The sequence below is a fragment of the Oceanobacillus neutriphilus genome, from assembly GCF_014645515.1.
GTDB lineage: Bacteria > Bacillota > Bacilli > Bacillales > Amphibacillaceae > Oceanobacillus > Oceanobacillus neutriphilus.
Map to the genome: position 1 here is coordinate 1 of NZ_BMLW01000002.1, position 230686 is coordinate 230686.

Here is a 230686-nt window from a genome sequence, read left to right on the forward strand (position 1 = left end):
CTGACCAATTCATTATAAAGGATTTTTTTATGGCTTAAAACAGTAAAAACCGAAAATTAGGATTATTTTGTATTATTAGACATAATTAATGCAATGCTAGTGATATGAAGTAGGTAATCCAATCAGAAAGGATAAAATTAAAGGGGTTTTAAGAGCCTTAAAGTGGAAAAGGTTCCCTACAGATGACGGTTCTAACATTACTAAACAAACGTTGATAAAAGAATACAAAAATCATAATGCTTGGTCAGATTTTCTTTATGAACACTTTGGTTTGTATGCAGCAATTTCATTTATTTTTGGCTCTGATATACTTTCAGATTATATTAGTGACGATTTAGAAGAATTGTCTAAGCTAGCGAAAGGATCACATATTGGACAATTAGAATTTTCGATGTTGAGCATTGTATTACCCAAAGAATATTTAATGGAATACGATTATAATTTTTTATACTCTTTTAATAAATCAATTCAAAATCTTATAAATCAAATTAGTTTAGAAGGCAATTTAGTTGCACATAAGGCTATTGATGAAATTAGTCTATATTTAATTGTAAAAGAAGCTGAGATTTTAATGGAGGAAATTGGAAATAATTTATCTGAACATGATGCTAAAACATTTGCTCATTGGGACGAATGGATTTTTGATATATTTGATGACATGGATGTAGAAACTTTTTTATTCTCAGACTTAAGCCTATTCGTTCCAGAAACATATCAATTTGATAATTGGTTTAAAGACCAATTCTATTTATAATCCATGGAATACTTTAATACAATCAATGAGTTCTTCTAGTACGATTAGACAGTAAAAATCACACGAAAATACCGCGCTGCTTTAAACAACTCCCATGGCAAAACTAGCCTTTCTACAAGACTCATCATCTTGTTAAAAGGCTAAGTTTATTATATTTACACTACTTTTATTGTCTTTTTCAAATAGAAACTTGTCTCTCCCTACCTCTCACCCCTTCATTCTTTCGTTGTGCATTAAAATAAATTTGTATCGAAACTTGATTTTAGTGATTTCGAAGTACAAAAACGGGTATTTTCCGTTCATTTTCCCCGTTTCTTTCCCCTCTTTTTTCTCATGTTAATAGAGTTTTATCTCGAACTTTTTTCTCTCTTTTTTTATCAAACCTTGATTCCACGGGCGTTGTCGGGCTATTTTTGTGCTTGTGACAAATCTTTATTCAAATTTTTAGGGAACAAAAGCGCGCGGAGGAGACAATTGTTTATTTTAAGGGATAAATGTTTTTTAAATTGCTACAACTTCCTCTCCAACAACGCCACCAACTCAACATGGATTAAGCGTTTTAAAAACATATAATTATTCACTTCGTTCTATGTTACAAATAAGTTCAACGTGCCCCGTATTCGGAAACATATCCACCGGCTGAACTTCCTTCGTCTCAAAACCGCCATCCTCCAAAATCCTTAAATCTCTCGCCAGCGTCGAAGGATTACAAGAAACATAAACAATCCGCTTTGGCTCCATTGCAATCATCGCTTCCAGAAACTCCGGATCACAGCCCTTTCTCGGAGGATCAACAACAATCACATCCGGATTCAGCCCTTCCTTCTTCCACTTAGGCATTACCTTTTCAGCCTGTCCTACTGTAAATTCCACATTATCTATTCCGTTACGCGCTGTATTCTTCTTCGCATCTTCAATCGCTTCCGGAACAACTTCAATACCATAAACTTTTTTAGCTTTCTGAGCAAGGAAAAGAGAAATCGTACCTATTCCGCAATATGCATCAATCACAATATCATTTTCATCGATATTGGCATATTCCAAAGCTTTATCATAAAGCACTTTTGTCTGAACCGGATTGACCTGATAAAAGGACTTCGGTGAAATCGCAAAGGTAAGATCGCCTATTGTATCAAGAATATAGGCTGCACCCCATAGCACTTTTGTCTTTTTCCCTAAAATAACATTCGTACGCTGATCATTAATATTCTGAACAATTGAGCTGATAAATGGGAATTTTTCTGTCAATTCTTCAATAATTTGCTCTTTCGCTGGCAGCTTTGCTGTACGTGTTACAAAGACAACCATCATCTCTCCTGTGAAATGGCCTGTCCGGATCATAATATGGCGCAATTCGCCGCGATGCGTTTTTTCATCATAAGCTTTGACACCATATTTATTCATTAGATGGCGAACAAATGGAAGGACCTCGTTCATTGCATGATTGTGAACATGGCAGGTATCTTGATTTTGTAAAATCCGGTGGCTTCTTTTCTGGTAGTAGCCTGTAATTAATTCACCGTTTTTTTCATCCACAGGAATTTGAATCTTGTTTCGATAATGAGAAGGATCCTCCATACCAATAATCGGAGAAATAAGAACATGCTCCAGATGTGCTACTTTTTTCATCACATTGTGAACCTGATTCTGCTTCATCTGTAATTGAAGAGGGTAGCTCATATGCTGAAGCTGGCATCCTCCGCAATACACATGACAGGTCGGCTCTACACGTTCCGGGCTTGTTTTTTTCAATTCTAACAGCTTCCCGAAGCCGTAGTTTTTATTCACTTTGACTACTTTAATCACGGCTTCTTCTCCCGGTAAGGTCTTCGGAATAAATAAGGGGTAGCCGTCTACTTTCCCTACGCCGCTTCCTTCATGGGTTATATCTTCAATTGTAATAGTTAGTTGTTCATTTTTTTGAACAGGGGTATTTCCTGTTGATTTCGCCATTTTCATCTTCCTCTATTTCCGTAATCGACTTTAATACCTTATTTTATCATATGCGTTTGAAGAACAACAACTGTCCTTGTTTATTGAACCACTTCATTTGTAAGGAGCTATGGTAATTTTTTGCAACAAATCAAAAAGGATTAAATCTGCATAATAAAAGCCTCCCAAACAATCTCATGTTCAGAGGCTTTAATAATTATTTCAAATCTTCCTGATGCTCAATAAAATCAGCTGGAACCAAAAATTCAATATGCTCCTGAAGATTAATAAATTCTCCCGGCAGCAGACCGCCATATTCTCCATCAATATTCAGCTGCATTTTTTCCTCATTGGTAACCTTAATCCGCTTTGCCTGCGTATAGATAATATTCTTACTTTTTAAATGCTCTCCCCGAAGTGCGAGTGTAGCAATTTGAATAAATTCTGCCAGATTTGTTTTCTTTAAAATAAGAACATCAAAATACCCATCATTTAAACGCGCATCAGGAGCAAGCTTTTCAAAACCGCCGACGGAATTCGTATTAGAAATTAGAAAAAGCATAATATCCTCTTCCAGCACCTGATCATCATATTCTATCTTTACCCTGGCCGCTTTTAAGGAAGGGAGCATTTCAATACCTTTCATGTAATATGCCAATTGGCCTATCATTGTTTTTAATTTACTGGGCACATCATATGTTAATTCTGTCAGCTTCCCGCCTCCAGCAATATTGATAAAATAATGCTCATTCACTTTTCCAATATCTAATTTCATCGAATTGCCTTCCAAAATAATGTCCGCTGCTTTACCGATATCCTTAGGAATACTGAGAGCTCTTGCAAAATCATTTGTTGTTCCGGCAGGTAAGATTGCCAGCTTTGGGCGATGCTCCTGTTCTGCCATTCCGTGAATGATTTCATTAATTGTACCGTCTCCGCCGGCGGCAACAATTAACTCATAGCCTCTTTCTACAGCTGTTTTAGCTGCAGCAGTAGCGTCTCCCTCACAGGTCGTTGCATGTGCTGACGTCTCATATCCTGCTTTTTCCAGCTTTTCCAAGATATTTGGTAATTCTTTTTTGACAGCTTCGCGTCCCGAAGTTGGGTTATAAATGATTCGGGCCTTTTTCATGTTCTTTCCTCCCCATACGGTCCAGTCGATATTGTAAACTGCTTCTTTTCAGACACGTATAAATTAAAATGAACCTCGATTATTGAGAGGTTTTTACTTTGTTACATACATTGCATAGAACTCAGCTAAAAAATATATCATGTATTGTAAAACGAAACCTCACATATTAAAAATTCCCGTGAGGTGATATCCTTTATCATGTTAGATAAAGCTATTCATATATTTAACTCTCCAGAAAATACCTCTGAAATCTTACTATATGCTTCCTATGAAACAAACTCGCCTAATCCATATCATAGCCCTTTTTTATATGTTTGAAAAGCAAAATGAACAAAAAATTACAGGCTTCGATAAATTGAAACTGTTTTCTACAATGGCTGCTGATGCATTTTTCATCTTTTTCCATTGGATAGGCTGCCACATTTGATTTCTGCGACAGCCTACCTGTTATATCTTTCTTATTCTTTTGCTTTTTTCACAGCAAGAGAGTTTATCTCTTCTCTAGTTCAGCTGCAAGAATCTGATTTACAAGCGGCGGGTTCGCCTGTCCTTTTGTTGCTTTCATAATTTGCCCGACCAGGAAGCCTTTTGCTTTTTTCTTCCCGTCCTTGAAATCAATGATAGACTGTTCATTTTGATCAAGAATTTCATTTACAATCTGTTTTAATTGCTCTGGATCAGAAATTTGAACCAGACCTTGTTCTTCAACGATTTTTTCCGGGTCGCCGCCATTTTCAACCAGCTCGGCAAAGACCTTCTTGGCAATTTTAGATGAGATTGTGCCGTTCTCAATCAATTTAACCATTTTCGCCAGAGCATCTGGTGTAATTGCCAGCTCTTCAATTTCTTTGTAATGCTTATTCATATAAGCAGAAACTTCTCCCATTAACCAGTTGGATACTTGTTTCACATCTGCTCCATGGCCTACTGCTTCTTCAAAGAAATCAGACATCTGCTTGGATGCTGTTAAAACATTTGCATCATACTCAGATAATTCTAATTCATTCACATAGCGGGCTCTTCTTGCATCTGGAAGCTCTGGAATTTCACTGCGGATCCTTTCCTTCCAGGCCTCGTCAATATACAACGGTACAAGATCCGGTTCCGGGAAATAACGATAGTCATCAGAGCCTTCTTTGATACGCATCAGAATGGTTTCTTTTGTTTTTTCATCGTAACGGCGTGTTTCCTGCAGGATTTCTCCACCGGATAATAATACTTTTTCCTGGCGTTTTTCTTCAAATTCTAATCCTTTTTGGACAAAGGAGAAGGAGTTTAAGTTTTTCAATTCTGCTTTTGTACCAAATTCTTCTTGTCCGATTGGACGAAGCGAAATATTGGCATCACAGCGTAAAGAACCTTCCTGCATCTTCACATCAGATACACCTGTATATTGAATAATATTTTTCAGCTTTTCCAAGTACGCATAAGCTTCTTCCGGGGAACGCATATCCGGTTCAGACACAATTTCAATTAATGGTGTTCCCTGACGGTTGTAATCGACATATGAGTAGCCGTCTTCCCCATGTGTTAATTTTCCTGCGTCCTCTTCCAGGTGCAGGCGGGTAATACCGATTTTTTTCTTCTTACCATTTACTTCAATTTCAATCCAGCCATGCTCCCCAATCGGCTGATCGAATTGCGAGATTTGATAAGCTTTCGGATTATCCGGGTAGAAGTAGTTTTTACGGTCAAATTTCGTATCTGTTGCTACTTCACAATTGAGTGCCATTGCAGCCTTCATTGCAAAGTTTACCGCTTCTTCATTTAATACCGGTAATGTTCCTGGATAGCCTAAATCAATTGGATTCACATTTGTATTTGGTGCAGAACCAAATTCATTCGTACTCGGGCTGAATATTTTTGATGCTGTTTTTAATTCTACGTGTACCTCAAGTCCAATAATCGTTTCGAAATTCATTACTTGGCACCTCCCAGTTGAGGTCGTTTTTTATGGTGTTCTGTTGCTTGTTCAAATGCGTGTGCAGCACGATAAACAGTACTTTCATCAAAATAGTTTCCAATAATCTGCAGGCCGATCGGCAGCCCTTCTTCGGAGAAACCGCATGGAATAGAGATTCCAGGCACACCTGCTAAGTTAACAGGAATGGTCAGGATATCATTCACATACATAGTTAAAGGATCGCTTGTTTTTTCTCCAACTTTAAACGCTGGTGTTGGTGTTGTCGGTCCGACAATCACATCATATTCTTCTAAAATTTTATCAAAATTATTTTTAATTAATGTACGTACCTTTTGTGCTTTTTTATAGTAAGCATCGTAGTAGCCGGAGCTAAGTGCGAAGGTTCCAAGCATAATACGGCGTTTCACTTCATCACCAAAGCCCTCACTGCGGGATTTCACGAACATATCCAGCATATTTTCTGCTTTCTCTGAACGAACACCGTAGCGGACGCCGTCAAAACGGGCTAAGTTCGCAGATGCCTCTGAGGATGATAGTAAATAATAAGTTGCCAATGCATATTTAGAGTGCGGTAAAGAAACCTCTTCCCAGGTTGCACCAAGTGATTCATAGACCTTTAATGCTTCCATCACAGAATTCTTCACTTCTTCCGAAACACCTTCTGCCAGGTATTCCTTAGGTACAGCGATTTTTAAGCCCTTCACGTCACCGGTTAATGCTTCTGTATAAGCCGGAACGTCTACATCAGCACTGGTAGAGTCCATTTTGTCATGACCAGCAATAACTTCCATCACGCGTGCATTATCCTCTACTGTGCGGGTTAACGGGCCAATCTGATCTAACGAAGAGGCAAATGCCACAAGACCAAAACGGGATACACGGCCGTATGTCGGCTTCATTCCAACTACACCACAGAACGCTGCCGGCTGACGGATAGATCCGCCTGTATCAGAACCCAGTGAGAACAATACTTCACCGGCCGCTACTGCTGCAGCTGATCCGCCGCTGGAACCGCCTGGAACATGATCTGTATTCCATGGATTACGAGTCGGTTCGTATCCGGAATTTTCATTAGAAGAACCCATTGCAAATTCATCCATATTTAATTTGCCGACAGCAACCGGATTTTCCGCCTCCAGCTTATCAACAACTGTTGCATTGTACAATGGATCTGTAAAGTTATCTAAAAACTGACTTGCACAGGTAGTACGAAGCCCTTTTGTGACGATATTGTCCTTAATACCTGCAGGAATGCCGAATAAGATTCCGGATTTATCCTCGCGCTTGTCCAATTCTCTCGCTTTTTCCAATGCTTTTTCTTCGTCAAGTGTTAAGAATGCGTGCACATCTCCATCCACTTCTTTAATTTGCTCGTAAGACTCTTTTACCAACTCTTCTACAGTAATCTCAAGATTATGTAATTTTGCTTCTAATTCTTTTATTGTATAGTCAAACAAAGACATAAATCCTATTCCCTCCTTTATTCTAAGATCGATGGCACGCGGATTTGCCCATCTTTTTGATCTGGAGCATTCTTCAATGCTTCCTCTTGCGTAATCCATTTTTTAGGTTCATCTTTACGCATCACATTTTTCAAATCCAATACGTGTGTTGTCGGCTTGACATTCTCTGTATCTAACTCATTCAGCTGTTCAGCATATTCAATGATTGCACTCAGCTCGTTTGCCATCTGTTCAACGGCTTCATCATCAAATTCTAAGCGTGCCAGATTAGCTACATGCTTTACTTGTTCTTTTGAAATCTCTGCCATTCGTTAAACCTCCAAAATTCGTAGTAGTTATATTTATAATATGCTACCGTAATAGCACTTATATTCCAGCATGGATTCAAGGTTATTTATATTGTTCAACAAATTAATATTATATCATAATTTCTTTTGTATATTATAGTATGTGTTCAAAAAGTCCGATAAATAAGATCAAGAAGTTCACCGTGTCATTTTTATTGAACTTTTTGAACATCCTCTTATTATCATTTTATTTAACACTATTGATAATAGCAAAATCAGCTGGTCCAAGGCAAGTTTATAACTCCACGCAAAAAACCAAATCATTCTATATTTACAATTAATAGTATAGAATAACTTGGTTTTAAACATTAAAATGAAATTAGATATGTGCAATATGCTTGTAAATTTGACTTGCTTCTCTATAGTGCAGGGCAGCATCCTTGTAATTATTATTACTTTCATAATGCTTCGCTAAAAATTCGGAATAAAGAATGAAGTTACCATAGTCCTTCTGTTTCTTTAACAGCGGCAGGAGGTCATTAACTAACAGCTGCTCGAACTGATTTAATTGTTCATCTAACAGATAACTGTAGCTCCGTAAAATATATTTATATATGACGTATGGCTGTTTATCCTTCAAGTCATAAAATGCACTTAACCCATAATCAATATATTCTTCAGCTTCATCATAATAATTGGAATGATAATATTCACGTACAAGTAACGATGCTACTTCTACTTTAATGCTGGCCCGTACATCCTGATCATCCAAAACCTTTTTATAGTATTCAATTGCTCTTGTCGAATCACCCTTTGACGCATACAGATAACCAAAATTCTGGTAAATCTTTTGAATAATATTTTTATCATTGATTGTTTGTGCAAGCTGTAAGCCGAGTGTGAAATTCTTAATTGCCTTTTCATAAAATTTAATATGACTGTAACATATTCCTAAGATATTGTGGACTCGTGCACAACGTAAGAATTTATATTGCTTCATATACATTTCCAGAGCTTCATCAGCATATTCAATTGCTTCGAGAGAATTTCTCAACCTGGAATGCGTCATAGAAATACAATACTTTAAATCTGCTTCTGCTTCTTCATTCAACCGGTAACTCTCTGTAATTTTTTCAGCCCGTTTATATTGATACATGGAGTGATAATAGTTCTTCAAAGAATAACTGTAGCGGCCGTTAAACTTATACCAGTAATATTGTTCTTCGATGCTGAATGTATTCACAGCCTCTTTTAACTGGGTAATTTTATTGGCAGCAAGATCCTTTCTATCAATTAATATAAAGTATTTGATCTTATGAATCTCAAACATAATTAGATGGTTTGAATAGTTTTTATCCATCAGATTTTGAATTTCTCTGTACGATGCTTCCATATCATGCTCGCTGCTGCTCTCATCAAGCATTGTATACCAGTTCTCACACAGCTCTCCTATTTCTTGATCCTGACTGTGATCCGTGGTAATACTCAGACGTTGACATAATTTCCTGATTATGTCCTCATTAGGTTCTGTTTTTTGATTTTCAATCTTAGATAAATAGGATAAGGAAACAATTCCCTCCGACAGCTCCCCTAAAGTCATTTTCTGCTTCGTGCGTTGAATTTTAATGTATGTCCCGATCGCTATCATATTTTCTTTCACCCCACGATTTGTTTAAACTTTTATAGCTTATCCTATTTTTCTTTTCATAAATAAAGAAAATTAGTTCTAATGTTCTTTATTAGTTTGTAAGCTATTTTATTAACTCATTCCCACTACCTTTATAATTTCTACACATCTATTGTACCATACTCTGCCCCTCTTCGATTTGGGAAAATAAGCGTCAGAAACGCTAATTAACATTCATTTTCCCGAAAAATTTTCTCAAAAAAAGAAAATTCACTGTCACTAACTGATAAAACTGCTAGTAACAGTAAATTTCCTAAAGTTTTAAAGTATTTATCTTGCTTTTGTAACATACTTTAATCATAAATATGCACTTGAATATCATCTTCACCTGCATCACGGTACAGGAGACTTTCGGTCTTCTGGCTGGAAGTAATATTAATCTCAATATCATAATAGTTCGGGAATATATCGTCAATAAGTCCATCTACATATTGAGTAAATCCGATAATTTCTCCCTTGCCGTAAAATTCGATTGGAACATCAATACGTAATTTCTGCAGCTCTCCATCTATATAGAAGCCTTCTCCTACCATACCAACGTAGTTAGGGAAAAATTTCCGAATTTCATTTCCAAAGTTTGTTACGCGCTCCTGGTCATCATAATATTTTTCCTGTCCTTCATCAGATGGGAAAAGGATATTCTCTTCCTCTACATCATCCCATCCATCAACAGAATTGCTGCCGGCAGCGACATTTGTTTTGGCAACAAAATTTCCCGGTACAGGAGAAGATTGTTCTGCTTCCCTGTAAATAGCAATCATAATAGGAATATCACTTAATTCCTCGTCATTTTCACGTATATCATTGACAATATTCTGTGCGATCTCTGTCGCCTTATCCATCATCTCGCTCTCAGAGATATCTTCATATTGAGTGGGCTCACCGGTATCTGTCTGAAACTCATAAACAGACTTCATTGCAAGTCCAATGGAAATCCCTTCTAAATTAGCATTACCGCCTTCCATGGACTTTAAATAGTTCTGCTCTAATATATGTGTCAGATAACGCGGGTTTTCCCGGAATGTTTTTTCATCTGAGCCTTTTTCTACCTCCGGATTTAGCTGATCGATCCAATCGGTGACACGACTGGAGTCAAAATACTGCCCTTCCTGAAAGTAGTAATCTTCCGGATTATAGGAATCCTTGGAAAGACGGCGCAGCCCTTCTTCCATCTCATCAATATCGACACGGTTTGCTACCTGCCTTGTAATAACTCCTCTTGCCTCACTCGGTTTATACGGTAAAATCATCCGGTAATTATCACCGGAAAGTCTATTGCTTGGCACAATGGAGGTTTCTTCCTGTTCTGCATCGTCCTGTACAATCTCTTCATCATCTGCTGACCGCTGCGTACACCCGCTTAAAATCAGTGCCAACACAGCAATAGATGCTATCCATTTTTTCAAAGCTAATCACTCCTCTCCCTGAGCCGCTTCTTTTAACTCTGTTTCGCTCCACACTTCTACACCCAGCTTTTCAGCTTTTTCCAGCTTTGAACCGGCGTCTGCTCCGGCAATAACTAAATCTGTTTTTTTACTTACACTTCCTGTTACTGTCCCGCCTAGAGATTCAATCAGTTCTTTCGCTTCTTTTCTGGTATACTGTTCCATTTTACCAGTCAATACAACTGTTTTTCCAGAGAATAAGCTATCTGTTGCAATTTCCGATTTCCGTTGACCAGTGTAGGTCATATTTACTCCCAGCTCTTTTAATTCCTTTAACAGCTGTGTTACTTTTTCTTCTTCAAAATAGCGGACAATGGAATCTGCCATTTTCTCTCCAATTTCTTCAATTGCTACCATATCCTCCAAGGTGGCCGCCTGCATCCGCTCCATTGTTTCAAATTCCATTGCTAATGTCTGTGCTGCTTTTGATCCGATAAAACGAATGCCTAATCCAAATAATAATCTTTCCAAAGAATTTTCCTTGGAAGCCTCTATTGCATTCAGAAGATTGGTCACGGACTTCTCTCCCATCCGTTCTAAATTCAAAAGATCCTCTTTTTGCAGCCGATATAAATCAGCGATGGTATGGACCAGATCTTCACGGAAGAGCTGGATAATTACTCTTTCTCCTAAACCGTCAATATTCATTGCATTTCTGGAGACAAAATGAATCAGACCCTCCATCAGCTGTGCCGGACAGTTCGGGTTGATACAGCGCAGCGCTACTTCTCCCTCCAGGCGGACGAGTTCATTACCACATGCAGGGCACTCCTCAGGCATATGAAATTCTTCTTCCTCACCCGTCCTCTGTTCAATCAGCGAGCGGACAACCTTTGGAATAATATCCCCGGCTTTTTTAATAACAACCCGGTCACCAATACGAATATCCTGTTCACGAATTAAATCTTCATTATGCAGGGATGCACGCTGCACAGTGGATCCTGCTATGCGGACAGGTTCAAGGATGGCTGTAGGTGTTACAACACCAGTTCTGCCAACGCTTAATTCAATATCTTTTAATGTAGTCACCACTTCTTCTGCCGGGAATTTATAAGCAATCGCCCAACGTGGACTTTTTGCAGTAAAACCCAGCTCATCCTGATGGTCCAGACTGTCTACTTTAACCACAATACCATCTATTTCATAATTTAAATCCTTGCGATGCTCTGTCCAGTATGCAACATATTCCAGCACTTCCTCAATGCTCTTGCATCTTTTCCATTCTTTATTTGTTTTAAAGCCAAGGTCATGCAAGGCATCTAAACTTTCACTATGACTGGTTATATTGCTATTTTCCCATTCACCGACCCCGTATAGAAAAATATCTAAATTACGCTTGGCCGCTATTTTCGGATCCAGCTGTCTCAATGATCCGGCAGCTGCATTTCTTGGATTTGCAAAGGGCTCTTCTTCCTTTTCTTCTCTTTCCTTATTCAGTGCTAAAAAGGACTTATGCGGCATAAAAGCTTCCCCGCGGACTTCTAAGGTTCCAGCTTCTTTGATGCTTAACGGAATACTGCGTATCGTGCGCAGGTTGGATGTAATATCCTCACCGACCCGTCCATCACCGCGTGTTGAGCCCAGAACAAATCTCCCGTCACGGTACTTCAGAGAAATTGCTAAACCGTCTATTTTTAATTCACATACAAAAGTAATATCACCGGATACTCCTTCTGCAGCCCGTCTGGCAAAATCTCTTAAATCCTGTTCATTAAAAGCATTACCGAGACTCATCATCGGGGTTTCATGTGTTACCTTTTGAAAAGCATCGAGCGGTTCGCCGCCAATCCGTTGCGTAGGTGAATCCTCTCTCGCAAATTCAGGATATTCTTTTTCTAATTTTTCAAGCTCCCGTGATTTCTTATCATACTCTGAATCAGGGACAGTCGGGTTATCCAATACATAATAAGAATAGCCATATTGGTTAAGAATCTCGACCAGGGAGTCCATGCGATCTTTTATTTCTTGTTTATTCATTTTTCTTTACTCCTTTGTTATTGGGGCAAATTTTGCAAGAAGACGCTTGATACCAACTGGTGCTGGAAATGCTACATCCAGTTCCATCTTATCCCCTTCACCCTGGACTCTCACAACGGTACCTGTTCCCCATTTTTTATGGACTGCTTTTTCACCGACCGACCAGTCTTTTGATTCTGCACCGCTGGCTTTAGGGCCTTGAATCTTCTCAGCACGTCTTTTAGGAGGAGCTTCCTGCTTCATACCAAAGCTGTTCCGCAAACTGCCGCCTCCGCCAAATGGAGATTTTTGAACCGTTTCCCTTCCTTCCAGTAATTCCTCAGGGATTTCATCGATAAATCGGCTGATTGGGTTCATGTTGGTACGTCCATATAGTGTACGCATTTGTGCATGCGTCAGATAGAGCTCCTGCTCCGCCCTTGTAATGCCGACATAAGCAAGACGGCGCTCTTCCTCCATCTCTTCCTCATCAAACATTGAACGGCTATGCGGAAATACGTTCTCTTCCATTCCAATTAAGAAAACAACAGGGAATTCTAATCCTTTTGCTGCATGCAGTGTCATCATAGTAATTTTTTGAGAGTGATCAGGGTCTTCTTCATCGACACGATCAATATCCGCAATCAATGCCAAATCTGTTAAAAAGGCAATGAGTGTTTTATCTTCATTTGCTTTTTCAAATTCCTGTGTAACGGTTTTAAACTCTTCTAAGTTCTCTAACCTGGATTGTGCCTCAATAGAACGTTCATTATTCAGCATTTCTTCGTAGCCTGTCCGCTCCAGGACAGCTTCCACCATGTCCGTTGCTGTTAAAAACTCCTGCTGCTTGGTGAGAGAACGAATAAGATCCTGAAATCCAGCTAAGGCGTTGGCAGCTTTTTTCGAAACACCTGTGAAATCAACTTCCTTCACTGCTTCATAAAGGGAAATATCATGCTCTGCAGCATATGCCTGCAGACGTTCAATCGATGTTTTCCCAATTCCTCTTTTCGGTTCATTCACTACACGCTGAAAGCTGATATCATCATCTGGATTAGTAATTAATCTTAAATAAGCAATCATATCCTTAATTTCTTTACGGTCATAGAACTTCGTGCCGCCGATCATCTGATAGCTGATAGCTGATTTTACAAAGGTGTCCTCTATTGCACGGGATTGTGCATTAGTACGATACAAAATAGCAATATCACTTGGCTGATATTTTCCGCCCCGGGTTAATTGCTGAATCGTATCTGCAATATATAAGGCTTCATCCTGCTCAGTTGCTCCTTTATAATAGGATATCTTCTTTCCATCATCATTATCCGTCCAAAGATTTTTCGGCTTACGGCCGGAATTATTTCCAATGACTTTGTTTGCAGCCTGTAAAATAGATTTGGTAGAACGGTAATTTTGCTCCAGCATCACTGTTTTTACAGAAGGATAGTCTTTTTCAAAGGACAGGATATTCGTAATATCAGCCCCGCGCCAACGATAAATAGACTGGTCCGAGTCACCGACAACGCATAAATTTTGATACTTTTCGGCAAGCTGCTTTACCAGGTAGTATTGTGCATGGTTCGTATCCTGATACTCATCCACATGAATATATTGGAACCGCCTCTGATAATATTCCAAAACCTCCGGTACACGATCAAATAAATGGATGGTTTGCATTATCAGGTCATCAAAATCCAGGGATTGATTTTTCCGCAGCATCTTTTGATAGCTTTCATAGACCTGTGACACCTGCCGGTCATAGAAATTACCGGCATTTTTCGCGAATTCTTCTTCCGTAATCAGTTCATTTTTTGCAGCACTGATTTGTCCAAGCATCGCGCGGGGATCAAATTTCTTTGGATCAATATTTAAATTTTTAAGAACTTGCTTTATCACAGATAACTGATCTCCACTATCTAAAATAGAAAAATTGGAAGAGTATCCGATCCGGTCAATATCCCGGCGTAAAATCCGCACACACATCGAGTGGAAGGTAGAAACCCACATGTATTGACCTTGAGGCCCAACCAGTTTTGCTACACGTTCTTTCATTTCTCTCGCAGCCTTGTTGGTAAAGGTAATTGCGAGAATATTACGTGGAGCTACTTCCCTCTCTCCCATCAGATAAGCTATCCGATGTGTTAGTACGCGTGTTTTTCCGCTGCCTGCCCCTGCCATAATTAAGAGCGGCCCTTCTGTATGCCGTACAGCCTTCTGCTGCTCCGGGTTTAATGTATTTATCATCGCTTCAAGCGTTTGCTCCATGTTACATCTTCCTTCCTGAGCTTATTCTCCTTTAACAGCGTCCACTGTCTTGAGCGCTTGTTTTAAATTTGTATAAATGCTGTTTCCAACGATAATTGCATCGGCATGTTCCTTCATCTCTTTGGCCTGCTCGGAAGTCTCAATACCGCCGCCGTAGAAAAGCTTTGTCTTATTAAGCTCTGCTTTCACCTCAGAGACGAGCTCGGGGTCACCATATGTGCCACTGTATTCTACATAAAAAATTGGCAGATGAAAAACATTCTCTGCCATATAAGCGTATGCTTTCACATCATCTGTTTCCGGCAGTTCACAATTCGTATGCTGGAAGGCTTTTGCTTCCGGGTTTAAAATGCAATAACCTTCAAAGTATACCTCACTATACTCCATCATGTCGATATATTCTTTGATAGCTTTCTGCTGAATATCCATCACATATTTTTTCTCTTTCGAATTCAGCACCATAGGTACAAAATAGTAATCAAATCCCGGCGTTAACGCCTCTTCATCAGATATTTCCAAAACAACCGGAACCGTATGGGCTCTGCGTATTCTTGATAATAAATCCAGAACACCATCTAGTGTGACATTATCTGTACCGCCGACAATAATTGCATCCGTCCTTGATTCACATACTTTGTCCAAATCTTCATCAGATATTTCCTTTGCCGGATCTAATTTAAACATATGTTTCCATTCATTTATATTCATATTAGCTACTGATCCTCCATTATTACATTCGTTTCTTCATTATAACAAAAATCGGCAAATTGTTAGAACGGATAAGGTAAAGATTTATACTTTTTTACTCAACTTTCGCACTTGAGAATAAGCATCTATACCTTCCTATTCCAGGATGAACATGGTCTCTATTAACATTCTTGCTTTTAGTTAACTCATCTTTTTATTTTTTGAACAGGTTATTGTGTATAGCTTCCGCTCCGCCAACCACTCCGCTTTCCATGGGGACGGCTTCAGCTAACTTGAAAAGAAACCCGCTTTTCAAGTGGATCTTCAGCTCGCCCTGCGATGCACAAATGTTTTCGATGGGGCGAGTAATCGCAAAAGCTCTTCGGTGGGACGAGTAACCGCAGTCCCAGTCCCAGGACGTGCAAGTGCAGGCGTTGTGACAACGCTTTTCGATGGGGTGAGTAATCTTAGGCCCCAGGAGTCACGGGTTTAGCCTGCGAACCACTTAGGAGTCTACGTGGTTGGCCTGCGCTCTAATAGGATTCTACAGCGCATGGAAGAAATAATATCCTGATGAAGTTAGATGAAATCATCGTTTTTAGCAGTTCAAATCATGACAGCATCAATAATTCATATAGAGAATAGCTTTCATGCACCAAAAATAAGGATTGCTGAGCGTGTTTACCATGCAACACGAAAAATTTGTTCTGTCAGATCTGCCTTTTATTTGTTCAGTTATTTCAGTCTTCTTAACATCTCCATTGAAATGTTAAATAAACTCGTATAGTCCATTAGCAAAATAATTGTAATCATCCTTATCAATTATTGTTTCTCCATAGCCTTCAAAGAAGATTTGTTTATCTATGTCATCTACAAAGGCATTTGGTTTGGGGCGTACGGCTAAGGATACATCATAACGCGGGTCACCATAGGCTCCTCCGCTCCAATCAATAATTCCGGTAGCCAGTCCTTGGGAAACCATAACATTATCAATCGTAAAATCTCCATGAATCAGCGTTTGTTTATACTTTTTCGGTTTTTTTATTTTCAACCTTTCCAGTAACTCCTTCGTGCCGTCAACCTTGTAATTATTGAAGTTATATTCTGCTTGATATAACATTTTATCAAGCCACAAGTGTTCATTTATAAGTTCATTCGGGCATGGGGTGGAGTGGATTTCGGACAGGATATTGCCAAAATTAAATATAATTTCCTGCCGTTTTTGATTGTTATTCTGATTTAACAAGGCCGCTCTTACCGTTTCTCCTTTAATAAAGTCTATCAGTGCCCAGGATTCTTCGATATTATGATGTTCTATGAATTTTTTTACTTTGGGGACAAGTAATTCTGTCTCTCTGTTTAAACAATTTAGAGTGGATACTTCCTTCTTTAACATAGCATTAAATAGTTTTCCCTTTGCCCTTTTGAGCGCAAAATTTCCTTTATCACTTTCTATTACTCCCAAATCAGACGTATAGCCTTGCCGTGGAAAACTTATACTGATTATCTTGTTTAAGTATTGTTTTATCTCCATTGGAATTTCTTCAATATGGATAAGCGGCAATTGTTCTCCTCCTCCATGAACTTTTTTCTTCCATTATACTTTAATGCATGACGACTGATAACCAACAGAAACATTTGTTCCCATTCCAATTATATAGAGAATTTGACTCGTTTTCAAATATCAACAGCTACGCTTAAATTAAAAAAACTGTTACACAACCAGATATGTGGTTGTGCAACAGCCTTTTTTGTATTGATACTATCTTTTTGCAATCATTTCAATTTCTATTTCAGCACCGAGTGGTAACGCAAGCACTGCTATACAAGTTCTTGCAGGAAATGGTGCTGTGAATTGCTTTTCATATACTTCATTCATTACAGCAAAATCATCCATGTTTGTTAGATAAACATTTACTTTTATCACATCATCCGAAATAAGATTAGCTTCTTTCATTACTTCAAATAAATTATCAAAACACTGTTGTGTCTGAGCAGCAATATCACCAGTCATATCCCGGGCATCCGGTGCATTTTTGGCTGTTTGACCAGAAAAATAAATATAATCATCTGCATCGACAGCGTGTGAATAGGGACCTGATACTTGAGCGAACTCCGCATTGTATGTTTTTCTCATTAAATGTAACTCTCCTTTTTCCGATGTATTTAACACTATCCAAACTAGTTATAAAAAGAGAAACCCAGTCCAATTAACTTACTGAAATTGGTTCAGGCTTCTCCTTGGAATATGGAATATCCATACTCAGGTTTTAATCTTCGTCATTTACATCCAGTCTTCCCAAAACAAGATTATAACCATCGCTTCCATAGTTAATACAGCGTCTTACCCGGGAAATCGTTGCGGTCGATGCTTTTGTTTCCTGTTCTATCGCACTGTACGTTTTTCCTTCTGTCAGCATTTTTGCTACCTGTAGCCGCTGCGATAAGGATTGTATCTCTGACATTGTTGCAATATCATCAAAAAACTGATAGCACTCTTCACGGGTATCTAATGACAATACGGCATCAAATAACTGATCCAGCTGCTCTCCTCGTAATTTATCTATTTGCACTTCTTTTTCCCCCTTATTTTCTCCCACCCTCTTTTAAAGTCTGTTCCTAAAAGAGTGATAGGGATAGATTTTATCCGTAATCAAAGAGATAGCACTATAAATAATGTCATCGGAATAACTTATGATTTTATCGCATGGTGGCTGGAATAACAATCTCTCTCATTTTTACATCCAATAATCCCTGCTGTGTAATACGAAAGAAGGGTAAATGAAATGCGGAAAGAAATAATAAGCTGTAAATCGGGTCTTGATAAGCATACCCATACTCGGTGAGTACTTTCTTTATCTTCTCATTCATTTCAATTAATTCTTCCATCTTATTATCCGGCATAACGCCTCCAAGAGGAAGCGGCATTTCCGCTAAAATTTCTCCCTGATCCACCAGTACAATGCCTCCGCCTAATTCTTTCATCCGCTGTGTGGCTTTAGCTATATCTTTTTTTGAATTACCAATGAGGATAATATCTCCTGTTGCAGAATAGCTGCTGGCTAATGCACCGAGTTTTGGTGCAAAACCACGAATAATTGTATTCACACGCCACTCACCTTTTTTATCAATTAATGTAATAAACTGCTCCTGCTTTTCAGAAGAAATTTCTTCCGCACTGACATCGGAAACGATACTATAAGGCTTGATAATCACATCATTAACCATATCCATACCTATCGGGCTGGAAAACTGCAAATCCTCTTCCGTCAGCTCCCAGTTAAGTTCAAGCGGTGTAATATCGTATTTTTTCCAATCAATTACGGGTGGAAAGGAAATATCTTTCCCGTCTTTTTTTATCCATTTCCCTTTTCCGATAACACTTTCAGGATGCGGATTTTGTTTATCCATTAAAATATTTAAATGGGCTACCCGCCCTGGTGCAATACTGCCGAACTCTTCTTCCATATTAAAATGTCTGGCAGGATGATAGCTTGCCATACGATAAGCAGTCTCTGCAGGCAGGCCTTTCTCAATTGCTTTCCCGATACAAACATTTATCATGCCGTCCTTCATAAAGGCGGGTGTCGGCCCGTCCATTGTAAAACTTATATTATCAAACTGCGTTAATCCTTTCTCCAGCAATCCTTCAATAATATCTGGCAAATCCGGACGGATCGGTGAATAACGGAGGCTGACACGATAGCCAAGCTCCAGCCTTTTTAAAACATCCTCTGCAGACATAGATTCATGATCACTTGTGATTCCCAAAAGCTTCATTTTAGTTAAAGTACGGGAGGATGCTCCGGGTAAATGGCCTTCTATCGGCTTCCCAAGCTTCTTCATCTCCTGAATCCAGTAAAGTAAACGGTCCCCTCCTGTTAATAAGCTTGGCCAGTCGGTTAGCTCTCCACCCTGAATTACCAGCGGATTCTCCGCCCAATCCAACACATCCTTCGTATTAAAAATATGATTATCCTTTAGTGTTGTCTGGCCGTCAAACCGATTCCACCAGAACATGCTTACAGGTAAATTAGAGAAAGCGTTTATCATAGAGAACGTTTTCTTTTTATTGAGAAGTAAATACCATGTCAGGTTGTCATTCACTAATGTTGTTGTCCCGGTTTTTGCAGCATACATTGCTGTTACTTCCGGATTTGCAGCCTGGAAAGGATGTGAATGCGGTTCAATATACCCTGGTACAACAAATTTTCCATGGCAATCATAATACTCTGTTTCTGTGGTTTCTTCCGGTAATTTTTCACCAACATATATAATTCGATCCTCATAAATCCAAATATTTGCCTCTACCCATTGATTTGTATATACATTTAAATAGGTTGTATTGGTTAAGACAATACTTGGCGCAACCGACCCGTCAATCACTCTTATATGCTGTCGTAATTCTCGATTTCTCCATAATGTCATTAAGCAACTCTCCACTATTTGTCATTTTCTTTATTTTATCACATTGCAGTACTTTAATATAGTAAAGTTGATTTTTTCAACAATTCATTCTATAAGAAAATTACTCAGCCTTCAAAGCTTTAGTATTCCCGCAAAAGAGAGGTCCGCTCCATCCTCTTTTTATACTTTATTTATTCTGAACTCAACTTTCGCACTTAAGAATAAGCATCTATACCTTCCTATTCCAGAATGAACATGTTCCACATTATCCTGTTTGCATGTTGTTAAATCATCCTTCTATTGAAATGAAAATTGTGTATAGCGCCGCTCCGACCAACCACTACGCTTTCCATGGGGGCGGCTTCAGCTAACTTGAAAAGAAACCCGCTTTTCAAGTGGATCTTCAGCTCGTCCTGTTCCCATAGGAGTCTTCGTGGTTGGTCTGCGCTCAATTAGGCTTCCGCAGCGTATGAAAAGATCATTTTAGTGTTTCAAATGGTTGAATTGGCAATTAAAATGATGACACAGCACATAGCATGGATAGTAAATATCGGGAATACTTTTATGGACAGAAAGTATTCCCGACAGGACATTTTTATATGTACCACGAAAAATATGTTCTTTACTGGTCTAATTTCTATTTGCTCAGCTGTTTCAACCTGTATAGAACATCCTTCTTGCGGAGGCGGACCGTTTTGACTCCTGAAAGAAAAGCGGAAAGCGTCTTTTAAAAACGTATCAACTGGACCGAAGCAACTGAGATAAAGGAATCATGCCCCTTTAGGGGTATGCCGATGTTAGGCTTCAGCCTGCTTTTAGTCGGCCTTCCTTTACTTTAACGGATGATGACTTTCACCCGCGGGGCATAAGCGCGACTTTAGCTCTGTCTGCGCCTGACGGCTTGCCAGTCGCTAAGTCTTCTTTATCGTAGGGCGCTGTCGGGAAGTTGTCTAGTTTTTGACGCTTGTAGCTGGACAGGGAATAGCATCATCTGAAGATCCACTTTTGCCAAGTGCTCTTCCTGGCAAAAGTTAGCTGAAGAGCGTGCCCCTAGGCAGGCTAAGGTCGCAACGTCCTGGGGTTGCGATTACTCACCCCATCGAAAAGCGTTGTTGCAACGCCTGCATTAGTACGTCCTGGGGCTGCGATTACTCGCCCCATCGAAAAGAGTTGTACGTCGAAAGCAAAACGGTCCGCCGCAGCGGTGGCCTCACACGTTACCTTCTTTCCAGATAGAGTTTTTGCTCTGTCAAGAGATAGATGAAAGGAACAATCAATACCTGTCTCTATGATAAGCAAATTTACCAAGGAGGTGTCCCTTCAGCTTTTTATCTACTTTCCTACCCTTGAACTAAAGACAGCCGGGATCCTATACATATGATAGAATCCCGGCTGTCTTCAGTTATTATAAAAATACATTGTTTTCATTATTGTACATTCTCCACTAAATAGGTTACTATTTGCGGGAAGAAGCATAATGACACAATAAATAGAAGCATAATCACAGCATATGGAACAACCCCTTTAACAATTTCAATAATTGTATTCTTCTTATCCAATCCTTTTAAAACAAAGAGATTTAATCCTACCGGCGGTGAAATTAATGCTAATTCCATATTGATTACCATGATAATCGCAAACCATATTGGATCAAAACCAAGAGCAGTTATAATAGGATACAATATCGGTACTGTAATAACCAATATAGAAATTGTCTCCAAGAACATTCCCAGGATAAGTAACACGATGTTAATCAGAATAAAAATAACCCATGGTGATACATCCAATGATATAGCTGCTTCCGTGATTGTTTGCGGAATCTGTAAAATAGTCAGGATAAACCCGAGTAACATAGCACCAATGATAATAAATAGAATCATTGCATTTGTTTTAACCGTAGATAGGATAATCTGCTTCAAATTATCGACTGTCAGATTTCGATATATTAACAGTGCAATTAATAAAGCAAATACTACACCTACTGCAGCAGCTTCTGTCGGCGTGAATATCCCTGAATAAATTCCTCCGATAATTACAACTGGCAGCAGCAGTCCCCAAATTGCTTTTCTGGAAGCTTCCCATCTTTCTGCCCATGTAGCGGGTTCTTCTTTAATATGACGCATTTGAATGGATGAAAAGACCATAAAAGCCAATGTTAATATAATTCCCGGTATAATTCCGGCTATAAATAATTTCCCGACCGATACACCAGTAAGTGATCCATATAAGATCATCGGTACACTTGGTGGAATAAGGATGCCCAATGTACCTCCGGCAGCAAGTAATCCAAGCACATACCGCTTCCTATATCCACGGCGTACCATTTCCGGAAGTGCGACAGCACCGACTGTTACAGCTGTGGCAACACTGGATCCGGAAATCGCAGAGAAAATCGTACAGCAAAAAACCGTCGCTATAGCTAAACCTCCTGGAAAATGTCTGAACCATCTGCTTGCCATCTCATATAAATCTCTTCCAACCCCGCTGACAACGAGTATTTGACTCATCAGTACATACATTGGCAATGCTGTCAGGGTAAAGTCATCCAATGATTTATAGGCGATAATCGGAATTTGTGCAAAAGCAAAGCTGCCGCCATTAAAGAAATACATCCCCAGTACAGCCAGCAGCCCTAAAGAAAAAGCTACGGGAAGACCAATAAGCAGCAGTGTCGCTAAACCTCCTGCAAAGAATATATTCATAGATGATCTCCCCCCTTATGTACGCCGCCATCTATCAGCTGTAATATAAATGCGATAATTAGCAAAACGCCGCCTATTGGTATAAACATTTCCGGCAGATACATTGGTATCCGCAGCAAGGAAGTGGAAGTCACCCCTAAATCAAATGTTTTAAAAACATGTATGAACCCATACCAGGCAAGGATAATACTAAAAAGCAAACCAAGTGCATTAGAAACATATGCCAATACAATGCGAGCCTTATCATTTACACGGTTAACTATTAAATCCACCGCAATATGGGAATACGTTCTAACTGCATAGGCCGTCCCCAAAAAGCAGCTCCCAATAATCGCATAAGTAGATAATTCTGTGGCCCATATTGTCGGCATGCCGAAAAGTGCTCTGGATACTACTTCATAGAATGTCATGATAGTCGTAATAAATATTAAAATCCCGGACAAATAAGCAGCCCATTTAATCAGTAAATCAGAAAAATGATATAGTTTATTCATGATATAACTCCTTTCTAAATATTGAGCAACTTTATTTGTCATCCACCATGTCTAATAATTCTTCGCCAACAGCTCCAGCTTCGTTCCTGAAACTCTCCCAGACTGGCATAGAAGCCTCCTTCCAGAAAGGAATATCTTCTTCTGGTACTTCATATACCTCCATTCCTCTGTCCTTTAGCTCCTGTAAAGTTCTCTCATCCTCCAGCTTTGTCTGATGGCGAATCCATTCTTCTGTTTCGCTGGCAGTGTCCTCGATTAATTTTTGTGTTTTTTCCGGTAATCCATCCCAAAAATCTTTATTTACTCCAAGAATAAACTCAAAGTAAACATAATTATTTACTGTTAAATAATCGGTCACTTCGTCATAATTACGCTGCACCATTGCAGTAGTTCCAGATGTTGCACCATCAACTGTTTTTCTCTGCAGCCCCATATAAACTTCTCCGCCTCCCATAAATACAGGGGATGCGCCATAAGCTTGAATAAATTCAGAAGGAAGTGCTCCGACGCTGCGAATCTTCAGACCCTTAAAATCCTCCGGTGATTCCAATGGGCGTTTATTATTCGCAAATTGGCCAAATCCATAGTCAGCAAACATAAGCACTTTCACACCGACATCCTCCATCTCTGAACGAAGTATCCCCCCCAGCTCGCCATTTATTGCGTCCCCAACTTCTTCATATGTCTCAAACGCATATGGAACATCAAAAATTCCCATAGCAGGTACAGTAGAAGCCCAAATCGTGGATGAATTCATTCCCATTTCTACACCGCCTGTTAAAAGCGACTGGTTCATATCTTTATCTGTCAACAGCTGTCCATTCGCAAAAACCTGCATATCTATCTGCCCATCTGATTTCTCTTCTATTTTCTTGACAAATTCTTCGACACCTTCTGAAATATGGTGGCCTGCCGGTAAGTTATACGCTATTCGTATCGTAGCTGGTTCATACTCTGCCCCGCTTGCTTCTGTTTCTTTCGGCTTCTGGTCATTGTTGCTGCAGGCTGCTAAAAGGACACCCGCCATGAGCAGCAAAAAAGAAAGACGGAATAGTGTTTTCATTCACTCATCTCCTTTATTGTGCGCTCTCTATCTAATTGACGTATTCTTCCCAACGGTGTTTTAGTAGAAATATTTGCTGCAAAATCTGCAGCCTCAAACAGCTTACTTACATTAATTCCAGTTTTAACTCCCATGCGCTCAAACAGATACACCAGGTCTTCCGTTGCTAAATTTCCTGCTGAGCCCGGTGCAAATGGACATCCTCCAATACCGCTGACAGCTGTTTCGAAAATACGCACACCTGCTAAATAAGCAGCATATGCATTCGCAATTCCTAATCCTCTGGTATCATGAATATGAAAAGAAACCTTTGTGTCTCCGGCTGCATGTAATACTTTTTTGAATAAGCTGCCCACTTCATCCGGTGTTGCGATTCCAATTGTATCTGCAATTCCGATTCTGTCTGCTCCAGCCTGTACAGCTTTTTCCACTAATTCAAGAACTTTTTCTTCGTCGACCTTGCCTTCATAGGGGCATCCAAAGCTGACTGCAATGGAAAAACAGATTTTCATCCCTTTTGCTTTTACTTCTTTGATCACATCATTGAATATTTCGAAATTTCTTTCAATGGTCATCCCTAAATTTTTATCACTGAAAGTTTCCGTTGCCGAAGCTGCCCAATTTAGTTCCAACCCCTGAAAAGCGCTCGCACGCATAAACCCTCTCTGATTTGGGATTAATGCGATTGCCTGTAATTTTTCATTATGACTGACCTGCTTTAATACATCCTCCGCATCGGCCATCTGCGGAACTCTTTTCGGATGAACAAAAGAAGTTACCTCAATTTTTTCTAATCCTGCCTCTGTTAATTTATCAATAAGTTTTACTTTATCTTCTGTAGCTATTAAATCCGGTTCAGTCTGTAATCCATCGCGGGGACTTACATCAATAATGGTCACCTGTGCCATCAGATAATTCCTCCCTCTTTTAACCTTTTAAAATCTTCATAGGAGAAGTCCAGAAACTCCTTATAGATTTCTTCATTATGTTCACCTAATGCCGGTCCATTCGTTTCAATTCTTCCAGGTGTTTCGGAAAGCTTTGGAACGATTCCGGGTGTTTTTACTATCTTGCCATCTTCCAGCTCAATTTCCTGTATCATATCCCGTGCACTATAATGTGCATCATTGATAATATCCTTAATGCTGTAAATAGGACTGACTGGAACAGAAGCTTCGTCTAAGATCCGCTGTACTTCTTCAATCGGGTATTGCTTCGTCCAGGATTCAATCACTTCATCAATGTATTCAACATTATTTACTCTATCCTGATTTGTTGCATATTTTAAATCCCTCGCCATATCTTCTTTTCCTATTGCTGTCATCAGCCGCTGGAAAATCCGGTCTCCATTTCCACCAATAATGACATAAGAACCATCTGCACATAAATAGGAATTGGATGGTGCAACACCCGGCAGTGTACTTCCCGTTCTCTCACGAATCTCCCCTGTTAAATCAAACTCCGGGAGCATTCCTTCCAATAAACTAAATACAGATTCATAAAGAGCAACATCGACTTCCTGTCCCCGTTTTTCCTCATCACGATCACGTACCCGCAGCGCCATCAGTGTTCCGATCACTGCATATAATCCGGCTACCATATCTCCGATAGCAATTCCGACACGAACTGGCGGCAGATCCGGGTATCCTGTCAGGTATCTTAAACCTCCAACTGCTTCTGCAACACTGCCAAAACCGGCTTTTTCCCGATAAGGACCTGTCTGCCCATAACCGGATATTCTTGTTAATATCACCGCCGGGTTTACTTTCTTCAAATCTTCATAACCCAATCCCCATCTTTCTAAAGTTCCCGGTTTAAAATTTTCCAGAACAACATCTGCTTTTTTTGTCAGGTTTTTAATAATCTCCTGTCCTTCTGCCTCGCGAAGGTTAACTGTGATTGATTTTTTATTACGTGACTGGACATGCCACCAGACGGAGGTATCTTTATACATTACTCTCCAATTTCTAAGTGGATCTCCATTTGTCGGTTCTTCTACTTTAATAACCTCTGCTCCAAATTCAGAAAAAAGTTTTCCTGCAAAAGGAGCTGCTACAATATTTCCTAATTCTAATACTCTTATTCCTTCAAGAGGCTTTTTCGTCCCCATCTTATCCCTCCGGCTCTTCTCTGTTTAAATTCATAAAATGTGTGAAATCTCTTTCGATATGCTGTTTCATTAATTCTCTTGCGCCATCTGCATCCTGTTCGGCAATTGCCTGCCATATTTGTTCATGATCCACAAATGCTATCTCTTTATATTTTGGATCTTTATCAACAATAACTTCCCGATAAAAGCTATTAACACCCCGCAGTGTGCGAAGCATTGATATTAGAAAAGGGTTCGCGCTGGCTTCGATAATAATGTCGTGAAAGGCTACAGTAACACGTGTTTCATCTTGTGTTTCTTGGTGAAGAACTGTGTTCTCCACTTCTTTTTCCATTAGCAGCAGCTGTTCATTTGTCCGCCTCATAGCAGCATAATAAGCTGCCAGAGATTCCATCTCTATCCTGCACTCATATAAATATTGATAATCTGTAAGCGATGGCTCAACTACGGTTACACCGCCTGCTTTTGATAAATTCAGAAATCCTTCCTTCTCAAGCATCCGTATGGATTCCCGAATAGGACTTCTGCTTACATTCAGCTCTTCACCTATTTTTTCTTCAATCAACCTTTCCCCTGGTTTGAATTTTCCGACAATAATTTGTTCTCTTAAGTAATCATATACTTGACTCTTTAATGTTTTCTTCACAATATTTACGATAACGATCACCTCTTGTATACAGTATACATTTGTATCGTTCATAGTATTACAACTAGAGTAAAAAGTCAAACTATTTCTGAAGTTAAAATTTTATAAATTAAAGCACTTATGCCTTTATCTAAACAGAAAAAAAGCCTTGTATCTGCGAAAGATACAAAGCTCTTCTTCTGTTTACCAATTCAATTACTTTTTACTTAACTGATCAACAGCTAAAATTGCTTCAGCAACATCGTCTGCAGTAATTTCCTTAGAGAGATTACCCATTGTTTCTCCTTCTTGTGTTGCTGCTTCCCCAACCTTTCGTAAATCTTCATAAGATGCTTCATCTAAATGCATTTCCTTCAATGTCGTTGGCAAACCCAATGAACGGTAGAATTCAAGATATTTTTGAATTTCATCTTCTGGGTGCAATTCCAGCACGAGCTGTGTCAAAGTACCATACGCAACCTTTTCTCCGTGGGTCAAATGGTGGATATCTCCATCGAGTACCGTAAAGCCATTATGAATTGCATGTGCTGCAGCCAGTCCGCCACTTTCAAAACCAAGCCCTGATAAAAGCGTATTTGCTTCCACCACAGCCTCCACGTGTCTGGTTACCAGCCCTTTCTCTACTGCTTTATAGGCTGGTTTCGCATATGCAAATAAAGTTTTCTCACACGCTTCCGCAATAGCACGTGCGGCAATACTGGTTTTTCCTCCAGCCATCGCTTCTCCATTACTCCTAATGGTTGCTCTTGCTTCTACCCACGTTGCCATAGCATCTGCAATTCCTGAAGCAAATAAACGGGGCGGTGCACCAGCAATTACTTTTGTATCGACGAGTACTAATTCTGGATTTTTATTGTAAAATTTATAGGAATCAAATACACCGTCATCATTATAAATAACAGATAGGGCACTTGTCGGTGCATCCGTTGATGCTGTGGAAGGCACAACAACAACACTGATTTTTAATTCATCAGCAACTGCTTTTCCAGTATCCAGTGTTTTTCCGCCGCCGATGCCAATGACAAAATCAGCCTCTGCTTTTTTTCCTTCCTCTGTTATACGGCTGATTTCGTTTAAGGAGGCTTCTCCATTAAATGAGACAAAGTGAAAATCGATATTTGCATCTTTCAGACTGTTTTCAACGGTTTCTTTCGTAATTTCCCATACGACCTCGTCAGATATAATTAGTGGTTTCTTACCAACTGCATCAACGTATTTTCCAAGCTCCTTTAAGGCTCCTTTTCCCTGAACATATTTGCTCGGCGAAGTGTAAATAATATTTGGCATATAATCTCTCCATTTCTTAAATTTGTATTTATTATATTACACAAATCATGATTTATTAAACATCCGTAAATTACAGCTTATAAGTACTAAATCTATCTTCAAATAAAATAGCTATTAAAAATAACGTATATTACCGCAAAAGTAAAGCCGTTATTCTAAATACATTCTCCTTCGTAATATACCCTTTTTTAACGGTTTTACTGCAAAAAATCTATATATTTTCTTTAAACGCTCTAAATAAAAAATAAACATGCAAGGACTTGTTTCTATCCATTGCATGTTTATTTTTTATTTAGCGATATCACTCCGGTAAAAGAAGTTACCGTTTAGTTCTGCTTTATCCAGCTGCTGATACACTTTAGCTGCTGCCTGTGTGAGTGTCTCTGCCCGACCGCCGACCAAGAGCACTCTTCCTCCGTCAGATACAAACGCTTCAGGTGCCTTTTTCGTTCCTGCATGAATAATATAAGTATCTTCATCATCAAAATGCGGAAGAGGATTCCCTTTGCTATACTGACCAGGATATCCTTCCGATGCAAGAACAACACCAACACAAGCTTCCTTATGCCATTCTAATTTTGGGTTCTTTTTCGCTAAAACATCCTGCATGACCTGCACTAAATCATTTTTCAATAATGGAAGAACTACCTGGGTTTCCGGATCTCCAAAACGGGTATTGAACTCAATTACTTTTGGACCATTCTTTGTCAGCATTAATCCTGCATAAAGAATTCCTGTAAAGGGTCTGCCCTCTTTTATCATACCTTCCGCCGTTTTCTTTAGAATCTGCTCTACAGAAAACTCGAAGGCCTCTTCTGTTAAATCGGGAATTGGCGCAAAGGCCCCCATACCGCCTGTATTTGGGCCTTCATCATTATCAAACGCCCGCTTATGATCCCTTGCTGCCATCATTGGATAGACTTTATCCTCATGTACAAATGCCATCAAGGAGAATTCAGCACCCTCTAAATATTCTTCAATAACTACTGTAGAGCCGGCCTGATCAAATGCTTTATCAACAAGCATATTATCAATCGCCTGATTAGCTTCTTCCTCCGTCATTGCAACGATGACGCCTTTACCGGCCGCTAAGCCGTCTGCTTTAATAACTATCGGGGCTCCCGTCTCGGCAATACGTTTCTTAGCCTGCACTGCATCCTGAAAAACACCATAGGAAGCTGTGGGAATATCATATTTTTTCATAAAATCTTTAGCATAGCTTTTACTGCCTTCCAGCCAGGCTGCTTCCTTTGAAGGGGCAAAGATAGCAAGATTTTCCTGATGAAAATGATTGGCGATACCTGCATTTAATGGATTTTCAGGACCAACAATGGTTAAATCCACTTTCGCCTCTTTAGCAAAAGCCGCCAGCTCTTCTATATTCATTTCATCTATTGGAATACACTCTGCATCTTCTTCCATCCCGGCATTTCCTGGAGCTGCGTAAATTTTCTTCAGCTGCTGATTTTCTTTTAATTTTTTGACAATACTATGTTCCCTGCCACCGCGTCCTACTACTAATATTTTCATAGCTTATCCTCCGTTTCCAGGATATCAAACAAAATGATATTTTTTTGGGCTCTGCATTGATTAAACATCTCTTGCATAAATAGGAAAAAATACAAGAGCTTCTATATAATTAACTCAACTTTCGCACCTGAGAATAAACATCTATACCTTACAAGGATAAGCATGTTCTTCATTATCCTGCTTGCATTTTGTCACCTTTTTATTGAAATACAGATTGTGTATAGCGCCGCTCCGCCCAACCACTACGCTCAGTTAAGCTTCTACAGTGAATGAAAGAAATCATAGCCTGATGGAGCTGGATGAAATCATTGTCTTTTGCTTGATGAAAAGATCATTTTAGTGTTTCAAATGGTTACTGTGGCAATTGAAACTATGACACACCACACAGCATGAATAATAAATATCAAGAATAGCTTTCCTGAAAAGAAAATAATCGTGATAGGACATTTTTATATGCACCACGAAAAATATGTCCTTTACTATCTAATCTCTATTGGACCGTTTTGACTCCTGTGAGGAAAGCGGAAAGCGTCGTTTAAAAACGTAACAACTGGACCGAAGCAACTGAGATAAAGGAATCACCGTGAGTTTACGAACGGATGATGACTTTCACCCTCGGGGCATAAGCGCGACTTTAGCTCTGTCTGCGCCTGACGGCTTGCCAGTCACTAAGTCTTCTTTATCGTAGGCGCTGTCGGGAAGTTGTCTAGTTTTTGACGCTTGTAGCTGGACAGGGATTAGCATCATCTGAAGATCCACTTTTTCCAAGTGCTCTTCTTGGCAAAAGTTAGCTGAAGAGCATGCCCCTAGGCAGGCTAAGGTCGCAACGTCCTGGGGTTGCGATTACTCACCCCATCGAAAAGCGTTGTTGCAACGCCTGCATTAGTACGTCCTGGGACTGCGATTACTCGCCCCATCGAAAAGAGCTGTACGTCGAAAGCAAAACGGTCCGCCGCAGCGGGGCATTACACGTTACCTTCTTTCTAGCTAGAGTTTATGCTTTAACATGAGATAGATGGAAGAAATAATCAACACCTGTCTCTATGATAAGCAAGTTATTTTTTTAGATACGAAAGTTGAGTAATTAATGTTTAAAATGACGGACAGATGTATTGACCATCGCAATGCCATATTGGTTACATACATCAATGGAGTCCTGGTCACGTTTGGAGCCGCCTGGCTGAATAATCGCTGTAACTCCAGCTTTGGCAGCTGCTTCTACAGTATCCGGCATTGGGAAAAATGCGTCCGACGCCAGCACTGCTCCTTTTGCTTTATCTCCCGCCTGCTTAATGGCAATTTCTGCTGCGCCAATCCGGTTCATCTGACCAGCCCCTACACCGATAGTCTGTGCGTCCTTGGCAAGCACAATAGCGTTTGATTTCACATGCTTTACAGCTTTCCAGGCAAATAGCAAATCAGCAATCTCTGCTTCCGTCGGCTGTTTTTCTGTCACAACCTCTAATTCATCAGCTGTAACCTCTTTTACATCTAAATCCTGAATCAGAGCACCGCCATCAACGGTTGTCATACGTTTTTGATCTGCCTGCTGATTAGAAACATCCAATTCTAACAGGCGGATATTTTTCTTCTTCGTTAACAAAGCCAGGGCATCCTCATCAAAGGAAGGAGCAACAACAATTTCTAAGAAAATAGAAGAAAGCTGTTCAGCTGTTTTTATATCAACTGGTCGATTGCAGGCAACGATACCTCCAAAAATAGAAACAGGATCTGCTTCATATGTACGTCCAAAGGCCTCTGCCAAGGTTGCGCCAATTCCGATACCGCATGGGTTCATATGCTTTACTGCAACTGCAGCTGGTTCTTTATAATCACGCAGAATCTCTAATGCTGCATTCGTATCTTGAATATTATTATAAGAAAGCTCTTTGCCGTGTAATTGATTCGCAGTTGCCAGGGTTGCAGTGTTCTGAATAGGTGATTTGTAAAATGCTGCCTGCTGATGCGGATTTTCCCCATATCGTAAGTCTTGTACCTTTTCATATGTCACCGTATATGTTTCCGGGAATACTTCCTCTGTCTGTGTTTGGAAATACGCTGCAATCATCGCATCATAATGTGCTGTATGGCGGAACACCTTGGCTGCCAATTGCTGGCGGAAAGCATAAGTATCCTCTTCTTTTTCCAAAGCTGCCAATACAGATGGATAATCTGAAGGATCTGCGACAACAAGTACATCTACGAAATTTTTTGCTGCTGAACGAAGCATGGAAGGTCCGCCAATATCAATGTTTTCAATAATCTCATCATGGCTTACTCCCGGCTTTTGAACTGTTTCTTTAAACGGATAGAGATTGACCGCAACAAGATCAATTGGTGCGATATCATGTTCTTCCATTTGCGTGCGATGACTCTCATTGTCACGCTTTCCTAAAAGTCCGCCATGAATCATCGGATGTAATGTTTTTACTCTGCCATCAAGCATTTCCGGGAAATTTGTTACTTCCTCTACGGGAATAGCCTGTACACCAGCTTCTTTTAACAAACGGATGGTTCCGCCGGTTGATAAGATTTCAAACCCTTTTGCCTCTAATCCTTTTGCAAATTCTGCGACACCTGTTTTATCAGATACACTAATTAGCGCACGTTTTTTCATTATAATTCCTCCGTTACATTCTGCGTAAGTTGTTTTATCACATTTGGATATAAGCGGTGCTCTACCGCCTGAATTCTGGTTTTCAGCTGCTCTTCTGCCTCACCAGGAATCATTTCTATTTTTTCCTGCGCAATGATTGGGCCAGTATCCATTCCTTCATCTACATAGTGAACTGTTACTCCCGTTTCTGGGACTCCGGCCCGATAGGCTTGTCCAATGGCATCCTTTCCAGGAAAAGCCGGCAAAACAGACGGGTGAATATTAATAATCCGGCCTTCATAATGTGAAAGTAATGTTTCTCCGATAAGACGCATATAACCGGCTAAGAAAATCCATTCAACTCTAAGAGATTGAAGCTTTTCATAGATAACTTTTTCATATTCCTCCTTGGAAGAAAAGCTTTTTGGAGCCAGTACAAGTGTCTCAACACCTGATTTTTCAGCCTTAGCTATGACAGCGGCTCCCGGTTTATCACAAACAAGCAAAACAATGGAGCTTGCAATTTTTTCATCCTGCATCATGGCATCAAAGTTACTGCCTGTTCCTGATGCAAATACACTCAATCTTTGCTTCATGAAGTAATTTGCACCTCTTCACCTGGAACGACATACCCAATAACAGCAGCTTCGATATTGTTCCCCTGCAATAAATCGCAGACTGTCTGCTCATCTTCTTTGGAGACGGCAATAACCATACCTATACCCATATTAAAAACGCGATACATTTCACGGTCATCTATTTCACCACGCTTTTGCAGGAAAGGGAAAATTTTAGGAACGTCCCATGCTCCCTGCTGCACCGCTGCTCCAAGACCTTCCGGAAGCATGCGTGGTATATTTTCATCAAATCCGCCGCCGGTAATATGCGCAATACCTTTTATATGTACTTTTTCTTTGATAGCTTTAATTGCTTTTGTATAAATCCTCGTAGGCTCCATAACCACCTCGCCTAAAGGTCTTGATAATCCTTCGGGTGTTTCTTTAAAATCCAGCCCTTCAATCAGCTGACGGACAAGAGAATAGCCATTGGAATGAATCCCGCTGGAAGCTAATCCAATCAACGTATCTCCTTCTGCGATTGTTTTGCCTGTAATAATCTCTTCTTTTTCAACAATTCCTACAACAAAACCAGCCAAATCATATTCATCTGCCTCATACATACCCGGCATTTCAGCTGTTTCTCCGCCGATTAATGCAGCATTTGCTTCCTGACAGCCTGCCGCAACACCAGATACTATCGCTTCAATTCGGGCAGGATCATTTTCCCCGCAGGCAATATAATCTAAAAAGAAAAGCGGGTCGCCTCCCTGTGCAATAATATCATTGACACACATCGCTACTAAGTCAATTCCTACCGTATCGTGCTTATCCAACTCAAAAGCAAGCTTTAATTTTGTGCCGACTCCGTCTGTTCCCGTAAGCAGAACAGGCTCTTTATAAGAAAAGGAGGATAAATCAAATGCCCCGGCAAAGGAACCTAAAGAGCCCAATACCTCTTTCCGATGCGTTTTTTTTATATGTTTTTTCATTCTCTCTACTGCTTCGTAGCCTTTTTCAACATCTACACCAGCTTTTTTATAAACATCTGACATATTTTTTTACCCTCCAAAGTGATTTTTGATCTTAGCAGTTTGATGTGTCCATTTCTTTCTTATCAGCCGGAGCAACAGGATACAAACCAGTCATGCAAGCCATACATACACCTTGATTGATGGTTTTATCCTTGACTATTGCATTTTCTAATCCCTCTTCAGATAAGTAGGCAATACTGTCTGCCCCAATAATTTCACCAATTTCCTCAACCGTGTTGTTTGCTCCAATCAGCTCTTCCTTGGTAGACATATCAATTCCGTAATAACATGGATCTGTTATAGGTGGTGAAGCAATACGCACATGGACTTCACTCGCACCTGCTTCTTTGAGCATTTTCACAATTCGCCGGCTCGTTGTTCCACGGACAATCGAATCATCAATCATAATGACACGCTTTCCTTCTACAATTCCCCGGACAGGTGACAGCTTCATTTTCACTCCAAGCTCTCTTAATTCTTGTGATGGCTGGATAAATGTTCTTCCCACATAACGATTTTTGATAATGCCCATTTCATACGGAAGCTTGCTTTCTTCTGCATAGCCGATAGCTGCTGAAATACTGGAATCCGGCACACCAATAACTAGATCTGCTTCAACTGGAGCTTCTTTGGCTAATTCTTTTCCCATCTGTTTACGGGAGGCATGTACATTGACATAATTCACATCACTGTCAGGACGGGAAAGATAAACATACTCCATCGCACACATCTGTCTTTTTCCACGTGGAGCAAACCGGAATGAAGTCAGACCTTCTTCATTAATTTTAATCAATTCTCCCGGTAAGACCTCCCGTTCAAAAGTAGCACCAATCTGATCAAAAGCACAGGTTTCCGAAGCTATCACATAAGCCTCACCCAATCTGCCAATTGAAAGTGGTCTTATCCCGGCAGGGTCCAGTGCTGCGTATAAGGTATCATCCTCTAAAATCAGGTAGGCATAAGCACCTTTCACACGATTAAGCGCCTCTGAAACGGTTGCTTCGCTCACCTCTCCGCTTCGTTTGATCAAATGTGCCAGCACCTCTGTATCTGAAGTAGTTTGAAAAATACTTCCTTCTTTTTCGAGTTCTTCACGTAATTTCGTTGCGTTCATTAAGTTTCCATTATGTGCTAAAGCCATCCCGCCGGTCAGAGACTGAAAGACAAGAGGCTGTACATTTTCCAGTCCTTTTCCACCCTGGGTTGCATATCGGACATGCCCTAAGGCAATTTCTCCGCTAAAATCATCAAAATTCACATGCTTAAAGACATCATTAACGAGACCAAGCTGTCTATGAGCTTTTAATTGCATATCTTTGCTGACAACAAGCCCTGCTCCCTCTTGGCCGCGATGCTGCATCGAATGTAATCCGTAATAGGTTAATTCTGCTGCCTTCTTATGACCCCAAATGCCGAACACTCCACATTCTTCATTTATGCCTTTGATTTCAGCAAGCATGGAATAGCTCCTTTCCAAAGTGCTTTTAATTCAGCAGCTTTTTCCTGAAGAATGATTTCATTATTTGCCCTTACTGTCAGCTGATTATCTGCTGTTACCTCACCAAGCTTTGCTGCATCTGCAAATACTTCTTCAAAGGCCCCCTGATTTTCTGCCTTTACTGTAACAAGAAAACGTGATTGTGTTTCACTGAATAACTCTACAGCAGCATTGCCTGAAAGCTCTACTTTTGCACCAAGCACTTCATCCGCGAATAAAGATTCCGCTAATGCAACTCCTAAGCCGCCCTCTGCAAGATCATGAGCAGATTGGATATTTCCTTGCTGAATCAAAGAAAGCAATTTTCCCTGCCGATCTGCCTCTATTTTCAAATCCAGGTGTGGAGCTTTTCCTTCATACTTCCCGTCCTGGATAAATTGCAATTCACTGCCGCCAAACTCATTTCGGGCTTCACCGACAAGATAAATGATATCTCCGGCTTCCTGGAAAAAGCTTGGTGTAATATGTGCGGTTGATTCGTGCAATCCAACCATGCCGACAACCGGCGTCGGGTAAATAGATTTTCCTTTGGATTGATTATATAAGGATACATTTCCACTGATAACTGGTGTTTGTAATGCTTCACACGCAGCACTCATACCTTCTACACTTTTTTCCATTTGCCAGAAGATTTCCGGGTTCGTCGGGTTACCGAAATTTAATCCATCTGTTAGACCCAATGGTTTAGCCCCAGAGCAGACAATATTGCGGGCAGCTTCTGCGACAGCAATCTTACCGCCTTCCTCCGGATCTAAATAAATATAGCGGGAATTACAGTCCGTCGTAATTGCTAATGCTTTATCTGTTCCTTTAATACGGACAACTGCTGCATCAGATCCTGGTGTAACAACTGTATTTGTCTGCACCATGGAATCATATTGATCATATACCCATTCTTTACTGGCAATGGTTGGCTGCTGTAATAATCGTTTTAACGTTTCTCCATAATTATCTACATGCGGTGTATGAACCTCCATTTGTTGAAAAGCTTGGTAGTATTCAGCTTCCTTTGATGGCATATGGTACACGGGCGCATCATCGGCTAACGAATCTACAGGAATATCAGCTACCACCTCATCATGATGTTTAATCCGGAATACTTTTTCCTCGATAACCTTTCCAACTGGAACAGCCTGCAAGCCATACTTTTCAAAAATAGCAATGATTTCCTGCTCACGGCCAGCCTTGACACAAAGAAGCATCCGCTCCTGTGATTCAGACAGCATCATTTCATAGGCAGTCATATTCCGCTCGCGCTGCGGTACAAGATCTAAGTTCATTTCCATCCCGGTACCAGCCTTACTCGCCATTTCGCTCGCAGAAGAGGTTAAACCGGCAGCTCCCATATCCTGCATCCCGACAAGCGCATCCGAATGAATTACCTCCAGACATGCTTCAATAATCAGCTTTTCCATGAAGGGATCGCCTACTTGAACAGCAGGACGGTCTTTATTAGAATCCTCTGCTAAATCATCCGAGGCAAAGGTAGCACCATGAATACCATCTCTTCCGGTTGGCGGTCCGGCATACAAAATGGTATTGCCAATACCGGCAGCAATTCCTTTTTGTACATCATCATGATTAATCAGGCCCACACACATGGCATTGACAAGCGGATTATCCTCATAGCTGTCATCAAATTGCACCTCTCCGCCTACTGTTGGAACACCGACACAGTTTCCATAACCGGCAATACCGGCAACAACCTCTGAGAAAAGATACTTAGTACGATTTGTTGTTAAAGGTCCAAAGCGTAAAGAATTCATTAATGCAATCGGGCGGGCACCCATAGAAAATACATCACGGATAATTCCGCCGACGCCGGTTGCCGCTCCCTGGTATGGCTCCACAGCAGAGGGATGATTATGACTTTCTACTTTGAAAACAACTGCCTGTCCATCACCAATGTCAATAACTCCGGCACCTTCTCCAGGGCCCTGCAGAACATTCTCGCCTTCTGTCGGAAATTTTCTTAATAGCGGTTTAGATGTTTTATAGCTGCAATGCTCTGACCACATAACAGAAAAGATACCGGTCTCTGTAAAGTTGGGACGGCGGCCAAGGATCGTTTTGATTTTTTCAAACTCTTCATCACTTAAACCCATATCCTGATATAATCGGTCTTGTTCAATTTTCTCTGGATTAATATTATGCGTTAACTGCATTGCTGCTCCTCCAATTCGCAATCATAGATTGAAATAGCCGTAAGCCGTCTTCACTCCCTAATAATGCTTCCACTGCCCGTTCCGGATGCGGCATCATGCCCAGCACATTACCGGCTTTATTACGGATACCGGCAATATCTGCCACAGAACCATTCGGATTATTTTTATAGGTGAATACGATTTGATTGTTGGCCTTTAGCTCGTTTAATGTTTCATCGTCACAGAAGTAATTACCTTCTCCATGTGCGATTGGAAAACGGACTACTTCATTTGTATCGTATAATGTCGTAAAAACATTCTCGTTATCCTCAACAATCAACTCTTCCTGATGGCACATAAAAGAAAGATTTTTATTACGCATCAATGCTCCAGGAAGAAGTCCAGATTCCGTCAAAATTTGAAATCCATTGCAAATGCCCAGTACAGGCTTGCCTTTTTCCGCATGCTCACGAATTTTATTCATAATATCTGATGTAGAGGCCATTGAACCGGAGCGCAGGTAATCTCCATAAGAGAATCCGCCCGGGATAAGAATTCCATCTACATCATCCAGTAAATGCGTATCGGTATACCAGACCAGACTGGCATGGGCACCTGCAATTTCTCCTGCCGCATGATACATATCCCTGTCACAATTGGAACCTGGAAAAACAATAACAGCTACCTTCACAACTACCGTGCCCCCTCTAATTCAATCCGGTAGTCTTCAATGACCGGATTTGCCAATAATTGCTCACACATTTGTGTCACTCTTGTCTCCAAGTCAGGTCCTTCCTCTACCTGAAGCTCAATATATTTTCCGACACGGACATCATCAACCTCCGGATAGTCTAAAGCATGAAGGGAAGTTTGAATTGCTTTTCCCTGCGGATCTAAAACACCTTGTTTTAATGTAATGTACACCTGCACCTTTTTCATAGCTGATCCTCCAAACGGTTTAATATTTCTTCATATACGGTAATTAAATCTCCTGTGCCTTGACGGAAAACATCTTTATCGAGCTTTTCGTTCGTTTCCATATCCCATAACCTGCAAGTATCAGGAGATATCTCATCGGAAAGCAGAATTTCCCCTTCCTTATTTCTGCCGAATTCTAATTTAAAATCCACCAGCCGGACACCTATAGCAGCAAATATATCTGTTAATGCCAGGTTTACCTGTCTTGCTTTTTGCTTGATACTATTTAATTCTTCCTCCGTAATATCCGTTAAGAAAAGAGCATGCTCATCGTTAATCAATGGATCTCCTAAACTATCATCCTTGTAAAATAATTCTGTCAGTGCAGGTTCAAAAGGTGTTTTCTCCTGGATACCCAAACGCTTTGTAATACTTCCTGTCGCAATATTCCGAATTACCACCTCTAACGGAATAATATCTGTTTTCTGAACCATTTGAGTAACAGAATCCAGCCGTTTGATAAAATGTGACTGGATTCCTTTTTCCTCTAATGCCTTGAATAGGAGGGAAGAGATCTCATTATTGAGTCTCCCCTTCCCTGTAAACTGAGCTTTCTTCTCTCCATTAAAAGCTGTTGCATCATTCTTATATGAGAGAATCAAATGATTTTCATTCGTGTCCGATTGATAAACCTTCTTTGCCTTGCCTTCGTATAAAAGCTCAAGTTCCATGCTGGAATCCTCCTATGCCAATCCAATTTTTGTAAAGATTTGATCCACATTCTTTAAATGATAGGTATAGTCAAAGCAATCATCAATTTCTGCCTGGGTTAATTTACTTGTAATCCGGTCATCCTGCTCTACCAAAGCTTTGAAGGAAGTTGCAGTTTCCCATGCTTCCATTGCTTTTGGCTGAACAATATCATAAGCTGCCTCACGTGCCATTCCTTTATCAATCAAAGATAGCAGCACACGCTGGGAGAAAATAACTCCATGTGTACGGTCAATATTTCGTTTCATGTTTTCAGGAAATACCGTTAAATTCTCCACGATATTACCAAAACGGTGCAGCATATAATCCAGAGCAATGGTCGCATCCGGTAAAATCACACGCTCTGCAGAGGAATGCGAAATATCACGTTCATGCCATAAAGCCACATTCTCATAAGCCGTTACCATATAGCCGCGGATAACCCGTGCCATTCCTGTCATATTCTCTGAGCCAATTGGATTACGTTTATGCGGCATCGCAGAGGATCCTTTTTGTCCTTTTGCAAAACGTTCTTCTACTTCTCTTGTTTCTGTCTTTTGCAGTCCCCGGATTTCCGTTGCAAACTTTTCAATTGATGTAGCAATCAAAGCTAATGTAGATAAATAAGCCGCATGACGGTCACGCTGTAATGTTTGTGTAGATACTGGAGCAGGTGTTGTACCCAGCTTTGCACAGACATATTGCTCTACATATGGATCGATATTCGCGTAGGTCCCAACTGCTCCGGAAAGCTTTCCAAATTCCACATTTTTAGCAGCAAGCTCAAAACGCTCTAAATTACGCTTCATTTCCTCATACCATAAAGCCATCTTCAGGCCAAATGTTGTCGGCTCTGCATGCACACCATGTGTACGTCCCATCATAACAGTATGCTTATGTTCTTTTGCCTTCGTTTCTAAAATCCCGACAAACCGATGCAGACCATCTCTTAAAATTTCATTAGCCTGCTTTAACAAATAAGAAAGAGCTGTATCGACAACATCTGTAGAAGTCAATCCATAGTGAACCCATTTTCTTTCTTCGCCTAAAGTTTCTGATACTGCACGGGTAAATGCCACCACATCATGGCGTGTTTCCTGTTCAATTTCATATATGCGATTAATATCAAAGGAAGCATTCTCGCGCAGTTTTTTTACATCTTCTTCGGGAATAAAACCTAGCTCACTCCATGCTTCGCAAGCTAGAATTTCTACCTCCAGCCATGCTTTAAATTTATTTTCCTCTGTCCAAATATTGCCCATTTCTTCTCTTGTATAACGTTCGATCATTGTTGTATTGCCTCCTCAAAAATATCCAATTGTTTCTGTAAAGCTTCCGATGTTTCCACTGTAAATGTAATATGTCCCATTTTTCGTTTTTCTTTCGGTTCTTCTTTTCCATAAAGATGAAGAAAACCAAAGTTATGTGCAGTAGTAAACTGGATAGCCTTCGAAAGGGATTCACCTAAAATATTAACCATCACAGTTGGCTGATACAGATTGACAGGAATGAGCGGCAGTCCGCAAACTGCCCGGATGTGCTGTGCAAATTGAGAGATATTGCAGCCTTCAATCGTATAATGTCCGGAATTATGCGGCCTTGGAGCCATTTCATTAATGTAAATCGTATCTTCCCCGACAAACATTTCAATAGCAAAGGTACCGACAATTTCCATCCGTTCGGCAATTTTCGCCGCCATGGCATACGCCATATCTTCAAACGCAGCGTCAACATCTGCGGGAACCGTAGTTTTGTACAGGATATGATCACGATGATCATTCTCTGCAATCGGGAAGAAAGTGATATCTCCCTGCTGCGACCTTGTAAAAACAACCGAGATTTCTTTGTCAAAGGGAATCCATCGCTCTATTATACAGTAGCCGTGCTCTCTGAAAAATGTTAAAGCTTCATTTTTATCTTCCTCTGTTACGAGTTTCAGCTGACCCTTCCCATCGTATCCTCCGCGGCAGGTTTTAATCACCGCCGGCAGCGTGATAACGGATAATGCTTCTCTGCAGTCTTCTTCCGTTTTTACAATTCGAAATGCGGGAACAGGAAGTTCTAATTCATCAACAAGCAGTTTTTCCTTTTCCCGGTTCTGTGTAACCTCTAATGCCAATGCACCCTGTGGAAGTTTTCCTGCGTTCTGGATAAGTTCTGCAGCCTTTAAGTCCACATTTTCAAACTCATATGTAATCACATCTGTTTTTTCGATTAATTCTTTTACAGCTGCCAAATCTGCATAATCTGCCGTGATTTGCCCATCAGCTACCTGTGCTGTCGGACAATTTGGTGCCGGGTCTAAAACAATAATACGGTATCCCATATACCTGGCCGCAATCGCCATCATTCTTCCAAGCTGGCCGCCGCCAATTATTCCGATTGTCTGAGGAGGTAATATTTTTTTAATAGGTTGCAAGCTGATCCCTCATTTCCTGGACAGCGTCCTTCATTGCAGTCCGGTGTTCATCTAATGACTTCTCTGCTGCCTTATCAAATGTGCTGATAATCTGCGTTGCTAAAATGGCTGCATTTTTTGCACCAGCTTTTCCAATGGCAACTGTTGCGGTCGGTACACCGCCAGGCATCTGAACAATAGATAAGAGTGAATCAACTCCTTGAAGCGCTTTGCTTTCTACAGGAACTCCGATAACAGGGAGGGTTGTCTGTGCTGCGACCATCCCGGGCAGGTGTGCTGCTCCGCCAGCTCCGGCAATAATGACCTTTAATCCTTTTTCCCGCGCATTCTGAGCGTAGGTAAACATATCATCTGGAGTACGGTGAGCGGAAATGATTTCTTTTTCATAGCTGATATTTAGAGTTTCAAGTTCTTTGCAGGTATGCTGCATTGTTTCCCAATCTGAGATACTTCCCATAATGACACCAACTTGAGCCATCAAATCCCTCTTTCTGTTTTTAGTTATTTTTTGTTTTACGAATTTTAGAAGCTAATTATTAAAATAATGTTCGGTTTTTGATAGAGTTGATAAAATATTTTCTCAATAACCCTTACATCAATATAAAACATTAAAAAAGTCCATTCATCTCCCATAAGGGAAGATGAATAGACTTCATTGAAAAAGGGTTCAAAATATGACTAATCGGACTTTTGAACATTCTCTTTTTATAAGCATCATTCAACATCTGCTGTTTACTAAAAACAGCAGCTCATCCTCCCTCATAGTCCAGTCATTTACGGTGCCGGGTAGAAACTTTTGAGCCATATTCTCAAGTATATATGAGGCATTTTCAATTGTTGGCTTTAGCATACCAAATAAAATAGAAAAATGCAAGATAATGTCGAACAATTTAAGCTTTACATTTAATTAATGTTCGGTTTTTAATGATTATTCTTTCTGTCGGCTTTCTTTTTGTGCTTGTTCTTTTGTTTTATTCTCTTTTCGCATTAATTTTCCTTTACGGACTTGCTTCACCCAGAATCCGCCGTGGATTCGTTTTGGCTCATAGGAAATAATAAATGCTTTTGGATCTATTTCATGAATTGCCTGATACAGGTTCAACTCATATTTTCTAGGTGTTAAAATTTGAACAGAAAGCCTGTCCCCATCCATTCCATAGGAGGACCAGCTTGTTACACCATATCCTTTTTCACGGAGACGCTGTGTAAATTTTAAATCGGGATTCGCGGAAACAACATTCACGGTGATATATCCAAGTGCAAGCTTCTCTTCAATTTTGGAACCAATAATTAAACCTGTTGCGAAACCAATGGCATAAGCGATCAGATTTTGAATCTGATCCAGATTATCTAACACTAATCCCAGCCCGACAACATAAATAACAATCTCAAACATACTCACAAATGCAGCAATATACGTTCTGCCCTTTAATGTCAAAATCATACGAATCGTCATGAGTGATACGTATAAGACATTAACTATAAATATAATTGCCACCATAGTGAGCGCATTCTCTAACATATTGATTCCCCCTTTACCTTCATAAAATATCGTTTCAAACGGAAGAAAAGCACATCCAATAAGATATCATATCTTGTGAATAATTCCCTTTATTTTCTAAAACAAAACACGTTGATCCTATGTGAAATAGGATGACTTTAATTTATCACAATTCTGGTAAATGAGGCTATAAGAAAATATTGTATAAATGCAAGTTCAAAAAATTGGCTGAATGGGGCTTGAAGATTAAGAAAACATGGCCTTTACAAACGTGCCTCAAGTTTATCAGGACCCAGGTCCCGAGCATGATTATCCCTCGCACTTCAAGAAATCAACACCCCTATTATTAGGGGCTCTTGTGAGCACCCTTTATAAAAGATTCTCCTTCATTCATATGATTTCTGATAAACGGCTAGACCATATTTACACTTTATTTAAAAAGTGTGATCCGGTATAGTTTAGATACTGCAGCTTAATAAATGAGGTGGGATATATGTTGAAAAATCTGGAATATCTAAAGTCTGGGAATAAAAAACAAAGAAAAGCATTTAAAGTGATTAACCAGCTGAATATTATAGAGGATTTAAAAATATACTCTCCAATTTTATGTGGAACCATACCACTCCGTATAGATACAGCATCCTCTGATTTAGATATTATTATGGAAGTTCATGATTTCAGCGATTTCAGAAATAAAATTAACTTTCTCTATGGATCCTGCTCTCAATTCAAACTTAAACAGAAGATAATCAGAAGCAAATCGATAGTAAAAGCAAATTTTATTTATGATAATTTTCAATTTGAATTATTTGGACAAGCTCAAGCTGTAACGCAGCAATATGCTTATCTGCATATGGTAATTGAAAAATATCTGCTCGATACGAATCCATCTTGGCAATGCGAAATTATTGCTTTAAAAGAACAAGGATTTAAGACAGAGCAGGCATTTTGCCATATGCTTGAATTAACAGGAGATCCTTTTGAAGCTTTAATAGATTATGGACAAAAAGAAGAAATAATTTAATGTTTTTCTGTAGTGAATTCTACCTCTGGCAAATCGCCTTTATATGCCTTAAGAACATAGTCAGGCTTTATTCAGTGATGGTTTTCTTTTCGTTCCCTGCTGAATATGAGTACCACAAGAGCCTGCACCTTAAGTGTGATCAAAAAGCAGGAACCTTACAAAAGCCCGGGCGAGTATTCGCAGGTCCAGCTAGTTACACTGCGATAAAAAAGAAGGAGATTTCTCACCTTCTTTTTTCATTGGCACGCTATTCTATTAAGCAATAATTTCATTAACTAACGATGATGTGACAGCTATGACAAATGACGAAGCAGCGTTTACTCCTATAGTTGATGGTTCTAAGAATAAAGATTCCGAATGCTGCATTAGCAGCCTGCCATTCTAAAACCCTCTCAATCTCTTTCTCAATGTTTTCCTCCAGACGACCCCCAAATCTGTGCAATGAAACAGTTCATCTGCTCCCCATAAATTATCACGGTCTATATACATTACTTCATTACAGGCTGCAATAGACCATTTAGGATTCGGACGCTCTATCAGCTGTAAATCTTTCTCCGGCTGAATTTTGCCTTCCTCCAGCACCCGGAAATACCAGCCTGTTTTGAATCCATTTTCCATCTCTTTCTGCGATACCATCCCGGGCTGGGAAACCTGGATGACAGCTTTCCCAAATTGATAAATATCACCGATAAATACAGAATACTCATCCATTTCCAGAACAGAAAGGTTTTCCTTCTTTTCTCCTGCACGTTCTGTAAATAATTTATCTGTATCCGGTTCATTGTAATGCCTAATTGGAAAAGCAAAAATACTTTTATCAAAGATAGCTATCTTTTTGTCCGGGTTCTCTTTTGCAAAACCAAGTCTCGATAAAAACATACTATTTTTTATTTCATTCTGTTTATTATTAAAAATCCTATGTACAAATGGTTCTTCCATGATGTCACCTTATTTCTAAAAAATACTTAAATATGTTATATTAATTTCATTCTACAAATTATCGTGACTTTTGAAAAGCCTCAAGGGGGACTTAATATGACATTACAAAAAGCAACATTTGCCGGCGGCTGCTTCTGGTGTATGGTGAAGCCTTTTGATCAATGGGACGGCGTACATCAGGTTATTTCCGGTTACACAGGCGGGCACATAGAAAATCCTGATTATAAGCAAGTTAAACAAGGAAATACAGGACATTATGAAGCAGTAGAAATTACTTATGATGATTCCCTTATCGACTACCAGACCATTCTTGATCTATATTGGCCGCAGATCGATCCGACTGATCCAGATGGACAATTCCAGGATAGAGGCGAGCAATATAGAACTGCTATCTTTTATCATAGTGAGGAACAGAAAGGGCTTGCTGAAAAAGCGAAGCACGCACTTGCTGACAGCGGAAGATTCTCTAAACCAATTGTAACAGAAATTAAAGCTGCATCTGTTTTTTATCCTGCTGAAGATTATCATCAGGACTTTTATAAAAAGAGTAAGGCCGAGTATGAAGAAGATCGCGCTAAATCAGGACGGGACGAATTTATTGCGGAAAACTGGCAGGCATAATCTTACTTGCTAAAAATTATACAGAGGTGCTCCATAAAAAAATAAACTTCCTCTGCAAAAGAGCCGTCTAATGTAAATAGTTCTTTAGCATAAAACGGAACAAATTAATACAGAATGAAATCTTTACAGAGACCTGATAAATAATATTTTGGAAGGTCTCTCTTTTTATATTATTACGACCAGATATCACTAAAGCTTGGAAAGTGGGAAAAATATGAAAATCAGAGCATATACTCCGGCAGATGAGAGAGGGTGGCTTCAATGCCGCGTACTTGCCTTTTTAGAAACAGCTTATTTTGATAATGTGCTTCAGGAAAAAGAAACCTATGCGTTTCCGTCTATTGAACTTGTCGCTGAAATCGAAGGAAAAATTGCAGGACTAATTGATATAGAATATGAAAATGAGAATGGTACGGTTTGCTCCCGCAACAGCGGTTTAGGAGGAATGATCTGGCATATTGCAGTACATCCCGATTATTCCCGGCAAGGAATTGGGCAAGCCTTATTGAATGAGGCTGAGAAAATAGCAAAAACACAAAAATTGAATTACCTTGAAGCATGGACACGGGATGATAAATGGGTTCAGAATTGGTATGAAAAAATGGGCTTTACTATGGTTGACTCTTATTATCATATTTATTTAGAAGGAAATGAAATTAAAAGCCATTTCCAGTCTGCTACAGACCAGCTTTTCCCTGTATCTTCCTTTTCGCATTATACAAGGAAAGACCTTGAACAGTTTGCTGGTATTGAAAGAAAGCATCAATGTGTCTGCTATGTTAAAGCACTAAATGAAAACAGCAGCATCAAAAATAAATAACATAAAATCTATCTTACAAATGCCCCCAGCAAATTCCGATTTGCTGAGGTCACCTGTACGACACTTCTTCTAAAATAGTATCTAAAACAATTTGCACCTTATATTCCATACACGCAACTCTCATTGTACATTCCTATAACTAATAATCTACTTTTCTTTGCATGCCTGAATAAAGCCTTGATAAATAGCCAATGATGGATCATCCGAAAGATTAATCAAGCCTTCCGGATGCCACTGTAATCCTAAAACAAAGCGATGTATTTTACTTTCAAATGCCTCCATCACACCATCATCTGCTACAGCAGAAACCATAAAATCTTTACCAAGAGCGCGATTTGCCTGATGATGGTAGCTGTTTACCCTGATCTTCTCCGCTTGAACCAGTTTTTCCAATAAAGAAGGCCGGGCTATTTTGACAGTATGTGAACGATGATGGAATGCAGCTTTTTGAGTATGCTGAATTAACTGCTTCGGATATTGTGAATCTAAATCCTGATACATGGTTCCTCCTGTAACGACATTTAAAATCTGGCATCCTCTGCAAACTCCCAGTACCGGCTTATCCTTCTCCAAGAAATAGGAGATAATTTCCTTTTCTAATCGATCTCTTTCAGGAATGATGGTTCCAAGATTCGGATTTGGCTCTTCTTGAAATAAAGAAGGATCGATATCATAGCCGCCCGGCAGATAGAGGCCATCCATTTTATCAAGTAATACAGCTATTTCCTGATAATCACTATAATACGGCAGAATAACCGGGATGCCTCCAGCTTGTTCAATAGCTCTTATATTCCGCAGGTGCATCTTATATTCCGTTCCATCTGCTTCCATCGACGCTGTCACTCCAATAATCGGCTTCATTTCATTGCCCCCTTATACTTTTCTGGTTACTACTGATGCCTTCACAGTAATGAGATGATTATAATTTCTGCATAGCTTTACTTTTGGTGTATTCTATACCCTCGCACTGCATTTTGTGACTTTAATTTATATCAAATAGTATAAGAAAATTAAAACTTTTTCAAATAGTAAACATTTATTTTCGATAAATATACTATTAATAAAAATCTCCCTGACCGAATTGGAAAGAGAGATTTCTTATTTAATTTGTATCAATAGTCATGTCTTTTATTGTTAAATATTGACCTTCCTGAACCGTTATATTGGTATCATCTTTTGGCAGTTCATTTGTCTCTATCGAATAAAGACCATGACTGCTGTCTTTTGCAACCTCCAGATAACCCATATCTCCAAATGCTTCTTCATTCAATACTAAATTATATTCTCCGGCTGGAATATCCTCACCGACTTTGTACATGCCATCTGTATATACGCCATCCTCCGGAATAATAGTTGGTGCTTCTTCAACCGTGTATGCGGCAACGTTCTCCAGGTTTAAATAGTCACCATTTTTTACAGTAATATATGTATGAGATCCTTCTGTTAAATTTAAATTAAAAATAATGCTGTCTGATGTTCCGAATCTGCTTGAAGCTGCTTCGACATAACCCGCTGAATCAGCAATAACCAGATATTCTCCAGCTTTGATTTCTTCTCCAACTTTATATGTACCACTATTCACAGAACCCGAATCAGCAGCTTCTTCAGCAATATCATCAGCTTCTGATTCGGCTGATGCTGTATTTTTGGCGTCTGTGCCACTTTCAACAATTTCATATCCCTCAGCTTGAAGCATTTGAACAGATTGCTGTAAACTTACTCTGCTCATGCTTAAATCCCCTTCATAATCCGATCCTGTCATTTGACTTACTTCATATAGATCAGCCTCATCAAAGTTTACAGTTAATGTTTCCATAATTTTATCATCCAGATATTCAAAGTTATGAGTGACCCCTTCTATCCCCTGAAATTCTTCAGCGCTTTCTGCCATCATCTCCTCTGCCTCTCCTGGTGTAGATACTCCTAAGGCAGAATAAAGCACTTCATTATTTGCTGTCTGTTCATAGACTGTGTCACCATCTGCTTTATAAGTAAGTTTTACAGTAACACCGCCCTGCTCTAATTGAAGGGTTACAATATTTTCATCGAATGGATCAAAGTCAAAGTCCTGTGTCTCTACAGCAGCAGCTTCGTTTTCTTCATTTTCTTCATTTTCTTCTGAATCTGTAGCGGATTCTTCTTCATCTGTATGACTTTCTTCTTTAGTGTTATCTTCCTTATCATCTGCTACCTCTGCTTTTTCATCTGCGGTCTTTCCCTCCTTGGTACTTTTATTGTCGCCTTCATCATTAGAACCACAGGCTGCGAGCACAAGACTAATGAGCATTACAGCACATAGCATTAGCCATTTCTTCATTTTCACTTTCTCCCCTCTCATCCATTTAACAATTATAGCATTTTACTTATTATTACCAAATATCTGTCAATTAAATCCTTTTCTAAGTATTCATTTCCCATTCCTAGTACTTACAGAAGAATTTCTCCCGAAAATAAAAACAGCCTGGCACTGTTAAAACAACAGCGCCAGACTGCAGTAAAATTTTTCACTTGTCTGATCTACAGAAAGTTAACAAAATAGTTCTTTTTCTTAATAATTTCTATGCAAATTATTCCTCTACGATTTCATAGCCTTGTGCCTGAAGCATTTGGACAGATTGCTGCAGACTTACACCACCGCTTAAATCTCCCTCAAATTCAGATCCTGTCAATTGGCTTACTTCATTCACATCAGCTTCATCGTAATTTACCGTTAATGTTTCCACAACTTTATCATCGAGATATTCAAAGTTATGAGTAACTCCTTCTATGCCCTCAAAATCTGCAGCATAGTCTGCCATTGCCTCTTCAGCTTCTTCCGGTGTAGAAACTCCTAATACAGAATAAGGCATTTCATTATTTGCAGTTTGCTCATAGACCATATCGCCATCTGCTTTATAAGTAAGTTGTACAATAACACCAGCCTCTTCCGATTGAAGCGTTACTGTATTTTCACCGTTTGGATCAAAGTCAAAATCTTGCGCTTCTGTAGCTGCATCATTTCCTGAATCAGCATTCTCTTCTGCATCTGTATCAGATTCTTCATCAGCAGCTGCACCTTCTTCAGCTTCCGCGTTTTCTTCTGAATCCTCATCGTTATCTGTTGTTTCTTCTGCAGTATCCTCAGTGCTCTCATTATCTTTAGTGTCCTTATCATCGTCTGAATCATCAGAACCACAAGCAACCAAAGTAACACTAAGAAGTAATGCCATACATAGCATTAGCCATTTTTTCATTTCTGTTCTTCCTCTCTCCTCTGAAGTTAACAATAGCATTGTTAATACTATTTCATAATCATATGAAAATCTTGGAAGGTTTTCAATAGGTCAAAGGCTTTAAACTTACTGCTTAAAAAAGTATATTAAATTTAGAATTATATCATTTTTCCTATTAATTAACCTGTCATTATCTCATTTCTTCTATATTAATATAGTTTCATTGACTACTCTCCTAAAGCAATTGTAAAACACTACTTTTTTCCTATTTTCTAAACCCATTCTTTACTTAGCAGGATTTTTTGTTCTTCACTATGTAATAAAGTTAAAATGGAGAATAATGTTGGATCAGGACCGGGTTGTATGCATTGCAAAAAGCCTCGGCACAACACTTTTATGAACCGTATCCAGTTACTCTGCGATAAACTAAAAGAGGAGAATGCACCGCACTCTCCCCTTATCAGCTACATATTGATTTTTAAGTTAAAAAGATAAAATACAATGCAAAGACAACAAATAATACATACATAATCGGGTGAACTTCCTTCGCCCTGCCTTTTACGAGCATTGTAATTGGATAAAAGATAAATCCAATGGCAATCCCGGTTGCGATGCTGGCAGTTACCGGCATCATCAGTACTGTAAAGAAAGCTGGGACAGCAATCTCAAATTGATCCCAAGGAATATCCTTTAGGCTGCTGGCCATTAATACCCCGACAATAATCAAGGCCGGCGCAGTTACTTCATTCGTTACAACACTTAGTAACGGAGAGAAGAACAAAGCTAACAGGAACAGACAGCCAGTAACAACTGCTGTGAATCCTGAACGGCCACCAACACTCACTCCTGATGTGGATTCCACAAAGGATGTTGTAGTAGATGTACCGACAGCTGCACCTACTACACTGGCAGAAGCATCTGCAAAGAGTGCTTTTCCAGCTCTGGGTAATTTATTATCCTTCATCAATCCTGCTTTTGTTGCAACAGCAACCAGTGTTCCTGCTGTATCAAAGAAATTAACAAATAAAAATGTCAAAATAACAATAAGCATCTGCATCGTAAAAATCTGGTCAAAGTGAATAAAAGCTTGTCCAAATGTCGGTGCCAGGCTTGGAGCACTGCTTACAATTCCACTAAAACCGGATGGCACGGGAATCAGTCCAAAAACCATACCAACAATAGAACTGATAATCATCCCATAAAAAATACCCGCTTTAACACCTACAGTAATCAAAACAACGGAAATAACAATTCCAAAAATCGCTAATAAAACCGGCGGGGATGTTAAATCACCAAGCGCAATAATTGTAGACGGATCCGCTTGGACAATTTGTGCATTCTTCAAACCGATAAATGCAATAAATAAACCGATACCTGCTCCCACTGCCATCTTTAAACTTGGCGGAATCGCATTAATAATCGTTTCGCGAATTCCTGTTAAGGTTAATCCAATAAATATAATTCCTGAAGCTAAAACACCTGCAAGTGCTGTTTCCCACGGAATACCAAATCCAATTACTACTGTATAGGTAAAAAAAGCATTCAGTCCCATACCAGGAGCAAGTGCTACCGGATATTTAGCAAGGACTCCCATCACAATTGAACCAAAGGCAGCTGCAATCGCGGTCGCAGCAAATACCGCTTCCTGATCCATACCCGCTTCTCCCAGAATACTCGGGTTAACAAATAAAATATAAGCCATAGCTAAAAAAGTTGTTAACCCAGCTATAAACTCTGTTCGAAAATTCGTTCCCAGTTTTTCAAATTCAAAATATTTACTCATGAATTTATTTCCTCCATTTTTACCGGACTTTTTGAACGTTCTCTTATCTAGAAAAGCTCCATAAAATTTATAGAATAAGTCCTAGTATGTGTTGTTTAAATAGTGCTTATGCTATAAAGAAGACTTAGCATCCAATCCTAAAAAGCAATAAGAATGCTTTATCTGCACCTGTACTATAATCTTAAGAATTCTGCTGAACCAGGCAGCGATTACCCGCCCTGCAAAAGATCCGCTGAAATTTTATACTTTTATACAGTGCAAAAAAACTCTTAAATTACTTAAGAGTTTCTACCGGAACAGCAATTAACAACCCTCATTTTCAAAACAAATACTGAAAATTTATGGTTGATCCTGCTGCGTAGTCAGACTATTTACGGCAGTCTGGTAGAAACTCTGGGCCTTATCCCCGAAATTATACGCATTTCTATTAAGTTCACATTATAATATTACTAATCAGCATAAAATTTGTCAATAAAACACGAACAAAAACTAAGCTTTATATGTTTAACATTCGTTGTTAGACTTTTAAGTGTAAAAATTCTAACAATATTCTAACGAAAGTTGAAAATTCCGAAATTTAATAGTACGATTATCTTAATGAATGTACTGCAGAATAAGGTCATTATATCTATCATCAGCTGCTTTTTGTAATTATTCATAAAATAATTGAAGGGAGTCATAAAAATGCGCAGAATCGCTTTATCCTATCCACTGGGAGTTGACACACCCCGTTTTTCTGAGAATCCGCCGGTCAGTATGTGGTCGCAATTTTCTACAGATCATGGAGATGTTTTTAACCAATCATTTTACATGGCCATTAATCACTGCGGCACACATATGGATGGTGCTAATCATTTTAATCCCGAAGGAAAGCAATTGTGGGAAAATCCAATTGACACATTTGTTTATGAAAGCGTATTAGTAACTGATATACCCAAATCAGATGATGAATTAATAACAAAAGAAGATTTAGAAGTATTTTCCGAGGAATTGGATTCCTGTGATCTTATTATTGTCCGGACCGGATTTTATCAATACCGGGATGATGCGTATCGGTATGGCCAGCATAATCCCGGCTTCACCAAAGCTGCCGGTGATTACCTTATGGAATTTCCAAATATAAAAGCAATTGGCATGGACCTGCCGTCTGCTGCCGGTGCACAGAATGTTAATCCGCATGGTGTGGAGTTTCATCAATCCGTTCTTGGATTAGGCAGAAAGGATGATCAGGCTATTTTAATTATTGAAGATATGAAGTTAGATGAGGATTTGACCGGGATTGAACGTGTGTATGCTCTCCCTCTTCTCTTAAAAGGATTAGACAGCGGTCCTTGTACGATTTTGGCAGAATTAAAAGACTGAACGAAAGAGCATCTGTCAGGTGAAAACAGATGCTCTTTCGTTGTAATACGGTGCAATGACTTTCATCAAAATATCAGACTATGCTAGCTAGATGGGCTTATCGTGTATTTTCTTAGTTCAGGCGGCGTATAACTAGAAATAAACACTTCTATCTCTTTCACTGAATCTGAAAATAAGATACGCTCTCTATCCTGCTCTGATAAAAACCCGTTTTCCACCATTTCATCGTAAAACCTGGCAAGGCTGTCATAGTATCCATTTTGATTGAATAGAATACATGGATTCTGGTTCTGACCAACTCTTGCCCAGGAAATAACCTCCGCAATTTCTTCGAGCGTTCCCGGCCCGCCAGGCAGCGCTATGTAACAATCCCCTAACGCAATCATTCTATTTTTTCTTACGGACATGGAGTCAACAATTTCTAAGGTTGTCAGATTGGGATGACTTAATTCTCTTTCAACCAGAAAATCAGGAATGATACCAATAACTTCCCCGTTATTTGCCAGAACTTCATCGGCAACCACACCCATTAATCCTGCTTTTCCTCCACCATATACCAGCGTATTATTCTTTTCTGCTATCCATTTTCCAACTTCCCGTGCTGCATCCTGATAAGCTTGATTACTTCCAAGACTTGCCCCGCAATATACAGCAATATTCATATCATCTCTCCTCCCCCAGCCTATTCTAACATAAGGAAATAATTAAAAATTTTTGGAACCAGACAGCGCCATCTCCAGTTTAAAAAGGCTCCATAAAGCGGAGTCTATCAAGTTCACCACTTTTATGAAGCCTTCTCTTTATACAAACGCCATTATCGCAGCGCCTGCTTAATCTGCCTGATATAATAAAAACGAACAATAAAGAAATAAACAATCTGAATGGCTAGGAACAATCCCAAAACCACAGCTGATTCCTTTACCAGATTGTAGAAAAACATATGGGACAACGCAGTTAATGCTACTGCTCCATGGACCAGTGCAACTGCTATTGGCGCAAAGAACAGAAGGGCAGTTTGTCTGTTTAATACCTTCTTTAATTCTTTATCTGTCAGCCCCATTTTCGTTATTGCCTGGAATTTTTTCTTATCTTCATCTAAATCGGAGTAAAGTCGGAAATAAAGAAAGCTTCCTGCTGATACAAAAAATACAATACCGATAAATAAACCGACAAACAGGATGGGTCCATACATTTTATTGATTAAATATTCTTCATACTGACCTATCCGGACTCCTTCTGCAGACAGTTTATTATCTAAGTCCTCTGCTATCCCCAAGGGAATCTCCTTACCCTCCTTCTCCTGCCAAGCATAATAATTTTGCTCGCTGGCAGGAGAAGGTAAGCTCTCAAAATCATGATCGGAAACAACATAATATTCTGTTGTAGCAGGCAGTACATTGGAAGACACCACCTGTACAGGCTCTAAAACAGCGCCTTCCTCTAGTTCAAGCACAGCATCTTCCAGGAGATCTGCTTTCTGAGCATTTAAATTCCCTCCATCGACACCAAGCAATATCATTTCAGGTCCCAGCAAAGCTGGCGCCCCGTCTTCTACTTGAATAATTTCATTATCACTTAAACCTGCGATTCGATTATAATCAGATTCTTTCGCAATCAAGACCTGTGATTCATCAGGTACTTCATAGTAACGAAGCATTGCCTGCTCTTTGTCCATATCCAAATTTGCTTCCTGCAGCTTTTCATCTATATACGCAACATTCGCTTCCTCATTGCCTGTATCATAATCCTGATAGGAAATAGTAGTTTGATTCGTCTGTTTTATTCCGGCAGTAAGAACTGATTGAAACCCGTACAATGATCCAATCGCACTAAAAGCTACGGTAGAAATAATCGCCACTAAGAAAAAAGATCTTGCATTATCCTTCATTCTAAAAGAAAGATCAGAGAAGAGAATCATATTTGTTTTATGCCAGAAAACATTCTCATTCTTTTTTAACCGCCGGATAATAAATACACTTAATTGTGTAAACAGGAGATAAGTGCCAATAACGACGACAAGGATAACCGGAACCATCGCTGCAATCACCTTTAATCCATCGACTGTCAAAGCAACCGCATATCCAGTTCCAAGTAAAAGAACTGCCAGAATGGTTAAAAATAGATTTGCTTTCGGCTCTCCCTTTGATTTCTTATCGCCTTTGATTAAATCAATTAATTTCCTACTCCTCAAAACGTAGGAAACAAACAAAGAAATCAGGAAAAATAACACCATAAAACAGCCAAAAGTCAACAGGACAGGCTGCGTTGGAAAATAAAAAGGCAGTTCATTATCAATAATAAGTACATTTTCTGCAATCAATAAAATAACTTTTGAAAAAACCAATCCTAATCCAATACCGCCAATGGTAGCCAGCAGACCAATAAACATATTTTCTAAAAATACCATCGAGCGGATCTGCTTCATGCTCATCCCTTGCATCATTAACAAGCCAAATTCCTTTTTCCGTGATTGTAAGAAAGAACTCATTGAATAAAGCACAAAGAAAAAGGAGAATACATAGATAATCCCTGCAGCCACATTCATCCCAAAGCTGACATAGGAGTCCATATTATCTCCCGTCAGCTGCGGGTGAGAAGCAAAAATAGAAAAAGTAAAAAACACCATCACCGTAAAAAGGCTGGTCAAAAAATAAGCAGCATACAGCCGTTTATTCCGGATAACATTATTAAACGCGAACTGACGAAAAGTCATTGGAATCCCCTCCCATTAATGAGAGTGTGTCAATTATCTTTTGGAAAAAGGCCTGCCGATTATCTCCACGGTGAATTTCCGAATAAAACTTCCCGTCCCGGATAAACACAACTCGATTGCAATAGCTCGCCGCCTGCGGGTCATGCGTTACCAATAGCATGGTTGTTTTTTCCTTTTCATTAATGGATTCCAGCATTTCCATCACATCTTTAGAGGATTTAGAATCCAGATTTCCTGTCGGCTCATCCGCCAAAAGCAGCTTCGGCGTGTGAATCATTGCCCGGGCAACAGCTGCTCTCTGTGCCTGCCCGCCAGAGATTTCATACGTTCTTTTATTCATTATTTCTGTTATCCCCAGCTTTTCAGCAATTTCCTTTGCCTTTTTCTTCATTTCACTGACCTTTTTACCGTCAAGTGTTAATGGCAGCACCATATTTTCTTCCACCGTCAACGTATGAAGCAAATTAAAATCCTGAAAGACAAATCCTAACTCCCGTCTGCGGAATTGCGCCAGCTTTTCCTTTTTCAAGCGATGCGGATCCTTTCCGTTTATTAAAATTTCACCTGTAGTCGGTTCATCAATCGTAGCAATCATATTCAATAATGTCGTTTTACCGCTCCCGGAAGGCCCCATAATTCCTACAAATTCATTATCCTCTATGGTCAAATTAATATCTGACAATGCACGATAGGAGACCTTTCCTTCATATACTTTACTGACCTGTCTTACTTTCAGCATAAAAATACTTCCTTCCTTATCATTTGATTTAACCTTAGTATATCGTTGTTTTTAAGGAAGGAACTATCGAAATTCCTTTCAGTTACCTTACATTGTTGTAAGGTAGATACTTTTAAATAGTAATAAACAAAACAGAACATGGGTGAATCTGTATTTTAGTATAAAAACAATATTCAGGCATAAAAAAAGAGAAGTTTATTTCTTCTCATTAAATTTAATAATTTCATATATCTTTAAACCGTTCTTTTCTAATCTTTATCTCTCATTTCTTCAAAGAAGGTTTCCATTCTTTCTTGAGCATTATGATATACTTTATTTTTATCTCTTGGTCCTACAATAATTTGCATCTCTATTAAGTTATTTTTCTTTATTGGACGGTAGATAATTCTTAGGGATATCGCTTTGCTTTTATTAAATTTATTTAAATTCATTTTAATTATATTTAATCCTCTAAATCGATTTTATCTATATTGTCATAAATATATTTATAATCAATTTCATCATCTTCTTTCAGCACATCTGCTAAAGGAATATCCGCTATATCATCTTTACGTTCTTTGGCTATTTCAAGCATATGGCTATCCATCGCTTTTTCATAAATTTCTTCAATTTTTAATAATTTTATATAACGTTCTAAATCAACAAAAACCCCTGCTGCATCTTTATTTTTATGATTTTTTACTACAAAAACTTCGTCTGTTTCTTCACCTGAAAAAGAATTTAATATTTCTGAGAGCTTATTTGTTCTTGTAAGATCTGTAACGTTTAAAACATTTCTTTGAAGAAATTCCAAAGCAGCTAAGTTCCTATTTTTATCCTTCATTAGAACATCACTCACTTTCCGCACTTTCTTTCCAACTATTATACGCAGCAAATTTATTATTTATACTATAATTATACGCTTTAAATGTGTTTAAAACAACACATAATTCTATTGAATAAAATCTTAAACCACTGATTATAAAAGAAAATAATCTTTTTTTATACTCCTCTAAATAGGTGCTTAATTTATCGTCCAGGTTTAATAAACCATCTTTTATGGCTATTGCAATTGCGAGCCCAATGTAAGTAACTCTAGTCGAATACACATTGAACCTTGATTTATAATTCAACTCATTTGCTCCCCACTAAATAGTCCACTGTATATTCATAACTTTTGCGTCTCCGAAAAAATAACCCGAAATGTTGTACCCTCTCCTACTTCTGATTCAAATTCAATGCGATGATGGAGGTGCTCCACTGCCTCTTTTATCAAATATAGACCCATCCCGGTAGATTCCCTGAATTTCCTGCCATTTTCTCCAGTGTAAAATGCATCAAAAATACGTTTTCTATCCTCTTCCGGAATTCCTACTCCAAAATCCTGCACTTCCAAAACGGCTTCTTTTTCTCTTTCATAGATAGAAATAAGAATCGAATTGTTTTTTCCGGCCGAGTACTTTACTGCATTTAAGATAAGCTGGGTTAAAATAAAGAAAAGCCACTTTTCATCTGTCTGCACAGTTAGCCCCGCTGTTCTTTCTTCCACTTTCGGATAAACTTTATTACGTATGTAAAAACGTTTATTTTCTCCGTTCACCTCGTGCACCAATGACTCCAGATGAATCGGTTTGATATGAAAATCCTGCTCAATTGTCCGCAGCCTGGCCATATAAAGAATCGTATTTAATCCTGATTTCATCCGCTCGGTTTCCTCTCTGATACTGGACGAATCCGGCTCGTCCAGACTCTGTGCAGTTAGCTCAATTACAGAGATGGGTGTTTTCATCTGATGCACCCAATGATCCATCAGTTTAAGATGCTCCTCTCTTTCCTTTCCAATCGTATTTATCTGTTGCTGATAATGTTTATACTGGCTCCGCAACAGTTCATTTAAAGCGTCAGAAACCGGGTGCTGGCTGTTCTTCTGCAATGATTCATCCAATGTTTCTAACGGTCTGCTTAATCGCTGATAAAATGCGCGCCGACTGAAATATTGATAAAAAAGATAGCAGCTAAGAAAAAAGAATCCGATAAAAATCGCATATAAAGCCGGGAGCAGATTCCGATAACCGTCGAGCCAATAAATAAGTAAAACAGCTGCAAATTGTAATATGTTAAGAGCAATCAGTAAAGCATGTTCCTTTAAAAATAACTTCATTGCCAATCTCCTTTGAACCATGAGACATCTTTAATCGTAATAAATATCTTTTTCTATTTATACATCACTGCTTAAAAATACAAGTCTCTCAATTTCCTTAAATCCATTTCTTTTATAAAATTCTTCTGCAGGTATTCCTCTGTCGGTTAAAAGAGAAATAGTCGCAACCCCATTTGAACCTATTACTTTCTTCAAATAATCCATGAGCGATTTCCCAACTCCTTTATTCTGCTGATTTGTGTCCACACACATCTCATTAATAAAAAACTCATCGCCGCTCCACCATACCCGCCGTACCCCGAAAATAAATCCGACTATCTCGTTATTTTCAACTGCGGACACACCTAAAAATCCTGGAGTCTGATAAAAATTTGATAAGTATTGTTGCGCAGTTTCTAATGTCCATTCATCATTCCACGGCTCTTCGTTAAAAACAGTTAAAAATAATTTACTGCATATAATCAAATCTTCTTCTTCGACAATTCTAAATTGCATGTTAACACTCCCTTTTTAGTTACATCATTCTTCATTAAGCATACTTTTCAGCCGGTAACCAACACCTCTGACCGTTTCAACACCATCCTTTATCCCGACAGACTGCAGCTTTTTCCTTACTCTTGTTATATTGACGTTTAAGGTATTTTCATCCACATAGGTCTGGTCATCCCATAGCTTTTCTAACAAATCTTCCCTGCCGGCAACACGCGGATAACGGTTCATTAACGTTTCGATAATGTCTGCCTCTTTTTTAGATAGAAATGTATCTTTTCCGGCAAAGGATAATTCCAGACGTTCAGGTAAAAGCTTCAGACCTTCCACCTCCAAATAACGCTCCTTGACATCCTGCGCGTATTCTCCATATGCACGGCGCAGCTGACTCCGTATTTTAGCCATCACAATTTCCGCACTGAACGGTTTCGTTATAAAGTCATCGCCTCCGTTCTCCAGTGCCATTACCTGATCCATCTCTCCGGTCCGGGCTGAAATGAAAATTACTGGACAGGTAGATTCTTTACGGATTTGTCTGCACCAATAAAAACCATCATAGCTTGGTAAATTAATATCTAAAAGCACCAGATCAGGTTTCGACTTTTGAAAAATATCCATAATCCGCTCAAAATCCGTAACAAAAGCTACCTGATAGCCATATTTTTCGATATAATCCTGTAAGTGTTTCGAAATCTTCGGATTGTCTTCTACTATCATAATGGTTTGCATCTATATTCCCCTTTTATACACGCTTTGTTTTTAATAATTATTGCATAGATTGAAATGAACCACAAAAATAGCGTAAGCATTTTCACCTTACAATTATGTAAGGTAACTGTAAGAATAAACGATTTTTACAATTTGTCTCCTTCTTTACAATAAAGTTAAGAATAAAGCGTAAAAAGGAGTGTCATCAAATGAAAAAAGCAGTAAAGATATTCATAGGAATCCTCATTATATTAACAATTACGGCAGTAGCCCTTCAAAAGACAACAGCCGGAATCATTCCATTAACAGACTGGTTATTACAGCATCCTGTAGAAACTTATTACGTAGAAACGTCGGAAGATAATTACGAAAAGCTGTGGACCGGGAAATATAAGTATGTCTTTTTAGGGTATAACGAAGAAGGCGATGAACAGCAAATTACAAAAGTGATGAGTAAAGAGCTGCGGCCGAATGCTTTTTTGCGTATGGACACATCGGGCAGCTATGGAAAGGGCTGGATCGAAGTTATGGAGGAGGATATTCCGGAAGATCCTTTATTGAAACTGAATTAAGAACCACTGCCAATAATCCAGCAGGCAAGTGAGATTAAAATTATTTTGTACAAGGAATGGAGGATAATATCCTTAAAAACAGGAGTACTTCCTTTTCTAAGGAAATACTCCTGTCATATTATCTCTCTGCATAGAAGGTTTCCGAGAGCTTCAGCTTGATGACTGCTTCTCTCTTACTTCTCGTCCAATTCCTGATTTTCATCGTCTTCCAATAAATCTTGGGATTCTTCTGCTCCAGGATCTGGTTCAAGCTCTCCTTGTCCTACATCTTCATCTGCACCAGGCTCCGGATAGATATTTTCCGGCCCCTCATTAAAATCTGGCGGATCAGGCGGTGCAGAAGCATTGTTACTAATTCTGACCTCTACCGTATAAGTCATCGGTACAAATTCATTAAATACACCCATATCCACTACTGTACCCTTTAGTTCCGATGAATCAACGTACTTCACAATATAGTTAATATCAGCACCTTTTGATTTATACTGCTCATAGAACAATCTTGGCAAATCACCTTCTGATTGTCCACGGAAGTCATGTAAATATGGTCTGCCCTGCGAATACGTAACGGTAACACTCTTATCATCTTTGTTTGTCAGCTTCGTATCCGGTTCAACAGATTGTGAAATAAGCGATCCATAGGAAACGTCAGCGTGAAAAGCATGTTTCACCGTCACATTTAAATCCGGATAATTCATGGTTGCTTCTTCTGCAGTTAGCCCAGAAAAGCTAGGAACGATTACAGCTTTACCTGCAGATACAACTACTTCCATCGCATCCCTTTTCGCAATTTTTTCGTCTGCAGCTTCACTTTGGCTGATAATATTTCCTTCTTCAACACTGTCAGAATCTTCCTCTTCATAAGTCATCTCAATTTCATTGGTTTCTGCCCATTTTTCTACTTCTTCTTTGGCAACTCCAGTAAAATCAGGGATGGTAATATTCTTCTCAAAAACCTCTTCCCCTTTTGAGTAATAGACAGCAGCACTATCCTTGCGCTTATATTCTGATTCTGCAATATTGCTATCCTTAATGGAAAACTTAATAAAATCTCCTGCTTCTATATCGTCACTATATTCTGTCACCATCTGCAGATTTTCTGCCTTATTTTCATCAATCCAGGTCTGCGCTTCCTCCTGTGTCATTTCTGAAAAATCAGCAAGTGGAATAATCTCCTCTGGATCAGCGCCTAAACTGCTCGTTAATTGCAGCGTTTTCCCTTTCCTGATTCTGTCACCTTCAGCTACACTTTGGGAAATAACCTGATTGGCATCATATTCCATACTGTACTCCTGCTCTAATTCCACCTCGACATCATTCTCGCCAGCCCAGGCGCGGACTTCCGAAACAGGCTGATCCACAAAATTTTCAACCTTTACATGAACTGCCATATAATAAATGATGAAAATCAATATACAGGCTAAAACAGATCCTGCAATAATCAGCCACATCCGTAGCTTCTTTTTTCTGCCGTAATCTTGGTCAATCTCCACTTCCTCTTCCTCATCCTGCCGACGGCTGCTTCTGGAGGAGGGCGGTGTAGAAACCGGGACGGTCTCACGCTTATGTACTGGTTCTTCCTTTTCCACAGCAGAAGCCTGTTCCTCCTGCTTCTGCTGTGGCGCTTTTTCTTCCTGTTTCTCTGCTTTCTTATCTTCTTTCTGTTCTTCTTTCTCATTCACCAGATCATCATATTTGTCTTTATTAAACTTTGATAAAAAATCACTCATAAGAAGTCAGTACACCCTTCCTCAAACGGAAAGCCTGGTCAGACTGCAGGGCGATTTCATTGGAGTGAGTTACCACGATGACACATTTCCCATGTTCATGTGCCAATTTCTTAAAGATTTCAATGATTTCCTGCTCCATCTCTTCATCAAGATTTCCTGTCGGCTCATCGGCAAGAATTAATTCTACATTGGTTGCCAGAGCGCGGGCAATAGCCACACGCTGCTGTTCTCCTCCGGAAAGCCGGTTAACAAGACGATCTGCTTTGTTTTTTACAATACCGATATAGTCCAGTAAGTTATAAGCAACTGTTTTTGTATCTTCCGGAATTTCGTTTTCTGTAATAGACATCGGAACCAGTACATTTTCAACAGCTGTGAAGGTCGGAACCAGATTATAGCTTTGGAAAATAATTCCGACATTATTACGGCGATACTTTTCGTACCCAATTTTCTTAATATCATCTCCATTAAATAATACCTCTCCGCTATGCGGTGAATCCAAGGCACTGAGTAATGATAACAAGGTGGTTTTCCCTGAGCCGGACTGCCCCAAAATCGTATAAAACTTTCCCTTTTCAAAAGATATTGATGTATCCTTTAATATATAACGGCGCTGTTCGCCATCCTGATAATAATAATTTAAATCCTTCGCTTCTAATATCATCATTTCACCTCTCTATTACATCAGTATTTTCTTTGGATTCAGCCTTACAATATATATAAGCGGAATAATCGTTGAAATTAAGATTGTTACCAGCCCGACTCCATAGAAGCCCAAAACATAACTGGAATTAAGCGTTACTTCATAAGAATCCATAACGTCATCTGCTGTCAAATCCGTACTTATACCTTCATAGTAATATTCTTCAAAGTACTCTTCATTATTATCATCGGCTCTCATTAACGTGTCGGATACCTGTTGCGCGAGAAGATTTCCGCTGAATAGCGATAAGGTAATACCAACGACGGCAACGACCATAACCTCAATCAAAATCTGTCCGACAACCCGGCTTCTCTTCTCTCCCAGAGATAAGTAAATGCCCAGTTCGCGTTTGCGGTCCCGTAGGAACAGTAAAACTACTAAACCAGTAATCAATACTGTTGCAATTACCGCAACAATTAAAACATATTTCGCTAATTTTGACATCGATTCTATCGGCCCTGCAATATTGTCGTATTGGTCACTTGCACTGATCACTGTATAAAGCTCAGGCAGTAATGGCTTTACTTCTTCTGTAAAGGCTTCAATATCTTCCTGATTGTTCAAATAATAGATAGGTGAATAGTATTCAAACGACTCTTCTTCCTCTTCCATCATCTCTGCAAGTTCTTCATCTGCTTTCAAAGACTCTTCCCAATTATATTTTGTTTCATCTATAACAACCTCATTTGGAACATACATCGTGTTATAGTATTCTGTATCTTCCATAAGAACCATCATATCGCTTTCTGAATTTTCCTCTGTCTCTTTTTTAGCTTCCTGAGGTTCAAATAATCCAATTACTTCTAATACGACATCACGGGAGGTTACTAAATCCCCCTCACCGGTATTATAATCATAGGTATAGACATCATTAGCTAATGTAAATGTATCTCCCACATTCAGATTATTTTCCTCTGCCAGCTTTTTGGAAATAACAGCAACAGAACTGCCGCCATCCACCTCTTCTTGTGTAAACACACGGCCATCTACTAATTTACCCTTCTGCTCTTCAAAATCGATCACAGGAGCATAATTAATCCCTTTCAGTGTAAAATCCATACTTGGGCCAAACATCATGTCCTCTTCCATTTCGTCATCCAGGTCTTCATCCTGGTATCTTTCTATGCTCTCTGACCCCAGCCAGAAAGTCATATTATAATCATAATATTTCACATAAGAAAGCTCACCAATTTCTTTAATTAAATCAACACTGATTTCTTCCATCTCTAATGATTCCATCTCTGAATCAGACATTGCATCCCATTCATCATAATCAATATCAATTGTTGCTGCGGTTCCAAGTCTCTCTTTAACAGTGGACTCTACATTTCCAGTTGCCTGCTGAATGGAAATAGCACCTGATATTAAATTCCCTAAAATAAAAATAACTGCTAATAAAATTAAAGACTTTCCTTTTTTTCTTGTAATTCCTAAAAACCCACGCTTGATAAAATTCATTACTGACCCCCTCAACAAAATAATGACAACGACTTCTTTTAAAGGATAAATATTACATGTTTTTCAATGTAACTATCCAAATTCTCTCTCTAATGGAGCCGCTCACCTCATTCTAATTATTCATTTTTGTCACACTGTATTAATACATTAAGACACACATTTAAATGTATTATATTCGTAATATAATAGAAATACAATAGTAATTTAAAAATTATCCAAATTTTTCTTATCTTTAATATAAAAATAAAAAAACTGTATCTATTCTCCCTAAAAAATTCCAGCCATTTAATAGATACAGTTCTCTTATCTTTATATAATTTTTACTTAATTAACCAATCTCAAAAACTTTTTTTCTAATAATTTATGTGCAAATAAACGGGTCAGCAGTAAGCTATCTCAGATAGTCTCATCTAAGATAGCCTCTTATTAATTTAAATATTTTCCTGCCTCAACGTCTCGACAATATTATCCTTCTTCAATTTAGAAGTCGAATAAAGCATGGCAGCTCCGACAATGATAAAGACAGCCAAAATAACAATGCCGATATAAACCCAGGGTATTTGAAAACGATAATCAAAAGCACTCCTTGTTTGTATGTGAATCCCGTACATCACTACAAAACTGATTGGCAGTCCGTAGATCAACGACTTGATTCCATAAAAAACACTTTCAAACCGAATCATTTTACGAAAAGCTTTTGGTGTCATACCAATAGATTTCATTGTCGCAAATTCCCTTTTCCGCAGTGCTACACTCGTTGAAATGGTGTTAAAAATATTGGCAATGGAAATTAAAGTGATTAGCGTGATAAATCCATAAATAAAGACGGATAAGGCTAAAGCCAGTTGTTTATCCTGCTGCTGAAACGCATATATATTACTTATTTCAAAGCTGCTTCCTGATTCAAGCCCTTCAATATCCTCTTCGACCTGATACGGATCATCTGAAGTTAAATATACTTCCCAGCTTCTATCATAACTATCAGGCAAATTTGCCGTCAGTTCATTAAATGTTTGTTCATTAACAATGACAGACAATGTATTAGGAGAAGTATAAAAATTTCCCATTGGAAAATTATCCGTAAGGCCTATCAACTCAAGCTCTTCGGAATCTGATAATTCCCAGTCATCCTTTTCCTCAATATAGTATTCCTGACGAAAAGGCAGTTTATCACCTTCGTGAACATGCAACATCTCCGTTTCCACATATTTATTATCTTGGTCCATATAAGTTACGGTATTAACTAAAACAGCCGGCTGCTGCTTATCAGATGCTGCTGAAATATTATTTTCACGAAGATAATCATCCCAGTCTTCTGACGAGAGGCCTATTAGTTCCAATGTATAGCCCGTTCCCTCTTCATACATCTCTACAGAGTCATCATCCACACCTTCTAACGTATCTCCTGCAATCTCTTCAGGTATAACAGCAGAGAATCTCAAATTCTGATACATGATGCTTTCATTTACATCCTCCATCGTTTCTATTGCAGGGTATACATCAGCCAGATTATTATCATTAGAGTAGTATTCTCGAATGGAAATATCATAATTCTGTTCATCAGACTGTAATTCATATGACTTGGTCAGTGTATTTGTAAAAAAACCGACCGATAAAAACAAGATAATACTGATCATTAAAGAAAATACAGTAACATGATAACGCTTCTTATTTCTTTTTAAATTCTTTAAGGCAATCTCTGCTTCATAGCCAAACAGCTTCTGGACAAAGCGATTTGTTTTGATTTTCTTTTTGGTCAGTTTAACATCCTTTGCCTGACGGATTGCATCTATCGCTGTAATTTTAGATGCCCTGACAGCTGGTATCCATGCAGAAATCATAATAGTCAGTAATGATACAACAACAGCTATAATAAATATCGTTGGAGTTACAACAAGACGAATTTCAGAATTAAAACCTGCGCTTAGCAGTATTTCACTAATAAAATGCAATGTAACACCGATCCCCAGCAATCCTGCCCCAATTCCAACCGGAATACTAATCAGGCCAATAACAAGTCCTTCAAATAAAACAGAATTCCGCTTTTGTCTTTTGGTAGCCCCGACACTGGAAAGCATTCCTAGATAACGGGAACGTTCAGATACAGATATGGCAAAAGCATTATAAATCAACACAATCGATCCAACCATAATAATCACGATGATTACCATAAGCAACCCCGATAATGCAGCCACCATGCCGCTATTTACGGAGATTAAATACGTGTCTAATAACGGCGTATTTGTTCCTGTATTTTCAGCGTTAATACCTAAATCTTCCCGTAATTTTTCTAAATCATCAAATAATGAATGACGCAATTTTTTTACATTAACATATGCAGCATCAATTTCTGACAAGGATAAACCATCTGTATACGACAGTACTGTATATCCTGCCGCCCAGGGAGTATCCCAAAGAGGCGCTTCTATTTCACCAACAATTTTGAAGCTGTGTTTTTCCTGATCTCGTAATTCTTCCTCTATCCCATCCTCACCTTCATAGACGGATTCATCCTGAACTAATGGGCGATTTTCCTCCTCATTCAGCGCATACCTCTCACCAATATCCAGCTCAATGGTATCTCCGATCTGATATGGGAAGTCACCTCCCTTTAATTCTTCAGAAATAGCAACCTCATTTTCATTTGTTGGAAGCTTTCCCTCTTTCAGCTTCACCTGCATTTGCTTCATTGCTGTCTCATCCATCGCCCGGACATAGAGGTATCTTTTCGCTAATTGGTCATTTAAAGGAGCGAAGCCCAATTCATCTACAATTCCGATAGTGTCTGTATTATCGTCTGCTTGAATGGCCTTTATTTGTTCTCTATCCACATCCTGTACTGCATAATGCCAATCACCACTAAAGGCAATGGCATCCCGCTTCTGCATATCGATAAAAGAGACCCCTAAAGACGCAACTGCCGTAATCATCGCAACAGAAATAATAACGCCAAAAATGGTAACGAGCGTCCTGCGTTTATTCTGCTTAAGATGTCGCAGTGTTACTTTGTTGACAATATTCATGGACGGATCACCTCGTCCTTGGCAATCGATCCGTCCTCTACCTGAATGACACGATCCGCTTGTAAAGCAATACGTTCATCGTGTGTAATAACCACCAATGTCTGATTGTATGTTTTATTAAACAGCTTTAACAGATCAATGATTTCCTTACTGTTTTTGCTGTCCAGATTTCCTGTCGGTTCATCAGCAAGAATAATAGATGGATTGCTGATCAGCGCTCTGCCAATGGAAACCCGCTGCTGCTGCCCGCCGGATAATTGATTCGGCAAATATTCCAGACGCTTTTGCAAGCCCAATATCTCCACTATTTCCTTGAAATGCTTCTGGTCTACTTTATGAGCATCTAATAGCATCGGCAGGGTAATATTCTCTTCCACCGTTAAAATTGGCAGGAGATTATAAAATTGATAAATCAAGCCGATTTGTCTTCTTCGGAAGATAGCCAGCTGCGTTTCATTTAACCCGTAAATATCAGTCTTCTCGATAAACACCTTTCCATCCGTCGGCTTATCAACTCCTCCCAGCAAATGAAGCAGGGTCGATTTTCCAGAACCAGATGGTCCAATAATTGCTACAAACTCTCCCTGATCCACAGAAAAAGATACATTATCCAATGCCTTAACTGCTGTGTCACCTTTTCCGTACACCTTAGACAAATTTTCAATCCGCATTAATTCCATTCCGTTTCCTCCTTGTTACCTTCTATTACTTTCTACTTTACTTGTCTAAAATGACGGAACAGTGACAATGATGGTGACAATATTGTCACTTTATTTTAAAAAGCATTTTCCAAAAGCTGCTAAATCTCTTCCACTCAACATTTCTAAACTTTTTGAACCATCTTTTAAACGACCTGCTTATAAAATTTTAAGATAAAGACGGTTCCTTCTCCAGGCTTACTAAGGACTTCAATATCTCCCTGCTGGTTAGTAACAATGGAATAAGCCATAGCCAGTCCAATACCAACACTTCCGTCTGCTGCATGGCTTCCTTTATAAAAACGTTTGAATATATGCGGAAGCTCTGTTTTCTCAATTCCTTTCCCATTATCCTTAATCCTTATTTCCGTAAAAATAGCATTCTCTTCATAAGAAATTGTGATTTTACCGCCATTTGGTGTATGTTCAACCGCATTTTTTAAAATATTGATACAAGCTTCCTTTGTCCAATTTTTATCCCCGATAAAAGCTACTCCGGGTATTTCTTCTATCTCCAACGCTATCTCCTTCAGCTCAAGAGGTATTTCCATTGGTGCAGCAGCTTCTTTTACGAGCTGGGACACTTCCACTTTTTCCTTGCTGAATAAAACCGTCCCGGCATCCATTTTGGAAAGCTTTAATAAGGAAGAAACAAGCCATTCCATCCGCTCCAATTGCTTACGGATATGGTGTGTAAATTCCTGTCGTTTTTGCTCGTCCAGATTTGGTTCACTTAATAAATCAGCCATCACTGTCATCGAGGTGAGCGGTGTTTTTATTTGATGGGAAATATCCGAAATCGCATCCGTCAGCTTTTCTTTATCCTTCTGCAACCCTTCCTGCTGCTCAGATAACATCCTTGTCATTTTATAGATTTCATTTTTTAATATACTAAGGTCGCCCTCTCTATTATCGCGGACGTCCAGTGAAGTATCCCCTGCCATGATTTTCCGTAAATAACTGGACAGCTGAATCATTTTCCGGTAGCGCCAGAACATCCATACAATATAGCAAATGGCCAAGCTGCCGCCGATAACAGCTATAAATACCGCTGTTACTGGTGAATACATAAAACCAGATAGAATACCAATTCCTAGAATCAATATAGTTGAAGTGAGAAAGACACTTATTTCCTTATTTCTTAACATCTTCTGCTGCCATCCTGTATCCCAGTCCCCTGACTGTTTCTATTAATACCGGCTTCTGTGGATTATCCTCTATTTTCTTCCGGAGCCGTTTAATATAGACTGTGAGCGTATTGTCATTAACAAACTCGCCAGCCACATCCCATATCATTTCTAAAAGCTGCTCCCGCGTTAGAATCTGCCCGCGATGATTGAGAAAAATCATTAACAGCCGATATTCCAGTGCTGTTAATGCAAGTTCAGCGTTCACCTTATATACTTTTCCTTCTAACGGCAAAACTACTAATGACCCGATTTGAATAGAATCTTTTTCCTGTGTATCATTCTTTTGGTACCGTCTGAGCACGGTTTTAATCCGGGAGATTAACTCACGGATACGAAATGGCTTGGTAATATAATCATCTGCCCCCATATCCAATCCCATCACCACATTCACCTCATCATCCGCAACGGTGAGAAAAATAACCGGGACATCTGCATTTTCTTTCACGCACCGGCATAAATCATAGCCGCTTCCATCAGGCAGTGATAAGTCAAACAAGCATAAGGAAATGCTGTTTATCTCTGTTTTAATGATTTGTTCTGCTTCCTGCGCATGATGGCTGACAATAACATCATAGCCTTCTTGATTTAAAGAATACTCTAAGCCCGAAGCAATCGTTTTATCGTCCTCGACAATGAGCAATTTCATAGCTGTCCCTCCATTCCCCAGTTTACTGCTTATTAACTGATATCTAACAGCCATTATACAAATGAATTAAAAAAATTTATAGGATAAAAATGTCTTTTACACTTTTCTTCTAAAATTTTCAGCAAATTATTCTCCCTTAAAAAGAATCTGCCCTATGCCCAGCAAAGAGTTATTCTTGTTTGCCTTAATAAACAAATAACTTTTTATTTTTTCCGAATTCACCTATGATAGAGATATTATTTAAATTTGACTACATACTATTTTAGGTGATTAGAATGACTGAAAAAATACGTAAGCCCTGGTTATTTATTTTAACTATCGGGCTTGGAACATTGCTTAACCCGCTGAATTCTTCAATGATTTCAGTGGCACTAACAAGAATGCAGCATGAATTCTCATTAACATTTGCTGATGCCAGCTGGCTTATTTCTATATTCTATCTGGCAAGTGCGGCCGGTCAGCCTGTAATGGGAAAATTAAGTGATATGTTCGGACCGAAAAAATTATTTATAGCAGGATTAATTCTTGTGGCAGCTGCTTCCCTGCTGGCACCGTTTTCGCCGAATTTCCTTTCTCTTTTAGCCTGTCGTGCGCTGCAGGCAATTGGAAGTTCAACATTATTCCCAAGCGGGATGAGTATGGTCAGGACACATATTACCAAAGGACAGGGAAAGGCATTGGCAGTATTGTCTGTTTTTGCTTCCACCTCAGCTGCTTTCGGGCCTTCTATTGGCGGTTTTCTGATTGCATCATGGGATTGGCATTCCATTTTCCTTATTAACTTCCCATTTATTATATTGTCCTTTGTATTAGCTTTATTTGTTTTGCCAAATACAGGACAGGGAAAATTTGAGATAAAACGAATCGATTTTATTGGAATTGGCCTATTTATTACAGCAATCGTAGGTCTCATATTATTTTTGCTGTCACTGGATCAGAATATCCGTTGGTGGGCATTATTGATGTTTTTAACTGCGGGAACCGTTTTTTATCTCTATGAAATAAAACAGGCGGAGCCTTTTATTGATATGAAAGGTTTGACGAAAAACCATACAGTTTCATTGATTTATGTGCAATTTATGAGTATTAACCTGATTTATTATTGCTTCTTTTTTGGATTTCCGACGTTTCTGCAGCAGGTTCGTAACTATAGTGAACAGCATACCGGCTTGATTATGTTAGCATTGGCAGGCTTCGGTGTGATTGTTTCTCCACTTGCAGGCCGTATCATTGATAAACATGGCTCCAAGCTGCCAATGGTTATCGGTGCAGCACTGCTCTTAGTTGGTACAGGCCTCTTGTTAACATACCATGAAACATCGCCATTGTTATGGCTGCTCATCATTATGGCCGTTCTTGGAATGAGTAATGGCTTCAATAATATTTCTATGCAAACCGCACTTTATGAGCATGTGAAGCCGGAGGAAACAGGTTCAGCGTCCGGTCTATTTCAGACAAGCAGGTATTTGGGATCGATTTTATCTTCCAGTTTACTTGGACTGACATTTAACCGTCATTTAGATGATCAGCATTTGCATCTGGTCGCGATTATTTGTTTTGTTTTCTGTGTCATTGTACTTGCTTTGGCATTAAAGCTTCCTGGTAAATTGAAGGTGAGAAGCAACTGATTTCCTGCTTATGTGACAAACATAAGTGATTCCTGAATGTCGGAGATAAAACAAAGCTTCATTCAGTGGGAGTTTCAGCTATTTTCTCAGTGAATGAAGCCATGATTGCGATTATTCGTTCCACAAAAAAGTACCCGGGTTGCGATGACTCCTCCATTAAAGCTGTTGCTGGTCAAGGGTGTTGCCTTAATGGATTTTTATCATACTAAAAATAAAATTCTTTTTGTTTTAAGGGGCTATATGATGTTCTTATAGAAAATGGGAGGATTGCTTTATGAAAGTAAGTAAAAAAGAGATTCAAACCAGTAATAATATGATACATTACACACACATTGAAACAGGCTCCAGCACTATTTGTTTCATGTTCTCCGGGTCAGGTTATAATTATGATAAGCCTTTATTTTACTACGCCACCATGACAATGCTGCAAAATAACATGGATATTATTCATGTTCATTATGCTTATGGAAATGATTTATTAAAAAAGCCGCTTACAGAAATAACTGAAATCATGATGGCAGATATTCAGCCCGTTATTTCTGATGCCTTAAAAAATAATCAGTATACAGAAACAATCTTTTTAGGTAAATCACTTGGAACCATTCCAATTGCTAATAACCTAATGAAGAGGGAGGAATTCTTAACATCAAAAATGGTATTGCTCACTCCCCTGCTAAAATATGATGCAATTTTTGATTCTATCTTAAATAGTCAACATCAAGGTCTTCTGATTATCGGTGATAAAGATCATCACTATAATCCGATACAAATTAGCCAGTTAACAAAAACAAACCTCGAGCTTGACGTTGTACAGAATGCAAATCATTCTTTAGATATTGACACGTTTGATGCGAGTCACTCCATCACAGCATTATCAAAGGTAATAGAAAAACTTCAAGAAACTATTTGCTGTAAGTAGCAAAATATTATTACTGTATGTAATAAATTTTAAAATATAGGAGAGAAATAATTTCATGAGGCTGGGACAAAACCCAGTAAAAACAGAAAAAGTGACTTTCTACTAAGATTAAGTAGGAAGTCACTTTTTTAATTGGATGAAAAAATGTACAAAAAAGGATACCTTTTGATAAAGTTAAAGTACCACTACAAAAACAGATTCGAGGTATACTTTTAAATATTATAACGTAAATCAAGTCGTTTTGTCATTAGATTTCGAGATGAAATTACAAGAAAATGATATACCTAAATTGCAATAGTAAATGCAACATTTTATCTGAATCCACTATATAGGGCTGGAATGGCATTTCTTGATAAATCTTCTGATGATCCCGTTATATCGCTCATTTGTCCCTCTTTCCCAAGAGGAATATGGGGGGCAAAATACGTATCTATTTTGTTTTCTTTTCCCCATTCAGCCAGCTCACTGAATTCGGATCCATTGTCTGCTGTAATGCTTTTGAATGTAGCTCGAAGCTCTGGAGCGTCTTCGAATAAGTTATCTAAAGCTTTTATTACTTCTGGTGCTTGTTTTCCTTTTATTTTCCTAATGATTTCATGACGTGTTGCCCGTTCTGTCAACGTGAGCAGCACCTCATCTTTGGACCGCTGACCAACAACTGTATCAATCTCCCAATGGCCTATCTCTTCTCTTGTATCAACGGATTCTGGACGCTCATCAATGCTTTTTCCGAGCAGCTTTTTATGTTTTCGATTCGTTTTCTTTTTGGTGGAACGACGAAGCTTTAGCTCTAAGTCGATATTTCTAACCTTAAGTAATCCGGCATCAATCCAGTTATATACGGTCTTTGTAGACAGGATGTAATCAAATAAGTCATGTACTTTGGCATAGCCTGTCACAAAGTCAGGGGACAATTTCTTTTTCAGTATTTTTTCTTCGGCATAACGAATGAATGCAGCAGCTTTCTCAATCTTTGGCTCCGAAATACACTTTTTCCTGTTCGTTACATAAACATGTAAACCTGTGTCTGGAAAGTATTTTGTGTACGTTTTACGATTGGTATCCATTTGTTGCGTGGTACCTCGCTGTTTTTCCCGAGAGATGGTGCTTGCATTTCGTCCTATTCTTCTCGCTATTTCTCTTATCGACAGTCCTTCTTCCAGATAAGCAGCAATCTGTCCTCTTTCTATTTCCGTTAAATGTGTAAATGTACGAGTTTTCGTGCTAGAATGTACTTGGGTCATCGTGAATTTCCTCCGTATTGTTTTGTGTTTTGGTCGACTTTAACTATACGTGGTTTCACGATGACTTTCTATTTTTTTTACTGTTGCATTTCATTTTACAATGAAGCTTAATTAAAAAAAATGTCAACTAGAGCTAAAAATATTGCATCCTTACGAAAAGCTTCAAACTGTTGTGGCTAAAGGTGTCAAGGTACTTTTGGAACTGTTTCCTAATGTTTTTCTCCCCCCCTGTTAGAAGCGAGGTATTAATACTGGGCAGGGCAAATCCTGCCCGACAAAGATGGAACTTGCGGTTTGGGACCGTAAAACCCGTCTTTGTCGTCTGCTTTTTGATGTCCTTTTATATTCCAGTATAAAAATAGACACCTCTATATGAAGTGTCTATCTATTGCATATCCATTTTTCTAATGGAATTATCTTTTATTGTTCTTCCCTCTTCTAGGATATTTCGTCGTATCAAGACTCATCCAAACGTAGTAATTTAATCTGATTTTTACACTTTTTTTAATATAAATAGAGCAATTATGAAATTCATTCACTTATAAATGATTTAAAAAAAGATGGATTTCACATCGAAACCCGATATGAAATCCATCTTTTCATTATTTTGGCTAGTTATGTCCCAGCCTCTTTTAAATTTCTTGTACAGTTCCTTAAAAAATTCCAGAAAAGTAAAACTTATGTTTTACCAATTAGATTACAGGGTACTTATATACTATAACACTATATCTAGTATCTTTTCTTAACAATCAGTATTAAAACAAAATACAGCAATATATTTATTAATACACTAAACAACAGAAAAGAAGAATCAGTTAAAAACACCGGAAAAAGAAAACCTAAAATAATTACAAGTATCAACCCTGCTAACACTTTTTTGGAATAATAATATACTAAATATCCAACTAACAAAGCCACAATAATAGATAAAACACGAAAAAGTAACATAATACCCCGCTCCTTTCTTATCAAATTATACTAGATATCTTGTTATAGTGAAAACTATAATAATTTATAGGAGGTTAAAGCGGTATGAAAAAGTATTTTTTATCAATCGCAACACTATTTCTTCTGTCACTAGTAATTGGTGGTGCTAACGTTATTGCTGACAACTCAGATGACATCGATTACGACCAAATCAAGGAACAAATGAGACAAGACGGCTCTTCAGAACGTGATATTGAAAACGTCATCAAAAAATTAAAAGACGGTGAAACACTAGATTCCCAAAAACTAGAAAATGAAAACAAAGCATTTATCTCAAATGAACAAATTGAAGAACAAATGAAAGAATTTAATGCGACAGAAGAAGGAATTCAAGACCAAATAATTCGTTATGATGATGGGTCATACAGCAAAGTAGAATTAGAAGTATTAGATATTGAAAAAGATGAAATTGTCACACAAGATGCTAACGGTCAATTTATGACTATAAGAGCTAAAGGAGATGACATACTAACACAAGCTGAATACACCGCTAGGCTTTATATTGATACCCATACAGGTGGAAGCAACTATATAGATAGTGTTTCCAACTATTCTATAAGAGTAAATATTGGTAACTATGAAGATCCAAATTTATTAATTTCCAGGAAAACAGAACACCGTAGTGAAGGAATATCAGCAAAATCATATTTAACATTTAAAAGAGTAGCTCCAGCCTCAGCTGTAACCTATTATTTAAGAGTGCACACAGGTGAATCAATAGGTGATCAATACGGTATTTGGGTAGACTTCAATGGTAAAGGTGGAAGCTACGAATAAAAATTTGAGAGTATAATTATCAATAAATGAGCTGTCGCAAAATGCATAACATGCATTTGATGACAGCTCATTTATTTGATTAATGTAACAATGCTTCAACAAATTAAGCTTATATTGTCACCCTTTAAAATAACAGGTTGACAATGTAGATTTATTCACTTATTCTATTAATATTACATAAAGAAAGAGGAAATTACATTGAAACTAAGAGATATGATGTTTATATCACTATTCGCAGCAATTATGGGTGTTTTAGCTATTTTCCCTCCTATTCCGGTTCCCTTTATTCCGGTACCAATCGTAGCACAGACAATTGGCATCATGCTTGCCGGCGGTATATTAGGAGCAAAGCGGGGCGGACTCAGTATATTACTTTTCGTTTTTCTCGTTGCGGTGGGTGCACCATTATTAACTGGCGGACGCGGCGGCTTAGGTGTGCTTATTGGACCAACAGGAGGATATATTCTATCCTATCCGATTGCAGCGTGGCTTATTGGTTATTTAACAGAAAAAAGTATCCGCAGCCTGACCTATTGGAAGCTCGTATTGATCACAACCCTAGGCGGAGTCATCGTCGTTAATATTATTGGCGTTACCTATTTATCTATTTTATCTAACCTTCCTTGGGGACCGACTGCCATTTCAGCATTGGTTTTTTTGCCGGGAGATGTTTTAAAAGCTCTTATAGCAAGTGCTGTGATTATAAAATTGAATCGGGTTTATCCGTTGATTGACAGCAGAAAGCGAAATACATATTAAGTTGGTTAATCTGATAACGGGAATTACTTTCATGAATAGAGAGTAATCTTGAGAGAATATTTTATCGTGAATCAGGAAAAATGTTTTATCTGATTTAACTTCTATTTAGTCAGCTGTTTCAATCTGTATAGAACCCCTTTCTAACGGACCGTTTTGACTCCTGAAAGAAAAGTGGAAAGCGTCTCTCATTTCAGCCAATTCCCCTGGCTATTGGGTCATTCTTTTTTTAATAGATAATAACTTTAAACATCATCTTCCCCATCAAATGATTCCAGATAACGATATAATGTAGACTTACTTATTCCGGTTTCATTTTTAATATCGAATAATTTAAAGCCCTCCTGATACATTGCAATCGCCTTTTTAATATTTTCATCCGCTTTTTTAGGACGGCCAATAGATTTGCCCTGCTGTTTCGCTTTATACATCCCTTGTGTGGTAGATTGTTTGATATTATCTGATTGGAATTGAAGCATATACATCATCATATCCTGCAAATAAATGTTCAACAGTGTATCGCTTTGAATATCCTCATTCAGAAAATGAATTTTCACATTATCTTTTTCACACACTTTTAATATTTCCATCAGGTGGTGAAATGTGTCAGCCAGAGCAATCATTTTCTCCACCAAAATAGAATCCCCTGGTTGTATTTCCATTAAAAGCTCCTCCAGCTGATCCCGCTTTTTAGGATTTCCATGTTCCTCCTGATAAATCCGGTCACATTTATTTCCGAGAGAATGCAGTTGATTTTTAGATTGTTTATCATTATATAACGGTCTTGTATAGCCATATATCATATTATCCACTCCTATTATATTCCCTAAAGGGTTCCTTTTTAGGAAAACTAGTGCTACAATGTGAAAAGAAATTTAGAAAAGGAGTTTATCATGCAAAATTTAAAACAACAGTGGTTCAGTAATATCCGGGCTGACATCTTATCGGGTATTGTCGTTGCGCTCGCTCTTATACCTGAAGCAATAGCTTTCTCTATTATAGCAGGTGTCGATCCAATGGTCGGATTATACACCTCTTTTATTATTGCTGTTGTCATTTCTTTTGCCGGCGGCCGGCCGGGAATGATTTCTGCAGCCACTGGAGCGATGGCTTTACTTATGGTCCCTCTGGTCAAGGATTATGGACTTGATTATCTATTGGCAGCAACCATTTTAACAGGTATTATTCAGCTTATATTTGGTATATGCAAGGTTGCCAAAGTCATGAAATTTGTTCCAAATGCCGTTATGATTGGCTTTGTCAATGCATTAGCTATATTGATTTTCACTGCACAGCTGGAGCATTTCATCGGTATATCAACAATGACCTATGTATTTGTTGGCATAACTTTAATTCTATTATATACCTTACCACGTTTCATCAAGGTGATTCCAGCTCCATTGATTGCCATTGTAGCATTAACATCCATTGCAATATTCAGCGGGGTAAATCTTAAAACCGTGGGAGATCTTGGAACAATTACCCAAACCTTCCCGTCCTTTTTTATTCCGGATGTACCATGGTCATTTGAAACGTTACAAATTATTCTTCCATACTCCTTATCAATGGCTATTGTAGGGCTGCTGGAAACATTACTGACCTCCCAAATTGTGGATGATATGACCGGAACAGAAAGTAATAAAAACGGAGAAGCCCGCGGCCAGGGAATTGCCAATTTTATTACCGGTTTCTTTGGCGGAATGGCAGGCTGTGCAATGATTGGCCAGTCAGTTATTAATGTGAAATCCGGTGGCCGGGGCCGTTTATCTACTTTTATTGCTGGTATCTTTTTAATGTTCCTTATTATTGTACTAGGTGATCTGGTTGTTCAAATTCCAATGCCCGTTTTAGTAGGCATTATGATTATGGTAAGTATTGGAACATTTGATTGGAGCTCCTTTAAATATTTAATGAAGGCTCCCCGGACAGATGCACTGGTTATGCTGGCTACTGTGGTGATTGTCGTTTATACACATGACTTATCAAAAGGTGTTCTTGCCGGAGTATTATTAAGCGCCATATTCTTTGTTATAAAAATTTCCACAGTGAAAATTTCAAACAAGGGCAATCGCTACAGTATCCATGGACAGCTCTTTTTCGCCTCCATTGATGGATTTGTTAATTACTTTAAAAAAGCTGATATACAGAGTGAGAAAATACAGATTGATTTCTCTGGCAGCCGCATTTGGGATGATTCCGGTGTTGGAGCTGTTTTAAAAGTAGTGGAACTTTTAAAAACAAAAGGGATTCAAGTTGAACTTATTGAGCTGGATACATCAAGTAAGAAAATAATGGATAAATTGAATGGTGTTTTATCATCACATTAAAGGAGAGATATCTCATGTATAAACATATTTTACTTGCTTCGGACGGTTCAGAAAATGCAGTACGCGCAGCTAAAGAAGCGGTTAAGCTTGCTTCCTATGATAAAGAATCTATTATTGATGTCATCTATGTTATCGATTATGAAAAATCAAAAACGGATGTTCTGCACGCTAATTCCAGCGAAGCAATCGATGTGGAACGCCGCAAAAAGAATTCAAAGGTCATCCAATTTCTGCAGGAGGAAAACGCAAATTTTAAAACTACTATTCTACGTGGAAAACCTGGTCCGGAAATCGTCAGATATGCCAATGATCAGGAAGTAGATATTATTGTTATTGGCAGCCGCGGTTTAAACACACTGCAGGAAATGGTATTGGGCAGTGTAAGTCACAAAGTAATGAAGCGTGCGCATTGTCCAGCACTTATCGTGAAATAATTGTATTGCATATTACTAAAAACAAAGACATTAAATCTGGGATATCCCTAATTTAATGTCCTTGTTTTTATTTCCACAGATTCCCTGCTGTATCCACAAAGAGCTTAAAACTGACAAATTACAAATTTAGTACTTTGAAAACCTGTAGAAATTAAATTTATGTTTGCTATGTCGCCAGATCGGGTTATATAATCATATAGTTATCAGAAAAGCTGTCATCACTACATCTATCAATAAAATTCCCGTTTTACTTACCGGTAGAAAAAAATAGAATCAGGCGGTATCAGACTTCCTTGGAATAAAGTCAGACAAAGGAGAATCATCATGACTTCAACGCTTATATTTGCACTTATTATTTTTAGCATAACACTTATTTTCGTCATCTGGCAGCCGCGGGGTCTGAATATTGGCTGGTCTGCAGCAGGTGGAGCTGTCCTCGCCATTTTATTCGGGATTGTCGAATGGAAAGATGTACTGGAAGTGATTGATATAACCTGGAATGCTACATTAGCCTTTGTAGCAATTATTTTAATCTCCTTAGTTTTAGATGAGATCGGCTTGTTTGAATGGTCTGCGCTGCACATGGCTAAAGCAGCCGCTGGGAATGGATTGAAGATGTTTATTTACGTCAGTATATTAGGAGCAATCATAGCGGCATTATTTGCAAACGATGGTGCAGCTCTTATTCTGACACCAATTGTACTTGCAATGGTTCAAAACTTACATTTTAAAGCACATATGATTTTTCCATTTATAATCGCTGGAGGATTTATTGCTGATACAACATCACTCCCTTTTATTATTAGTAATCTGGTAAATATCGTATCAGCAGACTTTTTTGGAATCGGCTTTGCAGAGTATGCAGCACGGATGATCATCCCGAATCTTTTTTCCTTCACAGCGACTATTTTAGTCCTGCTGATTTATTTTCGCAGAACAATCCCGAAACGATATGATTTATCTAAATTAAAAGAGCCCAGGGATGCCATCAAGGATATTAAAATATTTCGTTTAGCCTGGTATGTTTTGGCACTATTAATTATTGGCTATTTTACAAGTGAACTGATTCATGTACCTGTTTCTATTATTGCCGGGCTGATCTCAGTAATTTTTATCATTTTAGCAAGACGCAGCCCGCATGTACGGGCTAAAAAAGTAATGAAGGATGCCCCATGGAATATCGTTATCTTTTCTATTGGTATGTATGTCGTTGTCTATGGTCTGGGAAATGCAGGTCTTACCTCCGCCCTCGCTACAGTAATTCAGACTGCAGCTGATCAAGGATTATTTATTGCAACCTTTGCAATGGGTTTTATTGCAGCAATCCTGTCTTCGATTATGAACAATTTACCTACTGTAATGATTGATGCGCTTGCCATTGCAGAAACCAGCACATCCGGTGCTCTGAGAGAATCTCTTATTTATGCCAATGTGATTGGATCTGATTTAGGTCCGAAGATTACTCCAATTGGTTCTCTGGCAACCTTAGTCTGGCTTCATGTATTGTCGCAAAAAGGGATAAAAATATCCTGGGGAGAGTATTTTAAAATCGGGATTATTTTAACTTTTCCTATCCTCTTTATTACTTTATTTGGACTGTACCTGACTTTATTAATTTTTTGAGCACACAATAAAACTTGAGCAGTAAGCGCAAGCCATTCAATTAATGGACTAAATTAACATTACGAAAAAGAACCAACTCTAAATTAGAATTGGTTCTTTCCTATTCGTCGATACAATTTTCTGTATCACCCTACAATTTAAAAATAATCCCCATCAGTGAATAAATAATCACCGTTGAAAAAACAATAGTCATATGAATTAAGGAATAAATAAACATCGATTTGGCCCATTTTTCCGGATCCATTCGGTTATAACCGAAGATGCTTAGAATAAGCCATCCAAGACTCATGATAAGAGATACAAGCATAAGCCCGACACTTAATGAGCTTAATAAAAAACTGATGCCAAACATAATAATCAAATAAATATTTGTCTGGATATAGGTCCGTCTGACTCCTTTTACAACAGGAAGCATTGGAATTCCAGCTGCTTGATATTCCTCATGTCTCCGAATCGCAATGGAATAAAAATGCGGCATCTGCCAAATAACTGCAATTATAAATAAGCCTAAAATCGCTGGATGTGTAATATCCGGGTACATCGATGCCCAACCGATTAAAGGAGGCATTGCTCCAGAAATGCTGCCTATTTCCGTATTAAATACCGTTCTCCGCTTGCTCCACATGGTATAAGGAACAACATAAAAAAACAGCCCTAGAAATCCCAGCAGCCCTGCTAGTGGTGTTGCCAGTGAAAGCAGGATAATTCCTGCCGCTGCCATGACTATTCCCAGCCACAATACAGTCGCCGGTCTGATTTCTCCCGTAACAGTCGGTCTCCCCTGCGTTCTTTTCATGATCGCATCAATATCGCGATCATATAAATTATTAAAAGCTCCCGCTGCTCCTATCACGAAAATAGAGCCTAAAAAAGCAAACAGGATTTCCGGCAGCTTCTCCAAAATACCAATATGGTATGTGTATAAAGATAGTGTTAATCCTGCAAACATCGGTATCAGGTTGGAACGGATAATTCCTGTTTTCACTGTTTGCGAAAGAATTTTTAATAAGGGCATATTTTGTTTTTGCCCATTCGATGCTTCTGCCATTTCTGATCTAATCTCCCTTTTACCTATCTATATCAAATATAATACATGCAATAAATACAATTAATTTTAAGCACTAAGAAAAATATATACCATACACTACTTTAATTCCAGTTAATTTGCTTATACAGAAGGTTTTATCAAGTGAAATTGTGAACATTAGAAGAACGCGTTTTCGCAATTTTAGAATATTAGAGTTTACATTGCTGCTGTGCCAGAGTTTTTCTTTTTCTATAACGAAAAAGAAATCCATGCAGCTTTTAAAGATACACGGATTAAAAAATTAAATGTTATTTACTCAAATTTCGCACCTAAAAAAATAACTTGCTTATCATAGAGACAGGTGTTGATTGTTTCTTCCATCTATCTCTTGTTAAAGCATAAACTCTAGCTAGAAAGAAGATAACGTGTAAGGCCCCGCTGCGGCGGACCGTTTTGCTTTCCTAGGGGCATGCTCTTCAGCTAACTTTTGCCAAGAAGAGCACTTGGCAAAAGTGGATCTTCAGATGATGCTATTCCCTCAGGAGTCAAAACGGTCCGCCTCCGCTAGCAAGGTATTCTATATTGTTTATTACAACTAAGCAAATAGAAATTAGACCAGCAAAGAATATCTTTTACGTGGTGCATATAAAAATGTCCCGTCACGATTACTTTTTGTTCATAAAAGCTATTCCCGATATTTACTATCCCATGCTGTGTCGTCATTTAAATTGCCAAATCAAGCATTTGAAAAGCGGTTTTCCTTTCAATTTAGCTAAAGCCATCCCCTTGGAAAACTAAGATCTCAGGCGTCCTGGGACTGGGACTGCGGTTACTCGTCCCACCGAAGAGCTTTTGCGGTTACTCGCCCCATCGGAAACATTTTTACGTCAAAAAGCGTAGTGGTTGGTTGCTGGAGCTATTATACACAATCTCCATTACATAGAGAATGATGGTTTAACAAAATGCAAGCAGAGTAATGAAAAACAAGTTCATCCTGGAATAGTAAGGTATAGATGCTTATTCTCAGGTGCGAAAGTTGAATTATTTATAGTCCATATTACAAATTGTTACTGTAAAAACAGCTCCTCCATCTGGATGATTATCCGCACTGATTTTACCCCGATGCTGCTCTACAATGGTTTTTGCAATAAATAAACCCAGGCCAGAGTGACCATCTGCGCTATTACGCGCCTTATCCTCCCGAAAGAACTTTTTAAACAGTTTTTCCTGATTTTCTCTTGAAAAGCCTGGACCGCTATCAGAAATAATAAATTTAAGCTCTTGTTCTGATATATATGTCTCCCAGGTGATAACGCCTTTCTCCTGCGTATAGCGCAAACTATTAATTAATATATTATCCAGCATCTGATTAATCCGAAAAGGGTCTAAGTAAAATAAACTTTGAATATCTTCCAGAAAATGAATAGAAGCCTGTAACTCGATGTCCTGTGCATGACATAGCTGTCTGTACTCATTGATTTTATCCCGGATCAGCACTTCGGGATTTACCGGTTCTGCTTCTAAATGAAAGTCTGTATTCTCATAGCTGGATACATCGTTTAATTCTTGAATAAGACGAATAGATCGCCGGCAGTTTAAAAGAATAGTCTGTAAATACTGTGTTGTCCGCTTTGGAAGTTCGTGATTACTTTCCAATATTCCTTCTGCGTGTCCTTGAATAATGGTTAACGGTGTCTTCAGGTCATGAGCCACAGCCGCAACCATTTCTCTTCTTTCTTCCTCCATGCTCCATTGTTTTTCGAGTGCTTCCTTTAGGGCCGTTTTCATCTTATCAAATGCTGCAACAAGCTGATGCAGCTCTTTAATATTACTTTTGTGATGCATTGTAAAATTTAAATCCTGTTTTTCTATTTTGCCGGCGCCGGCAATAATTTCATTAAACGGTTCTTTCATCCGTTTCGCCCAGCGTCTGCCTATTATATAAGTAAATAGAAAAATATATACAAACGGTGTAATAATAGCGAAAATGAATAAACTGAAAAGAAGTGCCCGTGAGTCTGCATTTGCTGAGATAACGGATAATTGATAACGGAATCCTGCCGCCCCAAGGAAATTCTGCCCGTTGTCAAAAATAGGATAATATACAACAATTTGATTGTCATCATAAATATTTTTATTCAGCTGCTTAAAAACATCCTCTTCTGAAGTAAGATAGTGTTCGTTCATACTGCCATATTGAATTTGCCCCTCCGCATTCACAATCTGATAGTCTAATCCTTCTAAAGGAATAATCTTATCTAACAGATCCTGATTATCTGGATTCAATATATCATCCTGTGTATTCACCATATCCACCATTTCAGGGATCTGGCTTTCATAGTAATTAGCAGGATTCAATGTTTTGTTTTGATTGATGATAGTAAATAAAAGAAATCCCAGTATCCAGGTAAGCAATGTTGCCAGAATACTATACAGCATAATACGATAAAAATGACGGCTTAATTGTTTTCGTAACGTCAACATTATATTAGCCTTCCCATTTGTATCCGACTCCCCAGACAGTTGATATGTAGGTAGAGAGCGGATCATACTTTTGAATTTTTGCACGTATTTTCTTAATATGCTCTGTAATTGTTGTAGAATCTCCAAAAGAATCTATTCCCCAAACCTGCTCATATATTTGTTCTTTGGAGAAAACCTGATTGGGATGCATCACAAGGAATTTTATAATCTCAAATTCCCGATAGGTGAAGGTCAGCTTTTTATCCTGATAAAACACTTCGTAAGCCAATGTATCAATGATAAGGTTTTTAGCATGAATCCGGTGATAAGCCTTGTGCGAATTTCTATGCTCCCGCCGTAAATGCGCAAAAATTCTCGTTTTCAGTTCCTTTAAACTGAATGGCTTTTCTATATAATCGTCTCCTCCCACAACCAGACCCTTGATCCGGTCGTGCTCAGTATTTCTTGCGCTGACAAATAGAATCGGGCAGGACACATGCTGCCTTATCTCTTCACAGAGCTGATACCCGTCCATTCCCGGCATCATAATATCAAGCACAATTAAATCCGGCTGCTGCGGCAGCTGTCGCAAGGCTTCTTCGCTATTATAGGCAACCAGGATCTGATAGCCCTCATCCTCCAGGGAATCTTTCATAAAGGTTACAATATCCTTCTCATCATCTACAAGCATAATTTTACTTTTCACTTTTATCATCCTATCTTTCTTATCCAAATTCCTATATTTAGTATATAGCCTCTAAAAATCAGAGACAATATCCTTCTGCTCTCAGCTACCCAAAACATTAACAGCAGGACTGACAATGATTGGATAAATACCCTTTTCTATCTCATCTTCTTTATTCAATAGTTTAGATGACAAATATAAAGATATTATAAAGAAGCACACATACCCATTTTCAGTATGCGTGCTTCTTTATAGTATCTATGTTTACATTATTCCATTCCCTGCTTTCCGATGTTTTACCACCGTAATTACACCAGCAATCAGGTAACCAATGCCGCCAATGACACCCAGACCCAATGTTAAAATAGTACTTAAAACGCCTAAAATAATCAGCAATATACCAACAAGCTTCACTCTTATCCGTTTACCTAAAAAGACAGCTGCCGCAATACCTAAGAGACTTGAAACAATTGCAACTATAATAACAAAAATCACACTGTTACTGAAGATTTCTATCTGTTCTTCCTGTGTTACACCGCCGAGCTCATCTCCTGTACTTTGTAATCTGTCCTCTACTTCTTCTCTGAACCCCTCATCAGAATCTAAATCACCAAGCATACTGTAGGAATTCATTGTCAGAAGACCAAACGATAGAATAGCAATAATAATGAATAGAATACTGATATTATATTTAACTTCTCCTGTCCGCAAAACCGCACCCCCTGTTTATACCCAATTAAAATTATGTATGGTTCTTTTTTACCCTCCTTCTATATTAAATCATAGGAGGAAAAATTGAAAAGAAATGTATCGATTTGTAAGTCTTTTTCTTCCTTTTTTGATTTTCACTGGTACTTATTGCAACCATATGGCTCAAAATAAAAAGCCTTATATAAAAAAGTCAGTTGAATTAATCAGTCCATTTTCATATAAGGCAAAACCCTTTGTACCATTATTTAGCTTTTATTTCTTTTTTTAATACTTCTGCTTTTTATACCAGCTTATGAAAATAAAGATGACTGCTGTCATCCAAATCGCGGGGACAGCAAGATAAGAAAGAAAAGGTTCATTGAAGTAAAGCTGATCAATCCCATAATGAAGATGATAATTTGGAAAAACAGCCAGCCAGGGCATACCTTCCTTACTGCTATTCATCAGGAGACCTTCAATAAAAAAATAGAATAGAATGATGGCGTACCATAAAGACTGATTTCAATGGTATTCTTTGTTTTTATTCCTAAGAAAGTCCCGGCAACCAGCATGCTAACTACGATAGGTAAAACCAGTATAAATAGTTTTACGATAAAGAAAAAATGATTTCCGTAAAGTACAGAGAAAATAACCAATACAAATACCGTTACTGTAAATGTAACCAGCATTTTGGAAAGAAAGATTTCTGTAAACGAAAAACCAACCTGCTTCAAACGTCGAATTGTCCTCTGTTCCTGCTCTTCAACCATTAAATTCCCTTGCATCAGCATTGTAAGCATTACGAAAATAAATCCAAGCAAAAAAGATAATGAGAGGTTTTCTTCTGGAACAACAGCAAGTATAGAAATAAAAAAAATTACCCCAATAAGATTAAATAATACCTGTCCATTCCAGCGTAAATCACATACATCCTTATACAGTAATGCTTTCCACCGTCCCAAACGTCTTTTCATCATAAATGTATCAACTCTTTCAGCTTACTATAGTTTCCTTTCGACAACGGGATGGTACTGCCAGGTGGATTGTCCAGACTGAGACTATAGCTGTTTTTACTCCAAATAATAATTTCCCGTACACGCTGCAGATTAACCAGATACGAACGGTGACAACGGAAAAATCCCAACGGCTGTAAGCGTTCCTCTAATGTTTTTATCGTATTGGAAGAAGCAAACTCCTCATCATTTACAAAGAGATAAGTTTGTCCTTCACGAGCTTCAATATAATCGATTTCAAGTGGATTAAAGAGGATGATTTTATCCTCAATTTTTGCACTAATCTTATCTAACTGAACCTGCATACTTGTCGTCTCTTCCTCATAATTTTCTTCCACAGCATCTTCGGTGTCTTCTATATCCTGCTCCAGCTGCTGAGTACCCCGATTTGAATAACGATAAACAGTATTGCCAAGACGGATTGCCTCTTCCAATGTCGATGTAAACAATAGTACCGCTGCACCTTTATCAGCCAGATGTATCAATAAATTATGAAGCACATGCTTTGATTGCAAGTCCAATCCGAGAGACGGATCTTCAAAAATATATACGGCAGCCTGTTGGATCAATGTAGAAGCAAATAATAAGCGACATTGTTCTGATCGGGTCAGATGCTTTGTCTTCTTCGATGCACAGGGCTGTAATTCACATAGATTCAGAATCTGTTCTAAATCTGCCTGTTGCTGATATAATTTGCACCAAAACATGAGCATTTGCATCACTGTCAATCGTTTATATAACCCGTCTGTCTGCTGGAGCAGATAAACACTCTGAAAGTCGCCTTCTGGTAAGGTCATCGCTTCTTTTTTTATCTGATGTAGGTGATTTAATAACTCAAACAAATGTCCGATATATTCATTTTCACATTGAACAGCGATAATCTCTCCCGTTTGAACAGTTAGGCTTAATTCAGGCAGCAGGACTGTATTTTTTTCAATTTTTTTAAGTCTATTAAAAGAAATTGCCATCCAAACTACTCCTTTATTCCAATCGAATCTTCATTTTAATCATATAGGAAGCATTGTCATTTAACCATTATTTTTAATATTCGTCAGAATCTTTATTTGAGCTTAAAGAAGCCATGAAAAACGCAAGCGCAACAATCAAGGCAATACAGATAAAACCGGCAGGCACAAACCATCCAGGTGCTTCAAAATCCGGAAATGCTGGTATAGCCTCTGATAAAGGGTCATAAATAACCAGAAAAGGAACAACTGCAAACAATATCATTAGGATAGCTATAACTATTTGCATAATTTTTTTCACAACATACCACTCCTCATATTATATATTTTAAAATCACTTATCTTTACTTCTTTCTTTATAATAAAAAAATAGAATGAATAAAAGGAAATATATGATTTAATCATCTAAAAAAACCCTTTTAATTTACATATAATGTTTGGATAATATAACTTTTAGCAGCCATAGATTATTCCCCAGGAAATAATCTATGATCTCGAACTCTATTTAATTATGACACCTCTCCCTTATGAAAACGGGTTTAGATTTGGAAGGTATTCCAAAAGGTTGACTCCATAATGAAAAGCTAATCCTAATGCAATAGACCATACACCTATACCAATCGCCTGCCAGATACTTACATAAGACTTTTTAGCTCCTGACGCAATTGAAATCGCTGCACATACGTGATAACAAATAATCGGTCCAGCAAAGGATAGACCTGCAACGCCATATTTATTAAATATATTCTGTGCACGATTTTTTCGTTTATTGCTTTTATCTTTATTAGTAACCACTTTCTTGCGCAGGCCGGAAATCAGCCAAATAAACACCATCACAGACAGCCAGTTACCAACAGCACCAATTAAGACAACCTGAATACTAGGAAATCCAAACACAATCCCAATTGGAATTGCTACATATGATTCAAAGAAAGGCACAATAGAGATTAGAAATACACTTAAATACTGCACCCATTTATCTGCCTCCATTAGATTAACCAGTAAATCTTGAAACCATTCCATAAAACATTCACTCCTCATTTGTTTGTTAACTCAATCTTACGGGAGAGAAAGTATTACTTCATTAGATTACTGATGAAGAGAGGGAAAAAAGCATTGAATGTAATCCAATGAATGCTGAGTGGTACTTATTTTTGAAAAGAATTGATTTTATAAGTATCCATACTATAAGAGTGGAATGAATGAAGTAAATTCAAGACTGAACGGAGCTTAAAACAAAATAAATTTAAAAAATTAACGTCTGTCTCATTTTCTTATCTTTTTTCACTTTATAAATTTTACTGTTCCATTATAAAGGTCAATTAACAATTGACACTTTGTCAGTCTCCTGTATATACTTAACACAAGGAGGAATATTGCATGAGGGATGTGAAATTGCCCGAAGTACGAAAAGCCGAAATTTTAGATGCTTCTATGAAATTATTTAAGGAAAAAGGCTACCTGCAGACAACGACCCAAAATATTATTAATGAAGTGGGAATATCACGGGGACTGCTTTATTATCATTTTAAAAATAAAGAAGAAATCCTTTATATTCTGGTTGAAAAGTCTGTTAAGCCATTAATTGGTCAGATGGAGATAATTGTAGAAGATACAACGTTAACTCCTATGGAAAAGTTAAACCAGTTTTTACAGACAACCATTATTCAGGAAGATACCGTTACAGCGGAGAAAGTCACACTGCAGGAAACTGTTCAACTGGAGGAAAATAGATATATGATGGATCGCTTTTATCATAAATTTATTGAAAAGCTTCTTCCTTTATTTACACAAATTATTGAAGAAGGAAAAGAACAAAATATATTCCAGGTGGACCATCCTTACGAAACTGCTCACTTTTTAGTGACAGGGTATGTCTTTGTTTCCAATGATCTCAAACTTAAGAAATCCAGTTTAGATGAAATGAAAGTTTATTTACAGGCTTTTAAAGAAGTCTTAGCAAAAACACTGGGTATTGAAGAATCTATTTTAGACTGAAAACCAATGTACCTTACTTCATTGGTTTCTTTCATAACCATAACTGACACTTTGTCAATAAGAGGGATTTTATGTTAAAAGTAAATCATGTTACAAAAGTTTACGAGGATGGCACCAAAGCAATTGCAGATATTAATCTTCATATCCGACGCAGTGATATTTATGGATTTATCGGATCTAATGGAGCCGGAAAATCCACAACGATTAAATCAATTGTCGGTATTCACCCTTTTAACGAAGGAGAAATCTGGATTGTTGGTTATTCCATCAAAACGGATCCTGTTCTCTGCAAAAAGAGAATTGCATTTATCCCAGATAATCCTGATCTTTATGAGCATTTAACCGGGCTGCAATATATTAACTTTATCGCTGTGATTTTCTATCTTCGGGCCTGCACGATAAAACGTATATAAGGAGAATGTTTATGAAAAAGGATTTCATTGTACTTTTAATCATGCTTATTGTTTTGTTCGTCATTATTTTATTTTTGCCCGATTTGATTCCAATTCATTTTAATTGGCGAGGAGAAGCAGATATTGTTGTTCATAAATATTTTCTTCTGTTTGGGGTTATTATTCCTTATTCTGTATACTGGCAGTTTTTTAGAGAAAAGAGAGATTGATCCTCTATACGAAAAAGACCTTTTCCTTAAAAAATGGAAAAGGTCTTTTTCATATAACTATGCTTTCTCATTAACAGGCGTATTATCGGGAGATGTAAAGCTCTCCTCATCCGCCTGCTTTTTATAATAACGGCGTTCCAGTTTTTTGCTTCGGAATGTTTTCTGTCCTGGATGATGGGCCTCTGCAAAGCTGCCACCTGTAACGTCTTTCACAGTGTGCACAACCGTAAACGCATTTTCGTCAATACTGTTTACCAGCTTTTTCAAATAGAATAACCGTTGTTTAGGAATAGCAACGTAAATTAGATTTTCCTCGACGCCCTCTGCGTTTTTCTCAGCTTTTAATACGGTCGTATGTGTGCCCAGACTTGTTTGCAGCGCATGCTCCACTTCTTTTGTTTTATCAGAGAATATATGCACCACTCTTTTAGCTTCAAAACCTTCGAGCACATAGTCCGTTACCCTTTTTCCAATAAAAAGCGCGAGCACCGTATACATCGTATACAGCGGTCCAATCACAAAAATACCGGCAACGACAACAGACGCATCTAAAATAAAGTTGGTGCCTGTCAATTCCCAGCCAAATTTGTAGTTCAACATACGGGCAATGGTCGATGTTCCACCAGTGGTGCTTCCTGAACGGAAAATAAGTCCAAAGCCTGCACCAGTAAATACACCTGCAAAGATAGCTGCCAGAAGAGGGTCTGGTATTCCTGAAGTTAAGTCTTCGAGGATATATATAAAGAATGAAAATAGCGGTATGGTGATAAGTGATTTGATAATCATATCTTTCGGCAAATAACGAAAACCAATCAGAAGAATAACTGCATTCAGAATAAGGGTAGTTAATGCAGGTGATATGTCTGTTTCGTGGTAGATAAGCAGCGCAAGTCCTGGAACACCTCCTTCGGCTAAGGAATTCGGCATCGCGAAAATGGCTACAGAAGCGGCAAAGAAAAAAGTGCCAGCAATTAGAAATACGTAGTTTTTCATATAAAACCCCTTTCTTAGTATGTTTTTTCAAAATAAATCATTCTATCATAAACCATACCATTAGCATCTAAAAAAACCTTTCCTTTGTCTTAGATGGAAAAGTTTTTTAAATCAAGTTCATTATAACGCAACAAAACCCCTTATCTGTAGAAGGAGTTTTGCACGCTTGTCATAATAACTACTTTACCTGAATTAATACCTAAATTCAATGGTCAAATGGAATTGTTTCTTTTTCTGATGATTTTAGTCCAAAGAGACAAATGCTCTAAAAAAATTTGACCCTTATAAAATATATATTTTAAAAAAAGCCAATATATATATTAATACCTCAGCATTCTTTTCGTTAAAGCCTGCTGCCATTGGATGCAATTACTTTCTGATACCAGACAAAACTGTCCTTTTTAATTCTCTCAAGGGTTTTCATATTCTTGTCATCACGATCAATATATACAAACCCATATCGTTTTCTAAAACCACTGGAGGTGCTTAATAAATCAATAAAGGACCATGGCATATATCCCCATACCTCTGCTCCATCTTTGATGGCCAGTTGAAGCTGCCGGATATGATCACGGAGAAAATCAATTCTTTCCTGGTCATGAACTTGTTTATCCTCTGTCAGTTCATCCAGCGTTCCGAGACCGTTCTCTGTAATCATCAATGGAATCTGATAACGGTCATATAGTTCATTTAATATATATCGAAACCCTATCGGATCAATTTCCCAATCCCATCTTGTTTTTTGTGTAAATGGATTAGTCATTCCTTCAAAGAGCCCTGGAATATTATCATACTGCGTATCATCGTCTTTCCCATCATAATTCAACTTTAATTCTTTTTTATCCGCATCTTCCGGAATATATTTTACAACACGAGACTGATAATAGTTAATCCCTATAAAATCAGGTTTCGCAGATTTTATACATGCCATATCTTCAGGCTCAATGGTCGGTTCTATTCCATTTTCCACGAGATAATTCCATACAAAAGGTCTGTATTCCCCTTTCATATATAAATCCATAAATAGATATGTCCGCAGTTCATCAGCATGTCTTGCTGCTAAGATATCCTCTGGTTTAGAGCTGGCGGGATAATTAGGAATAATGCCTAATGCCGGTCCAATTTTTGCATTAGGAAGCTGTGTACGACATAGGTGAATTGCTTTAGCATGAGCTAATGTCATAATGTGATTCATTTCATATTTCTGCTTCTCCAATGGAATGTCAGGATTAAATTCCATCAAATACGGCAGCTGAAACATGTTACTTTGCTCATTAATGGTAAGCCAATAGTTTACATCATCAAAATATGTGAAAAGTACTCGACAGTATGCTTCAAAATCATCTATGACCTTCCTGGATGACCACCCTCCGTATTCCTCCTGCAGGCACTGGGGCAAATCAAAATGATAAATGGTAACGATTGGCTCTATTTCATATTCTTTTAGTTTATTAATCAAATTACGATAAAAATCTAAGCCTTCTTGATTTATTTTTCCTCGACCGTTTGGCAATATTCTCGGCCAGGAAATAGAAAATCGGTATGCTTTCAATCCAAGCTCCTTCATAAGCGCAATGTCTTTTTCCCAATATTGATAATGACCTGAAGCAATACTTGGATCAGCGTAATTTTTATTCATATTTTTTTCAACAACCGATAGTGTTTTTCCATATTTTAAATGATCTCCCTCAATTTGATAAGCAGCAGTTGCCGCCCCCCATAGAAAATCATCCGGAAATAAATGAGGCGCCTGAACAGACATCGTATCACTTCCAATCGACAAATTATTCACTTTCTAATTTCTTTATCCTTTGATCAAATGATTTAGAGATTTTTAATAGATTTCTGGCTATATTCCACTCACTCATTACTGTCATCAGATGGTCCTGAGCATGTGTGAATAAAGTAGAATAAGGAACTGCTTCTCCTCTGGCCTCTTCTTGAATCGTCTCTGTTTGAGCTGAATGTGCTGCTGACATATGTTTTTTTGCTTGTGCTAATTTCGCTTCCGCCTCTGCGAATTTAAACGTTTCTACATCCTTCAAAGCAGCTTGAATATCAGCCCTTGCATCTCCAGCTCCTAATATAATTTTCATAGATACTTCTTGTAAACTTTCTGCATTATGTTGGCTCAAATCAAGCCCTCCTTAAATTGAATTAAACTTCCTCCGGCTGTTTTTCTTCATTTACTTTTTGATTATCATATACTTTGACAAAAGGATACCAGATGATTAATGATACGACGAGATTAATCAGCAGCAGTAATAATCCGCTAATATCTGTATTAACGAGATAGGTGGAAATTCCAATAGGCACATACCATAATTGCATTACCTCAGCCGGAAGTGTGATTACTCCCATGGAAAGAACTATATATGTGATTGCCGGAATGATAATACCGTTCAGCCACATCGGGATCATAAGAATCGGATTAAAGGCTACAGGAGCACCAAATACAACAGGCTCATTAATATTAAAGATAGAAGGAACTATTGTTACCCTGCTGATTGCTTTCAAGTGATTCGATTTGGCAATCAGAAGCATAATAATGACTAAAGGCAATGTCGTTCCCATACCACCAATCCATATCCAGGCCATCATTGTCTCAAATGTATGAATAAAGGAAGGTTCTGCTCCCTGACTTAATAGGTTTGCGTTTTGTTCAATTCCGGCCATCCAGATTGGAAAAATAATCGGGTATAAAGCCCATGGACTAATACCGAACGAATATAAAAACACACTAATAAATGTGATAATAACAAAGCCTGCAAAACTTTGACCAATATAGTTGAGCGGTTCAAACAGACTGAGAATGGCATCATAAAGATCAAAGCTTCCGACAATTGTAAAAAGCCATGCAGCCAACAATAATAGTGTAATTGGTACAATCGTATCGAACCAGACTATAATAAAGTCAGGCAGTGAGCTTGATTCTTTAAAAAAGGACATTTTGCTGAATAAATAGAATACAAAACCAACAAGCAGTCCGACAATAATAGCGACAAACATTCCATTTGCCCCAAATCTTTCAAAAGAAAATATAATTTGCCCCTCATCATTAAAAGTTGGAGAGAGCAAAAATAAAAACATTGCTGCACCTGTTAAACCTGCAACTAATTTTCGATCACTTTTTTTCAATTTTTCCATGATAAAGTATGGTGTCAGAAAAGAAATGAACAGACTCATTAAACCAAATGAAAAATCACTGATAGGTTGCAGATTAGGCATATTAGGAATGAAATCATTTAAAATCATAATCAGTGTGATTAATGACCCAACGAGAATTAACGGTAATACACCCATAATAGATTCTTGTATAGCAGAAACCCAGGCATTCCTGGTAATTTTATTCATCTTAGGTGCAAACGAGCGGTTCATATACGCAATCAATTTGTTCATGGTTATCCCCCTTATCCAGAATTATTCTAATCCCAGCTCCTTGACGATAATGTCAAGACCTTTATCTCCATTCAATGTTCCATAAGTCATTTGATCAATGACTTGATAAGGAATATTCGTATTTGAAAGCTGTTCTGCAATATCATCCTGAATATAGCTTAAATGTGGTGCTATTAATACCATGCTGATTCGGTCCATATAATCAACCAATTCTGATTCGCCTCTTGCTATCACTTCTACCTCAAACCCTTTTTTCTTAGCAGACTTACGAATATTTTGAGCTAGAAAACCGCTGGAAGCTCCACCACTGCAAATTAGTAAAACTGTTTTTTTCATTTTGTTTTTCCCCCTTGTTTTTGATGTACTTATATTATGCCAAGGATAAGGTATACTAACGAATATTCCTTTTGCCTATTGGCTGGCAATAGATTTATTTTCTTATAATGTAATGACAGGATTATAATGAAGTTAATTCTATAGAGATTGTTTGAAACAGAACGGAGGGAGGGGAATTCTAATGAAGGAAAAAAACATCGAAGCACTCATTCATTTATTAGAGGAACACAGTGGCTGGATGAAATCAAAACAAATACTAACTTATTTAAATATTTCGCCCCGGACCTTGAGGAACTATATTCAGTATATTAATGAACATTATAATCACTTATTTATCATAGAATCTTCAAGCGAAGGTTATCGTCTGAAAAAAATAGAGAATGGTGAAACCATACAAACAGAGAATAAACCATTTGAAAACAGAATGTACTTCATTTTACAAAGGCTCATCTTAGCTGAGAATGGTGTGGATATATTTGATTTAAGTGATGAATTATTTGTAAGCGTTCCAACTATTGAAAAAGATTTGATAGAATGCCGAAAATTTATTAAAAATTATGACCTGAGCATTGAAAGAGCTAAAGATTATTTATTTTTAAAAGGGAGGGAAATAGATAAGCGCAAAATAATGCGTGTGATTTATACTAAAGAATATAATACAACCTTTTACAATATTATTGACTTAGAGAAGACATTTGGTTATGAGCTTGGAAATTTCAAAAAGAAGCTGCTGCAAATTATTCAAAGTCACGATTACGATATCAATGAATATACTCTAGGCAACATTATCTATCATATTGTTGTTTCCATTGAACGGATACAGGATAATCAATATATACATTATCACGTCTATCCTTTTAAAGAAAAATTTATTTCAATAAAAATTGTTCATGAAATACAACACTTAATTGAATCTTATTTTCATGTTCAAATGGATGAAAATGAATTATATTACCTGCAGGCACTGATAAGCAGTAAAACAACGAATACCCTTGAAGAGACTGGAACTGAAGCACATTCCCGGTATATGAGCTTAGTTAATCAAATTATACAAAAGGTAAACGAGAGCTACTTAATCAGCTTGGATGATGAAGAATTCAAGACCAAATTTGCTTTACATGTTCAAAACATGATGATTAGAGCTTCCAATAATTTTTCATTTGAAAATCCACTTACGCAGTCTATTAAAAGCTCTTCACCATTGATTTATGATCTATCTGTCTATATTGCCAATCTTCTCTCAGAAGAATTGAACATTAGATTGCCCGAAGATGAAATAACCTATATTGCTTTGCATGTGGGGAGTTGTTTGGAGTTAAAACAAAAAAATAATGATTCTATAAACGTCATTCTTATTTGTCCAGCCTATAACAACTTACACTTGGTGATAAAAGAGAAGCTGGAGCACTATTTTGCAAATCAATTAGTTATTACAAAGGTAATAACCAGGATTGATAAGGAGATAACAGAGGTGCGTGGAGATTTAATTATTTCCACTGTAACCATTCCATTTGAGCTTCATATAAAAGAAGTGCTTATTAATACCTTTATGGATGCGGATGATATTTTAAAAATACAAACACAGGTAAACAAGATAAAGCATGATAAAAAACAAAAGCAAATCAAGCAAAATCTTATCTCTTTATTTGATAAAAGGCTCTTTATTCTGAGCAATGAAGTTTTTAAAGATGAATTTGAAGTCATTCATTTTATTACGAAAAAAATGGCTTCATTACAACTGGTTAAACAAGATTTTGCCCAGGATGTGGTTAAAAGAGAAAATCTATCGTCTACTGCTTTTAATAATATAGTTGCCGTCCCCCACTCCATAAATATGGACGCATTGCAAACAGCAATTGCGGTAATGATAACGAAACAGCCTATCCCATGGGGAGATGCTTCGAATATAAAAATTATCTCTTTAATTGCTATGAACTATAATGAACGAAATCTTTACCGTGATATTTATGATGAATATATTAAAATTCTTTCTAATCCCGAAAATGTCAATAAGCTTGCTAATTCAAGGTCTTATGAAGAGTTTATTGATCAGCTGATTGATTTTATAGACGAGCAGACAGACTAATTAAAAAGAAAGAAGGAGAACGCTATTTTTTTCCGTTCTCCTTCTGCATGATATATATAATTAACCTTCTAAATTCACAAGCACTCTCCCTAAATGATTACTTTCAAACATTGCTGGTAATAACTCCGGCAATGCCTCCAGCCCTGCTTCCTTATATACTAAATCCTCAAGGTTATCTAATTTTAAATCGCCGGCTAAACGTTCCCAGATCTGCTTCCGCTCTTCCATCGGGCAATATACCGAATCTATCCCAAGTAAGGAAACACCGCGTAAAATAAACGGAAAAACAGATGAAGGAAGCTCTACACCAGCAGCCATCCCGCTGACAGCAACGCTGCCACGGTATTTTATTTGTGCTAATAGGGAAGCTAACGGCTCTCCGCCTACCGCATCAATTGCAGAAGCCCATTTTTGCTTGTCGAGCTTTTTCAGCTTTCCGTTATAAATTTCTTTTCTGTCAATTACTTCTGCTGCGCCTAACTGCTGCAAATAATCCTTTTCAGAATCTTTTCCAGTACTGGCCACTACGTGATACCCTTTCTTTTTCAAAAGAGAGATAGCAATACTTCCTACGCCGCCTGTAGCTCCAGTAACAAGGACCGCACCATTTTCCGGGTTAAGTCCATTCTCTTCTAACCTTTGAACCGATAAAGCTGCTGTAAAACCGGCTGTTCCCAAGATCATGCTTTCTTTTAAGCTTAAGCCTTCCGGAAGAGGTACAATCCATTCTGCCGGCACGCATGCATATTCACTATATCCGCCAAAATGAGAAACGCCTAATTCATAGCTTGTAACGATAACCGGATCACCTGCCTGATAACGATCATCCTTAGAGTCAACTACTTCTCCTGCTAAATCAATTCCCGGAATAAAAGGATATTCCTTTACAATATTGCCATCAGGATGAGCAGCAAGACCATCTTTATAGTTAATTCCGCTATACTTCACCTTAATGAGAACATCACCTTCAGGTAAATAAGAAGGTTCAATTTCTTTTACATTTAGATGTAAGTTTTCATTTTCTTTTTCTATTACAAGTGCTTTAAATGTATCTGTCATGATAATACCTCCAACTAGCTATATACTCTAATTGATTATTCCCTGAATTTAGGTGTTTCAATCCTATATTGATTTATTTTTATTGGAAAGCTCTTCAGCTTGGCAGTGATGTATAATCGCCTGGCAGATAAATTCATTCAATGTATCATTCCCGAATTGATTGATATATGCTTTAAAGCTCTTATCATCCTTATACGTATAAGCGATACATTGCAGAATCTCCTTATCCCCAGTCATAAACTGTGTTATATATTTTTTCCACTCAAGCACAGTTTGCTGCACCTTTTTAGAAGCAGGTGATTCCTCAGAAAGACTGGCAAACCGCTGGAATATATCCTGCATATTTTGATCGAAAGCTTCAAATATAGCAGCCCTTTCTGCTTCAGGGGTTTGCTCGATATTTTTTTCATACTCTTTATATTTATCAGTATGTCCGTATTCATATTTCGCTTCTTTTTGGTACTGTTCTTTTAACGGCAATATACCGCCTTTATGGAACATATCTAAAAAAACAATATCTTTACCTGACATAAAATCATTTAAATTGGTCAATGTTCGTTCGAGGTTCTGTTTTTTCATCTCCATTACGTGATAATGTCTGGCTAAAACAGTCCTCTGTTCTTGTTTTGACATCTCTATAATGCTTGTTATTTCTTTCAAGGGGAGATCTAATTCCTTTAAAAGCAAAATCATCCGCAATTTTTTCAGATTCTCATGATTGTACATCCGATAGCCTTTATCTGAATAACTATCCGGCTTTAATAAGTTGATTTCATCATAATAATGGAGTGTTCTTTTCGTCACACCAGTTATGACAATCATATCTTTAACGGTATAGTATGGTTTCTTCATTCCAATATTCTTTCACCTCACTTAATATCTCATCAGCCGGGAGTATCGTTGCTTCTACAATGGATTTCCCCGTTTTTTGCAGGTAATACTTCACTAAATAATATCCGCATGCATATCCAGCGCTATGTGGTACCCCAACTGTTGGTAAACCTTGTAATTTAGTAACTTCATCTCCATAAAGATATTGCATGATTTGCTGCAATCCTGTTATTTCCAGATTTTCCTTTAATATTGGTTTAATGACATGATTCAGTGTATTGGCATCTGTTTTACTGACCCAGGGTCCAACTAAATCTTCACCATATATGGAGGTCGCAAAATTCTCTGCAAGTCCTTCGCTTACAATTAATTCTCCAAGATTAATTTTATCATTCCATTCAATAAATTGATAACGGACATTATGATTACATTCATGAGCTAATACAGATTTCAAGCGCTTTAATGTGTACTCATTTGGAATCAGACTTAAAAAAATATAACCGGGGATCCCTCCTTCTCCACTGTATCCTTCACTCAGCTGCAAAATCTTGCTGTCAGGGTTCCCTAACAAAATTGTAAATAAATAATCGGACACAGGCAAATCAATACCTTGCTTAGTAAATTGGTTTAAGCTATATTCCATTGCCTGATTTAACTCATCCCATAATTTATCTGAGGAAATCATTTCTAACTCTGATTCTATTTCCGGCGTTATCATCTCCGGCGCCAGATGAGCCATATTATTTATCGTCATCACATCAAATCCATTTTCCTCCTCTGCCCGAAATGGAATCTGCTGTATATCCCATTTTTTCATGAAAGGAGCCAGCATCCTTTGACGGTATAATTCAGCTTTTTCTTCTGGCGGACAGGCGATAATATCCCTATAAATCTTATCTGATCGTAATATGTTGATATTCATTTCACTCACACCTTTTCACATTTTGTTTTTAATTTAAAGTATTACGTAACGTGAAGGTCAAGTAAAAATGAAAAACGAATCTCAAAACAGTAGCTCTGAGATTCTTCTTTGAATTTATTATCCTGCTTATTTTTTAAGCCAAGCTTGTGAAATTCCATAAACTATGAATCAAAATTGGTCCATATAGCGAGTCTGTTTTTCTATAAACAATACACGTGATAACACTAAACATAAAGATAAAAATCCTCTGTGGCAGGGGAACGTTGTGAAGCAGCGTAAAAATCAATGATGTAATCAGCATTCCCATCCAAAATGGAAGGTAACTGCGTGAGAAATCTAAAATTACTCTTTTCATTAATAATTCTTCGTAGATTGGAACAAATATACCGGCAACTATTATTAACAGAATAATTAATGGTATAGAAGTAATCTGTATAATTTCTGTTCCGGAATTTTGGCTGCTGATGGAAAGATATGAAACCGCTCCTGAGCAAGCAACCGCAAGTAAATAGCCTATAAAAACATATATATAATTATTTATATTTTTGAAAAAGTCAAATGTCAGCTTTTCAAAAAAGAAAGCACGGTTTTTTCTTAATAATAAAAATATCAGTGCAAAGAAAACTCCAACTACCATTGAATCACTGATGTAAGAAAGAATAATAACATCAAATAAATCTCTAAATATAATAAACAGGATAGTAATGATGACTAATAACAAAGTACAATAAATAAAACTTTTCTGTTGTTCCTTTTCCATGAACAGTTTGATTCCTTTCGATCTCTCTTGTTAAATCCATTTTTTAATCATTTTGTACGATTGATAGTTTTATTTGATTATTAACAGCTTCCATATCTTTATTTTTGAAACTAACCCAAATCACAGCACCATTAGGATGCTCATAGCTGACCGGCTCTTTAAACAATACAGGCTGTTCCAATTTCCACGCATATGTCTTCCGGTAGGGCAAAACAGTTTTAACCGTTCCCAGCCTTTCTGTGACATATTCGTTATACGCTTTAATGGATAAAGGACCGATAACAGAAGTAAGGTTAGCTATGCCTATAACTTTCTTAGTACCACTGGCAATTATTCCAATCGTACCCATAAAAAATCATTTCACTTGTTCCTCCAGCTTACTTATTCTTTCTTCCAGCTGCTCTGCTCTTTCATCTAGACGTTTCACATCTATTAACTGTTCAATTCTCTGCTCCAGCCGGTCTATCTTTCTTTCTAATCTAGTAATGCTGTCTGTATCATTTTGTGATGATTCAAAATAAGCGTTCGGGAAAATAGATGTCAGCTTTTCATTTTCTTCTGTTACTTCAAAATGAATACTGTAATCCTCTCCAGTTACATCTTTTATCGTATCAATAATCAATGTACTATAATTTGTCTCCAGCCAATCTATTGTAAATGCACTGGATGAATAAATCGTTAAGGCATCGTCTTCTAATTCTGCCGAAGTATTTTTAAACCAGGTATTAAAACTGGGTTTGGATATTTGAGAGTTTATTTTTTCTAATACTTTTTGCCATATATCCATTGAATTTTCCTCCTGTATGTTTTATTCAAAGTTATTAGCTGGTTTTCATCCACTACCGCATACTATTCTTCATACAAAAATATGAAAATAATTATAATAATATTACATTTGCTTCTTCTCCGCTTTGTTCATAATAAAACTCTGAAATTTTTTCATCAATAAATACTCTATACATTTCTAGAAAATCATTCGCCAACGTATATTCAGGTAATTCATCCTTTTCAATCCAGAATACCTCTCCTTCATCAGAGCTTTTTAACTCTCCGGAAAAGGCTGCTGTTTTATAAAACAATACAACATATCTTTCATCTTGAATCGTTTGAAATTGCTTCGTTCCGCACAGGACAGGATTTTCGATATGTAAGCCCGTCTCTTCCTCTACTTCTCTTACAACTGAATCGTGAAAGGACTCTCTTTTTTCAATATGTCCTCCTGGAAAAGTAATACCCGGCCAGTTTGGATTTTGTCTATCTTGAACTAAAATTTGCCCCTTCTCATTCACAATCATGCACATATTAGTGAAAATTGCTGCCTCAGATCTTCCCATTTGAATCCCCTTCCCCTTTTTTCATCAATTATTTTAATTAATATCTAGTATACCATTGTACAAATATCGTTAAAACGATATTATGTTATGATTGAAATAAATTAAATATCCGAATTATAATCAAATAGAATCAATAGAAAGAAGGCATAAAAATGAAAATAGATATTCCCAAAATCTCTCCCGTATTAACAGAGAAAAGATTTACCGATATTTTTTATGATGAGGATCCCTTACTGGAAATGTGTGAAATTACCGGAGCTGATTTTACTAACGAGGTTGTCGAACGTGTACGGATTTACGATGCAGTCATAAAAAATTGTCAATTCAATCAGACGGACTTTGGCAATATAGAACTGACTGATGTGCGCTTTGAAAATTGTGATCTATCTAATGTGAATCTGACAAAATCCTCTATCCACCGCGTAGAATTTATTCATTGTAAGCTGGTCGGCTGTGAATTCCCTGAATCCTCCATCGGCAATGTAAGATTCGACGATTCTACCTTAAATCTGGCTACTTTCGGAAATGCAAAGCTGGAAAAGGTCATATTTAATGAAGCTGTCTTAACGAATGTTGACTTTTATAATTGCAAATTCAAAAAAATAGAGTTTAACCGCTGTGAGCTTAATGATGCTAACTTTGAAGAGACTTCTCTGAAAGGAATAGATATCAGCTCCTCCAGCTTTGAAGCATTGACTGTTTCCCTGGAAAGCTTAAAAGGCTGCAAGGTGTCTTCCTATCAGGCAATTCAGTTTGCTTCTTTAATTGGATTGGTAGTAAAAGACTGATAGCTCCCGCCGTTAAAGCAGCAGGACTGCCTTCTTTAGAAAATCTGCAAGCAAAAGAAAAGTCTTTCCTGAGAAAATCGGGAAGAGGCTTTTTTACTGCAGATATTTGCTGTAAAAGATTGTACTATGTTAAAATGAAAAACACATTGTGAATTAATGAGCATAAATTCAAAAATAAAATGTATAATAAGATAGTCTATTCGATTCAGAGGTGAAATTATCATGAAAAAAGTGCTGAAGCTTTTATTATTTTTGGTTGGAGCGTTCTTATTTTTAACTTCTTTACCATTAAGTACAAAAATAATAATGGAGCTTATACATAATCAAAAAATGGATGCAGCGTATGAAATTACAAATGTGAGTACAGGAAGCCCGCCTACTGAATCTACATTTCATTTTAAAGATCATATAATAGAGACAGAAGAAACTGCAAAAATAGAGAATAGTCATAGAGATCCCCAGAGCAGGAAAATGAGCATCGCAGATTTATCTTTGAAAATCGACGGGGAAGAGCTGGACAAGCTGAAAGATTATCCAGTCAGAATGGAAGACGTCGGATTAAACCGGTACTATGGAGAAATTGCCTATTTAACCCTGGAGGATAAAAGCAATGATAAAACACAGTTCATTATACTTTTAAAGAAAACAAGAGAAGTTGAAAAAGAAACACCAGACGGAGATATAGCTGGAAGTGTCCCGGATAAGAAATTACAGTACACCGCACATATATTAGATGAAAATGGAAGTATAGATAAGACCTCCTTCAGCTTTTCTGAACGTGATGCTTTACAGACAGAGCTGCTTATCGCCAGCTCTTTGGCTCCTTATCCAATTGGATATTATACAGATGCCTTGGAGAGTATTCCTACAATATTATTCCTCTTCCTATTTCCTTTCGTAACTCTAGCTGCGGGATTTATATTATTGATTCTCTCCCTTCTTATCCGGAAGGGAGAGAATCAAAATAGGAAAGCTTGATTTAAATGTTTATTTACCTAATTTTGTGGTATATTTTAAATGTAGTAATTTTATCGGAAAAGGGGTTTTAAAATGGTACAGCACGTAAAATTAGGTAAATCTGATATTTCGGTAAACCCAATCGGTTTAGGCACCAATGCTGTAGGCGGTCATAATATCTATCCTGATATGCTTGATGAGGAGCAGGGAAAAGATGTTGTCCGCACAGCACTAAATAATGGTATCAATATGCTGGATACTGCTTTTATTTACGGTCCTGAGCGTTCTGAAGAATTAATTGGCGAGGTTCTTAAAGAATATAACCGCGAGGAAGCTGTTTTAGCAACTAAAGCAGCACAGAAATTTGTCGGCAGTGATGTAGTAATTGACAATTCACCTGCTTTTTTAAAACAATCTGTGGATGATGCACTAAAGCGTCTCCAGACAGATTATATTGATTTGTTTTATATCCATAACCCGGATGAGAATACTCCAAAGGCAGAAGCAGTCGGGGCTTTAAAAGAATTAAAAGATCAAGGAAAAATCCGCTCCATCGGCGTTTCTAACTTCTCACCCGAACAATTGAAAGAAGCAAATCAAGATGGCTATGTAGATGTGTTTCAAGGAGAATATAATTTATTAAAAAGAGATGCAGAGAAAGACTATTTCCCTTATACAGCCGGAAATCAAATTACTTTTATTCCTTACTTCCCGCTGGAATCAGGATTATTAGCAGGTAAATATGATAAAAATTCCACTTTCTCAGACTTAAGAGCAAAAAATCCTAATTTCCAGGGTCAGCAGTTTGCAGATAATCTTGAAAAAGTAGATCAGATAAGAAAAATAGCTGATAAATATGGCGAAGAGGTTGCTCATATTGTTTTGGCCTGGTATTTCACGAAAGACTCTGTTGATGTAATTATTCCAGGGGCAAAACGTCCGGATCAGGTATTAAGCAACCAGAAAGCAGCAGAAATTTCACTATCTGAAGAAGACGTTCAAAAAATTAGCGATATCTTCGCTTAGTTTTAATAAAAGCCTGGTGATTGATTTCTATTTAAATCAATCACCAGGCTTTTTACTATATTAAGATTCTTTTCTGCAAACCTGTTAATTATTACAGGTATTTACTTACAAAACGATTCATGCGCTTTGTTGCTTCCTGCAGGTTTTCCATCGAAGTCGCATAGGAGCAACGGATATGCCCCTCTCCCCCTGCGCCAAAGATATCCCCTGGTACAACAGCAACATGCTCTTCATATAATAATTTTTCTGCAAATTCTTCCGATGTTAATCCTGTAGCTTTAATAGATGGAAATGCATAAAATGCACCGCCGGGCATATGACATGCTAAGCCCATCTCAGCAAAGGACTCTACAAAAAATCCGCGTCGCTGCTTGTAGGATTGTGTCATTCTTTCCACATCCTCCATCCCGCTCTTCAACGCTTCCAGTGCTCCATACTGTGCCATTGTTGGTGCACACATTAAGCTGTACTGATGAAGCTTAAGCATTGCAGCCAATAAATCTGGCGGAGCCATCACAAAGCCTAAACGCCAGCCTGTCATTGCAAAAGCTTTTGAAAATCCGGAAATTAAAATAGTTCTCTCCTTCATTCCATCGAGAGCGGCAAAGCTGACATGCTGATTATCGTAGCTTAACTCAGCATAAATCTCATCAGAAAATACGATTAAATCATGTTCTTCAGCAAGAACTGCTATCTCCTGCAAATCCTCTCTCAGCATAACAGCACCAGTCGGATTATTTGGGAAACTAATCATTAGTGCCTTTGTTTTCTCTGTAATCGCAGCCCGAATCTGTTCTGCTGATACTTTGAAGTCATCCTCTATCCTTGTTCCCACTGAAACCGGCACACCGCCAGCCATTGATACCAGCGGAGAATAGGATACAAATCCAGGTTCTACAATGATCACTTCATCACCCGGGTCCAAAATGGCACGGCAGCCAATATCAATCGCTTCACTTGCCCCAACTGTTACCAGCACCTCTGTTTCAGGATCATAATCCACATCAAAACGCTCATACATATATTTTGAAATTTCCTGTCTTAATTCCAGTACACCCGCATTTGCTGAATAAGCAGTAAACCCTCTTTCCATGGATGAAATACTGGCCTCACGAATGTTCCATGGTGTAATAAAATCAGGTTCTCCGACACCTAAGGAAATAATATTATCCATGGAAGAAGCCAGATCGAAAAATCTCCGGATTCCAGATGGCTGAATATCCTGTATACGTGATGATAAGCGGCTTTTTGTTTTTACGTTTAATTGACTCATGGTGTCACCACTATTCTGCGATCTTCTTCGCCCTCTTCAAAAACGATTCCATCATGCTTATATTTCTTCAATTGAAAATGTGTTGTTGTTGAAATCACCGAATCTATCGATGAAAGTTTTTCAGATACAAAACGGGCAATCTCCTGCATTGTTTTTCCTTCAATCACTACTTGAAGATCATAAGCCCCGGACATTAGATACAAAGCCTGTACCTCAGAGAAACGATAAATTCTCTCTGCTACTTCATCAAAACCGACACCGCGCTTCGGTGTTACCTTTACATCAATCATTGCTGTTACCCGTTCAGTCTGAGGTACCTTGCTCCAGTCAACGACTGCTGAATAATTTAAGATAACCTTCATCTTCTCCAATTTTTTTAATATCGCTTTAATTTCCTCTTCATTTATACTTGTCATTTTTGCTAATGTATTTAAATCAATTCGTGCATCCTCTTCTATAATTCTTAATATTTCTAATTCCTTTTCTGTCATTACCTTTGACTCCTTTGCCATTTCTGTCCAGTATCTAATCCCGAATTTGGATTATATCCCATCATAACATATTCGATAAAATAAATTAATTTCTGTCTGCAAATATTTCAAATTTTTCGTTTTAATATATCAAATATTTCTATTTTTAGAAGATAATAACGAAAACCGCCGATAAACATATCATATCGGCGGCTCTTTCTTATTTCTTATTTGATTTCATAAGTAACATAAAGATAATAATCAGCGTAAAAGCAGTGAATGCTAAAAATGGTATTGTAATAAAGCCTAGCCAATTAATATACTCCGCATTACACGGTACACCACCCACGCATGGTTTTAATGGTGCAAACCCCGGTACTTTTTGCTCGAGATAATGATACAGTGAAATACACCAGCCAATAATGGCAATTGGAAGTACATACTTTTTAATAGTAAATTCCTGTTTAAATGTTGCTACTCCAAGAATGAGAGCCAATGGATACATAGCAATACGTTGGTACCAGCATAATTCACAGGGTATAAAACCCTTTATTTCACTAAAATAAAGACTTCCCAATGTTGCAACCAGAGAAACGACCCAGGCAAAATACATATAAAGCTGTCTCATATCCAATTTTTCCATATTAATTACCTAACTCAGCATCAATAGCTGCTTTGATAGCCTCATAATCAAACGTATCATCATCCTCTATCATGATATTGTTAACCATAATAGTCGGAGTTGATTCGACTTCAAAAGCTTTTCTCAAGTCATCATCTTTTATGAGCTCGTCCATAAGCGTATTACTTTCAGTATCTTCCATTAATGCCTCCATATCAATACCATCGATGCCGTCGGCAATTTCTTCTATCTTATCTGGCGTTATCCATAATTCCTGCTGATTTTCTGGTTGATCATCAAAAAGTGCATGATGAAAATCCCAATATACTTCAGAATCCTGTGCATGAACCGTTTCGGCAGCCAAAGAAGCTAATGTTGATTCTTCTCCGTGAAATAATACATTGACGAACGAAAATTGCATGTCTCCATTATCTATATAATCCTGCTCCAATTGTGGAAAAATACCTTCATCCCATGCTTTACAGCCTGGGCATTTATAATCTCCGAATTCCACTACTGTTACAGGAGCATCTGGATCACCATATACAGGCTGCCCTTCTATTGATGGAGCTTCATCAAATTCCCTGCCATAAGATTCTGTGTCCCTATTCACCAGCACGACTAGTAATACGACAAGTACAACAACAATTAAAGTTATTGCCACAATTATTTTTAATGGCGATTTTTTCATATAAACACCTCTCCTATCTCTATGTAAAATATAACATAAAAATACATTTTTGCTCAGATGAAGTTTACGAAAAGTAACTTCGTAACCTAAAATTAAATACAGTTCCAATATACATTATTTTTTCAATAAATACACATATTTGATTGTCACTTTTATGACAATATCAAAACATATAGGTTTTGTCTAACATATAGGACTTGCAGATAACCAGTATTGATTCATACACAAGAACAATTATCACTTCTATTTCTTTCCCTTTAAAAAATTACATGATATCCATGATTACCGTATAAAATTCATAAACAAAATAGCCGGAAAAACCAATTAAAACAGCACCTGCAATAATCGAAAATCCCTTAATCATGCTCCGGTTCATTACTTTTCTTGTTGTAGCTACAATTGCTAATAGTCCAAGATCATGCAGTAAAATTCCAGTTAAAATTCCTGCAGCAATAAGTAAAAAATTGGAGGGCTCGGATGGGTTATATGTATTACTTAGCACAGCTCCAAAAACGCTCAGCCAAAACACAATATTTCCTGGTGAAATGGCGACAAAAAACCCATTACGGTAAGAGGAGCGGATAGATTTATCAGACTTCTCTCCAGCCAGTGTAATACCGCTATCCGCATTTTTAATCGATTCATAGCCAATCAGAAACAAGAATACTGCGCCGATCAGCCACATCGGGATTTGAATAAAAGGCAGCTGTAAAATAGATGCTAAGCCGAAATAAAGTGCAGCAATTAAAACAAGGTCAATTGTCATCCCTCCAAGCCCTACAGCCCAGCCATGCATAAAGCCATTTTTCAGCCCCTGTTTTGTCATTTCTACTGTAATAGCTCCTACAGGCATTGCAATAGCAAGTCCTCCCATCACATATGTAAAAAATAGCACCATTACTTGTAAGCTCCCCTCCAAAAAATTTTTTTAATCATTAAAGAACAAAAGATCCCACTTCAAATTTTGCAAGAAATGAAATGGCGGAGTTTTTATCTTACTATAAACTGGAACAAGCGTATACTTATTCAAAGTATTTTCCGTCATTTAACCAACTACTGTTATTCTCATTTATTTTTTCGTAGATAGCCGGTATCCCTAATACATCATTCATTTAAATAGATACTCCATCTCTACCTAAGCTTTGGAGTATTGTCAAATAAGCAGCTACGAATAAATTCCAATTTCAAAGTGCAAAATACAGCTGTAAGCAAAAAATACAAGGATGATGATTTGATGAGATTCATTTTAGCATTCCTAATTAAATTAGTTATGACGACAGTAATATTAGGGATAACATTAGGTATGATTTTTAATATTTCTTTTAGTAACTTAGTTATTACCAGCTTAGTTTTAACTGTAGTTGCCTTTGCAGGAGATATGCTGATACTGCCCCGAATAGGCAACATAGCAGCTGCAGTAGGCGACTTTGCACTTGCTTATATTCTTATCTGGGGGATAGGCTCAATTTTATATGACAGCTTGCTTTCCGTTGATGCTGCTGCATTAATATCTGCCTTCCTGATTACAATAAGCGAGCTTTTTTATCACAGATATTTACGTAATTTTGTTTTTGATAATGTAGATAGAGACCAAAACCATCTTCATCATGATAACCTGCAAACAGAAGCCGGGGAAGAATTTTACGATAAAAATGATAAGAACGAATAAAGAAGGTTGGTACTGATTCATTTTTCACGCATGATTTTTCTGCACATGGATAAGGTGTATAAATTCACTCTCTCTGCAAACCATAAGAAAAATACGATTAAAGGAGAATTTTATATGAAATTAGCTTCACATGAATTACATGAGTTAAGTGAATTGATCGCAGGATGCTATAATACAATATCCTGCATGGCCAGCTTTATAAACCAGGCTCAAGATCCTGAACTGAAGGGGTTATTACAAAAGCATTTCCCATTACATGTCCAAGATTATAATTTAAAAGTAGAGTTTGTTCAAAGTCAAACAACACCTGATATTACAAAATTTCAACCGGCTAAAATAAATCCTGTGCTGGGATCTTATACGCAGGCTCCTGTTTCTGAGTTTCCATCTGCGACACCCCGGACAGAAGTACAACAGCATACTGACCGTGAAATTGCTACAGCTTATCTTATGAATCAGAAAAGTTCTGCCAAAAACTACGGTAATGCTTCTGTAGAGTGCGCCAACCCTGATTTAAGAACATTTTTGGAGCACGCTTTTTTAAATAGTAATCATCATGCCTATGATATTTGGCAGTATATGACTAAAAAAGGGTATTACCCGTTAATGGCTGCACCAGATCAAGCAATACAGACTGTAGCATCTATCTATCAGCCAGTAGAGCAGCCGTCTCAAATTTAAAAAATAAGAAAAAGCAGGAGCAGAAAATAAAATTTTTTCTGCTCCTGCTCAGCTTATAGAAAAAGTAAAGTATTTTCTCTACAAGCTTTTTATATTGCAATTCCTCTTGAAAAATTACTGTGTTTTTAAATTAAGTTAGATGATTCCAGTTGATGGAAGAATGACGAGGAACTGAGTCTGTCAGCTTTAAACCTACGAATCAGCGGCAGCATAAAAATAGGCTGTCAAGGGTGTCTCGACAGCCTAAGCCTCTTTTTCTACCATTTTATTTTCCAATCTGGAATTTTATTTGAATCCGTATCTATCCTCTCGTAACCATGTCCGCAACGCTGCTCTCAGATTATTCTTCCTCCTGGGCACTGGCAGATTCTGAATCTGCTGCCGCGTCATTTTCAGCTGCTTCCACATAGCTTCGGATTTGATACCGTTCTGAATCCGATAAATCATCCAATTGTTTGTAATTGGTCATGAATGTTAATGCGAGAACAAGCAGTAAAATTGGCGTAATTCCTGATAATATTTTTTTCATTTTACCTTCCTCCTGTTCTTTTATATACTCAATTATTTGTATCGGCTTGCCAAACACCGTTTCTTCGGGAATCTGCAGCTCCATAAATGGAATTGGACTCCTCGTCAATAACAAGTGATTGTATTCCTCCATAAAAGTCAATGTCCGTTTGATTGTAGATTTCATATCCACGTGCTCTCAATCCAGATTGGACATCCTTATCCAACTCTGTTTCTGTGAAAATATCATTACCTTCAATATAAAATCTATCATCCTCAACTGCATCTTCAAATGGTTCATCAAACATCAAATATTTAACGAGCACTTGTGTCATCACCATGGGAATTCTCTTACCACCTGGTGAGCCAATCCCGATCATCTTTTCACCATTTGTCAAAATAGTCGGGCTCGTGAAGCTTCTTGGTGTTTTTCCCGGCTCAATACTATTTAATGAATCATCCTTTGTACTGAAGTTCTCCATTTGGTTATTCATAAAAAACCCGGCTACATTATCCCCAGAGCCAAAGAAATTTCCTAATGTATGTGTCGCTGACACCATTGTACCATCTTGATCGATAATGACAAAATGTGTCGTATTATCGTGATCTTCCTCGTCTGATACCGAATCATTCACTTCATAATCCTCCGATAGTTCATCAAGTGATATAGTATCTGCCATCTGTTGTGTATAATCAGCAGAAGTCAGTTCGTCTGTTGGCAATGTGTCTGTAAATGATGTATCACCCACATTTTGGACACGATCATCATAGGATCGTTTGGAAATTTCTCCGATCAGATGAATATAATCTCTTTGATTATCTTCTGTCGAAGCGACATTTAATTGTTCAGCCATTTGCAGCGACTGAATTAATGTCACTCCTGCTAATGGCGGCGGTGCAGAATAAACATCATAGCCGGCAAAGCTGCCGTGAGCCGCCTCATCTGTTGCTGCCGCATAACTGCTTAAATCCTCCGCTTTTAGAGTTTCCTCATGTTCTAATATTTGATCCGCAATCGGCCCATCATAAAAAGCATCTGCTCCATCTTCCTGGATTAAACGTAATGTTTCTGCTAATTCAGGCTGTACCAATCTATCATTCACTTCCAGTATTTCACCGTTTGGGAAAAATTCATCTAAGTCTGCAACATCCATCCGGTAAGATCCTTTACCAAGCCGATCTACCAAATGTTTATCCACTTCAAATCCTTCCTCCGCATAATCGATAGCCGGCTGAATCAAGTCTTGCATGTCCATAGAACCTAAATCGTTATTAAGCTCTTCCATTCCTCTTACCAAACCGGGAATAGCAAAGGTTTCCGGTCTCGCACCTGACTCTGGTGCAGTTTCACGATACTCATAGACAGTCGGTTCATCCGCGTTATGAGGATAGATCAACATCTCCCCACCTCCGCCGATGCCTGAACCATAAGGCTCTACAGTGCCAAGTACGTAGGCAACCACTACGGCGGCATCTGCAGCATTACCGCCTTCCTCCAGCACTTTCATCCCAGCTTCTACTGCCAATGGATGCGAAGCACTGACCCCATAGCCTTCCGATGAATTCATTGTTTCTGATTGTTCGACACCATAATCGGTATTTGTCACTTCCTCCTCAAACATTCCTTGCTGTGCGTAAACAAATACCAGTCCTGCTACGACAACAATCGTCAATATCGTCATAAGCTTTTTATTGCTCACTATCAGAACCCCTTCCCTCTAAAGCGTCAGAATGATCTACTTCCAAGATCAGCTTCCCATCTTCTTTTTTAAAATTCTCTTCCGGCTGGTTTCTCATTAATTGCAAATGAATTTTCATTTGATTGTATTTGTTTTCTGTTACATAAGGCTGGGCCCCGTTTATACGTAATGGAGTAATTTCAAACCTGCCTGTCCCATCACTTAATAAATCATATTGAACAATAGCGCTATCCTTGGTCCGAGACCACCCCTGATCAAAAACAAAGTTGCCGAGTCCGTAAAAGATTACGCCATCCTTATATTTTTCTACCTCTTGCAGTACATGGGTGTGATGTCCAATAATAGCATCTGCACCCACATCAATCATCGCCCTTGCTAACTCTGTTTGTCTCGGGTGCGGCTGATTATCATATTCAACACCCCAATGCATATTCACAAAAACAAGATCTGCATTTTGATTTGCTTCCTCAATCATCGGAAAAATATTATCTGGTAGCGCGCGGGCAACACCTGGACGATAACCGAGAGCTGAAAAGCCCTCAACAAGGGCATCTGTATATCCCAGTGTTGCAATCGTTAAGCCATTTACTTCCTGATAATCAATTGCAGTTGCTTCTTCCAGGTTTTCCCCTGCACCAACATAGTTTAAACCTGCATTATCCAATGCTGATGTCGTATCATTCAGTCCTTCTGGTCCAAAATCCATCATGTGATTATTGGCTAAATTAAGCATTGTAAAATTCAGCTCTTTTAAAGCATTGGCTGCCTTCTCATCCGTATGTAGATGAATCTGCTTGTCTATTTGTTCATAATTATCTTCATCTTGCAGTAAAATTGGATTTTCAAAATTACCGGACACGTAATCAGCGTTATCAAAGAAAGGTTTTACTTTCTCAAAGGGATATGCTGCTCCATATTTTTCTGTCACATCTTCCACATGGCGGCCAAACATGATGTCCCCAACGAAAGTAGCCGTGAACTCTGAATCAGCCCTTTCTTCCACCTCTGCTACATCGGGTGAAAAGAAGATTTGATGCCCAATGATGAAGATAACAATGGCAGCTAAACCGACAGCCACATGTTTACCCGCAGCATTTTTTTGCCGTTTCCCCATTCGTAATATTTTTTCTTGGTATGTTAATTTTTTAGACATATTAACCCTTCCTATATGATGTAATAGACGCTTAAAATAACAAACGTGAGTGCACCTAATAGAAGCGAACTTCCGATTGTAATAAGGGCCCCTTGTTTTTGAATCGTATTCGCAATCAGACCAGGTACAATAACTCCGATTCCTCTAAATTCCAATATCTCAAATGGGAGCATTGGATAAGCGTAATCCAGGAGGAGCTTCAACACGATCCCCACCGATAGCATTGCCGCAAATTTTCTTCGTCCGTAAAGCAGCATAATGCGGGAAAGCCCGTATGTCACAATAACATAGGTTAAAAGACTAATACCGAAAATTACGGCAATAAATATAGGCTGGTCAAAAACAAGTGCTAAATATCCCGGCACAACCAGTCCAGCCGGAACAATACCTGTTTTCTCTGAAAAAAGTAAGCTTATAATCACTCCTAGCACGAGTGCAATATATAAATCTGAACCAAACATTCTATGATCCTCCTATTTCTGTGTGGGCTAGCAGTTTTTCAACTAAAGGTTCTGCCGCACCATGAACGTTCCCAATTCCATAGATGATATTATTAGATGCTAATTCGAATAATGTTTCATAGATTTCGTCAGTTGTTTTTCCTTGAAGATCAATGATTTGATTGACTCTAAGTTTCCCTGATTTCACCGCATTCTTAATTGGTTCTGCTTTTTCCCCAATCAATACAAGCTTATCCATCGGGATATGTGGTAAAACATCATCTGAAAATTGGATGGTCCGGTCCACGCGATCTGCCCGGCAGTTCATTACAACAATTGGAGATTTTGTTGAGTAACCTTGAGACACTACATTTTTCCAAATATTGATGGTGGAAGACGGATCATTAGCCGCGAATCCATTGACAAAATATGTCGATCTACTCCCCTGCTTCAAATACTTAATCCGCATTGCCCCCGGATCTGGCTGTGCCTTAAGCATTCCGCGAAATGCCGTTTCTTCATCAATATCTAATGCTTCAGCAACCGCCAATGCCAGCGAAGCATTTTCCGGAAAGATCATATAATCAAATTTGCGTATGTATGCCCCGGGAATTTTACTATTATCAGCAATAATCACTTTCGTGTTTCGTTTTGCCGCTTTTTGTTTAAAATAATCTACATAAGGGCCTTCCGAAATAATTAAATGGCCATTATGCGGAATTGTGGCTGTAAAGGCCTCGGCAACCTCATCCAGAGTAGGCCCCATCACATCCATATGGTCTTCCAGCACATTAACAATCACACCAATGTTCGCCTGGAGCAGTTTTTCTTGAAATACAATTTGATAATCCGGGTTAACTGCCATACACTCACTGACTAAGGCATCGGCCCCCAGCTCTGCCGCTTTCTTCACAACCATTTTCTGTTCACCGATATTCGGTCCCTCAGGGCGTCGCTTGATAGGTTCTTCCTCCGATGTATTCCAATAAATCATCCTTGCTGAAGTACCAGTTGTTTTACCAATGGTTTTATACCCTGCCTCATTGATAATACCTGTAATTAAACGTGTTACGGTTGATTTCCCGCGGATTCCATTCACATTGACCCTAATCGGCAGAGCATTCACGTGCTTTTTATGGGAATTCCATTCCATGATACCGATCATCAGCGCAATAACGAGTACAATTGGAATTAATAACATAACTTATCCTTCCTTTACCATTCTTCAAATCATTTAAACTATAAATTTCTCCTCTTACAATTCCATCCGTTGAAGTATTTCGACACATTTTGACAATGCCTAAGACATTTTAACAAAAAATATATGTTTTGCTATAAAAATACCTTTTTTTATTCTATTTGTAATATCTGAGACTAAACTGACTCTCTAATGTAATGTCGTAATGTTGTAGAATTAATACACTTACCGTGTGTATATTGCTTAAGTTAAGGAATGCATATGGGTTGAATACTTGCTTGAGACTTGAGGCCTTATCCTAATTTAATCAATATATTCCATTACTGGATTTCATTTCATTGAGGCAAAATTGTAAAATTTATTAGCCTATTTGTGACCATTGCACTTGAAACTATATGCTTTGGCGTTTTCCAAAATTTTTATATCGCTTTATTAATGCTTCATTAAACTCGCAATACGCCTCTAGTACCCTACTTCCCATAAATGTCTTTTCCCAAACTTCACTTTCTGATTGAAAAATTTACCACCCATAGAGCAGCAGCCTCAAGCATAAATGCAAGGAATTCAAGCATATAAAAAAACAGGAGCAAAAATTTTATATTTGCTCCTGTTTTTTATCTATTATTCTATTCCGCTTCTTTTTTCCAAAAATACTCTTCTTGTAAAATTCCCATATGAATAATATCATGCCATCTGCCATCCCGAAATAGTGTCTGTCTGCTTTTCCCTTCCAATTCGAAGCCTAGTTTTTTATATAAATGAATGGCCCGGTCATTAAACGAGAATACCCGCAGTGAGATTCTATGAAGATTCAGTTCTTGAAAAGCATAATCCAGTAAAAGTGTTAATCCTTCTCCTCCAAATCCTTTTCCCCAATATTCTTTCTCACCAATATCAATAATGCATTCTGCGTTCCGATTTTTATAATCCATATTGATTAAGGAAACAATACCGATGGATGCTTCACTTTTCTTATCAACCATCATATACCCCTTTGAAGTATCCGACCTTAAAATAGCATATTCCACAAAATCTTCTGTCGCCTTCAGCGGGTAAACATCTAAAGAAGGACTTGTCGAATGCATTACTTCCACATCATTTCTCCATTTGTGATAAAGCTCTATATCGTCTTTTGTTATCTTCCTTAACTTAACTCTTGCAGATTCAAATAACATACAATCACTCCTTCGCTGCCGGATGAGGGCAAATGATATTTTCTAAAGAAAAGAGCAAGATGGCCAATTGTTCTTTTACTTTCGTCTGCTCATGCCCAAGCTGAAAAGTATCCAGCATCAGGCCATTTATAAAAGAGATAATATATTTGGCAATCGAACCAGCAGGCTGCTGCAGCTGAAATTCTTTATCATACTCTCCCTGGTTCAGCACAGCTTCTATCGATTTTGCCATTTCATTATAACGCTGTGATAGATAAGGAAAATCCTCTGCATGCTTAGCGTAACGGGAGGACAGAAAGAATTCCGCTTTTGCCTGAAGTAATGACGCATGAATATTTTCAATAATCTCTTGCTGCATTCCAAGCCAATGCTTTAACTGTGGCCAGAGCAGTTCATGATCAGATGCTTTAAAGAACTGCATATCCCTTTGGTCATCTTCCTTTAAAACTTCCATAAACACATGGTCAAGATTATCAAAATAACTGTACATTGCTCCCCTTGATATACCTGCTTCATTCATAATATCCTGCATAGATGTCTGCACATAGCCATTTCGGATAAATACCTTTTTCGCCGCCTGAATCAGTTCCTTCTTTTTTTCTTCCTTATAGACTTCACTTACCTTGGGCATAAAATCACCTCGACTAAAATAAAAACTATACATGGTTGTCGCTTTTATTATAACGACAATCATGTATAGTTTTCAAGCTTTATCTTTATTTTTGAATTTGTCAGGGCTCCTCCCGACATCTATCCTCTGCTGATCTATATAACCTCTATCTTTGATAGACAATTTCACCACCGACAATAGTCATCTCCACCAAGTCATCTGATAACTGAACAGATGTATCAAGCGGATTTTGATTTAATACTGCAAAATCTGCAAATTTACCTTCATCAATGCTGCCTTCATCCTGATCTGTACCATTTAATTTCGCAGCATCTACAGTCATCTTTCTATAAGCTTCGATTCGTGTCAGCTTTTGGTGCTCACCAAGTATTTCTCCCTGCCTTGTCTTACGTTCCACGGCAATCCGGATAGAATCAAGCGGCGAGATATCTGTAACAGGACAATCAGAATGGATAGTGAATGTCATCCCTGTATCTTCAGCCCACCGGACAGGGTCCAGATTTTGTACTCTGTCTGGTCCTAAAAAGTATTTGTTATGGATATCTCCAAAGTAGTAAATATGATTTGTAAAGAATGATCCGCCAATATGATGCTTCGTCATTTCTTCAATATCTTCCTTATTCACTGTTTGCAGATGCTCGATTCTATTCATTATATCCGTTGTTTTGGTCTGAGCTGTTACTTTATAAGCCTCTATCACCGTCCGTGCAGCCTTGTCTCCATTTGCGTGAGTAATCAATGGATAGCCAAGCTGCTGGAAATGGTTGAAAAGTTCTTCCAGCTCTTCTTTTTCAATTTGTAAATCATCCGATGGCTCCCCGTCAAAGTAATCTCCACGGATAGCTGCTGTATGCAGCTGAATAGAGCCATCACTGAAAAATTTAGCACCGGCCAAGGTACTGTACCCGTTACTGAGTGATTCAAATTTCTCTTTCAGCTCATCTGCATTCATATATTGAAGCTTCGGTTCATTGAGAAGCAGCTGATACGTAATTGCCCATCTTGTCCGGATACGTTGAGGTGTCTCCAAAAATTTCAGTACTGCTTCATAATCATCCATCCCGGAGAAAATACCGACTCCCATCTCTGTTGTATTGGTTATTCCTCTCGCCTGATACCCCTTAACTCCTGCTTCGATATCTGCTGCCAGCACATCTGCTTCCACTTTTGGAAGTACTGCTTTAACTTTATCCAGCGCCGGAAATTCAAACAATACTCCGTTAACCAGACCATTTTCATCACGTTCATATCGTCCGCCCTTGGGATCCGGATCATTTAAACCGACTCCCATTATTTCCAGTGCTTTTGTATTTACTGCACCCATATGTGCCGAACTCTGCTGAATATAAATAGGAATTTCTTTTGAAATTTGATCTAAGTCAAAGCGGTTTGGATGACGCCCTTCAGCAAGTTCAAACTCATTATAGCCATAACCCCGCAGCCATCCATCGACGGTGACATTTTCCTGCTGTTCTTTAAATTTCTCAATAATATCGCTGATACTCTTCACATTTTCAGGAGAGCAGTTCAGCTGCTTGCGAAAACTGCTGTACATCACCAAATGGCTGTGCGTATCAATAAAACCCGGCGAAAGCCATTTACCTTTTAAATCCAGTGCGCTATCATCCTCTATGATTTTGTTCTGCTCTGTTATCTTTTCAATCCGGCCCTCTGAAAGCTCGACAGTAGCCAGATACACTTTGTCCTTCAATAAATCCAGTACATTTGCATTGATTATTTTATTTACAATCATTTATTCCAGCTCCTTTGCAAGTGTTTTTTCATCTTCAAGCTTATGGCGCATTGCCGTCTTCACTACTTCAGATTTATCATGAGATGTGAGCAGGCTGGCTATTACCAGCAGGACAAAAGAAAATGTATATCCTGCAAGTGCCTGATCAAATGGCATACCTGTATACGGATAAATCAATATAAATATCAATGAACCAATCATACTGATGAACACACCTTTTTTCGTCACGCGCTTCCAGAACATAATTGCTAAGAATGGAAAGACGAGGATGACACCATTCACCATTAAAGCCCAGCGGTAAGCATCGTTGATATTCGTTATAAATACTGCTGCACCTGTGCCTAAAATAGTTACAATTGCCACGGATATCCGCGAAACAAGCAGCAATTTCGCATTCGTCGCTTTTGGATTTATCAGCCTTTGATAGAAATCACGGGTTAGGTTGCTTGCTCCCTGCAGATTAAATGAAGTCGCACCAGTCATCAATGCTGCAAGCAGCGCAACAAAAATAATTCCAGCTACAGGTGCAGGAAGAAGCTCGTTCGTTACATAAGAAAACACCAAATCCTGCTCCATATTCAAATCTACAAATTGTCTTGCAGAAACTCCGATTAAAAATGGAAAAAATGAAATCGCAGCAACAATTAAATGGCCAGTAATTCCTGCAGTCAATGCGGTTCTTTCATCCTTGGCTGCAAAAATACGCTGCCATGTCGACTGCCAGACAAGATAGAATGGTCCGACTGATAATGCATACAGCAGAGTGTCAGATAAACCATCAGGACTGATCGGGCTTAAATATTCAAAAGAAGTGTTGCTGAATAAATATCCTAATCCACCTACGTGAGTAACAATCGTGACAGCCAACACGATCAAACCTAAAATAATAATCAAGGCTTGAACTGCATCTGTAATAATAGTGGCAGGCAGTCCCCCCGGAATGGAAAATAGAAGAATTAAAATCGTACTTACAATTAAGCCTGTGTTTAATTCCCAGCCAAGCGTGATATTAAAAACAGTTGACATCCCTACCAGTTGAAGTCCTAATGTAGGAACAGAATATACGATAGCAGAGGTAATAGACGGAACAATTCCGGAGCGTCCGCCAAACCTGGCTGTAAATAAGTCTGCCAGAGTAAACAGCTTTTGGCGTCTTAACGGTTTTGCAAACAGGAAAACCAGTATTAAGCTGAACGCATAAGCCACGAGCGCAAATTTAAAATATCCCGAAAAGCCGACAGTAAATCCTAGTCCTACCCAGCCTATAAATACTGCTGCCCCTGCGTTCGTGCTAATAATGGTCCCGGTAATTTTCCAAAACCCGGTGCTCCATGAGCCAATCATGTAATCTTCATACGTCTTAATCTTGTAGTAGTAATACCATGCAACCGCTATCATGATTCCGAAATATAGTGTGAAATATGTAATATACCAATACATTTTTTGCCTCCCCCATTTTTAAAATAAGTTCATTATATCCTATCATGTTTCATTTTTAAATTATTCTCTATTTTTTCTGAAAACATTAGTCCGATAGAAACCCCTATCAATGCTGCACAATATGTAATCTAGTAATTTTAATGCCTTATTTTACAATAAAATCCATCACTATTTCAGAGATAAAAATATATCAGATAAACATTTGCAAAACTTCTTGTATTTTTTATTCAGAGTAATATAATTTATTTCATATGTAAAAATTAATAACATCATCCGCTTCTTAAGGAGAGAGAATAAACATGGACAATATTCATTTAAATGAAGTCAATGCAGCTGATTTAGGCGAGGTTACGCTTTTAGTAGGCGATCCGGCAAGAGTGGAATTAATCTCCAGTGATTGGGAGCAGACTAAATTAATTTCAAAAAATCGTGAATTTATTTTAGTCAGCGGTATTTGGAAAGGTAAAAGAGTTTCCATATGCTCCACAGGAATTGGAATTGGTTCAACAGAAATTGCAATTATGGAGTTAATCCGCAGCGGCGCAAAAAAATTTGTGCGCTTAGGAGGATGCGGCGCATGGAATGACATGCTGTCCCCTGGAGATTTACTCCTGAATCATGCAATGGTCAGAGATCCCGGCATGCTCCATCAATATGTCAGCGATGTCTATCCTGCTGCAGCAGATCCAGCTTTATTAGCGTCCATTCAATCACAGGCAGAACGAAATGGATTAAATGTACATACGGGCGTTGGATTGACTACCCAAAGTTATTATCTCGGCCAATCACGTGAACACGGGATTAAAAATGGGCCACAGCCTGATCAAAGCTTTATGAACTACTGGAAGGAAAGACATATTCTCAATTGTGAAATGGAATCAGCTGTACTATTCATCTTAGCATCACTTTATCAAATACCAGCTGCAAATTGTCTTGTTGTTCATGTCAGCCGTATGAATGACTCGTGGGTTCCTGATGAAGATTACAAAGAGCTGCATAAGGAAGCCGCAAAAATCGTTTTAGATGCTTGTATCTGATGAAGCAGACTTTACTAGAAAAGGCGTGATAAAACACCATGGAAAATACAACAGAAAGCAATAAATATAAAAAGAAAATTTTAGCATCATCCATGCTTGGATTAGGTTTGGAAAGTATGGATATTATGTTCCTCTCATTTGTTTTAAGCTCCATCATTGCAGAATTCGGTATTTCTTCTGCAGCGGGCGGCTCCATTGTTTCTATTACGAACTTTGGAATGCTGGTCGGAGGCGTCGTATTCGGCGTCCTTGCCGATAAATATGGAAGAATCAGGATATTTACTTATACGATTTTTCTTTTCTCTGCGGCCACTGCTTTAATGGCCTTCGCAGATAATATTTACTTCATTTATATTTTAAGATTCTTAGCCGGAGTCGGCGGCGGTGGAGAATTTGGAATAGGTATGGCGCTGGTTGCAGAAGTATTTTCAAAGCAGAAGCGTGGCAGAATGACTTCGTGGGTAACCATTGGCGGACAGCTCGGTGCGATAGTCGCTGCTCTTTTAGCTGCTCTTATTATTCCATTGTTTGGTTGGAGAGCATTATTTATTACAGGTATCATTCCTGTACTTCTCATCTTTTACGTCAGAAGAAATTTAGGCGAAACCGAAGAATGGAAAAAAGCACAAACAGAAATCAAAAAAGGAAAAAAGAAAGACAGCTCCTTATCCAAGCTGTTCAATACACCTAAACGGGCTTATACTACGATTGCATTGACCATTATGTCCACTGTACAGGTAGCCGGATATTTCGGACTAATGAACTGGCTGCCATCTATTTTACAGGAACAGCTCGGATTAAGTGTTTCCGGGTCTTCCCTCTGGATGATCAGCACCATTATCGGAATGTGTCTGGGAATGCTTTTGTTTGGGCAGATATTAGACCGGTTCGGGGCAAAGACATCTTATGGTATTTTCCTTATTGCATCAGCCGCTTCTGTCTTTTTATATGTCTTTGCGCAGAGCGCTGTTACCATATTGATTGGCGGAGTAATTGTAGGCTTTTTCGCAAACGGAATGAATGCAGGCTACGGTGCTCTGATCAGCAGCTTTTATCCGACAGAAGTCCGTAGTACTGCAAATAATACTATTTTTAATACTGGACGGGCAATTGGCGGTTTATCCCCTATTGCAATTGGATTCTTCCTGGATAATTACAGTATAACAGCAGCAATGGCGTTCTTATCCACTTTGTATATGATTTCCCTGATAATTATTTTGACACTTCGAAATAATCCTCTGAAAGGGATGAAACACAGAGAAAAGAATGCATCAATAAAATCTTAATAAGCAGCAGGATCCTGATTCCATTCCTTCATAAATAGGAAATGAAATCAGGATCTTCTGCTTTCTGCCCCTTCCTTCATTGAAAAGTTATCGTTTCTCCTATTAATTCTCTCGTTTAAACAGCAGCCAAAGATAAAAACAGCCTGTAATAGCAAAAGCAAGCCACAAATTTATATGATCACCAAAAAGTAAAACAACTGCACCTGTTCCAACTCCCAGCATAAATACAGTAATTCCAATTAATAGAGTAAAAAAAGTATGTAAGGCTTCTTTATTTTTATTAAAGACAGCTAAATAAAGATTATTCATGAGATTTTTTGTATTACCAGTCATGATACCATTATTTATACTGGTTGATTTGATTTTACGGAATACTGTCAGCTCATATCCTGCCAGTGATCCTAATAGAAATCCGATAACAGAAGGCCCGATATTTTGTTGAATGACGGCGAGAATAAGCAGAAAAACCATCTGAAAAAGAAGATATAACCGATATTTTTTCCATCCGTATGTTTTAAAACGTTCCATAACTCCCTGTGCTATAAATGCTCCAAGAGCAAAGCCGATAAACGAAGATATATGGACCAAAGCCTCTGAAAAGTTTCCTTCAAACAGCTTGGCAGCTAAAACGACCATATTTCCAGTTTGTGCGCTGGCAAACAATCCATCCTGAGTCAGAAATGTATATGCATCAATGAATCCCATTAGAAAAGTGGAGAAAACAGTTAATATAGTTAGAATTTTATTTTGATTGATTTCATGCTGCACCTTTTATCACCCCCTCTTAGGTTATGGAACGGGTAGAATAATAGCTTTTCATTTTTTATATTCTCTGCAATTAATAAAAAGGAAAATTTCCTCCCGAATAATTTATACTATATTCTTCTAAATAGGAAATATACTTAGTTTAAGACTTCTTATTTCAGTTGTCCAACAAAGAAATAAAGAAAAAAAAGACTATTGCTGTTTTCTCACTTATTTTGGCAATCTTTAATTTATTTTCTGAGGGTGGTTTTTATTTGGATTATTTCAATATTCTTCGAGCTGTTCCAGGATACTTTTCCCCAAAAGAAATTGCTTTTCCAAAGAAAAGGTTCATTCTTTTTTCCTGAAAAAGCAATTATCTATTAATATTCTTTACGGTTCACATATTGTCCATAATCCGGCACAGCTGTCTGATCGAAAGTATTCACTAATTTCTCCAGACCTGCAGACATTTCTTCCTTATGCACCGGTTCTCCATGACCGGTTACTGCAATTGCAGGGTTTAAAGCTTTCAATATTTGAACAGATTTCTTTGCTGCTTCCCAATCTGTTGTAAAATATCTTGGCGGTCCATGTACTTCTCTATCCTGAATCATCACTTTATATAAGGAATCCTGTTTTACTGTAACAAATGCATCTCCAGCAATCAGGAAATGATCTTCGTCTCTATATAATGAAATATGACCCGGAGAATGTCCTGGTGTATGTATCCATCTCCAGTCGGGCATCCCCGGTATACTTCCGTCAGCCGGAAGCTCCAATATGCTGCTTCCCAAGTTAATTGGATCGTTAGGAAATATTGCAGAAGCTTTTGCAACCAATCCTCCTTCTACACCTGAATCAGGTTCAGGATAGCTCTTTTTTCCTGTCAGGAAAGGAAGTTCTAATCTATGAGCATAAACAGGTACCTCCCAATGCTTTACTAAATCAACAACTGCCCCCACATGATCAAAATGGCCATGTGTTAAAATAATTGCTTTTGGAAAATTGCCTTTACCAAAACGCTCTTCAGCTACAGCTATAATTTCATCTGATGATTTAGGCATTCCTGTATCTACTAATACAAAATCCTGCGCTTCCGGATTTCCTACAAAACAAATATTAACAATCTGGATCGTGTAACAATATATATTTGGCAATATTTCTAATCCTGCGCCGCTATTTACTGAAGTCGCCGGGATATATTTGTAATCATCTCCATAAGAAATATCTTTGTCCATTTTCTTATCTCCTCCTATATTAGGTAACATTTATTTTATAGATACTTTTCCATTCCATTGGAATTTTTATTCTTTAGGATGGGATGTTTCTAAAAAAGTCTGGATAAAAAAACTGTATGATACTTCAGGTTAGAACATTTTCGAATTCTCACATGCTTTTTTCCATTTTTTAACTAAAAATTATCTAAAATTGAAAATAGAATTTATAATAAAATATGTTATAGTAATACAGAGAAAGGGATGTTTTTATGTCTAAAAGATTTCTGATAATTTTTGTAACTTTACTGATTGCTATTGTTGCTATTTTATTTGCAGCCCGAAACCAGACTGGCCCCAATACTATTTCATATGCTGACCCAGCAGGCTTATTGATTGCGATAGGAATGGTAGTTGTGCTATTTCTGCCGCCATTACTTTTATCATTCTTTCCTCATTTTATGGTTAGAACAATTTCTGCTGTCTACCAGGCATTTATTGCGATTGCTTTTATAGGGCTCATCCCGGCAGCAATCTTTGCATCAGCTGGAATCGCAGTTACGATTGCAGCAATTGCAGGAACACTAACAAGCATTGCAAGTATTTTTGTAACTTTATTTGCAGGGAAAAGTAAGAATACATACGGTTTCTAAAAATGGATTAGATATTTGTCTTATCCATTTTTTTTTATAATAATATTGAAATATAGAATAAGTATTCCTTTATTAAGCACAGACTGCCATGATGTAGACAGAACTATTTACAACTTTTTCGTCTCATAAAAAGGAGGAGTCATCATGTGGAATCAAAATACATTAACTGAAAAAATCGGCATCTGCTATCCGATTATCCAGGCAGGTATGGCCGGCGGAATAACAACTCCTGAGCTCGTTGCTGCAGTTTCTAATGCCGGCGGACTCGGTACACTTGGAGCGGGCTACCTGAGCCCGGAACAAACTCGGGAAAATATCCAAAAGATAAAACAGCTGACTGATAAACCATTTGCAGTCAATCTGTTTACGCCAGAAATTCCAGAAGTAAAAGATGCAGAAATAGCACAGGCTAATGAATGGCTTCTTCCATTTCGCGAAGAATTGCATATCACTGAAGCCCCGAAAGTAAAAGAAATACAGACTGCTGCTTTCGAACAGCAAATCCAAATTACTATAGAAGAACACGTTCCTGTATGCAGCTTTACATTCGGGATTCCCTCCGAAGATTTTCTTCAGCGCCTGAAGGAAAATCATATTATAGTAATAGGAACGGCTACAACTGTTTCGGAAGCAAAAGCGAATGAAGACAGTGGAATGGATATGGTCGTTATGCAGGGAAGCGAAGCCGGCGGACACCGCGGAACATTTTTAGGTTCTTTTGAAGATGCAATGATTGGAACAATGGCACTTATTCCGCAAGCCGCTGATCAGGTAAATATTCCGCTGATTGCTGCCGGTGGAATCTCTGATGGAAGAGGTGTACTGGCATCCTTCATCCTTGGGGCTCAAGGTGCCCAGATGGGAACCGCCTTTCTTTCCTGCTTGGAAAGCGGTGCAAACACGCAGCATAAGCAGGCTGTTTTGAACATTGAAGAGAATCAATTGGCGATAACCTCCGCCTTTAGCGGGAAGCCTGCCCGGGGTATTCGGAATGATTTCATCAAAAAGATGAAAAAACATGAAAAGCATTTACCGCCGTATCCAATTCAGAACAGCTTAACCAAGCAGATCCGAAGTGAAGCCGGAAAGCAAAACCGCACGGAATGGATGTCATTATGGTGCGGTCAAAATCCACGATCCTGTAAATCACAGTCAGCGGATGAACTAATTGCTTCCATTGTTTCACAAATTGAAAATACACAAATGTAAAAGATATTCTATTCAATAAAAAACAGGATGCCGCTTAAAATGAGTGGCATCCTGTTTTTTATTTATGCTTTTTCTGTTGCAAGGTTTTCTTGTTGTAACTCTGTTTTTTCTGCTTGAGTTGTTCTACCCCGTTTAATAAAGAATGCAAGAATCAACCCGATCACTGCGAATACCGTTGATACCATAAAGGCATCATTGATTCCTGTAACCTGCGCGAGGTGAGCGGCATGCACCATATCCTGCTGATTTGCAGGATCAAAATGATTATCTGCAATAATACCTTCAATACTGTTTTTTGCCTGATTAGTCATTACCGTAACCAGGAATGCAGTACCTATGGCGCCAGCAACCGAACGGACCGTGTTCACCATCGCCGTACCATGCGGATGAAGTCTTGGCGGAAGCTGGTTCAATCCGGCTGTCATAATAGGCATCATAATCATAGACATCCCAAACATACGAATTGTATAAATAGCAATGAGATAGCCATAACTTGTTGTATCTGTCAGCTGCGTAAATAAATAGGTAGTAATAACTGTAATTGCTAAACCTGTAATCGCAAGCGGACGTGCCCCGATTCTATCAAATACTCTACCGGTAATCGGCGACATAATCCCCATGACAATCGCTCCCGGCATCAGCATCAGACCTGAATTCATCGGACTGACACCTAAAACATTTTGCAAATACAACGGAATTAACAGCATTGGAGCAAACATAGCTACTGTAATTGCTATATTAATAACCGTTGTCAGTGAAAAAATACCATCCTTGAAAACCCGGAAATCAAGCATTGGAACCTCTGCTTTAAGCTCGCGTATTACAAACAGAGTTAAACTTATAAATCCGACTACTAATCCTGTAATTACTGTTGCATCTGTCCATCCATTTGTTCCGGCAGTACTGAATCCGTACAAAATTCCTCCGAATCCAAGCGTAGATAACATAATTGCTATGACATCAATTTTCGGGAAGGTCTGTTTTGTAACGTTCTTCAAGAAAATTGATCCCAGAATAATCGTTAAAACAGCAATTGGGAAAATAATATAGAATAATAATCTCCAAGAGTAATGCTCTACAACAAACCCTGATAATGTCGGGCCGACAGCAGGTGCGAAGATAATAGCAATACCAATAATCCCCATTGCCCCTCCGCGTTTTTCAACCGGGAACAAGGCCAATACAACGGTTGTTAACAGCGGCATTATAATTCCTGCCCCAACTGCCTGAATTACCCGTCCAACCATTAATATAGTGAAATCTGGTGCGATTCCACAGATTAATGTACCAGCAGCAAATAGACTGATTGCCGTTAAAAACAGCTGCCTTGTTGAAAATTTCTCCATTAAAAATGCTGTAACCGGGATAAGTACACCGTTAACCAGCATAAACCCGGTGGTGATCCATTGTGCTGTACTCTCTCCAATACTTAAATCCTCCATAATGGAAGGCAAAGCCACATTCATCAACGTCTGATTCAAGAGCGATACAAACGCGCCCATAATGATAACAGCAAGAATAGGGCCTTTTTTTATATTTTTCATTGTTGATTCAGCCATAATTCCTTTTCATCTCCTATTTCTTCTATATATTTATTTCTCTAATAATCTCACCATTGATGGTGGTGTTACTCTTATTTAAATCTATCATTATCATTCAAGAAAAAAAGAATGTTCAAAATCACATTCCAATCCGCCAGGCTTACATATTTCAGCTCTAAAAGCTGTTACGTTGTCTGTAGAGTGTTCAAAAATATATCTATCCGCTGGACAAGCGGTTGGCATTCCTCATCCTGAGCTAAAAACAACAGCAAGGATTTAATTAAGAACATTCTCGGCTTCTTCTCGTAAATCTCTTTTTTTAAAGATTGCATCGCTGAGATATACTCTTCTTTTTCCTCGTCATGCAATTCCAGTTTTTTTATTTTTTTCTCGAGCTCTTCCAGAAGCTGATTAATTTGTTCTTCTGGAGACTTCGATTCTAAATCTGCTTTATAAGCCTCATATTCTTCCATTTTCCGAGGCGTCAAAACTGGCTCTGCGTCTGATGTATGGTAAATCATCGTATCCAATCGTTCTATGACAAAACGGGCCACACTTTCAAAATCAAGCTCCTTGTGGTCACGGAAAATCAGTGAGATATATTCCTTTAATGTTCCCTGAAGCATTAGTGTAAGATCCCAAATATACGGTTTCACTTTACTTCCATATGCCTCAATGAAGCAATCCTTATACCAATTCATCATGCTGATTCTGATTCTTTTCATCAGCAAAGAGATTTTCGGATTATCATGAGGCGGTAATGCCGTGAGCAGCATACTCATATAATCCTTATTTTCACGAATACCGTCAAATTGTACCACAAGCTTTTGAATCAGTTTTTCTTTCGGTGGCAGAGTTGAATCCAGACTAATATTTTCAGCCTGCCGCAGCATTTTTCTTTGATTATGTCGGATAACCTGAATCAAAAGTTCTTCTTTGGAATCAAAAAAATTATATAATGTTCCTTTTGAAATTCTGCATTCATTTGCGATTTCCTGAACTGATGTGGCAGAATACCCTTTTTTAGAAAAAAGATGAATTGCTGCTTGCATAATTTCTTCTTTTTTATCCATCATCTGTCCCCTCTTTAAAACCCATCCTCTATTTATACTTTCTGGTTTTCGCGAAGCAGCTGAATGAGTTACCAATAGTACTTTTCTTTTCATATGACCAGTAAGTCAAATCAGAACTATTAAGTCACTGACATATTATAATTGACTATACGGTTCTTTGTCAACCACTCAGTTCTTTAAATTAATATTTTTTTCTAAGGTGCGAATGTTAAGTAATTATATTAGGACAGTTAAACACATAACAGGAGCTTTCGTTTCGTCATTTCTTATGCGGTAAACTGAATAAAAATGGGAGGTGTACTGTTTATCAGTACTCCTCCCAAGAAATATTAAAGTGTCCGCAGCTGCCTGCTGTCACGCAGCAACTCCATAAAAATCTCCAAAGCATTCGTTTTGAATGGTGATTTCGTTATGATAGAAAACTCTCGTATAAAAGGAAGTCCTTTAATAGGAATAATCTCCAAATCGCCATATTTTACTTCCTTTTGAACAGCCCACTTTGAAAGCAAGGTAATGCCTAATCCAGCCGCAACGGATTCTTTAATAGATTGGGTGCTGCTGAAATGCATCAATCGAAAAGGTGCTATATCAAACTTTTGAAAGAATTTTTCTGTTGCTTCTCTCGTACCTGAACCGCGTTCGCGTACAACCCATGTTTCTTTTACTAAATCACTTAGCTCTATTTCTTCTTTCTTATATAAGAGCTTGTTTTCGGAAGAAGCAACGATGACCATTTCATCTTCTGCAAATTCCTCTGTAATAATTTCTTTCCTGCTAAAATGCCCTTCTACTATTCCTATATCCAGCTGATGCGTTGCAACCAGATCGGCAATTTTAGCTGTATTACCAATCGTTACCGCTGGTTCGATATTCGGGTACCTCTCCAGCATGTCCGCAATAATTCTTGGTAGAACATATTCTCCAAAAGTGTAGCTTGCTCCAATTGCCAGCGGTCCATTAGCTCTATTTACTAAATCATCTACTAAGTTTTGCATCGTTGTATATAAGCCCAATATTTCCTTTCCATAATGATAAACAATCTCTCCGGCTTTATTTAAACGGACGTATTTATTACTGCGTTCTAATAAACGCATACCTACACTATCCTCCAGTGCACGAATATATTGACTGACTGCCGGCTGAGTCATGTAATGCTCCTCTGCAGCTTTGGAGAAACTCTGCTTTTCTGCAACAGTGATAAATATTTGCAAATGATTGTCCATTATCTCACCTTCTTCTATCTGCTTTTTTCTATTATAACAATTTACTTATCTTATTCATTATAATAAATTATTTTTCTTATACATTTATGTTAGCTATGCTATGAAAAGGAGGTGCTTTTATGACTGCACAAGCATCACAACGAAAAAAGCAAAGTAATTTAAATTCTTCGGGAAAATGGATTGGCGGTATTGTATTTACTTTTTTTATTGCTATGCTTGGATTCCTATTAGCAAAAGTTCCCGGCTTCAACCAGGTTGGACAGCTCGCCTGTGCTATTATTATTGCTGTTATTTACAGACAATTTTTCGGTTACCCGGAAGCATTGCGCTCGGGAATTACTTTTTCTTCAAAAAAACTGCTGCGTTTAGCCATTATTTTATATGGATTGAAACTCAATATTGATACAGTTTTTCATGATGGACTGGGACTGCTTGTACGTGATGCTTTTGTTATTCTATTTGCAATAGGTGTGATGATCTGGCTTGGTAAAATATTTAAAGCAGATAAAAATATTACCCTGTTACTTGGAGTTGGTACAGGGGTCTGCGGAGCTGCTGCAATTGCAGCTGTTGCCCCAATTATAAAAACAAAGGATGAAGACACTGCAATCAGTGTCGGAATTATTGCCATGATGGGCACTGTCTTTGCGATTGGATATTCTTTAATACAGCCCTTATTAGCTTTGACATCATTGGATTATGGAATTTGGTCAGGAATCAGCCTGCATGAGCTTGCCCATGTAGCTATCGCTGCAGAGCCTGCCGGAGAAGATGCTTTAGCTGTCGCGCTACTTGCAAAATTAGGGCGCGTATTCTTACTTGTGCCACTCTGTTTTATTCTTATTTATATAATGAGAAGAAAAAACAAAGGGGAGCAAGCACAAAATAAAGTAGATTTTCCATGGTTCCTGCTCGGTTTTATCTTAATGAGTCTTATCGGCAGTTATATCCTCGGAAATATGATTCCTGTTTCTGAGAATATAATGGAAGGTATCTCTGTTGCAACCACATGGATACTGACAGCAGCTATGGTTGGTTTAGGCTTGAATGTCAGCCTTAAGGACTTGCGCTCAAAGGCTCTGAAACCTTTGTTGGCAATTACTATTACATCTATTTTCCTTTCGATTACTGCTTATTTTATTATTTAAATACGTTATAAAAACGACTCTATGAAAGATTAAAAGAGTCGTTTTTATTTCAATCAGAAAATCAGCTTTCACCTTTTACTCACAAATTCTATCCCATTTTCTTCACACCAATTAATGGCTATCTGCCTATATTCGTTGTCCCGATAGGAAAACCATTTTTCCTCCAGTCCCACATCCTGGACTTTATCTTTAAATCGTCGGAAAGCACCACGACCGCGAATAGCCTCTTCTAATTCATCCTGTATTTTCCCTTCTGGCAACGCATAAATAAAACTTTCCATTATATCGTAATCACTAACCTCAAACTGATCAGGAAATCTAACATATTTTTCTTGATTCATTTCTAACTCGTCTTTAAACGCTCTTTGCTCTTTCATGCTAAACATCATTTCGCTATAGAAAATAATTTCTCCCGTTTCAATATTATAAAAATGTTCCACTCCATCCGTTGCCATTTCAATTGTATCAATTACATCCTCCAGTTTAATTTTCATGTTAATTTGCTCCTCTCTATATAAAATAGGACTGTAATCATTCTCCAGACTACTATCTATTTTATAATTATTTCTTTTAAAAGTTAAATAAATGCCTGCTCTTAATTATTGATTTTTATGATTCATGTTATGATAAATGAACAAACAAAACCATCGGAGGGAAAGAAACATGTCCACAGAATTTATTTTAATTGTTGTTATTGTTTTAGCTATTATTTACCTATTAACAACATTACGAGGCAGAAACAAGCACGTTGACAGACAGGAAAAAGAGATGAAATCCCCAGAAGAGATTCTCCCGGAAGTCCAGCAGAGACTTGAATCGGGCGAGGATAAAATTAAATTGATTAAATTTGTACGTGTAGAAACCGGACTTGGTTTAAAGGAAGCGAAGGATCTGGTTGAAGGAAACTTTAAAATGGATTCTCCTGCTTCAGACGCGGACCTTCATCAAAAAGTAAAAGAGATGCTTCAATCCGGATCGGGGCCAATTAAAGCTACGAAATATGTTCGTGAACAAACCGGACTGGGCTTAAAAGAGGCAAAAGATTTTGTAGATCATGTTAAAGAAGAAACAAATATATAATCAAGCAGAATAACAAAAACAGAGGGCAGCCTGCCTGAGCTGCCCTCTGTTTTTGTTATTTATTTTAATTCTTTTTTACGGAATTTAGCAAGTACCTCATAAACAATCGGTACAATAACGAGCGTCAATAGTGTAGAGCTTGTTAAACCGCCAATTACCGTAACACCAAGTCCTTTAGAGATCAAGCCGCCGCCTTCAGCTCCAATTGCCAGCGGGATAAGTGCCCCGACTGTCGCTAGAGCTGTCATCAGAATTGGACGAAGTCTTGTAGAACCAGCTTCCAGCAGTGCTTCTCTGGTAGAAAGTCCTTCTTTCTCCTGATGAATAACACGGTCAATTAATACCACAGCATTGGTTACCACAATACCAATCAGCATTAATGCACCTATCATTGCGGAAACACTCAGTGGTTCGCCGGCAATCCATAGGGCAACTAAGCTTCCTATCACTGTGAATGGCAGTGAGAACAGGATTGCAAATGGAGCTAATGCACCACCGAAGGTAACGACAAGTACAAAGTAAACAATTGCAATTGCTGCAAGCATCGCAAGTCCCAGCTGTGTAAAGGAATCATTGATTTCCTCTGTTACTCCGCCAAATTCTACTTTTACCCCGTTTGGCAGATCTAAATCACTAATCTGTTCATCTACCTCTGTTGACACCGCTCCAGCATCATTTGTTTTTATATCTGCTGTAAGAGATGCATACATTTTGCCGTCTCTGCGGTCAATCGTATCTGGTGATTTTTCTTCTTTGACATCCACTACTTCTCCAACTGTAACCGTTGTTCCCAATGGAGTCCGGATTTCAATATCTGTTAAATCATCTATTGATTTATACTCTTTTTCTTCTGTCTCAACATAGACATTAACATCATCGCCATCATGTTTTACCGTAGTAAGAACCGGCGCTTCTCCCGCATTGCTCAAACTCATACCAACTTGAGCTGCAGTGAGTCCATATTGACTTAATTTTTCCTGATCAGCTACAAGTGTATACTGGTCATATGCTTCTGTCATACTGGATTCTGCTTTCTCCAAGTCACCGTTTTCCTCCAAAATAGGCAGAACCTGGTCAGAAGCAGTTTGAATATCCTCTAAATTATCACCATATACATACAGCTCTAATCCGCTGCCCATGCTGGCAAAGTCCATGCTCTTCCATTCGCCATTTTCCGTATCTTCATTCAGTGCATTAATTACCTTGGCAGGCTCCTCACTGAAATTTTCGAAATCATCATCATACTCGATAAAGAATAACGCAGAATTATCTCCGCCCATTCCCATCATACTAGTCATTGGATTACCGCCGCCGAGTGAATACTGATAAGTAGTAACACCATCACGGTCACTCAAGAAGCTTTCCGCATTACTTGCAGCTTCTTCTGCTTCTTCTTGTGTTTCCCCCGGTTCAGGACTATACGTAGCCATAATCATTTTTTGTTCTTCATCCGGCAGGAAGCTTACGCCAATAACCGGAAGCAGGAATAAACTGAGCACAAGTACGACAACAGCACCACCGAAGGTAACCAGTTTATGGTCTAACACCCAATTTAAAATCCGCTTATAAAAACGTGCCAATTTATTCGGTTTCTCAGCATGAGCACTTTTTTCTTCAAACGTTTTGCTGTTTAATTTCTTCTTATATAAAGAATGTGCAAGCATTGGAACAACCGTCACTGCTACTAATAAGGAAGCAGCGAGCGCAAAAACAACTGCCAGCGCAAATGGCAGGAACAGTTCTCCAACCTGACCGCTTACTAAACCTAATGGTAAAAATACTGCTATGGTTACAACAGTAGATGAAAAGATTGGAACAAACATCTGTCTGGTTGCTTCACGTATTAAATCTTTTCCATGTAACTTTTCACCCGGCAGAGACATTCTCCGGTATATATTTTCCATAACAACAATGGAATCATCAATTACCCGCCCGATAGCTACGGTTAAGGCTCCTAACGTTAAAATGTTCAGCGTAATATCCATTTGCTGTAATAGGAATAACGCTATTAATAAGGATAACGGGATGGAGATAATAGAAATCAATGTCGTTTTTATACTTCTTAAAAACAGTAAAATAATAACGACTGCAAAAATAATCCCAAATAAAGCCTTGCTCAGCATTGTATTAACTGACTGTTCAATTGGTTCTCCCTGATCAAAGGTGGATGTTACTGTAAGTCCTAAATCATCTTCAAAATTTTCCGATTCAGCCTTCACAGCATTTACCACATCTACCGTATTCGCATCCGCACTTTTCACAATTTGAATACCGATAGAATCTTCCCCATTTGTCCGGGAAATAGATTCTGCTTCACCAACAACTTCAATATCTGCCAGTTCATCAAGCTGTACTGTTGGCATCTCAGCCGGAATCTGCTGCCCTGCTTCTGCTTGATCAGGCATGCCGCCATCTGCTTCCGCACCTTGAGCAGAGTCCATCATGGCTTGATCCTGTTCATCCTGTTCCGGCATCCCTTCCGGAGGAGCCATGTCCTGCCCGTCGCCTGCTGCATCACCAGATGGTACTGCCGGGATTTCCAGCTCTTTTAAATCATCCACTGATGTAATATCGCCATCAATTACCACATTTTTTACTTCTTTATCAAAAGTGGTTAATCCAAGCGGGAAAGTAATATCTGAGCCTTGGATAATTTGTTCAATGGTATCCTGATCTAATCCGTATTCATTTAATGCATCTTCATCAAAGACAATGTTAACCTGTTTCATCTGCTGCCCGGTAACCTGAACATCTGAAACTCCATCAATGCCCTCTAAAGCCGGTACAACATCCTGTTCAACACTGTTTGTTAATTCTTCTAAGCTGTGCTCATTATCACTAATGCTTAAAGCCATAACCGGCAGGGCATTGATACTTAATCTGGAAACTTCGGGATTTTCTGCCCCTTCAGGTAAAGAAAGATCAGACAGCGCTTCATTCACTTCATCTGTCGCCTTATCCATGTCCTTATTAAAATCAAATTCTAATTGAACAGAGGATACATTCGCCATAGAAGAGGAAGTAACATTTTCTATCCCTTCTAAATTCTGCACCCGCTGTTCAATCGGTTCTGTTACTTCATTAACAATTTCATCCGGAGCAGCTCCAGGATAAGTTGTCATAACAGAAACATTCGGAAGTGTAATATCAGGCATTGTTTCTTGTTTCATGTTTAAGCCTGCATACAAGCCCGTAACAACTATCATAATGGTAAGAATCCATATGGCAAATTTATTATTAAGCGAAAAATTAATAATCTTCTTCAAATAGCACACCTTCTTGTATAATATGTTTAAAATCTAATTGCTTATATATACTGCTGTGTCTCTTCCAGACTTTGCTGATAAAAAAGATTCACAGGCTTATGATCTTTCTCTTACCTTTACTCACTCCCTCTATATAGCCCCTTTTTAAGTAAATTTATTTCAAACAGATATTTATTCAGCGCATCCTCGAATGTACTCTGTCTGGCAAACTGTTTCATTAAATTTTGAAATGTTACTGCCATCATAATTTCCATTACATGAACAACTTCTTCTTCATTTGAAATGTTCAGCTTCTTCTTATCAATACCTGTTATTACCTCTAAAAATGGTTTGCTGATTCCAGTTTCACTAAAATCATTAAATATTTTATTTTCCATCTTATAATCCATATTTAAAAATACATTTCTAAAAAAATCACGATTTTTTTGCACCTGGAATTCCTTTAGCATTCTTTGGAAGGTTTCCGTAAAGGTTTCAAACAAATCCCCGTTGTTTTTCCTCAGAATAGAGATAAATTCCTCACTATTTAATTTCATCTGTTTTTCTAACAGATAATAAAAAGCATCCTCTTTACCGTCAAAATACTGATAAAAGCTTCCTCTTGGTATATCTGCATTTTTAATAATATTTGAAACAGATGCCTTATTTAAAGGCTTATTCGAAAACTCCTTTTTAGCTGCTGAAAGTAAATTATCCTGTTTTTCTTTTGGCAAATTAAAAAATGTTTGTCTAGGCACAATCCCCCTCCTATCTAAATATGACACTTTGTCGCATCTGAACTTGATTAATCTTATATGATAAAGATTTTATTGTCAATTTTAAAAGCGACATGCTGTCACTTTTAAAAAATACTATTCTACGTGACTTATATAGGAAATATGATATATTTAGTGCGGAACCCTGAATCATGGTTATTAAGGTAGATTACATATTATATAACAGAGGTGCCGTTATGAATACAGTGAAAAAAGTTTACGGCTACTTAACAAGACTAAAAGATAATAAAATACAAGTACTTGTTTTCCAGCATCCTAACCTTGAGGCCGGAATGCAGATACCTAAAGGAACAGTAGAAACGGGAGAAGAAATTGATTTTGCCATCATTCGGGAAATGCAAGAAGAAACAGGATTACAAAAGTTTAAAGTTGAGAAATTAATTGCAGAGTACTTTTGGAAAAATGATGATGGAGTTATTCACAACAGGTTCTTTTACAGGATAAATGTAACTGAAGCTCTTGATGAATGGAAGTATCAGCCAACAGGAGGAGGTGAAGAATCAGGACTGACGTTCCGCTATTTTTGGATTTCTTCTCCGCATGAAGCAGAACTCGTCCGGGGACATGGAGATTACTTAGATTATATTTTTCAATAGGTTTTATTCATCTATAATTACACGTCTGTAGATTATCTTCATTTTTCCTATTATTCTTCTTTTCGGCGTAATAGGTATAAGTGTAATTCACTCCCCAAAATAACGTGATAACTGAAATACATAAAGAAGCCGCTTCATTCAAATTATATATGAATAGAGCGGCTTTCTTTTTCTATAAATCTATTCCTTATCAGCAACCTTCACAAGCTGCTTCCCAATATTTTCACCGGAAAACAACCCCAGAAAAGCGTCCGGAATAGCATGAAATCCTTCATGGATGGTTTCTTCAAATTTTAATTCCCCATTAGAAACAGCTTCTTCCAACGCCTGATATGCTTCATCATAATGTTCTGCAAAGTCACCAACCAGCAACCCCTGCATTTTCACACGGGATTTAATAAGGAATTGCTGAACACGAAGACCAATATCTTTCTCCCCTTCTTCTAAGTTATATGCAGAAATGGAGCCACATACAGGGACACGGGCGAATACATTTAACAGCGGCCAGACAGCATCTGAAATATCCCCGCCGACATTTTCATAATAGACATCAATTCCATTCGGACATGTCTCCATCAGCTGCTCATTGATATTCCCTTTTTTATATTCTACTGCAGCATCATATCCCAGGGTTTCTGTAATATACTTGGCCTTTTCCTCTGACCCGACGATTCCGACAACGCTTGCTCCAGCTTTTTTTGCCAATTGTCCTGCCACCTGCCCGACTGCTCCTGCCGCTCCTGAGACAACCACTGTTTCTCCTTTTTTCGGCTCTCCGATATGCATCATTCCAAAATATGCGGTAAGCGCAGGCATTCCCAGTACACTAAGCGCATTGCTTGGGCTTAAGCCGTTTGTTCTGACCTTCCGGACCTTATCTGCTTTGACAACATTGTATTCCTGAAATTCAAGATTTCCAGTCACTAAATCACCTGAAGTGAATTGATCGCTGTTTGATTTCATTACTTGGCTGACATTTCCTCCCACTAAAGGAGCTCCTACTTCAAAAGGCGCTGCATACGAAGGTGCATCAGACATTCTTCCTCGCATATACGGATCAACAGAAACATATAACGTTTTCAGTAAAACTTCATTTTCCACCGGTTCAGCGACTTCAACTTTTTTAAATTGAAATGTATCCTTATTCGGCAATCCATTTGGCCGTTCTTGTAATACCAATTGTTCTTGTTTCATTTCTATTTCCCTCCTTGATTTGCGATTGATAGAATAGTAATTCGTAATTACCATATTTCTCTTTTCCTTTCTATATAAAAGTGTAAACATATTAAATTCTCACTATCTAAAATTTTTTCTGCTCTAGGCATGCAAAAAAAACTATTATTAGGTACAATAAGAGTTCTAAACCAACTAATGATAAGAAAACATTTACAGAAAGAAGGTTATTACATTGAGAACACAAAAAGTATCTCCGATGCCTTTTTTTATAGTAGGGATACTATTTTTAATTTTATTTGGCATTATTTCCTGGGGGGTGTATTTTGATAGCAACTGGATCAGATCTTTTGATTTAACATGGATTGACTGGATTCAGGGTTCTATCTCGGAAGGAAAGACATCTTTTATTATGAAAATTACAGAGCTCGGCAATATGAAGCTGGTTATTGTATTAACGATTATTATTGCTATTGTATTATTCATTAAGCGTAAGTTTGCAGAAGGATTATGGTTTGGCGGGACAATTCTTTTTTGTGCAGCAATCGGCGGAAAATTACTAAAGAAAATATTTGACCGTGACCGGCCGACATTTTTGCAGCTTATTGAAAAAACAAATGAAAGCTTCCCAAGCGGACATGCTACTGCAACAACAATTTTCTATGGATTTATCGGAGTAGTGCTTATACTTACTGCCGTTCATATTTGGAAAAAAGTAATTATCGGCTTCATCACACTTATATGGATTGGCTATATATTGTTTACAAGAATTTATTTAGGCGTTCATTTCCCTACTGATGTACTTGCCGGATTTTTATATGGGACAGCTGCCGTATTCATTTCCATAGGTGTCTATTTGCTTGTTCAGCAGCCCCTTCGTCATCTGCTTCGAAAACTGAATCTAGTTGATAAGAGTGATACCTTTGAAAGAGCGGAAAATTACTAAAAGAAGAAGGTAAGTCACAACGAAATCGCCAGACTGGACAGTGAATCATTATATACAATATCAACATATAAAAAGAAAAATCCGAACTTATCTGAATCCTAAAGAATTCATCATAATAGTTCGGATTTTTTATTGGCTGAAATATTTATATTACAGCCTTTTCGAAATTTGCGGCGAAAGAACATGCAGTTCACATCTGCATATATTACACGGTGTCTCTCGGCTTACGCAAATCAGCTCATCGCAGTATAAAGTATAGCATTGTTTTGGTTAAAACACCATACTGTTTTCCCACTATCTTGTTTCCATAACTTCATTCGTCAAATCTTAATGGTTTCGCTCATGCCAATTTTTAACATAGTTTAATCTATCTTTAAATTTTTTCTCGTTTCCCTGCTCCGTTGGAAAATAATACTGCTGCCCCTCCAATGAAGGCGGCATTGTTTTCATGGTTGTTAATTTATCCTGTTCATTATGTGAATACTGATAACCTTTTCCATAATCCAGTTCCTTCATTAATTTTGTCGGTGCGTTCCTTATTTGCAATGGCACAGGTTCATTGATAGATTCCTTTACATCCTTCTTCGCCTTCTGCCGTGCTTTATACACAGCATTTGATTTTGGTGCCAGAGATAAATAAATGACAGCTTCGGTAAGATGCACATCACATTCCGGCATTCCGATATACCGGCAGGCTTGGAATACATCAGTTGTTATTGTCAGGGCACGTATATCAGCCAGTCCGATATCTTCACTCGCAAAGCGGATTAATCTTCTGGCAATATATATCGGATCCTCACCTGATTCCATCATTCTTGAAAGCCAATAAATTGCAGCATCCACATCACTATTCCGCATCGATTTATGCAGTGCAGAAATGATATTATAATGCTCTTCTCCGCTTTTATCATATAGGAAAGAGGTTCGGGTAATCAGCTGTTCCAGATTAGACTCATTAATATAGAAACCTTCAGGGCTTGAATCACTATTTAAAACAGCCATTTCCAGCGTATTTAGCGCGCTTCTTGCATCCCCATTGGCAAATTTCGCAATTGCTTCCAGACTTTGATCTGTTATTTGGATATTCTTATCACCAAACCCGTACGGATGATTTATCGCATTCTTTAACAGGTTTACAATATCAGATAGTTCCAACTGGTTTAAAACAAATACCTTGCTTCTCGATAACAGTGCGGCATTAACTTCAAAGGATGGATTCTCTGTTGTTGCTCCAATTAAAATAATACTGCCATTTTCTACGTAAGGGAGAAAAGCATCCTGCTGTGCTTTGTTGAAACGGTGTATTTCGTCAATAAAAATAATCGTTTTTTCACCTAAATCAAGCCTTGCTTCAGCTTCTTTCATAATTACTTTAATATCCTTGATACTGCTGTTTACAGCAGAAAGATTAATAAATTTTGATTCTGTTTTATTGGCAATAATTTCAGCCAGGGTTGTTTTCCCCACTCCCGGAGGTCCCCAAAAAATGATCGAGGTAACCTGATCATTTTCGATAATTTCGCGCAAAACCTTCCCACGGGCTAATAGATGCTGCTGACCGGAAAATTCATCCAATGTTTTTGGCCGGACGCGGCTGGCAAGTGGAGAATTTCTTTTATTATCCTCTGCAAAAAGTGATTCCTGTTTCATTAGGCTCACCTCTCTTTTGAATGATTTGCATGTTAAGATTGAAACATTTTATTCTGAGTCTAAAACAAGCAGTTGCTTTAGCTCCACTTTTTCTGAAATGCGCCTTAAAAGAACGTTTGTTCTATTATAGCAAATCTTTATCTATTTGCAAAGTTTTTCAAAATCAAGAAAGCAGTACTTATAAAACTTTTTTATCTTCCATTCTTCTTAACCTTTTCCCTTTTGATAGATTTATACACAATTAGAAGCTAATTTCCTTTATGTTATAATAGAATAAAATGAAATTTCAATCAGTGGAGTTTTCTTTTTCCCTATACTCTCTAAGAAACAAAAGCTGCGTTCCTAATGTACTATTGTAACGCCTTCACTATCTACATCCTGCATGTCGTTACTGACTGTCCGGGCTCCACTTAGAATTTTCGATTTTTCCTCTCTTCAGGAAGCTGGAATCTTATATCCCATTAAGCTGCGGTAAAATAAAAATATTTTCAAGGAGAATCAAATATGCTGTTTATACAAATCTTTTTAATTGTTATTATCATTGTTGGAATTATATATTTATTATTCTTACGCAAAAGAAATAAATATAATCCATCACAATCACAGAGGGATCCTTTTGAAGTTATTTTAGAAGCTACAGAGATGCTCGAAAACAAAGAAGATAATGCATCACCCTTAAAATTTCTACGAATAATGAAATATGTGCGGCAGGAAACTGGCATGGGCTTCTTTGAGTTAAAAAGATATGTAAAAAACTCTACGTCCCCATATCTAAAATTAGAAAACCCGGAAGTCGTAGAACATTTAAAGGATTTGCTGCAAAAACATGAAAGTGAACATAATGCGGTTAAATATGTGCAGGATTATAGTGGTTTAAGCTTTGAGAAGGCAAAGGACTACATTGATAATTTCAAAAAAACAATGCTGTAAGATAACTTTTCACTGCTCTTTTCTTATTACAACCCGATTCATTTTTTTAATGAAAAAGTACTTGACCTGAAATCGTTATCAGAAAGTACACTCAATTTAAGAAACAGCCCGGATTATTTTTAGTATAGAGTCTGAATATTATGATGAGTGTAACTGAAAAAGGGCATGATCATTATAATATTTCGGTATTCTTACTAAGTCCGGGCTGTTTTTGTGCTGATATTCTTTTTTCCTAATGAAAACAGCAAGCATTACGAAAATATTGCTGCATTATTATAAGTAATTATACTGTCGACCTTTCAATTAAATCAGCCGAAACCTCTTTGTGGGAAATCCTTTCAGATATGACCTGCTCAAACAGATGCTGTCCGATGGAGTATAAAGGAATATCGACCGTAGTAATATTCATGGCACGGGCAATTGGCTGGTCATCAAACCCAATAACCGCCAAGTCTTCCGGTATTTTAAGGTGATATTTAGAGCTCGATGTAATTATTCCGGCCGCTACTTGATCACTTGTAGCCAGGATAGCTGTAGGCCGCTCACGAAATGCTTCCATTTCTTTCAGAATACGTTCCCCATCTTCTATATGGAGACATTTTTTAAAAATATATTTTTCATTATAAGGCAACCCTTTTAATTTTAGAAAATCATGGTAAGCACGTTCACGCTGCCCGCTGTTTGTTCCTTCCAGCCTATTTATAGAAAAACCAATTTTCCGGTGTCCACGCTCATAAAGGTATTCCAGGGCTTTTATAAAACATGTATAATGATCAATAAATGTATAGCTTAACGGTGTATCCTCTCCATCCTCAAAAAGAACGATATTGCCATACTGCTGATAGCTTTCCACTATATCTAAGGAGATTTTTCTGGAACAAATGATCAGGCTGTCAATTTGCTTTAACTTTAACATATCCAGGGCTTCTTTTTCCTGATGCTCATGATATCCGGTCTGATAAAGCACCAATTTATATTGATGAACAGAAGCTGCCTGTGATATCCCCTGAACCAGATTTGAAAAATACGGCTGGTCAAGAAATGGCAAAACAACACCAATTAAGTTTGTTTTTCCTTTCTTCAAGTTTACTGCATTAATATTTGGAATATAGCCAGTTTCTCTAATTGCTTTTTTAACAGCTGCTTCTTTTTCTTCCTTTACATAAGGTTGATTGTTCAATACACGTGAAACTGTAGTAACAGATACACCGGCAGCTTTAGCAACATCGCGAATATTTGCCATTTTCTCCCCCCTGAACTCCCTGTTTAGCCTTTTTCATTACTTATATAGGTTGTCTGATAGGAATCTCCCGTAATAATTAAACAGTTCAACCTGCCGCCATAAGCACATGCCCCATCAATATCAATCTTCTTATTATCGAAAAGAATGCTATTATCTTTGTTTCCACGAACAGATTGAGTCGGTGTATGCCCGTGAACAACGGTAAAATCATAAGGATGATCAAATCCTAAAAATTCATGACGAATCCAGATTTTATCGTAATCAGGAGTATCCCGCCAATCATCCAATGACGGATTAATACCTGCATGGACAAAGAGATGCTTTTCTGTTTCATAGTAATAAGGCAGGTTGGACAGGAATTCTAAATGCTCCCTATCTTTTTCTTTAATCAGCTGCTTTGCAGAATGTAAATATTCTCCTGCAGCATCATCTGGAAAATAGTCTTTTCCTACATAAGATTCCAGCGTAGTCATCCCGCCGTTAATTAAATAACGCCGCTCTTTGTCTGGATTATTACTAAATATAAACTCCAAAAACATTTGATCGTGATTGCCTCTTAAAGCAATGGCCCCCTCTTCTACAAGTTTCATTATGTAAGCAACTGTCTGCTTCGATTCAGGACCTCTGTCAATATAATCTCCAAGCAGAATGAGCTGGTCTTCTTCCGGATTATACTTATTTAATTGTAACAGCTCTACAAGCTCTTCATAGCAACCATGAATGTCACTGATAGCCAGGATTTTTTTCTTTGAAATGGTAATCACTCCTTTGGTTTCAATTATAACATGCTTAAATCATAGTTGTTGATAGCAGATTTTCTGCAGGATAGTATTTAGCCTGTTACTTTTTTCGATTTTACCCGTTTCATTATCCTGTTCAATGGGATTGACGCAAGTTACTATTTCGAGAGTTATTCTCAATATAGTATTAAAAAATTATAAGGTAAAAATTTATTTGTATCATCTACTATTTGAGGGTTAAAGCCTCCGCTCACAACATTCCTGGATTATGATAATACTTGATTAAATAATTACCTCAAGCACTTTCCAATCTACAAAATTTCGTTTATACTGCTTACAAAGGGAGGTGAAAACCATGGAAAAAGAACCGATGTTAAAAGAAATACTGCATGCCTTAGAGCTTCATTCTCAGCATATTGATAAAAGGTTTGAACAAATGGATTTCAAGATGGATAATATGCGGACAGACTTGGAAACGAAAATGGATAACGTGCGGACAGACTTAGAAACAAAAATGGACAACATGCGGGCAAATTTGGAAGCCAGGATGGACAGAGGCTTTGATCACTTGGGAAGAAAAATAGACGGGGTTCGAACTGATTTAACAGAAACCCAGGATACTACCGACTTTTTACTAAGTAAAGCTGCCCAGCACGAGAAAAAACTCCGCCATTACTCAGAACCGCAATAACGCTTCCCTAATTATTTCATCCTAAAATGTTAAAAATCCCCTGCTTATCACCAATATACCAGAGTAGGGGATTTATTTATTCATGATATATTTTTGTCTGCTTTATTCTGTAATACCGTACTATAGAAGCTGATAAAATTATTGTTGCACACATAGAAAAAGAGCTATGCCGCAATAACATAACTCTTTATTTTCTATTTTTTTCTAATGACTATGGCTATGATGATGCTCTGCAGCAATGTCATAATCTGCATGACACAGAATTGAATTTTCATGTGGATGTGTATCTGTTTCTACCTGAATAGTAACATGCCCGATACCTTTATGCCCTAGTTCATCCTCAACCGTACGAAGCAATAATTGACTTTCCTCCACCATCATGCTGCCGTCTACAATAATATGACAGGAAAGCGCGTTTTGCCCGCTTGTAATACTCCATACATGTAAGTCATGGATACCCCTGATACCTTCTACATTCTCAATCGTTTTCACAATTTCTTTTAAATCTACATTCAACGGTGCTCCTTCCATCAAAATATGAACGGAATCCTTTGTAACACGCCAGCCGCTGACTAAAATCAGCACTGCAACCAGTACACTCGCTACGGTATCTGCCCACATCCATTGGAAGAAAATCATCAGGAGTGCTGCTGCAATAGCTCCGACCGAACCAAGTAAATCGCCGAGAACATGCAGGAAAGCTGCCCGCATATTCAAATTGTCCTTCGTATCTCCACCACGCAGCATGGTAAATGCAACAAGAATATTTACTGCTAAACCAATTACAGCTATAACCAGCATACCGGAAGAAGCTACTTCAGGAGGATCAAATAATCTCTGAAATGCTTCATAAAAAATAAACAGTGAAACAGCGAGTAAAGTGACACCATTCAAAATTGCCGCCAAAATTTCAAAGCGTTTGTATCCATAGGTCTTCGCTTGATTTGCAGCTCTTTCACCTAATATAAAAGCAACCAGAGCAATCAATAAAGAAATAGAATCACTCAGCATATGCCCAGCATCTGCCAATAGAGCCAGACTATTTGTAAGAATACCGCCGATTACTTCGATAACCATAAACACTGTAATAATGATAAAACTGATTATAAGTGTTTTTTTATTAGCACCATGCGTATGATCATGACCATGGTGATGTCCCGCCCCCATATATTAACCTCCTTATTTAAAGATTATATGAATTTATAAATACCTGTTAACTGTGGCTTGCATGATCTATCATTTGTTTTAAAATAAGCATCACATGCTCATCATCAGGCGAATAATAAAGCGTTGTCCCTTCACGCCGATACTTGACAAGACGTAAATTCTTCAAGAAACGCAATTGATGAGATACCGTCGATTGTCTGATATCTAAAGCCTCTGCGATTGCATTAACGGAGCATTCTTTTTTAAAAAGTAAATGAAGAATGCGGATTCTCGTTGGATCGCCCAATGCTTTAAATGTTTGTGATACGATAAATAATGTTTCGCTGTCCAGATCTTCAGAAGAACTACTTTCCACTTTGTGCTCCTCCAATGTATGAATTACCTCCTTTTATAAGTTTGGATAATAATATAATTATTTAACCTAATATTCATTATATGAACATATTATCATATAAGCATATATATTACAATTATAATATTACAACTATTATTTGCCCCACCGGGAACATGAAGCTCCTTCCTTTAAAATAATATCCAACAAATATGGGTAACCTATTGCTATCTAAATCTAGAAAACGGAGGATGACGATGAATAAATTATTTATGATTTTCGTTTTCATTGGACTGCCGCTCTCCATCATCGGTTCTATCTTTCATTGGTCGGCCACTATTATGTTCATCATCTATTGTTTGACGATTATTGCTTTAGCCGGCTTTATTGGCAGAGCCACTGAAAGTTTAGCAATCGTTTTAGGTCCAAGAGTCGGCGGTTTACTAAATGCAACTTTTGGAAATGCGGTTGAACTTATTATTTCTATCTTTGCACTGAAGGCTGGACTTATTGGAATTGTGCTGGCTTCATTAACAGGTTCCGTATTAGGTAACTTACTGCTTGTCGGCGGGCTATCCTTCTTCGTAGGCGGTCTGAAATATAAAAGGCAATCTTTCAGCGTTTATGATGCACGTCATAATGCAGGAATGCTAATTTTTGCTGTTATTGTTGCCTTTGTTATTCCTGAAGTTTTTACCCATACGATGAATGAACAGGAAACGATGATTCTAAGTGTCGGGACAGCTGTTATTTTAATCATATTATATTTGGCAGCATTGTTATTTAAGTTCGTCACTCATCGCGGGGTTTATCAAACAGACAATACTCCAGTGGAGCCTGGTCATGAAGAAAATCCTGAGTGGGGAAAGGGAAAAGCAATTTCAATCCTGGCACTTGCAACGGTTGCTGTCGCCTATGTTTCAGAGCATTTGGTATCCACCTTTGATGTTGTCGGGGCTGTATTCGGATGGTCTGAATTATTTATCGGGATAATTATTGTCGCCATTGTCGGGAACGCGGCAGAGCACGCATCAGCAATCATCATGGCATTTAAAAATAAAATGGACGTCGCTGTTGAGATTGCTGTCGGATCTACATTACAGGTGACCATGTTTGTCCTGCCGATTCTGGTGTTGTTATCCCTCTTCTTTTCAACACCAATGCCGCTTGTCTTCACATGGCCGGAGCTGATTAGTATGGTGACAGCTGTATTATTAATGATTACCATATCGAATGATGGAGATTCCAACTGGTTTGAAGGACTCGCTTTATTAGCTGCATATGTGATTATGGGAATCGGATTTTACTTTATTTAAAGATAGGAAATACATTTTATATAGACAGCGTTTTTATAGCGGTTGCCCTTTATAAATTTAAAAGGCAACCGCTTTTTTATGTAGTGGATTTTCAATTATATTTCCGGATATAAGAGAAAAAACTCCTGTATAAGATCTGCTTTTATATTAACTCAACTTTCGCACCTGAGAATAAGCATCTATACCTTGCTATTCCATGATGAACATGTTCTTCATTATCCTGTTAGCATTTTGTTAAATCATCTTTTTTTATTGAAAGGAAGATTGTGTATAGCGAATGAAAAAACTCATAGCCTGATGGAATTGGATGAAATAATCGCTTTTAGCTCGATGGAAAGATCATTTTAGCATTTCAAATGGTTGAATTGGCAATTTAAATGACGATACGGCATGAATAGTAATTATTAGGAATAGCTTGGGACAGAAAGTAATCGTGATAGAATGTTTTACCTGATCTAACTTCTATTTAGTCAGCTGTTTCAGCTTGTATAGAACATCCTTCTAGCGGAGGTGGACCGTTTTGACTCCTGAGGGATCAGCACCATCTGAAGATCCACTTTTGCCAAGTGCTCTTCTTGGCAAAAGTTAGCTGAAGAGCGTGCCCCTAGGAAAGCAAAACGGTCCGCCGTAGCGGTAGCTTTACACTTTACCTTCTATCTTTGTCAAGAGATAGATGGAAAGAACGATCAATACCTATTACTATGATAAGAAATTTATTTTTTAGGGAGTGAAAGTTGAGATATTAATTAATTCCCTGCTTTCAAATTTTAATCAACCTACTTTATAAACCCTTTAGAATTATTTTTTACAATCAAATTATTCATTACAACACATTATCATTTTATGTCAGAAAGGAAGATGAAATAATGAATTTTAAATCGGCCAACAAGCGGATAATACTTTTGGACATTGTCCGGGGTTTGGCCATTCTCGGTATTCTTTTGGTTAATATGCTTTTTTTCACTACCTCTTTGCAGGCTATTCAATTCCAATTGGAATTATGGCCTGGCTGGTGGGATCAGGCGGTACAATCCTTCATTGATTTCTTTGTCTCCAGCAAATTTATTGCTGTTTTTTCTTTTTTGTTCGGATACAGCATGATTTTAATGAAGGATAGCGCCTTAAAAAGAGAACGCCATTTTGTGCCTATCTACACCCGCCGTCTGCTTGCATTACTTTTATTCGGGTTGGTTCATGGATGGTTTATCTGGTATGGAGATATTCTCTTTCATTATGCCTTACTTGGTTTTCTCTTATTGCTCTTCCACAAACGGTCAGCGAAAACACTGCTGGTCTGGGCCTGTCTTCTAATTCTTCTTATTCCTGGACTGTTGCTGTTCAGCGGTACAGATGGAAGCTATGAGCCTAACCCGGAATGGATGGAGCAGGTTCATCAATGGGTTGCTGCTGATGAAGCAGTGTACGGCAGTGGCTCCTGGGCAGAAATTCAAGAGCTCCGGATAAGAGATTGGAATTCCTCCGTGATGAATCAAATTATCTTTTATCCGCAAATTCTCGGATTGTTTCTGCTGGGAGCTTATTTTGCAAAGAAAAAATGGTTTTCAAATATAACCGAAAATTACTCTCAACTATTGCAGATTTGTCTATGGACAGGCGGTGTCGGTTTTCTATTACAGCTTATCCCTGTACTTTTAAAGCTGACTATGAATTCGACAGCAATGCTGATGAATCAATTAGAAGTTCTTCAGTATCTGCTCGGCGGCCCGTTGATTGCTGTCTTCTATATTACTTTGATTGCTTTATTAATCCAAAAAGGCACATGGGGACGGTTATTAAGTCCATTGGCCAGCGTTGGCCGTATGGCATTCACTAATTATATTATGCAATCTGTTATCTGTACTATGATTTTTTACAGCTATGGACTTGGCTTATTTGGTAAGATCGGTCCTGCAGCAGGTTCATTGCTTGCTGTCCTGATCTTTGTCGTACAGATTATATGCAGCAACCTCTGGCTTCGTTATTTCCGAATGGGACCTTTAGAATGGGTTTGGAGAGGAATTACTTATTTGTCCTTACCGCCATTAAAAGCAGAGAAATCTGTCAAAGATTCGAAATGAGAATAAGATACAATAGTATTAAAATAAATTTTGTTTAGAAAACTTGGCCGGTACAAAATCTTTGGTTGACAATCTCAGTTGTACTTATGCAGTAAGAAAGAGCTTATGCTTTTTTAACTACAAAAAATGCAATGCAACTTACCAAAGAAATCTGTTTTTTTACTAAAGAAACTCCAATGGCTTAAAGTCATTATAAAACGCAGCTTCAATCATAAAGAAAAGCCTAAAAAAGCTCATTCAAAATGAAATTATCATTATGAATGAGCTACTTCTTCTTATATTATTTTACAAATTCAATAATTGTGAACTTGAGTTACTCACCTCTTGGAGAAGTTCTGCATTTTCCGCTAATGATTCATCAAAAGATGGAATCATTTCCTTTAGTTTTGGTTGCCAACCTTCGAGATATTGGGAGAAATTATACTTCAAAACTTCTAACACAATTGCGACAGAAGTTGAGGCACCTGGTGATTCGCCAAGCAGCGCTACCATTGAATGATCTTCTGAATGGATAATTTCTGTTCCAAATTGAATAATTCCTCTTCCTGAACCATCGATATCCTTAATTACTTGTACACGTTTACCAGCTACGACTAATTCCCAATCTTCATCTTTTGCATGCGGCACAAAAGTGCGCAATTTTTCCATTCGTTTTGCCTTGGAAGCAAGAACTTGTTCAATGGAATATTTGATGAGTGAAGTATTTTTAGCAGCCGCCGCCAACAGTGTCAACATATTATCTCGTTTAACTGATTTAATAAAATCCATATTAGAGCCCTTCTTCAGAAACTTTGGACCAATACCCGCAAATGGTCCAAACAATAGGGTACTTCTACCTTCTATATAGCGTCTATCCAAATGAGGTACGGTCATTGGAGGTGTGCCATCGGGTTCTTTTCCATAAACTTTCGCTTCATGTTGATTGACAATGTCAGGATTCGTACAAACTAAAAACTCTCCGCTGATTGGAAAGCCGCCAATGTGCTTACTTTCGGGAATTTTTGTTTTTTGTAATAAAGGAATAGCACCGCCGCCAGCTCCAATAAATACGAAATCAGCTGTATGATATTCAATTGTATCATCTTCTAAATTACGTACGCTAACCTCCCATGATCCATCTTCTTCGCGTTTTATATCAGTGACAGTACTTTTGTATTGAACGCTGATATGATCTTGCATTTCTAAGTTGGTAACCATTTTACGTGTCAGCTCACCAAAATTAACATCTGTTCCCGAATTCATTTTAGTCCCTGCAACAGGCTCTTCCGATGTACGTCCTTCCATTATTAATGGCATCCATTCTGATAATTGTTGTAGATCCTCAGAATACATCATCGTCTCAAACATTGGAAGGGTAGATAGAGCGTTATAACGTCTCCTTAGAAAGTCGACGTGTTTTTCACCATATACAAAACTGATATGTGGTAGCGGCCGGATAAAGCTTTGTGGGTCATCAATGTCATTCTCTTTTACCAGATGAGCCCAAAATTGTTTTGAAATTTGAAACTGTTCATTAATTTCAACTGCCATATCTGTATCAATGGAGCCATCTGCCCGTTCAACGGTATAGTTTAACTCACATAATGCAGCATGTCCTGTACCTGCATTGTTCCATTCATTAGAACTTTCATTTCCAGGCTGGTCAAGCTTTTCAAAAAGTTTAATATTCCACTTTGGTTCTAATTTATTTAAGAACGTGCCAAGTGTTGTACTCATAATACCAGCACCAATTAAAATAACATCCTTTTTTTGTTTATCATTCAACTTTTTCCCCTCCAATTTATAATGAAGATTCCGCCAATGGCCTACGCTTGGTAATGATTCAGATTGTAAAATTTCATTTGATATTCACCGTTCTAACTATAAAAATGCTGAAACGGAAGATGTATTTATACTAACGGGGCCATCCTGACTTCTGATTAACTTTTTTCGTTTTTCTAACTTTTCTAAACCCCGACGAACCGTCTCTTCGGTTATTGAGAAAATTTGTCTCAGTTCAGACAAGCGAATACTTTTTTCTTTCATTAATTAGTTCAATTATTTTTTGATGTCTTTCAGCAACAAGCATGTTATTTCCCTATTTCTTATTCCATCACCTTATCTTACTCTTATAGACATTATAACAATAATGCCTACATGATAGAACTATAACCAATTGAAGATAGCAGGTTCTCTCCATATAAAAAAACCTGAACCAAACTAGACTTCCAATTCTCAGATGATTTGAAATAGATTCTTTAGACGACGATTCAAACCGGAAAACTATATTGTAAACGGAGGAATATAACGTCCATCGATGTCTGTAAACCCATATTCCTTTGCTAATTCTCCAGCTCTGAACGCTTGCCCGCTTTTCTCCATCACATTTGGATCCTTTGCAAGTGCCGCTATTCCACGCCCGACATAATATGGTGTTTCTGTTTGCTTTAAATCCTCTGCCTCTTTCCAGTTTTTCTCATCGGCCTCATGGAATTTTAATACAAGCTCTGTCCGCATAAACCCCGGAGAAACAGCAAGAACAGCAATGTTATCCTGCTTTACTTCTATTGAAAGTCCATAAGCCATTCGTACCAACGCATTCTTGGCTAAATCATAATAAAACTGTCCAGTATACTTACCGTGATCCCAGAATGTTGTATGAATAATAAGTGCTTGTTTATTTTCACGAAGCAAAGGGACTGCAAAATAATTTGTTGCCAGCTGAGCGCGCACACCTGCTGTAAACATCGTATCCCAATTTTTCAATGACAGCTCCCAAAAAGGTTTTCCATCTACACCCAGGTCATGGGCACCCCACACATTATTAACCAAAATATCCAGCCTTCCCTGCTCTTCTCTAATTTGAGATATAACTGCTTCTGTTTCTGCATCATTGGTATGGTCGCACTGTACTGCAATTCCTTCTCCGCCGGCAGCTTCTATTTCTGATACAGTATCATCAACGGTTCCCGGCCAATTATTTGTGGAGGCCCCACGAATGCTGCGGCCTGTGACATATACTGTTGCGCCAGCTTTCCCAAGCTCCGCAGCAATACCCCGGCCGGCTCCTCTGCTTCCGCCTGTAACAAGAGCTACTTTTCCATTGAGTGTTTTCATGTATTTCAATCCTTTCTTCATCAGATATTTTCATTATAAGGACTAATTCTTGACATCTATTGTCATATTATATTTAATAAATATAATTCATTAGAAAAAGGTGATTTTAATGAGAGGTGACCGCCTGATATCAATTCTTCTAATACTGCAAAACCAAGGACGGATAACAGCTAAAGAGCTGGCTGAAAAGCTGGAAGTCTCCGAAAGGACAATTTATAGAGATATGGAGGTCCTAAGCGGATCCGGTATTCCTGTTTTTGCCGACCGTGGAAAAAATGGCGGCTGGTCTTTAATCGATGGATATCAGACTGATTTAACCGGTTTAAAACAATCAGAAATAACCGCTTTATTTGCTCCTGTATCGCCACAATTACTGGATGATCTAGGATTAACCCGCACATCTGAGGATGCCAGAAACAAGATTATTGCTTCACTTCCTGCCGCTTACCGCAAAAATGCAAAGGATATCTGGAGCCGCATTCATATCGATACCAGCTCCTGGCGAGGTACAAAAGAAAAAATCGCATCCTTTGAAGTCCTGAAAAATGCAATATGGGAAAATGTTAAATTAGAGATTATTTATCAGCGTGCTGATGGACAAACAAATCATTATATCGTGCAACCGCTTGGATTAGTTGCTAAAGGGAGCATCTGGTATTTTATTGCCGCAAAAGAAAATGGAGATATCCGAAATTACCGCGCTTCGCGAATTCAGTCTGCGGTACCCGGGATGGGAACGTTTGAAAGACCGGATGACTTTGATATTGCTGCATATTGGAAATCCTCAAAACAAGCTTTTATCAGGGCATTACCGACCTATGAAGTACGAATCAAGGTTTCTGGAGAAGTTCTTCCAAGACTCTCCTTTTCCAATCATTTTGTACGGGTAATGGAAACGGGATCCAGCGATAAAGAAGGCTGGACATCTGTTAAATTAACTTTTGATACGAAGGACGAGGCGAAGAGATATATCCTTGGATTCGCAGATCAAATGACAGTTATAGAACCAGAGGAGCTGCATGCAGAAATTTACCGGATGGCCGAAGCTGCGGTTGCACATTATAGGAAATAAATACATTAGAAATATGATTTAATCACTTTCTGACAAAATATAAGACAAACCCAGCTGAAATTGATAAACTACTTAACATGAATCTAAAAGAACGGGGAATAAGTTATGGAAAATATTGCTTTAGTCAGTATTGTTGTTATTATTGTCGTTGGTATCTTCTCTCAATGGCTGGCTTGGCGAATTCAATGGCCTTCCATTGTTATCATGTCCATTGCCGGATTATTACTGGGACCGGTTCTCGGTTTATTTAATCCGCAAGAAGCATTGGGCAGTCTATACAGCCCATTAATTTCACTTGCAGTTGCCATTATTTTATTTGAAGGCAGCTCCAGTCTTGATGTACGTGAAATCAGCGGGGTATCTAAATCCGTATTCCGGATCGTTACTTTCGGCGCTTTCTTTGCCTGGATTGGCGGAACCCTCGCTGCTCATTTTATCGCAGGCTTGAGCCTTGAAATTTCCTTTATTATCGGCGGTCTGTTTATTGTAACAGGGCCAACCGTTATTCTGCCCTTGCTGCGGAATGCAAAATTAAAACCGCGTACGGCAGCGGTACTTAAATGGGAAGGTATTATTGTTGATCCATTCGGTCCACTGCTTGCATTATTTGCTTATGAAATTATAAAAGTTCTTACAACTGACAGTCTGCATGCAAATTATCTGTTTCATTTCTTTCTTAGTGCCATCATCGCCGTTATTCTCGGCTATGTGATCGGTATGCTTGTCAGCTTAATGATCAGCAAGGGTGTATTTCCCGAATATTTAAAAACACCGATTATCATTTCCTTTCTATTGCTTTGTTTTACAGTAGCAGAGGTTATCATGCATGAAACCGGTATGCTCGCTGTTACCGTAATGGGATTAACAATCGGTCGTACAAAACACTATGTATCTTCTATTGGTCACGATGTCAGTCACTTTGTTGAAAATATTTCTGTCCTGTTGACATCTACTATTTTTATTTTGCTGACGGCTTCCTTGACCCGGGAGACGATTGCAGAAATGTTCACGTGGCCGATTATCGGCTTTGTTCTTGTCATGCTATTTATTGTCCGTCCTTTATCCATTTGGCTCTCTACGATTGGCACTGAACTTGCCAATTCTGAAAAGCTGCTGATTGGCTGGATCGCACCACGGGGAATTGTCGCCCTGTCTGTTTCCGGATACTTTGCAGCAATTCTGTTGAATGACGGTCATGAAGGGGCAGCTATGCTGACAGCATTAACCTTTGCGCTTGTATTTATAACTGTTTGCGCACATGGTTTTTCACTGCGGCCAATTGCCAAGGCGCTCAAGCTTGCCAATGATACAGCTCCCGGTGTTTTATTAGTAGGAGCTAACAGCTTTTCCATTGCGTTGGCTGACTATCTGCAAAAAATGAATTTACCTGTATTAATCAGTGATTCTTCCGCCACACAGCTCCAGCCTGCTGTAAATAAGAAAATTCCTGTTTATCATGGACAAATTCTTGCAGAGCACAGTGAATATGAAGTAGACTTGACGCCATATGAAACAATTCTTTCCTTAACCGGAGATGCTGCGTTTAACGTCCTTGTCAGCCAATCCTATGCACCAAAATTTGGGCATAATCATACGTTTACACTTATCAGCAGGAGCTACAAGCAAGAGGGCTCAAATAAGATTCCATTTGCAGGAAAAGGACATCTCCTATTTCAAGAAGGCGCCGTATTTACCGAGTTAAATAAGAAAATCAATACAGGCTACACAATACAGGAATTACCATTGGACCTGAAAGGGAAAATCGAAAAGGAGCAATTACCGGAGGATATAATTCCTTTGTTTATTAAAAAGAAGAATGATACCATTCAGCTGATTACATTGAGAACCAAAATAACATTAGATGATGGAGATCAGCTTGTTGTTTTGCAGAAGGAGAAATCATAATTAGGGATAAAGTGAAACTTCATCAGGAAGGTTAGTTGCACATCGATAAATAAAAAGAATGAATCAGTCTGTATTTCTCTCCCGGTTTATTAAAATTGACTGCATTAAAAACTGATCAATATAAGAAGGAGCATCTCCAAAGTAATGATTTTATCATTTTGGACATGCTCCTTTAAATAACCGTACATTTACATTTTACTAAAAGATAACTTAGTAGATTTCTAATTTTTTATCTCCCCGTTGTAAGAACAAATTTCAGCAGATACACTTCTTTAAATTGAATTCGTTTTATACATCAAATACAAGAAATATGGAGCACCGATAATTGCTACAACAATCCCTGCTGGAATCGTACCAATCGGCAAAACCATCTGACCAATGGTATCAGCAACCACCAGCAGAAATGCACCCGTCAATAATGCGATCGGCAAGAACAGCTGATGTCTTGGCCCCACGAAAGACTTCGCAATGTGTGGTCCCATTAAACCAATAAAACCGATGGAACCAACCATCGCAACAGCAACAGAAGATAAAATAACAGAGACAATAAGCAAAATAAGCCTTTCTTTATCCAGGTTCACTCCTAAACTCTTTGCTGTTTGATCATTCGTATTGATAATATTTAGACTGTTTGACTTAAAGAATAGAAACGGGATTATTATTAATATCCATGGTAAAAAAGCAAAAACAAATGGCCATTCATCTCCCCAGATATTCCCCGCCAGCCAGGCTGCAATAAATTCGGCCTGATCTTCATTGAATTTCCGCATCATTGTTATAGAACCGCCAGAGAGTGCCGTGGATAATCCGACACCTATCAAAACCATATTTGCAGGACTTATCCCCTTCCCTTTATTATAACTGAACAGAAAAATCAGCAATGCAGTCAATATTCCCCCTGCTGCGCTTATCAGTGGCAGAACATAAATAAAGGTGTTGGGATTTACTTGTCCAATAACAATAAAGACAGCAATTGCAAAACCTCCACCTGCATTTATACCGAGAATTCCCGGATCTGCTAATGGATTTTTGGTAATACTCTGGATAACTGCACCGCTCATACTCAGAGCCATTCCGGCAAATAATGTAATCAGCATCCTCGGCATTCTAAATTCCATTAAAATTAAATTATCCTTGAATTCGCCCTGTCCTATCAATGTTTTCAAATATGCAGTTAAATCCATTTTATATTCTCCGGAAGTGATGCTCCAAGTGACTGCCAGAAAAAGCAGCACTGCTAAAACGAAACATACTATTATCTGCTTTCTTTTCAGCCTGGAATTAATCATATTGTACGGCCCCCTTTTTTAATCAAATATAAGAAATAAGGGACACCGATAAAGGATATGATTGCACTGACAGGTGCTTCTCCCATCATTCTGGCAACAGTATCAGCACCAACAACCAGACAGCCTCCTAGTACAGCAGTCAACGGGATAACTTTTTTATAATCTGTGCCAACTAAAAATCTGGAAATATGAGGAACCATTAATCCAACAAATGCTATCTGTCCGACAATTGCTACAGAAATTCCGGCAAGCAGCATGCTCAAAAGCATTGTACCTGCCCGTATGATCTTCACATTCTGTCCCAGCCCTTTTGCAACAGACTCCCCTAAATTCAAAATAGATAACTGACCGCTTAAAAGTATAAAGATAATCACAACGATAGCAACAACAGGAATACCAATATATAATTGCTGCCAAGTAGTCCCGGAAACACCACCGGAACTCCAGAATATTAAAGATTGATTTAACCTGAAATATAGTGCAATAGCCTGACTTGCTGCACTGAGCAAAGCACTGACTGCAGCACCTGCCAAAATAAGACGGACAGGATTAAATCCGTCTTTTCTGGAACGCCCAATCATCAGCACCATGGTCCCGCCGGCCATTGCACCAATAAAACCAGTTAAAATTAAAATCGGAAATGATATAACAGGAGAAACCGCGTAAGTTAATGCCAGCATTAACGCAGCTCCTGAGTTCAAACCAATTAAGCTGGGATCAGCAAGACTATTTCTCGTCACGCTCTGGATTCCTGCTCCGGAAACTGCAAGAGCAACACCTACCAGTAAAGCACCGATATCTCTGGGAATCCGGACATCTATTATAATATTATGATTCATATCCTTTGGATCATAATTAAAAATAGCATTTAAAATTGTAGAGGTGTCTATATCTGCGCTGCCACATACAATCGATATCCAAAACGTTACAATCAGCATGATACAAGCAATGATAAAAATAATAGTAAAATGAATAGGGTTTTTGTTTTTCAAATTCATAACTGTTGACTCATTTCTTTACTTGATTTCAACTTTTGAATACTTTCTGTTAACTAATTGATAATTTGCTATCATTGGCTTACCGGTTAACTTGTCCTTCATTAGTTCTGCATCAATATGAAAAACTTCAGCAAGCAATTGGCTTGATAGAACCTCTGGTAAATTGCCTTGCGTTATCACCTCTCCACCCTTCATGGTAATCATGTAATCCGAGAAACGAATTGCCTGGTTAATATCATGGAGCACCATCACAATTGTTGTATGTTGTTTCTGATTCAGTTCTTTAACCAATTCCAAAATCTCAAGCTGATGTGCTATATCAAGGAAGGTTGTCGGTTCATCCAGAAAAATAATATCCGTTTTCTGTGCAAGTGCCATAGCAATCCATACTCTTTGTTTTTGTCCGCCGCTCAAATCATTAATCACTCTATGTTTAAACGCAGTTATCCCGGTAACCTGTAATGCCCAGTCTACTACTTCAATATCCTCCGGAGCCAGACGTCCAAACCCTTTTTGGTAAGGATATCTCCCGTAAGATACAAGCTCACCGACTGTCAAACCATCAGCAACATCTGGAGATTGAGGAAGAATAGCAATTTTTTTGGCAATCTCCTTGGAAGCCGATTTATTGATATCTGTTCCATCTAAAGCTATTTTTCCTTTTTTTAACGGAAGCAGTCTGCATAATGCTTTCAATAAAGTCGATTTCCCACAGCCATTAGGACCGATAATCGAGGTTATTTTCTTGTCAGGAATCTCAATATCTAAATTCTCAATGATAACCTTATTCCCATAAGCAATGGTTAAATTTCTTCCAGTAAGACGATTCATAGAGCTCCCTCTTTTTAGTTAAATTAATCGTTAAAAGCTGTTTTACTTCATTGCATCCAACTGCTCTTTAATAATGTCTCTCTGTGCTTCTAATGAAATTGGATCGTTATATCTTGTCACAGCTAAATCTAATTCAATTACTCTGTTATTCTGAACAGCTTCTGCATTTTTCCAAACTGCTGATTCCACTATAGGAGCTTCTTCTCCTTCTGTAGCTAACACTATAAAATCACCAGCGTACTCTGGAAGCTCTTCCGTAGACAGTTCCACATTAAATTGATCCCTGGTGACTTCTGCCAATGCTTCCGGTTGTACAAATCCATAGCCATCATATAATATTTCTCCACCGCGACCGTAATCTGTATTAAATGAAACCAGCCCTTTTGGTGTTGATTGGAAAATCGAAAGTGTGCTGTTTCCTATTAGATCTTTATATTCTTCTGCATCCTGGGACATTTTTTCTTCCCATTCGTCCAGCCAGGCTTGTGCCTGGTCTTCTTCTCCTACAAGTTCTCCCAATAACTTCGTATTATCTTTATATGTGCTGATCATCGAGTCAAATGTTACAGTAGGGGCTATTTGCTGTAATTTGTTTAAATTTGGATCTGTCGCTGTCGCAACAATTAAATCAGGCTCTAAATTGATAATGCTTTCTACATCTTCCGGGTCTATACGTTCAATACCTTCCGTTGCCTCATTCAGAACCTCATCCTGGTCGACATAAAAGCTTACTCCAACAGGCTCATGTCCAAACTTAAGTAATGCACCTATGTATGTCGGGTGAAGTACGACGATTCGTTCAGGATCAGCAGGTACTTCCACTTCATCTCCGCTGTCGGTTGTAAATGTCTTTGTTTCAGACTCACTTGATTCATTACTTTCTTCATCACTTGCCTCAGCATTATTGTCTTCCTGGCTATTATCATTACAGGCTGCTAAAAATATAAGAAATAGTGCACTGATTAAAAAGAACAAGCTTTTTTTCATGGTGTTTCTCTCCTCTTTTTTGTGTAAGTTTTTATCCGTACAAATATACTTTATTTTTTTCATCTAAAATATCATTATGGGAGGAAACGATAGCAGTTTTATGTGCATCTGGTTCCATATACAGCTTGGCGCTGTTTACAGCATTTGCTGCATCCTGATAAGCACCGGCAATCAATTTCAGCTTCCCTTCATAGGAGACACAGTCACCAGCTCCATAAATTCCAGGAAGATTGGTATTTCCATTAGCATCACTTTTCACCTGGAAATAATCTCCCAATTCCAATCCTGTTTTATTTTCTTCATTATTAAAAAGATAATTGTCCTTGTTGTATCCATGATTCACCAGCAACGCATCTACCGGCATCACATATCTTTCATTTGTTTTGTTGTTATACAGGACAACCTCTGAAACTTCGTCTTCACCTGCAAGTTCATGTATTTCCGTATTAAACACAATATTCACTCCGTTATTTATGAGCTTCGTTTTAGTTGACTCCAGCCCTTTTAAATCATCTCCCCGGTATATTAATGTAATATCTTTGGCTATTGGCGATAAATCATTGCCCCAGTCAATCGAGGATGGGCCGCCGCCTGATATAAGCAGGGACTTTCCACGGAATTCATTCACATCGAGAACTTTATAATAAAGATTCTTACTTTCAAATTCATTTGCCCGTGGTACTTCCAATTTTAATGGACTGATAACACCGCCCATTCCAGTAGCAATAACAATCGTTTTAGAATAATGTATCTCATCTGCACTGGTTGTCAGCATAAAGATACCGTCTTCATTTTTTTCTATGTCTGTTACAATCTGCCCCAATACAACAGCTGGATCAAAAGTCAGTCCCTGTTTAATTGACTGGTCAATTAATTCTCTTCCTGTTAAGGGAGTAAGTCCTCCTACATCCCATACCATTTTTTGTGGATAGACATGTACCTTCCCGCCAAGCTTATTATCAGCTTCGATAATTTTCGTTTTCATTTCCCGCAGCCCTGCATAAAAAGCAGTAAACAAGCCTGCTGGTCCTCCGCCAATGATTGTAATATCATATATTTCTTCTTCACTTATAGACATCCATTATCCCATCCTTTATATTTTTGATCTATTGATAATGATAATCGTTATCAATTAAATATATTATAATTCAATTTTCTTATAAGTCAATACATTATTTGGATATACCTATAGCCGGTTTTGCATGAATATAATAATACCTTGCTGATAAGCATATTGATTTAACCTGCCTCTACTCTGATTTATAATAATGAAAACTAAGATAGAAACGAGTGAGCAAAATGATTGAAGAAAAGAACAATACAATGATTTGTGATTTAGAGACAGGGATATGCGGTGTTTCTGATTCAGATGAATTGGAGATGATTGCTTTCTTCAGACCAATATCAAAGGGAAACAATTCTTGGAGAAGATTATTTTAAAATAAGAGATTAATAAAGTGTTAAATTAGAAAAAGCAGTTCTTCATTCAGGAAGGACTGCTTTTTCTGCAGGGAGAATTTCTAATCCGTGTTAAGATTGCGATACAAAGAAGCAAGTTAGTCTACAGCTCTGTTCTCAATTCCCAAAGCTCCGGGAAGAAATACTGATCAAGCACTTTTTTCAAATAACTTACACCACCGGAGCCTCCTGTTCCCTTTTTAAAGCCAATAATCCGTTCTACTGTTTTCATATGCCTGAAACGCCACTGCTGGAATAAATCCTCTATATCGACCAGCTCTTCCGCAAGTTCATACAGCTCCCAATATTGATCTACATTTTTATACACCCTAGTCCAGGCCTGTTTCACACTTTCATTGGATTTATGAGTGACACTGACATCCCTGTTCAATACATCCTTATCAATTGGAAGCCCTGCTCTGGCAAGCGCCTGTATCGAAACATCATAAAGACTCGGTGCATCGTGCGCTTCTTGTAAAGTCTGATGAAGCCCTGGGTCTTTTTCATATATTTTCAGAACATATTCTGTTTTGTATCCAAGAGCAAATTCTATTAATCTATTTTGATAGGATTGAAAACCGGATGCGTTCCCTAATTTATCCCGAAACTCCATATATTCGCTCGGTGTCATGGTAGAGAGAACATCCCATACACTCTTCAGCTGCTCCTGTATCTGGGATACCCGCGCGAGCTTCTTAAAGGAAGACCTCAAGTTATGAGCCTGTATATCCTGAACAGCTGAATTGATTTCATGCAGGATTAATTTCATCCAGAGCTCGCTCACGTGATGAACAACGATAAATAACATCTCATCATGATGATTGCTTAAGAGACGCTGGCTGGATAATAACGTATCCAGTCCAAGATAGTCACTGTAAGTCATTTTTTCTTTAAAATCTGTATGAATACTTTTTTCATTTTCAAAGGCATGATGTTGATTGTCAGACTTCATTTCAGTTCTCCTTTATTGGCTTGATTACAGCACGTACTGGACTTCCATCGCCTTCTTCCAGTGCTAATGGCAAGGCAATCAGTTCATAGTCACCCTCTTCAACCTGATCCAGCATCACATTTTCCAGAATATAAATATCATGATTATTAAGCGCATGATGTCCCGTCAAATCTTTACTTGAAACCTTGTCTACAGACGGTGTGTCCACACCTGCCAGTTTTACACCTAGAGATTGCATGTAAGCTGCACCATCCGCTGTTATCGGTGGTACTTCTTCCGGGAAACGATCCGGTTTATTTGGCAGTGCTGTTTTGATTAACAAACGTTCTACGTGCGAGATTCCTTTTGTTTTTAAAGCAGTTTCATTAATTTCATCAAAATCACTTAAGTCGATGACCTTACAAGGACCAATATAGCGTTCAATATCTAAGTCAAGTATCCTTTTCCCGTCATTTAAAAAATGAAAAGGTGCATCAACATGGGTCCCAATATGCGCACTTGTTGTTATTTTGCCAATATTAACAGAGCCTGACATCTCTTTTGTTACAGGTGTTTCATAGTGAAACGGTTCATCGCCCGGCCAGTGCGCCAGTTTGTTATTCAAAACTTGAGAAATATCAATCCAATTAGACATTAGGAAACAACCTCTCTTTCATTAGAAAATTGCTCATAAACTTTTTCCTGCATAATATTTTTTAGTATTTGCACACAATCATAAACATCTTCAAAAGAATTATATAAAGCAACTGGTGCAAGCCTGATGCCGGACGGCTTTCTAAAATCAGGGATAACTTTTTTCATTTTTAATGCCTTGCAAATCCGGGCAGCCTCCGCATGTTCAAGGTAAATATGACCGCCGCGCTGCTTGTCATTTACCGGATTACAGATAACAAAATCATATCTTTCTAATTCATATTCAATCAAATCCATCATATATGCTGTCAGATCCAGGGATTTTCTGCGTATCTTTTCAATCCCTGCCTCATGGAATAAATCCAGCGCGCCAATAAGCGGAGCAGCACTTAGCACATGCGGTGTTCCAATTTGGAAAGCTCCTGCATCCTCTGCGGGTGTCAGTGTATGCTCCATATCAAACTGCTTTTCTTTATTCGAGCTGAACCATCCTGCAAGGCCGGGAGAAACGCCAAAATGTTTGTCATTTACATAGAGTGCTGCAACACTGCCAGGTCCGCCATTTAAATGTTTATAGGTACACCAAAAAGCAAAGTCGACATCCCAATCATGCAGGTGATGCGGGATGGCTCCAATCGAATGACACAGGTCAAAACCGATTTTAATCCCGCGTTCATGCGCTGCTTTTGTTAACTTTTCCATATCTAAGATCTGCCCGCTGCGGTAGAGTATGCTTGGTAATACTATTAGCTCTATATCCTCTGTCATTGCGTTGATAATTACCTCTTCATCCAGCGTATGCCCATCCTCGCTCTGTATTTGAATAAGATGGGAATCATCATACCCCTTCCCTCTTAATTGCGCTTTTAATGCATAAATATCGCTGGGAAAGTTAAGTTCATCTGCCAATATTTTTGTTCTGTTTCCTTTTGGGTTATAAAATGTAGACACAAGCTGATGCAAATTTACTGTTGTCGAACCGGTAACGACAACTTCTTCTTTTTCGGCCCCAACAAGGTCTGCCATTTTTTCACCTAACGATTCCGATAAGTAGTACCAGGGCTGCTCTCCTTCTGTCCATCCATCAATGCCATAATCTCTCCAGGATGCCAGTAAATCATAAACGGACTGCTCCGCTCTTTTGCTCATTAATCCTAGTGAATTACCATCCATGTAAACGCATTCATTGTTAAGGTAAAATTCTTTGCGGAAAGATCTTAATCCATCCTGTGCATCTAATTTTTCAGCATAAGCTTTTGTATATTTTTCTTCCACTTCCTCACTTCCTCCCATAAAATATGATACAGGAATTGCTAAATCCAATAAATAAAATAATATTAATCTACTGGTGGACAAGAATATTAATTAACTTTCCAAAGGGATCTCTCACATAAAATCGTCGAACTCCCCATGGTTCCTCGACCGGTCCATACTCAATTGGAATCTCCGCTTTTTTTATACGGGTTAAAGCATCTTCAAGATCATCAACTTCAATCGATAAGTCAGGAACTGGAGTACCAGAACCTCCCTCTGAAAGAAAGCTGATTTGCGTGTCCATTTTCTCATTTGATCCATAAGTTGCAATAAACCCCATATCCATCAGCTGATCCAGTCCAAGCACATCTCCGTAAAAGTAAGCCGCTTTAGATATGTCCTGCGTCTCTACATTGGCAACAATTCGTTTGATTTTCATCCTTGCACTCTCCTAAAATTTTTCATATTTTATATCCTTTATAGGACGTCTTTTTTTACTGCATGTTTCTATATAAATATTTTTGTATCACAGGATTAAAAACGCTTTCATAATAATTAAACCCAAAATTTACTTTTAATGTATCATAACTATCTGTACTTTGAAAGAATAGTTAATTCCTATTTTTTATCAGTTATCAAAAACAGCTTAATCTGCTAACTGAAAATAAAGTACCTAGTGCAGCATAAATAAAAGACCATAAAATCAGGTTTTGATGATTTCACAGTCTTTAACAATGTTTTTACTAAATTTTTCTTTTGTATCAACTAAACCCTTACGTACCACAAAACGTCTGATAATCCTGTTCCGGCGGCTTAACAGCATATTTTTCCTGCTCTTTCGTATAAGCATACGGATTTTCCAAAGCAGCTAATAGTGCATGAAAAGGTTTATAATCTCCCTCTTCCACAGCAGCTGTTAATGCCTCTTCCACCAAATAATTCCGTGGGATAATAGACGGGTTATGCCGCTTCATTAATTGATATGCTTCCTCTATTGGAGCCGACTGATTTTGGAGCTTATCCTGCCATAACTGATACCACTCTTTAAAGGCAGTTGATTGGAAAAGACCCGGCTCTGAATCAAGCTGCTTCAAGGTGAGTGAACGGAATGTATTCGTATAATCTGCATAATATTTCTCCATCAAATCAAGCAAATTATTAATTAATCCCTTATCATCTTCACTTTTATCAACAATGCCCAGTTTTAATCTCATTCCATCTAACCAATATCCTTCTACTGATTTCACATATGCTTCTACAGCTTCTTTCGCCTTTGGAATTGCCTGTTCTTCTTCGTCATCGATAAGAACTAACAGTGATTCTGCAAAACGAGCCATATTCCAGGCTCCTATTCCAGGCTGATTACCATAAGCATAACGCCCTTGATGATCAATAGAACTGAAAAATGTTTTCGGGTCATACTGATCTAAAAAGGCACATGGTCCATAATCAATGGTCTCTCCGCTGATTGCCACGTTATCAGTATTCACTACACCATGGATAAATCCCTTCAGCTGCCAGTCCGCAATCAGCGCTGCTTGTTTTTCTGCCACTTTATATAAGAATAACAGGTATCGGTTCTCTTCTTTTACCAGCTCGGGATAATGCCTGGCAATCGTGTAGTCTGCGAGTGCCTGTAAATCATCTTTACTTCCCCAATTCCGTGCATATTGAAAAGTTCCAACCCGGATATGGCTGGCAGCCACTCTTGTCAGGATAGCCCCGGGTAATAAAACCTCGCGTTGAATTTCTTCTGCTGTAGCAACTACAGCTAAGCTTCGGCTCGTCGGAATACGTAAGCCATGCATCCCCTCACTGATCAGGTATTCTCTTAACATTGGGCCAAGAGCTGCTTTACCGTCCCCTCTGCGTGAATAAGGCGTTTTTCCAGACCCCTTCAATTGAATATCAAAGCGTTTTCCATTAGGCGTTACCTGTTCTCCAATTAATACAGCCCGTCCGTCGCCAAGCATGGTAAAATTCCCAAATTGATGTCCGGCATAAGCTTGGGCAATTGGTTTACTCCCTTCTGGAAGATGATTTCCTGAGAAGAGTTCAGGTTCATTTTTCAAATGACTGCTGTCCAGCCCTAGTTCTGCTGCTAATTTTTCATTATATACGTCTAACGCAGGTTGATCTGATTTGGCAGGCTTCACACTGGTATAGAAAAAATCCGGCAATTGCTGATAAGTATCTTCTAAATTCCAGCCTTGATTTCGTTTATCTGGCATCGAATCACCTCTTTTATTTTAAAGTTTTAGTTTATTTTCTTTAGCATAACATATGATTGGTTTAATAAGGGTTCAACTAAAAATTTCTTACTGGTATATTTTCAACTAAAATCAGACTCAATATACGATTTGCTTTTATGATAAAATTAATACAGCATGTAGCAGATAAAACATTGTTCATGCGTTATCCTCCATCAAAGGAGGTGAAACCTGTGAAGTCCCGTACTGAAAAAAAGAAACAGAAAAAACAACAAAATAAAAAAGCTATAACGAACCACCTGACAATCTTTGTTAGTGTTATAGCTAACGGCTTAAAAGCTGTTTTTTATTTTATAAAGTTGTTTTTTCAGTGATTTTCTCCACCCTTTAGGGTGGTTTTTTCTTGAACAAAAAAGAAAGAAGTTGGGAACCACTCCAACTTCTTTCACCTGTAAAATCCCGTATTCTTTCTTACACCTTTAGTTTAATCCAATGTTGATTGATTGTCAATACAACGCAATTTTACTTGTTTTGGATATAACTAAAGGCTCTATTATACTATTCCCTTTGAGCTGAGATTTATTCTTTTTATTTTATTTACAGCTTAGAATATTCTGTAATCCTTAAACAAATTACTGTGAAAAGCCTATTGGACTACTGGCATTGCCAATTCCCTTTTTGATACACATATATCATGTTTCATCCGTCCATGATTTTAGTATCCATATGGAGGTAATATGAATTAAAATACACTAAAGTAAGCACACAAGACGACCGTCGTCAGTATTTCCAAATTTCGTACCGTTACTTCAATAATGATAGTCATTCTTTACACAATTCCATCTACAATGCGCTACTGCGAAAAAATGTTTTTTTCCTCTGCCATTATGTTTTTAACAGTTCTACCAGTGAATAAAACTTAAATTAAGAACATTATAAGCTAACGATACTTCATTTAGACGAGCCTATAAATCGAGAAATACATGAGAACCCTGTTAGTAAATTACAATATTGAGAAACGAATACAGCAAGAAATTTTACCGCAAAAAGAGAAATAGTAAATTAGCACAAAGAAGGAGCCATACCGCATAAAAAGTAAGCTCCTTCTTTTTTCATTCTATTTAATGGAGAACATACCTATACAACTGGAAAAGCAGGCAATTCATCAACAAAAGAAGAGATAGCCTGTCCCGCTTCTTCTTCCGTCACTAAACAATCATTAAGCGATGCTATAATCCCTTCCTTATCCATATCACTGCCAATAAAAACAAGCTCTGTCATCCTGTCACCAGCCTGTTCATCCCAATCCTCAAACAAAGAAGGATCTTGTATTTTTAACGCCTCCTGTTCCGCTTCAGAATAGCTTGCCAGCCATCTGCCTGCTCCTTCCAGCGTCATCATAGAACCAGCCTGCGATAAAAATCCTGCTACATCATTTCTCGTGACTAACCAGAAAAAGCCTTTGGCCCGGAGAATCTCCTCCGGCCAATTCTCCAGCCATGCCTGAAAGCGTTCCGGATGAAACGGTTTTCTGCTCCGATAGACAAAGGAACTGATACCATACTCCTCGGTTTCCGGAATGTGCTCTTCATTTAATTCCTTTATCCAGCCGGCACCGTGTTTTGCTTCTTCAAAGTCAAATTGACCGGTTTGGAGCACTTGTAACGGATCCACTTTTCCAAAGGTTGCCGTGATGAATTTTGCATCAGGGTTTAATTTATAAAGTAAGCTTTTTAATGAAGTAACCTCATCAACCGTCATCTTATCTACTTTATTTAAAACAATCACATTGGCAAATTCAATCTGATCCACCAGTAAATCTACAATTCCTCTTTCATCATCTTCAGCAACTTCCATTCCGCGGTCCATCAACAGATCCTCTGATTGATAATCTCTCCAAAACTGATGTCCATCTATCACAGTTACCATCGTATCAAGCTGGAAAAAGGTATTTAAATTTATTCCTAATTCTTCGTCAGCATAGACAAAACTTTGGGCGACCGGTATCGGTTCTGATACACCGCTGGATTCAATTAACACATAATCGATGTCGAGCTTTGCCAGTTTTTCAAGCTCGACAATTAAATCCTCCCGTAATGTACAGCAGATGCAGCCGTTTGTCATTTCCACCATATTTTCTTCGGTTCTAATGAAGCCGCCTTCCTTTACCAATTTCGCATCCACATTAATTTCACTCATATCATTTACAATAACCGCTATTTTCAAGCCTTGCTGATTTTGAAGCAGATGATTAAGCAGCGTCGTTTTTCCCGCTCCTAAAAATCCGCTCAAAACAGTTACTGAAATTTTCTTGTTCATTCTTATTTCTCCTTTCGTTCGGGATCCATATATACGCGACTTGGGGTTGTCCCCTTTTGAAACAAATATTTCCCGCTGTATCCCTCTGTTTCCTGATCCACCTCAGCAATAACCAGCTGGCATACACGCATTCCAGCCTGAAGCCTTACTGGTACACGATTCGCATTAAACAATTCCAGCGTAATTTCTCCAGAAAAGCCAGGGTCAATCCAACCGGCATTTTGAATAAAGACACCAAGTCTGCCAATCGAGCTTCTTCCTTCCACAAAAGCAGTTAAATGATCAGGTAACCCAATCTGCTCCTTTGTGGTTCCCAGCATAAAAGTTTGAGGAGGAATCGTTATCGTTTCTTTATCCGCTATCTCTATTTCCTGATAAACCGCCGGCTTGTCAATGGATAAATAAGGTGAAGACATATCGTCAACAACTACAAATTCATTTCCAAGCCGCAAATCAACAGAGGCCGGCTGGATGCTTAATTCCTGAAAAGGAGTAATGGACATTTTGTTGTCTTGTACTAATTGTTTTATCGTTTGTCCAGATAAAATCATCTGTTTACAGCTCCTTCTTACGATAATTGCCAAGGAAAAGGATTTCTGAAACGGGCCCAGTCCTCACTCATTTCTGACTCACTCAACAGGCAACGCTCCAAATCGTCCGTTATCTGCTCACGATCCAAATCCATTCCGATGAAAACAAGTTTGGTATGACGATCTCCAAATTCCGGATCCCACAAATCTCTAACCTCTGGATTGTGCTCCAATATTTCCCTTTGTTGAGCTTTTGGCAAGGAATCGACCCAATAGGCTAATGGTTCTACCTCTACAGAAGGGCCTGCCTGCGATAATAATAAAGCTAAATCATTATGTGTCGCACACCAGATGACTCCCTTCATCCGGACGATTTCCCTTGGTAAATCCTGATACCAGCTCATGAGTCTTTCCGTATGGAATGGCAATCTGGACCGGTATACAAAGGAGCTGATCCCGTATTCTTCTGTTTCCGGTGTGTGGTTTTCAACTCCTGCATTTAATTCCTGTAGCCATCCTGCCGATTCACTGGCTTTCTCAAAATCAAATAGATTGGTATTAACAATTTCCTTTAAATCAACATTACAATGCTGGGTACGGATAATTTTTGCTTCCGGCTGCAATGTACGAATGACTTTCTCCAGCTTTACTAAATCTTCTTCCTTGACTAAATCTGTTTTATTAAGAATAAGTACATTACAGAATTCAATCTGATCAATTAATAAATCAGCAATGTTTCGTTCATCAACGTCGCTGACCGCCTGTTTCCGGTCAAGCAGTGAGTCCCCGGAACCAAAATCATGCCAGAAGCGGTTCGCATCGACAACAGTAACCATGGTATCCAAACGGCAGTATTGTGTTAAATCGATTCCCATTGCATCATCAATATAGGAGAAGGTTTGAGCTACCGGGATCGGTTCACTGATGCCAGAGGACTCAATCAAAATATGATCGAACTCCCCTTGCCTTACGAGCTTTTCAACCTCAACTAGTAAATCCTCCCGCAGTGTGCAGCAAATACAGCCGTTGGACATTTCAACCAGCTTCTCTTCTGTACGTGAGAAGCCTCCTTGAGTCTGCACCAGCTCACTATCGATATTTACTTCACTCATGTCATTGACGATGACCGCCACCTTTAACCCTTCCCGGTTATGTAAGACATGGTTTAATAAGGTTGTTTTGCCGGCTCCTAAATAGCCGCTTAATACCGTAACAGGAATCTTTTTCATTTGCTTGTCCTCCTCTTTTTAAAATAAGAAATATAATCCTCCAGCAAGAATCGCTGCACTAACAATACTTGTCAGCATCTGTTTCCCGCCAATGGACAAGGAAGTTTTCCAGCCCAATTCCCTGCCAATTGTAAATAACGTGACCATACATGCAGAAAGTGTAGATGCCAAATAAACAAGAATAAAAATCTGGCTGAGTGACATATCCATTAATAAACCGCCCTGTCCTTCATTTAAAACAAGCAAGCCATCTTTCCTGATGAAAGAAAAAATCAATCCCGGGGCAGCCTCTGCTGGCAGAGAAAATAAATATAATACCTGCATCGTAAGCCAGCTGAAAATGGATAATACATTAATTGCCTGAAGAATAGACGCAACCAGGCAGATAACTAAAAATATTGGCATCGCCTGCAGTAAAAATTGTTTGATTGATGCTGTTACCTTCCAGGCAAACGCCTGCCAATTTATTTTTTGAATATAAGGAAGCGGAGCAATACGGGTCAGTTCATTTGCCTCATCCCGGTTCCAAATTCTTGTGTGAATAGCTCCGACAATAAATAAGATGAATAAATAAGGAATAAATAAAAGTGGAGCATGGGCTGCATTAAAGATAGACAGCGTTGCTCCAATTTGATAACTGCAGGCAGAGCCGAATGCAATCAGCGAAACACAAGCTGTTCGGGTACAGCTGCTGCAGCTTCTGCTTTGAAACACCGCAACAACATTACAGCCGAATCCTGTAATAACTGGAAGCAAATCTCTTCCCGTTAAACCAATTTTACGAAGCCATGGATCGAGTGCATTAGTTACATGCTCTTGTATGCCCGTTTCCTCTGTCAAGCTTGTCATAATACTAATCAGGAGAACAACAGGAAAAGCCCATAAAAACGAATAGGATCCTAAAGTAATTAACCCGTAATCCCCTATAAATATATCAGCTAAAAAAGCAGGAGCCTGTCCCACCCAGGCAACAATTGGATCGAGCAGATACTGATCTGCAATCGGCTCCAGCCAGCTGACAAAAAGATAGGCGCCGAGTACAGGAAGTGCAAACATTGCCAGAATAAATAAACATGCAAGTAACGGTCCTGCTATTGGCAGACGAAATACCGGAATTAACTGGTTAACAGCATGTGGAGAAGCAGGGAGAAAGGAAAGAATACTCTTCGAAGCTCCCCAAACCTTTGCTTCCACAATACATGTAATGATTTCTTCCTGCATCCTTTCATTCAGCGCTCTTGCATTGACCCAGACAACAGGAACCTGCAATAATTCCCGCACCCGCTTTTGTTCAGGCTGGGTCGGGAGGTGTTTATCACTATGCGTTGCAATGATTGCGACCTTTCTCCCTTTCAAATCCAGTTCCTCATACAGCTCCATCAATTCTTCTTTCAAATTAGTTGCTTTCACTACTAATAAAATCGTTTTCTCCTTTTGAAAATGATCTAAAGTAAGCTGTGTATTCTTACTGTCTATATCTAATTGAAGCCCAGGTAAATCCGTTAACTGGATATGAGGATTTAATTTACAAAAGGCTTCTAAAGCAGTAGTTGTCGAACCTTTCACATTCCTTGCCAAGGCACTTTTTTCACCAGTTAATTCCCGAAACAGACCGGATTTCCCGACCGATTCAAAGCCTATCAGCAATACTTCTGTTTCATTGCGAGAAGAAACTTCACTGTAATCTAGCATTGGCACATTTCTCCGCATGTTGAAAGATCATCTAAATAAAAGTTTTCCTGCTTATACATATCTAAAACAGATAAATCTAAGTTCAAATTCCGGCCAATCGTTTCAGCTATGACTGCATAGCGCTGACGGAATTTATAAATATAACAGAAAATATGACTGCCGTGCCGCAATTCGGGACCAGCTAAAAACAAACCGGGTGTCGCAACCGTTTCATCCGTCTCATTAACAAGCACTTCATCATGCTCTCCACGTGTGACTAAGTTTTCAATTAGAGTTGTACTCCCTTTAAAACCTGCTGCTAAGATAGGCTTTTCTGGTGTAAAAAATACTTTTCCATCTGCCGTATATACATCGTATCCGGAAGCATTTTCTGAAATCTCAGTTACTGCTGTATTGCCCACAACAGTTATTAACTCCGAATTAATTAAAGGGCGCACCCGATTGTAAGTATAAACAGACAAGGCAATACTCGGATCACTGGTATCCTGCTCCCATGTGTTCGTCCTGGCGATAACAGTAGCCTTTTTACCTAACTTTCCTAATTGATAGGCTGCATCCATACCGCTTTCATACCCTCCGATAACAATAAAGTCATCTCCGTCCACTTCTTTCCAGGAGGAGACCAGACTATTATGGGTCGCAAGGTCTGCACCAGGAAAAGGTCGCAGGTTGGGATATTGGTACTGCCCAGCTGCCCAGACGACATAACGGCTCTGATAAAGACCAGCTGATGTATCCAGCGAAAAAACAGAACCTTTTTTGTTTACCTGATTCACTTGAACACCTTTTTTAATCGGAATGGCGAAATGCTCTGCCAATACATTCAGATACTTTGCATAATCCGCTCCCGAAGGATGCTCCGAATCAAGCGTATAGGCTGGTGAAGTTTTCGGAACAATCGCATTCAAATCCGTTTGGCCAAACCCTTGTGCTGGAAAGGAAGGGGTAATAAATCGCATTTCCTCCGGCCAATGCAAAAAAGAAGCTCCGATATCTTCTTTTTCCAAAACCAGACAGGATGCATTCATTTGCTTCAGTATAGACGCGACGCCGATACCTGAAGGGCCAGCTCCCACAATAATGACATCGTATATTTTTTTCATTGTTGTCCTCCTTTAACCGTAATGATTACGGTTAAAATACAAAAAATTAAGCAAGGCAATATTGAAAGCCTTTTTCCAATTCCTTCTGGTCAAGATGCTTTCCAATAAATACAACCTCACTTTGCCTTTTTTCACCTTTTTTCCACACATCGCCCTCTGTACCAGCAAACAGCATATGCACTCCTTGAAATACAACTTTTTTATCAAGCTGTTTAATGGAAAGTACACCCTTGTATCGGTATAGGCTTTCTCCTTTTATACGGACCAAATAGGCAAACCATTTATTCACTTTATCTAAATCAAGCGGGCGGTCTTCCTGGAATACAAATGATGTCACTTGGTGATTGTGATGATGGTGATGTGTTTCTGTTAACAGACTGGGATCAATGTTTAATGCGTGATCTAAATCAAAGGATTTTTTTCCTACTAAATCTTCCGTTTCTACATTTCCAAAAGTAGTATGAAACTGCTTTGCATTGGGGTTCATATGCAAAAGCTGCTGATCAAGCTCTCTTTTTTCATCTTCTGAAATCAGGTCTGTCTTATTTACCAGCAAAACATCAGCAAAAGCAATCTGCTGTGCCGGCTCTTCTTCCAGCAGATGCTGCCCGATATGCTTGGCGTCTACCATTGTAATTACACTGTCAATTTCAAAGGCATCTGCAGTCTGCTCATCCATTAGAAAGGTTTGAATAACCGGAGCAGGATTAGCCATGCCTGTTGTCTCAATAACAACACGATCCAGCTTTTCTTCCTGTTTCATTAGATTATCTAATAAATTAATCAAATCGCCCCGCACATTACAGCAAATACAGCCACTGTTTATTTCAATAATTTCTTCTTTTGTTGATACTACTAAATGACTATCAATCGAGGTATCTCCAAATTCATTAATAATAACGGCAACCTTTTGATCAGAAAGGTCATGTAATAGCTTATTTAACAATGTTGTTTTACCAGCGCCCAGAAAACCGGTTAAGATGGTTACTGGAATAGGTGTCTGTTGTGACAATACTTTTCCTCCTTACGCATCACATCATATGTACATGAAAGAAAATGTATTTTATCATCAATCATTGATGAAAGTTTCATTTTCCTTCATGCCTTTTATGGTCTAATATCGTAAAAATAATGTGATGACATTAATGATAACTTCCTGTTTTCACAATGCCTCTTACCAGCTTGCTTTTTTCACGCCGGGTACTTGCCCTTTATGCGCAAACTCTCTAAAAGCAATACGGGACATGCCGAATTTACGCATATAACCGCGCGGTCTGCCTGTTACCTCACAACGGCTTTTCAAACGGGTCGGAGAAGAATCCCGGGGCAGCTTACGTAGTGCTTCATAATCCCCTTTTTCTTTTAATTCTCTTCTAATTTCCGCATATTGTTCAACCATTTTCTGGCGTTTTTTCTCTTTTGCAATTTTAGACTTTTTAGCCATTTTAAACTTACTCCTTTCAATGTTAACAAATTATTTTATTTCTCAACAATTCAAATCGTAATGATTACGAATAAAATTCATTATAAACTATTTTACCATCCGTGTAAACTGTAATTATTATGATTTACATTTTAATTACTACTGCTTTGATTTTCGTTGAGAAATCTGAAATGATTAAAAATAGGATTAGACAAAAGGTTTCATTATAATAGAGATACAGTAGATGCTCTCGAAATTATCAAGCCAGTATATAATTTCAAAAACATTGAAGAGCCATTTTGGTTGAAAAATATAATAAAGAAAGAAAGAAAGAAATATTATATACTCAACTTTCACACCTAAGAATAAGCAACTATACCTTATTATTCCAGGATGGACATGTTCTACATTATCCTGCTTGCATGTTGTTAAATCCTCTTACTAATGGAATGGAAATTGTGTATAGCTCCGCTCCGCCCCCCCACTCCGCTTTCCATGGGGACGGCTTCAGCTAACTTGAAAAGAAAACCGCTTTTCAAGTGGATCTTCAGCTCGTCCTGTTCCCATAGGAGCCTTCGTGGTTGGTCTGCGCTCAGTTAGGCTTCTACAGCTAATGAAAGGAATCATAGCCTGATGGAGTTGGATGAAATCATTGCTTTTGCTTGATGGAAAGATTATTTCAGCACTTCAAATGGTTGAATTGGCAATTTAAATGATGACCCAGCATGGATAGTAAATATCCGGAATTGTTTTCATGAATAGAGAGTAATCATAAAAGAATATTTTATCGTGAATCAGGAAAAATGTTTTATCTGATCTACTTTCTATTTAGTCAGCTGGTATAGAGCACTCCTTCTAGCGGAGGCGGACCGTTTTGACTCCTGAGGGATTAGCATCATCTGAAGATCCACTTTTGCCAAGTGCTCTTCTTGGCAAAAGTTAGCTGAAGAGCATGCCCCTAGGAAAGCAAAACGGTCCGACGCAGCGGTGGCCTTACATGGTACCTTCTTTCTGGATAGAGTTTATGCTTTGTCAAGAGATAGATGGAGGAACAATCAACACCTGTCTCTATGATAGGCAAGTTATTTTTTAAGGTGCGAAAGTTGAGTTATATATTACCAGCCGAGAATTGAAAATCAATTAAAATCATTGATAAAGCACCCAACCATAAAAATGATTGGGTGTTATTTTATTCCTTTGAATAGCTTCGTCAAACCTTATTCCATTGAAGCTTCTGCCTCCAAAAATGCATCCCTTAAAGCTTGCCATTGTGACTCAGAAGGCTTCCAATACCCCCGCTCTGACACTTCAACTAAGGTGCCTAGCAAGTCATGATAGGCATGCGGATTTGCCTGACGGATTTTTTCCTGTAATGCTTTATCCTCTACATACGTATCATGCACATGGGAGAATACCCAATTCTCTACCTTGTTTGTGGTCGCAGCCAGACCCAATAAATTCTCTGTGTGCTTTGCCATCTGCTGTACACCATGATAAGGATGCTCCAGCAAGCCTTCTATCCATTTCGGATTGGTCAGCCTTGTTCTGACTCCCCGATTAATCGCATGCTTTACGTCTTCTGTATGAGGCGTTTGCTGCGTTGTATCGGTTATATAAATATCAACACGTTCACCTTTTGCTTTTTCAATCGATTTCGCCAATCCACCAAAGAAATTATAGTAATCATCGATATCCGTAATTTCATATTCATGACTGGCCCGCAGCTGGGAAACGATATCGGTTGCTTCCATGTGGAGATCATATAAATCAGGAAAGCTTTCTCCTCTTCTTAATTTACTATAGACATGCTGGGCATGATGCTTGTACATCTCACCAAGCTCTTCTTCATCTGTCCAGCTGCCATCCTCAATCATATGATTAATACCGGTTCCATACTCACCGGAAGCCGGTCCAAATATCCGTGATGCGGCTAAATCAAAAGCATCCTTTTTCTCATAGCCTTCACTTAACAGCTGTTCCTGTACCTTTAATGTAAAAGCCTTAAAATAATTATCTTTTTCCAGTTCATCTGCACGTGCCAGCTTTTCAAATAAATCATTCAAAGCATCAATAACATTCGGAAATAAATCCCGGAATACTCCGGACATACTGATGGCAACATTCATTCTCGGTCTCCCCAGCTCAGAAATGGGAATAAGTTCAAATGATGTACTTGCTGCTTGTGAATGCTTCACTGCTTTTGCTCCGACATATTCTAAAATTTGTCCAATTGTCTCCCCCTGCGTTCGCGATATTTCAATACCCCAGAGCACACAGGCCACGGTATGTGGAATTTCCCCGTTAGCTTCCTGGTATTGCGCAATGGTTGCTTTGGCAATTTCAGCACCTCTTACAACCGCTGAAGGGCTTGGTACAGATCTCGGATCAAATTGATACAAATTAGTCCCCGTCGGCAAAGATTCTGGATTTCTATAGATATCACCTGCCAATTTTGCAGGCAGATAGCCTCCATTTAACGCTTTTATAATAGAGGATAGCTCCTCTGTATTTCTGACCCTGTGATAAATACTTTCCCCATACGCCAAAATATCAGCAAATGCTGCTGCAAGAGCATTTCCCTGCACATCAGGTAAATGCCTGGATTCTATATAATCCTTTAATAAAACAGCTGCTTCTTTTTCCAGTTCTGCTTCATCATCCATCAATGCCGGTCTTAATTGAGATATCAGCTGTTTCAATGTGCTGCCCTTATGCTCTCTGCGCAGCGTATATACTGTATGAAGAATTGCGTCTTCGTGCTTCAATCCTTCTCCGATAATATGCAAGCCATATGGAATTAAAGCATACTGCATCCTTTGCAGCTCCTGCTCTATATCCTCCAATTGCTGTTTGGAAAATCCATTTTTATCTGCTATTCCCTGGATTTCCTTCCATATTTCTTCACAGCGCATGGGATCAAGCTGTTCCGCTTCCCGGTATTCATGAATCAGATGCTCAATTTCTTCATAATCACCATAGAGCCCTCCATCTCTGAATGGAGGTGCCTGATAACTGCTCAGCACTGCATGTGTCCGGCGCTTGGCAAGCATTGCCTCAGAAGGATTGCCGATATAATAAAAATAAAAATGCGGCAGTGACTGTACCAGTTGATCCGGATAACATCCAGAGGACATGCCATTCTCTTTTCCAGGCAAATATTCCAGTGTCCCATGCGTGCCAATATGTACAATCGCATCGGAATGAAACTCCTTCTCCAGCCATGTATAAAAAGCCTGGTATTGATAATGCGGCGGCACGGACTGATCATGATAATCTGCTGATGAATCCTGATCTGCCCCGCCTCTGCTTGGCTGTAATCCAATGAAAACATTACCGTTGATAAACCCTGGTATGAAAAAATCTTCGTCATTCGTCATTATTTCGCCCGGGTATGCTCCCCAAGTGCTCTTCATCCGTTCCCAATCTTGATTATTGCTCCAATCTTCTTTTGCCTTTAAAACTGGATAACGTAATCTCTGATCTGCATCTTTATCTACTCCCCAGCTTGTTTCATTAAACAGCTGACACTGCCGAAACCTCTTCTCGAGTTCTTCACCAGTCATTCGTTCCACCTGGTATCCTTCGTCAGCCAGTTTGTTTAATAAAGCCGAAATAGAACTGAATGTATCTAAAAAAGAACCGCCAAACAGGTTTCCTTCCCCAGGCGGATAATTATACCCGATCAAAGCAACCCGCTTCTGACTGTTCTTTGTTTTACGCAACTGCAGCCAGCGCCCGATACGATTCATGAAATAATCGACACGCTCCTCCATAAGAACAAGTTCTTTTTTCTCAAATTGGTAGTTTTCATCGAAGCCTGCTGATTGGATAGCTGCAATGGGATAAGTCTCAACTGCACCATCCAACTCCGGCAAAACAATGTTCACCATCGCTTCGACAGGCGAAAGCCCTTTTGCTTCCTCCCATTCCGCTAATGTCGTACGTGTCAGAAAGAATGGATGAAGCATAGGAATATCCAGCTTCTTCAGCCAGTCCGTTACATCCTCTCTGTCTCCTCCCCTTGGTCCTGAACCAAGACGGAAACCGATAAAATTCACAATCAGCTGTATGTCATCCAGTATTCCGGTAAATAATCGTTCCAGATTCTCCAAATCGATCTTCATAATACTTGTTAAGCCGACGGGAATAACCGTAGCTACAGGTCTTAAACGTTCCATAAGCTCTGCAATGACATCTGCAGATTTTACTCTGGCTTGAGATGCAATGTAGAAAAAAACAATCTTCGGCTTTGTGGCATCCTGTTTAGAATCCTGCAGGAATGCCTCTGCACTGCTGTAATACTCGCCTGTTCCCGGATCGATGATCCCTGTCTTTTCTGCATAGCTGGGGGCCTTCGCTTCAGGTACATCTGTATCACCATAAAGATTGGCCGTAAAATAGATGAGCTCCTTCCAATTTGCACTACCGGATGCATGCCAATAGCTTTTTATCTGCTCATAATTTTCTATCGCCTGCTCCTTTAATTCACGCTCTAGCTGATTCAACTCCTTCGATGGTTCAAACAAAGTCAGCTCTCCCGATTGTGGTTTAACCTGAATATCCTGTCCTCGTAATGCGCCAAATCGAATGATTTTCTCCCACTTCGATCCATTCATCATCAAAGTTATTTGATCACATTCGGAAGCTTCACATATTTCTGCCATTTTCATGACCACTTCATTTTCAACTCCGTGTGGATCATAGATAAATAGATTGGCAGACTGGCAGGCACGTTCAAATCTTGTCCATTGTTCTGCACTTAACGGTTCCTCGGTTAAAAATAAAGAAAGTCTTATCTCTGGATAAGCTTCCTTTACCTTCTCATGGGCTTTTGCTGCATCGGCCAGTGTACCGGATGAGGCAGTTGCAAAAATAATATGCACGGATTTTTTTCTCCCCTTCCTTTATTTTCGTAAAATTTTGTCGCGGTTCTATTCAGCGAAGGATGAAAAGAGCTTTGCTTTATCTGCGCCCTTCTAATGGATGCAGCCTGCTTTGCACTGCTTTTGCAATATTTTTATCTGTTAAAGTATCCAGTGACAGGTACTCCCCTTCTATAACAGCTGCGAGCTCCTCTGCCAGGCCAAATGCGTTTCTCCCGCTTTGTGTATCAATGACTGTCACCGGGAGCTGTTCCTGTGCAATTCTTTTAGCAGTCTGATAGGCTTCGCTCCTCGCCTGTGCAGCAGTACCGCCCGGTTTCAAAGTTTCATTGGCATTCCCATCTGTCAAAATAACAAGATAAGGCATCCCCTGTTTGTTCGCACGTTTTTCTTTTTCACAGAGTTTTAACGCTTTTTCCAGACCGGCTGCCAGAGGTGTTTTTCCGCCGGTAGGTATTTCTCCAAGTTTTCGCTTTGCCTCGGCAAACTTATTCGTAAAAGACAATACCTCTTCCGATTCCGTCTTTCGGAAGGTAACCATACCAATACGATCTCTTTTTTGATAAGCCTGCTGAAATAATTCCATAATAGCCCCTTTGATAACTCTCATGTTTTTTTTCGCTGCAATGGAACGGCTGGCATCCACTAAAAACAGAATGGTAAATCCCTGCTGCTTCTCCTTTAATTTGTAGCGTATATCCTCTTTTTCAATTGCCAGTTTCATTCCTTCAGGAGGAATACGAACCTTCATATATGGAGCCGCCGCTGTCAGTGTATGATATAAGGAAATTGCTTCAGCAGGTCTCTGCACTGCCCGGAGCATTCGTCCATTACCTCCTGCAGAAGTACCCTCCCGATGTTTTCCATTCCCGGAAGATGGATAGGTATGTTGTTTGGAGAAAAGGAAATCCGACTGCATTTTCAATGATGCTATCACCTGGTCCACTTCTTCCTCAGAAACCTCTGTAATAATTGGATTATCTTGCGGCGCTTCATTTGGAATAGAATCACCGGAGGCTTCCTGATCCTGTCCGTCATAATCCAGCGGGTTTTCTTCATTACCGGAAGATGGATGACTATGACTCGTATCCTCCGAACTATTCATAGAAGATTCCTCATTTACCTGTTGCTCTGAATTCTCCGGATTAGTAGATTCCTGCTGCTCTCCCATTCGATGAGTGAGTGCATACCCTGCTGCTTCCTCAATATGCTTCGGCTGCACAGACTGATCCGAATCCAAGGCTGCCAGTGAACGGGCTGTTTCAATCAAATCCATATCAGCTTCCTGATTTTTGCAGCCTGAACGTATAACAACTTCAACTGCCAGCTGCAGCATCTTTTCAGGAATTTGAACAGAGGACAATCTATCCTTGGCTTTCTTTAATTCTTCTTTTGTATATTCTTGCTCTGGGTTACCCCGGGATACTAGAATATCTTCACGCTCTGATACTTCAAGAACAGGAATCAAACGGACACATAGTTTTGCATGCTTTAACAGCGATGTATCCTGCATTTCCTGGTCAAGACAATAAAACCACTTCGACGTGGCAGGATAATGAAAGTCCTGGTAAAATGACATCCCCTTATTTTTCAGCAATTGTACAACTAAACGCTGGTTATTTTCTGGCATCAGGGCAAATTGATCTGTAATAACCACCTTTGCCTGATGGAGAATACTTTGATTGTTCGGCTTCCCTATGTTCTGAGAAAATAAGGCGATTTCTTTTTCCCCCAATAATTTTTCAGTTGTAATATGGGAAGGAATAATCACTGCATCCTCTTTGGAAAAGTAAGATAAAACCATTTGCAGCAAAGTTGTTTTTCCAGTTCCCCTTGCCCCGGCAATACAGACCCGATCCAAATAAGGATTTATAAGCGCTGCCGCAATGCCGCGCTTTGCTTTCGCTTGACCAATCAGACATTTCATTGATTATCGACAACCTTATGATTTAATAGCTCAGTCAATTTCTGACCGGAAGTATTCTCTTTCAAAGGATCCTGTAATAAACGGTGCGGCAATGCAAGCTCTGCCGCTTCATAAATGTCCTCCAGCTGTACCTCTGTACGCTGCTTCCATGCCGCCAATGTCTGAGCAGCAATAATAACAGTTATATCAGCACGGTGGCTTTCAATGCCCAGTTCAATAGATAAATCAGCTACAGCCCGTAGAAGATGATCATTAACCTCAACAGCTGGCAAAAGCTCTTTCGCATGCTGTATTTGGTATGTAAGCTGATTTTGATCCTGTTCATATTTTGTCTCAAACTGCTCCTGATTCTGTTCAAAATTCAAACGGCGGCGGACAACCTCCATGCGTTCTTCGACATTTTTCTCACTTTCCACATCCACACATAAACCAAATCGATCGAGCAGCTGCGGGCGAAGTGAGCCTTCCTCCGGATTCATCGTTCCTACTAATACAAAACGGGATGGATGCTCATAGGATACGCCTTCTCTCTCAATCCGGTTAACTCCCATTGCGGCGGTATCCAAAAGAATATCAACCAGATGATCTTCCAGAAGATTCACCTCATCGACATATAAAATATTTTTATCCGCTTTTGCCAATATTCCCGGCTCCAGCTTCTTTTCTCCCGTTTTTAGAATGTGTTCCATATCCAATGTTCCTACCACGCGGTCTTCAGTTGCACTTACCGGCAGATTAACGACAGATGTATTTGTCAGCACATCTGCCAGTGCCCTTACAGCTGTTGACTTTGCTGTTCCTTTTTCACCCTGGATTAATACACCTCCAATTTTGGGATTAATTCCATTTAAGATTAATGCTTTCTTCATTTTGTCTTGCCCTACAATTGCCGTAAAAGGATAATTTTTCACATTCAACCTTCTTTCCAAAAATCATATACGATTATTTAATCTTTCAGCGGCTTCATCACAATTCGCAATAACTCATTATCTTGGTCCTCATAGATATCTGCCTGGACATTGAAAACATCCTTAAACATGCCCGGATTCATCATTTCTTTTGGAGTACCCTGTCCATAAATACGTCCTTCTTTAACCACAATCACTTCATCCGAGTAAACAGCTGCATGATTGAGATCATGCAGAACCATCACAATGGTTACATTTTGAGTCTTTTGCAATTGGGTTACGATTTCCAGCACATCCAACTGGTGTGAAATATCTAAGTATGTTGTTGGTTCATCCAAAAATAAGACTTTCGGCTGTTGAGCCAGACAAAGAGCTATCCACGCCCTTTGCCGCTCACCTCCAGACAGCTGAGAAACGTTCCGCTTTCTCAGCACTTCTAATTTTGTAAGCTGAATAGCTTCATCAATAATTAACTGATCTTCTTCATCCAGTCTTTGAAACATCGATTTATGCGGCGTCCGGCCATATGAAATCAATTGTTCAACTGTTAAATCCATTACATCATTCACTTGAGCAAGCAAAGCCAGTTCTTGAGCCACTTTTTTTGGCGAAAGCCGGTAAAGGTCTGCCTGCTTCCAATATACTTGGCCATGATCAGGCTTCAACTGACGGGAGAGTACATGCAGCAGGGTGCTTTTCCCCGAACCATTCGGCCCGATAATGCTGTAAATACGTCCTTCCTTCAGTTCCAAGTCTATTTGCTTTAATACTTGTTTATCAGAAAAGGAATGAGAAATGGAAGCAGCTTCTAATGAACTCATACCATTTTCCTCCTTAGTAAATATAGAAAAAACGGTGCTCCTATTGCGCCCATAATAACACCCACCGGTACTTCAATCGGTGCAAATATAATACGGCCCAAAGTATCAGAGGCCGTCAGGATTGCTGCTCCTAAAAAGATAGAAGCAGGCAGAAGTACACGGTAATCATTTCCAACAATTAATCTCGCGGTATGAGGAACAATTAGACCTACAAATCCCAATAAGCCAACGACACTGACAGCACTGGCAGCTAACAGCGTAGCAACAGCAGTCATAGAAAAACGAATCCATTCTACTCTGGCTCCCAGACTCTTAGCTGTCCGGTCCCCCAGCATTAATAGATTCATTTTTCGGATACCGATAATCGCAAGAAGGATTCCAATAATAGAATAAGGCAGAATCATTTCCACCTGCGGCCAGCTTCTTGCACTTAAACCGCCAACCATAAAATCAATTGTTCCCTGCACTCTGTCACTGTAAAAAACCATCAAGGCGGATATACCGGAGCCTAAAAAAGCAGAGATAGCAACGCCAGCCAGGATAATCCTGGTTGGCGCAATTCCTTTTTCCCAGGCTAAAGCATACACCGTAAATGCCACAATGGTTGCACCGATAAATGCAACTGGAGTCAGTATATGAGGCAGATGCGGGTACAGTATTAATACAATCATCCCAGCTAAGCCAGCTCCACTGGACACTCCGATAATATATGGATCAGCCAGCGGATTTTTCATAATTCCTTGGAGCAGTACACCGGCTACTGCCAGATTGGCTCCTACCAGGATAGCAACAAATGTACGTGGAACCCGGATATTCCAGATAATATTTTGAAAATCACTTTGGATATCTCCTGTAAAAGTTGTCCAAATATCTTTTAAGGGAATATTTGCCGATCCAAATTGGATACTGAAAATCGTTGAGATTACCATTAAAGCAGCAAAAATGACAACAATAAATCCTTTCCAGCCGGCTCTATCTCTTAATGCTTCTTTTTTACTCATTCCCAAACACTTCTGGGTAAACCATCTCTGCCATATCCTGCATCGTATCCGCATAATCAAAGCCAGGATTGGATAGATATTTCTCGGAAGGGACGATATGGACATTCCCTTCCTGTACTGCTTTTAGTGAACTCCACGCTGGATTCCCTTCTAAATCCTCTGTGATTGTTTCCTTTCCAGCCTCTTCACTTCCATGGATTGTCATCAGGATATAATCAGGCTGCTTCTCAGCGATTGTTTCTAAACTGTATGGCGCCGAGGTCTGCGAATCCGGACTTGCCTCCATATCCTTTCCAATGTTATTTACATGAAGTAAATCGCCAATCTCCAGTGCTGTTGTGTTGGCTCTTTGAACAGAAACACTTCTCGGTGTAACATTCAGAACCACAATGGATGGTTCTTCACCACTTGGCAGCTTGTCCTCTATTGCCTGCATCTGCTCTTCTGTTTCCTGTAATTTCTCAGCGGCAAGCTCTTCCTTCCCTAATATCTCTCCCATGAGTGTTGCCATTTCTTTCACATCGTCAAAAGAACGCATATCTAATAAAGCAAAAGGTATATCACTGTTGTCCATAATTCCTTCTAAATCCGCATGAAAATTCGGAGCTCCTATAACGAGATCTGGTGAGAGAGCCACCAATTCCTCTGTATTTATCTGATTCACTGTTCCTAATTCAGGTAAATCCTCTGCCTTCTCTGGAATAGGTATACCGCTTGTAGACATTCTTCCAACTGCCTCCCCATCCAGATCATAAATTAATTTCAGAAACTCTGGAGCTAGAACAACAATTCTCTCCGGCTGGCCATCAAGAACTACTTCTCTATCCATACTATCTGTAAAAGATATTTCTTCTGTTGTATTATCCTGACTTTCCTCTCCAGTCTCTTCCGTTGCAGAGGTACCTTCCTCCTGCTGACAAGCTCCCAGCAAGAAAACTGCAAATATAGCAGCTGTAATTCCTATAATTCTATTTTTTAGTAATAATTTCCCCAAAGTAAATTCCTACCCTTCCTTAACGATTACGATTTATTAATTAAAAAAAAGACTGTGTTTGTTTATGTAGTTATGCTACCGCTAAGCCGCCACTTCCTTTCTACTAAACTAATTTGTTAAAAAAACAAACCGTAATGATTACGTATTATATCATTTTTTTATAAAGTTGCAACCACTTTTGTCATTTTTTGCATGGTGCAGCAAAATAGATAATGAGCAATAAAGCTGGTTAAAGAAAATACACCCTCTTTTTATACGACAGATCTAAGAGGGTGTATTGATAATTAAATTATTTAAAATTTTCTTCTACAAAATCACTGATTACTCCTATTGCGGCTTTACTTCCTTCACTTGCGGCAATAACCAGCTGCGGCGGGCCGGCGGCATTGTCTCCACCAGCATAAATTCCTTTGATACTTGTACGTCCATACCCATCCGTTTTAATTCCGCCCATTTCCGTCAGTTCTAATCCCAGACGTTCAGCAAAAGGGGCAGCCTGCTCCATTTTGGCAGAGATAAATCCTGCCTCCTTGTGAAGCTCCTTCCCATTTTTAAATTGAATCGTTTTTAATTGCCCGTTTTCTCCTTGCAGCCGTAAAATTTCATCATCTATAATCTCAATTTGCTTTTGCGCTAATATATCCCTTTCTTCAGCGGATAAGCTCTCTTTTCCATTGGTGCAGACGACAATATCCTTATTCCAATTGGAAATCATCTTCACACCATGAAAAGAAAATGCTCCATCAGCAAGAAAGACCAGCGGAGTATCCTTCAGCTCCCAACCATCACAGAAGGGGCAGGCAAACAGACTCGTTCCATAAAAATCATGAATTCCATTAATATCGGGCAATACATCCTTCAATCCTGTAGATAGAATAATAGTCTTAGCTTCATAATCCTTTCCCGCTTCTGTATGAATATGAAAAACAGAGTCAGCAGGCTTAATATCCGTCACCCGTTCTTTTTGAATCACGATACCAGGATACTTCTTTAAATCTGCATGCGCCGCTTTCCTGAACGCAGCAGGCTCAATACCATCTCTGGTAATAAAATTATGAGATTCCTGTGTAACAGCATTGCGTGGTGTATCATTATCCAATAAAATAACTTCTTTTCTTCCTCTGCCCAGGACGAGGGAAGCATTTAATCCTGCAGGTCCTCCCCCGATAACAGCACAATCATATAACAATATAGTCTCCTCCTTGTTTACGCAGAATCTGTTTTGCGTAATTTCATCACTATATCGTAATGATTACGATTTATCAAGTTTCATGATTTAAAAAAGGAATCTATATAAAGATGTCTCATCTCCTCAATAGATTCCTTCTTCACTAGTATTTTATTGTCAGCTCCGTGTTAAGCAGTGAGAACCTTAATACCTTTAATAATATTCCAGATAAAGTAATAAATATCAATAACAAAGCAAACAACTGTCGCAATAATTGTTGTTATGAGCAATCCTCCATTTACTTCACCTGCCCAAATTTGTCCCATTCCAATGGTAAAAATGATGGTTCCTGCGATAATCGTTGCAATAATTGGAACAAGATGTGTCCATAGCGCTTTTTTTGCATGTACTTTTGTTTCTTCATCTCCAAGAATCCAAACAACAATTGGAAATAAAAATGGGGCAAAAAAGATACTAAAATAACATAATGATGATAATAATTTATTTCCTTCCATTCCGCATACTCCTTCAATAATTCTTTCTCGACAAAATTCTACATGGAAATAAATTTAGCGTCCATGATAAAGGCTTTTAATTTTCATACTGGATTCTGGATAAGTAAAACATAACTTTCTTTCGTGAAATTTTACTCCCTTCCCCATTTAAAAAGTTTTCATAATAAGCCGAAAAAATACCTCAGGAGATAAGTTAATCTCCTGAGGTATTTTACATTATATGTAATTTCTGTTTCTTGGCATGACTGTATTTAATAGTATACATGAACGGAATATATAAGTCTATATTTTTCTTTATTTCATTGCTAAAATAAACAAGACATTCGAGTTAAGGAGGGTTTCGCAGTGCAATTTGAACAAGAAAAAGAGCGTTTATCCAAAGCATTGGCAGTTATCAGCAAACAATATGATCGTTTAGCTTCCATACCTGAATACCTTGGTGATGATTTCACCGAAAAAGTACTGGAAGATAATCGAAGGCGATTAAGAGAATCTTTAGCTATTGCTAAAAAAGAACCTTACTTCGCCCGGCTGGATTTTAAAGATGAAGAAGGAGAGAAAGTAAAAGTCACTTATATTGGCAAAGCCGGTGTTTTTGATGAGAGTACGGGAGATGTACTGATTACTGACTGGCGTGCGCCGATTGCCAGCCTGTTCTACGGCTTCAGCGGAAGTGAAGATGACGTCTATTATCAATCTCCAGACGGCATCGTAGAAGGTGAAATCTACTTAAAAAGAAATATTGTCACTTATGACCGGGAGCTGCAAAGGGTGGTAGACCGGTACATTCGTGGAGAACAGGAATCATCAGGGGGAGATGAATTTTTATTATATAAGCTGGAGGACCAAAAGGATAACAGACTGCGTGACATTGTTGCCACTATCCAGGGAGAGCAGAATGAAATCATCCGTTATCCTCTGAACAAGGCTGTTATTATCCAGGGAGTTGCCGGCAGCGGGAAAACAACGGTTGCTCTTCACCGGTTAGCCTATCTTTTATATGAATACCGGGAACAATTAACAGCACATCGGATGATTATTTTTGCACCAAACACCATCTTTCTTGATTATATTTCACAGGTGCTGCCTGAATTAGGCGTCGGAGATATTGTCCAAACCACTTTTCCAAAATGGGGTATGACCTCCATTATTGATGATCCAAAGTGTAAACTGGAATCTCTCAGTGAAAGGAGAAAAGCATTTTTTGAATCAGAAGCAGCCGGTCAGGATAACTGGAAAGGCTCCTTGGAATTCCAAAAGCAAGTCCGGGAGCAATTATCAAAGCTGGAAAAAGAGTGGCTGCCTGAAGAAGATTTTATCCCCTGGGAAAATAAACAGGGTGTTCCACTGGAAAAAATTAAAAACTGGATAGAAACAGATTTTAAAGATAACCCTGTCACTAAGAAATATGACAGACTGAAAGCAAAGTTAACGCGCTGGGTGGAAATTGAAGCGAAAATGTATGAAGAGAAAAAAGAACAGGAGCAAGCCAGTAAAGATGGCAAAAAGGAATTACGAAGATATTTACGGAAATGGAAAAAAAGAAAACCTTATGAACTGTATGCACAAATCTTAAAAAATATGGGAAGAAAAGACCTACTGCCGCCGAAGGATAACATAACCCTGGACGATCTGGCTCCCCTGCTTGATATCCATGATTATTGGTATGGAATAGAAAGAGACGAAAAGTTTGATCATGTTGTCATTGACGAAGCGCAAGACTTTTCTCCCTATCAGGTATCTGTATTAAACGCGCGTACAAAAACAGCATCCTTTACAATATTGGGTGATTTAGCGCAGGGTATCCACAGCAATGAAGGTATTGATGAGTGGGATAACTTTATCGATCTTTTCGGTACATCCCGTGCAAAATTCTTCCAAATGACAAAAAGCTACCGATCCACCTATGAAATTATTGCGTTTTCCAACATCATTCTCAGTCATCTCGCCAATCGCCCTGCCTATGCTGAGCCGGTATTCCGAAGCGGTGAGGATGTTCATATTCAGCAGGTAAAGGCAGAAGAAAAATCAGCAGAAATCATAAGCTGGGTTCATAGGATGAAAGAGCAAGATATGAATACGATCGCAGTTATTTTAAGATCTGAGGCAGAATGCAATGAGATTTATCCAAAACTGAAAGAAGAAATTCCCGATCTGACAATGATTACAACAGAAGATAAATCGTACGAGGGCGGGATCTCCTTATTGCCTGTGTATGTATCAAAAGGGCTGGAATTTGATTCTGTTTTAATGGTGGATGTTGATGAGGAGCATTATCCCGAAACAGAGCAAACCATCAAATTGTTATATGTTGGCTGTACAAGGGCACTGCATCATTTATCTGTTATTTACAGCGGGAAAGCATCGAAGCTGATTTCTAATGGACAGACACTGATTTGGAGTGTGTAAAGAAGGATTTTAATTTATATAGCTGTCTTCACGGTTTATTTCTATATGAGTGAATACAGCTCCGGATTTTATAAAAATTATATATCAATTAAAAATGCACGAAGAAATTCTGTTATTTCCAAAATACTGATGCTTGGTATATTCACACTATTGATGTTTTTTATTATGCTAATTGCAGACTTTATTGGAAGATCACTATTTTTCCAAAATCCTTCTATTGGTGATCTCGGATACTTCACTAAACTGCTGATGGGACAAATTTTACTTCATTGGGCTTTTTCTGCTGTTGTATTGTGTGCAGCAATACATATCAAAAGTGCAATTCCTGGCATTGTAATTGGAATCGTTCTGGGATTAAATATCATTGGAACAATTGCATCTGCACTGGAGTCAATAGTCAGTGATACGAACCTTTCTTCCTACTTACTGGTTAATACGATTGTCACTATCATGGATTTTAATCATACTGCTGATGTTATGCATGTAGCTGGTGTGGCAATCATTTTTCTATTGTTGTTTTCTATCGTGGCTGTTAAATATAAAATGAAAGAAGATTTAAGATAAATTTAGCTATTCTTCCATAACAAGGATGTAAAATAGCTTCAATTCTCTTTTTTCTACAATAAATTTGAAGAAAACTCCATCTATTTCAAGCTGTAAAATCACTTTTTCACCATGTGCTGATATTTTCTGTCTGTGTTAAAATGATGTTAATGAAACAAGCTCACACAGGCAGATTTTTTATACTTTATCTCTTAAAGTTTTCACGCTTTGTTAAAGTACAAAGAAAGTTTAAGCTGGCAGCTTAAACTAAATAAAAAAGGAGAGGTGATTAAATGGAGTTTGAAGAGGAAGTACTAAAGCTGCTGGGGGAATTAAACCACAGACAAATAAGCTTTGAAAAAGAGGTTTATAATCAATTTAAACGGTTAGATCAACACTTTAAACAAATAGATCATCGGTTTGAAGGTATGGACAAACAATTTGAACAAATAGATCATCGGTTTGAAGGTATGGATAAACGCTTTGAACAAGTAGATCATCGGTTTGAAGGTATGGATAAACACTTTAGCCGATTTGAAACAGATTTAGCATCTGTAAAAAAGAGAACAGATTTGACGCATCAAGAAGTATTATCCATACGTGAAGATATGACAATGAATAAAGAAAATGAGAATAAAATGAAAGAGGAACAAGAATACCAATTAAATAAATGGGTAGATCTTGATCGACGTGTTGAAAAATTAGAAAGAAAAATACTATCTTAAAAATTCATATATACCTTAAAGACGCTCTAATGTGGGGGTCTTTTTTATTTTAGCACAGATTTTATTTTAGCTTATATGCTATGCAGGATTGTGTAAATAAAGCCTTTGTATTTTTCACACGAAAAAAATCTAAAAATGAACGAGTATCACAACATTCTCAACATACAAATCCACATATTCTGCAGATTTACATACTGCAGAATATGTGGATTTGTATTTCTGATATACCCAATCAGCTTACAAACTCAACACCATAATACGTTAGAGCAGCAATAACAATACCATAAATCAAAATACTGCCCCCAGCAGAGACGAATAACTTCAGCTTATTCATTCCAATCCCATTGGCAATTACTGCTACTGCCCAAGAACCAATGATAGGTGTAAGCAATACAACAACCAACGGTCCTTGCTTTTCTATTCGATACTTATACTTGCTGTTTGCTAATTTATCCAGCCACTTCTTAATACGTTCCGATTTTGCAAGTAGCCGATAGAAAAAAGCAATCATCGGAACCGGAAGGAAATTTCCAAATCCTGACCAGATAATTGAAGAAACTGCATCTAATCCCATCACCATCGAGGCGGGTATTGCAACATATATCTCTAACATAGGAAAAAATCCCATGAACCATGCAGAAGCTGCCAGCCATAAATAATTCAACATAAATATATTCCCCTCATTCTCTTACACTGTATGTTCTTATTTCCTATAGTATAATATAAAGTATATGGTTACCGTACACTCAAGTGAAAAGCTGGTGAAAAATATGGACTCTTCCAAAAAACTGATGACAACTGGAGAATTCGCGGATTTATGTGATGTGAAAAAGCAAACGCTTTTTCATTATGATGATATTGGTCTGTTAGAACCTGAGTATAAAAACAAAAATGGCTATCGCTATTATTCCATTCAACAAGCTGAAGCTTATAGCATGATTGATATGTTAAAAGAAATTGGGATGTCTTTAGCAGAAATTAAAGACTTTTTACAATCCAAAAACCCAAAGAAAATTACTGATTTATTAACAGAAAAAGAACAACTGGTAGACATAAAAATCCGGAAAATGGAGCGTATACAGCATCTTATTAAAAATCAGAAAAAACAAATTGAAGAAGCATCACAGTTAGACCTTGATCAATTCACTATCGAAACTATGGAAGCAGAACAGATTGTATTAAGTGAAAACATTTTAAATTACTCTCATAAAGACATTACAAAAATGATTATATCGTTTATGAAATATGTGAAGCAAGGCGAAATCAATGTGGAAAATTGGGGGGCTCTTATTCGCCAGGAGCAAATAGAAACGGGAGATTACTTAAATTATTCCAATTTTTATTTGCGTGAAAATCAGCTCCATTTAACAGAAACATTTATTAAAAAAGCCGGCAAATATGTGATTGGTTATCATAAAGGCAGCTATATAAATACGTATAAAACATATGAAAAAATAAAAGATTATTTAGATATGGAAGAATATCATATTTGCGGTGACAGCTTTGAAGAATACCTATACCTCATGGATGGAATCAGCTTGGACGTGGAAGCAAATTATGTAACAAAGATAATGATTGAAGTGGAAGAAAAAAATTAGTACCTAAAACAGCTTGCTACATTCAAAGCTTAATAAGAGGTTGATTGATAAAACTTGACAATCCGTTAGGACCAAATATAAAAGACTTCCCCTCCTGCTTGTATTACCCCATACAAATATTGAAGTTAACGGGATGATGGGCGTATTTGTAAAATGAAATTAGATGGCGGCCTCCCGCTAATAAACCGAAAAGTCACCATCCTTTTTTGTCAAATCAATATTTTCTTATTGTCTTCCCTCTTCACAATTCCTTCTGCTTTTCTGTCATAACCGACAAGACGTTATCCAATAAGTTCCGCAATTTATTAATTTCCGCAGCTGCATTAGAAAGATAATAATAATTCTTCGTACCTTCCCTCTGAATATCAACTATTCCAATTTGCTTCAGAATTTTTAGATGATGGGATACAGCGGGACGTGAAAGCTCCGTCACTTCTGTTAAATCAACCACACGCAACCCTTCACAGGCATGATCATTCAGTAAAGCAATAATAATAATTTGCCGTTTTTCATCTCCTAAAGCAATCAGAAAATCCTTTACTTCTTCAAATTCATCTTTTAATTTTTCTATTTCATTTGTTTTCATATAAATCCTCAATTCATTTAATTGATATAATCGTTTAAATTATTAAACCATTAAAAGGGTAAACAAGTCAACGCTGCTGGCTTGACTAACCGGCAAAAAACCTTTCCTGTCATCATTTAAATTTTTTAGTTGACATTTTTTAAGAATCCATCTATTATTCATTATTAGTTCAATCGTTTAATTATTTAAACCAATAAACCAAAAGGAGTTTCTTGCAATGAAAAATCAGATGAAAGCAATGCTTATTCATAAATACGGACAAAAAATCGTTCAGATGGAGCATGTACCTATGCCTGAAGTATCCAGTAACGATGTATTGGTAGAGATTCATGCTGCCAGCATCAACCCGGTTGATTTCAAAATCAGGGACGGAAAATTAAGACCGCTCATCAACTATAAGATGCCGCTGATTCTTGGAAATGATTTTTCCGGAACAGTTATTAAAACAGGAAAGAATGTAACAAAATTTAAAATTGGAGATCCTGTCTATGGGCGGCCAAGAAAATCAAGAATAGGAACTTTTGCTGAATATATTTCCGTTCACGAGGATGATATTGCATTAAAACCAGCAAATTTAACATTTGAAGAAGCAGCGGCTGTCCCTTTAGTCGGTTTAACTACCTATCAGGCTTTTCATGATATATTAAATCTGCAGCCAAAGGACAAGATTCTGATTCAGGCAGGCTCTGGAGGTATTGGAACCTTCGCAATCCAACTTGCCAAGGAGATGGGAGCTTATGTTGCTACCACAGCAAGTAATGCCGGAAAAAACTTAGTAGAAAGTCTGGGAGCTGACAGAGTGATAAACTATCGGGAAGAAAAATTTGAGGAAAAATTAGCAGATTATGATTATGTATATGACACCCTGGGCGGCGATGCTTTACGCAATTCTTTTAAAATCCTGAAACCCGGTGGAAAAATTGTATCAATTTCTGATGTTCCCAATGCCCGTTTCGGAAAAGAAAATAATTATTCTTTTTGGAAAACAATGGCTTTTAGATTCATTTCCAGGAACTTAACAAAGCTTGAAAAACAATACCAGGTCCAATATAACTTTTTATTTATGAAGCCAAGCGGTGAGCAATTAAACAAGATTAAAGAACTTATCGAGGCTGAGAAAATCAAACCATTGATTGATCAGGTATTTCCCTTTGGAGACACACAAAAAGCAATGGAATATTCAGAGACAGGGAGAGCGAAAGGAAAAATCATCGTTAAAATAAAGTAGACACTTTCTTTTTATGTGAAGGAGACAGGGAATCAAAGAAAATGTAATAGAATAGAAAAGCCCTGAATAGGAGACTTTTTCTATTCTATTACATAATTAAACTAGATCATAAAAAAATGAGAAGAATTTGGCATAAAAAAATTATTTATTAATTACTTAGCGTTTATATTAATCCTTTTCGGCATCATCCCGCATCACCCACAACATATTCTTTATATAAATCACGATAATAGGCATCCTTATTCATCAATTCATTATGAGAGCCTTTTGCACGTATCTCCCCTTTATCTAAGACAATAATATAATCTGCTTGTTTAATCGTAGAAGCTTTATGAGCAATAACCAATGTTGTCCGTTCATTTTTAAAGTTTAATAATACCTCCTGAATTTGTTCTTCTGATTGATAATCTAATGCAGATGTTGCCTCATCAAAAAGAAATATGGGAGCGTTACGCAATATTGCCCGGGCAATGGATATTTTTTGCCGCTGTCCTCCGGATAAACCTGATCCTCCTTCTCCTACTTCTGTGGCTAACCCATTAGGTAAATGATTCATCAGATCATCAAACTTTAGATTTTTTAATAGTGTTTTTATGTCTGATTCTTTCGCCTGTAAATTGCCATAACGGATATTTTCCAAAACTGTACCGGAGAATAAATATTGATCCTGGCTGACAAAAGAAAAATATTGCATTAGCTCTGCATACGTCATCTCATTCGTGTTTTTATTGTTAATCTTTATCATTCCAGTATAAGGGAAGAATCCCAGCAGCAACTTAAATATTGTTGATTTCCCCGATCCATTATGACCGACAATCGCAACAAATTGATTTTCTTTCACTTTCAAACTAATATCATTCAATATTTTCTTGCTTCCTTCGTCATAAGAAAAGCTCACTTTGTCTACAGAAATGTGATTACTCTCCAGAGATGAAGCAGTTAATGCTTCTGGAAGTGATGTAAATTGTCTTTTTTCCTTTAAAACACGGAATATCCGCTCACACGCCGATAAGGATTCCTGTGTTGTCCCCCAAACCTGTGCCAACCCGGAAAATGGCCATACAACGTGATTTAACAGTTGAATAAAAGCGAGCAGTGCTCCAATCGTGATTTCACCTATCAATATAAAATAAGCTCCCAAACCAAACGCAATCAGAAAGGTTAAAAATCCCACTGCCTGTGACGAGCCTTGTAAAGCAGCTTGTATTTTTCCTTTCTTCAAATCATAATTAAAAATTTTCTTTGTTAATCCTCCAAACTTTTCAGCTACTAGATTTCCTATTAAATAAGTTCGAATAAAAGGCATATTATTCATTGTTTCCTGTATATAGCTTTGACTTTGCGACACCTGCTCCTGTAACTCACCGGAAATTCTTCTCATCGATACACCAAAGATTTTTCCAATCAGGATAATTAACGGACCAATCAGACCACATATCAATGCCAGCTGCCATTGGATATTGATTAAAAATATAAAGGCGGCTATTGCGACAAGAGGTCCTTGTATTAGACTGACAAGTGTATTTCCCATCAAATCTCCTACAACATTCACATCATTAATTATCCTTGAAGAATTTTCCCCGGATTTTGTTTTACTGAAAAATTGCATTGGTAATTTCAAATAATGATCAAACAAGCGTAAACGCAGGTTATTTCTAACAAACGAAGCAATGTAATTTTTAATCAGCACATCAAAATAATTTTGTGCGAATGTAAATAATAATATGAGAATACCAATGATTAATATAAAGCGAAATTCTTTCGTATTGCCGCCTAAAGCTGAATCAGTAATGTTCATCATAAACCAGGGCAATGCTAAGTCTAAAAGTATTCCAGTAAATAAACAAACCATAAGCAATACATATGTAAACTTTTTCTTTTTTACATAAGCGAATAATTCTGAGTAAATTCCCTTCATCGTCCGGCCTCTCCTTTTCTATTAAATTGATAAAATACCCTGCAGCTGCTAATCATTGAATTATATTAGAATTTGACAGTTAAATTTACGTTCGATACCTCTAATACTAAGGATTTATAATATGTCATTAAACCCCATCCCTATGATTACACTTACATAATTAGATATTTCCTTTCTTTACAAACATTTCTATATTAACACTTTAACATTATAACGTTATTATTTCTATATACTTTTCAAAAAATTAATAAAATTAGGTTACTTATAAAAAAATTACTGCCCTTCTATCTTTTGAAATTTTATATAAAATCAGCTCAAAACTGTTCTTTACTTTCTAAATAAACTCATGTATTATATATCTAAATGATACATATCATATAGATATAAGGTGATGAAATGCAAAAATACAACGATACCACATATGCCATCCTCGGCATTTTAACAACCGACTGTCGTTCAGGCTATGAGATAAAACAATTCATCGATAATAGCCTGAACCATTTTTGGAAAATCAGCTATGGACAGATTTATCCGACATTAAAACGTCTGGAAGAAGAAGGCTTGGCGACTATTCAGGCAGCCTCCCAGGAAGGAAAGCCTGATCGTAAGGAATACTTCCTGACAGCGAAAGGAAAAGAAATATTAAAAGATTGGCTGGAAAAGCCTTTAAAGCAGTTGCCTATGGAACGAAATGAAGTATTGCTGAAGCTGTTTTTCGGGAGCCATCAGACAGAAGAACAAACCATTCGTCTCTTGGAGGATTATAAACAAAAATTAGTAAAAATTTATCAGACGTATGAAGGCATTGAAGAGGGAATAGCAAGCCATAACAATAATCAAAATGATGCAAAATATTGGCTGTTTACATTGGATTACGGAAAGCGGACAACTGCAGCTGCAATCGAATGGTGTGATACAACGTTAAAGGAAATATAACATTTTCAGGGGAGGAATCATCCATGGGTAAAAAAATATACACTGGCAGATATACGACAGAAAACGATCAGGATATTGTTGTTTTTATTATTGGGATGCGAATCAATAAAAGACTGGCTGTTCGAAAATGGGGACCTGTTTTCACTGCTATGCCCGGTATGATTAGAGAGCTTTATGAAAACCAGGAGGAGTTAGGATTTCTTTCTATGGAAAGCTATTTTGGTCTCCGCACCACCATTATGGTTCAATACTGGCGCTCTACAGAAGATTTGCTCGCTTATGCAAAAGGAAAAAAGCATCTTACTGCATGGCAGAATTTCAACAAAAAGGTTGGAGAAAATGATGCTGTCGGATTCTACCATGAAACTTATCAAATAAAGGCAGGAAGCTATGAATCCGTCTACCGGAACATGCCATTGTTCGGGATGGGAAATGCAAAAAAGCATATCCCCATCACCGCATCGCACAATTCTGCCCGTAAACGGCTTCAGGGTGTGAAGACGAATTAAACTAATTTCCTCTTCAACAAAATAAGCGCCAAAAACTGCATGCTTTTGGCGCTTATTTTTACGGTTAACTTTTATCTTTTTGTTCCGTTTTTTCTGTCTTATCCTCCATGATATCATTTGCCGTACTTTTAAACTCCCGCAAAGTTTCGCCTGCTGCCTTTCCAATCTCGGGTAACTTTTTCGGTCCAAAAATAATCAATGCTAGAACAACGATAAGAATTAATCCGGGAATTCCTATGTTTGCCAATCCCATCAGAGATCACCTCCAGCTCTCAATAAATTTTCAAGCATATTAAACCTGGCTCTTTTGACTCTTTGCTTCCACCAGCTGACCGCCATTTTTCAGAAATTCAATCATTCCTTCTGTTGCCCGATAGGTTAATGCTGCAGCCGTTGTTGTTGGATTAGTACAGCTGAAATGTGGAAAAGCGCTTGCTCCGCATACAAATAAGTTATCTATATCCCATGTCTGCAAATAACTATTTACAGCAGATGTTTCCAGATCGTCTCCCATAATTGCCCCGCCGCTGTTATGCTGGAAGGCAAGCCCTCCGGTGAAGTGCTCCGGCATTGGATAAGGCAGAATATGTGTTGCTCCCATCTCTTCTAAAATCTCAACATGCTTTTCTTGAATAAATTCATGTATTGCCCTGTCATTATCTGAATAATCCCATGTAATACGTATTAGTGGATCCCCGTTGGCATCTGTATAGGTTGGGTCCAGATCAAGATAATGATCCTGATAAGGGAGTGTAGCTTTTTGGCTGAATATCATAAGAAAACGATTTGCATAAAATAATGATTTCTCTTTAAATTCTTTCCCCCATTGTGGTGTACCCTCCGGCACTATATTATTCGCTACTGGAGCATTCCCGGTAATACGCGCTTCAATTTGGCCGCCATGCAGAAAGTCTAAGTCATGATGATCCAATAAATCCCCTGTATAATCTGTTATCGCCATTCCATATGCTCCGGTAGATATATAATTATTAAATTTTTCATTATCAAACAGCCCATGCGAAGATGTTACGCCATGGTGATCTGTGAAGTTTTTACCGATTACGCCTGTCCCATCTTCCGGGTTATAAGGAGTGCCAATTTCAGATAGCAGCAGCAGCCGGACATTATTAAATACGTAGCTTGTCAATACAACTAAATCTGCAGGCTGCTCGAATTCTTGCCCCGTTCTGGTATCTTCATATAAAACACCTGAAGCTTTTCCGTTTTCATGTAATACCCTAACAACCCTTGCATGTGTTCTCAATTCAAAATTGCCGGTTTTTTGTGCTGTCGGGATGACTGTCATAACAGGATCTGCTTTGGCGCCATATTCACAATAGTTACTTCCACAAAAGCCGCAATACTGGCAGGCATTTAATGTTTCTCCATCAGGGTTTGTATATTGTTCTGAAAGTGTGCCGCTGGGAATAACAAATGGACTATACCCCATCTTTTTAACGGCTTCCTCAAAAAGAAGCATTTGACGATTCTTTTTGAGAGGCGGTGTTGGATAATCATCCGAACGTTCTGGATAATTTGGGTCCGGTTCGCCAGAAATGCCTCCCATTTTTTCAAACTTATCATAATATGGTTCTAATTCGTCATAAGTAATTCCCCAATCCTGTAAAGTCATATTCTCGGGAATTTTATCTTCACCATACTTTTCAATTGTTTTGGAACGAATCTCAAAATCATATGGGTAATAACGATGTGTTTGTGCGCCCCAGTGACTTCCGCCCCCGCCGATACCTTCTCCTATAACAGCTGTCGATTTATCTCTAATTGGCCGGGCATCCTCATCAAGCGTATTTCTGACTGTATAGGTCTCATTAGTTAATTTTTCGTAGCCTTCTCCCCTTACCGGATAACGTACTTCATCATGTGTGTGGAGATAATCTTTAATATCCTTCTCTTTTCCTTTGTCAAGCCCTACCACCTTATAACCGGCCTTGGTAAGCTCTGCCGCAACAATTCCGCCCATCCAGCCGACACCAACAGTAACAACATCCACTTTATCTAATTTTTTCGCCATATTATCCCCCTTTTCTCACCTTACATATGGTCGCTTAAACTCATCGGTTCTTTTTTTACAAATTCATTTGCTTCCACGGTATCTACATACGACATATACGCTCCAGGAAATTCTCTCATCTTCCATCCTTCCATATCCTTATTGCCGCCATATAATGGATCTGCATAGCAACCCTCTAGTGTCAGCTGTCTTAACAGTGTAAAAAATCCAGCCGAAGAAACCAGATTCATTTCTATTTCTCCTGCCTCAAAGCTTTGTAAAATTTCAATCTGTACCTCTTCCTCTAAATTATCGAAAATATCTTTGTGTTTGGACTGGCTGACTTCATTCAATTTACGTAAACCAGTCAGCATGGTATCTCCACGATTTAAAGGAGATTCCCCCTCAAGGAATGGGCGTTTTCGATAGTCATCAGTATTTTTCCCCCATGGAGATGCTAATTGCTTATCAATATAATAGGGGGCACCCAAAGCGATTGCTCCGGGGCCATTTTCATCCTCCGGGAAAATGATTTCAGTCGCTGCAGCGAGTGTCAGTAAATCTTCACTTCTCGTAAAAAATTGCATCGCTTCTGTAAAAGTATTATGGGTGCCTGAACCATGATGATGATTATCCCCGGAGGCAGGCTCGTACTTCTCTGTTTTAAAAGGTTTACTTATAAAGCTTCCTAAAAGAATTCCGCCAACAATTCCGCCGGTTGTCATTCCTGCAGTCTTTATAAATTGACGTTTTGATAAATCTACTTCCTCTTGATTACCACTTACCTTCTTTTCGTTAGCATCCTTGTTTTCTGTCATGTGATTTTCCCCCTTTTATAATCACAATTTGAACTTATATTTCTGGAGTACCTCCTTTCAAGACAATAATAGGAAACAACTCTTCTATCTATATGATGTGTTTCTGTAATCATCGGAAAATACATCGGTGATGCTTTTCAAGAATATTTATTTGATTTTATGCAAATGGGAAAGCATAAAATTCCCAATATTCCAAAAAATAACATTATATTTGTTTCCACCTGCATTCATTTTAGCGAAAATATTCTATAAACACTTTTTTATTTTGCCCTTACGTCATGGTATAAATATGTATATGAATAATTTGTCTTATATATAACTGATGTTTCCATAAACATCTTTTCACTCTATTTTCTTCTCGCAAAAATATCGGTTAATTTCTCACCCCATTCGGATCTATATTGGATTTCAGCCAAATAATAGACTTGAGAATCAGCTAAGAAAGGATTAATATTTGTTTTCACGGGTACGTTATAATATGCAGGCTAAAAAATATAACTTTATGGAGGTTTTTTTATGTCTCATAAACAACATCAGCAGTTGATTGATGCACTGCAAGACTGCATTATTGCATGTAACCATTGCTATGATGCATGTCTTAAAGAAGAAGATATCCAAATGATGGCCGGCTGTATCCGCTTAGACCGGGAATGTGCGGAAATTTGTTCCTTTCTTGCACAAGCTTTATGCAGAGATACTCCTTTTGCCACGGAGCTGGCTTCTGTTTGTGCTTCCATTTGTGAAGCTTGTGGAAATGAATGTAAACAGCATGATCATGAGCATTGTCAGAAGTGTGCGGACGCTTGTTTTCAGTGTGCGGAAGCATGTAAAAGTATTGCTTGAATATATAAAAAAGAAGCAGCTCCTTGGACAGAGCTGCTTCTTTTTTATACTATTCCCGTTTAATAGTATCATCTCTAAAGAACAGGAAGCCGCCTAAAAACATGACGACACTGCCATTAGTTGTATCTTTCAAATAGGCAGCTGTTTCTGTCATTTAAATTTTGACGTCTATTCCAATGTCTTTCAGCTGGGATTGAATGACCTGATTAACCTTATTCAGCTGTTTCTCCACCGTCAACCGGTAAGTTTACGCCTGTGATGTAAGATGCTTTATCAGAGCATAACCATACTGCTGCGTTTGCTTGTTCCTCCGGTGTCCCCATACGGCCCATTGGAATATTCGCTTCATAAGCAGCTGCCTGTTCCACGGCTTCATTGCTCCAGGAAGCCACACTTTTCGTTTTGGTCATACCAGGACAAATCGAATTAACACGTACTCCTTTTTTACCAAATTCAAGGGCAACCGTTTTGGTAAGACCATTTACGCCCCATTTCGAGGACGTATAAGTAGCCAATCCAGGTGTACCGGCCAGTCCTCCTGTCGATGCAGTATTTACAATAGCACCGCCGCCAGTTTCAATCATAGCTGGAATTTCATGCTTAAGACAGAAATACATTCCATCCAGATTCACACCCATTGCCCGTTTCCAATGTGCTGTATCTGTCTCGGTTACCGGAGCTGTCGGTGCACCGATTCCAGCATTATTATGTGCCCAGTCTAACTGTCCATACCTTTCTACTGTTTGTTGCACTAGATTTTTAACATCCTCTTCATCTGCAACGTTACATGGAATAAAAGTGGCCTCTCCGCCTTTTTCTATAATTAATTGTACCGTTTCTTTCCCTGCTTCTTCAGAGATATCGGAAACAACTACCTTAGCACCTTCTTCAGCAAATGCAAGTGCACTCGCTCTGCCAATACCATTACCTGCTGCAGTTACAATTCCTACTTTATTTTCCATTAATCTGTTCATATCATAATCCCCCCTATTCTTATTTCATGTTCATCTATTTGAATTTATAATGCTGTAATTCCTCCATCAATCACAAATTCCGAACCTGTAGAATAGCTTGCTTCATCTGAAATTAAAAAGACAACCATATTCGAAACTTCTTCCGGCTGTGCAACACGACGCATCGGAATAGCTTTCTTCATCTGTTCGATAGCCGCTTTCGCATCTTCTCTATCCAGCATTGGTGTCTGAATAACACCCGGATGGACAGAATTCACACGAATATTATATGGTGATAATTCACGGCTTGCAGCCTTGGTCATACCGCGGACAGCAAACTTTGTATCTGTATAACCGATAGCGCCGCCGACAATACCGTTCATTGAAGAAATATTCACAATAGATCCAGTTTCTTGTTTTTTCATAATAGGAGCAATCAATTTCATTCCTAAAAATACCGAAACCTGATTAATATTTACGATTTTCAAATAGTTCTCTAACGATAACTCTTCAAGCGGGGTGTTGAATGTAATTCCAGCGTTATTTACCAGTCCGTCTACACGGCCCCATTTGGCTATTACGGTATCAATTACGTTTTTCCAATCCGCTTCGCTGGAAACGTCATGCTTCAGGAAAATGACCCCGTCACCTAATTCTTTTTCTGTTTGACGTCCACCCTCTTCATTCACATCTGTAATTACTACCTTGGCGCCTTCCTCCAATGCTCTTTTTGCATGTAATTTCCCCATGCCTTGTGCTCCGCCTGTAATAATCACTACTTTATCCTGTAATCTGTTCATGAAAAAACATCCCCTCAAATTTAATAAATTTTAATACTTCCTCCATCGACCATCAATGTTTTAGCTTCTTTATCTTTATTTTACAAGCATTATGAAGCTTTGACCCAGATGCGTTTTCATCCTAAGAGAGATTCGCTGGTCCGGCTATTCCAGCAGTTGAACATGATGAATTAATTTCTTTTGAATCCGCAGTAATTGCGAAATTTCCTCCTCGCTCAAAACTGCATACACTTCATTAAAGACATTCTGTCCCTGTTGTTGAGCTTCATTCAATAATGCTTTTCCCTTTTCTGTAATCGCAATTAAAATAACACGGCGGTCATTTTCTTGGGATTTTCTTTCTATATATCCATCCTTCACGAGTTTGCTTGTTATCCCAGTAATTGCTCCTGGCGTATAACCTATTTCTTTCGCCATTACGGAAAGCTGCTCTGACCCTTTTTCATGTAATTTCCACAAAAATACGATTTGTGAAATATTGATATTTTTATTGAATTTTTTCATAAATAAAGTCATCACTTTATCATTAAAAAGCTCCGTATTATGAATTAATTCAAAAAACGACGTCTCTTTCATAGCATCTCCTTCCCTGCTGATAATAATGATGTAAAATTTATGTTCATATATATTTTAGCCCTAAACTATTTATAAGTAAAATATTTTAATTCCATAAAAAATACTTGCAGAGAAATCTATTCACATTTTCTCTGCAAGTATTTAAAACCTGCTTAATCTATTATATTATTTATCTTCTGATCAACCCGTATTTACCAATCCTGCCGCTACACCATTAATCGTCAGTAAAACCTCAGTCACTAAATCTTCAGGAGGATTTTCTGTTTCTCTTAACTTTTGAATTAAATCCACTTGCAGGAAATTAAGTGGATCAACGTATGGGTTACGAAGGTGAACAGACCCTTGTATATTCGGCGTATGACTGAGCAGCTCCTGATTACCAGAAATTTGAAGGAGCGCTTTTCTTGTCCGATTATATTCATCGGCGATATCTTGATATATTCTATTTGCTACATCCGAATCCTCAACTAATTCCAAATATTCCTTAGCAGTTTTCATATCTGCTTTCATCAATGCCATTTGTAAATTATTAATGGTCACTTTGAAGAAAGGCCATTCCTTATACATCTTTTGTAAAGTTTCCAAATTACCTGCAGCATCTTCGATGAAAGATTGCAGACCTGTACCTGCAGCATACCAGGCAGGCAGCATGTATCTGGATTGTGTCCATGCAAATACCCATGGAATAGCTCTTAAGTCTTCAAAACGCTGACTGTTTTTTCTGCTCATCGGCCGTGAGCCAATATTTAAAGCACCTAACTCCGTCAAAGGGGTCGCCTGATTAAAAAACGTCAGGAAATCCGGATCGCCAAACACCAATGATTGATATTTTTTCAATGATTTTTTTGAAATGGATTCCATAATATTTTCCCACTCTTTTTGGCGCAATTCTTCTTGAGCAGGTGTATTTGAAACTTTGGCGGATCTTGTAAATAAAGCAGAAGCCGCCTGCTCCAAATTCCGGTAAGCAATATCTTCAAGAAGATATCTGGAAGAAAGCACTTCTCCCTGTTCTGTAATTTTCACACCATCCTCCAGAGTTTCTGCCGGCTGAGAGAGAATACTGGTACTCAACGAACCGCCACCACGTCCAAGTGAACCGCCGCGGCCATGGAAAAATTTCAAACGAATATGGTATTGTCTTGCTATATTATGGATTTCCTCCTGAGCTTTAAACAGATTCCAGTTTGCACTTAATGTACCACCGTCTTTACTTCCGTCCGAATAACCCAGCATAATTTCCTGGTGTTCTCCGCGTGCTTCTAATTGTTTACGATAAACATCTGTTTCAAATAATGTTTTCATAATATCCGGGCCTGCAATCAAGTCATCAATTGTTTCCAGCAATGGAGCGACATCAAGATCGCTTTCCACTGTTCCATCTGGATATAAACGATAAATTCCGGTTTCTTTGGCAAGTAATAATACTTCCAAAAGATCGCTCGGTGATTCAGACATACTGATTAAATAGACTTCGATAGCTCGTTTTCCAAATTCCTCGTGCGCTTTTTTAATTGTTCTGAAGACTTTCAAAATATTCTGTGTCTCTTTAGAATAACCGCCATCAAAAAGCAGCAATGGTCTCGGATCGTTTAAAACCTCACATAATACTTTTTGTTTATCTTTTTCTGTAAGCGAAGCGTAATCATCCGTAACATGAACGGCTGCCAGAATCTCATGCACAGCTGTTTCATGCTCTCCACTATGATTTCGTACATCCAATGTTGCTAAATGAAAGCCGAACAGCTCTGCTTGACGGATAACCTTTCGAATTGCTTTCAGTTTTTTTGTCTTCGGTAAATGTGCTTCGGCGCTTTCCTTAATTTCTTTGAGGTCTCGAACCAGGTCTTCTGGATCACGATAACCTTGTGCCGTTTTCCCTGTTTCACGCAAACGCTTTAGGATAATAGCAAATTTACGGCGATATACTTCCGATTTGATTGGCCATCTATCCTTCTCCGTTAAATAGCTATTCTCTTCTTTTTCCATTCTATCAATAAACTGCTGGTTGATAGATATACGGTCGCTGGATTGACTGAACCGTCTCATCAGCACGACAATAGAGGCTTCATATTTCTTCAAGATCAATTCCCGCTGCATCTTCAATGTCTTCCAAGTGATTTCTGGAGTTACATTTGGATTTCCATCCCGGTCTCCTCCAATCCAGGAACCAAAATGGATGAAATTAGGTACTTCCCAGTTTCCTTCTGGAATTTGCTTCTGCAGCTGTATTTCCATTTCCTGAAAGACATCAGGTAATGTTTCAAATAAGGTTTGATCAAAATAATAAAGACCATTTTTCACTTCATCCAAAACTCCCGGCTTCTTTTGCCGCAGTTCATTGGTATGCCATAATGCAGTGATCTCATTAAACAGACTTTCTTCCACATCTGCCTTCTCTCTTTGCGAGGTCTGTGGATTATCCAATGTCCGCAAATGTGCTGATATACGTTTTTGTATTTCTAACACAGTCCGCTTCGTCGCCTCTGTCGGATGTGCCGTCATAACCAGTTCAATGGACAAGTCATTCAGTACCTCTTGAATCCCTTCATTTGTAAGGCTGCTTTCTTTTACTTTCGAGACCGCTTTTTCAATAGAAAAAGATTGACTGGTTTCCTCGTCCAGCAGATACTGGCGTTGGCGCCTGATTCTGTGATTTTGCTCTGCAATATTAATTAAATGAAAATAGATAGAAAAAGCACGGATTACTTGCTGACGTAAAGGCGGCTTTAAACTGCTGATTTCGGTTTTTAAGGTCTGATATGTACCTTCATCGAATTCATTTCGGATACTTTTCGTCATTTCCCGAATCGTCTCAACTTTATCAAATAACTCTATGCCTCCGTGCAGCTTTAAAACTTCCCCTAATATATTGCCAAGCATATTAACATCATTTCGCAATGAGGCATTTTTATCGATTGTTTCTGCCATGTTGTTCCCTCCTATTGTTCCATTAGCGTAAAAATATCATAACATCTTTTTAAAAAAATTGATAAATTATAGGTGTGTAAGGGGTTATTTACCACCCCGGATCATTATCTTTTATAGCGGTCGTTCCTGCTTCCCTCTATATGATTTGTGATGCGGATATTCTGAATTTCAGCTAATAAATCTCTTCCCTAATACAGGAATCTGAAACATGTTCGGGCTGAACCATAAGGAAAGTCCCAAGCATTCCCTTATGAAATCCAAGGTTTTCATTTCCCTAGTTGAAAATATCCCGACAAAAATCAAAAACAGATTATGAATTACCGGAGTTATTTTTGCACCTTCTCATATTTTATTGATAGAATTCTTTCAATTCATTTATATATGCACTGAAATGGCTGAGAAAAGGCTTAGGAGATAACACTCTTATGAATTTCCCATAACCGAGAAGTTTATTATATCCATTAAAAAGCAAAGTGCGCAATATAACGGTAAAGAAATTTTGGAGGTTCTTTTGAATGGGAATCCTGTGAATGCAAAGGTGGAATTGTGGGTTCCCGTCCTTGACTAATGAATAGAAAAACGGGCTCTTGTAAAATATAATAAACCCCAAAAGAAGATATTAAATCCTTTTGGGGAACTATCCTGCAACGTTTATTAGCTTATCCTTTGTCAATTATAATTTACCAGTTAACAATAATTCCAACTTTATTTTTTGAATAATTAGCTTAAATTAGAGAAACAGTTTCATTTCCAGATAAAAAACATTCTAAATAACCAAAAGGCCTCTCCCTTCTAAAGGGAAAGACCTGCTACATTCCGTCATCGCTCTACTATTATTCTACAGAATATCTAACCTGTTTAAAAGTGACGATATCTCCTGTTTCTTCATCGTTACTTGTTTGGAGCAATTGAACTTTAGGATCGTAATCTGTTCTGAGCGCATCTTTAATATCACTGATATCCAACGTATATACTTCATTGTTTTTAATGTTGCCCTCAAAAACAGTCTCATTTGCCACAGTAATAAAAGTATTTTTCTCCTCATTGATATCCGTCATCTTGATTTTAATTTCTGTATCTCCATCCGTGATGATTGGAGTCTCTAATTCAAGTGTTCCTTCACCCGTATCGCTATTTAATGCAACTTCCTCCTCTGCTCCTAATAGTTCTTCTGAATTTAAAATCTCTGAGCAGCCTGTTAAAGCGGTAAATGCGATAATAATAGCTAGAAATCTTCCTGCAAATTTCATTTTTTCCCCTCTTTTCTGTATAAATGATATCTTTAATTTTATCGGATGAAAAAAATGGTACAATACGCCTCTGGACATATTTACATAAATCAGGGAAAAGACAGGAAAACACCTGCTCTTTAGCAGGTGCTTTGCCATTATTATTCACTATTTTTCTGAGACTGCTGATTCTGTGCACTTACATCTTCAAAATTGGTATCACTATATATTTCGGTTCCATGTCCTCCTGTTGTTCTAGCTATAAATTCCTTCGCCTCATTATAAGACATACCTGAATTTTTATTTGCTTTTTTCACAGCCTCTATGTCTGTGCCTGCAGCTGTCAATTCACTATCCTTCTTTTCTGGCATCGATATCCCTCCTGCTTGATTTCTTTTTATGTTGTCCATTAGGAATGTTTTTAGCCAGAATGAATTCATTTAACACTTATTTATTCTTAGGATAATAAGAAAATCCAGGATATTTCACAACAGGCCATTTTTCCTTGCGCAGCGAATCTATGAATTCGGTACCCACGTTTAAATTACTTTGGACCAGTTCTTCAGGTGTTAATGCCAGCCATTGATTCAGCGACACATCAGCAAAGCGGCTGCTCTTAAACATTTCTAAAAACCATAATGTTTCCTTCCCTGTATTCTGAATGTAGTGTCCATTAGCGAAAGGGACATATCCGACATCGCCGGCACGATAATCAAATGTACGTGCGGCTCCCTCTCCGTTAAATACTGTCATTCGCCCTTGTCCGGCAAGGTAATATTGCCATTCATCCTGATTAGGATGCCAATGAAGCTCTCTCATTCCTCCCGGTTCTACCTCAACAAGTGCCGCTGCAATTGTTTTGGAAATAGGAAAATTGGAACTATCAACAATACGTACACTTCCACCTGGTGTTTTAATTGGTGTTTGCTTTAAGAGCTCGTGCTTAAAGGTTTGAGGGACTTCTCCATATGGGGACTGAACTTCCTGACTTTCCAATGAACCGGGTACTTTCCCTTGGAATATATAAAGTTCATCGGAAGGAATGTCTTGAAAAGTACTTTCTGGCACACCAAAATTAGCCGATAAAACATCTTTCGGTGTATGCGCAAACCAATTAGAAAGAGATAAGGTATTTTGGTCAGAAAAATTTCCATCATCAAAGACAAGCAGAAATTCACAATGCTCCAAGCCTTGAATGGAATGCGGAATCCCTGGAGGAAAGTACCAAAGGTCTCCAGGACCAACATCTGCAATGAAATTCCGACCATCCTGATCAACAGCCGTTATCCGCGCGCTCCCCAATAACATATAAGACCATTCAGCTTCCTGATGCCAGTGAAGCTCACGAACACCGCCAGCTGTCAGGCTCATATTTACTCCTGCAAGTGTAGTAGCAGCTGGAAGCTCCCTCGCAGTAACCTCCCGGGACCATCCTCCCTTTTTTAATTTCATGGAGGTATCAGAGAATGAGAATTTTAAGTTAGGAAGCAATCCTGTATCCGTAGAGGGCGGGACAAACATATCAGGATTTTGTATATCCCGCATAATATTACGTGGTCCTGAATCAATTGCGCCGGCTCCATCACTCCGAATAGGCTGTGGCACATTTCCATTCCATTGGTTAACAGTTCGATCTTCCATCAAAAGCACCTCTTTTATTGGTTAATACAGGAGAAAAACCTTCTAACATAGACTTATGCCTAACCTTTCCTGTATGTGCCTATGGATAAAGCAATGGAAGCTGACTAATTTTAATAACGCTTTAAACTACAATGTGATTTTTAAAGAAATAACAATCCCCTTCTATTTTTTTATAACTTCCTGAGAAACACTTACTGTAGACTGCTGGTTTTGAACTGTAATGAACTTCCCGGCAGTTCCAAAATAAGAAACTGTGAACATATTCCGCATCTGAAGCTTTGAAAGAATTATTTCATGGTAGGACTCCAATGCTGAGCCAGCTGAGAGTATAATTTCTTTCCTCTTTCCGCAGGTATCATTTTCCTCGCTGCTCTGGAAAATACGCAGCAACTTTAGCCAATAGACTTTCATTTGATTCAAATTTGTCACACTTCCTACATATATTGCTCATTATTTCACAAATACTTCACGAAGTCACACAACATTCCATGATATAATTATTGTGAAATAGATCACAAGAATATACTAGGAGGTTTTATAATGAGATTCAAGCTGATTTTAATGTCCTTTTTATCCCTGTTACTGGTAGGTTTTTTGGCCGCATGCGGCTCGAATGACGAGGATCAGGCTGATGAAAATGCAGCAAACGATACGGAAGAGACAGAAGGTGCAGAAGATACAGAAGAAGATGTCGTAACAACAGCCTCATTGGTTAATGAACCAGATGCCTTTGTCAATGCCGTCAGCGAAGATGGAACATGGATTATTGCGGCGCTTGATGATATCGCAATAGATGAGGATGTAGTGGTCGCCGGTGAATTCTACGATAAGGATGACGAATCTGGTGATATTTATCGTAAAATTGCACCGTATACACAAGACGAAGATCATAACATTACAGATTCGTTTACCATTACAGTTCCAAGCCTTACTGTACAGAGTGAAAACTTGAATTTCCAAGGCGGTACATTACAGGGTGATGTGATTGTCGAAGCAAATGGTTTTATGCTTGATGAAACAGCTACCATTGACGGAAATTTAAAATTTGCTAATGAAGAAGCAGAAAGTTCAGCTACTATTGATGGCGAAGTTACAGGCGAAATCGAATAATAACAGAAAGCTTATTATTGATTGAGCCTTGGCTCCCTCTCCGATTCAAATCGAAATAACTCATACCACGCTAATAAAGCGGGCAGGCCAAAGCTTGTCCGCTTCATTTATGTACTTCCGTTCTTATCAAATGCTCCCCCTATTACATGACGAAGCCCCCTCTCCATTCCAAACCAGAGATGGGGCCCCCGTCATGTAGTCTTATTTTGTTTCTGCTGCAATCAATGAAAGTGATGTCCTTCTGTCCTTAGGATAAATAAGATAACTGCCAGCAGCACCATGGCAAAAAGTGCGGCTATATCTGTTTTCTGCCACTGCAAGCGGCGAAAGGACGACCTTGGATTGTTGGACTGGTAACCTCTTACCTCCATCGCATTAGCCATATCCTCTGCCCTCCCCAGAGAACTGACGAATAAAGGAACAAAAATAGGAACAATTTTCTTTATCTGCTGAGGCAGTGATCCTTCGCCAAATACCGTGCCTCTAGCACGTTGCGCGTCCATTACCTTCTGTGTTTCATCCAGTATAATTGGAATAAAACGAAGCGCTATTGCCAGCATAAGTGATATCTCATCAACTGGCAGCTTCAGCCGTTTTAATGGTTGAAGCAGATAATTAATTGCATCCGTTAAATCAATTGGTTTTGTGGTCAGGGTTACTACGGTTGAGACAAAGATAATCATAGTAAAGCGGCTGAATATATATAAACCATTTATTAATCCAAATGATGAAATCGTAATCGGTCCCCAATCAATATAGATTTCGCCGCCTGCGGTAAACAGTACCTGCAGTGATACTGTAAACAAGATCAACCATATTAATGGCCTGACTCCCCGTAGATATATACGGATAGATACACCCGATAACTTCATCATCGTAAAGGTAAAAAGCCAAAGTACCAAATATGTTATCCAATTGTTGGCGATAAACAAGATAAAAATAAAAGAAATTCCTGCCAGTAATTTAGCTCTCGGATCAATACGATGCAGAAGCGAACCCCCTGGAAAATAACGTCCTAAGATTAATTTATTCATGCCAATCCCGCCTCTATTAAAGCATCTGCCAGCTTATCAAGTGTCAGACAGATTCGTGGTAACCTCACATTTGCTTCCTGTTCTATCCTTATTTGCAGTTTTCTGGCCTGCGGTAATTCCAGACCCCATTGATGAATCGCTGTCATCTCAGAAAATAATCTCTCCGGCTCATCCTGAAAAACAATTCTGCCTTCGTCCATTACGATGACTTCATCTGCGTATAAAGCCACATCGTCCATATCATGGGTAACGAGCAAGGTTGTCAAACCGCGTTCTTTATGCCAGGCATGAAGAAGATCCATCACTTCTTTTTTCCCTTTTGGATCAAGCCCTGCGCCTGGTTCATCCAAAACAAGGATATCCGGGCGCATCGCCAAAATCCCGGCCATTGCCACATATCGTTTTTGCCCGCCTGACAGAGCAAATGGCGACTTGGACAATATGGTGGCATCTAAACCAACACGCTCGATAACCTCCAGAGCAATCTCTTTTGCTTCTGCTTTCGGAACGCCAAAATTCATCGGTCCAAACATAATATCTTTTTCAACGGTTTCAGCAAACAATTGCGACTCCGGAAATTGAAAAACCATTCCCACCTTTCGACGCGCTTCCTTCACTGATTGCTTCGCATTTTCCGATGTAATCATTATTTCCCCGATTGAAACTTGCCCTTTTACCGGAACAAGCAGTCCATTCATCAGCTTCAGTAAGCTTGATTTTCCCGAGCCTGTTTTTCCCACTACTGCCGTAAAGGATCCTGATTTTATTGTTGTACTGATAGATTTTAATATTTCAGGACTTCTAATCGGTCCTGCCTGGTAATCTGCCGTTACTTGCTGAAGATTTATCTGCATAGCCACCACACCATTTCATCTTCTGTCATATACTTATCAGGTATGGTACTTCCCTGTTTTTTTAATTTTCTCCTCAAAGCTTCTATGAATGGAACATCTAACCGCTCTTCCCTTTGAAAAATCTGACCAGGCTTGCCTATTTCCATCACTTTTCCTTTTTTTAAAACTAATATTCTATCAGCTGCTGCCGCTTCATTCATATCATGCGTAATCGAAATAATGGTCAGTTGGTGCTGTTTCCGCAATTCATCCAATAGGCTCATGAAACCCCGTCTGCTTTTGGGATCGAGCATAACCATTGCCTCATCTAGTACGATAATGTCAGGATGTAATGCTAATAGCCCGGCGATTGCCACACGCTGCTTTTGCCCTCCTGATAAGCGGGAAGGGTCATAATCTGCATAGTCGGTCATACTAACCATTGCTAACGCTCTATCTACCCGCTGCTTCATTTCGTCATAAGGCATATTCTGGTTTTCCAAGGCAAATGCCACGTCATCCTTAACTGTAGTTCCAATAAATTGATTTTCCGGATTTTGAAATACCAGTCCTATCTGATTGCGAAGCTCCCATTTCGTTTCCTCCTTCAGTTCTATGTCATTAATATAGATTCTTCCAGAGGATGGCATACGCAGACCAACTAGTAAACTGGCTAACGTCGACTTTCCAGAACCATTATGTCCTACAACAGCCAGCCACTCTCCACGCCGGGCCGTAAAGGAAAGATCTGCAATGGTATGCTCCTGTTTTTGCAGGTTATAATGAAAGGTTACATTTTCTACTTTGATACAGTGCATTGACATTTCCCCCACCCCCTCTCTCTCCAATATTACAGAATGACGGATATAAGTAAGGTAATAGCCATCGTTCCATTTACAAGCATCATATTTTTCAAAGATAATGGAAAAGTTTCCAGCTTGCTTTGTTTTTGCCGGAATTGCCTGATACTTTTTGTAATCGGAATCAGAACCAGACAGACAAGTAATACATAAACAGGAAGTACTTGAAGCAGCACAGCACCTATAATCGCTGCAAACGTAAGCAGATAGAGCAGCTGAAATAGCATTAGTGCGTTTTTTTTGCCGATATAGTAAGGAAGGGTAAAGCGTTGATTGGCAATATCCTCTTCCAGATCACAGATATTATTTGCCAGCATGATATTAGCAATGGTCAGCATACATGGAAGGGAAACCAGTAAAATCTCCAGCAGTAAAAGAACATTCATTTCAAAAGTAAGCGTGTATCCGCTAAAGCCAAAATGCGCAATCCCCTGATCCGCAGCATTTACATAGATAGCCAGAAAGGTAATACCCAGCCCCATTGTTACACCGGAAAATACTTCTCCAAGTGGCATACGGGACAGTGGAATAGGGCCAAATGTATAAAAAATACCGACTCCAAAACAAAGCATGCCGATAATCAGTACAAATAAATCTGTACGGAATACGAGCCAAATTCCTAACAGAGAAGCTATCGTCAGCATAGTAATAATGGTCGTCACGACAACCTTTTCAGAAATATTCTGCTGTCCGATAATATTAGATTTCCTGCGATATTCATCACTCAGTGCCTTCTTATAATCCATGTAATTATTAATCGCTGTTGTTGTTAAATCAAACAGCAGCATGGCACTAAAGAAGATAGCTGTATTCAGTGGTTCAAATACATCATAACGATAAATAACAAATAATAGTCCAATTAGAAACGGAAACAAACTTGCTAATTTGGTACGTATTTCTACCAGCTTCAAAAAAGTGGGCAGTGTCATCACAGCCAGCTCCCTCTCATCTATTCTATTAATGTAAAGTCCTCATCTGTCAGTTCAAAATTATCAACTAATCCATCCGTAATATATACGCTTTTATCCTTCATCACGAAGATAGCTTCTGCACCATCGAAATCCTGAATAAATTCAATGCCTTCTTCCAGACCCTTTGAAAACAGTAATGTGGAAAGTCCATCTCCATCCACCGAATGGTCACTGACAACAGAAACACTGGCAAGTTCACCCTCAAATGGATATCCAGTCTTTGGATTCAATAAATGATGATATATTTCACCGTCCACTTCTAAATAACGCTCATAAATCCCTGAAGTAACGATAGATTGATCTGTTGCTGTTAATCTGCCGACTGTCTCCCCTTTTCCCGAGAAAGGATTTTGGACGCCGACTACCCAGGGATCGCCTGATGTTTGATTCCCCATCACGTAGATGTTTCCTCCTAAATCAATGACAGCTGTTGTAACACCTTCCTCATCTAACAGCTCCATTACTTCATCAGCTATATACCCTTTAGCAATGGCTCCTAAATCTAATCGCATGCCTGTCTCCTTCAGCATAACTGTTTGCTCCGCTTCATCCAGTTCTATTTTTTCATAATCAATCAGCGGCAGTATATCATCAAGTTCATCCTGTGACGGCTTCCTGGCATCCTCCATGCCAATATTCCAAAGGCTGGTTAACGGGCCGACAGCAATATCAAATGAACCCTCAGCCATTTCACTGTAATGCTTACCTTGATCAATAACCTGCCACACATCCTCCGACACATGAACAGGTTCTATTCCTGCCTGTTCATTAATTTCAGCAACCTCTGAACCATTTTCATTAGCTGTCATTTGCTGCTCCAGCTCTTCAATTCGATCAAAGACCTTATTTAATACCGATTCTTTACCCTCGTCATAGATCTTGATCGTTACAACTGTTCCTAATAAGAATTCTGTTTCGCTATATGGATTTTTGATTAATGGTGATTCATCATCTGCTGAATCGGCACTTGTGGAACAGCCTGCGGTGACCAGTATAATCAGCATCATCATAGTACAAATTTGTTTCTTCATTGCCATGCCTCCCTTATTCTTATAAATTGACATTAACATGATAAACATCATTATATTTGTGAAATAAATCACATTTATTTACATCAGTTAAAATGTGAAATATTTCACAATATTATATGTCAATTGTATAATTTATATCGTATCATGTCTATAAAAAATACAAATAAATCTCTTTATATCATTGACTTTGTCATTAAAATGACACAGCTTAATATTAAAAAATATATTTTTAATTTGTGAACTATTTATCAAATGTATGGACATTATTTCTTTATATGTTAGAATAAAATTGTTCAACAGTTCACAAAGTTAACATTATAGATTACAAAGGAGTGAATACAATGGCGGAGAAGAATATTGTTATCATTGGTGCTGGCTACGCCGGTGTGCATGCAGCTAAAAAGCTTGCAAAGAAATACAAACGTGACGATTCTGTTTCTATTACTCTCATAGATCGGCATTCCTATCATACGATGATGACAGAATTACACGAAGTTGCTGCACACCGTGTAGAGCCTTCTGCTATTCAATTTGATTTACGGAAATTATTCAATCGTACGAAAGTGAAGCTTATCACAGACAATGTCACTAATGTCGACCATGCTGCGCAAACTGTTACAACAGAGCATGGGGAGTTTGCTTACGACTACCTTATTTTGGGGATGGGCGGCGAAGCGAACGACTTTGGCACACCTGGTGTAAAAGAACATGGTTTTACCCTCTGGTCCTGGGAGGATGCTGTCCGAATCCGGCGCCACTTAGAAGATGTCGTCAAACGTGCTTCATTAGAACGTGATCCTGAAAAACGCCGCGCAATGCTTACCTTTACAGTCTGTGGTTCCGGCTTTACCGGCATTGAAATGATTGGAGAGCTCATCGAATGGAAGTACCGTTTAGCAAAGGAAAACAAGCTGGATGAAGAAGAAATCGAGCTGTATGTTGTTGAAGCGGCTGCATCTATTTTAAATATGCTGGACCGGAAAAGTGCCGATAAAGCAGAGAAATATTTAAATAAAAAAGGCGTCAAATTGCTTAAAAATTCACCGATTGTCGAAGTAAAGGAAGATGCCGTTGTATTAAAATCCGGTGAAACACTCCCTACCCACACTCTGATTTGGACTGCAGGAGTAAAGGCAAATTCTGATACAGAGGATTATGGTGTCCCGGCTGCCAGAGCAGGACGTCTGAAAGTAAATGAATTTATGGAAGCGGAAAATTTAGAGCACGTCTATGTTGTTGGTGACTTAGCTTATTATGAAGAAGAGGAAGGAAAACCAACTCCACAAATTGTAGAAGCTGCCGAACAGACAGGTGTAACAGCAGCTAAATCCATTATTGCAGAAATAGATAACGGCCAAAAAGAAGCATTTGAAGGAAAATACCATGGTACGATGGTTTCCATTGGTGCCAGATATGGTGTTGCTAATTTAATGGGACTCCGCTTAAGCGGCTGGCTGGCTAATCTGATGAAGCATCTGGTTAATCTGTATTATTTTTTCGGAATAAGAAGCGGCTATTATATGTTTCATTATATTATGCATGAATTTTTCCAAACAAAGGATAAGCGCAATATTTTCAGAGATATGATTACCAGATATGGCAACGTCCTATGGAGCTTACCATTGCGATTGTTTGTCGGTGGTTTTTGGCTTGAGGAGGCAGCCTCTAAAATTTGGGGTGAATCTGTCTGGAGTGAAGTCACCTCAGGATCTGCAGGTATCTCAAGGTTATTCCAAGGAATCGGCGAAGACTCATGGCTGACTGGAAATACTGTGAACATGCCGTTTGAATGGCTCCAGACAACGACCAGCAGTGCCAGTGAAGCAGTTGAGGGCGGCGGCACTGAGTGGGCTACACCACTTTTAAGTAAGATGCCAGGTATTTTTGAATGGTTTATGCAGATTATGCTGCCGACACCGGAAGTTGCTATTTTTATGCAGAAGGTTATGACTTTTATTGAATTATTTATCGGTCTCGCTATTGTATTCGGCTTATTTACATGGCTTGCCAGTGCTGCAAGTGCCGGATTCCTGGTGATGTTTACTTTATCCGCGATGCTGGGCTGGGATCAAATCTGGGCTCTTCCTGCTTCCATCGCCTTAATGAATGGTTCTGGACGTTCCATTGGCCTGGATTACTGGGTCGTCCCATGGCTGCAAAGAAAATCGGGTCTGCTTTGGTACGGAAAAGAACGTGCTATTTATAAAGACCGGGAATAAACTCCCGGAATGCTTGCCTTAGAAAACAAGATTATATATTTTATAGTTTACTATGATGGCTTACAGGTGAAGCCGCAAGGGGGTGAATGGGAATGAAGGATATTTATCATATGCTGAAACCATGGGATGTTATCTTGACTGTTCTGTTGGTGCTTCTATCTTTTCTTCCTATTGCCATCTTTGTTTCTCAGCAGTCTCAGTACGCCGAAGAGGATTCAGTAAATGTTGCAGTGATTACAGTAGATAATGAAGTCGTAGAAGAAATTCAATTGACAGATAATATGGAAACAAGAGAAATAGAGATTGCGATATCCGATCATGACAATAATATTATTGAGGTGGACAATGAGCGCATCCATATAAAAAGCGCCACCTGTCCCGATCAGATATGTGTCCGTACAGGATATATCTCAAAACCTGGTCAGACAATCGTCTGTCTGCCACATAAGCTCGTAGTAGAAATTCAATCGGACAGCGGCGAGGCAGAGGATATCATTATCAGCTCTTAATCCAGTTCATAAAAATTTTTCAACGCTCTGAAATAGATGGGAAGGGTCTGCGATGACAAATAATCAGCGTCTTGTATATATTGCGTTATTAGCTGCTCAGGCGGTCATTATCAGTTTAATAGAAAGAGCTATCCCCTCTCCCTTCGCCATCGCTCCAGGGGCAAAGCTCGGTTTAGCAAATATTATTACGTGTATGGCATTATATACACTGCCTGTAAAAGACGCATCCAAGGTTGTCATGATACGGATTATCCTTGCTACACTTTTAGGCGGTACGATTTCATCCTTTATGTATAGTGCCGCCGGTGCAGCTTTAAGCTTTATTGGAATGTGCGGCGTGAAAAAGCTCGGTCCATCCCGCATCAGCTTAATTGGAGTCAGTGTCGCCGGAGCCATCCTGCATAATATCGGACAGTTAACGATTGCCAGCTGGGTTGCTCAAACATGGACTGTTCTTCTCTACCTTCCTGTTTTATCTTTTTTTGGAATTCTATCAGGAATTGCTATGGGAATGGTAGCTAATTACTTATTAAATCACGTAGAACAGCTTCACTATTACCGAAGTCTGCAGGAAATGAAATATACACATCTCAATCAAATATCCTAGCGTGAAACAAAATCCCTATGGTCGTTAAATGGAGGTTATTACAATGGCTATCCCAGTTCACCCAATGTGGGGGCCTTATCCCCGCTTACAAGCTGATTTACAATCTGTTTTACAGGTGATCGAATCTCACCTGCAAATTCATGATAAGCATATCGAAGCCACGATTAAAGAATTAGTTTATTCAGGCGGGAAATTACTGCGTCCGGCCTATACGCTTTTATGTGCTCAGATTGGTGATGTATCAAATCAGGATAAGGAAAGATCCATAGCTGTTGCTGCAGCACTGGAAACATTGCATATGGCAACGCTGATTCATGATGATGTCATTGATGAAGCAGACTATCGTCACGGGAATCCCACCATTCATACACAGCAGGGCAACCAATTTGCTATCTATTCCGGTGATTATTTATTTTGTGTCTGCTTTACCATTTTGTCCAAATATGCCCGTACATTAGCACATCTTGAATTTAATGCGCGCAGTATGGAAAAGATTTTAACGGGTGAACTGGATCAGCTTCATGCTCGCTATCAAATGGGGACCAGTATCAAAGACTACTTAGCTCGTATTTCTGGCAAAACTGCGCAGCTATTTGCTGTCAGCTGCTATTCAGGTGCCATTATCAGTCAGGCCACTAGAAGACAGACAATGCTAGCCTGGAGTATGGGACACTATATCGGCATGGCATTTCAGATTATAGATGATGTGTTAGATTTTAAAGGGGATTTTAACACTGTGAGAAAACCAACCCTGGCAGATATTCGCCAGGGTATCTACACCCTTCCCTTAATTTATGCTCTACGTGAGCAGCCAGAGAAATTGTCTCCTTATTTAAATAAAAAAGCGGATTTGACAGATGATGAATTAATGGAGGTACTTGCTATTGTAGAACAGACAAAAGGGATAGAGAAATCAAAGCGCGTAGCCAGAAAGTATATAGACAAAGCACTAAAATCCTTAAGTAAACTGCCGGACGGGGATTATAAGGAAACTTTGTATGAATTGACTGCAATGCTGTTGGATCGAAAAATGTAAATATTTCATAAAGAATCCATTTTGAATCACAAAATGGATTCTTCTTTTTAGATAATACAATTTACTACCTTTAATCAAGGAAGACTAAGCTTGGCCGTTCTGCCTCCATCCACTGTATAGACCTGCCCAGTGATAAACGCTGCCTCATCAGCGGCAAGAAAGGCGACAAGTGCTGCCACTTCGTCTGGTGAACCTGTACGGGCAACAGGGTGAATACGCCCAATGTCTTTTTGGAATGCCTCTGAGTCAGGTGTATTTTCAATAAAGTTGAGGTTTAGTTCCGTATCAATCCAACCCGGGGCCACCGCATTACAACGAATTCCTTCATGACCATGATCTACAGCTACTGCACGCGTCAGTCCATGAAGTCCCGCTTTTGAAGCACTATATGCCGCATGTCCAGGATTAGCGGCCAGCCCCTCCACGGATCCTGTATTTACGATACTGCCTCTTGTTTTACGCAGGTAAGGCAGTGCAGCCTTGATCAGGAGGAATGGAGTAGTCAGGTTCACATTGAGATTGCGTTCCCAATCCTCAAGGCTCATTTCTTCCATTGCAGCCTCTTGCATCATCCCTGCATTATTAACCAGTACATCCAGCCTCCCAGCACGGGTAATAACCTCTTCAATGACCCGAGTCGGTGTTTGCGGGTTGGAGAAGTCAGCTTCTATCCAGTCAAATTCTTCGTCCTTTCTCCGTTGTGCAGTGATGACAGCCGCTCCTTCATCATGAAGCCGGCGGGCAATTGCATGACCAATGCCTGATCGTCCTCCTGTCACCAGTGCAACTTTGTTTTCAAAACGCTTCATTTGTTTTGTCATTATTCTACTCCTCCTTATTACTGCGAATAGTTGTCGAACGCCCTTTCTAATACCATAAAGGTTCCTGTTCGTAAAAGCTGAAGGCTTACTTTATTATTATTTTTGTCTGCTAAATTATCGGTTCATTTTAGTGTAACATGTTCTTTTAAACTGTTTAGAATAATTTCTTCATGGATAATTAATTTTTTCTTTTGATTTATGTATCTTTCCAGTATGCGAAGAACGAATCATTTTGAAAAAATATTTCTGTCCTGTAAGATATAGGAGAAAATAAATGAATGGACATTTATCGTTAAAGGAGAATCCGTATGAAAAAGGTACATGAATTAACCACCATAAAAATGGCTGAAGAATTTTTGCAAAATCATGCGTTAAGCTTCCTTTTCGTCTCCCGACCGGATTGCAGTGTATGTCATGCCCTATTACCAAAGTTAAGAGAGCTGCTGGATAACTACCCTCTTATCCACCTTGGACATATCGATGCTTCCGAGGTAGAAGAAGTAGCTGAAAAGTTTTTGATTTTCACTGTCCCTATCATGCTTTTGCTGATAGAGGGCAAAGAATATATCCGCGAGGACCGTTTCGTACGTTTGGAACAATTAGAGGAGAAACTGGATCAGATATATAAATTGTATACTGAGTAAGTTATACTTCCAAGTTTAACAGTTAAAACCACAGAAACACTGTAATGGCAGTTGCTTTTGTGGTTTTTTAATCTTCCATTATTGCTGCTGGGTCTAAATTAGTTTTTTCACTAAAAGATTTAACGACAAAGCATCTAATTTACTCTGGGTTTGAATGCCAAGGTTAGATAACCAATAATAGAAGCGCTGACAAAGAGCGTATCATATCCTGATAAACCAGCTATCTGACCTGAAAAAATTGCTCCTGCTGCCTGCCCAAGTGCCAGTAATAAGAACGGTACTCCCAGTCCAAATGATGGATTGACCTTAAATACGGAAATTCCCCATACAATTAAAACTCCTGTCATAAAAATATAAGAGCTTCCAAAAAGTATTGGTGAAAGAAATCCCAGGATATTATTATCTGGAAAAGTTCCCAGAATCAAGGATGAAGTTGAAAGTATAAATATAGAAATTCTGTATGCACTTACTAAACCAAAGTGATTTATAAATACACCCGCGGTTCCTCCCAATAAACCTGCAACTCCAATCATCACCCAAAACCACTCTCCCAAGTACGGCGGAACATTCTCTAAATTGATCATAAAATCTCTTGAGAATGTCCAATAAGCAGAACAGGATATGCCAATAAATAACGAAGCAAGAATTAGTTGAACAGAACGCAGCCACTCTTTTTTAGTGAAACCGACTGCTATTTTCTTTTTCGCAATATTGTGTTTGGGAAGTGCTTTATAATTGACGATAAGTACTAAAACAGCAATAAGAGCAAAGATCAAGTATGTTTCCCTCCAGCTGTCAACCATAAAGATAGCAATTGCTCCAGTAAAAGCTGTTCCAATACTTGTGCCAGAATTAATCCATGAATTGGTTTGATTTTGTAATTTTATCTCTACCTCCGTACTAACAATATCAGCGTATGGCGGGGAAGAAAATCCTGTACTTAACCCTGCCAGAAATATTCCCAAACCAAGTACTGCAGCATTAGTAGAAATAGCGATAATGCTCAAGCCAATAATAGATGATAATCCTGCAATAATAAGAATAGATCTTGGAGAAATCTTATTTGAGCCTATCATTGCAAATATAATCGCGAGACAGTAAGCGATATATGATAAAGATGAAATAAAGCCGCTGACAGACGGATCCATATGAAGCGTTCCATTTATATATGGAAGCATTAAACCATAACTGAACCGTGACAGCCCATAGGTAACGGCTATCATCGGCAATCCCACTGCTATTAATTTCTTTCCATTCACATAACTCCCACCTTTTTATATATAACGTTCATTATAATAAAATTAAAAAATATATAGGGTATAATAAGAGATTTTAAAATCCCTATTCTTTCCCCCTATATTTATCAAATATATCATTCAGTAACTTCGAGGCTTTTTGCCAAATCCATTGCAATATCTTTTAATTTATCCAGACCGAGTATTTGGTCCATGGATGTTAACCCCTCTAATATGATGGAGATTTGTATACTAAGGGATTGAGGATGCTGAAAAAGTTTCATATCATTTTCAATTTTGTTTAATAGCTTCTTTTTATGTTCTCTGCTTACCAAAGCAATTTCTTCATTAACACCTTCATATTCCTGTTTTGCTCTTAGAAATAAGCAACCATTAAAGCCAGCCGCCTCTAACCAATCTATATGTGCATTAATTAATGACTGAACATATGCATTAACACCATTTGCCTTAATCAATTTATCTTCCAGCAAGTGAAAGTATCGCTCTTCTCTATTAATTAATATTTCTTTGATCATTTCTTCCTTTGATTGAAAATGATAATACATCGTCATTGGTGCCACACCAGCTTGTTCCAATATGCTTTTCACACCAACTGCATGAAAGCCATGTTCGTAAAATAATTCTTCGGCAGTCTGCATAATTGCTTCCTTTTTCTGAGATTTCCTCATAACATAACTCCTTTTATATTGAACGATCATTATAAATTTAACATATCAGCTATTGGATAACAACAAGCTTTGATAGAGATTTCTAAATAAAGATAACTGCTCCAAAAGGATTTTCACTAGCAGTAAACCTATTATATTTTATTAGTATATTATCGGCCTGCCTGTAAAAGATGGCGGGCCGATAATATAACATTCTATTCAGGTAATCTGATTAATCACCTTTCCAGAAAATCCTTTAATTTTTTACTGCGTCTCGGATGCCTTAATTTACGCAATGCTTTCGCTTCAATTTGACGGACACGCTCTCTGGTTACACCAAATACTTTTCCCAGTTCCTCCAATGTCCTTGTTTTGCCGTCGTCCAGTCCAAAACGGAGACGGAGAATACTTTCTTCCCGGACAGGGAGCGTACTCATCACATCCTCTAATTGTTCTTTTAACAACTGGTTTGCAGCATAGTTGTAAGGGGATTCTGCTTCCTCATCCTCAATAAAATCACCCAAATATGAACTTTCTTCATCACCTATAGGTGTTTCCAAAGAAATGGTGTCTTGAGCAATTTTTAGAATATATCGCACTTTATCCGGTTTTAGCCCCATTTCTTCTCCTATTTCCTCCGGGGCAGGTTCACGGCCTAAATCTTGGAGTAAAGAACGTTGAATACGGATTAATTTATTAACGGTTTCAACCATGTGTACCGGAATCCGGATGGTACGCGCCTGATCAGCTATTGAACGGGTGATTGACTGTCTAATCCACCAGGTTGCGTAGGTGCTGAATTTAAAACCTTTTCGGTAGTCGTACTTTTCAGCAGCTTTGAATAATCCCATATTCCCTTCTTGAATTAGATCTAAGAAAAGCATCCCCCTCCCAACATAGCGTTTGGCTATACTAACCACGAGACGAAGATTCGCTTCTATTAATCTTCTTTTTGCCTCCATATCCCCTTCTTCAATACGGAAAGCAAGTCCAATTTCCTCTTCCTTAGACAATAATTCCACGTTACCGATTTCTCTTAAATACATCCGTACAGAATCACCTCGCTTGTTTCCTATTGGAACATTAGTTTCAGTGAAATTCATTTTTTCTATTTCACGATCATCGTCCGGATCATCAACTACATGAACAGTCTGCTTTTCCAGATATTCGTAAACTTCATCTATTTTTTCAGGTTCTATATCAAATTCAGATAAAATAACAGCCACTTTTTCATGTGTAAGCACATCTTGTTTCTTACTTATTTCCATTAATTTTTCTTTAACTATCTCTAAGCTCCCTGCTGATTCTATTGTATGGGAAGATTTTTGTACGATCATGGTTACCGCTCCCTCCAAATTCACCTATTAAAAGCCCATTTACTATTGCAAAGCATGTTTTAACTGCAACGCATCCTCACTATCATCTGTTTTTCCATGATATATATAAACATATCTCACCCTTCCTCTGCGGATAAAAGCAAAAATGCCGGTACGTTCATCCGTATCCTTTTTCTGAAAAAAGAGTCCGGAAGTATCTGTCGCTCTAAAAGGTCTATCCCGAAGAAAATAAGCAATTGGATGATTGCTTTTCTTTACCAGAAATGCTTGTTTTCCATTTCTGTACTTTCCTTTTTCAAAAGGATTATATTGATGGTGATTAATCAAAACAAGAATGATATCCGGTAGATGGTTCAAAATATAGTTGTATTTATCACAGAAAAAAATCCTTCTCCACAGTGATGTTCTCAATCTACTTTTTGACTGTGCTCCAGACATAATAATTTCCTTCACATTATTATTTTTTGCAGTATCTACTAATTCTCTTGCAGTATCTCGTTCATCTTTTACCCGCTTAACGATAAATCTGACGGCTCCTAATTCTTCACTTAATTTTTTGCCTTCTGCTAAATTTAATAAGTGAAACATTGTATATTCGCTTTCCATAGAACAGAAAAATATAACTTCAAAGGTATAACCATATCTCCTTGCCAATGAGGCTCCTCTTAAGAGAACTCTGCGGCTATAATTCTTTTCTTCTAAACAGACCAATACATGATGTCTTATTTTTAGTGTCATTTTTCCTCCTTGCGCACTCTGTTTACATACTTTTTCTATCTGAAAGATATTCGAAAACAGAGCTGCATTTTTCGAAGGGTTAAGGATATACGTCTTTGCCCTTGCACCAAAGATAAACACGTATATCCTTAACCCGGAATTTTATTAAATTTGGGGTCAGAATCTGAATCAGTCACTCTCTTCAACTCCCTTTCACTTTAATTTCTATTGTATTTCTAATAAAACTGAATGAACGTTCTAAAATAATCTAAAAAAATAGACCCTATTTTATCAAATCTGATAAATCATAGGAATCAACTGCTGTAAAACTTTGCTGTGATTTCTTGGCCCTGCTCTATATGAGGTTCTTTCACGCGTAAAAATCAGAAAAAGCTGTCTTTAATTTCTTATCCGTCACTAAAACGATATTAGGTTTCCTGTTCCGGGCCCAATAGCCGGGATAATATTTTAGCTTCGTTTGAATCCAATAAGGCCGATCCAGCCTTTTCCTGGCCGTCATGAAAAAAGATTTCGTACATTCCATCTAAATGCTGAATCACTTGAAAAGAATCAGCCAATGTCGTATTTAACGCATATTCAAAACCTGATCCTCTTAGTTCTTTTTTATAAATAATATACATAATCCCCTCCTCAATCACATAACTGAACGATCGTTCTAAAATAATATCATAGAATTTTCAGGCGGTCAATGGATAATTTCTCCAGTTAAAACTACTTGTTTCCATATATTAATTATGATAAATTTAGAACAATTGGTCAGTAACCATTAAAAGTAAGTTTAGAGTATTAAATCTGTGGACAATTTTCCTTAACAAAAACTAAAATAACTCAAAAATCAAAGGTTAGAAATATATAGGGAGTGAGCTTTTTGAACAAAAAGCAGACGAAAAGTATGTTAACCAAAAAGAAGATTGCTGATGCCGCAAAGCACCTCTTCATTCAAAAAGGCTATACAGCAACGTCCATTGAAAATATATCGGATGCTACCGGGGTAAGCAAAGGGAATATTTATTATCATTTTGAAAGTAAAGAAGGTCTTTTTATTTACGTTTTAGACGAATGGGAAAAGGAATGGATGGAGCAATGGGAGGAACAAAAAAAACAATACTCCTCTACAACAGAACAATTGCATGGTATTGCAAAGCATTTTGTTATCAACGATTACAATCATCCTCTGACAAATGTTGCGGATGAATTTTTCAATCATGAAAATTCCAATACTTTAATACAAAACCAGCTCTATAAAACGATTAATACCAGAATATCCTACAGTCAAGAACTCCTGTCGGAAGGAATATCCTCCGGCGAGTTTAAAACGGATGATTCTCTGTTATTAGCAAAGATTTTTGATACCTTACTATACGGACTAAACAATATTTGCAGGGATTTAAATATGAAAGAAACACTTGATCTTTATGCAAAAGCGATCGATACCTTCCTCTATGGAATTGCTTCTGACGACTCAACTCATTCCCATGATTAACGGCGAAACTAATCAGCTTATGATAGATAAGTTTAGAGAGATTTTATTACTATAGGATTTAAAAATAATCTGCCGATGCGGATTTATTATAGGAAGGAGGACAGTCTTGAACCGTAATCATTCATCCTTTCTGGGAGTTATATTTGGTATGGTTGCAGGAGCAGCTTGGGGATTGGCTTTTCTGATTCCGAATATGCTTTCTGCTTTTTCATCATTGGAAATTACATTAGGGCGTTATTTGATGTATGGTTTGTACTCTCTTCTTCTATTTTAGAATGGGTAAGTATTTTATTTATTCTTGTGGGAGTTACCTTTGGAATTTGGCGGATTAATGAATCTAAGCACTCAAACTACAAATAGATAGAAAAATGACTTTTACCTTCAGCAGCTTGAGCTGATTGTTATTAGTCATGCGTTAAATTTTATGAAAGGAGGAATTTTATTAGAAATGGAAAATTTTACAATTTGGTCATTAATGATAGATATTAGCATTATTTCAGGATTACTTTTAGCAGGGACCATCTTACGGGCGAAAGTAAGATGGATCCAATCCTTATTTCTGCCAGCCAGCATGATAGCCGGATTTCTTGGGCTTGCATTTGGCCCCAGCGGGGTTGACATTCTTCCCTTCTCTGAACAAATCAGCAACTATCCTGCACTGTTAATTGCGGTTATTTTTGGTGCCATTCCAATTGGTGCTGCTAAAGTGCAGTTATCGGAGGTATTCCATCGTGTCCGTGATATGTTCTCTTATTCCATCATACTGACTTTATCTATGTGGGGATCTGGCGTCCTGTTTGCATTATTAATTTTAAATCCTATTTTCAAGGATTTGCCTAATGGATTTGGACTTATTCTGGGAGCAGGATTTCTTGGAGGCCATGGTACTGCAGCAGCAATTGGTGAAGGGTTAACTCATGCCGGGTGGGAAGAAGCAATGGATCTTGGCATGACCTCTGCCACAGTAGGCATTCTGGTTGCTGTTTTAGGTGGTTTATTCCTTATCAAACGCAGTACTGAAAATGGTCATACAAAGTTTATTTCAAGCTTTAAGGATCTTCCTTCTGAACTAAGATCCGGATTAATGCCGGCATCTAAACGTTTTTCGATGGGGCAGGAAACAGTCTCATCCAATTCGATTGACCCGCTTGTTTTGCATTTAGCTATTATTGCTTTTCTAATCGGCATATCCTACTGGGCCACAAACATGTTAACGGAATTAATACCTGCTGTATCTATACCGCTGTTCAGTGTTGCTTTTATTCTGGGCTTGGTTTTTCAAGGAATCAGCCGTAAATTAAAGGCTGATAAATATATTGATGGACGTGTCATGGAGCGTATCGGCGGGACAGCCACTGATTTTCTGGTCGCTTTTGGTATTGCTTCGATTAATATTACTGTCGTTATGGATTACGCGCTGCCACTGCTTCTATTATTTGCATTCGGCACACTGTGGGCATATCTCCTATTCCGTTTCGTCGGTCCGAATGTATTCAGAGATTTCTGGCTGGAAAAATCTATCTTCGGATGGGGCTGGAGTACAGGTACCGTTGCTATGGGACTTGCTCTCTTACGAATTGTGGACCCTGAATTGAAAAGTAAGACACCTGAAGATTATGCACTGGGTTATGTAGGTGTTGCACCTGTTGATATTATTATCGTTACCTTTGCTCCGATTCTTTTTGCACTTGGATTCACCTGGGTGATTCCAATAGTACTTCTTCTTGGCGCTGCTGTTATTATTGTCATTTACAAAAAAGCAGGCTGGTGGGGGCAGGGTAATAAGGAAAACACATTGAGTTAAATGAAATTGCCCCTGTCAATTAGACAGAAATAAACAAACTAATTGTGCAACCTGAGTCCTAAAATAATAGGGACTCAGGTTGTATAATTTCTTTTGGAAGCGTTGATGGTTGTAGAAACTAATGTATTTACTTACTACATCTTTTAATCTTAAATTGAAATAATTTTTCCCACTGCAATTTATCTGTTTGTAGTGAGCAGTATTATTGTTAGAGTTTTTTATTTTACTTCGTTTTACTAAGCTTTCTGCTAAAGTTCCAAATTACTAATATTAAGATAATAGAAATTATTCCAGCAATAACGTTTAACATACCAAAACTTGAGCTATCTACAATTACTCCAGAAATATATCCGCCAAAAGCACCGCTAATTGCTACAAAAATATCAACTTTTCCTTGTGTTGCAGGTCTTTCATTTAGATTAGTTGCCTGAATAACGATATCTGTTCCACTAATTAATCCGAAATTCCATCCTAAACCTAATAAAAATAGAGCAATACTTAATAGAAAAATCGAATTAACTGGCGCAACAAAACCAATTATAGCTGCGAGAAGTAACGTAATGCCAGATAACAAAGCTACTCTATTTGCGCCAAACTTCTCAATAAGAGTCCCTGTTAACATAGATGGTAAATACATACCTGCAACATGTACAGCAATAACAATCCCTGAAGCGCTTAAACCATGTCCTCCGTGTTGAATATGGACCGGCGTCATGGTCATTACTCCAATCATTAATAGTTGGGAAACAACTAGAACCGTTCCACCAAAAAGGATTGCTTTCTTATTAGTTTGAATCACAGATTGTTCTTCATTAACTGAGATAGTAGTATGTTTTTCAATATATTTTGCAACAAAAAATGGATCAGGTTTAAGAAAAATCAACAGTATGATTCCTGCAAACAGGAATGCAAAAGATGCTAAGATAAATTGTCCAGTAAGAATTGGCAAATTTAATGAGTCAGCCAGCTTTGAAGTTGTCGAGCTTAAATTCGGACCAATAATCGCTCCAAAAGTAGTCGCCATCATTGCTATACCGACTGATTGAGCACTTTTTCCAGGCAATGCAATATCTGTTCCAGCATAACGTACAAATAAATTAGTAGCTGTTCCAGAACCATAGAGGAATAAAGAAATAAATAATAACGGTATATTAGCAGAGGCAGTTGAGTAAATTACTCCTATGCCTCCTATACCACCAATGATATAACCGAAAGATAACCCTACCCTTCTTCCTTTGACCTTTGTAACTCTTCCAATTAAAAATGCTGCTAATGCAGAACCTAAGGTAAAAATTGCAATAGGCAAACCCGCCATTTGATCAGTGCCTAGTAAGTCTTTAGCAATTAAAGCACCTACAGTAATACCTGCAGATAAGCCTAAACCTCCAAGCATTTGTGAAATGACCACTACAATCATTGTTTTTTTGTATAATTTTTGCCGTTCTTTTATTTCCAAGTATTTTTTAATAACAAATCAGCCTCTTCTCTAACGAGAGAAGAAGAGTTAATCTAACTCTTCTCCATTTGTTTCAATGACATGTTTATACCAATCAAATGATTTTTTCTTTGTTCTTTGCAAAGTACCATTTCCTTCATTATCTCGATCGACATAAATAAAACCATAACGTTTTTTCATTTCACCTGAACCGGCACTTACAATGTCAATACAACCCCACATGGTATAGCCCATAACAGGTACACCATCTATGTCTATAGCCTTTTTCATTTCTTTAATATGATTAGCCATGTACTCAATACGATAGTCGTCTTCAATATAACCATTCTCGTCAGGAGTATCACTTGCTCCCAGCCCGTTTTCAACCACAAATAATGGCTTTTGATACCTGTCATAGAGTTCAATCAATGTTACACGTAAACCTACCGGATCGATTTGCCAACCCCATTCGGAAGAAGGTAAATAAGGATTTTTCACTGAATTAAATATATTTCCCGTTGTTTCTTCTGCAGCTTTAGGATTAACAGTACCAATTCGAGTTAGATAGTATGAAAAAGAAATAAAATCAACCGTATTTTCTTTCAATAATTCTGTATCTCCCTCTTCAAACCGAACATCGATACCTTCATTTTCAAATTTTTTCAACATATATGTTGGATATTCCCCTCTTGCTTGTACATCTGAAAAGAAATAATCTTCTCTATCACGTAATAAACTAAATATGACATCTTCAGGGTCACAGCTATATGGATAATGTTTTCCGCCAGCCAACATACAGCCAACTTGATTTTCTGGGTCAATTTCATGTGCTAGTTTCACTGCTAATGCATTGGCTACTAACTCATGGTGCGCCGCTTGAAATTTTACTCTTTTCGCTTCTTTTTCCTCTAAATCTTCTACGTACAATCCGGCAGCCATAAAGGATGCATGTAACATCATATTAATTTCATTGAAAACCAGCCAATATTTCACTAATCCTTTATATCTTGTAAAAACTGTCCGGCAATAATTTTCAAAGAAGTCAACCATTTTACGGTTACGCCATGAACCATATTTTTCAACTAAATACATTGGAGTATCAAAATGGGAAATCGTTACTAAAGGTTCAATCCCATACTTTTGGCATTCTTTAAATACATCTTCATAATATTGCAGCCCTTTTTCATTTGGCTCTGTTTCATCACCTTTTGGAAAAATTCTTGTCCAGGAAATAGACATCCGGTACGTTTTAAAGCCCATTTCTGCAAATAAAGCGATATCTTCTTTATATCGATGATATCCATCAATCGCATTTTGTGCTGGATAGAAATAACCGTCTTCAAAATTAAACATTTTTTTCTCACCAAAGACAACAGCTCGCCGATCTTCCCCTGTTGGTAATAAATCGACATTTGCTAAACCTCGTCCGTCTACATTATATGCACCTTCATATTGATTGGCAGCAGTTGCGCCACCCCATAAAAATTTTTTTGGAAATCCCATAATTATCCTCCTTAAGATTCTATTTTAATAATTGGTTGTAGTTTTTCAACTTCTTCATTGGTTTTAAGAAGACTTGAAATCCGCTTGCTTGTTTCAGTTTGATTCGTCACAACAATTGGAGTCGTCATATCATATCCTTGAGATTGAATATACGGAATATCGAACTCTAATAATAAATCTCCAACCTTCACCTGATCCCCATCGCTTACTATAGGGCTAAATCCTTCTCCCTCCAGCTTAACTGTATCCAAACCGACATGAATTAGAATTTCATCCCCTTTTTCTGATAAAAGGCCAATGGCATGACCTGTCTTAAACATAACTTGAACCTTTCCATTGACTGGAGAGTATACCTTGCCGTCTGATGGAATTACAGCCAGACCATCTCCCAATAATTTTCTAGCAAACGTAGCATCTTTTACTTCTTCTAAG

215 protein-coding genes, 2 pseudogenes and 2 riboswitches (1 of these 219 cut by a window edge) are annotated in these 230686 nt (G+C 38.4%); of the genes and pseudogenes, 55 read left to right on the forward strand and 162 right to left on the reverse strand.

Annotated features, from left to right (window positions below; translation table 11 throughout):
• The first annotated feature begins 211 nt into the window (after positions 1-211).
• On the forward strand, positions 212-754 hold the full coding sequence (locus IEX29_RS03120) for a hypothetical protein (protein WP_229720071.1): 543 nt from the start codon (positions 212-214) through the stop codon (positions 752-754).
• A gap of 573 nt (positions 755-1327) precedes the next feature.
• Here IEX29_RS03120 and rlmD read toward each other — a convergent pair.
• The 34 genes from rlmD to IEX29_RS03290 all read right to left on the reverse strand — a co-directional run bounded on the left by rlmD (position 1328) and on the right by IEX29_RS03290 (position 43209).
• Positions 1328-2707 carry a 23S rRNA (uracil(1939)-C(5))-methyltransferase RlmD gene (rlmD, locus tag IEX29_RS03125; protein WP_188733065.1) on the reverse strand — a complete coding sequence of 460 codons (1380 nt, stop codon included), beginning with the start codon at positions 2705-2707 and terminating at the stop codon, positions 1328-1330.
• 196 nt (positions 2708-2903) lie between these two features.
• Positions 2904-3818, reverse strand: a complete 915-nt coding sequence (locus IEX29_RS03130; RefSeq protein WP_188733066.1) for a diacylglycerol kinase — start codon at positions 3816-3818, stop codon at positions 2904-2906.
• Positions 3819-4308: 490 nt separating this feature from the next.
• Positions 4309-5739, reverse strand: coding sequence for an Asp-tRNA(Asn)/Glu-tRNA(Gln) amidotransferase subunit GatB (gatB, locus tag IEX29_RS03135; protein ID WP_188733067.1), 1431 nt, complete (start codon positions 5737-5739; stop codon positions 4309-4311).
• The gene (gene gatA / locus IEX29_RS03140) at positions 5739-7205 is read right to left on the reverse strand and encodes an Asp-tRNA(Asn)/Glu-tRNA(Gln) amidotransferase subunit GatA (protein ID WP_188733068.1); all 1467 of its coding nucleotides are present in this window, start codon (positions 7203-7205) and stop codon (positions 5739-5741) included. The genes gatB and gatA overlap by 1 nt, the downstream gene beginning before the upstream one ends.
• Positions 7206-7222: 17 nt before the next feature.
• On the reverse strand, positions 7223-7513 hold the full coding sequence (gene gatC / locus IEX29_RS03145; protein ID WP_077603800.1) for an Asp-tRNA(Asn)/Glu-tRNA(Gln) amidotransferase subunit GatC: 291 nt from the start codon (positions 7511-7513) through the stop codon (positions 7223-7225).
• Between the two features lie 358 nt (positions 7514-7871).
• Complete coding sequence (locus tag IEX29_RS03150) at positions 7872-9140, reverse strand: helix-turn-helix domain-containing protein (protein WP_188733069.1); 1269 nt, start codon at positions 9138-9140, stop codon at positions 7872-7874.
• 332 nt (positions 9141-9472) lie between these two features.
• The gene (locus IEX29_RS03155) at positions 9473-10585 is read right to left on the reverse strand and encodes a CamS family sex pheromone protein (RefSeq protein WP_188733070.1); all 1113 of its coding nucleotides are present in this window, start codon (positions 10583-10585) and stop codon (positions 9473-9475) included.
• A 6-nt stretch (positions 10586-10591) separates the two neighbouring features.
• Complete coding sequence (ligA, locus tag IEX29_RS03160) at positions 10592-12601, reverse strand: NAD-dependent DNA ligase LigA (protein WP_188733071.1); 2010 nt, start codon at positions 12599-12601, stop codon at positions 10592-10594.
• Positions 12602-12607: 6 nt separating this feature from the next.
• Positions 12608-14845, reverse strand: coding sequence for a DNA helicase PcrA (gene pcrA / locus IEX29_RS03165; RefSeq protein WP_188733072.1), 2238 nt, complete (start codon positions 14843-14845; stop codon positions 12608-12610).
• A 21-nt stretch (positions 14846-14866) separates the two neighbouring features.
• The gene (pcrB, locus tag IEX29_RS03170; protein ID WP_188733073.1) at positions 14867-15553 is read right to left on the reverse strand and encodes a heptaprenylglyceryl phosphate synthase; all 687 of its coding nucleotides are present in this window, start codon (positions 15551-15553) and stop codon (positions 14867-14869) included.
• A 748-nt stretch (positions 15554-16301) separates the two neighbouring features.
• Positions 16302-17096, reverse strand: a complete 795-nt coding sequence (locus IEX29_RS03175) for a phosphotransferase family protein (protein WP_188733074.1) — start codon at positions 17094-17096, stop codon at positions 16302-16304.
• 198 nt (positions 17097-17294) lie between these two features.
• Positions 17295-17669 carry a RidA family protein gene (locus tag IEX29_RS03180; RefSeq protein WP_188733075.1) on the reverse strand — a complete coding sequence of 125 codons (375 nt, stop codon included), beginning with the start codon at positions 17667-17669 and terminating at the stop codon, positions 17295-17297.
• Between the two features lie 133 nt (positions 17670-17802).
• A complete protein-coding gene (locus tag IEX29_RS03185) occupies positions 17803-18105 on the reverse strand; it encodes a YerC/YecD family TrpR-related protein (protein WP_188733076.1) in 303 nt (100 codons plus the stop codon).
• 127 nt (positions 18106-18232) lie between these two features.
• The gene (locus IEX29_RS03190) at positions 18233-19960 is read right to left on the reverse strand and encodes an adenine deaminase C-terminal domain-containing protein (protein ID WP_188733077.1); all 1728 of its coding nucleotides are present in this window, start codon (positions 19958-19960) and stop codon (positions 18233-18235) included.
• A 1406-nt stretch (positions 19961-21366) separates the two neighbouring features.
• Positions 21367-22641 carry a TRAP transporter large permease gene (locus tag IEX29_RS03195; RefSeq protein WP_188733078.1) on the reverse strand — a complete coding sequence of 425 codons (1275 nt, stop codon included), beginning with the start codon at positions 22639-22641 and terminating at the stop codon, positions 21367-21369.
• Entirely contained in the window at positions 22638-23135 is a 498-nt protein-coding gene (locus IEX29_RS03200; RefSeq protein ID WP_188733079.1) for a TRAP transporter small permease, read from the reverse strand. Before IEX29_RS03200 ends, IEX29_RS03195 begins: the two co-directional genes overlap by 4 nt.
• 31 nt (positions 23136-23166) lie before the next feature.
• Positions 23167-24198, reverse strand: coding sequence for a TRAP transporter substrate-binding protein (locus IEX29_RS03205; RefSeq protein WP_188733080.1), 1032 nt, complete (start codon positions 24196-24198; stop codon positions 23167-23169).
• Positions 24195-25106 (reverse strand): hydroxymethylglutaryl-CoA lyase, encoded by a 912-nt coding sequence (locus IEX29_RS03210; protein WP_188733081.1) that lies wholly within the window; start codon positions 25104-25106, stop codon positions 24195-24197. Before IEX29_RS03210 ends, IEX29_RS03205 begins: the two co-directional genes overlap by 4 nt.
• Entirely contained in the window at positions 25106-26308 is a 1203-nt protein-coding gene (locus IEX29_RS03215) for a CaiB/BaiF CoA transferase family protein (RefSeq protein ID WP_188733082.1), read from the reverse strand. Before IEX29_RS03215 ends, IEX29_RS03210 begins: the two co-directional genes overlap by 1 nt.
• A gap of 1 nt (position 26309) precedes the next feature.
• Positions 26310-27008 (reverse strand): GntR family transcriptional regulator, encoded by a 699-nt coding sequence (locus tag IEX29_RS03220; RefSeq protein WP_229720072.1) that lies wholly within the window; start codon positions 27006-27008, stop codon positions 26310-26312.
• A gap of 141 nt (positions 27009-27149) precedes the next feature.
• Complete coding sequence (locus IEX29_RS03225) at positions 27150-28241, reverse strand: glycerol dehydrogenase (protein ID WP_188733083.1); 1092 nt, start codon at positions 28239-28241, stop codon at positions 27150-27152.
• A gap of 288 nt (positions 28242-28529) precedes the next feature.
• Positions 28530-29771 (reverse strand): phosphoribosylamine--glycine ligase, encoded by a 1242-nt coding sequence (purD, locus tag IEX29_RS03230; RefSeq protein WP_188733084.1) that lies wholly within the window; start codon positions 29769-29771, stop codon positions 28530-28532.
• A 1084-nt stretch (positions 29772-30855) separates the two neighbouring features.
• Positions 30856-32388: a bifunctional phosphoribosylaminoimidazolecarboxamide formyltransferase/IMP cyclohydrolase gene (gene purH / locus IEX29_RS03235; RefSeq protein ID WP_188733085.1), complete on the reverse strand. Its 1533-nt coding sequence runs from the start codon at positions 32386-32388 to the stop codon at positions 30856-30858.
• On the reverse strand, positions 32388-32963 hold the full coding sequence (gene purN / locus IEX29_RS03240) for a phosphoribosylglycinamide formyltransferase (protein WP_188733086.1): 576 nt from the start codon (positions 32961-32963) through the stop codon (positions 32388-32390). Before purN ends, purH begins: the two co-directional genes overlap by 1 nt.
• Complete coding sequence (gene purM, locus IEX29_RS03245) at positions 32960-33979, reverse strand: phosphoribosylformylglycinamidine cyclo-ligase (protein ID WP_188733087.1); 1020 nt, start codon at positions 33977-33979, stop codon at positions 32960-32962. Before purM ends, purN begins: the two co-directional genes overlap by 4 nt.
• Positions 33980-34010: 31 nt before the next feature.
• Positions 34011-35417 carry an amidophosphoribosyltransferase gene (purF, locus tag IEX29_RS03250; protein ID WP_188733088.1) on the reverse strand — a complete coding sequence of 469 codons (1407 nt, stop codon included), beginning with the start codon at positions 35415-35417 and terminating at the stop codon, positions 34011-34013.
• Positions 35393-37621 carry a phosphoribosylformylglycinamidine synthase subunit PurL gene (purL, locus tag IEX29_RS03255; RefSeq protein WP_188733089.1) on the reverse strand — a complete coding sequence of 743 codons (2229 nt, stop codon included), beginning with the start codon at positions 37619-37621 and terminating at the stop codon, positions 35393-35395. Before purL ends, purF begins: the two co-directional genes overlap by 25 nt.
• Positions 37605-38291, reverse strand: coding sequence for a phosphoribosylformylglycinamidine synthase subunit PurQ (purQ, locus tag IEX29_RS03260; protein ID WP_188733090.1), 687 nt, complete (start codon positions 38289-38291; stop codon positions 37605-37607). The genes purL and purQ overlap by 17 nt, the downstream gene beginning before the upstream one ends.
• 2 nt (positions 38292-38293) lie before the next feature.
• Complete coding sequence (purS, locus tag IEX29_RS03265) at positions 38294-38539, reverse strand: phosphoribosylformylglycinamidine synthase subunit PurS (protein WP_188733091.1); 246 nt, start codon at positions 38537-38539, stop codon at positions 38294-38296.
• Positions 38536-39249, reverse strand: a complete 714-nt coding sequence (purC, locus tag IEX29_RS03270; protein ID WP_188733092.1) for a phosphoribosylaminoimidazolesuccinocarboxamide synthase — start codon at positions 39247-39249, stop codon at positions 38536-38538. Before purC ends, purS begins: the two co-directional genes overlap by 4 nt.
• Positions 39250-39261: 12 nt before the next feature.
• On the reverse strand, positions 39262-40557 hold the full coding sequence (gene purB / locus IEX29_RS03275) for an adenylosuccinate lyase (RefSeq protein ID WP_188733093.1): 1296 nt from the start codon (positions 40555-40557) through the stop codon (positions 39262-39264).
• On the reverse strand, positions 40554-41687 hold the full coding sequence (gene purK, locus IEX29_RS03280; RefSeq protein WP_188733094.1) for a 5-(carboxyamino)imidazole ribonucleotide synthase: 1134 nt from the start codon (positions 41685-41687) through the stop codon (positions 40554-40556). Before purK ends, purB begins: the two co-directional genes overlap by 4 nt.
• Positions 41674-42165: a 5-(carboxyamino)imidazole ribonucleotide mutase gene (gene purE, locus IEX29_RS03285; protein WP_188733095.1), complete on the reverse strand. Its 492-nt coding sequence runs from the start codon at positions 42163-42165 to the stop codon at positions 41674-41676. The genes purK and purE overlap by 14 nt, the downstream gene beginning before the upstream one ends.
• A gap of 264 nt (positions 42166-42429) precedes the next feature.
• Positions 42430-42530, reverse strand: a riboswitch (purine riboswitch).
• An 85-nt stretch (positions 42531-42615) separates the two neighbouring features.
• Positions 42616-43209, reverse strand: a complete 594-nt coding sequence (locus tag IEX29_RS03290; RefSeq protein WP_188733096.1) for a DUF2179 domain-containing protein — start codon at positions 43207-43209, stop codon at positions 42616-42618.
• A gap of 472 nt (positions 43210-43681) precedes the next feature.
• Between IEX29_RS03290 and IEX29_RS03295 the strand changes: the two genes are divergently transcribed.
• Positions 43682-44212 (forward strand): DUF4269 domain-containing protein, encoded by a 531-nt coding sequence (locus tag IEX29_RS03295; protein WP_188733097.1) that lies wholly within the window; start codon positions 43682-43684, stop codon positions 44210-44212.
• A 381-nt stretch (positions 44213-44593) separates the two neighbouring features.
• Here IEX29_RS03295 and IEX29_RS03300 read toward each other — a convergent pair whose 3' ends face one another.
• A complete protein-coding gene (locus IEX29_RS03300) occupies positions 44594-45151 on the reverse strand; it encodes an MOSC domain-containing protein (protein ID WP_188733098.1) in 558 nt (185 codons plus the stop codon).
• Between the two features lie 96 nt (positions 45152-45247).
• On the opposite strand from IEX29_RS03300, the gene msrA reads away from it, so the two are divergent.
• The gene (gene msrA / locus IEX29_RS03305; protein ID WP_188733099.1) at positions 45248-45772 is read left to right on the forward strand and encodes a peptide-methionine (S)-S-oxide reductase MsrA; all 525 of its coding nucleotides are present in this window, start codon (positions 45248-45250) and stop codon (positions 45770-45772) included.
• A 214-nt stretch (positions 45773-45986) separates the two neighbouring features.
• Positions 45987-46592 carry a GNAT family N-acetyltransferase gene (locus tag IEX29_RS03310; protein WP_188733100.1) on the forward strand — a complete coding sequence of 202 codons (606 nt, stop codon included), beginning with the start codon at positions 45987-45989 and terminating at the stop codon, positions 46590-46592.
• A 147-nt stretch (positions 46593-46739) separates the two neighbouring features.
• On the opposite strand, the gene IEX29_RS03315 is transcribed toward IEX29_RS03310, so the two are convergent.
• From IEX29_RS03315 to IEX29_RS03330, 4 genes are all read right to left on the reverse strand, one after another.
• Positions 46740-47453 carry a gamma-glutamyl-gamma-aminobutyrate hydrolase family protein gene (locus IEX29_RS03315; RefSeq protein WP_188733101.1) on the reverse strand — a complete coding sequence of 238 codons (714 nt, stop codon included), beginning with the start codon at positions 47451-47453 and terminating at the stop codon, positions 46740-46742.
• Between the two features lie 241 nt (positions 47454-47694).
• Positions 47695-48909: a DUF1307 domain-containing protein gene (locus IEX29_RS03320; protein WP_188733102.1), complete on the reverse strand. Its 1215-nt coding sequence runs from the start codon at positions 48907-48909 to the stop codon at positions 47695-47697.
• A 250-nt stretch (positions 48910-49159) separates the two neighbouring features.
• Positions 49160-49825: a YehR family lipoprotein gene (locus IEX29_RS03325; RefSeq protein WP_188733103.1), complete on the reverse strand. Its 666-nt coding sequence runs from the start codon at positions 49823-49825 to the stop codon at positions 49160-49162.
• Positions 49826-50282: 457 nt separating this feature from the next.
• A complete protein-coding gene (locus IEX29_RS03330; protein WP_188733104.1) occupies positions 50283-51587 on the reverse strand; it encodes an NCS2 family permease in 1305 nt (434 codons plus the stop codon).
• A gap of 339 nt (positions 51588-51926) precedes the next feature.
• A riboswitch (purine riboswitch) is annotated at positions 51927-52027 on the reverse strand.
• A gap of 244 nt (positions 52028-52271) precedes the next feature.
• Here IEX29_RS03330 and IEX29_RS03335 point away from each other — a divergent pair.
• Entirely contained in the window at positions 52272-52949 is a 678-nt protein-coding gene (locus IEX29_RS03335; protein WP_188733105.1) for a cyclase family protein, read from the forward strand.
• 83 nt (positions 52950-53032) lie between these two features.
• Here the strand turns inward: IEX29_RS03335 and IEX29_RS03340 are convergent, their stop codons facing one another.
• The 9 genes from IEX29_RS03340 to IEX29_RS03380 form a co-directional block, all read right to left on the reverse strand.
• Positions 53033-53611 (reverse strand): LOG family protein, encoded by a 579-nt coding sequence (locus IEX29_RS03340; RefSeq protein WP_188733106.1) that lies wholly within the window; start codon positions 53609-53611, stop codon positions 53033-53035.
• A gap of 152 nt (positions 53612-53763) precedes the next feature.
• Entirely contained in the window at positions 53764-55662 is a 1899-nt protein-coding gene (locus IEX29_RS03345; protein WP_188733107.1) for an ABC transporter permease, read from the reverse strand.
• Positions 55637-56401 carry an ABC transporter ATP-binding protein gene (locus IEX29_RS03350; RefSeq protein ID WP_188733108.1) on the reverse strand — a complete coding sequence of 255 codons (765 nt, stop codon included), beginning with the start codon at positions 56399-56401 and terminating at the stop codon, positions 55637-55639. Before IEX29_RS03350 ends, IEX29_RS03345 begins: the two co-directional genes overlap by 26 nt.
• A 248-nt stretch (positions 56402-56649) precedes the next feature.
• Positions 56650-56832, reverse strand: coding sequence for a hypothetical protein (locus IEX29_RS03355; protein WP_188733109.1), 183 nt, complete (start codon positions 56830-56832; stop codon positions 56650-56652).
• A gap of 11 nt (positions 56833-56843) precedes the next feature.
• Positions 56844-57224, reverse strand: a complete 381-nt coding sequence (locus IEX29_RS03360) for a hypothetical protein (protein ID WP_188733110.1) — start codon at positions 57222-57224, stop codon at positions 56844-56846.
• Positions 57225-57231: 7 nt separating this feature from the next.
• The gene (locus IEX29_RS03365) at positions 57232-57513 is read right to left on the reverse strand and encodes a hypothetical protein (protein ID WP_188733111.1); all 282 of its coding nucleotides are present in this window, start codon (positions 57511-57513) and stop codon (positions 57232-57234) included.
• 35 nt (positions 57514-57548) lie between these two features.
• The gene (locus tag IEX29_RS03370) at positions 57549-58541 is read right to left on the reverse strand and encodes a sensor histidine kinase (protein ID WP_188733112.1); all 993 of its coding nucleotides are present in this window, start codon (positions 58539-58541) and stop codon (positions 57549-57551) included.
• A gap of 57 nt (positions 58542-58598) precedes the next feature.
• Positions 58599-59036 (reverse strand): GNAT family N-acetyltransferase, encoded by a 438-nt coding sequence (locus tag IEX29_RS03375; RefSeq protein ID WP_188733113.1) that lies wholly within the window; start codon positions 59034-59036, stop codon positions 58599-58601.
• Positions 59037-59060: 24 nt separating this feature from the next.
• Positions 59061-59759, reverse strand: coding sequence for a response regulator transcription factor (locus tag IEX29_RS03380; protein ID WP_188733114.1), 699 nt, complete (start codon positions 59757-59759; stop codon positions 59061-59063).
• 188 nt (positions 59760-59947) lie between these two features.
• Here IEX29_RS03380 and IEX29_RS03385 point away from each other — a divergent pair, with 188 nt between their 5' ends.
• The gene (locus IEX29_RS03385) at positions 59948-60310 is read left to right on the forward strand and encodes a YxeA family protein (RefSeq protein WP_188733115.1); all 363 of its coding nucleotides are present in this window, start codon (positions 59948-59950) and stop codon (positions 60308-60310) included.
• A gap of 173 nt (positions 60311-60483) precedes the next feature.
• On the opposite strand, the gene IEX29_RS03390 is transcribed toward IEX29_RS03385, so the two are convergent.
• From IEX29_RS03390 to IEX29_RS03420, 7 genes are all read right to left on the reverse strand, one after another.
• Positions 60484-62040, reverse strand: coding sequence for a PASTA domain-containing protein (locus IEX29_RS03390; protein ID WP_188733116.1), 1557 nt, complete (start codon positions 62038-62040; stop codon positions 60484-60486).
• On the reverse strand, positions 62033-62704 hold the full coding sequence (locus IEX29_RS03395) for an ABC transporter ATP-binding protein (protein WP_204799020.1): 672 nt from the start codon (positions 62702-62704) through the stop codon (positions 62033-62035). The genes IEX29_RS03390 and IEX29_RS03395 overlap by 8 nt, the downstream gene beginning before the upstream one ends.
• Positions 62705-62719: 15 nt before the next feature.
• On the reverse strand, positions 62720-64201 hold the full coding sequence (locus tag IEX29_RS03400; RefSeq protein WP_188733118.1) for an ABC transporter permease: 1482 nt from the start codon (positions 64199-64201) through the stop codon (positions 62720-62722).
• A gap of 431 nt (positions 64202-64632) precedes the next feature.
• Entirely contained in the window at positions 64633-67224 is a 2592-nt protein-coding gene (locus IEX29_RS03405) for an ABC transporter permease (protein ID WP_188733119.1), read from the reverse strand.
• Entirely contained in the window at positions 67221-67904 is a 684-nt protein-coding gene (locus tag IEX29_RS03410; protein ID WP_188733120.1) for an ABC transporter ATP-binding protein, read from the reverse strand. The genes IEX29_RS03405 and IEX29_RS03410 overlap by 4 nt, the downstream gene beginning before the upstream one ends.
• 164 nt (positions 67905-68068) lie before the next feature.
• Positions 68069-69070: a sensor histidine kinase gene (locus IEX29_RS03415; RefSeq protein WP_188733121.1), complete on the reverse strand. Its 1002-nt coding sequence runs from the start codon at positions 69068-69070 to the stop codon at positions 68069-68071.
• Positions 69057-69758, reverse strand: a complete 702-nt coding sequence (locus tag IEX29_RS03420; RefSeq protein WP_188733122.1) for a response regulator transcription factor — start codon at positions 69756-69758, stop codon at positions 69057-69059. The genes IEX29_RS03415 and IEX29_RS03420 overlap by 14 nt, the downstream gene beginning before the upstream one ends.
• A gap of 275 nt (positions 69759-70033) precedes the next feature.
• On the opposite strand from IEX29_RS03420, the gene IEX29_RS03425 reads away from it, so the two are divergent.
• The gene (locus IEX29_RS03425; RefSeq protein ID WP_188733123.1) at positions 70034-71386 is read left to right on the forward strand and encodes an MFS transporter; all 1353 of its coding nucleotides are present in this window, start codon (positions 70034-70036) and stop codon (positions 71384-71386) included.
• A 274-nt stretch (positions 71387-71660) separates the two neighbouring features.
• Positions 71661-72305, forward strand: a complete 645-nt coding sequence (locus IEX29_RS03430) for an alpha/beta hydrolase (protein ID WP_188733124.1) — start codon at positions 71661-71663, stop codon at positions 72303-72305.
• A 311-nt stretch (positions 72306-72616) separates the two neighbouring features.
• Here IEX29_RS03430 and IEX29_RS03435 read toward each other — a convergent pair whose 3' ends face one another.
• Entirely contained in the window at positions 72617-73549 is a 933-nt protein-coding gene (locus IEX29_RS03435; protein WP_188733125.1) for an IS30 family transposase, read from the reverse strand.
• Between the two features lie 1032 nt (positions 73550-74581).
• Here IEX29_RS03435 and IEX29_RS03440 point away from each other — a divergent pair.
• Positions 74582-75313, forward strand: a complete 732-nt coding sequence (locus tag IEX29_RS03440) for a hypothetical protein (protein ID WP_188733126.1) — start codon at positions 74582-74584, stop codon at positions 75311-75313.
• Between the two features lie 198 nt (positions 75314-75511).
• On the forward strand, positions 75512-76072 hold the full coding sequence (locus IEX29_RS03445; protein ID WP_188733127.1) for a biotin transporter BioY: 561 nt from the start codon (positions 75512-75514) through the stop codon (positions 76070-76072).
• A gap of 242 nt (positions 76073-76314) precedes the next feature.
• Here IEX29_RS03445 and IEX29_RS03450 read toward each other — a convergent pair whose 3' ends face one another.
• Positions 76315-76872 carry a recombinase family protein gene (locus IEX29_RS03450; protein WP_188733128.1) on the reverse strand — a complete coding sequence of 186 codons (558 nt, stop codon included), beginning with the start codon at positions 76870-76872 and terminating at the stop codon, positions 76315-76317.
• 87 nt (positions 76873-76959) lie between these two features.
• Here IEX29_RS03450 and IEX29_RS03455 point away from each other — a divergent pair, with 87 nt between their 5' ends.
• The 3 genes from IEX29_RS03455 (at position 76960) to IEX29_RS03465 (ending at position 80453) form a co-directional block, all read left to right on the forward strand.
• The gene (locus IEX29_RS03455) at positions 76960-78396 is read left to right on the forward strand and encodes a SulP family inorganic anion transporter (protein ID WP_188733442.1); all 1437 of its coding nucleotides are present in this window, start codon (positions 76960-76962) and stop codon (positions 78394-78396) included.
• Positions 78397-78410: 14 nt separating this feature from the next.
• Entirely contained in the window at positions 78411-78830 is a 420-nt protein-coding gene (locus tag IEX29_RS03460; RefSeq protein WP_188733129.1) for a universal stress protein, read from the forward strand.
• Positions 78831-79154: 324 nt separating this feature from the next.
• On the forward strand, positions 79155-80453 hold the full coding sequence (locus tag IEX29_RS03465) for an arsenic transporter (RefSeq protein ID WP_188733130.1): 1299 nt from the start codon (positions 79155-79157) through the stop codon (positions 80451-80453).
• A gap of 130 nt (positions 80454-80583) precedes the next feature.
• On the opposite strand, the gene cyoE is transcribed toward IEX29_RS03465, so the two are convergent.
• From cyoE to IEX29_RS03510, 9 genes are all read right to left on the reverse strand, one after another.
• Positions 80584-81501, reverse strand: coding sequence for a heme o synthase (gene cyoE / locus IEX29_RS03470; RefSeq protein WP_188733131.1), 918 nt, complete (start codon positions 81499-81501; stop codon positions 80584-80586).
• Between the two features lie 1020 nt (positions 81502-82521).
• Positions 82522-83964 (reverse strand): sensor histidine kinase, encoded by a 1443-nt coding sequence (locus IEX29_RS03475; RefSeq protein ID WP_188733132.1) that lies wholly within the window; start codon positions 83962-83964, stop codon positions 82522-82524.
• Positions 83965-83968: 4 nt separating this feature from the next.
• The gene (locus IEX29_RS03480; RefSeq protein ID WP_373290633.1) at positions 83969-84658 is read right to left on the reverse strand and encodes a response regulator transcription factor; all 690 of its coding nucleotides are present in this window, start codon (positions 84656-84658) and stop codon (positions 83969-83971) included.
• A gap of 234 nt (positions 84659-84892) precedes the next feature.
• The gene (locus tag IEX29_RS03485) at positions 84893-85339 is read right to left on the reverse strand and encodes a DUF4064 domain-containing protein (RefSeq protein ID WP_188733134.1); all 447 of its coding nucleotides are present in this window, start codon (positions 85337-85339) and stop codon (positions 84893-84895) included.
• A 264-nt stretch (positions 85340-85603) separates the two neighbouring features.
• Complete coding sequence (locus tag IEX29_RS03490; protein ID WP_188733135.1) at positions 85604-85783, reverse strand: hypothetical protein; 180 nt, start codon at positions 85781-85783, stop codon at positions 85604-85606.
• On the reverse strand, positions 85783-86280 hold the full coding sequence (locus tag IEX29_RS03495; protein WP_229720073.1) for an ABC transporter permease: 498 nt from the start codon (positions 86278-86280) through the stop codon (positions 85783-85785). The genes IEX29_RS03490 and IEX29_RS03495 overlap by 1 nt, the downstream gene beginning before the upstream one ends.
• An 11-nt stretch (positions 86281-86291) precedes the next feature.
• The gene (locus IEX29_RS03500; protein ID WP_188733137.1) at positions 86292-87299 is read right to left on the reverse strand and encodes a LytTR family transcriptional regulator DNA-binding domain-containing protein; all 1008 of its coding nucleotides are present in this window, start codon (positions 87297-87299) and stop codon (positions 86292-86294) included.
• A gap of 73 nt (positions 87300-87372) precedes the next feature.
• Positions 87373-87597: a hypothetical protein gene (locus IEX29_RS03505; RefSeq protein ID WP_188733138.1), complete on the reverse strand. Its 225-nt coding sequence runs from the start codon at positions 87595-87597 to the stop codon at positions 87373-87375.
• Between the two features lie 224 nt (positions 87598-87821).
• On the reverse strand, positions 87822-88319 hold the full coding sequence (locus IEX29_RS03510; protein WP_188733139.1) for a small multi-drug export protein: 498 nt from the start codon (positions 88317-88319) through the stop codon (positions 87822-87824).
• A gap of 357 nt (positions 88320-88676) precedes the next feature.
• Between IEX29_RS03510 and IEX29_RS03515 the strand changes: the two genes are divergently transcribed.
• The 3 genes from IEX29_RS03515 to IEX29_RS03525 all read left to right on the forward strand — a co-directional run bounded on the left by IEX29_RS03515 (position 88677) and on the right by IEX29_RS03525 (position 89916).
• The gene (locus tag IEX29_RS03515) at positions 88677-89294 is read left to right on the forward strand and encodes a TetR/AcrR family transcriptional regulator (protein ID WP_188733140.1); all 618 of its coding nucleotides are present in this window, start codon (positions 88677-88679) and stop codon (positions 89292-89294) included.
• 71 nt (positions 89295-89365) lie between these two features.
• Entirely contained in the window at positions 89366-89707 is a 342-nt protein-coding gene (locus IEX29_RS03520) for an ATP-binding cassette domain-containing protein (protein ID WP_188733141.1), read from the forward strand.
• A gap of 11 nt (positions 89708-89718) precedes the next feature.
• Positions 89719-89916 carry a DUF1648 domain-containing protein gene (locus tag IEX29_RS03525; RefSeq protein WP_188733142.1) on the forward strand — a complete coding sequence of 66 codons (198 nt, stop codon included), beginning with the start codon at positions 89719-89721 and terminating at the stop codon, positions 89914-89916.
• Positions 89917-89973: 57 nt separating this feature from the next.
• Here IEX29_RS03525 and IEX29_RS03530 read toward each other — a convergent pair whose 3' ends face one another.
• The 5 genes from IEX29_RS03530 to IEX29_RS03550 form a co-directional block, all read right to left on the reverse strand.
• On the reverse strand, positions 89974-90909 hold the full coding sequence (locus IEX29_RS03530) for a YitT family protein (RefSeq protein ID WP_188733143.1): 936 nt from the start codon (positions 90907-90909) through the stop codon (positions 89974-89976).
• 343 nt (positions 90910-91252) lie between these two features.
• Positions 91253-92701 carry a glycoside hydrolase family 1 protein gene (locus IEX29_RS03535; RefSeq protein ID WP_229720074.1) on the reverse strand — a complete coding sequence of 483 codons (1449 nt, stop codon included), beginning with the start codon at positions 92699-92701 and terminating at the stop codon, positions 91253-91255.
• Positions 92694-93044 carry a PTS lactose/cellobiose transporter subunit IIA gene (locus IEX29_RS03540; protein ID WP_229720075.1) on the reverse strand — a complete coding sequence of 117 codons (351 nt, stop codon included), beginning with the start codon at positions 93042-93044 and terminating at the stop codon, positions 92694-92696. The genes IEX29_RS03535 and IEX29_RS03540 overlap by 8 nt, the downstream gene beginning before the upstream one ends.
• Positions 93045-93066: 22 nt before the next feature.
• Complete coding sequence (locus IEX29_RS03545; RefSeq protein WP_188733144.1) at positions 93067-94308, reverse strand: PTS sugar transporter subunit IIC; 1242 nt, start codon at positions 94306-94308, stop codon at positions 93067-93069.
• A gap of 21 nt (positions 94309-94329) precedes the next feature.
• Entirely contained in the window at positions 94330-94644 is a 315-nt protein-coding gene (locus IEX29_RS03550) for a PTS sugar transporter subunit IIB (RefSeq protein ID WP_188733145.1), read from the reverse strand.
• A gap of 181 nt (positions 94645-94825) precedes the next feature.
• Between IEX29_RS03550 and IEX29_RS03555 the strand changes: the two genes are divergently transcribed.
• The gene (locus tag IEX29_RS03555; protein ID WP_188733146.1) at positions 94826-96730 is read left to right on the forward strand and encodes a BglG family transcription antiterminator; all 1905 of its coding nucleotides are present in this window, start codon (positions 94826-94828) and stop codon (positions 96728-96730) included.
• A 60-nt stretch (positions 96731-96790) separates the two neighbouring features.
• Here the strand turns inward: IEX29_RS03555 and IEX29_RS03560 are convergent, their stop codons facing one another.
• The 7 genes from IEX29_RS03560 to IEX29_RS03590 form a co-directional block, all read right to left on the reverse strand.
• Positions 96791-97789: an acrylyl-CoA reductase family protein gene (locus tag IEX29_RS03560; RefSeq protein WP_188733147.1), complete on the reverse strand. Its 999-nt coding sequence runs from the start codon at positions 97787-97789 to the stop codon at positions 96791-96793.
• Positions 97790-97852: 63 nt separating this feature from the next.
• Positions 97853-98641, reverse strand: coding sequence for a MerR family transcriptional regulator (locus IEX29_RS03565; RefSeq protein WP_188733148.1), 789 nt, complete (start codon positions 98639-98641; stop codon positions 97853-97855).
• Complete coding sequence (locus IEX29_RS03570; RefSeq protein ID WP_188733149.1) at positions 98616-99542, reverse strand: DUF2268 domain-containing putative Zn-dependent protease; 927 nt, start codon at positions 99540-99542, stop codon at positions 98616-98618. The genes IEX29_RS03565 and IEX29_RS03570 overlap by 26 nt, the downstream gene beginning before the upstream one ends.
• 133 nt (positions 99543-99675) lie before the next feature.
• Positions 99676-100302 (reverse strand): CPBP family intramembrane glutamic endopeptidase, encoded by a 627-nt coding sequence (locus tag IEX29_RS03575; protein WP_188733150.1) that lies wholly within the window; start codon positions 100300-100302, stop codon positions 99676-99678.
• A gap of 43 nt (positions 100303-100345) precedes the next feature.
• Positions 100346-100651 (reverse strand): hypothetical protein, encoded by a 306-nt coding sequence (locus IEX29_RS03580; protein ID WP_188733151.1) that lies wholly within the window; start codon positions 100649-100651, stop codon positions 100346-100348.
• A 6-nt stretch (positions 100652-100657) separates the two neighbouring features.
• Complete coding sequence (locus IEX29_RS03585; protein WP_188733152.1) at positions 100658-101089, reverse strand: DnaA N-terminal domain-containing protein; 432 nt, start codon at positions 101087-101089, stop codon at positions 100658-100660.
• Positions 101090-101180: 91 nt separating this feature from the next.
• Complete coding sequence (locus IEX29_RS03590) at positions 101181-101636, reverse strand: 8-oxo-dGTP diphosphatase (RefSeq protein WP_188733153.1); 456 nt, start codon at positions 101634-101636, stop codon at positions 101181-101183.
• Positions 101637-101788: 152 nt separating this feature from the next.
• Here IEX29_RS03590 and IEX29_RS03595 point away from each other — a divergent pair, with 152 nt between their 5' ends.
• The 3 genes from IEX29_RS03595 to IEX29_RS03605 all read left to right on the forward strand — a co-directional run bounded on the left by IEX29_RS03595 (position 101789) and on the right by IEX29_RS03605 (position 104407).
• Entirely contained in the window at positions 101789-102424 is a 636-nt protein-coding gene (locus IEX29_RS03595) for a pentapeptide repeat-containing protein (RefSeq protein WP_188733154.1), read from the forward strand.
• A 222-nt stretch (positions 102425-102646) separates the two neighbouring features.
• Positions 102647-103402, forward strand: a complete 756-nt coding sequence (locus IEX29_RS03600; RefSeq protein ID WP_188733155.1) for a hypothetical protein — start codon at positions 102647-102649, stop codon at positions 103400-103402.
• 72 nt (positions 103403-103474) lie between these two features.
• Entirely contained in the window at positions 103475-104407 is a 933-nt protein-coding gene (locus IEX29_RS03605) for an aldo/keto reductase (RefSeq protein ID WP_188733156.1), read from the forward strand.
• A gap of 91 nt (positions 104408-104498) precedes the next feature.
• Here IEX29_RS03605 and IEX29_RS03610 read toward each other — a convergent pair whose 3' ends face one another.
• The 5 genes from IEX29_RS03610 to IEX29_RS03630 form a co-directional block, all read right to left on the reverse strand.
• Positions 104499-105680, reverse strand: a complete 1182-nt coding sequence (locus tag IEX29_RS03610; protein ID WP_188733157.1) for an aminotransferase — start codon at positions 105678-105680, stop codon at positions 104499-104501.
• Entirely contained in the window at positions 105677-106171 is a 495-nt protein-coding gene (locus IEX29_RS03615) for an Lrp/AsnC family transcriptional regulator (RefSeq protein ID WP_188733158.1), read from the reverse strand. The genes IEX29_RS03610 and IEX29_RS03615 overlap by 4 nt, the downstream gene beginning before the upstream one ends.
• A 199-nt stretch (positions 106172-106370) precedes the next feature.
• The gene (locus IEX29_RS03620) at positions 106371-106793 is read right to left on the reverse strand and encodes a disulfide oxidoreductase (RefSeq protein WP_188733159.1); all 423 of its coding nucleotides are present in this window, start codon (positions 106791-106793) and stop codon (positions 106371-106373) included.
• Position 106794: 1 nt separating this feature from the next.
• On the reverse strand, positions 106795-107463 hold the full coding sequence (locus tag IEX29_RS03625; protein ID WP_188733160.1) for a DsbA family protein: 669 nt from the start codon (positions 107461-107463) through the stop codon (positions 106795-106797).
• 265 nt (positions 107464-107728) lie between these two features.
• Positions 107729-108361, reverse strand: coding sequence for a LysE family transporter (locus tag IEX29_RS03630; protein WP_188733161.1), 633 nt, complete (start codon positions 108359-108361; stop codon positions 107729-107731).
• 336 nt (positions 108362-108697) lie between these two features.
• Here IEX29_RS03630 and IEX29_RS03635 point away from each other — a divergent pair, with 336 nt between their 5' ends.
• On the forward strand, positions 108698-109132 hold the full coding sequence (locus IEX29_RS03635; protein ID WP_188733162.1) for a YndM family protein: 435 nt from the start codon (positions 108698-108700) through the stop codon (positions 109130-109132).
• Between the two features lie 114 nt (positions 109133-109246).
• Positions 109247-109813, forward strand: a complete 567-nt coding sequence (locus IEX29_RS03640; protein ID WP_188733163.1) for a spore coat protein — start codon at positions 109247-109249, stop codon at positions 109811-109813.
• Between the two features lie 340 nt (positions 109814-110153).
• Here IEX29_RS03640 and IEX29_RS03645 read toward each other — a convergent pair whose 3' ends face one another.
• From IEX29_RS03645 to IEX29_RS03685, 9 genes are all read right to left on the reverse strand, one after another.
• A complete protein-coding gene (locus tag IEX29_RS03645) occupies positions 110154-110342 on the reverse strand; it encodes a hypothetical protein (protein ID WP_188733164.1) in 189 nt (62 codons plus the stop codon).
• 28 nt (positions 110343-110370) lie between these two features.
• Positions 110371-112020, reverse strand: a complete 1650-nt coding sequence (locus tag IEX29_RS03650; RefSeq protein ID WP_229720076.1) for a gamma-glutamyltransferase family protein — start codon at positions 112018-112020, stop codon at positions 110371-110373.
• The gene (locus tag IEX29_RS03655; RefSeq protein ID WP_188733165.1) at positions 112010-113173 is read right to left on the reverse strand and encodes a CapA family protein; all 1164 of its coding nucleotides are present in this window, start codon (positions 113171-113173) and stop codon (positions 112010-112012) included. Before IEX29_RS03655 ends, IEX29_RS03650 begins: the two co-directional genes overlap by 11 nt.
• 11 nt (positions 113174-113184) lie before the next feature.
• Complete coding sequence (gene pgsC, locus IEX29_RS03660) at positions 113185-113634, reverse strand: poly-gamma-glutamate biosynthesis protein PgsC (RefSeq protein ID WP_188733166.1); 450 nt, start codon at positions 113632-113634, stop codon at positions 113185-113187.
• Between the two features lies 1 nt (position 113635).
• Positions 113636-114814: a poly-gamma-glutamate synthase PgsB gene (gene pgsB / locus IEX29_RS03665; protein ID WP_188733167.1), complete on the reverse strand. Its 1179-nt coding sequence runs from the start codon at positions 114812-114814 to the stop codon at positions 113636-113638.
• Between the two features lie 623 nt (positions 114815-115437).
• On the reverse strand, positions 115438-115986 hold the full coding sequence (locus IEX29_RS03670) for a GNAT family N-acetyltransferase (protein ID WP_188733168.1): 549 nt from the start codon (positions 115984-115986) through the stop codon (positions 115438-115440).
• A 4-nt stretch (positions 115987-115990) separates the two neighbouring features.
• Positions 115991-116680 (reverse strand): TetR family transcriptional regulator, encoded by a 690-nt coding sequence (locus tag IEX29_RS03675; RefSeq protein WP_229720077.1) that lies wholly within the window; start codon positions 116678-116680, stop codon positions 115991-115993.
• Between the two features lie 82 nt (positions 116681-116762).
• The gene (locus tag IEX29_RS03680; RefSeq protein ID WP_188733170.1) at positions 116763-118370 is read right to left on the reverse strand and encodes an amidohydrolase; all 1608 of its coding nucleotides are present in this window, start codon (positions 118368-118370) and stop codon (positions 116763-116765) included.
• Positions 118371-119810: a sodium:solute symporter family protein gene (locus IEX29_RS03685; RefSeq protein ID WP_188733171.1), complete on the reverse strand. Its 1440-nt coding sequence runs from the start codon at positions 119808-119810 to the stop codon at positions 118371-118373.
• Between the two features lie 299 nt (positions 119811-120109).
• Between IEX29_RS03685 and IEX29_RS03690 the strand changes: the two genes are divergently transcribed.
• Positions 120110-120847 (forward strand): nucleoside phosphorylase, encoded by a 738-nt coding sequence (locus IEX29_RS03690; protein ID WP_188733172.1) that lies wholly within the window; start codon positions 120110-120112, stop codon positions 120845-120847.
• A gap of 38 nt (positions 120848-120885) precedes the next feature.
• Positions 120886-122133 (forward strand): MFS transporter, encoded by a 1248-nt coding sequence (locus IEX29_RS03695; protein WP_188733173.1) that lies wholly within the window; start codon positions 120886-120888, stop codon positions 122131-122133.
• 102 nt (positions 122134-122235) lie between these two features.
• Here the strand turns inward: IEX29_RS03695 and IEX29_RS03700 are convergent, their stop codons facing one another.
• Together IEX29_RS03700 and IEX29_RS03705 are read right to left on the reverse strand one after the other, a co-directional pair.
• Complete coding sequence (locus IEX29_RS03700; RefSeq protein WP_188733174.1) at positions 122236-122901, reverse strand: YoaK family protein; 666 nt, start codon at positions 122899-122901, stop codon at positions 122236-122238.
• A 359-nt stretch (positions 122902-123260) separates the two neighbouring features.
• Positions 123261-124118: an MBL fold metallo-hydrolase gene (locus tag IEX29_RS03705; protein WP_188733175.1), complete on the reverse strand. Its 858-nt coding sequence runs from the start codon at positions 124116-124118 to the stop codon at positions 123261-123263.
• A 248-nt stretch (positions 124119-124366) separates the two neighbouring features.
• Between IEX29_RS03705 and IEX29_RS03710 the strand changes: the two genes are divergently transcribed.
• Both IEX29_RS03710 and IEX29_RS03715 read left to right on the forward strand, forming a co-directional pair.
• Entirely contained in the window at positions 124367-124747 is a 381-nt protein-coding gene (locus IEX29_RS03710; RefSeq protein WP_188733176.1) for a YdeH family membrane protein, read from the forward strand.
• Between the two features lie 144 nt (positions 124748-124891).
• Positions 124892-125956 carry an NAD(P)H-dependent flavin oxidoreductase gene (locus IEX29_RS03715; protein ID WP_188733177.1) on the forward strand — a complete coding sequence of 355 codons (1065 nt, stop codon included), beginning with the start codon at positions 124892-124894 and terminating at the stop codon, positions 125954-125956.
• A 62-nt stretch (positions 125957-126018) separates the two neighbouring features.
• Here the strand turns inward: IEX29_RS03715 and IEX29_RS03720 are convergent, their stop codons facing one another.
• From IEX29_RS03720 to IEX29_RS03730, 3 genes are all read right to left on the reverse strand, one after another.
• Positions 126019-127515 (reverse strand): DHA2 family efflux MFS transporter permease subunit, encoded by a 1497-nt coding sequence (locus tag IEX29_RS03720; protein WP_188733178.1) that lies wholly within the window; start codon positions 127513-127515, stop codon positions 126019-126021.
• A gap of 167 nt (positions 127516-127682) precedes the next feature.
• Positions 127683-128573: a TetR/AcrR family transcriptional regulator gene (locus tag IEX29_RS03725; protein ID WP_188733179.1), complete on the reverse strand. Its 891-nt coding sequence runs from the start codon at positions 128571-128573 to the stop codon at positions 127683-127685.
• Between the two features lie 326 nt (positions 128574-128899).
• Positions 128900-129793, reverse strand: coding sequence for a LysR family transcriptional regulator (locus IEX29_RS03730; protein ID WP_188733180.1), 894 nt, complete (start codon positions 129791-129793; stop codon positions 128900-128902).
• A 119-nt stretch (positions 129794-129912) separates the two neighbouring features.
• Between IEX29_RS03730 and IEX29_RS03735 the strand changes: the two genes are divergently transcribed.
• Complete coding sequence (locus IEX29_RS03735; protein WP_188733181.1) at positions 129913-130941, forward strand: YeiH family protein; 1029 nt, start codon at positions 129913-129915, stop codon at positions 130939-130941.
• Between the two features lie 68 nt (positions 130942-131009).
• Here the strand turns inward: IEX29_RS03735 and IEX29_RS03740 are convergent, their stop codons facing one another.
• On the reverse strand, positions 131010-131435 hold the full coding sequence (locus IEX29_RS03740; protein ID WP_188733182.1) for a UPF0158 family protein: 426 nt from the start codon (positions 131433-131435) through the stop codon (positions 131010-131012).
• 319 nt (positions 131436-131754) lie between these two features.
• Between IEX29_RS03740 and IEX29_RS27295 the strand changes: the two are divergent.
• Together IEX29_RS27295 and IEX29_RS27300 are read left to right on the forward strand one after the other, a co-directional pair.
• Positions 131755-131845, forward strand: a pseudogene (locus tag IEX29_RS27295) (ribosomal protein L7/L12); the annotation flags it as partial.
• 8 nt (positions 131846-131853) lie between these two features.
• A complete protein-coding gene (locus tag IEX29_RS27300; RefSeq protein WP_444544096.1) occupies positions 131854-132021 on the forward strand; it encodes a ribosomal protein L7/L12 in 168 nt (55 codons plus the stop codon).
• A gap of 59 nt (positions 132022-132080) precedes the next feature.
• Here the strand turns inward: IEX29_RS27300 and IEX29_RS03750 are convergent, their stop codons facing one another.
• Complete coding sequence (locus tag IEX29_RS03750; RefSeq protein WP_188733184.1) at positions 132081-135287, reverse strand: efflux RND transporter permease subunit; 3207 nt, start codon at positions 135285-135287, stop codon at positions 132081-132083.
• 116 nt (positions 135288-135403) lie between these two features.
• Complete coding sequence (locus IEX29_RS03755) at positions 135404-136024, reverse strand: TetR/AcrR family transcriptional regulator (RefSeq protein WP_188733185.1); 621 nt, start codon at positions 136022-136024, stop codon at positions 135404-135406.
• 215 nt (positions 136025-136239) lie between these two features.
• On the opposite strand from IEX29_RS03755, the gene IEX29_RS03760 reads away from it, so the two are divergent.
• Positions 136240-136659: an NUDIX hydrolase gene (locus IEX29_RS03760; RefSeq protein ID WP_188733186.1), complete on the forward strand. Its 420-nt coding sequence runs from the start codon at positions 136240-136242 to the stop codon at positions 136657-136659.
• Positions 136660-136839: 180 nt separating this feature from the next.
• Here IEX29_RS03760 and IEX29_RS03765 read toward each other — a convergent pair whose 3' ends face one another.
• A complete protein-coding gene (locus IEX29_RS03765) occupies positions 136840-137853 on the reverse strand; it encodes an NADP-dependent oxidoreductase (RefSeq protein ID WP_188733187.1) in 1014 nt (337 codons plus the stop codon).
• A gap of 214 nt (positions 137854-138067) precedes the next feature.
• Here IEX29_RS03765 and IEX29_RS03770 point away from each other — a divergent pair, with 214 nt between their 5' ends.
• Positions 138068-138778: a phosphatase PAP2 family protein gene (locus IEX29_RS03770; RefSeq protein WP_188733188.1), complete on the forward strand. Its 711-nt coding sequence runs from the start codon at positions 138068-138070 to the stop codon at positions 138776-138778.
• 327 nt (positions 138779-139105) lie between these two features.
• Here the strand turns inward: IEX29_RS03770 and IEX29_RS03775 are convergent, their stop codons facing one another.
• A complete protein-coding gene (locus IEX29_RS03775) occupies positions 139106-140428 on the reverse strand; it encodes a replication-associated recombination protein A (RefSeq protein WP_188733189.1) in 1323 nt (440 codons plus the stop codon).
• 504 nt (positions 140429-140932) lie between these two features.
• Between IEX29_RS03775 and IEX29_RS03780 the strand changes: the two genes are divergently transcribed.
• Positions 140933-141358 carry a hypothetical protein gene (locus tag IEX29_RS03780; RefSeq protein WP_188733190.1) on the forward strand — a complete coding sequence of 142 codons (426 nt, stop codon included), beginning with the start codon at positions 140933-140935 and terminating at the stop codon, positions 141356-141358.
• Between the two features lie 283 nt (positions 141359-141641).
• Here the strand turns inward: IEX29_RS03780 and IEX29_RS03785 are convergent, their stop codons facing one another.
• Positions 141642-142601 (reverse strand): LacI family DNA-binding transcriptional regulator, encoded by a 960-nt coding sequence (locus tag IEX29_RS03785; protein ID WP_188733191.1) that lies wholly within the window; start codon positions 142599-142601, stop codon positions 141642-141644.
• Between the two features lie 23 nt (positions 142602-142624).
• The gene (locus IEX29_RS03790; protein WP_188733192.1) at positions 142625-143365 is read right to left on the reverse strand and encodes a metallophosphoesterase family protein; all 741 of its coding nucleotides are present in this window, start codon (positions 143363-143365) and stop codon (positions 142625-142627) included.
• A 331-nt stretch (positions 143366-143696) separates the two neighbouring features.
• Here IEX29_RS03790 and IEX29_RS03795 point away from each other — a divergent pair, with 331 nt between their 5' ends.
• Positions 143697-144032: a hypothetical protein gene (locus IEX29_RS03795; protein ID WP_188733193.1), complete on the forward strand. Its 336-nt coding sequence runs from the start codon at positions 143697-143699 to the stop codon at positions 144030-144032.
• 204 nt (positions 144033-144236) lie between these two features.
• On the opposite strand, the gene IEX29_RS03800 is transcribed toward IEX29_RS03795, so the two are convergent.
• Entirely contained in the window at positions 144237-145199 is a 963-nt protein-coding gene (locus IEX29_RS03800) for a cation diffusion facilitator family transporter (protein WP_188733194.1), read from the reverse strand.
• 46 nt (positions 145200-145245) lie between these two features.
• Positions 145246-145554 carry an ArsR/SmtB family transcription factor gene (locus IEX29_RS03805; RefSeq protein ID WP_373290636.1) on the reverse strand — a complete coding sequence of 103 codons (309 nt, stop codon included), beginning with the start codon at positions 145552-145554 and terminating at the stop codon, positions 145246-145248.
• Between the two features lie 233 nt (positions 145555-145787).
• Here IEX29_RS03805 and cax point away from each other — a divergent pair, with 233 nt between their 5' ends.
• Together cax and IEX29_RS03815 are read left to right on the forward strand one after the other, a co-directional pair.
• Entirely contained in the window at positions 145788-146846 is a 1059-nt protein-coding gene (cax, locus tag IEX29_RS03810) for a calcium/proton exchanger (protein WP_373290637.1), read from the forward strand.
• An 866-nt stretch (positions 146847-147712) separates the two neighbouring features.
• Complete coding sequence (locus IEX29_RS03815; RefSeq protein ID WP_188733197.1) at positions 147713-148924, forward strand: DUF418 domain-containing protein; 1212 nt, start codon at positions 147713-147715, stop codon at positions 148922-148924.
• A gap of 285 nt (positions 148925-149209) precedes the next feature.
• Here the strand turns inward: IEX29_RS03815 and mqo are convergent, their stop codons facing one another.
• From mqo to IEX29_RS03830, 3 genes and pseudogenes are all read right to left on the reverse strand, one after another.
• Positions 149210-150688 carry a malate dehydrogenase (quinone) gene (gene mqo / locus IEX29_RS03820; protein WP_188733198.1) on the reverse strand — a complete coding sequence of 493 codons (1479 nt, stop codon included), beginning with the start codon at positions 150686-150688 and terminating at the stop codon, positions 149210-149212.
• 126 nt (positions 150689-150814) lie between these two features.
• A pseudogene (locus IEX29_RS03825) lies at positions 150815-150992 on the reverse strand (DeoR family transcriptional regulator); the annotation flags it as partial.
• Between the two features lie 194 nt (positions 150993-151186).
• Positions 151187-152020, reverse strand: coding sequence for an SDR family NAD(P)-dependent oxidoreductase (locus IEX29_RS03830; protein ID WP_188733199.1), 834 nt, complete (start codon positions 152018-152020; stop codon positions 151187-151189).
• Between the two features lie 109 nt (positions 152021-152129).
• Between IEX29_RS03830 and IEX29_RS03835 the strand changes: the two genes are divergently transcribed.
• Both IEX29_RS03835 and IEX29_RS03840 read left to right on the forward strand, forming a co-directional pair.
• On the forward strand, positions 152130-153092 hold the full coding sequence (locus IEX29_RS03835; RefSeq protein ID WP_188733200.1) for a helix-turn-helix transcriptional regulator: 963 nt from the start codon (positions 152130-152132) through the stop codon (positions 153090-153092).
• Positions 153093-153197: 105 nt separating this feature from the next.
• Positions 153198-154997, forward strand: coding sequence for a cation:proton antiporter (locus IEX29_RS03840; protein WP_188733201.1), 1800 nt, complete (start codon positions 153198-153200; stop codon positions 154995-154997).
• A gap of 272 nt (positions 154998-155269) precedes the next feature.
• On the opposite strand, the gene IEX29_RS03845 is transcribed toward IEX29_RS03840, so the two are convergent.
• The 5 genes from IEX29_RS03845 to IEX29_RS03865 are packed head-to-tail and all read right to left on the reverse strand — an operon-like array spanning position 155270 to position 160174.
• A complete protein-coding gene (locus tag IEX29_RS03845; RefSeq protein WP_188733202.1) occupies positions 155270-156286 on the reverse strand; it encodes a FecCD family ABC transporter permease in 1017 nt (338 codons plus the stop codon).
• Positions 156283-157284 carry a FecCD family ABC transporter permease gene (locus IEX29_RS03850; protein WP_188733203.1) on the reverse strand — a complete coding sequence of 334 codons (1002 nt, stop codon included), beginning with the start codon at positions 157282-157284 and terminating at the stop codon, positions 156283-156285. The genes IEX29_RS03845 and IEX29_RS03850 overlap by 4 nt, the downstream gene beginning before the upstream one ends.
• 18 nt (positions 157285-157302) lie before the next feature.
• A complete protein-coding gene (locus tag IEX29_RS03855) occupies positions 157303-158115 on the reverse strand; it encodes an ABC transporter ATP-binding protein (RefSeq protein WP_188733204.1) in 813 nt (270 codons plus the stop codon).
• Between the two features lie 42 nt (positions 158116-158157).
• The gene (locus IEX29_RS03860; RefSeq protein ID WP_188733205.1) at positions 158158-159102 is read right to left on the reverse strand and encodes an ABC transporter substrate-binding protein; all 945 of its coding nucleotides are present in this window, start codon (positions 159100-159102) and stop codon (positions 158158-158160) included.
• A gap of 31 nt (positions 159103-159133) precedes the next feature.
• Complete coding sequence (locus IEX29_RS03865) at positions 159134-160174, reverse strand: NAD(P)/FAD-dependent oxidoreductase (RefSeq protein ID WP_188733446.1); 1041 nt, start codon at positions 160172-160174, stop codon at positions 159134-159136.
• Positions 160175-160401: 227 nt separating this feature from the next.
• Between IEX29_RS03865 and IEX29_RS03870 the strand changes: the two genes are divergently transcribed.
• Complete coding sequence (locus tag IEX29_RS03870; RefSeq protein WP_188733206.1) at positions 160402-160542, forward strand: hypothetical protein; 141 nt, start codon at positions 160402-160404, stop codon at positions 160540-160542.
• Positions 160543-160663: 121 nt separating this feature from the next.
• Here IEX29_RS03870 and kynA read toward each other — a convergent pair whose 3' ends face one another.
• The 20 genes from kynA to IEX29_RS03970 all read right to left on the reverse strand — a co-directional run bounded on the left by kynA (position 160664) and on the right by IEX29_RS03970 (position 186122).
• On the reverse strand, positions 160664-161512 hold the full coding sequence (gene kynA / locus IEX29_RS03875; protein ID WP_188733207.1) for a tryptophan 2,3-dioxygenase: 849 nt from the start codon (positions 161510-161512) through the stop codon (positions 160664-160666).
• Between the two features lies 1 nt (position 161513).
• Complete coding sequence (gene kynB, locus IEX29_RS03880) at positions 161514-162146, reverse strand: arylformamidase (protein ID WP_188733208.1); 633 nt, start codon at positions 162144-162146, stop codon at positions 161514-161516.
• Positions 162146-163420, reverse strand: coding sequence for a kynureninase (gene kynU / locus IEX29_RS03885; RefSeq protein WP_229720078.1), 1275 nt, complete (start codon positions 163418-163420; stop codon positions 162146-162148). The genes kynB and kynU overlap by 1 nt, the downstream gene beginning before the upstream one ends.
• A 67-nt stretch (positions 163421-163487) precedes the next feature.
• Positions 163488-163838 (reverse strand): VOC family protein, encoded by a 351-nt coding sequence (locus IEX29_RS03890; RefSeq protein WP_188733209.1) that lies wholly within the window; start codon positions 163836-163838, stop codon positions 163488-163490.
• A gap of 334 nt (positions 163839-164172) precedes the next feature.
• Positions 164173-165630, reverse strand: coding sequence for a protein adenylyltransferase SelO (locus tag IEX29_RS03895; protein ID WP_188733210.1), 1458 nt, complete (start codon positions 165628-165630; stop codon positions 164173-164175).
• 1116 nt (positions 165631-166746) lie between these two features.
• The gene (locus IEX29_RS03900) at positions 166747-167928 is read right to left on the reverse strand and encodes a GTP-binding protein (RefSeq protein WP_188733211.1); all 1182 of its coding nucleotides are present in this window, start codon (positions 167926-167928) and stop codon (positions 166747-166749) included.
• Positions 167929-167930: 2 nt separating this feature from the next.
• The gene (dcd, locus tag IEX29_RS03905) at positions 167931-168479 is read right to left on the reverse strand and encodes a dCTP deaminase (protein ID WP_188733212.1); all 549 of its coding nucleotides are present in this window, start codon (positions 168477-168479) and stop codon (positions 167931-167933) included.
• Between the two features lie 17 nt (positions 168480-168496).
• Positions 168497-169687 carry a GTP-binding protein gene (locus IEX29_RS03910; RefSeq protein WP_188733213.1) on the reverse strand — a complete coding sequence of 397 codons (1191 nt, stop codon included), beginning with the start codon at positions 169685-169687 and terminating at the stop codon, positions 168497-168499.
• Positions 169688-169705: 18 nt separating this feature from the next.
• Complete coding sequence (locus IEX29_RS03915; RefSeq protein WP_188733214.1) at positions 169706-171379, reverse strand: nucleoside recognition domain-containing protein; 1674 nt, start codon at positions 171377-171379, stop codon at positions 169706-169708.
• Complete coding sequence (locus IEX29_RS03920) at positions 171373-172482, reverse strand: NAD(P)/FAD-dependent oxidoreductase (protein WP_188733215.1); 1110 nt, start codon at positions 172480-172482, stop codon at positions 171373-171375. The genes IEX29_RS03915 and IEX29_RS03920 overlap by 7 nt, the downstream gene beginning before the upstream one ends.
• A gap of 46 nt (positions 172483-172528) precedes the next feature.
• Complete coding sequence (locus IEX29_RS03925) at positions 172529-173494, reverse strand: CobW family GTP-binding protein (protein ID WP_188733216.1); 966 nt, start codon at positions 173492-173494, stop codon at positions 172529-172531.
• Between the two features lie 162 nt (positions 173495-173656).
• Positions 173657-173926, reverse strand: coding sequence for a 30S ribosomal protein S14 (gene rpsN / locus IEX29_RS03930; protein ID WP_188733217.1), 270 nt, complete (start codon positions 173924-173926; stop codon positions 173657-173659).
• Positions 173927-175122: 1196 nt separating this feature from the next.
• A complete protein-coding gene (locus tag IEX29_RS03935; protein ID WP_188733218.1) occupies positions 175123-178788 on the reverse strand; it encodes a cobaltochelatase subunit CobN in 3666 nt (1221 codons plus the stop codon).
• A gap of 79 nt (positions 178789-178867) precedes the next feature.
• Complete coding sequence (locus IEX29_RS03940) at positions 178868-180715, reverse strand: VWA domain-containing protein (protein WP_188733219.1); 1848 nt, start codon at positions 180713-180715, stop codon at positions 178868-178870.
• A complete protein-coding gene (locus IEX29_RS03945) occupies positions 180712-181644 on the reverse strand; it encodes a magnesium chelatase ATPase subunit I (protein WP_229720079.1) in 933 nt (310 codons plus the stop codon). Before IEX29_RS03945 ends, IEX29_RS03940 begins: the two co-directional genes overlap by 4 nt.
• A 17-nt stretch (positions 181645-181661) precedes the next feature.
• Entirely contained in the window at positions 181662-182444 is a 783-nt protein-coding gene (locus tag IEX29_RS03950) for an ABC transporter ATP-binding protein (RefSeq protein ID WP_188733220.1), read from the reverse strand.
• On the reverse strand, positions 182441-183445 hold the full coding sequence (locus IEX29_RS03955) for a FecCD family ABC transporter permease (RefSeq protein ID WP_188733221.1): 1005 nt from the start codon (positions 183443-183445) through the stop codon (positions 182441-182443). Before IEX29_RS03955 ends, IEX29_RS03950 begins: the two co-directional genes overlap by 4 nt.
• Positions 183438-184439, reverse strand: coding sequence for an ABC transporter substrate-binding protein (locus IEX29_RS03960; protein WP_188733222.1), 1002 nt, complete (start codon positions 184437-184439; stop codon positions 183438-183440). Before IEX29_RS03960 ends, IEX29_RS03955 begins: the two co-directional genes overlap by 8 nt.
• A 289-nt stretch (positions 184440-184728) precedes the next feature.
• A complete protein-coding gene (locus tag IEX29_RS03965; protein ID WP_188733223.1) occupies positions 184729-185628 on the reverse strand; it encodes an NAD(P)/FAD-dependent oxidoreductase in 900 nt (299 codons plus the stop codon).
• 167 nt (positions 185629-185795) lie between these two features.
• The gene (locus tag IEX29_RS03970; protein ID WP_188733224.1) at positions 185796-186122 is read right to left on the reverse strand and encodes a magnetosome magnetite crystal formation protein family; all 327 of its coding nucleotides are present in this window, start codon (positions 186120-186122) and stop codon (positions 185796-185798) included.
• Between the two features lie 345 nt (positions 186123-186467).
• Between IEX29_RS03970 and IEX29_RS03975 the strand changes: the two genes are divergently transcribed.
• The 3 genes from IEX29_RS03975 (at position 186468) to IEX29_RS03985 (ending at position 189799) form a co-directional block, all read left to right on the forward strand.
• Entirely contained in the window at positions 186468-188531 is a 2064-nt protein-coding gene (locus IEX29_RS03975; RefSeq protein WP_188733225.1) for a HelD family protein, read from the forward strand.
• A gap of 45 nt (positions 188532-188576) precedes the next feature.
• The gene (locus IEX29_RS03980) at positions 188577-189095 is read left to right on the forward strand and encodes a hypothetical protein (RefSeq protein WP_188733226.1); all 519 of its coding nucleotides are present in this window, start codon (positions 188577-188579) and stop codon (positions 189093-189095) included.
• Between the two features lie 272 nt (positions 189096-189367).
• Positions 189368-189799, forward strand: a complete 432-nt coding sequence (locus IEX29_RS03985) for a hypothetical protein (RefSeq protein WP_188733227.1) — start codon at positions 189368-189370, stop codon at positions 189797-189799.
• Positions 189800-190031: 232 nt separating this feature from the next.
• On the opposite strand, the gene IEX29_RS03990 is transcribed toward IEX29_RS03985, so the two are convergent.
• Positions 190032-190466 carry a small multi-drug export protein gene (locus IEX29_RS03990; RefSeq protein WP_188733228.1) on the reverse strand — a complete coding sequence of 145 codons (435 nt, stop codon included), beginning with the start codon at positions 190464-190466 and terminating at the stop codon, positions 190032-190034.
• Positions 190467-190590: 124 nt separating this feature from the next.
• Between IEX29_RS03990 and IEX29_RS03995 the strand changes: the two genes are divergently transcribed.
• The gene (locus IEX29_RS03995; RefSeq protein ID WP_229720080.1) at positions 190591-191397 is read left to right on the forward strand and encodes a MerR family transcriptional regulator; all 807 of its coding nucleotides are present in this window, start codon (positions 190591-190593) and stop codon (positions 191395-191397) included.
• 241 nt (positions 191398-191638) lie between these two features.
• On the opposite strand, the gene IEX29_RS04000 is transcribed toward IEX29_RS03995, so the two are convergent.
• On the reverse strand, positions 191639-191983 hold the full coding sequence (locus tag IEX29_RS04000; protein ID WP_188733230.1) for an ArsR/SmtB family transcription factor: 345 nt from the start codon (positions 191981-191983) through the stop codon (positions 191639-191641).
• Positions 191984-192212: 229 nt separating this feature from the next.
• Between IEX29_RS04000 and IEX29_RS04005 the strand changes: the two genes are divergently transcribed.
• Entirely contained in the window at positions 192213-193211 is a 999-nt protein-coding gene (locus IEX29_RS04005) for an NADP-dependent oxidoreductase (RefSeq protein WP_188733449.1), read from the forward strand.
• Between the two features lie 184 nt (positions 193212-193395).
• On the opposite strand, the gene IEX29_RS04010 is transcribed toward IEX29_RS04005, so the two are convergent.
• Positions 193396-195129 (reverse strand): ABC transporter ATP-binding protein, encoded by a 1734-nt coding sequence (locus IEX29_RS04010; RefSeq protein WP_188733231.1) that lies wholly within the window; start codon positions 195127-195129, stop codon positions 193396-193398.
• Positions 195130-195525: 396 nt separating this feature from the next.
• Here IEX29_RS04010 and IEX29_RS04015 point away from each other — a divergent pair, with 396 nt between their 5' ends.
• Together IEX29_RS04015 and IEX29_RS04020 are read left to right on the forward strand one after the other, a co-directional pair.
• A complete protein-coding gene (locus IEX29_RS04015) occupies positions 195526-196065 on the forward strand; it encodes a PadR family transcriptional regulator (protein WP_188733232.1) in 540 nt (179 codons plus the stop codon).
• Positions 196066-196088: 23 nt separating this feature from the next.
• Positions 196089-196574 (forward strand): DUF4188 domain-containing protein, encoded by a 486-nt coding sequence (locus IEX29_RS04020; RefSeq protein WP_188733233.1) that lies wholly within the window; start codon positions 196089-196091, stop codon positions 196572-196574.
• A 64-nt stretch (positions 196575-196638) separates the two neighbouring features.
• Here the strand turns inward: IEX29_RS04020 and IEX29_RS04025 are convergent, their stop codons facing one another.
• The 3 genes from IEX29_RS04025 to IEX29_RS04035 are packed head-to-tail and all read right to left on the reverse strand — an operon-like array spanning position 196639 to position 199403.
• The gene (locus tag IEX29_RS04025) at positions 196639-196827 is read right to left on the reverse strand and encodes a twin-arginine translocase TatA/TatE family subunit (protein ID WP_188733234.1); all 189 of its coding nucleotides are present in this window, start codon (positions 196825-196827) and stop codon (positions 196639-196641) included.
• Positions 196828-196866: 39 nt separating this feature from the next.
• Positions 196867-198606: a GMC family oxidoreductase gene (locus tag IEX29_RS04030; protein WP_188733235.1), complete on the reverse strand. Its 1740-nt coding sequence runs from the start codon at positions 198604-198606 to the stop codon at positions 196867-196869.
• Positions 198607-198626: 20 nt separating this feature from the next.
• Positions 198627-199403: a gluconate 2-dehydrogenase subunit 3 family protein gene (locus tag IEX29_RS04035; RefSeq protein WP_188733236.1), complete on the reverse strand. Its 777-nt coding sequence runs from the start codon at positions 199401-199403 to the stop codon at positions 198627-198629.
• 516 nt (positions 199404-199919) lie between these two features.
• Between IEX29_RS04035 and IEX29_RS04040 the strand changes: the two genes are divergently transcribed.
• Complete coding sequence (locus IEX29_RS04040; protein ID WP_188733237.1) at positions 199920-200246, forward strand: four-helix bundle copper-binding protein; 327 nt, start codon at positions 199920-199922, stop codon at positions 200244-200246.
• A 212-nt stretch (positions 200247-200458) separates the two neighbouring features.
• On the opposite strand, the gene IEX29_RS04045 is transcribed toward IEX29_RS04040, so the two are convergent.
• The 8 genes from IEX29_RS04045 to IEX29_RS04080 form a co-directional block, all read right to left on the reverse strand.
• Positions 200459-201220, reverse strand: coding sequence for an SDR family NAD(P)-dependent oxidoreductase (locus IEX29_RS04045; protein WP_188733238.1), 762 nt, complete (start codon positions 201218-201220; stop codon positions 200459-200461).
• Positions 201221-201264: 44 nt separating this feature from the next.
• Positions 201265-201999: a glucose 1-dehydrogenase gene (locus IEX29_RS04050; protein WP_188733239.1), complete on the reverse strand. Its 735-nt coding sequence runs from the start codon at positions 201997-201999 to the stop codon at positions 201265-201267.
• A 144-nt stretch (positions 202000-202143) separates the two neighbouring features.
• Complete coding sequence (locus IEX29_RS04055) at positions 202144-202575, reverse strand: MarR family winged helix-turn-helix transcriptional regulator (protein ID WP_188733240.1); 432 nt, start codon at positions 202573-202575, stop codon at positions 202144-202146.
• A gap of 180 nt (positions 202576-202755) precedes the next feature.
• Positions 202756-205506: a phosphoenolpyruvate carboxylase gene (ppc, locus tag IEX29_RS04060; RefSeq protein WP_188733241.1), complete on the reverse strand. Its 2751-nt coding sequence runs from the start codon at positions 205504-205506 to the stop codon at positions 202756-202758.
• An 833-nt stretch (positions 205507-206339) separates the two neighbouring features.
• Positions 206340-206756 (reverse strand): hypothetical protein, encoded by a 417-nt coding sequence (locus IEX29_RS04065; protein WP_188733242.1) that lies wholly within the window; start codon positions 206754-206756, stop codon positions 206340-206342.
• A 140-nt stretch (positions 206757-206896) separates the two neighbouring features.
• Positions 206897-207106 carry a gamma-type small acid-soluble spore protein gene (locus tag IEX29_RS04070; RefSeq protein ID WP_188733243.1) on the reverse strand — a complete coding sequence of 70 codons (210 nt, stop codon included), beginning with the start codon at positions 207104-207106 and terminating at the stop codon, positions 206897-206899.
• 76 nt (positions 207107-207182) lie between these two features.
• Entirely contained in the window at positions 207183-208376 is a 1194-nt protein-coding gene (locus tag IEX29_RS04075; protein ID WP_188733244.1) for an oxalate decarboxylase family bicupin, read from the reverse strand.
• Positions 208377-208538: 162 nt separating this feature from the next.
• Positions 208539-208796, reverse strand: coding sequence for a hypothetical protein (locus IEX29_RS04080; protein WP_188733245.1), 258 nt, complete (start codon positions 208794-208796; stop codon positions 208539-208541).
• 120 nt (positions 208797-208916) lie between these two features.
• On the opposite strand from IEX29_RS04080, the gene IEX29_RS04085 reads away from it, so the two are divergent.
• Positions 208917-209486 (forward strand): hypothetical protein, encoded by a 570-nt coding sequence (locus IEX29_RS04085; RefSeq protein ID WP_188733246.1) that lies wholly within the window; start codon positions 208917-208919, stop codon positions 209484-209486.
• Between the two features lie 221 nt (positions 209487-209707).
• Here IEX29_RS04085 and IEX29_RS04090 read toward each other — a convergent pair whose 3' ends face one another.
• Genes IEX29_RS04090 through IEX29_RS04110 form a run of 5 tightly spaced genes read right to left on the reverse strand, consistent with a single transcriptional unit; the run spans position 209708 to position 214215 of the window.
• Positions 209708-210520, reverse strand: a complete 813-nt coding sequence (locus IEX29_RS04090) for an energy-coupling factor transporter transmembrane component T family protein (RefSeq protein ID WP_188733247.1) — start codon at positions 210518-210520, stop codon at positions 209708-209710.
• Positions 210517-211374, reverse strand: a complete 858-nt coding sequence (locus IEX29_RS04095) for an energy-coupling factor transporter ATPase (protein WP_188733248.1) — start codon at positions 211372-211374, stop codon at positions 210517-210519. The genes IEX29_RS04090 and IEX29_RS04095 overlap by 4 nt, the downstream gene beginning before the upstream one ends.
• Positions 211365-212177: an energy-coupling factor transporter ATPase gene (locus IEX29_RS04100; RefSeq protein ID WP_188733249.1), complete on the reverse strand. Its 813-nt coding sequence runs from the start codon at positions 212175-212177 to the stop codon at positions 211365-211367. The genes IEX29_RS04095 and IEX29_RS04100 overlap by 10 nt, the downstream gene beginning before the upstream one ends.
• A gap of 26 nt (positions 212178-212203) precedes the next feature.
• Positions 212204-213142 (reverse strand): 1,4-dihydroxy-2-naphthoate polyprenyltransferase, encoded by a 939-nt coding sequence (gene menA / locus IEX29_RS04105; RefSeq protein WP_188733250.1) that lies wholly within the window; start codon positions 213140-213142, stop codon positions 212204-212206.
• 20 nt (positions 213143-213162) lie between these two features.
• Positions 213163-214215: an FAD:protein FMN transferase gene (locus IEX29_RS04110; RefSeq protein WP_188733251.1), complete on the reverse strand. Its 1053-nt coding sequence runs from the start codon at positions 214213-214215 to the stop codon at positions 213163-213165.
• Between the two features lie 341 nt (positions 214216-214556).
• On the opposite strand from IEX29_RS04110, the gene IEX29_RS04115 reads away from it, so the two are divergent.
• From IEX29_RS04115 to IEX29_RS04130, 4 genes are all read left to right on the forward strand, one after another.
• Positions 214557-216434, forward strand: a complete 1878-nt coding sequence (locus IEX29_RS04115) for an FAD-dependent oxidoreductase (RefSeq protein ID WP_188733252.1) — start codon at positions 214557-214559, stop codon at positions 216432-216434.
• A 92-nt stretch (positions 216435-216526) separates the two neighbouring features.
• Positions 216527-216943 carry a NusG domain II-containing protein gene (locus IEX29_RS04120; RefSeq protein WP_188733253.1) on the forward strand — a complete coding sequence of 139 codons (417 nt, stop codon included), beginning with the start codon at positions 216527-216529 and terminating at the stop codon, positions 216941-216943.
• Between the two features lie 52 nt (positions 216944-216995).
• Positions 216996-217550, forward strand: a complete 555-nt coding sequence (locus tag IEX29_RS04125) for a Gx transporter family protein (protein ID WP_188733254.1) — start codon at positions 216996-216998, stop codon at positions 217548-217550.
• A gap of 49 nt (positions 217551-217599) precedes the next feature.
• Positions 217600-218586 (forward strand): polyprenyl synthetase family protein, encoded by a 987-nt coding sequence (locus tag IEX29_RS04130; protein ID WP_188733450.1) that lies wholly within the window; start codon positions 217600-217602, stop codon positions 218584-218586.
• Between the two features lie 74 nt (positions 218587-218660).
• On the opposite strand, the gene IEX29_RS04135 is transcribed toward IEX29_RS04130, so the two are convergent.
• Positions 218661-219407, reverse strand: coding sequence for an SDR family NAD(P)-dependent oxidoreductase (locus tag IEX29_RS04135; RefSeq protein WP_229720081.1), 747 nt, complete (start codon positions 219405-219407; stop codon positions 218661-218663).
• A gap of 308 nt (positions 219408-219715) precedes the next feature.
• Between IEX29_RS04135 and IEX29_RS04140 the strand changes: the two genes are divergently transcribed.
• Positions 219716-220051 carry a thioredoxin family protein gene (locus IEX29_RS04140; RefSeq protein WP_188733255.1) on the forward strand — a complete coding sequence of 112 codons (336 nt, stop codon included), beginning with the start codon at positions 219716-219718 and terminating at the stop codon, positions 220049-220051.
• Between the two features lie 134 nt (positions 220052-220185).
• Here IEX29_RS04140 and IEX29_RS04145 read toward each other — a convergent pair whose 3' ends face one another.
• From IEX29_RS04145 to IEX29_RS04165, 5 genes are all read right to left on the reverse strand, one after another.
• Complete coding sequence (locus IEX29_RS04145) at positions 220186-221310, reverse strand: MFS transporter (RefSeq protein WP_188733256.1); 1125 nt, start codon at positions 221308-221310, stop codon at positions 220186-220188.
• 113 nt (positions 221311-221423) lie between these two features.
• Positions 221424-221975: a TetR/AcrR family transcriptional regulator gene (locus IEX29_RS04150; RefSeq protein ID WP_188733257.1), complete on the reverse strand. Its 552-nt coding sequence runs from the start codon at positions 221973-221975 to the stop codon at positions 221424-221426.
• Between the two features lie 215 nt (positions 221976-222190).
• Entirely contained in the window at positions 222191-223291 is a 1101-nt protein-coding gene (gene rpoD, locus IEX29_RS04155) for an RNA polymerase sigma factor RpoD (RefSeq protein ID WP_188733258.1), read from the reverse strand.
• Between the two features lie 42 nt (positions 223292-223333).
• Entirely contained in the window at positions 223334-224029 is a 696-nt protein-coding gene (locus IEX29_RS04160; RefSeq protein ID WP_188733259.1) for an adenine nucleotide alpha hydrolase family protein, read from the reverse strand.
• Between the two features lie 407 nt (positions 224030-224436).
• Positions 224437-224649, reverse strand: coding sequence for a cation:proton antiporter regulatory subunit (locus IEX29_RS04165; RefSeq protein WP_188733260.1), 213 nt, complete (start codon positions 224647-224649; stop codon positions 224437-224439).
• 248 nt (positions 224650-224897) lie between these two features.
• Between IEX29_RS04165 and IEX29_RS04170 the strand changes: the two genes are divergently transcribed.
• The 3 genes from IEX29_RS04170 to IEX29_RS04180 all read left to right on the forward strand — a co-directional run bounded on the left by IEX29_RS04170 (position 224898) and on the right by IEX29_RS04180 (position 227316).
• On the forward strand, positions 224898-225512 hold the full coding sequence (locus IEX29_RS04170) for a TetR/AcrR family transcriptional regulator (protein WP_188733261.1): 615 nt from the start codon (positions 224898-224900) through the stop codon (positions 225510-225512).
• Positions 225513-225618: 106 nt separating this feature from the next.
• Entirely contained in the window at positions 225619-225786 is a 168-nt protein-coding gene (locus IEX29_RS04175; RefSeq protein ID WP_188733262.1) for a hypothetical protein, read from the forward strand.
• Positions 225787-225960: 174 nt separating this feature from the next.
• Positions 225961-227316 (forward strand): sodium/glutamate symporter, encoded by a 1356-nt coding sequence (locus IEX29_RS04180; RefSeq protein WP_188733263.1) that lies wholly within the window; start codon positions 225961-225963, stop codon positions 227314-227316.
• Between the two features lie 223 nt (positions 227317-227539).
• On the opposite strand, the gene IEX29_RS04190 is transcribed toward IEX29_RS04180, so the two are convergent.
• The 3 genes from IEX29_RS04190 to IEX29_RS04200 all read right to left on the reverse strand — a co-directional run.
• Positions 227540-228733: an MFS transporter gene (locus IEX29_RS04190; protein WP_188733453.1), complete on the reverse strand. Its 1194-nt coding sequence runs from the start codon at positions 228731-228733 to the stop codon at positions 227540-227542.
• 87 nt (positions 228734-228820) lie between these two features.
• Positions 228821-230254 carry a 6-phospho-beta-glucosidase gene (locus IEX29_RS04195; protein ID WP_188733264.1) on the reverse strand — a complete coding sequence of 478 codons (1434 nt, stop codon included), beginning with the start codon at positions 230252-230254 and terminating at the stop codon, positions 228821-228823.
• A gap of 11 nt (positions 230255-230265) precedes the next feature.
• Positions 230266-230686: the 3' portion of a beta-glucoside-specific PTS transporter subunit IIABC gene (locus tag IEX29_RS04200; protein ID WP_188733265.1), read on the reverse strand. The gene runs 1445 nt beyond the window's last position; only the last 421 of its 1866 coding nucleotides appear in the window; its start codon lies beyond the right edge, outside the window; the stop codon is at positions 230266-230268.

What these genes read in the sequence shown, in the direction of transcription:
- IEX29_RS27300 (WP_444544096.1), top strand. Translation starts at nt 131,854, where the DNA reads ATGGATTCTCCTGCTTCAGACGCGGACCTTCATCAAAAAGTAAAAGAG.
- IEX29_RS04150 (WP_188733257.1), bottom strand. Translation starts at nt 221,975, where the DNA reads ATGAGGAAATCTCAGAAAAAGGAAGCAATTATGCAGACTGCCGAAGAA.
- ligA (WP_188733071.1), bottom strand. Translation starts at nt 12,601, where the DNA reads ATGAATAAACAAGAAATAAAAGATCGCATGGACTCCCTGGTCGAGATT.
- IEX29_RS03460 (WP_188733129.1), top strand. Translation starts at nt 78,411, where the DNA reads ATGTATAAACATATTTTACTTGCTTCGGACGGTTCAGAAAATGCAGTA.
- IEX29_RS03710 (WP_188733176.1), top strand. Translation starts at nt 124,367, where the DNA reads ATGTCTAAAAGATTTCTGATAATTTTTGTAACTTTACTGATTGCTATT.
- IEX29_RS03980 (WP_188733226.1), top strand. Translation starts at nt 188,577, where the DNA reads ATGAGTGAATACAGCTCCGGATTTTATAAAAATTATATATCAATTAAA.
- purC (WP_188733092.1), bottom strand. Translation starts at nt 39,249, where the DNA reads ATGGAACTTGAGCTTTTATACGAAGGCAAGGCAAAGAAGGTTTATCAA.
- IEX29_RS03640 (WP_188733163.1), top strand. Translation starts at nt 109,247, where the DNA reads ATGAAATTAGCTTCACATGAATTACATGAGTTAAGTGAATTGATCGCA.
- IEX29_RS03525 (WP_188733142.1), top strand. Translation starts at nt 89,719, where the DNA reads ATGAAAAAGGATTTCATTGTACTTTTAATCATGCTTATTGTTTTGTTC.
- IEX29_RS03795 (WP_188733193.1), top strand. Translation starts at nt 143,697, where the DNA reads ATGGAAAAAGAACCGATGTTAAAAGAAATACTGCATGCCTTAGAGCTT.
- IEX29_RS03330 (WP_188733104.1), bottom strand. Translation starts at nt 51,587, where the DNA reads ATGAGTAAATATTTTGAATTTGAAAAACTGGGAACGAATTTTCGAACA.
- IEX29_RS03685 (WP_188733171.1), bottom strand. Translation starts at nt 119,810, where the DNA reads ATGTATTGGTATATTACATATTTCACACTATATTTCGGAATCATGATA.
- IEX29_RS03955 (WP_188733221.1), bottom strand. Translation starts at nt 183,445, where the DNA reads ATGAGTAAAAAAGAAGCATTAAGAGATAGAGCCGGCTGGAAAGGATTT.
- IEX29_RS04025 (WP_188733234.1), bottom strand. Translation starts at nt 196,827, where the DNA reads ATGGGATTGGCAAACATAGGAATTCCCGGATTAATTCTTATCGTTGTT.
- IEX29_RS03895 (WP_188733210.1), bottom strand. Translation starts at nt 165,630, where the DNA reads ATGCCAGATAAACGAAATCAAGGCTGGAATTTAGAAGATACTTATCAG.
- IEX29_RS03580 (WP_188733151.1), bottom strand. Translation starts at nt 100,651, where the DNA reads ATGGGTACGATTGGAATAATTGCCAGTGGTACTAAGAAAGTTATAGGC.
- IEX29_RS03500 (WP_188733137.1), bottom strand. Translation starts at nt 87,299, where the DNA reads ATGGCAATTTCTTTTAATAGACTTAAAAAAATTGAAAAAAATACAGTC.
- IEX29_RS04100 (WP_188733249.1), bottom strand. Translation starts at nt 212,177, where the DNA reads ATGTCAATGCACTGTATCAAAGTAGAAAATGTAACCTTTCATTATAAC.
- IEX29_RS03210 (WP_188733081.1), bottom strand. Translation starts at nt 25,106, where the DNA reads ATGGCACAGGTGACCATTATTGATGTAAGTCCCCGCGATGGATTACAG.
- IEX29_RS03310 (WP_188733100.1), top strand. Translation starts at nt 45,987, where the DNA reads ATGAAAATCAGAGCATATACTCCGGCAGATGAGAGAGGGTGGCTTCAA.
- IEX29_RS03850 (WP_188733203.1), bottom strand. Translation starts at nt 157,284, where the DNA reads ATGAATTTGAAAAACAAAAACCCTATTCATTTTACTATTATTTTTATC.
- IEX29_RS03735 (WP_188733181.1), top strand. Translation starts at nt 129,913, where the DNA reads ATGACTGCACAAGCATCACAACGAAAAAAGCAAAGTAATTTAAATTCT.
- IEX29_RS03610 (WP_188733157.1), bottom strand. Translation starts at nt 105,680, where the DNA reads ATGAGTCAATTAAACGTAAAAACAAAAAGCCGCTTATCATCACGTATA.
- IEX29_RS03970 (WP_188733224.1), bottom strand. Translation starts at nt 186,122, where the DNA reads ATGGAAGGAAATAAATTATTATCATCATTATGTTATTTTAGTATCTTT.
- IEX29_RS04115 (WP_188733252.1), top strand. Translation starts at nt 214,557, where the DNA reads ATGGCGGAGAAGAATATTGTTATCATTGGTGCTGGCTACGCCGGTGTG.
- IEX29_RS03345 (WP_188733107.1), bottom strand. Translation starts at nt 55,662, where the DNA reads ATGACTTTTCGTCAGTTCGCGTTTAATAATGTTATCCGGAATAAACGG.
- purD (WP_188733084.1), bottom strand. Translation starts at nt 29,771, where the DNA reads ATGAAAATATTAGTAGTAGGACGCGGTGGCAGGGAACATAGTATTGTC.
- IEX29_RS03860 (WP_188733205.1), bottom strand. Translation starts at nt 159,102, where the DNA reads ATGAAAAAAAGCTTGTTCTTTTTAATCAGTGCACTATTTCTTATATTT.
- IEX29_RS04050 (WP_188733239.1), bottom strand. Translation starts at nt 201,999, where the DNA reads ATGAACAGATTACAGGATAAAGTAGTGATTATTACAGGCGGAGCACAA.
- gatC (WP_077603800.1), bottom strand. Translation starts at nt 7,513, where the DNA reads ATGGCAGAGATTTCAAAAGAACAAGTAAAGCATGTAGCTAATCTGGCA.
- IEX29_RS04180 (WP_188733263.1), top strand. Translation starts at nt 225,961, where the DNA reads ATGGAAAATTTTACAATTTGGTCATTAATGATAGATATTAGCATTATT.
- IEX29_RS03435 (WP_188733125.1), bottom strand. Translation starts at nt 73,549, where the DNA reads ATGACCCAAGTACATTCTAGCACGAAAACTCGTACATTTACACATTTA.
- IEX29_RS03855 (WP_188733204.1), bottom strand. Translation starts at nt 158,115, where the DNA reads ATGAATCGTCTTACTGGAAGAAATTTAACCATTGCTTATGGGAATAAG.
- IEX29_RS03900 (WP_188733211.1), bottom strand. Translation starts at nt 167,928, where the DNA reads ATGAACAAGAAAATTTCAGTAACTGTTTTGAGCGGATTTTTAGGAGCG.
- IEX29_RS03915 (WP_188733214.1), bottom strand. Translation starts at nt 171,379, where the DNA reads ATGCTAGATTACAGTGAAGTTTCTTCTCGCAATGAAACAGAAGTATTG.
- IEX29_RS04070 (WP_188733243.1), bottom strand. Translation starts at nt 207,106, where the DNA reads ATGCCAGAAAAGAAGGATAGTGAATTGACAGCTGCAGGCACAGACATA.
- IEX29_RS03570 (WP_188733149.1), bottom strand. Translation starts at nt 99,542, where the DNA reads ATGAATATCAACATATTACGATCAGATAAGATTTATAGGGATATTATC.
- IEX29_RS03195 (WP_188733078.1), bottom strand. Translation starts at nt 22,641, where the DNA reads ATGAATATATTCTTTGCAGGAGGTTTAGCGACACTGCTGCTTATTGGT.
- IEX29_RS03215 (WP_188733082.1), bottom strand. Translation starts at nt 26,308, where the DNA reads ATGGGGACGAAAAAGCCTCTTGAAGGAATAAGAGTATTAGAATTAGGA.
- IEX29_RS03800 (WP_188733194.1), bottom strand. Translation starts at nt 145,199, where the DNA reads ATGGGGGCGGGACATCACCATGGTCATGATCATACGCATGGTGCTAAT.
- msrA (WP_188733099.1), top strand. Translation starts at nt 45,248, where the DNA reads ATGACATTACAAAAAGCAACATTTGCCGGCGGCTGCTTCTGGTGTATG.
- IEX29_RS03425 (WP_188733123.1), top strand. Translation starts at nt 70,034, where the DNA reads ATGACTGAAAAAATACGTAAGCCCTGGTTATTTATTTTAACTATCGGG.
- IEX29_RS03295 (WP_188733097.1), top strand. Translation starts at nt 43,682, where the DNA reads ATGTTGAAAAATCTGGAATATCTAAAGTCTGGGAATAAAAAACAAAGA.
- IEX29_RS04065 (WP_188733242.1), bottom strand. Translation starts at nt 206,756, where the DNA reads ATGAAATTTGCAGGAAGATTTCTAGCTATTATTATCGCATTTACCGCT.
- IEX29_RS03695 (WP_188733173.1), top strand. Translation starts at nt 120,886, where the DNA reads ATGGAAAATACAACAGAAAGCAATAAATATAAAAAGAAAATTTTAGCA.
- IEX29_RS04055 (WP_188733240.1), bottom strand. Translation starts at nt 202,575, where the DNA reads ATGAAAGAGACGTCGTTTTTTGAATTAATTCATAATACGGAGCTTTTT.
- IEX29_RS03510 (WP_188733139.1), bottom strand. Translation starts at nt 88,319, where the DNA reads ATGGAATGGTTTCAAGATTTACTGGTTAATCTAATGGAGGCAGATAAA.
- IEX29_RS03220 (WP_229720072.1), bottom strand. Translation starts at nt 27,008, where the DNA reads ATGAACGATACAAATGTATACTGTATACAAGAGGTGATCGTTATCGTA.
- IEX29_RS04075 (WP_188733244.1), bottom strand. Translation starts at nt 208,376, where the DNA reads ATGGAAGATCGAACTGTTAACCAATGGAATGGAAATGTGCCACAGCCT.
- IEX29_RS03625 (WP_188733160.1), bottom strand. Translation starts at nt 107,463, where the DNA reads ATGAAAAAATCGCCATTAAAAATAATTGTGGCAATAACTTTAATTGTT.
- IEX29_RS03200 (WP_188733079.1), bottom strand. Translation starts at nt 23,135, where the DNA reads ATGAATAAACTATATCATTTTTCTGATTTACTGATTAAATGGGCTGCT.
- IEX29_RS03225 (WP_188733083.1), bottom strand. Translation starts at nt 28,241, where the DNA reads ATGCCAAATATTATTTACACTTCGCCGAGCAAATATGTTCAGGGAAAA.
- IEX29_RS03600 (WP_188733155.1), top strand. Translation starts at nt 102,647, where the DNA reads ATGAAAAAAGTGCTGAAGCTTTTATTATTTTTGGTTGGAGCGTTCTTA.
- pcrA (WP_188733072.1), bottom strand. Translation starts at nt 14,845, where the DNA reads ATGGAGCAAACGCTTGAAGCGATGATAAATACATTAAACCCGGAGCAG.
- IEX29_RS03845 (WP_188733202.1), bottom strand. Translation starts at nt 156,286, where the DNA reads ATGATTAATTCCAGGCTGAAAAGAAAGCAGATAATAGTATGTTTCGTT.
- IEX29_RS03655 (WP_188733165.1), bottom strand. Translation starts at nt 113,173, where the DNA reads ATGTCTAAAAAATTAACATACCAAGAAAAAATATTACGAATGGGGAAA.
- IEX29_RS03320 (WP_188733102.1), bottom strand. Translation starts at nt 48,909, where the DNA reads ATGAAGAAATGGCTAATGCTATGTGCTGTAATGCTCATTAGTCTTGTG.
- IEX29_RS03380 (WP_188733114.1), bottom strand. Translation starts at nt 59,759, where the DNA reads ATGCAAACCATTATGATAGTAGAAGACAATCCGAAGATTTCGAAACAC.
- IEX29_RS03300 (WP_188733098.1), bottom strand. Translation starts at nt 45,151, where the DNA reads ATGGAAGAACCATTTGTACATAGGATTTTTAATAATAAACAGAATGAA.
- IEX29_RS04090 (WP_188733247.1), bottom strand. Translation starts at nt 210,520, where the DNA reads ATGAATAAATTAATCTTAGGACGTTATTTTCCAGGGGGTTCGCTTCTG.
- IEX29_RS03595 (WP_188733154.1), top strand. Translation starts at nt 101,789, where the DNA reads ATGAAAATAGATATTCCCAAAATCTCTCCCGTATTAACAGAGAAAAGA.
- IEX29_RS04125 (WP_188733254.1), top strand. Translation starts at nt 216,996, where the DNA reads ATGACAAATAATCAGCGTCTTGTATATATTGCGTTATTAGCTGCTCAG.
- IEX29_RS03870 (WP_188733206.1), top strand. Translation starts at nt 160,402, where the DNA reads ATGATTGAAGAAAAGAACAATACAATGATTTGTGATTTAGAGACAGGG.
- IEX29_RS03575 (WP_188733150.1), bottom strand. Translation starts at nt 100,302, where the DNA reads ATGGAAAAGGAACAACAGAAAAGTTTTATTTATTGTACTTTGTTATTA.
- IEX29_RS03635 (WP_188733162.1), top strand. Translation starts at nt 108,698, where the DNA reads ATGAGATTCATTTTAGCATTCCTAATTAAATTAGTTATGACGACAGTA.
- IEX29_RS03590 (WP_188733153.1), bottom strand. Translation starts at nt 101,636, where the DNA reads ATGGGAAGATCTGAGGCAGCAATTTTCACTAATATGTGCATGATTGTG.
- IEX29_RS03355 (WP_188733109.1), bottom strand. Translation starts at nt 56,832, where the DNA reads ATGAATTTAAATAAATTTAATAAAAGCAAAGCGATATCCCTAAGAATT.
- IEX29_RS03205 (WP_188733080.1), bottom strand. Translation starts at nt 24,198, where the DNA reads ATGAAAACACTATTCCGTCTTTCTTTTTTGCTGCTCATGGCGGGTGTC.
- IEX29_RS03395 (WP_204799020.1), bottom strand. Translation starts at nt 62,704, where the DNA reads ATGATATTAGAAGCGAAGGATTTAAATTATTATTATCAGGATGGCGAA.
- IEX29_RS03415 (WP_188733121.1), bottom strand. Translation starts at nt 69,070, where the DNA reads ATGTTAAGAAATAAGGAAATAAGTGTCTTTCTCACTTCAACTATATTG.
- IEX29_RS04005 (WP_188733449.1), top strand. Translation starts at nt 192,213, where the DNA reads ATGAAAGCAATGCTTATTCATAAATACGGACAAAAAATCGTTCAGATG.
- IEX29_RS04140 (WP_188733255.1), top strand. Translation starts at nt 219,716, where the DNA reads ATGAAAAAGGTACATGAATTAACCACCATAAAAATGGCTGAAGAATTT.
- IEX29_RS03785 (WP_188733191.1), bottom strand. Translation starts at nt 142,601, where the DNA reads ATGGCAAATATTCGCGATGTTGCTAAAGCTGCCGGTGTATCTGTTACT.
- purE (WP_188733095.1), bottom strand. Translation starts at nt 42,165, where the DNA reads ATGGCTCAAGTTGGTGTCATTATGGGAAGTATCTCAGATTGGGAAACA.
- IEX29_RS03545 (WP_188733144.1), bottom strand. Translation starts at nt 94,308, where the DNA reads ATGAACAAATTGATTGCGTATATGAACCGCTCGTTTGCACCTAAGATG.
- IEX29_RS03585 (WP_188733152.1), bottom strand. Translation starts at nt 101,089, where the DNA reads ATGGATATATGGCAAAAAGTATTAGAAAAAATAAACTCTCAAATATCC.
- purB (WP_188733093.1), bottom strand. Translation starts at nt 40,557, where the DNA reads ATGATCGAACGTTATACAAGAGAAGAAATGGGCAATATTTGGACAGAG.
- IEX29_RS04095 (WP_188733248.1), bottom strand. Translation starts at nt 211,374, where the DNA reads ATGCAGATAAATCTTCAGCAAGTAACGGCAGATTACCAGGCAGGACCG.
- purH (WP_188733085.1), bottom strand. Translation starts at nt 32,388, where the DNA reads ATGAAAAAACGTGCGCTAATTAGTGTATCTGATAAAACAGGTGTCGCA.
- IEX29_RS03420 (WP_188733122.1), bottom strand. Translation starts at nt 69,758, where the DNA reads ATGAAATTGCTCATTGTCGAGGACGATAAAACGATTGCTTCGGGCTTA.
- IEX29_RS04110 (WP_188733251.1), bottom strand. Translation starts at nt 214,215, where the DNA reads ATGAAGAAACAAATTTGTACTATGATGATGCTGATTATACTGGTCACC.
- purN (WP_188733086.1), bottom strand. Translation starts at nt 32,963, where the DNA reads ATGAAGCAAAGATTGAGTGTATTTGCATCAGGAACAGGCAGTAACTTT.
- IEX29_RS03130 (WP_188733066.1), bottom strand. Translation starts at nt 3,818, where the DNA reads ATGAAAAAGGCCCGAATCATTTATAACCCAACTTCGGGACGCGAAGCT.
- IEX29_RS03715 (WP_188733177.1), top strand. Translation starts at nt 124,892, where the DNA reads ATGTGGAATCAAAATACATTAACTGAAAAAATCGGCATCTGCTATCCG.
- pgsC (WP_188733166.1), bottom strand. Translation starts at nt 113,634, where the DNA reads ATGTTTGGTTCAGATTTATATATTGCACTCGTGCTAGGAGTGATTATA.
- IEX29_RS03340 (WP_188733106.1), bottom strand. Translation starts at nt 53,611, where the DNA reads ATGAATATTGCTGTATATTGCGGGGCAAGTCTTGGAAGTAATCAAGCT.
- IEX29_RS03375 (WP_188733113.1), bottom strand. Translation starts at nt 59,036, where the DNA reads ATGCAATTTAGAATTGTCGAAGAAGAAGATTTGATTATATGCAGTAAA.
- IEX29_RS03465 (WP_188733130.1), top strand. Translation starts at nt 79,155, where the DNA reads ATGACTTCAACGCTTATATTTGCACTTATTATTTTTAGCATAACACTT.
- IEX29_RS03315 (WP_188733101.1), bottom strand. Translation starts at nt 47,453, where the DNA reads ATGAAGCCGATTATTGGAGTGACAGCGTCGATGGAAGCAGATGGAACG.
- pcrB (WP_188733073.1), bottom strand. Translation starts at nt 15,553, where the DNA reads ATGAATATAAATGAATGGAAACATATGTTTAAATTAGATCCGGCAAAG.
- IEX29_RS04195 (WP_188733264.1), bottom strand. Translation starts at nt 230,254, where the DNA reads ATGGGATTTCCAAAAAAATTTTTATGGGGTGGCGCAACTGCTGCCAAT.
- IEX29_RS03765 (WP_188733187.1), bottom strand. Translation starts at nt 137,853, where the DNA reads ATGAAACAAGAACAATTGGTATTACAAGAACGGCCAAATGGATTGCCG.
- IEX29_RS03180 (WP_188733075.1), bottom strand. Translation starts at nt 17,669, where the DNA reads ATGAGAAAAACATACAATGCGGAGTTCGCTCAAGTATCAGGTCCCTAT.
- IEX29_RS03290 (WP_188733096.1), bottom strand. Translation starts at nt 43,209, where the DNA reads ATGTTAGAGAATGCGCTCACTATGGTGGCAATTATATTTATAGTTAAT.
- IEX29_RS03560 (WP_188733147.1), bottom strand. Translation starts at nt 97,789, where the DNA reads ATGACAGATACATTTAAAGCACTTGTAATAGAAAAAGAAAATGAAAAC.
- IEX29_RS03780 (WP_188733190.1), top strand. Translation starts at nt 140,933, where the DNA reads ATGCTGTTTATACAAATCTTTTTAATTGTTATTATCATTGTTGGAATT.
- IEX29_RS03430 (WP_188733124.1), top strand. Translation starts at nt 71,661, where the DNA reads ATGAAAGTAAGTAAAAAAGAGATTCAAACCAGTAATAATATGATACAT.
- purF (WP_188733088.1), bottom strand. Translation starts at nt 35,417, where the DNA reads ATGCTTGCTGAAATCAAAGGCATAAATGAAGAATGTGGAGTGTTCGGC.
- IEX29_RS03890 (WP_188733209.1), bottom strand. Translation starts at nt 163,838, where the DNA reads ATGAAAATCAAACGAATTGTTGCCAATGTAGAGACGCAGGACATATCT.
- IEX29_RS03450 (WP_188733128.1), bottom strand. Translation starts at nt 76,872, where the DNA reads ATGATATATGGCTATACAAGACCGTTATATAATGATAAACAATCTAAA.
- IEX29_RS04015 (WP_188733232.1), top strand. Translation starts at nt 195,526, where the DNA reads ATGCAAAAATACAACGATACCACATATGCCATCCTCGGCATTTTAACA.
- IEX29_RS03630 (WP_188733161.1), bottom strand. Translation starts at nt 108,361, where the DNA reads ATGGTGCTATTTTTTACATATGTGATGGGAGGACTTGCTATTGCAATG.
- kynB (WP_188733208.1), bottom strand. Translation starts at nt 162,146, where the DNA reads ATGTCTAATTGGATTGATATTTCTCAAGTTTTGAATAACAAACTGGCG.
- IEX29_RS04030 (WP_188733235.1), bottom strand. Translation starts at nt 198,606, where the DNA reads ATGGCGAAAAAATTAGATAAAGTGGATGTTGTTACTGTTGGTGTCGGC.
- pgsB (WP_188733167.1), bottom strand. Translation starts at nt 114,814, where the DNA reads ATGTTATTAATTCCAATTGTACTCGTTATTGCGCTGATGATCGGTATC.
- IEX29_RS03385 (WP_188733115.1), top strand. Translation starts at nt 59,948, where the DNA reads ATGAAAAAAGCAGTAAAGATATTCATAGGAATCCTCATTATATTAACA.
- IEX29_RS03705 (WP_188733175.1), bottom strand. Translation starts at nt 124,118, where the DNA reads ATGGACAAAGATATTTCTTATGGAGATGATTACAAATATATCCCGGCG.
- gatB (WP_188733067.1), bottom strand. Translation starts at nt 5,739, where the DNA reads ATGAATTTCGAAACGATTATTGGACTTGAGGTACACGTAGAATTAAAA.
- IEX29_RS03150 (WP_188733069.1), bottom strand. Translation starts at nt 9,140, where the DNA reads ATGATAGCGATCGGGACATACATTAAAATTCAACGCACGAAGCAGAAA.
- menA (WP_188733250.1), bottom strand. Translation starts at nt 213,142, where the DNA reads ATGACACTGCCCACTTTTTTGAAGCTGGTAGAAATACGTACCAAATTA.
- IEX29_RS03565 (WP_188733148.1), bottom strand. Translation starts at nt 98,641, where the DNA reads ATGAAGAAACCATACTATACCGTTAAAGATATGATTGTCATAACTGGT.
- IEX29_RS03530 (WP_188733143.1), bottom strand. Translation starts at nt 90,909, where the DNA reads ATGAAAAACTACGTATTTCTAATTGCTGGCACTTTTTTCTTTGCCGCT.
- IEX29_RS04160 (WP_188733259.1), bottom strand. Translation starts at nt 224,029, where the DNA reads ATGACACTAAAAATAAGACATCATGTATTGGTCTGTTTAGAAGAAAAG.
- IEX29_RS03440 (WP_188733126.1), top strand. Translation starts at nt 74,582, where the DNA reads ATGAAAAAGTATTTTTTATCAATCGCAACACTATTTCTTCTGTCACTA.
- IEX29_RS03760 (WP_188733186.1), top strand. Translation starts at nt 136,240, where the DNA reads ATGAATACAGTGAAAAAAGTTTACGGCTACTTAACAAGACTAAAAGAT.
- rlmD (WP_188733065.1), bottom strand. Translation starts at nt 2,707, where the DNA reads ATGGCGAAATCAACAGGAAATACCCCTGTTCAAAAAAATGAACAACTA.
- IEX29_RS04035 (WP_188733236.1), bottom strand. Translation starts at nt 199,403, where the DNA reads ATGACAGAAAACAAGGATGCTAACGAAAAGAAGGTAAGTGGTAATCAA.
- IEX29_RS03830 (WP_188733199.1), bottom strand. Translation starts at nt 152,020, where the DNA reads ATGAAAACACTCAATGGAAAAGTAGCTCTTGTTACAGGCGGAAGCAGA.
- IEX29_RS03410 (WP_188733120.1), bottom strand. Translation starts at nt 67,904, where the DNA reads ATGGAATTAATGCGGATTGAAAATTTGTCTAAGGTGTACGGAAAAGGT.
- IEX29_RS03515 (WP_188733140.1), top strand. Translation starts at nt 88,677, where the DNA reads ATGAGGGATGTGAAATTGCCCGAAGTACGAAAAGCCGAAATTTTAGAT.
- IEX29_RS03480 (WP_373290633.1), bottom strand. Translation starts at nt 84,658, where the DNA reads ATGATAAAAGTGAAAAGTAAAATTATGCTTGTAGATGATGAGAAGGAT.
- IEX29_RS03325 (WP_188733103.1), bottom strand. Translation starts at nt 49,825, where the DNA reads ATGAAAAAATGGCTAATGCTATGTATGGCATTACTTCTTAGTGTTACT.
- purL (WP_188733089.1), bottom strand. Translation starts at nt 37,621, where the DNA reads ATGCAGTTAACGCATAATATTAATCCAGAGAAAATTGAACAAGACCGA.
- IEX29_RS03910 (WP_188733213.1), bottom strand. Translation starts at nt 169,687, where the DNA reads ATGAAAAAGATTCCTGTTACGGTATTAAGCGGCTATTTAGGAGCCGGC.
- IEX29_RS04040 (WP_188733237.1), top strand. Translation starts at nt 199,920, where the DNA reads ATGTCTCATAAACAACATCAGCAGTTGATTGATGCACTGCAAGACTGC.
- dcd (WP_188733212.1), bottom strand. Translation starts at nt 168,479, where the DNA reads ATGATTTTATCTGGACAAACGATAAAACAATTAGTACAAGACAACAAA.
- IEX29_RS04135 (WP_229720081.1), bottom strand. Translation starts at nt 219,407, where the DNA reads ATGACAAAACAAATGAAGCGTTTTGAAAACAAAGTTGCACTGGTGACA.
- IEX29_RS04010 (WP_188733231.1), bottom strand. Translation starts at nt 195,129, where the DNA reads ATGAAGGGAATTTACTCAGAATTATTCGCTTATGTAAAAAAGAAAAAG.
- IEX29_RS03725 (WP_188733179.1), bottom strand. Translation starts at nt 128,573, where the DNA reads ATGATGGATAAAAAAGAAGAAATTATGCAAGCAGCAATTCATCTTTTT.
- IEX29_RS04000 (WP_188733230.1), bottom strand. Translation starts at nt 191,983, where the DNA reads ATGAAAACAAATGAAATAGAAAAATTAAAAGATGAATTTGAAGAAGTA.
- IEX29_RS03680 (WP_188733170.1), bottom strand. Translation starts at nt 118,370, where the DNA reads ATGATTGTAAATAAAATAATCAATGCAAATGTACTGGATTTATTGAAG.
- IEX29_RS03775 (WP_188733189.1), bottom strand. Translation starts at nt 140,428, where the DNA reads ATGAAACAGGAATCACTTTTTGCAGAGGATAATAAAAGAAATTCTCCA.
- rpsN (WP_188733217.1), bottom strand. Translation starts at nt 173,926, where the DNA reads ATGGCTAAAAAGTCTAAAATTGCAAAAGAGAAAAAACGCCAGAAAATG.
- IEX29_RS03950 (WP_188733220.1), bottom strand. Translation starts at nt 182,444, where the DNA reads ATGAGTTCATTAGAAGCTGCTTCCATTTCTCATTCCTTTTCTGATAAA.
- IEX29_RS03370 (WP_188733112.1), bottom strand. Translation starts at nt 58,541, where the DNA reads ATGAAGTTATTTTTAAAGGAACATGCTTTACTGATTGCTCTTAACATA.
- IEX29_RS03675 (WP_229720077.1), bottom strand. Translation starts at nt 116,680, where the DNA reads ATGATTGTCGTTATAATAAAAGCGACAACCATGTATAGTTTTTATTTT.
- IEX29_RS03390 (WP_188733116.1), bottom strand. Translation starts at nt 62,040, where the DNA reads ATGAGTGATTTTTTATCAAAGTTTAATAAAGACAAATATGATGATCTG.
- IEX29_RS04190 (WP_188733453.1), bottom strand. Translation starts at nt 228,733, where the DNA reads ATGATTGTAGTGGTCATTTCACAAATGCTTGGAGGTTTAGGCTTATCT.
- IEX29_RS03690 (WP_188733172.1), top strand. Translation starts at nt 120,110, where the DNA reads ATGGACAATATTCATTTAAATGAAGTCAATGCAGCTGATTTAGGCGAG.
- rpoD (WP_188733258.1), bottom strand. Translation starts at nt 223,291, where the DNA reads ATGATCGTACAAAAATCTTCCCATACAATAGAATCAGCAGGGAGCTTA.
- IEX29_RS03995 (WP_229720080.1), top strand. Translation starts at nt 190,591, where the DNA reads ATGACAACTGGAGAATTCGCGGATTTATGTGATGTGAAAAAGCAAACG.
- IEX29_RS03520 (WP_188733141.1), top strand. Translation starts at nt 89,366, where the DNA reads ATGTTAAAAGTAAATCATGTTACAAAAGTTTACGAGGATGGCACCAAA.
- ppc (WP_188733241.1), bottom strand. Translation starts at nt 205,506, where the DNA reads ATGGCAGAAACAATCGATAAAAATGCCTCATTGCGAAATGATGTTAAT.
- purM (WP_188733087.1), bottom strand. Translation starts at nt 33,979, where the DNA reads ATGTCAGATGTTTATAAAAAAGCTGGTGTAGATGTTGAAAAAGGCTAC.
- IEX29_RS03400 (WP_188733118.1), bottom strand. Translation starts at nt 64,201, where the DNA reads ATGAATTTTATCAAGCGTGGGTTTTTAGGAATTACAAGAAAAAAAGGA.
- IEX29_RS03620 (WP_188733159.1), bottom strand. Translation starts at nt 106,793, where the DNA reads ATGGAAAAATTGGATATGAGACAGCTTTATATGTATTTTGCCTGGGTC.
- IEX29_RS03840 (WP_188733201.1), top strand. Translation starts at nt 153,198, where the DNA reads ATGGAAAATATTGCTTTAGTCAGTATTGTTGTTATTATTGTCGTTGGT.
- purS (WP_188733091.1), bottom strand. Translation starts at nt 38,539, where the DNA reads ATGAAAAAGGTGCAGGTGTACATTACATTAAAACAAGGTGTTTTAGAT.
- IEX29_RS03740 (WP_188733182.1), bottom strand. Translation starts at nt 131,435, where the DNA reads ATGAAAATTAAACTGGAGGATGTAATTGATACAATTGAAATGGCAACG.
- IEX29_RS03350 (WP_188733108.1), bottom strand. Translation starts at nt 56,401, where the DNA reads ATGCTGAAAGTAAGACAGGTCAGTAAAGTATATGAAGGAAAGGTCTCC.
- kynA (WP_188733207.1), bottom strand. Translation starts at nt 161,512, where the DNA reads ATGAAGTCTGACAATCAACATCATGCCTTTGAAAATGAAAAAAGTATT.
- IEX29_RS04120 (WP_188733253.1), top strand. Translation starts at nt 216,527, where the DNA reads ATGAAGGATATTTATCATATGCTGAAACCATGGGATGTTATCTTGACT.
- IEX29_RS03645 (WP_188733164.1), bottom strand. Translation starts at nt 110,342, where the DNA reads ATGAAAAAAATATTATCAGGAATTACGCCAATTTTACTGCTTGTTCTC.
- IEX29_RS03940 (WP_188733219.1), bottom strand. Translation starts at nt 180,715, where the DNA reads ATGAAATGTCTGATTGGTCAAGCGAAAGCAAAGCGCGGCATTGCGGCA.
- IEX29_RS04045 (WP_188733238.1), bottom strand. Translation starts at nt 201,220, where the DNA reads ATGAACAGATTAATGGAAAATAAAGTAGGAATTGTAACTGCAGCAGGT.
- IEX29_RS03490 (WP_188733135.1), bottom strand. Translation starts at nt 85,783, where the DNA reads ATGAATAGCAGTAAGGAAGGTATGCCCTGGCTGGCTGTTTTTCCAAAT.
- IEX29_RS03835 (WP_188733200.1), top strand. Translation starts at nt 152,130, where the DNA reads ATGAGAGGTGACCGCCTGATATCAATTCTTCTAATACTGCAAAACCAA.
- IEX29_RS03990 (WP_188733228.1), bottom strand. Translation starts at nt 190,466, where the DNA reads ATGTTGAATTATTTATGGCTGGCAGCTTCTGCATGGTTCATGGGATTT.
- gatA (WP_188733068.1), bottom strand. Translation starts at nt 7,205, where the DNA reads ATGTCTTTGTTTGACTATACAATAAAAGAATTAGAAGCAAAATTACAT.
- cax (WP_373290637.1), top strand. Translation starts at nt 145,788, where the DNA reads ATGAATAAATTATTTATGATTTTCGTTTTCATTGGACTGCCGCTCTCC.
- IEX29_RS03730 (WP_188733180.1), bottom strand. Translation starts at nt 129,793, where the DNA reads ATGGACAATCATTTGCAAATATTTATCACTGTTGCAGAAAAGCAGAGT.
- IEX29_RS03335 (WP_188733105.1), top strand. Translation starts at nt 52,272, where the DNA reads ATGCGCAGAATCGCTTTATCCTATCCACTGGGAGTTGACACACCCCGT.
- cyoE (WP_188733131.1), bottom strand. Translation starts at nt 81,501, where the DNA reads ATGGCAGAAGCATCGAATGGGCAAAAACAAAATATGCCCTTATTAAAA.
- IEX29_RS03985 (WP_188733227.1), top strand. Translation starts at nt 189,368, where the DNA reads ATGGAGTTTGAAGAGGAAGTACTAAAGCTGCTGGGGGAATTAAACCAC.
- IEX29_RS03720 (WP_188733178.1), bottom strand. Translation starts at nt 127,515, where the DNA reads ATGGCTGAATCAACAATGAAAAATATAAAAAAAGGCCCTATTCTTGCT.
- IEX29_RS03475 (WP_188733132.1), bottom strand. Translation starts at nt 83,964, where the DNA reads ATGTTGACGTTACGAAAACAATTAAGCCGTCATTTTTATCGTATTATG.
- IEX29_RS03920 (WP_188733215.1), bottom strand. Translation starts at nt 172,482, where the DNA reads ATGAAAAAAATATACGATGTCATTATTGTGGGAGCTGGCCCTTCAGGT.
- IEX29_RS03815 (WP_188733197.1), top strand. Translation starts at nt 147,713, where the DNA reads ATGAATTTTAAATCGGCCAACAAGCGGATAATACTTTTGGACATTGTC.
- IEX29_RS03605 (WP_188733156.1), top strand. Translation starts at nt 103,475, where the DNA reads ATGGTACAGCACGTAAAATTAGGTAAATCTGATATTTCGGTAAACCCA.
- IEX29_RS03190 (WP_188733077.1), bottom strand. Translation starts at nt 19,960, where the DNA reads ATGACATTATGGAGAAATCGAGAATTACGACAGCATATAAGAGTGATT.
- IEX29_RS04085 (WP_188733246.1), top strand. Translation starts at nt 208,917, where the DNA reads ATGAGATTCAAGCTGATTTTAATGTCCTTTTTATCCCTGTTACTGGTA.
- IEX29_RS03615 (WP_188733158.1), bottom strand. Translation starts at nt 106,171, where the DNA reads ATGACAGAAAAGGAATTAGAAATATTAAGAATTATAGAAGAGGATGCA.
- IEX29_RS03550 (WP_188733145.1), bottom strand. Translation starts at nt 94,644, where the DNA reads ATGAAAAAAACAGTTTTACTAATTTGCAGTGGTGGAGCTTCCAGCGGT.
- IEX29_RS03360 (WP_188733110.1), bottom strand. Translation starts at nt 57,224, where the DNA reads ATGAAGGATAAAAATAGGAACTTAGCTGCTTTGGAATTTCTTCAAAGA.
- IEX29_RS03555 (WP_188733146.1), top strand. Translation starts at nt 94,826, where the DNA reads ATGAAGGAAAAAAACATCGAAGCACTCATTCATTTATTAGAGGAACAC.
- IEX29_RS03670 (WP_188733168.1), bottom strand. Translation starts at nt 115,986, where the DNA reads ATGTTATTTGAATCTGCAAGAGTTAAGTTAAGGAAGATAACAAAAGAC.
- IEX29_RS03405 (WP_188733119.1), bottom strand. Translation starts at nt 67,224, where the DNA reads ATGAATATTGTCAACAAAGTAACACTGCGACATCTTAAGCAGAATAAA.
- IEX29_RS04165 (WP_188733260.1), bottom strand. Translation starts at nt 224,649, where the DNA reads ATGTATATTATTTATAAAAAAGAACTAAGAGGATCAGGTTTTGAATAT.
- IEX29_RS04020 (WP_188733233.1), top strand. Translation starts at nt 196,089, where the DNA reads ATGGGTAAAAAAATATACACTGGCAGATATACGACAGAAAACGATCAG.